We start from the raw sequence: 230,686 nt of genomic DNA, 5'->3' as shown, positions 1-230,686 counted from the left end.
GCCGTGGCGATGTCGGACTTGTGGACGGCCTCGGGACCGGCATCGGTCGGGGTCTGGGCGCCCGCGCCCAGGAAGTAGCCGAGACGGTTGAGGTCGTTCTCGCTGCCGGTGGTGCTTCCCCAGCCGGGCATCAGCCCGAGGCTGACCCAGTGCATGCCGTGCTGGGCGGCCAAGGTGGCGAAGTAACCGAGGGTGGAGGACTTGTCGCCGCTCTTGCCGCCGGAATTGGTGAACCCGGCGGCGATCTTGTCGGCCCAGTCCTGCACGGCCCATTGCTTGCTGCTGGCCTCCGCGAAGGCGTGGAAGGCGGTCGAGGCGGTGCCCATGTACGTCGGGGACCCGAAGATGATCGCGTCCGCGGCGTCCAACTGGGCCCACTGCTCCTCGGTGATCGTGTCCACCGGGATCGACACGACCTGGGCTCCCGCGTCGCCCGCGCCGCGTGCCACGGCCTCGGCGAGGACAGCCGTATGGCCGTAACCCGAGTGGAATGCGACAGCGACGACGGGACGGTGAGTGGAAGACATGGTGGTGCTGCTTTCCGAAGAGGGGATCGGTGATACGCGGCCAGCATGGCACCGGATGCCGACGGTGTGAGGGGGGAGAATCCGTACCCCGGATGAGCTCCGTCCAGGAAGGTCCGGGCCCCTGTATGCCGAGATCCCGGGCATCTGACGGCTCGTCATGAAGGCATCGGATGCGACGTACCCCATCGGCCTCGTGTCATGTGCCCCAGACGAAATGTACTAAGGTCGTTAGCAGTTGATGCCTCTTTGGCGCTCATGATGCCGTGCCATGCCGCGACATCGGCCGTGCGGACCCGCGTTGTTCGGGTGATGGGGAAGGTGACGATGGGAACCCTGGTGCTTAGTTGGACCATCGCACTGGTCGCCGCCCTGGTGGCCGCCGTCAGCGCGGTCCGGGTCGCGACCAGCAGTGGTGAAACGCGGTTCGCTGCGGGCGGCGACCTCCTGATGGGTCTGTGCATGGCAACCATGGCACTCCCGGGGACGGTCGGCTGGTACGCGGGCCACGGTGTGTGGTGGTCGGTGGCACTCGCCGTCTACGGGTGCGGGGCATTGGCGATGGCGGTCAAGCACACGCGCGCCGGCGGATGGAAGCACGGCCGTCACTGGGTGCACCTCATCGTCGGCAGCTTCAGCATGGTGATCACGACGCTCGCGATGACGACCACGTCCTCCGGACCTGTGCTCGCCCTCGGCAGTGGACATTCCATGGCGGCCATGCCCGGCGTGGACGACATGACGACAGGAACACATCACATGGCCGGCATGCAGTCCATGCAGTCCATGCAGTCCATGCAGTCCATGGAGGGCATGCCGGCCATGGACGGTACGGACATGGCGGGCATGACCAGCGCCGCAGCCGATTCGGGTTCCGCGGGGGACTTCGGTTCCGTCTGGCGGTGGTTGATCGCTGCGCTCGCCGCGTACTTCCTGCTGTCGGTGAGTGCCTCTGTATGGGCGAGGATCCGCGGGACCGGCCGGCACGGCCGGGATGCCGGCTCGCGGGGCCTGGGGCGCTGGCTGCTCGCCATGCCGGACACGGTGTTCGTCTTCCTGGCCTCGCTGACGCTGTCGGTGTGGGACAGGACGAAGACAGCACAACGGTCCGGCCACGGCCGACGCCGCAGGCTGGGTGCCGCGCCGGACGCGGCATTGGCCGCCCATATCGGCATGGGTGGCACCATGTCGGCGATGCTGCTGATGATGATCCTCTGAGCGACGGACACGGTTCCGGGGCAACATTTACTAAGCTACTTAGCTGAATGATGCTGGTGCGCGGGCACGAGACGGAGTGAGGAGAACCATGACCCCGATGTCGATGTCGGCAGGTGCGCCGGACCGGCTCCGGTGGCTGCCGTGGGTACGGCTCGAGTGGGAGACGCGGAACGCCCGCTGGTGGGGGTGGTGCGCGGCTGCCGCGGTGGTGTTGGTCGCCGGGGCCGCGATGGCGGTGTGGGGGATGGCCCCGGTGGATCTGCACGAGCCGACGCACTTCGCCGGGATCATGAGCCCCTCGTGCGGGCTGACCCGCGCGGTGGTGTCCGTCCTCCGTGGGGATGTGGCGACGTCCTGGCGCTACAACCCGGCAGGGTTGCTGGTGGTCATGGTCTCGGCGGTCGTGCTGGTACGGCTGGTGGTGGGCTCGGCGGTCGGCCGTGGGCCGGTGCTACGGGTGCGGCTGGGCCGTCTCGGGTGGATCGCACTGGGTCTGGCGCTGCTGGTGCTGGAGATCCGCCAGCAGGGCCAGGCCCAACTGCTGATGACCACCGGACTGCGCTGAACCGCCTTGGGGATTTGCCTGGCACGACTGCCGCCTCTCCGGTCAGCCCCGGCTGTCCATGCCGGTATCCGGGCGGTGCGGGATCCCTGCTCCAGCGGTGAGGCCCGGGATGTGCTGAGCACAGGAGTTCCGGAGGCCGGACGCGTCCTTGCCCGGTGGGACGGGCAGAAAGTCGCGGATGACCGCGAGGATCGCGACGACGCGGGCGTACTCGTCGTGTTCGGTCCGGCAGGTGTCGCAGACGTGGAGGTGCTGCCGGACCGGGGCTGACTCCTCAGGGCTGAGCAGGTTCAGCGCGTACTCCGGCAGCAGTCCGCGTACGACCGTGCAGTCGTGGGTGGGCGGATGCACGGTCCGGTGCCTCCTTTCCTGGCGGCGTGCCCGTGGTGTCAGGACCGTGGGCCGGGCTCCTCCGGCTTGGTGAAGTCCACACCTCGTGAGGTCGGTTCGGCCGTGCCCTGCTACTGTGTCATCGTGGCCCGGAGGATGCGCAGCTCTTCTTGGAGGTCGGCGACCTGCTTGGGCAGATCGGCCTCAGGGGCCGACCCGGACATACCGTGTGCGGCGTGTGCGTCGCCGTGATCGTGGCCGTGGCCGTGCATGCCGCCCGCCCCGCGCATCATGAACATCATGCTGAGCGGGCAGATCGCCAGGAGCAGCAGCGGCAGGGCCGACGCGACCAATGAGGGTTTGACGGCGAACAGGACGGCGGCTACGGCGGCAACGCCGATGAGTACCTTCGGATTGACGTGTTTCATGGTGATCCCTCCAGAGGGTCGGGGTGTCGAGTGGGGCGGCAGGAGGCGCGGGGGAGGGGCGGTCAGGGTGCTCTCCCCGGGAAGGCTGCTTCGCCTTCGGTCGGCGCGGGGGCCTCGGTCGGCGGCGGTGTGGATGTGACGTCCGTCGTGGAGATGGCCGGCCTGTCGCCCGTTGTCGTCGGCATGGTGGGCAGGTCCGCGGTGGGGACGGGGCGGCTGCGCAGGATGAGGAAGACGACGGCGGCGAGGAACAGCAGCAGGCTGGTCCATACGTTCAGGCGCAGGCCGAGGATGTGGTTGGCGGGGTCGACGCGCAGGGTCTCGATCCAGCCGCGGCCGGCCGTGTAGGCGGCGACGTACAGAGCGAACACCCGGCCGCGGTCGAGGCGGAAGCGGCGTTCGGCCCAGATCACGAGTGCGGCGGCGCCGATGTCCCAGGTGGCCTCGTAGGCGAAGACGGGGTGGTAGGTGGCGGCGTCGGGGCTGGCCGCGGGGCGGTACTCCGGGTCGATCTTCAAGGCCCAGGGCAGGGTGGTGGGCCTGCCGTACAGCTCCTGGTTGAACCAGCAGCCGATCCGTCCGATGGCCTGGCCGACCAGGACGGCGGGCGCGAGAGCGTCGGCGAGGGCGGCGAAGTCGATGCCCCGGCGGCGGGCCGCGAACCATGCGCCCAGCGTTCCGCCGGCGATACCGCCCCATACGCCGAGTCCGCCCTGCCAGATGTACAGGGCCTCGATCGGGTTGCGGCCGGGGCCGAAGTACAGCTGCCAACTGGTGACCACGTGGTACAGACGGCCGCCGAGGACGCCGAACGGGACGGCGACCAGGGCGATGTCGAGCACGGCGTCCGGTGCTTCGCCGCGGGCGCTCCAGCGGCGCCGGCCGATGGTGACGGCGACGGCGACGGCGAGGATCACCATGATCGCGTACCAGTGGACCATGAACGGGCCGAGGGTCAGGTACTCGCTGGGTGGGCTCGGCAGGAAGGCGAGTTCCATGGGATCAGGAGCCGCCGTGCGTCATGTCGGTCATCGAGTCGGCCGAGGCGTTGCCCATCATGCCGCTCGTCGATGTTCCGGAGTGGTGGCCCGTCCCGGAGTGTTCGGACGCGTTGCCGTGATGGGCCATCATCTCGCGCATCTGCTTCTCCGCCGCGGCGCGGTCCTTCGCGGGGAGATGCTTGACGCACTGCTGGATCATGGAGTTCGAGTCCTTGGCGTCGCTCGTCCTGGACACCGTTGCCGAGGCGGTCGCTCGCGGGGACGCGTCCGAGGACGAGGCGAACGCCGCGGTGGCTCCGTACGTACCGAGCCCGCCGAGCAGAGCGGCCGCCGCGGCCACCGCGAGGGTCTTGCGCCTGATCATGATCGGAACCCCTTTCCGACTGGTTTGCGCTTGCGCGCTCCGATGTCGCCGAAATTAGGCACGGGGTGTGAGGAACCCATGAAGCGGTCATGTTCAGGCGCTGTGCGCGCTCCGGGCCGCAGCGGGGTCCCGGCTGACGCGCGGCAACCCGGATCCGGCGGGCGCTCCGACCGGCTCGTCGGGAGAGACGAGTACGGATGAGGCCCACGCGCTACGCTCTCTGCTCCGAGTGCTGAACAGGCGGAGCACAGACATGATCACAGCAGCGGGACTGGCCGGATACGCGGCCTTGGCGGGCGCCGTGGCGCCTGCTCTGCTGGCCCGGGCCCGCTGGGCATACCGAGCGCCGGTCGTCGCGGTCCTGGCGTGGCAGGGCCTCATGGTCACGTTCGTCCTGGCCACCGCCCTCACGGTGTATCACCTGGTGATGACCGAACAGCACGTACACGATGGACTGGTCGGGTTGTTCACCGCGTGCGGTCTGGCCGCCGACGCCCCGGTCAGCAAGACGTCGCCCACCCTCGGGGACGCGCTGGTGATCGCTGCCCCCGTCACGGTTCTGCTGTTGCCGGCCTTCTGCCTGGTCCGGTGCGCCTGGCGCGCTCGATGTGCTCGCGCCCGCCAACTCGACCTGCTGACCCTGGTCGGTGAGCGGGCGCCCGAGCATGGCGCCACGATCGTCGATCATCAAGTCCCGGCCATCTACTGCCTGTCGGGGCGCGGCTCCCACATCGTCGTCACCCGAGGCGCCCTGGACGTGCTGTCCGAGGACCAACTGCGGGCCGTACTGGACCACGAACGCGCCCACATCGCGGGTCGGCATCACCTGCTGAAGGTCTTCGTCGACGCTTTCTCCCGCGCCTTCCGGCGCCTGCCGCTCGCCCGGCACGCCAAGGAACAGACGAACCTGCTGCTGGAAATGATCGCGGACGACCGTGCCCTGCGGTTCCACTCACGGGAGACGCTGGCCACCGCGATCTACGAGGTCGCGGCCGGGCAGACCCCGCAGCCGGCTCTGGGAGCCGGTGGTTCGGGCGCCCTCATCCGGCTGGGGCGCGTCCTCACCCCGCAGCCCCGGCCGCCGCGGGCGGCACGGTTGGGCATCATCGTGGTGGTGACCGTCGCCGCTCCGCTGCTTCCCTTGCTGGTGGCGTGCGGGCCCTGATTTCGGCAGGACCCGCACTGTCCCATGGCTACTTGAAGGACCGCAGCCGCAGGCTGTTGGTCACGACGAAGACCGAGGAGAACGCCATCGCCGCGCCCGCGATCACCGGGTTGAGCATGCCGAAGGCGGCCAGAGGGAGAGCGGCGACGTTGTAGCCGAAGGCCCAGAACATGTTTCCCTTGATGGTGGTGAGGGTCTTGCGGGACAGGCGGATGGCGTCCGCCGCCACGCGCAGGTCGCCTCGTACGAGGGTGAGGTCGCTCGCCTCGATCGCCGCGTCCGTGCCGGTGCCCATGGCCAGGCCCAGGTCGGCGGTGGCCAGGGCTGCCGCGTCGTTGACGCCGTCGCCGACCATCGCGACCGTACGGTCCTCGCTCTGCAGTCGCTTGACGACGTCCACCTTGTCCTGGGGCAGGACCTCGGCGATCACCTCGTCGATGCCGACGGCCCGGGCGACGGACTCCGCGACGAGCTGGTTGTCGCCGGTGAGCAGGACGGGGCGCAGGCCCAGACGGCGCAGTTCGGCCACCGCCTGCGCGCTGGTCGCCTTCACCGCGTCGGCCACGGTGAGCACGCCCCGCGCCTCCCCGTCCCAGGCGACGGCCACCGCCGTACGGCCCTCGGCCTCGGCTGCGGCCTTGGCCTCGGCCAGCTCCCGCGGGAGCTCGATCGCCCACTCGGTCAGCAGCTTCTCGCGTCCGATGAGCACCGCGTGCCCATCGACGACACCCTGGACGCCCACCCCGGCGACGTTCTCGAAGCTCTCCGGGACCGGCAGGCTCCCGGCCCGCTCGACCGCGCCGGCGGCGATCGCCCGGGCGATCGGGTGCTCGGAAGCGTGCTCCAACGCTCCGGCCAGCCGCAGCAGTTCGGCCTTGTCGGTGCCCTCGGCGACGTATACGTCCTGGAGCGTCATACGGCCGGTGGTCACCGTGCCGGTCTTGTCCAGGACGACGGTGTCCACACGGCGGGTGGACTCCAGCACCTCCGGGCCCTTGATGAGGATGCCCAACTGGGCGCCGCGGCCGGTGCCGACCATCAGTGCCGTCGGTGTGGCCAGGCCCAGCGCGCACGGGCAGGCGATGATGAGCACGGCGACGGTCGCGGTGAACGCGGCCGTGGCGCTGCCCGTGACGAAGAGCCAGGTCAGCAGGGTGCCGAAGGCGATGAGGATGACGATGGGCACGAAGACCCCGGAGATCCGGTCGGCCAGGCGCTGCACGGCGGCCTTGCCGTTCTGCGCGTCCTCGACCAGCTTCGCCATCCGGGCGAGCTGTGTGTCCGTGCCGACCCGGGTGGCCTCCACGACCAGCCGCCCGCCCGCGTTCACCGTCGCGCCCGTGACCGCGTCGCCGAAGCCGACGTCCACCGGCACCGACTCGCCGGTGAGCATGGAGGCATCGATCGCAGAAGCGCCCTCGACGACGGTGCCGTCGGTGGCGATCTTCTCCCCGGGCCGTACGACGAAACGGTCGCCGACCGCCAACTTCGCGATGGGGATGCGGACTTCCTTGCCGTCACGCAGAACGGAGACGTCCTTGGCACCCAGTTCCATCAGTGCCCTCAGCGCGGCGCCGGCCTTTCGCTTGGACTTCGCCTCCAGATAGCGGCCGGTGAGGATGAGGGCGGTCACACCGGACGCAACCTCCAGATAGATGGAGGAGGAGCCGTCGGAGCGGGAGACGGTGAGGTCGAAGCCGTGCCGCATGCCCGGCATGCCGGCGTTGCCGAGGAACAGCGCCCACAGGGACCAGCCGAACGCGGCGAGCGTGCCGATCGACACCAGTGTGTCCATCGTGGCGGCGCCGTGCCGGGCATTCGTCCAGGCGGCCTTGTGGAACGGGAATCCACCCCAGACCAATACGGGGGCGGCCAGCGTGAGCGACAGCCACTGCCAGTTGTCGAACTGCAGGACCGGAACCATCGCCATGAGGACGACCGGCACCGAAAGCACCAGGGACACAGACAGACGCTGACGCAGGGAGAGCAACTCGTCGTCCCGCTGTCCCACAGCGTCCTCGGCGCCGGTGGTCGCGTCGGCCGGGGGAGCGGGGGGCAGCGGCTGCTCGGCGGTGTAGCCGGTCTTCACCACGGTGGCGATGAGGTCGGCGACCTCGATGCCCGGGCCGTAGGTGACTTTCGCCTTCTCGGTGGCGAAGTTGACCGTGGCGGTCACGCCGTCCATGCGGTTGAGCTTCTTCTCGATGCGGGCTGCGCAGGAGGCGCAGGTCATGCCGCCGATGGAGAGCTCGACGTCGGAGATCGGGGTCGGAGGCGTACCGCTGAGCGTCGTCTCTGGTGCCGTGCTGGTCATGCGTGTCTCCTGAAGGAGGCCGGGACGCACGGTCTCCGTATCAGCGGAGCGGTACGTCCCGGCGGGGGAGGTGAATGACGTGATGGTCGGGTGGTTCCTCGGGAACAGTCAGACCTGGCCGACGAGTTCGTAGCCGGCCTCGTCGACGGCGGCACGTACGGCCTGCTCGTCCAGCGGGGTGGCGGAGGTGACGGTGACCTCTCCGGTCTTGGCCACTGCCGTGACGGAGGTGACGCCGTCCAGGGCACCTATCTCCTTGGAGACAGAGGTCTCGCAGTGGCCGCAGGTCATGCCCGACACCTTGTAGACGGTGGTGACGCCGATGTCCTGAACGTCGGTCGTGGTGTCCGAGCCACAGGAGCCGCCGGAGCCGCAGCAGCAGGAGTGGGAGCCGGAGTTCGTCGTCTCTTCGGTCATGGTCTCTTCCTCAGGGTGTGGTGGTGCGGGGTCGGTTCTCGGGCCGACGGAGATTTCTCGGCCCGTCCCGACGGCAACGAACGATATACCCCCCTGGGGTATTTCACCAACTGTGATCACCGCTCACATGGCACTGGCCGACCTGCGGCTGCGATCACTAAGCTACTTAGGGGTCTTCGCGGCCCTCGGGTGAACATCGCATCAAAACCTGGCCCGGGATGATCTCCGCGTCGTGGCGACTGCTCACTGCGTCGAAAGGTTGGGTGCGGACTGCAAGCCTGCCTGGAAGAGCGGCTCACCGGCATCGCCATCTCGCTAAGACGTTTAGTGCATGGGTCGGGCGGCCCGGTGTGCGGGGACGCTGGACCCATACCGGGTAGGGGTATCTGTGCGACAGTGGAGTCATGCCACCCACAGGGTGAAGGAGTCCGTCATGAACCTGGCCGACCTGATCGTGATCTTCGTCTCCGCAGTCGCCGTCGCCGCGATGGGCTGGTTCTTCTTCGGCCCGCGCCGGGCGCGGTCTGCGGAACTCTCCCACGGCGTGCAACGGGCGGAGGTGACCGTACGCGGTGGATACAGCCCGGACGTGATCCGGCTGCGTCAGGGGGTTCCGGCGGAACTGGTCTTCGACCGTCAGGAGTCAGGCGAGTGCACCAACAGGGTCGTCTTCCCGGACTTGCGCGTGAGCGCCGCGCTGCCGGCGTACGAGCGCACGACGGTCCGGCTCACCCCGCAGCGGCCGGGGTCGTTCGGATTCGCGTGCGGGATGAACATGATTCACGGCACGGTGCTGGTCGAGCCCGGTGAGGAGCCGGGCGCGAACGGCTACGCCCCGCCCGGTGAGGACACCGAGACGCCGGCCGGTCGTACCCTGTCCGCGGGGCCGACCGAGGGGCAGGCCGCCGACGCCGAAGCGGCCGAGGCCGCCGAGCGGCGGGCCGAGATCCGGGATCTGAGCCGTCGCGTGGCCTTCGGCGCAGTCCTGACGGCGCCCGTGCTGTTCGCCGTCATGGCGCACGAGGTGTTCGGCGCGGACTGGGTGCCAGGCTGGATGCTGAATCACTGGCTGCAGTGGGCGCTGATCACCCCCGTGATGTTCTATACGGGCTGGCCGATCCACCGCATCGGCTGGCTGACCCTGGCCCACCGCGCCGCGGACATGAACTCGCTCATCACGCTGGGTACCACGGCCGCGTACGGCTACAGCCTTCTGGTGACCGTCGCCCCCGGGGTGCTGCCCGAGGACGTGCGCGAGGTGTACTTCGAGGCGGTCGGGGTGATCCTCACCCTGATCCTGCTCGGACGGCTGCTGGAGGCCAGGGCCAAGGCCGGCACCGGCGAGGCCATCCGCGCCCTGCTGGGGCTCCAGGCGCGCACTGCCCGCGTGATACGCGAAGGGGTCGAGGCCGAGATCCCGGTGGAGGACGTGCAGGTCGGCGACGAGGTCGTCGTACGGCCCGGCGAGAAGGTGCCGGTGGACGCGGAGGTGCTCTCCGGCTCCTCCGCGGTGGACGAGTCGATGGTCACGGGCGAGTCGATACCCGTCACCAAGCGCGCGGGGGACACCGTGATCGGGGCGACCGTCAACGGCACCGGGTCCCTGCGCGTACGGGCGGTCAAGGTCGGCGCGGACACGATGCTCGCCCAGATCATCCGGCTGGTACGAGAGGCTCAGGCGTCCAAGGCGCCGATCCAGCGCCTCGCGGACGCGACGTCCGCCTACTTCGTGCCCGCCGTCATCGCCATCGCCATCGGCGCCTTCGCCCTCTGGTACACCGTCGGACCGGCGCCCGCGCTGACCCTCGCCCTGGTCTCTTCGGTCGCCGTCCTGATCATCGCCTGCCCCTGCGCTCTGGGCCTGGCCACCCCGATGTCCATCATGGTCGGCACCGGCAAGGGGGCCCGCGCCGGCATTCTGATCCGCTCGGCCGAGGCCCTGGAGACCGCGCACAAGCTGGACACCGTCGTCCTCGACAAGACCGGCACCATCACCGCCGGGGCGCCCGTCCTCACCGACATCCGCCCTGCCGGTGACGTCGGGAGCGACCGGTTGCTCGCCCTGGCAGCCGCGGCCGAACGCGACAGCGAGCACCCGCTGGCCGCCGCGATCGTCGCCGGTGCCCGCCGGGCCGGTCTCGAACCGCCGACCGCGTCCGGGTTCGACTCGGTGACCGGCAAGGGCGTGCAGGCCACGGTGGACGGCCACGCCGTACTGGTCGGTGCGACCCGGCTGCTCGCCGATGCCGGCATCGACACCGCCGAACTCGAACCGATCGCGGTCGGGCTGTCGCAGCAGGGCAAGACGCCGGTGCTGGCCGCGATCGACGGCCGTCCGGCCGGGGTGCTCGCGGTGGCCGACACAGTCAAGGAGGACTCGGCCGCGGCCATCGGCGCGCTGCGCCAGATGGGCGTGGACGTGGTCATGCTGACCGGCGACAACCGGCGCACGGCCGCCGCGATCGCTGCCGAGGTCGGCATCGAGCGGGTGCTGGCCGAGGTCCTGCCCGAGCACAAGGCCGACGCCGTACGCACCCTCCAGGCCGAGGGCCGCCGGGTCGGCATGGTCGGAGACGGCATCAACGACGCCCCCGCACTGGCCGCCGCCGATGTGGGCCTGGCCATCGGCACCGGCACCGACGTGGCCATCGAGGCCGCCGACATCACCCTCATCTCGGGCTCGCTGTCCGGTGTCGTCACCGCGATCCGGCTGTCGCGGGCGACCATGCGCAACATCCGCCAGAACCTGTTCTTCGCCCTGGTCTACAACGCCGTCGGCGTCCCGCTCGCAGCCGGGGCCCTCTACCCCGTGTGGGGCATCCGGCTCAGCCCGATCATCGCCGCCGCCGCGATGGCCCTGTCCTCCCTGTCCGTTGTCACCAACGCCAACCGGCTGCGCCGCTGGAGGCCTGCCCCGTTGGGCGGCACCGCTCCGGCCACGGTCCAGCCACGCGTGGAGACCCCGGACGATCACAACGGACACCACGGCCACGACATCTCGGCCGGGACCACCACGGTCACCGACCCGGTCTGCGGCATGAGCATCAGCCCGGATGCAGCCGCCGAACAGCGTGAAATGGACGGCCACACCTACTACTTCTGCTCCCGGCAGTGCGCCACCATTTTCGACGGCGACCCCGCCCGGTACATCGGCGCGGGCGCGTAGGAGAGCCCCTCTCCACTCCGCCATTCCCTTTGACGCCTTTGCCCGCCACCTCTCGTGGGGCTGCGGGCAAAGGGTTCGTCATGTGCGCCGCCTGCTGAACGGTCGGAGGTGACTGGACGTACTAAGGACATCAGTAGAAACGTAGAACACGACAAGGGAGAACTCCGTGTCCCGGCATCGCATCGCCCTCGCCACGGCTGCAGGTATCGCCTCTGCCCTTCTGCTGGCCGCCTGTGCCTCGTCCACCGACAGCTCCGGCACCACCGGCACCACCGGCACCACCGGCACCACCGGTGCCGCTGCTCCCGCCGGCAGCGGTACGTCCACCGCCACCGGCGGTACGTCCACTGCCGCCGGCGGCATGGGGATGGTCAGCACCAATATGCTGATGGCCAAGCAGATGTCAGGCATGGGGACGGTCGTCACCGACGCCAAGGGCTGGACCCTCTACCGCTACGACAAGGACCAGGCGTCCCCCTCCATGTCGATGTGCAGCTCGACCTGCACGCAGACGTGGATGCCGGTCATGGCGGACGGCAGCGTCCAGGGCATGGGACTGAAGGCCAAGGCCGGCACCATGGTCCGCTCCGATGGCATGAAGCAGGTCACCCTCGCGGGCTGGCCGCTCTACCGCTACATGGGCGACACCAAAGCCGGTGAGATGAACGGCCAGGACAAGAGCGGTATGTGGCATGCCGTCACCCCGACGGGCAAGAAGGCGGCCATGGGTGCCGGTTCCGGGTCGGCGGGGAGCACGTCCGGATCGAGCGGCAGCATGTCGGGGATGCCGGGCATGTGACGGGAACGCCCGTCGGCTGGATCGAAGGTCCCGCGTCGATCGGTTTGCTGCCGACTCGTACCCGGGGCCCCTTGGTGGGCGAGATACCCCGGCGGGTACATTGGGCGCGTTCTGTCTGATGAAGCATGTGTGGAGAGCGATGACGACAGCCGCAGACCGGCGGCCGGGGGTCCACGGCAGCGCCGTACGCTGCGCGCGGGCCGTCGTCGTCGCGCTGCTCGCAGCACTCGCCGTACTCATCCACCACGACACGACCTCCATGGCCATGCCTGCCCGCGCCGCCGCGACGGCGATGGCCGGCATGGACCGGACCACCGCGGCCGGGAGCACGACGACGACCGCGGCCGGGATCATGAGGACGACCGCGGCCGGTACCAGGACGACGACCATCGTGGCCCTGACCACGACGACGACCACCGCGGCCGGACATGGCACAGCACTCCACGACGCGAACCTGGCCATGGACGATCACGGCTGCGCCTGCTCGGGCCCTGCCATGCAGCACTGCGCGGCCGGAGACGTCAGCACGGCGAAATTCACGCCGCCGCCCGCCGCCGTCCACGTCAGCCGAACCGACGCCTCCTTTGTGCTCGCCGGGCATGGCCTGCCGGGCACGTCACACCGTGCGCCACCTGATCTCTCCCTCCTATCCCGCTTGTTGATCTAGGCCGAGACCTCGCGAGCCACCGCCCGCCCGTCCCACGTACGTGAGCGGTGCCGCCCGCGCGAGGTCCGACGAACGGCACATCGACAAGAGGACTCCCACCATGAACAGCATCAACCGCCGCTCCGTCCTGCTGGCCGGGCTCGGCGCCGCGGGCGCAGGGGCACTCGCCGCGTGCAGCAGCGGCTCCGGTGACTCCAACGGCACGCCCTCCCTGGTCAGCCCTGACAGCAAGGTGGTCGCCGCTGTCGACAAGAAGCGCAAGCGCACCGGCAAGGTGCAGACCGTGACCCTCACCGCCGCATCGGCCGTACTCGATCTCGGCGGCGGGACGACGGCCAAGAGCTGGGCCTTCAGCGGGCGTACCCCGGGCAAGGAGATCCGGCTGTCGGCCGGTGACACCCTCGCGGCCGAGCTCAGCAACCAGCTGCCGAACCGGACCACCACGTCCATCCACTGGCACGGCATCGCCCTGCGCGCCGACATGGACGGTGTGCCCCCGGCCACCCAGGCCGCCGTACGGGCCGGCAGCACCTTCACCTACCGCTTCGTCACCGACGCCCCCGGCACCTACTTCTTCCACCCGCACGTCGGCACCCAGCTCGACCGCGGCCTGTACGCCCCCCTGATCGTCGAGGATCCCAGGGAGCCGCTGTCGTACGACGACGAGTGGATCGTCGTCCTCGACGACTGGATCGACGGCGTCACCGGCACTCCCGACGAGGTCTTCGCCGAACTCAAGCAGGGCATGGGAAGTATGGACGGGATGGACGGGATGGACGGGATGGACATGAGCGGGATGGACATGGGCGGCGGAGGTATGAGCGGCGGAAGCATGGGCGGGGCGAATGCCTCGCCGTCCACGTCGTCCTCCTCCTCGGGTGGCGGCATGTCGATGAAGTTCATGCTCACGGGCGCCGAGAGCAAGCTCCTCGGCGGCGACGCCGGTGACGTGAAGTACCCGTACCACCTGATCAACGGCCGCATCCCGGCCGACCCGGACGTCCACACCAGCAAGCCCGGCAAGCGTGTCCGGCTGCGCATCATCAACGCGGGCGGCGACACCGCCTACCGGGTGGCGCTCGGCGGCCACAAGATGACCATCACCCACACCGACGGTTTCCCGGTCCGGCATCGCCAGACCGACGCCCTGCTGATCGGCATGGGGGAGCGGTACGACGTCCTGGTCACCCTCGCCGACGGCGTCTTCCCGCTCGTCGCGCTCGCCGAGGGCAAGAACGCCGGCGGTATGGCGCTGATCCGCACCGGCTCCGGCAGCGCGCCCAAGCCCACCGTCCGCCCGGCGGAGCTGGGCGGCGAAATCGTGGCCGCCTCCCAGTTGGAGGCCGCGGACGATGTGCTGCTCGCTTCCAGGAAGACGGACCGGGTGCACCGCATCGAGCTGACCGGCGGCATGGGCATGTACAACTGGGGCATCAACGGCAAGCGGTTCGACATGAACAACCCGACCGCGAACCGGATCCTCGTCGAGCAGGGGCAGCGGGTCCGGCTGGACTTCGTCAACAGGACTACCATGTGGCACCCGATGCACCTGCACGGCCACACCTACCAGGTCGGTCCGAACGGACCGCGCAAGGACACCACGATCGTGCTGCCGAAGAAGACGGTGTCCGTCCACTTCGACGCGGACAACCCGGGCCAGTGGATGCTGCACTGCCACAACGCGTACCACGGCGAGGCGGGGATGATGGTGCCGGTGGCCTACCAGGCGTGACAGAACGAGGGGGAGCCGGCAGTCCGCCGGCTCCCCCTCGGATCGGGCATCAGGCCCTTCAGACCTGCTCCCCTCGGATCGGACTTCAGACCCGGACGCCGAACATGAAGGGTCCGCCGATCGTGCTCATCGACTCGTAGCGGACGAGGGCGCCGGTACGGGGTGCGTGCAGGATCTGGCCGTTGCCCGCATAAAGGCCGACGTGGTGCAGGTCGTTGAAGAAGAAGACCAGGTCGCCGACCTTGAGCTCGCTCACCGAGTAGATGCGGGTGCCTATGTTTGTCTGCTCCTGTGAGGTGCGGGGTATGGAGACGCCGGCCTGGGCGTACGCCCACGAGGTGAGGCCCGAGCAGTCGAAGGAGGACGGCCCCGAGGCGCCGTAGACATAGGGGACGCCGACCTTGGTCTGGGCGGCGGCGAAGGCCGCGGCGGCGCGGCTGCTGGCGGCGCTGGAGTTTCCGCCGAGGACGGTGCGTGCGCTGCTGCGGCTGGCGCGGCTCTCCTTGGCGGCCAGGGCGGCCTTCTCCTGCGCGGTCAGGGAGTTGAGGAGCTTTTGCGCCGCGACGAGCTTCGCCTGGACTGTCTTCTTCTGCCTGGCCAACTCGGTCCTGGTGGCCGCGAGGTCCTTGAGCTTCTCACTCGCCTCGGAGCGCTGCTGGGCGAGTGAGCGCTGCTTGTCCTGGACCTGCTTCAGTACCTGGACCTGCTGGCTGCTCAACTGGTCGAGCGTGGAGGCCTTGTCGAGGTAGTCGTCCGGGTCGGAGGACAGGAAGAGCTGGAGCGAGGGGTCGATACCGCCGGTGCGGTACTGGCCGGCCGCCATCGAACCGAGGCCGTCGCGGAGCTTGTTGAGTTCGTCCTGGCCGCGGGCGACGTTGTCCTGGATGGTGGAGATCTCCTTCTGGAGCTTCTCCTGCTTCTCCTTGGCCCCGTTGTACATCTCGCTGGCCTGCTCCTGCTCCTCGTAGAGCTTGTCGACCTTGGACTTGACCTCGTCCTTGCTCGGCTTGGCGCTCGGCGCGGCGTTGGCGGCGTTCGCGCTCAGGGCGACGGCAGCGGCGGCCGCGGTGGTCAGCACGGTCACACGTGCGCGGCTCGGCTGCCTGGATCGACGGTGGGACGCCACGGAGACGCGCTCCTTCATCCTTCAGCCGCCTACCGACACGCCGGTGGGCGGGGCCTCCGCCGTCACTCACCCGTTGTGCGTGATCATCCGCGCGGAGGTTCACGCTAGACCCTAGTGATGTCCTGTGATCAGATCAAACTAAGTAGCTAAGAAACTTAGTAGTTAGGCGCTCGTGGCCGCGGTTGACTGCGTGCCGTGAGGCGGGCGTGACGGTGCGTCGATTGTCACGATCCGGGTGATCCGGGTGATCCGGGCATTTTCGGGTGAAGGCCGCGCTTACTCGTCGGCGCGTTTTCCCGCCTGCCGCAGGGCTTTGCGCAGGGCGGTGAGTTCGGCGGGTGACATCTGGCCGACGAAGTGTGTCAGCGCTACGGGGCGGTCCTCGCTGGTGCTGAGAGCGTCCTCCATGAGGGCGGCGGAGTACTCCTCCCGGGTGCGGACGGGCTCGTACAGCCAGGCGCGTCCCTCTTTCTCCTCGCGCAGCAACCAGCCCTTGCTGTGGAGGATGTTCGCCACGGTCATCACGGTGGTGTAGGCGACGGGGCGTGTCCGGTTGATGTCGTCGACCACCTCGCGCACGGTCGCCGGGCGCCTCCACCTCCACAGGCGGTCCATGATCTCGGCCTCCAGATCACCCAGCCTTCTCATGCCCAGCGTCTCCCTCTGCACCGCGGTAATCAAGTCATCGTAAGGGGTGGTGAACGGCCGGTGGTGCCGTGCTCGATCCGCGTCCACTGAGCGTTCGTCAACGGCCCAACGGTGTACCGACGGTGAGCCTTCCGTCGCGGATCTCGGCGATGCGGTCGGCGGCGCTGAGGTGGGTCCGGTCGTGGGTGACGAGCACGGTGGCGGTGGCCCGCTGGTGGGTGAGGCGGGTGATCAGCTCGATGACGGCGGCGCCGCGTTCGTGGTCGAGGGCGCTGGTGGGTTCGTCGACCAGGAGGACGGTGGGATCGTTCATCAGGGCCCGGGCGATGTTGATGCGCTGGCGCTGGCCGCCGGAGAGCTGGTGGGGGCGGCGGTGGGAATGGTCGGCGAGACCGACGGCGTCCAGGAGTTCCATGGCCCGGCTGTACGCCTTCTTCGGTGAGCGGCCGTCGATGTGGGCCATGACCTGGAGCTGTTCGGCGGCGGTGAGGGAGGGCAGCAGGTTGGGCTGCTGGAAGACGATGCCGATCTTGTGGCGGCGTAGCTCGGTCAGTTCTCCGCGGGTCATGCCGGTGGTGGGGGTTTTGTCGATGGTGACGGTGCCGACGTCGGCGGTGACGAGGGTGGCGGCGACGGCCAGGAGGCTGGACTTGCCGGAGCCGGAGGGGCCGGTCACGGCGGTCAGGCTGCCCCTGGGCACGTCCAGGGTGACCCGGTCCAGGGCGGTCAGCCGGGAATCGCCGTCGGGGTAGGTGAGGGTGATACCGGTCAGGTTCAGGCTCATCGGGCGCTCCCCAGGGCGGTCAGCGGGTCGACGAAGGTGATGCGGCGGACGGACAGGCCGGCTCCGAGCACGCCGAGCAGGATCATCACCGCCGCCGGGACGAGGACGGTGGCGGGGGCGAGAACGAAGGGCACCGAGGAACCGGAGACGGCGGCACCGACAGCGGCGGCGATGCCGGTGCCGATCAGAGTGCCGCCGGTGAGCAGAACGACGGCCTGGCCGAGGGCGTCCTTCAGCAGGCCGGCCGTGGACGCGCCCAGCGCCTTCAGAACAGCGATGTCGCCGCTGCGCTGGATGGTCCACACGGTGAAGAAGGCGCCGATGACCAGGGCAGAGATGACGAACAGGAAACCGCGCATGAGCTGCAGGGAGCCGTTCTCGGAGGTGTAGGAGCCGATCGCGGACAGCGAGTCGCCCTTGGCGACGGTCCTGGTGCCCGCTGCGCGGTCGGCGGCGTCGAGGTCGGCGTCCGAGGTGGTGTTCAGGGCGATGACGGTCGCGGACTGCCAGTCGCTGCCGCCGACGACGGGCGGTGCGGTGCTGTGCCAGACGCCGAGGCTGGTCCAGATGACCGGTGTGTGACTGAAGTGGGCATCGCCCCGGACAGCGGCGACCGTCAGTCGCTGTGCGGCGAGGCTGAAGGCGTCACCGGGCTTCAGGCCCAGGTCGTCGGCAGCGGTTGTGGACAGTACCGCGTGGCGCTCGTCGAGCTTGCCACTCTCCGGCGCGAGTGGGGAGCCTGGCCGCACACCGAAGACGGAAACCCCGGTGCTCCTGTTCCTGTCTCCCGCTGCGGCCCTGGTCGTGGTGATGCCCAGCGGTTCGGCGCTGGTGACGCCCGGTGTCCTGGCCCACTGCTGCCACTGCTTCTCGGTGACGGTGGAGTCGGCGTACGACAGATCCTGCCCGGTGCCGGGAGCGGCGAAGGCGATCTTGTCGGCGGGCAGGGACGTGATCGCGGAGATGTTCTGCTGTTCCAGTCCGGCGGTCAGCCCGGACAGCAGTCCGACCAGCAGGGTGATCAGTACGATGACGGTCCCCATCAGGGCGAAGCGCCCCTTGGCGAACATCAGGTCTCTCCAGGCGACGAACACGGCCTCGGTCCTGTCCTCTCCAGTGGTGCCGGTACGCCTCCACCGTCGCCGCCATCCGCTTGCGCGGGCATCTGGCGCAGGAGGGCACTTCGCGGGCCGAAAGCAGGCAGGCCGGTTGTAACTTTCGGCAGAGGCCGGGACCGGTGGGTTTCTCTAGCCTGGGAGGACCGTGAACACCACCGCCACCACCGCCACCACTACGCCCCCGACAACGCGGGCCCTGGTCTGGTGCCTGCACCTGCTGGTCGTCGTCCTGCTCGCCCTGGCCGCGGGCCGCGCAGTGACCGACCGCCTGCCGCACGCCGCGGCGGTGGTCGTAGTGGTGGCACTGTGCGGGCTGGTCTACGCCGCCGGGCACTTCGTGCTGTCCCGCGTCCGACGGCCGCGGCGGGCCGCCGCACTGTGGCTGGCCGTGCTGAGCGCGGTCTGGCTGGTGCTTCTGGCCCTGTCCGCCGACGCCGTCTGGGTCGCCTTCCCGCTGTACATCCTCCAACTGCACCTGCTGCCCCGCCGTGTGGGCCTCGCCGCGGTGGCGGCAACCGTGACCGCGGCCGTCGTCGGCTTCACCGTCCACCAGGACTTCTTCAGCCCGGCCATGGCCATCGGCCCCGCGATCGGCGCCGCCGTCGCCATCGCCGTGGTGCGGGGCTATCAGGCCCTCTACCGGGAGAGTGAACACCGCCGCCGGCTGATCGAAGAACTCACCGCCACCCGCGCCGACCTCGCCACCGCCGAGCACACCGCCGGAGTCCTGGCCGAACGCGAACGCCTGGCCCGCGAGATCCACGACACCCTCGCCCAGGGCCTGACCAGCATTCAGCTCCTGCTGCGCGCCGCCGAACGCGCCCTCCCCGATCAGCCCGACAGGGCCGCCCGTCATGTGGAACAGGCCCGCCAGGCCGCCGTGGACAACCTCGCCGAGGCCCGCCGTTTCGTCGCCGCCCTCACGCCACCCGCCCTGGAGGACACGACGTTGGCCGACGCCCTGGACCGCCTGTGCGCCACCGCCGGAGCCCGCCACCGGCTCACCGCACACCTCCACCTCACCGGAACCCCGGCACCGCTGCCGACCGCGCATGAAGTCGCCCTGCTGCGCATCGCCCAGTCCGCCCTCGCCAACACGGTCCGCCACGCACAAGCCACCGCCGCGGACATCACCCTCGACTACACCGACGACCACGTCACCCTCCACGTCGTCGACGACGGCACCGGCTTCGACACCGGCCGACCCCCGGGCCCCGATCCGGGAAGCGGCGGCTTCGGCCTGGCCGCCATGCGCGCACGCACCCATGCCCTCGGCGGCACCCTGGTCATCGAGTCCGTCCCCGGCCAGGGAACGGCCCTGACCACCCGGCTGCCCCTGCCACCGCCCACCGAGATTCCGTCCACCGAGAGCGAACCCGAGGCCCACCCGTGACCGACAGCCCCATCCGCCTCCTCCTTGCCGACGACCACCCCGTCGTCCGGGCCGGGCTGCGCGCCGTACTGGAGACCGAACCCGGCCTCACCGTGGTGGCCGAGGCCGCCACCGCCGAAGCCGCCGTCGCCCGCGCCGCCGACGGCGACATCGACGTCGTCCTCATGGACCTGCGGTTCGGCAGAGGCATGAGCGGCGCCGAAGCCACCTCCGCCATCACCGCACGCCCCGGCGCACCCCGCGTACTGATCGTCACCACCTACGACTCCGACGCCGACACCCTGCCCGCCATCGAGGCCGGCGCCACCGGTTACCTGCTCAAGGACGCCCCGCCCGAGGAACTGGCCGCGGCCGTCCGCACGGCCGCCACCGGCCGCACCACCCTCGCCCCCACGGTCGCCGAAAGACTCATGAACCGGGTGCGCACGCCCGGTACCGCCCTGACCACCCGCGAGACCGAAGTCCTCACCCTGGTCGCCGAGGGCCTGTCCAACCAGGCCATCGGCGAGCGCCTCCACCTCACCGAGGGAACCGTCAAATCCCATCTCGCCCGCGTCTACGCCAAGCTCGACGTCGAGTCACGCACCGCCGCCGTGGCCGCCGCCGTCACCCTCGGCCTCATCCGCCGCTGAACAGCGGACAGTTCCCGCACAGCTGTCCCACGCCCCGATCCGTTGGCGACCGAAATGGCGGGACTGCTGTAGGACTGCGGGCGCCTGACCACGTCATGGCGTATCTGGCGGACGGCATGGCGGCGGAGCAGGAGCAGGAGATCCTGTGGCTGCTGTTGGCCTTTGTCGCGGGGGAGGTGGACGGCGACTCGGTCGAGGACAGTCTTCAGATGCGTTGCGTGGCGACCGTCCGCGACGGTCTGTGGCTCCTCTACCGGGCGTTTCTTGATGCCAGTGGTCCTGTGGCCAAGGGGTACGCCGACGATGTGCTGGACATCGTGGAGTGGGACCCCGTGAGGCTGGCGCAGTACTGAGCCCGGTGACCCTGTCGGCGGCAACCGACCGGTTCGCGTAGTTCGGCGCCAGGCCGATCGGCTCTGGCCGACGGACACGCAGCGCCGAGCGCCGTCCGGCCTCGTGGCGCACGCACCGTCAGGCCAGTCGGCTGCTGGTCGGCTCAGTCCTGGAAGCAAGAGGAAAACCGTGCCGTTGTAGGGTGAGGAACGCCCTTGACCTGCATGTGCAGGCAGGGAGCCGACCATCTGGGAGTACCTAATGCTGCGTACCATGTTCAAGTCCTACATCTAACATCTGGGCATTTCCGCAGGTCAGCGACCCAGCGCACCTTCGGTGCGCGCCGGGGGCGTGGTAAATCCTGTGGCGCGCGCTGGGCGTGCTTCTGTCTGCTCTGACGGGGGTTGATGTCGGTACGGGACGCTGGAGAGGTTCGTACCGGCCGAAACCGATAGCTCTGTGATGCCGGTGAGCTCGCAGGTCAGCGTGGTGCCGAGGGCCGTCCACGGGAACCGTGGAGTGTTGCTGCGAGCACGTGCGTCAGAATTCCTGATTCACCCTGGCCCTCCCGGAACGGCGTACCACCCGGCCGTCGAGGGAGGGATCAAGACGTGGACGTGCTGCACGAACGCTGCGCCGGTGTGGACATCGGCAAGAAGGACGCCAAGGCATGCGTCCGCACCCCCAGTACCAAGCGGCGGGGGTCGTTCACGACCGAGACCACCACCTGGAAATCGACGACGAACGCGGTACTCGCCCTGCGCGATCACCTGCTCGCCGCCGAGGTCACCCTGGTCGTGATCGAGGCGACCTCGGACTACTGGAAGCCCTTCTACTACCTGCTGGCCGACGAGCTGAACGTGATCCTGGTCAACGCGCGGCAGGTCAAGAACCTGCCCGGCCGCAAGACGGACGTCTCGGATGCGGCCTGGCTGGCCCAACTCGGAGCACACGGCCTGGTGCGCGCTTCGTTCGTGCCACCCCAGCCGGTGCGCGAGCTGCGGGACCTGACCCGCACCCGCACCCAGATGACCCGCGAGCGCGGTCAGATCGTCCAGCGTCTGGAGAAACTCCTCGAAGACACCGGGATCAAGCTCTCCGCGGTCGTGTCCGACATCATGGGCGTCTCAGGCCGGGCCATGCTGGAGGCGTTGACCGGCGGGGAACGCGACCCGCAGACCCTTGCGGAGTTGGCCAGGCGCAAGCTCCGCAACAAGATCCCCGAGCTCACCGAGGCACTGACCGGACGATTCCGCGCCCACCACGCGTTCCTGACCCGGCTGCATCTGGACCACTACGACCAGCTCACCGACGCGATCCGGCAGCTGGACACGCGGATCGAGGAGGCGATGGCCCCCTTTCGTCCCGCGCTCGACCTCCTCGACACGATCCCCGGGATCAACCGGGCCGTCGCCGAGGTGATCATCGCGGAGACCGGCGGCGACATGAGCCGGTTCGCCTCCGCCAAGCACCTCGCGTCCTGGGCCGGCGTCTGCCCCGGCCACCACGAGTCCGCCGGCCGCACCAAGAGCGCCAGGGTCCGCCCCGGCAACCCCTACCTCAAAGGCGCCCTCGGCCTGGCCGCCTTCGGCGCGGTGAGAACCAGGGACACCTACCTGCAGGCCCGTTACAAGCGGCTCACCGCCCGCCGCGGCCCGCTCAGGGCCCTCGTCGCCGTCGAGCACTCGATCATCACCGCGATCTGGCACATGCTCACCGACAACGTCGCCTACCACGAACTCGGCGGCACCTACTTCGCCCAACGCGACCCCGAACGCGCCACCCGCCGCGCGATCAACGCACTCAACCAACTCGGCTACACCGTCACCCTCAACCCGCCGGAAGACACGGCCTGACCGACCCGAGCCAGGACACCCGGCGACCGCCACGGCCACCGGGCAGCCAGCCCTGCCCACACACACCCTGACCTGCTGCTATTTACGCGTCAGCGCCGTGCTGTTGAAGTCCAAGTCAGCAAGTAGTCAGCATCGGTCCGATCGCGTTCCGCCGTTGCTGACGTCGGAGACGGCAGTAGGGGATGCCGGCGGCCTCAAAGGGGGAGGCGTCGCCGTACCGTGCAACCGCCGAGCTCGCCGACTCCCACGAGATGCAGGAGTCCGTCGTGATGAGCTATTCGGCCAGGTCGCGCAACTGCCGGCAACTGCGTGGGACCACAGTCGGCAAGTGACGTCCACGGCCAGGACCAGCCGGCCGTCGGCAGCCCGCAGCAGTGTCACTGAGGTTGAACTCGCGGTGGCGGGCCGGCGATCATCCGCCACCCATGATCAGCCCGGTCTCGGTGAGGCAGCCGTCGATCAGGTCCGACCGGTACTGGATCTTCTTGAGCTTGCGCTTCATGACGCGAGCCAGGTGGTCGAGATTGGCGGCGGCGAAGTCGGCCAGGCCGCGCTTGACCAGCGACCAGATGCCCTCCTGCGGATTGAGCTCAGGAGCATACGGCGGCAACTGGAACACCGTCAGCCACTCCTCGTTCTCCACGAAGAACAACGCGAGCTCGTCGACCAGATGGACGTTGAGGATGCCCCTATGTTGCGTCAAGCAGCGGCAGGCGGGGCAGCGAGGGCCGGGGTCGGCTGAATGTGGCAGTAGATCTCGCGGGCGACGTAGCGTTTGAGGCAGCGGATGATCTCGCGTTTCGACATGCCTTGCTTTGTGCGTCGTTCGAGGTAAAGACGTGTTCGGGCGTCACGGCGGAGGCGGGTCACGACGATCCGGTAGAGGGCGGCATTGGCCTGCCGGTTTCCACCGCGGTCCAGCCTGCGACGCTGGGTCTTCCCAGACGACTGCTCGACGGGGCTGACGCCGCACAGAGCCGCGAACGATGCCTCACTGGCCAGCCGTTCCGGATTGTCGCCGGCCGCGATCAACAGGGCAGCAGCGCTGTCAGGCCCGACGCCGATGATGTCAAGAAGCTGCGGCCGGCAGCGACGCACAGCCTTGGTGACCCGCCGGGCGAGTTCCTTCACCTCGGCGGTCAGCTGCTGGATGCGCCGGGCCAGCAGCCGGAGCGTGAAGACGGCTGCATCGTCTGGGTCGGGAAGGTCGGCGCATGTGGTGATCAGGGCTGCGTTGGTGAGGTTGGAAAGTGCCTCGCGCAGCTCGGGATCGATGCCGAGCAGTACGGCCTTGAGTTGGTTCTTCGCCTGTGTGCGGGCCTTGACGGCCGACTCCTTCGCCAGCCGGAGCACGCGCATGTCGGCCGCCGGCCCCTGGCCTGTCTTGGGTGTGACGTCGGCGCGTCCGGACAGCACCGCTCGGGCTGCGGCCTCCGCATCGACGGCGTCGGTCTTGCCGCGCTTGCGGCGCAGGGCGCGGTCAGGCTGATTGACTTCGATGACCTGGACGTTCTCCCGGCTCAGGAAGCGTGTCAGTGCCGCTCCGTAGGAGCCGGTGCACTCCACTCCTGCTCGGCGCAGAGCGCCGAAAGAGCGTGCCCAGGAGAGCAGTTGGCGGTAACCGGCGGCGGTAACCGGGAACTCCTGGTGGGCCAGGAGCGCCCCGAGCGAGGTGACTACCGCAGCGACGTGCACGTCCTTGTGGGTGTCCACGCCCAGGATCACGTCCTCCGCCGGGGGTTCTTCCGGCTGTGCGGGCAGGGTCGGCTGGGGCAAGCTGGTGATGGTCACGCGGCTCCTCGATCGGCACGGGGCTGTGGACGACGTCGGACCGGTGACCGGTCAGAACTGTGACGGTGCCTTGTGCGGCAAGGCCCCTATCGGGACACGCTCACCGGTCCGACGGCGGCAAGCACCGCCCGGGACCACAGGCCGACAGATCCTCAACAAGGCAGCCAAGGCCAGTTGTCCCACGGGTCAGACCCTGGCCCCGGACAGCGCCCCACGAGTCTCACAGTTGTCCCAAACCCAGACCACGGGGGTCTTGAGCTGGTTGTGCGCTACGACGATCAGGTCCCGGTAGTCCTGCCATCCGAAGCTCTTCGCCTCACCCTTCCGTCCCCGGTACACGTGCAACCGGTAGATCAGACGCGATCGTTCGCCGCTCTTGTAGCAAACCAGTCCCGCCACGGAGACCCGTCCCCGGTTCGAACCACGCACTCGTACCACCGGTGTCCGGCCCTGCGGCGCCCACGTGTGCCCCTTCGGCGGCCTCAGACCCTGTCCTGCCTCGTCCTCGAAGCAGATGTAGGCATCCTTGGCCGCCGCGGTGGCTTTACCGTCTCCCACACCTCACTCCGCCACCGCTCGACACTCGCGTCGTCCCGCTCCAGCGCCCGCCGGGTCGGCACCTGCGGGGACCAGCCGTGCCACCGCATCAACTTCCAGACCCCCTGCACCGTGTACTCCACCAGGAACAATCGGATGATCAGCGCACGGATCCGCACCAGCGTCCAGCCCTGCTCCTCGTCCCAGCCGTGCGCCAGAGTGCCACGCTCCAACTCCCGTACGAGACGCTCCCATTGCGCAGGGCTCAGAAGTTCCACGCACATCGGCCCCTTCGACCGCAGCGCCTCCGCCCCGCCCTCGCGCCACGTCCTGCGCCACTTCTCCACCTGACGCTCCCCGACCCGAAGCGCACGCGCGACGTCCGTGGTCTTCTCCCCACGCGCGAACCGCTCCGCGGCCTCCAGCCTCAACTGCTCACGAGCCGCCTGCTCCTTCGGCGTCAGCCCGCCTCCCTGCGGATATCTCATCCCTCCGGCATACCGCAACGATCACGAAACGTCAGACCCCCACCAGCCACTGCGAGTTCAACCTCAGCACCGTACTCGCCGCACGCCGCAGCCTGAATCCACAGCGTGATCAATTCGATACTTCTCGCGTAATACGGCCGCCAGCGACACCGCCCGGCGACGCGGCCGGCCGGTGTCTGGTTGCTGGGGGCTCGCCTGGTCAGATCAGGTGAATGGCGGTGCGGCCCGAAACTGCTGACTTTGGGCCGTAGCAGTAGGAGCCTCGAACCGTCGAAAGAAGTACGGAGTCGAGGGACTCGGCGATTTGACTGGAGAAGCATGAAGCGAGCACTTCGGGACCCACCAGCCGACGGTCAGCGCAGTTTGCGTACGCTTGCCCGGCCGCGACCGTGTCGATGACTGAAGCCCTCACGAGGTCGAAACCGCCCTGCTCGTGGAACGACCGCAACTCGATGCCCGGGAGCTTGGCATGTTCCCACGTGCATTCGTCATCCCAACAGGTCCGCATGCCGGATGCCACGGCCAGTGCTTCGCTCGATGCCACCAACCGGATTGCACCGCTGAGAGCGCCCCCGCGAATGACAACTGCTGCAGATGTATGGGACGTTGCTATTTGGTAAAGAGCAAAAGAATCGGCGACAGCGGTACTGCCCACGGCGCCCAAGAGTTCGTCCGGGGTAACCATTGCAGATCTATCCTCATTGTTGAGTTGGAGTCGCATCACCCATACCGATGTTTTCGGCTCGGGTGCCTCGCGCATGTCTGTGATCAGTTGGACAGAGAGCGGTAGATGCGTCTGGTGACATCCTGGATCAGGATCCGCTCGTGCCGGATTACGAAGAAGTGCCCACCTGGCAGAACACTTTCCTGAACGCCGTTGCGGATCACGTCGGACCAGTCGCGCACGTCGTCGGCGTCGGTTCCCGGATCACCTGAACCCCGGTAGAAGACGGCGGTGGTATCCAGAGGGTTGGGCTGCTCACTGCGGCGGTACGTCTGGCAGATCTTGAAGTCGGCGCGGATCGCCGGCAGGGCCAGCTCACGCAGCTCGGGGTCAGCCAGTACCTGGGTGTCGGGACTCCCCAGAACTTCCAGTTCCTTCAGCAGCGCCTGGTCGTCGTCACAGTCGATGTCCAGTCGCCGCACCCGATGCGGTGCCTTGCGCGCGGCCAGGAACAGCGGAATGCCCGCGATTTCGTGCGTTGCCTCCAGGCGTGCGGCGACCTCGAAGGCCACCGAAGCTCCCATGCTGTGTCCGAAGAAGGCCAACGGTCGGTCGGCGAGTGGGAGGAGCGACATGGTGATCGCGGCGGCGAGCCCTTCCATGGAGCGTTCGCAGTCCTCGCCCAAGCGCTCCTGGCGGCCAGGGTACTGAACCGCCATCACGTCGATCTCGGAGGGGACCGCATCGGGCCACGCGCGGTAGAAGCTGGCTGCAGAGCCCGCCGGTGGAAAACAGATGAGGCGAGCCTTCACGTTCGCTGCCGGTCGGAACCGGCGCAACCACCGGGTCTGGTCATCGGACCGCATGGGCATCGCGTACGGGCTCTCACTACTCTGGCGTTGCGTCAGTTGGGTGTGTGGTCTGTCCACCCCGGTCCTTCCCCTGTTCATAGCCGGTCCGTCCCGCTGGGCCGGGCTCGGTCCGGCAACTGGGCGGACGGTATCCGGACTCCCTTACGGAGCGTCAAATCGTGTTTGCCGTACGGCCTTTAGGAGGGAACATACGTCCTTGACGCGCGCGGATGTAGATACTTATGATCGCTACGTAAGTAGTCAAGACTGTCCGGACATTCCCCTACGCAGGGGCCCGGCAGGGCTTCTGCTGCGGGGGCTTGGGAGACGTTTTCTGTCCAACCGATTGCTTGACCAGGCGTCGGTTTTTCTGGCGTTGCCTTGTAATCCTGCCGCCACCCTGTCACCGGATGCACCCACGGTTCAGCGGAACGAGGTTGCGGCATGACCAATCCCTTCGAGGACGCAGACGGTACGTACCTGGTGCTGGTCAACGACCAGGAGCAGTACTCCCTGTGGCCCAGTAAGATCGACGTCCCTGCCGGCTGGCGGGCCGTACTCGAGGCGGCCCCGCGCCAGAAGTGCGTCGAGTACATCGATGCCCACTGGGTGGACATGCGGCCCAAGGACCTCCGCGAGGCCATGTCCGCTGGCTCCTGAGTCCGGACCGAACCCAGCCGTTGAGGCTGCCGGACTGAGCACCAACGCGGCTGGGTTCTACTAACGATCAGATCCATCACCAGGGCCGCTGACCACGGACGCCTGGGAGTTGCGTTCACTTCAGGGGAAGACTTCAGGTGTCTGGTACTCGTGCGTCCTGGCCGCTGTCCGCTGCTCAATCGGGCATCTGGTTCGCCCATCAACTGGGCGTCACGGATCTCGAGTACAACGTGGCGCAATGCGTCGAGATCCACGGCGCCGTCGACGAAGAGGCCTTCCAGCGGGCCATGCGTCAACTCCTGGTGGAGACGGAGACCTTCCGGGTCTCCTACGCGGAGGAGGACGGCGAGGTACGCCAAACCCTAAAGCCGGAGCATGGGCCGGGCCTCGTGTTCTACGACCTGTCCGGGGAGCCTTCGCCCGACAAGGTCGCCGAGCCGATCGTCCGCGTGGACCTGGCCCGCCGACTCGACCTCCTGAAGGGCGACTGCCAGTACGCCTTCCACCTGTTCAAGCTCGCCGAGGACCGATTCCTCTGGTATCAGCGCGGTCACCACGTCGCCGTGGACGGCTACGGCGGCGCCCTGTTCACCCGTCGGCTCGCCGAGATCTACAACGCGCTCATCGCCGGTGTCACCCCCGCCGACACCCCCTTCGCCTCCCTCGGCGACCTCCTCGCCGAGGAGCGCGCCTACCGCGCCTCCGACGCTTTCGTGCGGGACCGTGAGTACTGGTCGGCACGCCTCGCCGACCACGAGCCCGGCACTTCCGCGCACACCGCGCCCCGTGCCAGGACCGCCGGATCCGAGGAATCCCCCTCACCCACCGCCGTACGGTTCACCTCCCACCTGCCGGCCGCCGCCGGAGAGGCGCTGCGAGTCCTCGCGCGCGAGGCAAGGACCCACTGGTCCGTCGTCCTCACCGCCGCCACCGCCGTCTACTTCCAGAGCCTGACCGGCTCGTCCGACGTCGTGCTCAGCTTCCCCGTCGCGGCGCGCACGAGCGCGGTGTCGCGCCGCACCCCCGGCATGGTCTCCAACGTCGTCCCCCTGCGGGTGTCCGTTCCTGCCGGCCACACGTTCAGGCAGACCATCGCCGAGACGGCACGCGAGATGAAGGTAGCGCTGCGCCACCAGCGCTACCGCCACGAGGACATGGTGCGCGACACCGGAGCGGGCACCGGCGGGGGGCGCTTCCTCGGCCCCATGGTCAACGTCATGTCCTTCGACGACGACCTGTCCTTCGGCGGCCACCGCGCCACGGTGAGCAATCTCGCCAACGGCCCCGTCGATGACCTGGCGTTCGCGGTGTACGACCGGGCCGGGGAGAGCGGCCTGCGCATCGACCTCGACGCCAACACCTCCCTGTACACGGCCGACGAAGCCGCCCTGCACCTGGAGCGGTTCGAGCGCGTGCTCGCGATACTCCTCGCCGACCCGCAGATCCAGGCCGGGCGCGTCGACGTCTTGTCCGAAGACGACCGTCGACGCGTCCTGCACGAGTGGAACGACACGGCTACCGACAGCCTCGCCGACGGCCCGCCCCTGCTGGCAGCGGCCTTCGAGCGACAGGCAGCGCGCACCCCCGACGCCGCGGCCCTCGTGTGCGAAGGCACCCGGCTGTCGTACGCGGAACTCAACAGCCGCGCGAACCGGCTCGCCCGGCTGCTCGTCGAGCAGGGCGCGGGCCCTGAGCGCACCGTAGGCCTCGCCCTGCCCCGTTCCGTCGACCTCGTCGTTGCCATGTATGCGGCGGTCAAGGCAGGCGCGGCCTACGTGCCGCTGGACCCGGAGTACCCGGTCGGCCGCCTCCACGACATCCTTGCCGACGCCAGGCCCGTCACCGTGCTGGCCTGCGGGGCCACGGCTGATCTGCTTCCCGAGGACACCCACCGGATCCTCGTTGACGACCCCGGAATGGGCGCGTCACTGTTCACCGGCCCCGATGCCGATCTGACCGATGCCGACCGCACGGTACCGCTGCTTCCCTCCCACCCCGCGTACGTCATTCACACGTCCGGCTCCACAGGGCGCCCCAAGGGCGTGCTGGTCACGCACGAGGCGATCGACAACCGGCTGGTCTGGATGCAGGCGGACCATCCGCAGGGCGAGGGAGACCGTGTCCTGCAGAAGACCTCTGCGGGCTTCGACGTGTCCGTGTGGGAGTTCTTCTGGCCCCTGCGGGTCGGGGCGACCCTCGTGCTGGCGAAGCCCGGCGGGCACAAGGACCCCGTGTACCTCGCGGACCTGATCCGGACCGAGCGGATCACCACCCTTCACTTCGTGCCGTCGATGCTCGCCGTGTTCCTGGCGGAGCCCAACGCCGCGAGCTGCGCGGACACCGTTCGCACCGTGTTCTGCAGTGGCGAGGCCCTGCCGCTGGACCTGGCCGAAGCCTTCTCCGAGACCTTCGGTGACACCCGGCTCCTCAACCTGTACGGACCCACCGAAGCCGCGGTCGACGTGACCGCCTGGGAGTACCGGGAAGGCACCGGGACCGGCAGCGCGCCGATCGGCCGCCCCGTGGCCAACACGCGTGTCCACGTCCTCGACCGCCGCCTGCGGCCCGTCCCCGTGGGCGTGACAGGAGAGCTCTACCTGGCCGGCGTGCAGCTGGCCCGCGGATACCTGAACCGGCCCGACCTGACGGTCGAGCGGTTCGTCGCCAACCCCTACGGCGCCCCCGGCGAGCGCATGTACCGCACGGGCGACCTGGCCCGCTGGCGCAGCGACGGCACCGTCGAGTTCCTCGGACGCGCCGACTCCCAGGTGAAGATCCGGGGTTTCCGTGTCGAACTCGGCGAGGTCGAAGCCATCCTGACGGCACGTGATGACATTTCCCAGGCCGTAGTCGTGACCCACGACCGGCAGGGCGAGATGCACCTCGTCGCCTACGTCGTCCCGGCCTCCGGCGTCGCGGTCGACAGCGTCGAACTGCGCCGGGCGCTGGGCATGCGCCTGCCGGAGTTCATGGTGCCGTCGGTGGTCGTGGTGTTGGGCGCGTTGCCGTTGACAGCGAACGGGAAGCTGGACCGGCGGGGTCTGCCGGCTCCGGAGTTCGGCGGTGGAGAGGTTTCGCGTTTGGCGCGTTCGGCGCGTGAGGACGTGTTGTGCGGGGTGTTCGCCCAGGTCCTGGGCGTGGAGCGGGTGGGGGTCGAGGAGAGCTTCTTCGATCTGGGTGGGCATTCGCTGTCGGCGACCCGTGTGGTGAGCCGGGTGCGTGCGGTGCTGGGCGTGGAGTTGCCGCTGCGTGCTGTGTTCGAGGCGCCCTCGGTGGCGTTGCTGGCGGAGTGGATCGGTCGTGCGGAGGGTGCGCGGGCCGGTGTGGTGGCCATGGAACGCCCAGCGGTGGTGCCGTTGTCGTTCGCGCAGCGTCGGATGTGGTTCCTGAACCGTTTGGAGGGCGCCGACGCGTCCACCTACAACGTCGCCTTCTCCCTGCGACTGGGTGGCGTGCTGGACGAGGAAGCGCTGGAAGCGGCGCTGGCTGACGTCGCCGAGCGCCACGAGTCCCTGCGCACGGTGTACCCGGAAGACCAGGCCGGCCAGCCGTACCAGCACGTCCTGTCCGCCCAGGAGGCCGGCACTTCCCTGACCACGGGCACCGGCGGCGAGGCCGACCTGCAGAGCTCCGCCATGGAGTTCACCGCACGTGGCTTCGATCTCACTGTTGAAGTCCCTTTCCGTGCACGCCTGTTCAGGCGAGACGAGACCTCGCACATCTTGGTGCTGGTTCTGCACCACATCGCGGCCGACGGCTGGTCGATGGCGCCGTTGGCGCGGGATGTGGCGGCCGCGTACGAAGCGCGGGTCACTGGTGGTGCTCCGGCATGGGAGTCGTTGCCGGTGCAGTACGCGGACTATGCACTGTGGCAGCGGGAGTTGCTGGGCGAGGAGTCCGAACCGGGCAGTGTGCTGAGCCGCGAGGTGGCGTACTGGCGGGAGGCTCTGGCGGGGATGCCGGAGCAGTTGGAGCTGCCGACGAACCATCCGAGGCCCGTGGTGGCCACATTCGGTGGTGACAGCGTTCCGGTGGAGATCGGAGCGGAGCTGCACGCGTCGCTGGCCCAGCTCGCCCGGGAGTCGGGCGCGAGCGTGTTCATGGTGCTTCAGGCTGCGTTTGCGGCGTTGTTGTCGCGTTTGGGTGCGGGTACGGACATCCCGATCGGTTCGCCGATCGCGGGTCGTACGGATGAGGCGTTGGATGATCTGGTCGGGTTCTTTGTGAACACGTTGGTGCTGCGTACGGATGTGTCGGGTGATCCGACGTTCCGTGAGCTGGTGGCACGTGTGCGGGAGGCGGACCTGGCGGCTTACGCCAATCAGGATGTGCCGTTCGAGTACCTGGTGGAGGTGCTGAACCCGGCGCGTTCGATGTCCCGGCACCCGCTCTTCCAGGTCATGCTCGTCCTCCAGAACAACGACCAGGCCGACCTGAACCTGCCAGGGCTGGACCTGGAGGTCGAACAGCTGGGCACGCAGACCTCGAAGTTCGATGTGCTGCTGTCCGTGCGCGAGCAGTCCGGCACGGATGGCCAGATGCGCGGGCTCGAGGGGCACTTGGAGTTTGCGACTGACTTGTTCGACCGTTCCTCGGCGGTGTGTCTGGTGGAGCGGTTCGTTCGTCTGCTGGCTGGGGTCGTGACATCGCCGGATGTGCGGGTGGGGTCGGTTGAGGTGCTGTCGGTGGGTGAGCGTGGGGAGTTGGTTTCGGGGTTCAATGACACGGCGGTGGAGGTGCCGTGGGTGTCGTTGCCTGAGTTGTTCGCTGGGCGGGTTGCGGAGTGTCCGGGTGCGTTGGCTGTGGTGTTCGAGGGTGTGCGGCTGACGTATGCGGAGTTGGATGCGGCGTCGGATCGGTTGGCGCGTGTGTTGCGTGGGGCGGGTGCGGGGCCGGAGGCGACGGTGGCGTTGATGTTGCCGCGTTCGCAGTGGTTGCCGGTGGCGTTGCTGGCCGTGGTGAAGACGGGCGCTGCCTACCTGCCGGTGGATCCGGAGTATCCGGCGGACCGGATCGCGTACATGTTCGCGGACGCTGATCCGGTGTGTGTGATCACGGCCACTGAGACTGCTGACAGCATTCCCGCCGACGTGTCTGCTGTGAGGTTCGTTGTTGACGAGCCTGGTTTTGAGCGGGTTCTGGCCGGGGTTCCTTCGGGTCCGGTCGAGGTGGTGGGTCTGCGGCCTGAGCATCCGGTGTATGTGATCTATACGTCGGGTTCGACGGGGCGTCCGAAGGGTGTGGTGTTTCCGGCTGGTGCGTTGGCGAATTTGTTGGTGTGGCATGCGGGTGTGATGCCGGCTGGGGTGGGTGTGCGGACGGGTCAGTTCGCGGCGTTGAGTTTTGATGCGGCGGCGCAGGAGATGTTTTCGGCGTTGTGGCAGGGCAAGACGTTGGTGGTGCCGCGGGATGAGGTGCGGCGTAATCCGGTGGAGTTGGTGCGCTGGTTCGAGGCGCATCGGGTGAGTGAGCTGTTTGCTCCGATGCCGATGGTTGAGGCGGTTGCGGAGGCGGCTGCTGAGCTGGGTGTGTCGTTGTCTGGGTTGCGGGATGTGGCGCAGGCGGGTGAGGCGCTGGCGGTGCATGAGCGGGTGCGGGAGTTCTTCGCTTCGGTGCCGGGTCGGCGGTTGCACAACTATTACGGGCCGACCGAGTCGCACGTGATCACGGCACTGACTCTTGAAGGTGGGCCGGAGTCGTGGCCGGTGTTTCCGTCGATCGGTGCGCCGGTGGCCAACAGCCAGGTGTATGTCCTGGACGGCAACCTCCAGCCCGTGCCGGTGGGCGTGGCCGGCGAGCTCTACCTGGCGGGTGTGCAGCTGGCGCGTGGTTATCTGAACTGTCCGGGGTTGACGGCGGAGCGTTTCGTCGCCAACCCGTACGGGGCTGCGGGTGAGCGGATGTATCGCACGGGTGATCTGGCTCGCTGGACCTCTGATGGGACGGTGGAGTTTCTGGGGCGTGCTGACTTCCAGGTGAAGATCCGTGGCTTCCGTGTCGAACTCGGTGAGGTGGAGGCGGCGCTGGCCGCGGATCCGCAGGTCGCTCAGGTGGCGGTGGTCGCCCGTGAGGACCGGCCGGGAGACAAGCGGCTGGTGGGATATGTGGTGGGCGTGCCGGGTGCCTGCGTCGACCCGTCTGGGCTGCGTCGGTTCGTCTCGGAGCGGCTGCCGGAGTTTATGGTTCCGGCTGCGGTGATGGTGCTGGAGTCGTTCCCGGTGACGGCGAACGGCAAGCTGGACCGTCGTGCGCTTCCCGCGCCCGAGTACGCCTCCGCGGCCGCCTCGCGGGCTCCGCGCAATCCGCGCGAGGAAGTCCTGTGTGCGGTCTTCGCCGAAGTCCTCGGCCTGGACAAGGTCGGCATCGACGACAGTTTCTTCGACCTGGGCGGCCACTCCCTCCTCGCCACCCGCATCGCCAGCCGCATCCGCACCGAACTAAATGTAGAAATTCCGCTTCGGGCCCTGTTCGAGACGCCGACCGTCGCCCAACTCGCCGACCACATAGGCAAGGCAGACACCGCGCGCATGCCGCTCGTCGTGGCGGAGAGGCCGGCACACGTACCACTCTCGTACGCCCAGCGGCGACTGTGGTTCCTCAGCCGGTTCGAGGGCGAGGACTCCGCGACGTACAACCTGCCCATAGCCCTGCGTCTCACGGGCGCGCTGGACCGTAACGTGCTCGAAGCGGCTCTGTGCGATGTCGTCGAGCGGCACGAGTCCCTGCGCACCGTCTTTCCCGAGGGCCCAGACGGCACTCCGTTCCAGGAGGTGGTGGTCGGCGCGCGGGCCCACATCGCGTTGGACGTGACGGTTGGCCCCCCGGAGGGCCTGGCGGACCTGGTCGCCGAGACCACCGGCCAGGGCTTCGACCTGACCTCCGAATTGCCTCTGCGCGCACGTCTTTTTGCGCTGGACGAGGAGACCCACGTCCTGGTGGTGGTGCTGCACCACATCGCGGGCGACGGCTGGTCCATGGCGCCCCTCGCGCGGGACATTGCGACCGCGTACGAGGCCCGCACCGAGGGCCGTGTCCCGGACTGGGAGCCGTTGCCGGTCCAGTACGCCGACTACACGCTCTGGCAGCAGGCAACGCTGGGTGATGAATCGAACCCGGACAGTGTGCTCAACGCCCAGTTGGCGTACTGGACGTCGGCTCTGACCGACCTCCCCGAGCAGTTGGCCGTCCCCACCGACCGGCCGCGTCCGGTCGTCGCCTCGTACCGGGGCGACACGGTCCCGTTCGAGATCGACGGTGAACTCCACGCGGGACTTGCCGGATTGGCCCGGGAGTCCGGCGCGAGCATGTTCATGGTGCTGCAGGCCGCGCTGGCCACGCTGCTGTCCCGGCTGGGAGCCGGTATGGACATTCCGATCGGCTCGCCGATCGCCGGCCGTACCGACGAAGCCCTCGACGATCTGGTCGGGTTCTTCGTCAACACGCTCGTCCTGCGCACGGATCTCTCCGGTGATCCGACTTTCCGTGAGCTGATCGAGCGCGTACGGGAGACGGACCTGGCTGCTTACGCGCACCAGGATGTGCCCTTCGAGCACCTCGTCGATGCTCTCAACCCGGCCCGCTCCATGTCCCGTCACCCGCTCTTCCAGACGATGCTGGTGCTGCAGAACAACGACCGGGCAGACCTCAGCCTGCCCGGCCTGACCGTGTCGACCGGCACGGATATGGGCGTGGTGGCGCCCGCCGCTCGCTTCGACCTATGCATGTACCTCACAGAGCACGAGGTGGAGCATGCGGGGCTCGTGGGTGAGCTGGAGTTCGCCATGGACCTCTTCGACCGGGCGTCGGTGGAGGAACTGGTGGCGCGCTTCGCGCGCGTGCTGCGTGCCGCCGTGCTCCGGCCCGATCAGGCGCTGAGCGAGTTCGATGTCCTCTCCGAGGCCGAGCGGCACCGGATCGTGGAGGAATGGAACGACACCGGGGTCGACGTGCTCCAGGCCCCGCTGCCGGACCTGTTCGAGCGGCAGGTGCGGCGTATGCCGGACGCCGTCGCGGTGGTGTACGACGACGTCGAGGTGACGTACGGCGAGCTGAACGCCCGGGCGAACCGGCTCGCGCGCCTCCTCGTGGAGCGGGGTGCCGGGCCGGAAGGCCTGGTCGCGCTCGCGTTGCCGCGTTCGATCGAGCAGGTCGTCGCTGTGTACGCGGTGGTCAAGGCGGGCGCCGCATACCTGCCGGTCGACCCGGAGTACCCGGTCGACCGGATCGCGTACATGATCGAGGACGCCCGGCCCGTGTGCGTGCTGACCACCCGGGACACGCTGCCCCTGCTGCCGGACGGCGCGTCCACCGTCGTCATGGACGAGCCCGGCTTCGAGGAATCCCTCGCGGTCAGGCCGGACCGCGACGTGCGGGACGAGGAGCGGCACGCCCGGCTGACGCTGTCGAACCCGGCGTACGTGATCTACACCTCCGGATCCACGGGACGCCCCAAGGGCGTCATGATCCCGCACGACGCGATCGTGAACCGGCTGGCGTGGATGCAGGCCAAACACCCGCAGGGCGCGGGCGACCGGATCCTCCAGAAGACCCCGACCGGCTTCGACGTGTCGGTGTGGGAGTTCTTCTGGGCCTTGCAGGTCGGTGCGACCCTGGTGGTGGCGAAGCCCGGCGGGCACCGGGACCCGGCCTACCTGGTCGAGGTCATCAGGGCGAAGCGGGTGACCACCCTGCAGTTCGTGCCGTCGATGCTTGCCGTCTTCCTGGCGGAGCCCGCCTCGGCCACGTGCTCCTCGCTGCACACCGTCATCCTCGGCGGCGAGGCGCTCTCCCTTGAGCTGGCCGACAAGTTCCGTACGACGCTGACCAAGGCCCGCCTCTACAACCTGTACGGGCCCACCGAGGCCTCCATCGACGTCACCCGCTGGCCGTACCGCTACGAGCCGGGTGCCTCCAGCGTGCCGATCGGTGCTCCCGTGTGGAACACCCGCGCGTACGTCCTCGACGCGAGACTGCGGCCCGTCCCGGCTGGCGTGGCCGGAGAGCTGTACGTGTCCGGTGTACAGCTCGCGCGCGGCTACGTGAACCGGCAGGCGCTCACCGCCGAGCGCTTCGTCGCCAACCCCTACGGCCCGCCTGGCGAGCGCATGTACCGCACGGGCGACCTGGTGCGCTGGCGCGCCGACGGGAACATCGAATTCCTGGGCCGCACCGACTTCCAGGTCAAGATCCGCGGGTTCCGCGTGGAGCTGGGCGAGGTCGAATCGGCCGTGGCCGCACACCCGTTGGTGGAGCAGGCCGTCGTCGCGGTGCACGCCCAGGGCGAGGCCGACGCCCGGCTGGTGGCGTACGCCGTCCCCGTCGCGGGCGCGGGCGGCGTGGAGGGCGTGGACCAGGGCGCGGTGCGGAAGTTCGTCGGCGAAAGACTGCCGGAGTTCATGGTCCCGGCGGTGGTGGTCGTGCTGGAAGCGCTGCCGGTGACGGTGAACGGCAAGCTGGACCGCAAGGCCCTGCCCGTGCCCGACTTCTCGTCGGTCGTGTCGGGCACTGCGCCCCGCGACGCCCGGGAGCAGGTGCTGTGCGACATGTTCGCCGAGGCCCTCGGGCTGGAGCGGGTGGGCATCGAGGACAGCTTCTTCGACCTGGGAGGGCACTCACTGCTGGTCACCCGCCTGGTCAACCGCATCCGTACGGAAATGGGAGTGGAGCTGCCCCTGCGCGCCCTCTTCGAGGCTCCGAACGTGGCCCTGCTTGCCGAGCGCATCGGCGGCGCGGAGGCCTCGCGGCCCGCGCCGGAGCCGGCACGGCGGCCTGCCGAGATACCCCTGTCGTTCGCGCAGCAGCGCCTGTGGTTCCTCAACCGTCTGGAGGGCGACTCCGGAGCGGCGTACAACATGCCGATCGCCCTGCGCCTCACCGGAGCACTGGATCAGCAAGCGCTGGCGGCCGCTCTCGGCGACGTCGTGGCGCGCCACGAGAGCCTGCGGACCGTGTTCCCGGAGGGTGCCGACGGCACGTCGTTCCAGCAGGTGGCCGACGCCACCGGTCCTGTGCCGCTGCCGGTCGAGCACGTACGGGAGGAGGAACTGGCGGCGGCCGTCGCGGCCCGGGCGGCGCGTGGTTTCGACCTCACGCGCGAACTGCCGTTGAGGGCTTGCCTGTTCGCCGTGAACGAGAACGTCCACGTCCTCGTGGTGGTCCTGCACCACATCGCGGGTGACGGCTGGTCGATGGCACCGCTCGCGCGGGACGTCGCGACAGCGTACGAAGCACGGATCACCGGTGGTTCTCCGGCGTGGGATTCGCTGCCCGTCCAGTACGCGGACTACTCGCTGTGGCAGCGGGAGCTGCTGGGCGAGGAATCCGACCCACAGAGCCTGATGGCAAGTCAGGTCGCCTTCTGGCGGCAGACGTTGGCGGGAGCGCCGGAGCAGCTGGAACTCCCGACGGACCGCCCCAGGCCCGCCGTCGCCTCGTACTGGGGTGACAGCGTTCCGGTGGAGATCGACGAGGAGCTGCACGCAGGTCTCACGGAACTGGCACGGGAGATGGGTGCGAGCCTCTTCATGGTGGTCCGCTCCGCGTTGGCCGTGCTGCTGTCGCGGCTGGGTGCGGGTACGGACATCCCGATTGGTTCGCCGATCGCGGGTCGTACGGACGAGGCACTGGACGATCTGGTCGGGTTCTTCGTGAACACGCTGGTGCTGCGCACAGACGTGTCGGGTGATCCGACGTTCCCCGAGCTGGTGGAGCGTGCGCGCGTGGCGGACCTGGCGGCGTACGCCCACCAGGACGTGCCGTTCGAGCATCTGGTGGAGGTGCTGAACCCGGCGCGGTCCATGTCCCGCCACCCGCTGTTCCAGGTCATGCTCGCCTTCCAGAACACCACCCCGCCCGTCCTGAGCCTCGCCGGCCTCGATATCGCGGTCGAGCAGGCACCCTCGGGCGCCGTGAAGTTCGACCTCTCCCTCAGCCTCGACGAGACCTTCGCCCCCACCCCCGCCACTGGGGCGTCCATGGCCGGACATCACCCCGGGGGGATCACCGGCACGTGGAGTTACGCCGCCGACCTCTTCGACCGCGAGACAGTCGAGGAGATGGCGAGCCGGTTCGTCCGTCTGCTGCGCGCACTGGTCGCCGACCCGGACCGGCCCGTGACACAGGCGGAGATCCTCGCCCCGCAGGAGCGCCGGCGCCTGCTGGGTGAGTGGAGCTCGGCGAGCGGGGAGGCGACCGCGCCCGCGCTGACGTTCCCCGCGATGTTCGAAGCGCAGGCGGCCCGTACGCCAGACGCGCCGGCGGTGGACGGCGGCGGCGAGGTCCTCACGTACACGGAACTCAATGCCCGGGCCAACCGGCTCGCGCGACGCCTGATCGGGCTCGGTGCGGGACCGGAGCGCGTGGTGGCGGTGGCCATGCCGAGATCAGCCGACGGAATCGTCACCCTGATCGCGGTCATGAAGTCGGGCGCCGCCTACCTTCCGCTGGACGTGGACTACCCGGCGCAGCGCATCGCCTACATGGTCGAGGACGCGGCCGCGGTCTGTGCCGTCACGCTCGCCGACAGCGACGTCGCGCTGCCGCCGGGACTGCCTGTCGTCACGGTGGATGCTGGCGCGCGGGACGCGGCCACGGATGTCGACCACGCCCATGACCTGCGGGAAGAGGAGCTGTCAACGCCGCTGCTCGCCTTGCACCGGGCCTACGTCATGTACACCTCCGGCTCCACGGGCCGCCCCAAGGGTGTGATGATCGAACACCGCGCACTGGCTGCCTATCTGTGCTGGGCGGCGGTCAACCATCCAGGCGCGCAAGAGATCACCGCTCTGCACTCGCCGATCACCTTCGACATGGCGATCACGTCGATGTACACGCCGCTGGTCGTCGGCGGATGCGTACGCATCGTGGACATATTCCATCAGGATGCCCCCGGTGAGAGCGCGCCCACGGCGGCATCGGCGCACACAGGGCCCACGCTCATGAAGGTGACTCCCAGCCACCTCCTGCTCCTCAACGATCTCCCCGACGATCAGTCGCCGTCGGCCGAGCTCGTCGTCGGGGGCGAGGCGCTGGCCGGAACGGACCTGGCCCTATGGCGTCGGCGCCACCCGAAGGCAACGGTCTTCAACGCCTACGGCCCCACCGAGACCACCGTCAACTGCACCGAGTACCGGATCACTTCAGGTGCCGACCTCCCGGACGGCCCCGTGCCGATCGGCCGGCCACAGGGGACCTCACGCGTCTACGTGCTGGACGCCCGGCTCCAGCCAGTGCCTGTCGGCGTGGCTGGCGAACTGTACGTGACGGGTGCGCAGTTGGCCCGCGGCTATCTGAACCGGCCCGGGCTGACCGCTGAGCGGTTCGTGGCTGATCCGTTCGGTGCTGCGGGCGAGCGAATGTACCGCACAGGCGATCTGGCGCGCTGGCGTGCGGACGGGAACCTGGAGTACGCAGGGCGTGCGGATCACCAGGTCAAGCTGCGCGGCTTCCGTATTGAGCTCGGCGAGATCGAGGCGGCACTGGCGGCTCACCCGCAGGTCGCCCAGGTGGCCGTGATCGCGCGTGAGGACCGGCCCGGTGACAAGCGCCTGGTCGCCTACGTCGTGCTGGCGCCCGGACACGCCCTTGACGGCGCGGAACTGCGCGCGTCGCTGGGGAAGCGTCTGCCGGAATTCATGGTGCCGTCGGCGCTGGTCGTCCTGGACGAACTGCCGTTGACGGTGAACGGGAAGCTGGACCGGCGTGCCCTGCCCGCACCCGAGTACGACCCCACGACCGCATTCCGGGCGCCGCGCACGGCACGCGAAGAAGCGCTGTGCGTGGTGTTCGGCGAGGTCTTGGGGCTGAAGTCGGTCGGGATCGACGACAGCTTCTTCGATCTGGGCGGGCATTCCCTCCTCGCCACCCGGGTGGTGAGCCGGATTCGCACGGCTCTCGGTGTGGAGGTGCCGCTGCAGGCCCTGTTCGAGGCACCCACCGTCGCTCATCTCGCCGAGCGTATTGGCCGGGCGGACACCGCTCGAACGGCCCTGTCGGCGGTTGAGCGGCCGGCGGAGATTCCTCTGTCGTTCGCCCAGCGGCGCATGTGGTTCCTCAACCGTCTGGAAGGCACGGGCGCCTCCACGTACAACATGCCGGTTGTGCTCCGCCTGGATGGCGTGCTCGATCACGGGGCGCTCACAGCGGCGTTGCAGGACGTGCTGGAGCGGCATGAGTCGTTGCGGACGGTCTTCCCTGAGGGCGCCGATGGCATTCCCTCCCAGACGATCCGTGCTGCCGGAGCCGATCTCATCGATGTGAAGGCAGAGCTGGCGACCGAGGAGCTGCTGGCCGGTCTGGTGGCCGAGGTCACCGGGCGGGGCTTTGATCTGACCCGTGAGCTGCCCCTGCGCGTGGCCCTCTTCGCGCTGTCTGAGGACAGCCATGTCCTCGTCATGGTCCTGCACCACATTGCGGGTGACGGCTGGTCGATGACGCCCCTCGCGCAGGACGTGGGGGCCGCGTACGAGGCGAGGGTGGAAGGCCGGGAAGCGGCCTGGGAACCACTGCCGGTGCAGTATGCGGACTATGCGCTGTGGCAGCGGCAGTTGCTGGGTGAGGAGTCCGATCCGGGCAGTGTGCTGAACCGACAGGTGGCGTTCTGGTCCGAGGCGCTGTCCGGCGTGCCGGAGCAGTTGGAGCTGCCGGCGGACCGTCCGCGGCCCGCGGTGGCCTCGTACCAGGGCGATCGCGTTGCCTTCGAGGTAAATGCGGAAATGCACGCGGGGCTCGGCGCTCTGGCCCGGGAGTCGGGCGCGAGCGTGTTCATGGTGCTTCAGGCTGCGTTTGCGGCGTTGTTGTCGCGTTTGGGTGCGGGTACGGACATCCCGATCGGTTCGCCGATCGCGGGTCGTACGGATGAGGCGTTGGATGATCTGGTCGGGTTCTTTGTGAACACGCTGGTGCTGCGCACGGATGTGTCCGGGGACCCGACGTTCCGTGAGCTGGTGGCACGTGTGCGGGAGGCGGACCTGGCGGCTTACGCCAATCAGGATGTGCCGTTCGAGTACCTGGTGGAGGTGCTGAACCCGGCGCGTTCGATGTCCCGGCACCCGCTCTTCCAGGTCATGCTCGCCTTCCAGAACAACGCCCAAGCTGAGCTCCAGCTCCCAGGCGTCACGCTCACGGCTGAAGTGGCCGAGGCGGACACGGCAAAGTTCGATCTGCTGCTGCGAGTCGCCGAGCGGGAGTCGGCTGTTGGGGGCATGGACTGTCATTTGGAGTTTGCGACTGACTTGTTCGACCGTTCCTCGGCGGTGTGTCTGGTGGAGCGGTTCGTTCGTCTGCTGGCTGGGGTCGTGACATCGCCGGATGTGCGGGTGGGGTCGGTTGAGGTGCTGTCGGTGGGTGAGCGTGGGGAGTTGGTTTCGGGGTTCAATGACACGGCGGTGGAGGTGCCGTGGGTGTCGTTGCCTGAGTTGTTCGCTGGGCGGGTTGCGGAGTGTCCGGGTGCGTTGGCTGTGGTGTTCGAGGGTGTGCGGCTGACGTATGCGGAGTTGGATGCGGCGTCGGATCGGTTGGCGCGTGTGTTGCGTGGGGCGGGTGCGGGGCCGGAGGCGACGGTGGCGTTGATGTTGCCGCGTTCGCAGTGGTTGCCGGTGGCGTTGCTGGCCGTGGTGAAGACGGGCGCTGCCTACCTGCCGGTGGATCCGGAGTATCCGGCGGACCGGATCGCGTACATGTTCGCGGACGCTGATCCGGTGTGTGTGATCACGGCCACTGAGACTGCTGACAGCATTCCCGCCGACGTGTCTGCTGTGAGGTTCGTTGTTGACGAGCCTGGTTTTGAGCGGGTTCTGGCCGGGGTTCCTTCGGGTCCGGTCGAGGTGGTGGGTCTGCGGCCTGAGCATCCGGTGTATGTGATCTATACGTCGGGTTCGACGGGGCGTCCGAAGGGTGTGGTGTTTCCGGCTGGTGCGTTGGCGAATTTGTTGGTGTGGCATGCGGGTGTGATGCCGGCTGGGGTGGGTGTGCGGACGGGTCAGTTCGCGGCGTTGAGTTTTGATGCGGCGGCGCAGGAGATGTTTTCGGCGTTGTGGCAGGGCAAGACGTTGGTGGTGCCGCGGGATGAGGTGCGGCGTAATCCGGTGGAGTTGGTGCGCTGGTTCGAGGCGCATCGGGTGAGTGAGCTGTTTGCTCCGATGCCGATGGTTGAGGCGGTTGCGGAGGCGGCTGCTGAGCTGGGTGTGTCGTTGTCTGGGTTGCGGGATGTGGCGCAGGCGGGTGAGGCGCTGGCGGTGCATGAGCGGGTGCGGGAGTTCTTCGCTTCGGTGCCGGGTCGGCGGTTGCACAACTATTACGGGCCGACCGAGTCGCACGTGATCACGGCACTGACTCTTGAAGGTGGGCCGGAGTCGTGGCCGGTGTTTCCGTCGATCGGTGCGCCGGTGGCCAACAGCCAGGTGTATGTCCTGGACGGCAACCTCCAGCCCGTGCCGGTGGGCGTGGCCGGCGAGCTCTACCTGGCGGGTGTGCAGCTGGCGCGTGGTTATCTGAACTGTCCGGGGTTGACGGCGGAGCGTTTCGTCGCCAACCCGTACGGGGCTGCGGGTGAGCGGATGTATCGCACGGGTGATCTGGCTCGCTGGACCTCTGATGGGACGGTGGAGTTTCTGGGGCGTGCTGACTTCCAGGTGAAGATCCGTGGCTTCCGTGTCGAACTCGGTGAGGTGGAGGCGGCGCTGGCCGCGGATCCGCAGGTCGCTCAGGTGGCGGTGGTCGCCCGTGAGGACCGGCCGGGAGACAAGCGGCTGGTGGGATATGTGGTGGGCGTGCCGGGTGCCTGCGTCGACCCGTCTGGGCTGCGTCGGTTCGTCTCGGAGCGGCTGCCGGAGTTTATGGTTCCGGCTGCGGTGATGGTGCTGGAGTCGTTCCCGGTGACGGCGAACGGCAAGCTGGACCGTCGTGCGCTTCCCGCGCCCGAGTACGCCTCCGCGGCCGCCTCGCGGGCTCCGCGCAATCCGCGCGAGGAAGTCCTGTGTGCGGTCTTCGCCGAAGTCCTCGGCCTGGACAAGGTCGGCATCGACGACAGTTTCTTCGACCTGGGCGGCCACTCCCTCCTCGCCACCCGCATCGCCAGCCGCATCCGCACCGAACTAAATGTAGAAATTCCGCTTCGGGCCCTGTTCGAAGCTCCCGATGTTGCCAGCCTCAGTGAACGGTTGAGGGCAGCGGAGAAGTCCCGCCGGCCCGCTCTGCGGCGGATGCCGCGCCCCCAGGAGAAGCGATGATTCCTCTTTCCTTTTCGCAGCGTCGCCTCTGGTTCCTCAACCGCTTTGAGGGAGCAAGCGTTTCGACGTACAACCTCCCCATCGCACTCCGTCTGAGCGGTGAACTCGACCGCGAGGCGCTGGCCGCTGCTCTGCGCGACGTAGTAGAGCGGCACGAGAGCCTGCGCACCGTCTTCCCTGAGGGAGAGGACGGCACGCCGTTCCAGAGGATCCTCGACACGGAGCGTGCATGGACGGGGCTGGACATGATCTCCACGTCCGAGGGCGAGTTGGACGAACTCATCGTCTCCTTCCGGCAGGTCGGGTTCGACGTGACCGTCGACGTTCCGATCCGCGCCCGCCTGTTCTCCCTGAGCAGTGACTCGCACGTCCTGGTGGTGGTGCTGCACCACATCGCGGGTGACGGCTGGTCGATGGCGCCGCTGGCGCGGGACGTCGCGGGCGCATACGAGGCACGGGCTGAGGGCCGTATCCCGGACTGGGAACCGCTGCCAGTCCAGTACGCCGACTACGCAATGTGGCAACTGGAACTGCTGGGGGAGGAGTCCGACCCGGAAAGTGTGCTGAGCCGCCAGGTCGCCTACTGGAGCGAGGCGCTCGCGGGCCTACCGGAGCAGCTCGAACTGCCGACGGACCGGGCGCGGCCTGCCACGGCCTCGTACGCCGGTGACCGTGTGCCCGTGGAGATCGACGCCGAACTGCATGCCGGTCTCGCCGCGTTGGCGCGCGAATCAGGCACGAGCATGTTCATGGTCGTCCAGGCGGCTTTCGCCGCGCTGTTGTCGCGCTTGGGCGGGGGCACGGACATCCCGATCGGCGCGCCCATCGCGGGCCGCACGGACGAGGCGCTGGACGATCTGGTCGGGTTCTTCGTCAACACCCTCGTTCTGCGCACGGACCTTTCCGGCAACCCCACCTTCCGCGGACTCCTCGCACAGGTGCGCACCTCCGTCCTCTCCGCGCACGAGCACCAAGAGGTCCCGTTCGAGCACCTGGTGGAGGTTCTGAACCCGGCGCGTTCCATGTCCCGCCACCCGCTCTTCCAGGTCGCGCTCGCCTTCCAGAACAACGCGCAGGCGGAACTCCGGCTTAAGGGGCTCACCCTGAGCCTCGTGGACTTCGCCGCGGACACTGCCAAGTTCGACCTGTCCCTCGGCATTTCGGAGCAGTTCACCGAGCAGGGCACGCCGGCCGGTCTGACGGGTGTCTTCGAGTTTGCGACGGATTTGTTTGATCGTTCGACGGTCGAGTTGTTTGTCGTGTATTTGCGTCGTTTGCTGGTGGGTGTGGTTGCTGATCCTGATGTGTTGGTGGGGTCGGTGGACATCCTTGCGGTGGGGGAGCGGCGGGATCTTTTGTCGGGGTGGCAGGGGGTGGGGTCTGATGTGGTGGTGGCTCCGTTGCCTGTGTTGTTTGAGCGGCAGGTTGCCCGTACTCCGGATGCTGTGGCGGTGGTGTCTGGTGATGGGGTTGTTTCGTATGCGGAGTTGAATGCTCGGGCGAATCGTTTGGCGCGGTTGTTGGTGGGTTGTGGTGTGGGTCCGGAGTCGGTTGTGGCGTTGGTGTTGCCGCGGTCGGTGGATTTGTTGGTGGCGATGCTGGGGGTGTTGAAGGCTGGTGGTGCGTATGTGCCGGTCGATCCGCAGTATCCGGTGGAGCGTGTGCAGTTCATGCTTCAGGACGCCGATCCGATTGCGGTCGTGGTCGCGGATGATTCCGGCATCGAGATTCCAGAGGGTGTCGCTCGGGTTTTGGTCCGCGATTCCGAGACGGGATTCGCTTCCGGTGATCTCTCTGATGGTGAGCGGTTGTCGGTGTTGGGTGTGGAGGGTGCGGCGTATGTGATTTATACGTCGGGTTCGACGGGTCGGCCGAAGGGTGTGGTGGTTTCGCATCGGGGTGTGCCGAATCTGGCGGCGGATCATATTGCTCGTCTGGGTGTGACGGGTGGGAGTCGTCTGTTGCAGTTTGCGTCGCCGAGTTTTGATGCGGCGGTGGCGGACATCTGGCCGGCGTGGTTGGCGGGTGCGGCGTTGGTGGTGGCGTCGGCTGAGGAGTTGGTGCCGGGTCGGGCGTTGGCGGATCTGATCGTTCGGTCGGGGGTGACGCATGCGACGTTGCCGCCGGCGGTGTTGCCGGTGCTGGAGGCTGAGGGTGGTCTGCCGGAGTCGGTGACGTTGATCGTGGCGGGTGAGGCGTGTCCGCCGGATGTCGTGGCGCGCTGGGCCCGGGGCCGGCGGATGCTGAATGTGTATGGTCCGACGGAGGCGACGGTTGCCTCGACGGCGAGTGATCCGTTGGTGGGGGGTGTGGTGGCGGTGCCGCCGATCGGGCGGCCGTTGTGGAACACCCGCGCCTACGTCCTGGACCGGAACCTTCAGCCCGTCCCGGCCGGTGTGACGGGAGAGCTCTATCTCGCGGGCGTGCAGCTTGCTCGCGGCTACCTCAACCGCCCCGGCCTGACCGCGGAGCGGTTCGTCGCCGACCCGCACGGGATGCCGGGTGAGCGGATGTACCGCACGGGGGATGTGGCGCGTTGGCGTGCGGACGGCAATCTGGAGTACGTCGGGCGCGCGGATGACCAGGTGAAACTGCGTGGCTTCCGCATCGAGCTGGGCGAGATCGAGGCGGTCCTGACCGGCCACCCGCAGGTCGCTCAGGCCGCGGTGCTTGTGCGGGAGGACCGGCCCGGCGACAAGCGCCTGATCGCCTACATCGTCCCGTCGAACGGCGCCGAACAGCCGGACCCGGCCGCACTGCGCCGCTACGCCGGTGAGGGCCTGCCGGAGTTCATGGTCCCGTCCGCGGTGATGGTCCTGGACGCGTTCCCCCTCACCCTCAACCGCAAGATCGACCGCCGCGCCCTGCCCACACCCGACTACGGTTCCACTGCCGAGACCCGCGCGCCCCGCAACGCCCACGAAGAGGCCCTGTGCGCGATCTTCGGTGAGGTTCTTGGCCTGGAACGGGTAGGGATCGACGACAGTTTCTTCGATCTGGGCGGCCACTCCCTGCTCGCCACCCGAGTCGTCAGCCGCATCCGCACCACCCTCGGCGTCGAGGTCCCCCTGCGGGCCCTGTTCGAGGCACCCACCGTCGCCCAACTCACCGAGCAGATAGGCGGGGCTGAGGGTGCGCGGACCGCGCTGGTCGCCGGAGAACGGCCGGCGGAGGTCCCGTTGTCGTTCGCTCAGCGACGTCTCTGGTTCCTCAACCGCCTCGAAGGCGCAGAGGCAGCGACGTACAACATGCCGGTCATCCTGCGCCTGACCGGCAACCTCGACCAGGCTGCCCTCCGGGCCGCCTTCCATGACGTGGTCGTACGTCACGAGAGTCTCCGCACCGTCTTCCCGGAGAACTCCGCCGGAGAGCCCTACCAGCGCATCCTCCACACGGATGACGTGAGGCTTCTGCTGCCGACGCGGCAGGTGTCGGAGCGTGAAGTCGACGACGCAGTAGCGGACTTCACAAATCGAGGTTTCGACCTTTCGGCCGAAGTGCCCATGCGTGCCTGCCTGCTGGCGCTGGGCGAGGCGTCGCACGTCCTGGTGGTGGTGCTGCACCACATCGCGGGCGACGGCTGGTCGATGGTGCCGCTGGCAGGCGATGTCGCGGCGGCGTACGAGGCCCGGGTGGCGGGCCGCGTCCCGGATTGGGCGCCGCTCCCCGTCCAGTACGGCGACTTCAGCCTCTGGCAGCGCGACCTGCTGGGCAGCGAAGACGATCCCGACAGCCTGGCTTCGCGCCAGCTCGCCCACTGGGCCGCAGCTCTGGACGGCGTACCCGACGAACTGGAGCTGCCGACGGACCGGCCGCGCCCTGCCGTGGCGTCTCATCGCGGCGACGCGGTGCCGTTCGTGGTCGATGCGCAGACCCACGACTGCCTCGCCGAGCTCTCGCGGGAATCGGGTGCGAGCGTGTTCATGGTGGTCCAGGCCGCCTTCGCCTCCCTCCTGTCGCGGTTGGGTGCCGGTACGGACGTTCCCATCGGCTCGCCGATCGCCGGTCGTACCGACGAAGCGCTGGACGATCTGGTCGGGTTCTTCGTCAACACGCTCGTCCTGCGCACGGATCTCTCCGGTGATCCGACTTTCCGTGAGCTGATCGAGCGCGTACGAGCGACGGACCTGGCGGCATACGCCCACCAGGACGTGCCCTTCGAGCAGCTTGTGGAGGTGCTGAATCCGACGCGCTCCATGTCACGGCACCCCCTCTTCCAGGTGATGCTCGCCCTCCAGAACAACGACGAGGCCGACCTGCGCCTGCCCGGCCTCACCGTGTCGACCGGAGCCGATGAGGCGGCCCGCGTCTCGGCCGCCCGTTTCGACCTCACCGTCAACGTCGGCGAGCGCCACACTGAGAGCGGCGAGGCGGCCGGGCTGGCCGGTGTCTTCGAGTACGCGACCGACCTGTTCGACCGCACCACCGTCGAACGCATGGCCGAGCGTTTCGGTCTTCTCCTCGCGCACGCCGTACGGAATCCGGACGCACGCCTGGCGGAGCTGGAACTCCTCCCAGAGCAGGAGCGCCACCAGCTCCTCGTCGATTGGCAGGGTCCGGCCCGATCCGAGCGCGACGCATCGGCGATCACCAGAGGGTTGGCCACTCTCCCGGCGATGTTTGCCGCCGCCGCGGCCCGTACGCCCGAGGCGGTCTCCGTCGAGTGCGGCGAAATCCAGTGGACGTTCGCTGAACTCGACGCCCGCTCACGGGACTTGGCTGAATGCCTGACCGCGCTCGGTGTCGCCGCGGAGACCCCGGTCGCCGTGCTCATGGAGCGTTCGGCGGACCTCATCGCGGCTCTGCTCGCCGTGCTCCGGGCCGGCGGCACGTACGTACCGCTCCACACGGGCTACCCAGTCGCACGCATGCGAGCGGTCCTGGATGAGGCCGACGCGCCGGTCCTGCTGACCGATGCGGCGTTCGCCGGGCACGCCCTGGCCGCCGCGCAGCGGGACAAGGGCGTCGCGGTCCTCGTCGTCGATGACGTCGCCCCCATACCTGAGGCCACCACCGCCACCGATGCGGCAGCGGACGAGGCGGACGTGCTTCCGGACGCCCTGGCGTACGTGATGTACACGTCCGGGTCCACGGGTGTGCCCAAGGGCGTGGCCGTCTCGCACCGCAACGTCATGGACCTCGCCGTGGACTCGGGCTGGAACGTGGGCCCGGGGGACAGCGTGCTGATGCACGCCCCGCACGCCTTCGACATCTCCGTGTACGAGATCTGGATCCCGCTGCTGAACGGCGCCCGCGTCGTGGTGGCACCCGAAGGAGCCCTGGAAGTCGCGGATTTGGACCACCTGGTGCGGTCGCACGAGGTGTCGCACCTCCACCTCACGGCGGGCCTCTTCCGCGTCATGGCCGAAGACCTGGTCACGGCCTTCTCCCGTACGCGGGAGGTCCTCACCGGCGGCGACGTGATCTCGCCGGACGCGATGCGCCACGTGCTCACCCACTGCCCCGACACGACCCTGCGCACGCTGTACGGTCCGACCGAGACGACCTTGTGCGTGACGGGCACGGTGTGGCGGGCCGCCGACGACATCACCAGCCCGGTGCCGCTGGGGCGGCCGCTGGAGCAGACGCGCGCGTACGTCCTGGACCGCTCCCTGCGACCGGTGCCCGCCGGAGTCGCGGGTGAGCTGTACCTCGCGGGCGCCGGACTGGCCCGCGGCTACCTGAACCGCCCTGGCCTTACCGCCGAGCGCTTCGTCGCCGACCCGTTCGGGGCACCGGGGGAGCGGATGTACCGCACCGGTGACCTGGCCCGCTGGCGGGCCTCCGGCATTCTGGAGTTCCTGGGCCGGACCGACGAGCAGGTCAAGATCCGTGGCTACCGCGTCGAGTTGGGCGAGGTGGAGTCGGCCCTGTCGGCGCATCCGCAGATCGCGCAGGCGGCGGTGATCGCCCGTGAGGACCGGCCGGGGGGTAAGCGCCTTGTCGCGTACGTCGTACCGACGGCAGATGGTGCTGAACAGCCGGATCCGGCCGAGCTGCGGCAGTACGTCGCGGAGGGCCTGCCCGAGTTCATGGTCCCGTCGGCCGTGGTCGTCCTCGGAGCCCTTCCGCTGACTCCCAACGGCAAGCTCGACCGCCGCGCCCTGCCCGCGCCGGCGTACGAGACGGCGGCGACCTCTCGCGCGCCGCGCAGTGCCCATGAAGAGGTGCTCTGCGCGGTCTTCGGCGAAGTCCTCGGCCTGGAGCGGATCGGGATCGACGACAGTTTCTTCGACCTGGGCGGGCACTCCCTGCTGGCCACCCGCGTGGTGAGTCGCGTCCGTACCGCTCTCGGAGTGGAACTGCCTCTGCGCGCCCTGTTCGAGGCACCTACCGTGGCGCAATTGGCTGCGAACATGGGCGAGGCGGGCACGGCTCGAACGGCGCTTGTGGCGGTGGAGCGGCCGGCGGTGGTGCCGTTGTCGTTCGCGCAGCGTCGGATGTGGTTCCTGAACCGGTTCGAGGGCGCGTCGGCGTCGCTGTACAACATGCCGGTCGTGCTGCGGTTGGAGGGTGTGCTGGATCGTGCGGCGCTGGTCGCGGCGCTGGGGGATGTCGTCGGGCGGCATGAGTCGCTGCGGACGGTGTTCCCGGAGGGGGCGGACGGTGTTCCGTTCCAGGAGATTCGTCCGGCTGGTGCTGGTCTGGTGAACGTGCAAATGGAGTCGGCGACGGAGGAGTCGCTGGCCGACCTCGTGGCCGCGTTCACCGGGCGCGGTTTTGACCTGACCTGTGAAATGCCCCTGCGAGTGGGTCTTTTCGAGGTCGGCGGAGCGAGTCATGTACTCGTGGTGGTGCTGCACCACATCGCGGGCGACGGCTGGTCCATGGCGCCGCTGGCGCGGGATGTCGCGGCTGCGTACGCGGCACGCACCGAGGGCCGTGCTCCGGACTGGGCTCCGCTGCCGGTGCAGTACGCCGATTACACGTTGTGGCAGCGGGAGCTGTTGGGCGACGAGTCCGACCCGGAAAGCCTGCTGAGCCGTCAGGTCACCTACTGGACACGGACGCTCGCCGGTGTCCCGGAGCAGTTGGAGCTGCCGACGGACCGTCCAAGGCCCGCGGTGGCCACATTCGGTGGTGACAGCGTCCCCGTGGAGCTCGGCCCGGAGCTCCACGCGTCCCTGGTCCTGCTCGCCCGAGAGTCGGGCGCGAGCGTCTTCATGGTGCTCCAGGCCGCCTTCGCCACTCTCCTCTCGCGGCTGAGTGCGGGCACGGACATTCCGATTGGTTCGCCGATTGCGGGTCGTACGGATGAGGCGTTGGATGATCTGGTCGGGTTCTTTGTGAACACGCTGGTGCTGCGCACGGATGTGTCCGGGGACCCGACGTTCCGTGAGCTGGTGGAGCGTGTGCGGGAGACGGACCTGGCGGCATACGCCCACCAGGACGTGCCCTTCGAACACCTGGTGGAAGTGCTGAACCCGGCGCGATCGATGTCCCGCCACCCGCTCTTCCAGGTCATGTTCGCCCTCCAGAACAACACACGGGCCGAGCTGCGGCTGTCTTCACTGGAGATGATCGGGCAGGCGTCCAGGAGCACCAGCTCCAAGTTCGACCTCTTCCTCAACATGAGCGAGCACCGGAACAGCGATGGTGCCCCCGTGGGACTGGCCGGCGTGCTGGAGTTCGCGGCCGACCTCTTCGACCGTTCCTCGGCCGTGCGTCTGGTGGAGCAGTTCGTCCGCTTGCTGGTTGAGGTCGTGGCGTCCCCGGACGTGCGGGTGGGCTTCACGCGGGTGCTGTCGGCGGGTGAGCGTGCGGAGCTGCTCTCGGCCTTCAACGACACGGCGGTGGACGTGCCGTGGGTGTCGCTCCCCGAACTGTTCGCGCGGCGCGTCGCGCAGTCTCCGGATGCGTTGGCCGTCGTATTCGAGGACGTGCGGCTGACGTACGCGGAGCTGGACGCCGCATCGACCCGACTGGCGCACGTTCTGCGTGGTGCGGGTGCGCAGCCGGCGAAGACGGTGGCCCTGATGCTGCCGCGCTCCCAGTGGCTGCCGGTGGCGCTGCTGGCCGTGGTCAAGACCGGTGCCGCCTACCTGCCGGTGGATCCGGATTACCCGGCGGACCGGATCGCGTACATGTTCAAGGACGCCGACCCGGTATGCGTGATCACGGCAACCGACACGGTGGACAACATCCCCGCCGACGTGTCCCCCGAGGCGATTGTCGTCGACGCACCTGGCTTCGCCCAGACCCTGGCCGAGGCACCTTCCGGTCCGGTCGAGGTCCAGGAGCTGCGGCCCGAGCACCCTGTCTACGTGATCTACACCTCCGGCTCCACAGGGCGCCCGAAGGGCGTCGTCTTCCCTGTCGGCGCCATGGTCAATCTGCTGGCCTGGCACGAGCGGACTCGTCCCGAGGGTGTCGGGGTGGTCACCGCCAACTTCACGTCGATCAGCTTCGACGTGGCGGCGCAGGAGCTCTTCACCACACTGTGGTCCGGACGCACCCTCGCCGTTCCCCGCGACGAAGTACGCCGCCACCCCGGCGACTTCGCGCGCTGGCTGGACCAGCACCGGGTGAACGAGCTGTTCGCCCCCAACCTGATGGTCGAGGCCCTTGCCGGGGCTGCTGCCGAGCTCGGGCTCTCGCTGCCCGAGTTGCGTGACGTGGCGCAGGCGGGCGAGGCCCTGACCCTGCACGACCGGGTGCGGGAGTTCTTCGCGGCGGTGCCGGACGGGCGTAGGCTGCACAACCACTACGGGCCCACCGAGTCGCACGTCGTCACGACGCTGGCCCTGCAGGGTGAGCCTCGTGACTGGCCGGTGTCCCCGTCGATCGGTGCGCCGGTCGACAACAGCCAGGTCTACGTCCTCGACGCTAGCCTCCAGCCCGTCCCCGTGGGCGTGGCCGGCGAGCTCTATCTCGCGGGCGCCCAGCTGGCGCGCGGCTACCTCAACCGCCCGGGCCTTACCGCCGAGCGCTTCGTCGCCGACCCGTTCGGCACCCCCGGTGAGCGCATGTACCGCACCGGTGACCTGGCCTGCTGGCGGGCGGACGGCACGCTGGAGTTCCTGGGGCGCGCCGACTTCCAGGTCAAGATCCGCGGCTACCGGATTGAGCCGGCCGAGGTGGAGTCGGCGCTGGCCGCGCACCCGCAGGTCGCCCAGGTGGCGGTCCTCGCGCGTGAGGACCGGCCGGGGGACAAGCGCCTGGTCGCCTACGTCGTACCGGTGAACGGCGCCGAACAGCCGGATTCGGCCGCGCTTCGGCGGTACGTCGGTGAGGGCCTCCCCGAGTTCATGGTCCCGTCTGCCGTGGTGGTCCTGGACCACCTTCCGCTGACGGTCAACCGCAAGCTCGACCGCCGGGCCCTGCCCGCCCCCGAGTACGCCTCGGAGGCCGCCTCACGTGGGCCGCGCACCGCGCACGAGGAAGTGCTGTGCGCGGTGTTCGGCGAGGTTCTCGGCCTGGAGCGGGTCGGCATCGACGACGGGTTCTTCGATCTGGGTGGGCACTCGCTGCTCGCCACCCGCGTCGTCAGCCGCATCCGTACCGTCCTCGGCGTCGAGCTTCCGCTGCGGGCCCTGTTCGAGTCGCCCACCGTCGCCCAGCTCGCCCGGCACATCGGGCGGGCCGATACGGCGCGGTTGACGCTCGCCCCGATGGAGCGGCCCAAGCGGCCGCCGCTGGCGTTCGCCCAGCGCCGCATGTGGTTCCTCAACCGGTTCGAGGGGGCGAGCGCGTCCACGTACAACCTGCCCATTGCCCTGCGGCTGACCGGTGAACTGGACCGCACCGCCCTGGAGACAGCACTCCAGAACGTCGTCGAGCGGCACGAGTCGCTGCGCACGGTCTTCCCCGAGGGCCCCGACGGTGTTCCGTACCAGAGGATCCTGCCGGCGGAGGACGCGCGTATCGGGCTCCCCGCGGTCGAGGTGCGGTCGGCGCTGGAATTGGAGGAGCGGCTCGCCGAGGAGGCGTCCCGCGGCTTCGACCTGATGAGTGAACTGCCGGTGCGGACCTCCTTGTTCGCCGCCGAGGACGGGACGCATGCCCTTCTCGTGGTGTTGCACCACATCGCGGGTGACGGCTGGTCGATGGCGCCGCTGGCGCGGGACATCACGACGGCGTACGCGGCACGCACCGAGGGGCGTGCTCCGCGGTGGGAGCCGCTTTCGGTGCAGTACGCGGATTACGCCTTGTGGCAGCGGGAGTTGCTGGGTGACGAGTCCGACCCGGACAGCGTGCTCGGTGCTCAGCTGGCGCACTGGACCAGGGTGCTCGCCGGTCTGCCGGAGCAGCTTGAGCTGCCGACGGACCGGCCCAGGCCCGCGGTGGCCTCGTACCGGGGCGACAGTGTTCCGGTGGACATCGCCGCCGAGCTGCACGCGGATCTGGCCGCACTGGCGCGTGAGTCGGGTGCGAGTACGTTCATGGTTCTCCAGGCCGCCTTCGCTGTTCTCCTATCCCGCCTGGGTGCGGGTACGGACATCCCCATCGGCTCGCCGATCGCCGGCCGTACCGACGAAGCGCTCGACGACCTGGTCGGGTTCTTCGTCAACACGCTCGTCCTGCGCACGGATGTGTCCGGCGACCCGACGTTCCGTGAGCTGATCGAGCACGTACGAGAGACGAACCTGGCGGCGTACGCGCACCAGGACGTGCCCTTCGAGCACCTCGTCGAGGTGCTGAACCCTGCGCGGTCGATGTCCCGCCACCCGCTCTTCCAGGTCATGTTGGCCCTCCAGAACAACACCCAGGCCGAACTGCTCCTTCCGGGCGTGACGATGACCGGTGAGTCGGCGTGGTCGACGGTGGCGAAGTTCGACCTGTCCCTGGCGCTGCGCGAGCAGTACGCCTCCGACGGCGGACCGGGCGGCATCACAGGTGGGTTGGAGTTCGCCTCCGACCTGTTCGACGCCTCCACGGTCCACCTCTTCGTCGACCGATGGACCCGGCTGCTCGCGGCCCTCGTGGCCGATCCCGACCGGCCGATCGGTGACGCGGACATCCTCACCGCGGACGAGCGTCGAGAACTCGTCGGCGAACAGGCCCCTGTGGTGGAAGGCGCGGTGGACACACTGCCCGCGCTGTTCGAGGAGCAGGTGGCCAGGACGCCCCACGCCGTGGCGGTCGCCTGGGAAGGCGTCCAGGTGACGTACGCCGAGCTCGACACCCGGGCGAACCGTCTGGCCCGGCTGCTGGTGGGCCGGGGGGTCGGCCCCGAGTCGGTCGTCGGGTTGCTGCTGTCCCGTTCGGTGGAGCTGTTGGTGGCGATGGTCGCTGTCGCCAAGTCCGGAGGCGCGTACCTGCCGGTTGATCCGGGGTATCCGGCCGACCGCATCGCCCTGCTGCTGTCCGAAGCGAAGCCGGTCGTCCTGCTGACCGACGGGTCGGAGCACGAGGCGGTGGCCGGGCGGCTCGACGCAGGTGTGACCGTGTTGCGCCTGGCGGACCTCGAACGGGAGCTGTCGGCGCTGGGGACCGGCGGCCTGAGCAACGCCGAACGGCGAGCGTCGCTGTGCACCGACCATCCCGCGTATGTGATCTACACGTCCGGTTCCACGGGCAGGCCCAAGGGAGTTGTGGCCACGCACCGGGGCATCGGCGGGCACCTGCGGTGGATGGCGCGGGAGTATCCGCTCGACGGGCGTGACAGGGTGCTGGCGCGTACCTCGCCGAGCTTCGACGCCTCCGTATGGGAACTCTGGCTTCCGCTGGTGTCTGGAGCCACCGTGCAGGTGGTCCCGGCGGAGGTGGCGGCGGATCCGGAGCGCCTGGCGGCGTACATGAGCGAGAACGGGACGACCGTCGCGCAGCTCGTGCCCTCTCTCGTCCCCGACGTTTGCGACGCTGCGGAGGCGATCAGAGGGGCGTCGGCGCTGCGCTGGCTGTTCCTGGGCGGCGAGCCGCTTCCGGGCGCGCTCGTGAAGCGCGTGTCCCGGGTCTGGGGCGTGCCGTGCGTCAACCTGTACGGCCCGACCGAGACGACCGTGCAGGTCACCCACCGCGAGGTGGGGCCCGACGCCGCCGTGTCCGGTGAGTCCGTCGTGCCGCTGGGCGTTCCGGTCGCGGGCATGCGAGCGTACGTCCTCGACGGCCGCCTGCGGCCGGTTCCGGAGGGCGTGCCCGGCGAGCTGTATCTGGCGGGCCCCCAGGTGGCGCGCGGGTACGCGGGCCGCCCCGGTCTGACGGCGGAGCGGTTCGTCGCCAATCCGTACGGCCCGGCGGGCGGGCGGATGTACCGCACGGGCGACGTCGTACGGGGCCGTGGCGGTGAGCTGGAGTTCGTGGGGCGCGCCGACGACCAGGTCAAGCTGCGCGGCTTCCGCATCGAGCTCGGCGAGGTGGAGGCGGCCCTGGCCGCCCTGCCCGAGGTCGAGCGGGCTGCGGTTGCGGTGCGGGAGAACGCGCGCGGCGAGAAGATGCTCGCCGCCTATGTGGTAGCGGCCGGAGGCGCGTCGGCGGACTCGGGTGCGCTGCGGCGCTCGCTCGCCGCGGTGCTGCCGGACTTCATGGTGCCGACGGCGATCGTCGAGCTGGACGTGCTGCCGCTGGGCGTGCACGGAAAGCTGGACCGTCGTGCGCTGCCCGCGCCGGAACCGGGCGCCGCCACGCTGTCGGGCCGGGCCCCGCGCAATCCCCAGGAAGAGGCGCTGTGCGGGTTGTTCGCCGAGGTGCTGGGGGTTGCGTCGGTGGGGATCGACGACAGCTTCTTTTCCCTGGGCGGGCACTCCCTCTCGGCGGTGCGTCTGGTGAGCCGCATCCGGTCAGTCTTCGGGGCGGAGCTGCCCGTGCGGGCGCTGTTCGAGGCGCCGTCGGTGGCAGAACTGGTCCACCGCTTCGGCACGGAGAACGGCGGCCACGACGGTCTCGGGGTGCTGCTGCCGCTGCGTGAGGCCACTGGGCCCGCGGGATCCGGGCCGGCGCCGCTGTTCTGCGTGCACCCGGCGGGCGGACTGAGCTGGCCGTACGCGGGAATCCTCCCGCACCTGGAGCCCGAGCAGCCCGTGTACGGTCTGCAGGCGCGCGGCATCGCCGAGTCGACCGAACTCCCCGGCAGCATCGAGGAGATGGCCGCCGACTACGTGGCGCACATGCGCACCGTGCAGCCTGCCGGGCCGTACCGGATCCTGGGCTGGTCCCTGGGAGCGGTGATCGCGCACGCCGTGGCGACCGCGCTGCAGGAGCAGGGCGAGACGGTGTCGCTGCTCGCGCTGCTGGACGGCTATCCGGCGGTGGAGCCCGCCGAGGCGGTCACCGCCACCGACCAGGAGGCCGAGGAGCGGCGGATCCTACGTGGCCTGCTTCAGGGGATGGGGTTGGTGGACGCGTCGGACGAGGAGGGCCACGAGCCGTCACTGTCCGAGGCGATCGCGTTGCTGCGCGGGCAGGGCGGGGTGCTGGCCGGGTTCGACGAGGCGACGCTGGCGCGGCTGCTGGCAGCCTGTGTGAACGGAACGCGGCTCGCGGGCCGGTTCACGCCGTCGGTCTTCGACGGCGACGTCATGTTCTTCACGGCGGCCGCCGAGCGTGTGGCGGACGGCGCCGCCGAGTACGGCGTCGACTTCTCGGCGTGGGAGCCCCACGTCGGCGGCTCCGTTGAGAACTACGACGTCGATTGCGCGCACACCGACATGACGGCCGCCGCGCCGATCCGGGAAATCTCCAGGGTGATCGCGCAGGAACTCTGCAAGCGCGGCTGAGGCCGCACCCCGGCGCGACGAGCGCCCGGCCCTTGATGGATGACGTGGCACGTGCCTGTGGAGTTGCCACGGGCACGTGCCTGAGCAAGAGGAAGAAGAGAGCGAACTGATGCAGTACAGCCCCGTAGGGGAAGGCGTCCGGCTCGACCACGTCGAGTTCTTCGTGGCGGATGCGGCGGCCCACGCCGCGGCGATGGTGGACGAGTTCGGCTTCCGCGTCTGCGGATCAGCCGGTCTCGGGGAGGACGGCGTCGCCCGCTCCGTGGCGGTGGGCCAGGGCGACGCGGTCATCGTGTTCACCCAGGGCCTGGCGGAGGAGCACCCGGCCACCGCGTACGTCACCCGGCACGGCGACGGGGTCGGCGGCATAACGCTGCGGGTCGACGACGTACGGGCGGTCTTCGCCCACGCCGTGGCCAACGGGGCGACCGCCGTCGAGGAGCCGGTTGATCTCGAGGACGATGTGGTGGCGACCACCGCCGTGATTGGCGGATTCGGCGACGTCGTGCACCGGCTGGTCCAGCCCGCGCCGGGAGCGTACGCTCGCGGCGTCCTGCTCCCCGGGTTCGCGGCTGCCTCCGACGCCGATGCCTCGGCCGCGTCCGAGCGTGGCATCGTCCGCGGCATCGACCACTTCGCGGTGTGCCTGAAGGCCGACGGCCTCGTCCCGGCCGCCGAGTTCTACCGTCGCGCGCTCGGCTTCCGGGAGATATTCCAGGATCGCATCCTCGTCGGCAGCCAGGCGATGATCTCGAAGGTCGTGCAGAACGCCGCGCGCGACGTCACCTTCACCCTCATCGAGCCCGACCTGTCCGCCGATCCCGGCCAGATCGACGCGTTCCTCAAGGACCACGGCGGGGCGGGCGTCCAACACATCGCTCTGGCCACCCGGAACATCGTCGGCACCGTCGGAGACCTGGCGGGCCGAGGTACCGGCTTCCTCACCACGCCCGGCACCTACTACGACATGTTGGGCGACCGGCTCTCCCCGGAGGCCTACACGGTGGAGCAGCTGAAGGGGCTGGGGATCCTGGCCGACGAGGACCACGGCGGACAGCTCTTCCAGATCTTCGCCAAGTCGACGCACCCACGCCGGACGTTCTTCTGGGAGATCATCGAGCGGCTCGGCGCAAAGACGTTCGGGACGCGGAACATCAAGGCCCTGTACGAAGCCGTCGCCCGCGACCAGGAACAGGCCCACCCGGCTTCGGAAGGCGGCCTCGAGTGAGCACCCTCAACACGGCACCGCGCACTGAACCTGCCCCCGGCGCGAGCCGTGTGATGGGCAGCGCCCACTGGCTGACCTCCGCCGACGCGCAGCGGGCCGCCGCCCTCGCCCTGCCGCAGGACGTCCGGGACTTCTTGGAGGGCGGCAGCGGCGCCGAGGCGACGCTCGCCGCCAACCGGGCCGCGTTCGATGACTTCTTCCTCGTGCCGCGCGTCCTGGCGGACGTGTCCGGCACCGACACGGCGACCGCCGTCCTCGGTGCCACCGCGGCCATGCCGGTGGGCATCGCGCCCATGGCGTACCAGCGGCTATTCCACCCCGGCGGCGAGCTTGCCGCCGCGCGCGCCGCCGAGGCGGCCGGGATCCCTTACGTGGCGGGGGTGCTGAGCACGTACACGCTCGAGGAGATCACCGCGGTCTGCTCGCAGACCTGGCTCCAGCTGTACTGGCTGCGCGACCGGGTCCTGCTGACGGACCTGATCGACCGCGCCGAGGCTGCTGGCTGCCAGGCGCTCGTCCTGACGGTGGACGTCCCCCGGATGGGGAGGCGGCTGCGGGACATGCGCAACGCCTTCGCTCTGCCGCAGGACGTCGTGGCGGCCAACTTCCCCGTCACCGAGACCCCTTCCGCACGCCGTGGCGCGGCCGGCATGTCATCGGTGATGGTGCACACCAGCGAAGCATTCGACCCGACCCTGACCTGGAACGACGTTGCTTGGCTGCGCGGGCAGACCGATCTGCCGCTGGTCCTCAAGGGCGTGCTGCACCCCGAGGACGCGGCGCGCGCCGCCGAATTGGGTGTCGACGCCGTCGTGGTGTCCAACCACGGGGGCCGTCAGCTGGACGGAGCGGTGGCCGGTCCGAACGTGCTGCCCGCTGTGCGCGACGCCGTCGGGGGCGGTGTGGAGGTGCTCCTCGACGGCGGCGTGCGGAGCGGTACGGACGTGCTCAAGGCGCTCGCGCTGGGGGCGTCGGCGGTGCTGGTTGGCCGCCCGGTCCTGTGGGGTCTTGCGGCCGACGGGCAGCGAGGCGTGGAGCGCCTCCTGTCGTTGCTGCACACCGAGCTGGAGGACGCGCTGGCCCTGTCGGGCTGCGCGGACGTGACGCGGGCGCGGGGCCTGGACCTGGTGCCCCGGGGCGCCTCGCTCTCCTCCTCGGTGCGAAGGGGGCAGCGGTGGTGACGGCGGACCTGTTCGCGGCGGAGCTGCACTCCTCGCTGACCGACGCATCGCTGTCGTCGATGAATTTCCTCAACGAGGTGGCCCAGCGGTTTCCCGAGGCGATCTCCTTCGCCGCCGGCCGCCCGCACGAGGCGAACTTCGACGTGGCACTGATCCACGAGTACCTCGACACATATTGTCGCCACCTGGCGGAGAGGGAGGGCCACACCGAGGAGCAGGTGCGGCGTGCCCTGTTCCAGTACGGACGCACCAAGGGCATCATCCACGACCTCGTCGCCAAGAACCTGGAGGTCGACGAGGGCATCGTCGTCGACCCCGAGGCGATCGTGGTGACCGTGGGCTGCCAGGAAGCCATGGTCCTGACCCTGCGGGCGTTGCGCCGCGACGAACGGGACGTCCTGCTGGCGGTGTCCCCGACGTACGTGGGGATCACCGGGGTGGCGCGGCTGGTGAACATGCCCGTGCTGCCAGTGCGCTCCGGGGACGGTGGCGTCGACCTGAACGACGTGGTCGCCGTGGTGCAGCGGGCTCGCTCCGAGGGGCTGCGTCCTCGCGCGTTCTACGTCGTCCCCGACTTCTCCAACCCGGCGGGTGAGACCCTGTCAATCGAGCAGCGCCGTGAACTCCTCGACCTCGCGGATGAGTTCGGGCTATTGCTGCTGGAGGACAATCCGTACGGATTGTTCCGGGCGAGGGGCGAGCGGCTGCCGACGCTGAAGTCGCTGGACCGCGCCCGCCGCGTGGTCTACCTCGGCTCATTCGCCAAGACCGGGCTGCCCGGCGCCCGCGTGGGGTACGTGGTGGCGGACCAGCTCGTCGACGGCGGAATGGGCGGTGCGCTCACGCTGTTCGCGGATGAACTCTCCAAGATCAAGAGCATGGTTACGGTCAACACGCCCCCCGTCGCGCAGGCGGTGATCGGCGGCAAGCTGATCGCCCACGACTACAGCCTGCTGCGGGCCAACGAGCGCGAGATCGCCACCTACGCCCGCAACCTGCGCCAGGTCCTCGACGGGCTCGAGCGCCGCTTCCCCCGCCCGTTCGACGGAGAAGCGCCTGAGGTCACCTGGAACACCCCGGCCGGAGGCTTCTTCGCCGTGGTGACCGTGTCCTTCGACGTCACCGACGAGCTCCTGGCGCTGTCGGCGGAGAAGTACGGGGTGATCTGGACCCCCATGCACCACTTCTACGACGGCGCGGGAGGCGAGCGCCAACTGCGCCTGTCCTGCAGTTTGCTGGAGCCGGACACCCTCGACGAGGGGCTCGACAGGGTCGCCGCGTTCATCACGGACCTGGTGTGATGCGCCAGGCGAGAGAGCGGCACCGCGCAGAACGAGCCCCTGCGGAACGAGGACTGCGCCGCCTGCTGTCCTACAGCCTCCGCCACCGCCGTACCGTTGCGTGCGCGCTCGTCGCCACGCTGCTGGCCACTGGCGCAGCGCTGATGGTGCCGCTGATCCAGCGCATGGTCGTCGACCGGGTCGTCTTCACGGACGAACTGGGCCTGCTGCCCTGCGTGGCCGCCTTGGGCGCCACCGGCATCGTGCGGTTCGGCGCCGGCGCCGCGCGGCGCTACCTCGCGGCCCGGCTCTCGTACGACGTGCAGTACGGCTTGCGCAACGACATCTTCCGCACCTTGTCGCGGCTCGACGGCGTGCGCCAGGACGAGTTGAGGGCCGGACAGGTCGTCAGCAGGGCGATCTCCGACCTCACCATGGTCCAAGGTCTGCTGATGCTCCTGCCCCATGTGCTCGCCGGCGTGCTGATGTTCGTCCTGGCGCTGGGGGTCATGCTGGTGCTGTCACCCGCCCTGACCCTCGTCATGCTGCTGGTGCTGCCGCTCCTGCTGCTCACCGCGCTGCACAGCGACCGGCGCATGTACGGGGCGGCCCGCGAGGCGCAGCAGCGCGAGGCGCTGGTCGCCGGGGTCGTCGACGACTCCATCGCGGGCGTCCGCGTCGTGAAGGGTTTCGCGCAAGAGGCGCGGGAAATACGGCGGCTGGAGACGGCCGCGCGTCGACTGTTCACGGCCCGCTCCCGCGTCGTAGGGCTCAACGGCTTGTACGGTGCGACCCTGCAGGCCCTGCCGCTGCTCGGGCAGGTCGGCATCCTGGCCCTCGGGGGTTGGATGGCGGCCCGGGGGAACATCTCGGTCGGCACGTTCGTGGCGTTCTCCACGTACCTCGCCGAGATGGTTGTGCCCATGCGCGGCCTCGCCGCCCTGGTGACCGGGGTCCACCAAGCCCGCGCCAGTGTCACGCGGGTCTTCGAGCTCATCGACACCCGCCCGCTGGTCACCGAGGCCCCCGAGGCGGTAACCCAGTCCCCGTCGGCCCCGCCGACCGTCGAACTGGACGACGTGACCTTCGGTTACGGCTCCGGGGTTCCGGTCCTGAAGGGGCTCACGCTGACGGTCGCGGCGGGGGAGACCCTCGCCCTGGTAGGTGCCCCGGGCTCGGGCAAGTCGACCGTGACGACGCTGCTGCCGCGCTTCTACGACGTACGGCAGGGAGCCGTCCGCGTCGGCGGCACCGACGTGCGTGAGCTGACGCTCGACTCGCTGCGCTCCGCCTTCGGCCTGGTGCCCGAGGACAGCTTCCTGTTCTCCGGCACTATTCGGGGCAACATCGCCTATGGCCTGCCCGACGCCACCGACGAGCAGGTGCGCGCAGCGGCCCGGACGGCGGGCGCCGACCGGTTCGTGGAGGAACTGCCCGAGGGCTACGAGACCCCCGTCGGAGAACGGGGGCTGACCCTGTCCGGCGGGCAGCGGCAGCGCCTCGCGCTCGCCCGCGCCCTGCTCACCGAGCCACGGATCCTGCTGCTCGACGACGCCACGTCGCACGTGGACCCGCGCACCGAGGCGGAGATCCACCGCACTCTGCGGCGCATCACCCGCGACCGCACCACCGTGCTCGTCGCCCGCCGCCGCTCCACCCTCGAACTGGCTGACCGCATCGCCGTACTCGACGAGGGGCGACTCGTGGACACGGGCACGCACAGCGACCTCATGGCCCGATGCGCCCGCTACCGGACGCTGCTCGCGCGGCAGGAAGAGACGGCGCCCGAACTCGCGCCGTCAGCGGCAGAGTCCGAACCACACGTGGTACAGGCCAGGCCGGTGACCGTGACGGCGCCTTCCGGCGAGGTGCCGTCACGGCCCGCGCCACGCGCGCTGGCCCGGCTCACCGGGGCAGCTGTCGCCCCCGCCCTGTGGCCCGAACCGGACTACGGCCCGTCGAGGCTGTTGAGGCCCTTCCGCGTGGCGCTCGCCGTCGGGGCACTGCTGGTGGTGCTCGACGCCCTGGGCGGTGTCTTCGTCCCGCTGTTCATCCGCAGCGGGATCGACGACGGTGTCCGGCAGGCGGCCACGGAGGCAGTTCTGGCGATGGCCCTGGCGGCGGGGGCCGTCGTCGTCGCGGGCTGGGGCGTGAGCCTCGCGCAGATCCGCCTCAACGGCGCCACCGGCGAACGCATCCGGTATCTCCTTCGGCTGCGGACCTTCGCCCATCTGCACCGGCTCGACCTCCAGTACTACGAACGCGAGCTGTCCGGGCGGATCATGACCCGGCTGACCGCCGACGTGGAGGCCGTGGCGTCGTTCGCACAGACCGGGTTCGCCACGGCTGCCGTGAACGTCCTGTCGACGCTCACCGTGCTGGCGGTGCTGTGCTCCCTGGACTGGCCGCTGGCGCTGGTGGTGTGCGGGGCCGTCCCGGTCCTGCTGCTGGTGACCGTCCTGTTCCGTCCCGCCTCGGCCAAGGCGTACGACGAGGCGCGTGAGAAGGCCGGCACCGTCAATGCCCTGCTTCGCGAGAGCACTGAAGGGCTGCGCGTGACCCAGGCCTTCGGCCGTTCGGGCGCCGACGCCGAAAGCTTCGCCCACCATGCGGACGTGTACCGCCGGGCGCGTCTGAAGACGCAGCGGCTGATGGCGCTCTACTTCGGGTTCGTGGAGTTCTTGCCCGAAGCGGTCGCCTCTTGCGTCCTGGTGGTCGGTGCCAGCCGCGTCGCGGCCGGCACCCTCACCGTCGGCACCCTCGTCGTTCTGCTGCTGTACGTGTCGGCATTCTTTGCCTCCGTACTGCAGTTGACGCAGGTCCTCGACGGATACCAGCAGGCCTCGACCGGCTTCCACCGCATCCAGGAGCTGTTCCACGACCCGGCGGGGACACCGCAGGCCGAGGAGCCTCTGCCGGTGCAACGGCTCGCCGGACACATCGAGTTCGAGGACGTCCGCTTCCGCTATCGGGGAGCGCACCGCGACGCCCTGGCGGGGATCGACCTCACCGTCCCGGCGGGGCAGACCCTCGCGCTGGTCGGTGAGACGGGCGCGGGCAAGTCGACCCTCGTCAAGCTCGTGGCGCGGTACTACGACGTCACCGCGGGCACCGTGCGCGTGGACGGCCACGACGTACGGGACCTGGATCGCGCCGCCTACCTGGGTCGCCTGGGCATCGTCCCCCAGGAGAGCCACCTGCAGGCGGGGACGGTGGCCGAGGCCATCGCCTACGGACGCCCCGGCGCGAGTGGCACCGAGATCGAGGCCGCGGCCCGGGCGGTGGGAGCGCACGACCTGCTCTCCCGGCTGCCCGGCGGCTACGCGCACCCCGTCGCTGAAGGCGGCCGGAACCTCTCCGCGGGGGAGCGGCAGCTGATAGCTCTGGCCCGGGCCCAACTCGTCGCGCCGGACGTCCTCATCCTGGACGAGGCCACCTCGGCGCTCGATCCGGCCACTGAGGCCGCCGTGTCGGAGGCGATCGGAAAGCTGAGCGCGGGCCGCACCGCGCTGATCGTCGCCCACCGCCCGGACACGGCGGCACGCGCCGACCGCGTCGTGCTCGTCGACGCCGGCTGCTTCGTCGAGTCGGGGACGCACGAGGAGCTGATGGCCGCGGGCGGGCGCTATGCCCGGCTATGGCGGGGCGACGCCCCTGTCGACCTGCCCCCTCGAACCCTCTGACGGCCGCGTCCGGCCGTTACGCACTACGAGATCAACGAACACGAGTTCAACGAACAGAGGAGAACCCTTCCATGACTGTGTCCACTGTCGCGGGGACGGCCTTATCCGAACTGAAGTCTGCCTATGACAAGGACGGTTACTGCCCCTTGCCCCACCGGTTCGGCGAGGCCTCGGTCGAACTGCTGCGCCAGAGGGTGGCGGCGATCAGTGCCCAGTCCAGGCCGGAGGTGGTCCACGAGAAGGGCAGCGACATCGTTCGGGCCATCCACGGCTGCCACGAGTTCGACGAGGTGTGCGCGGCTCTCGTGCGCCACCCGGTGCTCGTGGAACTGGCTGAGACGCTGATCGGCGGGCCGGTCTACGTGTACCAGTTCAAGGTCAACCTGAAGCAGGCCCGCGAGGGCGCGGCCTGGCCATGGCACCAGGACTTCGCGTTCTGGAGCGAGGAGGACGGCATGCCGCGCCCCGACGCCATCAACTTCGCGATCCCGCTGGACGATGTGCACGAGGACAACGGTCCGCTGCTCGTCATACCCGGCTCGCACGACTTCGGGCTGTTCGACCTGCCCGACCAGACGGCGCAGACCTCCGACTGGCGGCAGCACGTTTCGAACGACCTGGCCTACACGGTGAGCGCGGAACGCGCCGAGCGGATGGTAGAGGAACGTGGCAGGACCCTCATCCTGGGCGGCGCTGGCTCCCTGCACGCGTTCCACCCGAGCATCGTGCACTCGTCGTCGAACAACAGCTCCGAAGACCGGCGCGCGCTGCTGTTGATCACCTACAACGCGGTCGACAACGCACCGCCCAACCCGACACGCCCGGCCTTCCTGGTCGGCCGGGACACGACACCGGTGGCGGCTCGCCATGACGAGCGTCTCGTGCTGGAGTCCGCATGACGCGACCGCCGCTCAAACGATGGCTGAGCAGACTGAACCGCCTCGCGCGGGCCCAGGCGGCCCCCGCGTGCTGCCCAGTCTGCATCGCAGTCCACGCCCGTGGACTCCGCCCACCCGGACACGGGAACGGGCGGTAGCCGCCCGATGGCCCCGGGTTCTCGGCGTCCTCGGCCTCTTGTCGGCCGGGGACGCCGGGCTCCCCATTACCTTCTTGGTGGCCCCGCAACGGGGTGCCTGGCCTCCGGAGTTGGCATGACTTTCTCCCCCTGTCGAACGCATGGCCCGGGGGGTGGTGTCACCGGCTCCGGAGGCATCGACAGACCGCTGATTAGGGGCATGACCACCGGCTTCTTCGCAGGTCGGGAGGCTCTTCGTAATGTGGATGTGGCGATCGGTGCCATGGGACGGCCAGGCGGGAACGACTGAAGGACGCACGTGATCGACACCAGCGACATCGGCGCCTTCCTCGGCCTGGACGTCGGCAAGGGCGAACACCACGCCACCGCCGTGACAACAGCGAGCCCAAGCTCCGCGAGGTTGGCGGCTGCCGCATGGCGGGCAGGCGGTGCCGCAGCCTGCCCTGGGACGTCGCGCTGCGGGCGCTGGCGGAGGTGGATGCGTGTCCGCACTGCCGGCCCGATGATCTCCTGCTGGTTGACCTGCCGGGTCTTCATCGGATCGGGTAGCCGAGCAACCTTATGGGGACTCGCTCCACCACCTTCGGACAACACGTTCGAAGATCGCGAATACTCACGGCTGCTGCGAGGTTGGCGGGGAGTAGGAGTTCACCTTCGGCCTGTTCTTCGCGCTGCGACTGCGGGTACGTACAGCCCGTTCGCGGGGCGTCTCGTCGCTCGTTTCGAATCCCAGCATGACGCTGTATCCCTCGCGGGCACGCTGCAGCCCGAAGTCCCTCAGCTGCTCGACGCTGGTCCCCACGGTTCCGACTCGGCCGAGCTTCACGAGCTCCGCGAACTCCGACCCGACGAGGTAGCCGGCCGCTCTTTCATAGCTGAAAACGCGTCCACCCCTGGGTCCGAGCGTGCAGTCGTCTTCCAGGAGCACGCGGGCGTAGGAGAGGGGTATGTACATCCCCTGGGCCAATTCGGTGCTGGAAGTCGCCCCGTTCCGCCAGTGTGCGAACTTCAGGAAGCATGCGTCCGGGGAGAGGCGCCACTCGTGAGAGCGGGCGGGTTTTGAACTGAGCTGTGAAACCTGTTCCAAGCGGTCCATCTGGTCCAAGAGCTGCTTTTTCACCCGGTATTCCTTGTGCCGGGATTCCAAGCGCTTGTACTGGACAAGGACGAAGCTGTGTGTGGGGTGGTGGTAGTAGATCATGTCCGTGCCCAGTCGGCTCTCGACCGGTGTGGCATTGACGTTGACGACCTCGAGACGGCGGCCTGTGGAGTCTTCCAGCACGTGGATGTCGCATCGCACGTCACCGCGTTGTCGCCAGTCGTCGAAAAGGGGCGCTTCGCCGCCCAGCCCGGCCCGTACGTCGTGGTCGATCAGGCTGTTCTCCACCGGGTCCGGAATAAGTCCCGCCAGGTATGGCTCGTCCCGGGACGATGGGCGTCCCCAGGCCGACAGTGCGGAGTGGGGGAAATCGGTCACGCGAGTGAGGGTCTGAGCCGCGTCCTTCTGCTCCTGCCACGCACGGTCTGCCGCGTCCTCGACGTTGAAGACGAGTGGGTTGAGATGGGCAAGCAACCAGTCGATGTACCGGGCCAACTCGGGGTGACGTCTCAGGAGTGCTTCTCGCAGGGCCTGCCAGGTCGTCATGCCGAAGTGGCCCGCGCTTCCGGAGAGAGCCCGCTCCACGTGAGCCCGGTGTGCCGAGGGCAGGGACGCGAGGATTCCGTCGGGACCGTCTAGGGGCACCGGCTTTGGACATCTACGCATGGGCTCGATGGTGATGCTTCTGTCGACCGGGCCCACGGTGTTGATGCGCTGGACCGAGCCCATCCAAGTGATGAAGCGGCCGTGATCGGTGAGCTCGTTGCGGCCGTTGTTCGCGGAACGCGCCCGGCTGTCGCAGACCAGGAACGCTAACCGGGTGCCGGTGTCTGACGTGTCGAGCCCTGTGGGTAGTCCTTTTGTGAAGCGCTCCGAGATGAGCCAGTCGTCTTCGTTGTCGGTTACCTGGTCCGGGGTGAGGGTCACTATGTACGTCACGAGAGGACCCTACCGGCGCCGCTGGCACCGTACGCGGCCCCGCCTCAGCGGACGACGTCGACCTGGAGAGGCAAGGTTACTGTAGGCGTTTGGGCTGCCTGGCCTCATCGCGGATGTTCTCGACCGCCGTTTCCGGCCCTTCCTCATCCTTCGACGATCTACGATCGGTAACCGGGGGGTCACACAGCAAGGAGGGCGGGGGATGACCGCTGAGCCGGGCGGGTCGACGGCGGCCGAGGTGGAGCAGGCGATCCGGGCGGCCGAGGAACTCATTGACCGCGAAGGGCTGGCCGGCGGGGCGGAGGTGGCGGAACCGGTCGGGTCCGAAGCGACGTGTGCGGCCGTCGAGCGGCTCGGGCGTCTGTTCGTGGAGCTGCCCGGACAGATGCGGTACGGGCTGCGTCGGCAGCGGGACAACGGCGGAGACCTGTCGACCGACCCGCTGCAGGGGCTGTCCGAGATCGTGCAGAACGCCAACGACCTCGGGGCGAACCATGATGGCGTTGGCCATGCCGTCGCTGACAAGCAAGGACGACGACCCCGACGCCACCGGCCGGTTCGGCATCGGGCTCATGACCCTCCGGCGTCTGTCCCCGGTCCTGGAGATCTTCTGCGGCTTCTACCGCGTCCGGATCGGGGACCCCGACGTGTCCCTGGCCGACCCTTTCCCAATCCCCTCCTGGTTCGCCGACGACGGTTGGACGGCCCTGCGTATCGCCGACGTGCAGGGGCAGGATGTCGACGACTGGCTTGCCGCATGGGGTGACGAGGCGCTGCTCTTCCTTGACCACGTGCGCACGGTCGAGCACCAACGGGAGGGCGGCGACGTACAAACCCGGCTCGCCTTGGAATGGGGCGAACCCGACGCCTACGAGGCCGTCATCGGCGGCCGGGACACCGTGATCGACGTGCGCACGGCCCGGTCACTCGGCGGCATGACCTGGGAGGTCAACCATGCCACCGTGCCGAGCCCGCCGGACGTGCCGAGGATTCGGAAGGCTGCAGGTGAATCAACTGGCCTTGCCGTCGCGATCCCGCTGCACGAGGGCGCGGGCGACGAGGTTATCGGACAGGTGCATGTCGGACTGCCCGTGACCGAGTTGGGACTTCCGCTCCGGATCGGCGCCCAGTTCGATCCAAACCCGAGCCGTCAGCACCTCAACGACACCCTGTGGAACCAGGCGTTGCTTCCCCTGCTGGCCGACCTCTGGGCCGTCGTCATGGTGCGACAGCTTCGGCTGAACCCGACCGCAGCCTGGCGGTGCCTGCCCTTGCCGAACAGCGTCCGGTCGCCCAAGGGACCTGTACGCGACCTGGAGCAGCGGTTCCTGACCATTGCGCGCGCGAGGGTGTCGTACGAACTGTGCCTGCGGACGCCGTTCCACGGTGACCTCGGACTCGTCGACCTCGCCGTTGGTGACGAGGCGCTTCTGCCAGCGCTCTCGGAGGCAGAGATCGCGCAGGTGGCCGGGCGCACGGCCGTATTGCCTCCGGCGGCGCGGGATGCGGAGGGGCGATGGCAGGAGGTGCTCGAGGACTGGGCCGAACATGACGGTGCCGCGCCCGGGACCGTCACCGTCCCGATGGCTGTGGACGCGCTCCTCGGAGATGCGTCCCGGAGCCCGGAGGCGACGGTCGCACTCGCTTCCGTTGCCATCGCCGAGGGCGAGACCCAGAGGCTTCGATGGCACAAGTGGCTGGTGGATGTCTCCGGAGCAAGACACCGGGTGCCCTGGTTCGGAGCCGCGGAGTTCTTCACCGACAAGGCGCAGGGGCTTTCGAAGGTGCTCGGGCTCAGCCACGTGCTGCACCCGGCCTTCGTCGCCGAGACCGGGGAAGCGGCCCGAGTGCATGCGTGGCTGAGCGAACAACAGGTCTTCGTCTCGGGCGCGGATCCGGTGCCCGTCATCCGTCAGCTCGCTGCCCGCGGCGCCCGAAAGGACATCGCGCCTCTAATCCTGGATGACGACCAACTGGTGGCGCTGCGCGAGGGGTTTCTGCGCGTTCCCGCGAAGGAGCGCCAGCAGCTGGGCAAGGACGTGGGCCGCGCCGTCCTGCTGCACGGCCGCCGGTTCGGGCCCGGCGGCCGTAGGGAGGACGTGCAGGTTAGACCAGCGGATGCCTACCTGCCGGCCGGGTTGGACAGTGTGGACCGGGAGGACAGCTTCGAGACGGCCGCAGGTACCGCCACCGGCCTGACGTGGTTGCGGCCCCGCTATGCCCAGGTCCTGCCCGGGGCGGGTACGGGCCTGGGCGCCCGGGCCTTCTTTCACCTGCTCGGTGCCGAAAAGGGACCGCGACTGCGGCCGCACCCCGGAGTCGAGCTCCGGTTTACTGCATCGTCCCCCAGCGAGGGCCTGCCGGCCCGGGTCCCAGGTGGCCCTGCGGAGAGGTCGCAGGACCTCCAGAACAAATCGGCCACCTACACCCTGGAGGACTGCGACAGCCCTGACCTGATGGCCGTCGTTCAGGACATCGCCGCCGAGAGAGACGGGCCGGTACGACGCCGACGGGCCGCCGCGCTACTGCGGGTGCTCGGACGCAACTGGAGTGTCTTGTCCGAGCATCACAAGGTCCGCGCCGTCTGGGACTACCACACATGGAACCCGCGGGGGGAGACAGACGGCTTCTGGCTGTGGCACTTGAAGACCACGGCGTGGCTGGACAACCAGGACGGCACACCGACCGCTCCCCGCAACCTGCGCGAGCGCACGACCAGTACCGTCGCCGTCTACGGCGCGGACAGTGCCGGATTCCTGCACCCCGACCTCCAGCAGGCGGTCGGCAGACGAGGAGAGGCGCTGGTCGCTCTCGGCGTCACCGGCGAGCCGGGTGTCGCCGACCTCCTGGAGGCGCTGCGCCGACTAGGGCGCGTATTGAGTCGTGATCACTGGGTAGTCCGAGTGAGGTCTTTGACCCAGATCATCGAGGCGCGCAGTTGGAGGCTGGCGAGGTAGCTGCCGGGGGTCTTGTCGTATCGGGTGGCGATGCCTCGCCATGCCTTGAGCCTGTTGATCAGGCGTTCGACGGTGTTCCGGTCCTTGTAGAGGTCGGCGTCATGGCTGACGGGCCGACCGCCTCTGGAGCCCTTCTTCTTCCGGTTGGCGGCCTGGTCCTTCTTCTCCGGGATGACCGCTTTGATACGGCGTTTGCGCAGGTGGGCGCGGTTGCCGCGGGACGAATACGCCTTGTCTCCGGCGACCGCGTCCGGCCGGGTGCGGGGACGGCCGACGGGCCCGCGCACCCGCACCTTGTTCAGTACGGGGATGAACTGCGGGCTGTCCGCGGCCTGGCCCGCGGTCAGGATGAACGCCAGTGGGCGGCACTTGCGGTCGGCAGCGAGGTGGACCTTGCTGGTCTGCCCGCCTCTGGAGCGTCCGAGGAGGGCGGCCTTCAGCCGGAGTTTGTGCCGTCGTCGGATGCGTCTTCGTTCTTCCCGCGCGGGATCTTGACCGCTTTGTTCTTCGAGGCCGCCCCCTTTGACCTGGCCTTCTCTTCCTCTGCGGCGGCCTTCTCCAGGGCGGTTACGGTGTCCTCGTCGAGGTGCATCCCGGCTGCGTCGTGGTGGGCCCGGGCGGTGGTGGAGTCGATGCTGACCAGGGACAGGTCCACCTCACCACGCTTGGCGGCCTCCGCGATCAGACCCTCCAACAGGGCCTCGAAGACCCCGGCGTCACGCCACTGCCGGAAGCGGTTGTGGACGGTCGACCAGGCGCCGAACTCCGTCGGCATCTCCCGCCACTGCCCGCCCGTCTTGAACCGCCAGATCACGCCCTCGAACTGCTGCCGCAGCCGCTCGGGGTACGGGCCGTACTCGCCGATCGGCAGGTACGGCTCGATGAATTCCCAGTCCGCGTCGGTCAGTTGCACTCGTGTCACGTCAGACGGTCTATCGGACCGAGCCGTGCCCCGAAGGCACATCCCGCAGATTGATCACGACTCGATACGCACCCTAAGCGCCCGGGAAACCGACGCCCCCGACCATCCGGCGGCGCAGTTCCTCTACCGGGCGCTCGCCGAGCGACTGACCGCCCATCGAGGCAAGGACGCCGCACAGGTGACCGCCACCGTCGTGCGTGCCTTCGGGCAGGGCCGCGGACTGATTCTCACGTCACTGGGCTGGCGCCGGCCGGGCGACTGCTTCCGCGGCCTCCCGGTCTTCGGCCGGTGGGCCGCCTTCGCGCCGTCGTTCAAGGGCAGTGACGCCCTCTGGGAGCCCCTCGCGGTTCCGGAGGCCGGTGTGGAGGACGCAGTACGGGTCGTCAGGGAGGTGGTCCGCGAGGCGAGGGAGGAGCGAGGCGTGCGGGCACCGGTCGACGCCGAAGCCGAGACCGTGATGCTTCAAACCCTGCAGATGCTTGCCCGAACGGCCCGCGAAGACCCCGAGAAAGTGACCGCATCTCTCGTGGGGAGACTGCCGTTGCGCACGAGCCAGGGATGGACCAGTAAGCGCCCGGTCTACGCGGCCGACGCGACGTTGGCCGAGGCGCTGGGCTCGCGGATCCCGGTGTGGCTTCCGGGCGGGGAACTCGAACAGTTTACGGCGCTCCTCAGACGGCTGCGGGTGACCGAGCTGGGAGCGGCGGACATTACTTTCCGCCCCGCGGAGGACGCGCCCGCCGACGAGGAAGCAACCGACCTCGTGCGTCACGCGCTGGATCTGCTCCGCGAGGACCTGCAGCGCAACGCCGTCGCCGTCGCGGGATCCCTCGACTGCCCGTGGGAGGACTTGGCCGAGGTCGAGGTGCGGATCACCTCGTCGCTGGAGTGTCTGGTCACGCTCCCCGGTGGGGAACTGGTGCGGGGGCCGGTGCGTACCGCCCTCGACCGGGACTCCCGCACGCTATGGACGGTGGACCGCGAGTTGTTGAGACGACCGTCGGAGGCGGGCCGGGCCATCGCGACTCGCTTCACCGAGGACCGGCGGCAGGTCGCCCACTCCTGGGCGGCTGCCTACGACGAGGCGGAGCGCGGAAGAGAGGCGGTGCGACTCGAGCTGGCCGAGGAGCGGGTCGCGCAGGACCAGGCGGCGACTGATGCCAAGCGTGCCCAACGCCTTGCTGCGCTGGAGACAGAAGTCAAGAAGGCTCAGAACAAGGCAGATGGTCGGCCACCTGCGTCGACGCCCCTACCCTCGGTCACTGTCCGCCCGGCCCCGGCCGTTCCGGTCTCGGCATCGCGAGAATTCGTCGATCCGGCAGCTCTCCGCATCACCGGCATCCGCCGGACCACCCAGGCGTCGTCATCCGCTGGTGGTGTGCCCGGGGCTGGTGGAGGTGCATCCGTCAGGACCCGCCTCACCCCTCCCGCCTACGCAGCGGCCGTGCCCGCACCACGTCTGGTCCCCCCTGCTCCCAACATCGAACGTCAGGAGAAGGTGGCTCTGGACCTCCTGCGCAAGGTTCTGGGTACGGAGCAGGAACCGGAGTGGCTGCGCGATCTACGGCACCAGCACGGCGTGGGCGCCGATGCCGTGGACGCGCTCGATCGGTTCTACGAGCTGAAGACGACCTATGGACCCGAGCAGGACACGGTGACCCTCACCGCCAAGGAATGCGAACGGGCGGCCTCGGGAGCCGAGTTCTTCCTCGTCGTGGTATCGGGACTCGCGGCAGACGCCAGTCCCGTCCTGCGTCTCGTCCCCGATCCGCTGCACTAACTGCGCATCCGCCCGAACGGAAACGTCATGCTCACCGGGATCAAACAGTCCGGAAGTCTCATCGTCGAATTCGGCGCAGAGGAGGAGCCAGATCCTTCTTGACTTTCCTCCCGGGGGTACAGCCCTCGCCCGTTACGGACTCGAAGCAGCCGAGCGGGAGGACCTGGCGCAGTCGGGACCAGGCCGAGGGCGTCGGTGCTCAATTACCGCTTAGCGGGCCAAATGTCGCAGAACCTGGCATGTCTGATGAAGCGTCAGGTAAGTCAGCATCCACTCAGCATCAGTCCCGTACGGTTCCTCGCGCGTGCGCCTGGTCGGTGGCTTCGCGGCAGCCTGGCGGGCGCAGAAATGCGCAGGCGGGAAGCCTGGTCACAGCAGCGCACGATCTTCCCGAAGGTCTTCGAGCCGAAGGCATGCCGATGTACAGTGAGGGACGCCCCTGACCTGCAGAAAGCTGGCGGGGAGCCGTCTTCTAGGAGTCTAAAGTGCTGCGAACTTTGATCAAGTCCAAGATCCACCGCGCCACCGTCACCCAGGCCGACCTGCACTACGTGGGATCGGTGACCATCGACGGTGAGCTGCTGGAGGCCGCCGATCTGCTGCCTGGTGAGCTCGTCCACATCGTCGACGTCACCAACGGCGCCCGGCTCGAGACGTACGTCATCGAAGGGGAGCGCGGGTCCGGCGTCGTCGGGATCAACGGTGCCGCCGCGCATCTTGTGCATCCCGGTGACCTGGTGATCATCATCAGTTACGCTCAGGTCACCGACGCCGAGGCGCGGGAGCTGCGGCCGAAGGTCGTGCACGTGGACGGCGGCAACCGGATCGTCGACCTCGGGACCGATGCCTCCGCGCCGGTGCCGGGGTCCGATCAGGTGCGCAGCCCGCAGGCTGTATCGGGCTGACCGGTCGGCGGGTATCTGTTCGGGAGCAGGAGGGCGTGGTCCGTGAGTGACATCGAGATCCGTGACGACCGGGGTGCCGGGCGGCTGCTGGCCCTCGGGGACGGCGGAGAAGTCGTCGGCCATATCGAGTACTTCGTTCTCGAGGCACCCGGGCGCGCCCTCGTTCCCGTCCATACGATCGTCGAGCCCGCCTACGAGGGACAGGGCATCGCCGGGTCCCTCGCCCGTGAGGTCTACCGCATCGCCGAGCGGGAGGGCGTCTTTGTCGTCCCGCTCTGTCCGTACGTCGCCAGGTGGGCCGAACGCCACCCCGACGAGGCTCCGGCGGCCGACCCGGGGCTGCGGCCGGCCGCCTTGGAGTGGCTGAGGGCTCATCCCGAGCGGTTCTGATCCCGACGGGCGGCCCCGCTGGACGGGCCCCGCCGGTCGGCTTCCGCCACGCCGTCCTCGCCAACGGCTGGGGCCCGCCGGGTGACCGGTGGCCCGGGTGACTGGTGGCCCGGGTGCCGGGTAGGCGGGGGAGTGAGCAGTCCGGAGCCGATGTCCGACCACCGGCTGGAGGTCACCGCCATGACGAACCCGTACCCCGACCCCGTCCCGCCGCCGCCCGTGCCCGGTCCGGGGCCCGCCCCAGGGCCGGGGCCCGTCCCGGATCCGGAGCCGCCCGAGCCGCCCGGTCCCGAGCCGTCGCCCACGCCTGAGCCGTCGCCCACGCCCGGGCCGTCGCCCGGTCCAGGGCCGACGCCGCCGCCCGAGCCGCCACCGGGACCGCTGCCCGGGCCGCCCCCAGGTCCGCTTCCGGGACCGCCGCCCGGTCCGCTGCCGGAGCCCCCGCCGTCCCCGATCCCACCCGGCCCCGAGCCGGTTCCCAACCCGGAGCCGGGGCCGCCGCTCACCTGACCGGCCCCCTCCCGGCCGGAGGGCACGGCTTCCGGACGCCGACATCCCGTCCGTCACCGCACCGGAGGGCGCCCATGACGAAGGCGGGGGTGGTCCGACGGACCTGCCGTCGGACCACCCCCGCCTCCTACGCCGAAGCCCGGCGCAGCGGTTAGGCCGTCACCTCCGAGCGGTCGCCGCCCCACAGCGTGTGGAACGCGCCCTCGCGGTCCGTGCGCTGGTAGGTGTGCGCGCCGAAGTAGTCCCGCTGGCCCTGGGTGAGGGCGGCCGGGAGGCGGTCGGCGCGGAGGGCGTCGTAGTAGGCGAGGGCCGCCGCGAAGCCGGGGGTCGCGACGCCCTGGCGGGTGGCCGTGGCCAGCACCTCGCGCCAGTCGTCCTGCGCCGCCCCGATCTCGCCCGCGAACGTCTCGTCGGACAGCAGGCTCGGCAGGTCCGCCCGGGCGCCGTAGGCCGCGCGAATGCGGTCCAGGAAGGCCGCCCGGATGATGCAGCCGCCCCGCCAGATCGCGGAGACCGCGCCCAGGTCGATGTCCCAGCCGTACTCCTCGCTGCCCGCCGCGATCTCGTGGAAGCCCTGCGTGTACGACACGATCTTGGACGCGTAGAGGGCCTGCTCCACTCGGTCGGCGAACGCGCCGGCCTCGGTCTCGTCCAGCGGGGTCGGCTTCGGGCCAGCCAGGCCGCGCGAGGCCTCCCGCAGCGCCGCATGACCGGAGAGGGAGCGGGCGAAGACCGCCTCCGCGATGCCCGACACCGGGACGCCCAGGTCCAGGGCGATCTGCACCGTCCAGCGGCCGGTGCCCTTCTGCTCGGCCTGGTCGACCACCACGTCTACGAACGGCTTGCCCGTCGCCGCGTCCACGTGCGACAGCACCTCGGCGGTGATCTCGATCAGGTAGGAGTCGAGACGGCCGCGGTTCCAGGTGCGGAAGATCTCCGCGATCTGCGCCGGCTCGTAGCCCGCCACGTCGCGCAGCAACTGGTACGCCTCACCGATCAGCTGCATGTCCGCGTACTCGATGCCGTTGTGCACCATCTTCACGAAGTGACCGGCGCCGTCCGGACCGACGTGCGTCACGCACGGCGCGCCGTCCGCCGCCTTCGCCGAGATCTTCTCCAGCATCGGGCCCAGCGAGTCGTACGACTCCTTCGGGCCGCCCGGCATGATGCTCGGGCCGTTCAGCGCGCCCTCCTCGCCGCCCGACACACCCATGCCGACGAAGTGGATGCCCTGCTCGCGCAGCGCCTTCTCACGGCGGCGGGTGTCCGCGAAGTGCGCGTTGCCGCCGTCGATGATCATGTCACCGGGCTCCAGGAGCGGCGCGAACTCCTCGATCACCGCGTCCGTCGGGTCGCCCGCCTTGACCATGATGACCAGCCGCCGCGGCCGCTCCAGCGCCGCCACGAACTCCTTCGCGGTCTCGGCCGCGACGAAGTCGCCCTCGTGCCCGAACTCCTCCACCAGCGCGTGTGTCCTCGACGCCGTCCGGTTGTGCACCGCGACCGTGTAGCCGTTGCGCGCGAAGTTGCGGGCGAGGTTGCGGCCCATCACCGCGAGCCCCGTGACGCCGATCTGGGCTGTAGTGCTCATTCCGCCTGCTCCTCAAAAGTTCAAGAAGATCGCGTGGATCCTGCAAGGGTGACACCGGCATCGGTAGCGCCGTCGGTATCGGTATCGGTATCGGTCGCTTGTCCGGTCAGTATTGCCCACGGGCGGGACCGCCCTCCGCACATACGGATCACCTGGCCTGTTGGCTCAGCAGCGGCCGAATCCAAGTCGTAGTCCTTGTCGTAGTCGTAGTCGTAGTCGTAGTCGTAGTCGTAGTCGCAGTCGCAGTCGTAGTCGCAGCCGCAGCCGACCCGTGAGCGGTGCCGGGAGATGTTCCCGCGGCGGGCCGGAAACGGAGGGCCGGGAGGGGCGCGTACCCGGGGCATGCGTGACATCCCGTCAACTCCCTTGCCTCACAAGCGCCCCCGGTTCACAACCCGTGCGCCCCTCACGTTCCCGGGCGGCCGATTGCTGTCTTGTCATGGCCGGTTCGGGGCACTTAGTTTTGGCCTTCCTGACGCACGTCGATGGGGGCCCTCCATGGCCGTACGCGGCCGGCACCGCCGGTATCAGCCGAACAGGATCAACCGCGCCTCGCTCACCGTGACGGCGGGCGGTGCCGGGATCGCCCTGCCGCTCGTCGCCGCGGGAACCGCCCACGGGGCCGAGGTGGGCACCTGGAACAAGGTCGCCGCATGCGAGTCGAGCGGCAACTGGCACATCAACACGGGCAACGGCTTCTACGGCGGCCTCCAGTTCACCCAGTCCACCTGGGCGGCCTACGGCGGCACCAAGTACGCCGGGCGCGCGGACCTCGCGAGCAAGGACCAGCAGATCGCCGTAGCCGAGAAGGTCCTCGACGGACAGGGACCCGGGGCCTGGCCGGTGTGCTCGGTGCAGGCCGGGCTCACCCGGGGCGGCGGCACCCCCGACGTCCACCCGGACAGCACCCGCACCCGCCCCGTCACCCAGGCAAAGAGCAAGGCCCACGGCCAGGCCCACAGCCAGGCAAAGAGCCAGGCAAAGAGCCAGGCCAAGGCCAGTGGCGCCGCCGAATCCAATGGCGCCGCCAAGACCTCCGTCAAGGACGTCCAGCCGCAGCACACACCCCAGTCCCGCGCCGGCAAGGCCGAGATGTACACCGTCGTGCACGGCGACACCCTCTCCCAGATCGCCGAGGAGGAGCACGTCACCGGTGGCTGGCAGCGGCTCTACTCCGCCAACCGCGCCACCGTCGGCTCCGACCCCGACCTGATAATCCCCGGTCAGCGTCTCGCCCTGCACGGCAAGGCGGCCACCGCCGACACCCACACCGCGCACCGGTCCGGCAGCGCCACGAAGAAGAAGACGGCCGCCGAGAAGCCGGCCACCACGCACAGCCACGCCCTCGTCGCGCCGGTCAGCGCACCCATCGGCACCGCCTACCACGCCTCCGGCTCGCACTGGTCGAAGGGCTACCACACCGGCGTCGACTTCCTCGTCCCCACCGGCACCTCCGTCAAGGCGGCCGGGGCCGGGCACGTCGTGACCTCCGGGTGGGGCGGTTCCTACGGCTACCAGGTGGTGATCCGGCACGCCGACGGCCGCTACACCCAGTACGCCCATCTGTCCGCCATCTCCGTGAAGACCGGCCAGACCGTGGCCGCCGGACAGCGCATCGGTCGTTCCGGGGCCACCGGCAACGTCACGGGCCCGCATCTGCACTTCGAGGTGCGGACGGGGCCCGGGTTCGGTTCGGACGTCGACCCGCTCGCCTATCTCCGCGCGGGTGGCGTCAAGCTCTGACCCGCGACGCAGGGCGAACGGAGGGCAGGGGCCGTGCCGGTCAGGATCTGACGCGGGCACGGTGCCCGTCTCGGCGGTCGTGCCGGTTCAGTCGTGCCACCGGCACGGGCATCGGGATGAAGGCGCCGCCGTAGAACGGGCCGTAGTAGAAGCGCACCGGTTCGTCATCCGGGGCCGGTGCGCTCGGCCGCTCGTTCGACCGACCGTCCCGGATCGCGTCGGGGACGAGCACCGGAGCATCCGCCCTGTCGCTCGGACCGCTCCTACCGCCTCTACCGCTCAGATCGCTCGGATCAGTCGGATCGCGGTCTTCGTGGTCTTTGTGGCCGTCCGCGTCCCGCTCCACCGGTGCGGCCGGTACCGGAAGCGCGGGACGCTCCGATATCTCCGCCATCGCCGCTGTAGCCGTAGCCGTCACCGCCTCCGGCGCCTCGTGCGGCGTCCGTCCGATCCGCTCCGTCGTCAGCAGGATCAGGCCTCCGGCCGCCACCACACCGCAGCTCAGCGCGAGCGCGGTGCCCGCGCTGCCGTAGCGGAATATCTCACCGAACATGGTGAGGCCGACCGCTGCCGCCACCACCGGGTTGACGACCGTCAGTGTGGCGAGCGGGGCCGCGAGGCCGCCGCCGCGGTACGACGCCTGCGACAGCAGGACACCGGCCGACGCGAAGACCGCTATCAGGCCCAGCGAGGGCAGATCGCTCGCCGCGATCCCCTCGTCCCAGTCGACCGCGACCGTCTTGGTGAACACCGACGACATGCCGAAGGCTATGCCGGAACCGGTCGCCAGCAGCACGCTGCGCACCGCGGGATGCCGGTGGGCCGCACGACCCGCAACCATCAGCGCCGCCACCGCGCCCCCGGACACCACGGCCACCGCGACACGCTGCGCCGCGCTCAGGGAGTGCACGTCCGACGTGCCGACGAGGGACAGCAGACCGGCGAGGCCCACCGTCGCCATGATCGCGCCCCGCCAGGCCGTCGCGCCCGCCTTGCGCCCGAAGAACAGGGCCGCCATCGGCAGTGCGAACACGATGGTCAGCGCGCCGAGCGGCTGCACCAGGCTCAGAGGGCCGTAGGCCAGTGCCACCACATGCAGCAGCCCGCCGAGGCCGTTCAGTGCGAGCGCCCCCCACCAGGCCGCCCTGTGCAGCGGGGCGTAGGTCTGCCCGGGGCTGGTCACCGCCACGCGCTCCTGCACGATCGCCCCGCCCGCGTAGGCCACGGCCGAGACGAACGACAGCATCACGGACAACGCGAGGGCGCTCATGAGCAGATCCTCTGCGTGAGGCGGGGGCACCTGGCCCGGCGCGACGGTCGCGGACGTTCATCCATGGCAACAACGATGCCCCGTCGAACTGTTCCCGTCTTCGTACCTGAGCACGCAATGTCCTGTACTCCCGTTGGAGTATGCGTCGCGCGGAATCCTCCCTCAGACGGGTGACTCAGGTATGACACCCCGGCTCCTCGACCCCTACGGGCCTTGGTACTACTGCACATCGTGGATCTCGACCCCGAACTCATGGCGCTCCGCCCCATCGGCGGATACTTCGTCCTACCCACGACCGGAGTCCCACGCACCCCGCTGCCCACCCTCCACGAGGTCTATGAAGGAGGCCGCGAGAAACGCACAAAGGGGGAGAAGGGGCAAAAGTCGGATGTTTATTCACGTGCGATGAATATGATGAATATTCGGACAGGTCTTGTCGCCGACCGCCTCCGTACCCCCGAACCGCGCGTCGCCGCTTCCATCGTCCACCAGGGCCTCGCCGCCCGCCTCTGGTCGGTCGCCCTCGGCTGCGCCTGCCTCTACGGCCGCCTCCCCGACCTCGACCCCCGCCTGCTGACCTGGGACCCGACCGGCAGCGCACCCGACGACCTGCGCCTCACCGAGGTCCGCCCCCTCCCCGGCGACCCGCCCGCCGACGCCGCCGTCCTCGCCGCCGCCGTACTCCACGCCCACCTCGAACCGCTCACCGCCCTGCTCCACACCCACCACCGCCTGCCCCTCGGGCTGCTGCGCGGCAACACCGCCTCGGCCCTGGCCGGTACCGCCCGCGAGCTGCTGCGCCGGGCGGATGCGCGCCGTGGCGACGTCGCCAAAGACGTCGCCGAACGCGCCCGCACCCTTACCACCGGCCTCTTCACGCACCCCCTGCTCGCCCCCACCGGCACCTTCACCCCCGCCACCGCCGCCTTCCGGCGCCGCAGCTGCTGCCTGTACTACCGCGTCCCCGGCGGCGGCCTCTGCGGCGACTGCTGCCTCACCCGGCCGCCCTCCTCTTCCCCGCACGCCACTCCTGGGTGAGGATGTGAGAGATCACTGCGGACGGCCCAAGAGCCGAGGACGACAGGGGGTTCCGGGTGCGAGTCGGCCTGCTGACCCGGGAGTACCCGCCGGACGTGTACGGCGGCGCGGGCGTCCATGTGGAGTTCCTGGCCCGGGAACTGCGGCCCCTGATCGATGTCGACGTGCACTGCTGGGGCGAGGGCTCCGCCGATGGCGTCGTACGGCACCGCTCCTGGCCCGACCTCGACGGTGCGAACGACGCCCTGCGCACCTTCTCCGTGGACCTCTCCATGGCCGCCGCGGCCGAAGGCTGCGAACTGGTGCACTCGCACACCTGGTACGCCAATCTCGCCGGCCACTTCGCCAAGCTGCTGTACGGCGTCCCGCATGTGATGACCGCCCACTCGCTGGAGCCGCTGCGCCCCTGGAAGGCCGAGCAACTGGGCGGCGGCTACGCCCTTTCCAGCTGGGCCGAGCGCACCGCGATCGAGGCCGCCGACGCCGTCGTCGCCGTCTCCGGCGCCATGCGCGACGACATCCTCGGCTGCTACCCGGCCCTCGACCCGGCCAAGGTGCATGTGGTGCACAATGGCATCGACACCACCCTGTACCGGCCGGACCACGGCACCGACGTCCTCACCCGCACCGGCCTGGACACCGGCCGCCCGTACATCCTGTTCGTCGGCCGTATCACCCGGCAGAAGGGCGTGCCCCATCTGCTGCGAGCGGTGCGGGACATCGACCCGGCGGCACAGGTCGTGCTGTGCGCCGGTGCCCCCGACACACCGGAGATCGACCGCGAGTTCCGCGAGCTGTACGAGGAACTGCGCCAGGTCCGCGAGGGCGTGCACTGGATCCCGCAGATGCTGCCGCGCCCCGATGTCATCCAGTTGCTCACGCATGCCGCCGCGTTCGTCTGCCCGTCGGTCTACGAGCCCCTCGGCATCGTCAATCTGGAGGCGATGGCCTGCGGCACACCCGTCGTCGCCTCCCGGGTCGGCGGGATCCCCGAGGTGGTGGACCACGGCACGACCGGGCTGCTGGTCGACGTGGACGACGATTTCGAGACGAGCCTCGCGCACGCCCTCGACACTGTGCTCGCCGATCCCGTGGCCGCCCGCCGGATGGGTGACGCCGGGCGGGAGCGGGCCGTCGGCGAGTTCGGCTGGGACGCGATCGCGCGGCGGACGGTACGGCTCTACGAGGAGGTCCTCAAGGCACACGGCGGAGGGGCCTAGCCGGGAGCGGCCGGGAGGAAGCGTCGGGTCCGGCATGCGGAGGAGCGGGTGCGCAGCGGTGTGGGCGGCATACCGTCACAACCGGAACAACCCGGACGAACATCTCAACCGGAACGAACCCGGACGACCGGCGTGGCCGGGGTGATCCCGGGCAGGTTAGAACCCCTTGCTCAGGGGCATCCATCGGTCACACACCAGGGTGAGGGGAGCGGCCATGCGTCGTGGTGGTCCTTCGGTGCTCGGCATCGTACTGGCGGGCGGTGAGGGCAAACGCCTGATGCCGCTCACCGCTGACCGCGCGAAGCCCGCGGTCACCTTCGGCGGCACCTACCGCCTCGTCGACTTCGTCCTCTCCAACCTCGTCAACGCGGACATCCTGCGCATCTGTGTGCTGACGCAGTACAAGTCGCACTCGCTGGACCGCCACATCACCACGACCTGGCGGATGTCCAGCCTGCTCGGCAACTACATCACCCCGGTCCCGGCCCAGCAGCGGCTCGGTCCGCGCTGGTACCTGGGCAGCGCGGACGCGATTCTCCAGTCCCTCAACCTGGTCCACGACGAACAGCCCGAGTACGTCGCCGTCTTCGGCGCCGACCACGTCTACCGCATGGACCCGCGCCAGATGCTCCGCCAGCACATCGAGGGCGGCGCGGGGGTCACGGTCGCCGGGATCCGGGTGCCGCGCTCGGAGTCGCCGTCGTTCGGTGTGATCACGCCGGGCTCGGACGGCGTGACCGTGGCGGGCTTCCTGGAGAAGCCCGCCGACCCGCCCGGGCTGGCGGACGACCCGGAGTCCGTGTTCGCGTCCATGGGCAACTACATCTTCACCACCAAGGCCATGATCGAGGCGCTGCAGCGGGACGCGGAGGACGAGAACTCCGTGCACGACATGGGCGGCTCGATCCTGCCCCAGCTCACCGACCGCGGCGAGGCCCAGCTCTACGACTTCAGCGAGAACCACGTGCCCGGCGAGACCACCCGCGACCAGGGCTACTGGCGTGACGTCGGCACCATCGACGCCTACTACGAGGCCCATGCGGACCTCATCGCCGAGCGCCCCGCCTTCAACCTCTACAACCGCGACTGGCCCATCTACACCCACTCCAACCAGCTCTCGCCCACCCGCTTCAACGCCGGAGGCATCGCCAGCGAGTCGATCATCAGCGCGGGCTGTCTGATCCGCGGCCAGGTCTCCCGTTCCGTGCTCTCGCCCGGTGTGGTCGTCGACCCCGGCGCGGTGGTGCAGGGGGCGGTGCTGCACGACAACGTGCACATCGGGCGCGGCGCGATCGTGCGCGGCGCGGTCCTGGACAAGAACGTCGAGGTGCCGCCGGGCGCGACGATCGGCGTCAACCCGGAACGGGACGCCGAGCTCTACTCGGTGTCCCGGGGCGGGGTGATCGTCCTGGGCAAGGGGCAGCGAGTGCCCTGACGGCCGACGAGACCGCTGTGACCTGCGCCGTTCGCCGCACTTTCGGCTGGTACGATCGGCGGCGGATGCTGGCGCGGTGCTTTCGGGCGGTCGCCCGGAGTGGTTGGGGGTTCGTAGTGGTCACCGGTCGTGTGGTGAGGTTCGACAGTACGCGGGGATACGGGTTCATCACCCCGGATCATGGTCAGGAGGATGTGTTCCTCCACGTCAACGATCTGCTCATCCCCGAGTCCATGGTGCGTACGGGGCTCTCGGTCGAGTTCGAGATCGAGGAGGGCGAGCGCGGCCCCAAGGCCTCGTCGATCCGGCTCGCCAAGGGCGCCCCCCGTTCGACGTCGCCGTCGGCGGTGCCCGGCGACGACGCGCTGTGCGATGTGCTGCCGAGCGATGAGTTCACGCACGACGTGACCGAGCTGCTGCTGCACGGGGTGCCCAGCCTGACCGGGCAGCAGATCATGCAGATCCGGCACGAGTTCCTGGAGTTCGCGAAGAAGCAGGGCTGGATCGAGGACTGAGCCCCGGCTCTTTCCAGCCACTCCGGCCCGTTCACGGCCGTTCCGACCCCTCCGGCTGTTCAGGCCCCTCCTTTCAGCCCCTCCGGCGCTTGAGGAGCGGGGGTCCGGGGGCGGAGCCCCCGGGGACGGGAACGGGAAGGGGCGGCGGGGGCGAAATCCGCCTCGGGACCACACAGGGCCCACCCTCCCCGGCTGGCCAAAACCCTCCCCTGGACCCCGCCCCCTCCTTGTCATGCCCTCGACGCGGACCGCGGCCGCGTGCTGTCATGCCAACTGCTGTCCATGACAACGTTGTTACCGGCGTCCGCCTCCGACGACTGCTCTGAGCGGGCGAACCCTACCCGGCGCCAACCGCCGTACCCCGCCACGTCCTTGCCGAGTACACGCCCGCCCCGAAGAATGAGCGCCGCTGTGACAACGTTGTCCCAGTTTCTGAGGAGGCAATACCGCGAATGAGTGCGCCCCAGAGCACGTTACTGAGCACGTCCGAGAGCACACCCCCGAGTACCTCTCCGAGTACCTCCGCGAGCCCGGTGTCCGCCCGCACCGCCTGGCTGCGCCGTGTGACGAGAGCGGTGACCGCCGCCGCCCTGCTGGGCACCGCGCTCGCCGGGCCCTCCGCGCTGGCGGCGGAGAAGCAGGGTCCGCTCACCGATCTGGTCAACCCGTTCATCGGCACCCAGAACGAAGGGAACACGTATCCCGGCGCCGCCGTGCCGTTCGGCATGGTGCAGTTCTCCCCGGACACCGGCCACAACACCGGCTACGACTACTCCCAGAGCCGGATCCGAGGCTTCTCCCTCGTGCATCTCTCCGGCGTCGGCTGCGGCCTCGGCGGTGACCTGCCCGTGCTGCCGACCACCGGAGACGTCACCCGGACCGACTACGCCAAGTACGCCGCCGCGTTCAGCCATGACGACGAGTCCGCGAGCCCCGGCTACTACCGCGTCGGCCTCGACTCGGGCGTCAAGGCAGAGCTGACCGCGACAGCCCGCACCGGCGTCCAGCGCTACACCTTCCCCGCCACCGACAAGGCCAACGTGCTGCTCAACGCGGGCCAGTCGCTGCACCGCAAGGTCTCCACGCAGGTCGAGATCCTCGACAACCGCACCGTGCGCACCGCCATCACCGGCCGCGGCTTCTGCCAGAGCACCGAGCCCTACACCGTCTACACCGTCACCCGCTTCGACCGCCCCTTCACCGCCTACGGCACCTGGGACGGAAGCACCGTCACCGCGGGCTCGGCCACCGGACACGACGGCGCCTATGTCCGCTTCGACACCACCAAGGACCGTACCGTCGAGGCGACCACCGCCCTGTCCTACGTCGACGCACAGGGTGCCGCCGCCAACCTCAGGGCCGAGGGCGGGCGCTCCTTCGACGCGGTGCGCGGCGCGGCCCGGCGGGACTGGGAGCGGCGACTGGAGGACGTACAGGTGCAGGGCGGCAGCGACACCCTGCGCCGCACCTTCTACTCCTCCCTGTACCGGTCCTTCCTCGCGCCCAACATCGGCAGCGACGCCGACGGCCGCTACACCGGCTGGGACCAGCGGATCCACACCGCGAAGGGGTTCACGTACTACCAGAACTGGTCGCTGTGGGACACCTACCGCACCCAGTCGCAGCTGCTCTCCCTGCTCGCCCCGCGGGAGGCCCGCGACATGGCGATCTCCGTGATCAGGATCGACGAGGAGAGCGGCTGGCTGCCCAAGTGGGGTTACGGCACGGTCGAGACCAACATCATGACCGGCGACCCGGTCACCCCGTTCCTCACCAACGCCTACCAGCAGGGCCTGCTCAAGGGCTGGGAGGAGCGGGCCTACCGCGCGCTGAAGAAGAACGCCGACAGCGTCCCGCCCGCCGACTCCCCGGCCGTCGGCCGTGAGGCCGTCCAGGAGTACATCGCGAAGGGCTACGCGCCCTACATCGCCGGCCGCCCGCACACCAAGCACGGCGACTCGGACTACGACCACGGCGCCTCGGCCACCCTCGAGTACGCCCTGTCGGACGCCGTGCTCGCCCAGATGTCCCGCGACCTCGGCCATGACGCGGACGCGGCACGCTATGCCGCCCGCGCCCAGAACTACCGCACCCTCTACGACCCGTCGACCGGCTTCTTCCGTGCCCGCGACGCCTCCGGCGCCTTCACCGGACCGGCCGACCCCGCGCAGAGCGTCGGCTTCCACGAGGGCACCTCCTGGCAGTACCAGTGGCTGGTCCCGCAGGACCTGCCCGGCATGGTCGACCTGACCGGCGGCAGGCAGGCGGCCAACGACCGGCTCGACTCCTTCTTCGCCTACCAGAAGCTGCTCGCCGACCCCGCGAAGACGGCCCGTGAGGTCTGGGTCAACGGCCCCTACGCCTACTACAACGCGGACAAGTACAACCCGCAGAACGAGCCCGACCTCATCGCCCCGTACACCTATCTGTCCACCGGCCAGCCCTGGAAGACCACCGACGTCGTGCACGCCGCGCTGACCCTCTTCACCGACGGGCCGACCGGCATGACCGGCAACGACGACCTCGGCACCATGTCCGCCTGGATGGTGCTGTCGTCGATCGGCGTCTTCCCGGTGCAGCCCGGCTACGACACCTGGGGCCTGTCCACACCGGTCTTCGAGCGCGTCGACCTCAAGCTGGACCGGCATTACTACCCGCGCGACGGATTCACCGTCACCGCGCCCGGCACCTCGGGCACCGACCGCTACATCCAGACCGCCCGCACCAACGGCACGGCTTACGGCAAGACCTATCTGACGACCGGCGTGCTGCGCTCCCTGCGCACGCTGTCGTTCACGGTCGGCCCGCAGCCGTCTGAGTGGGGTACCTCGGCCAAGGCGGCCCCGCCCGCCCTGAAGTGACCTCAGTCGCCCCATGAGTCCCGCCCCTTTCGGAGGGGCGGGACTTAACCAGCTGTTAACTGAGCGTAGCTTGATCGTACTTGACCGTAATCGCGATCCAGCGATTGACTGCTTGTCCACCCGTCGCCGAGCTGAGGCAAGCCCTTGACCGCAGACCTGCTCGCTCCACTCGATCTGGCGTTCTGGCACATCGAGACCGACCGCCATCCCATGCACCTGGGCGCGCTCGGTGTCTTCTCGGCGCACTCGCCCACCGCCGGAGCCCACGCGGCCGACCTGCTCGCCGCCCGCGCCGCCGCCGTGCCCGGGCTGCGCATGCGCATCCGCGACGTCTGGCGGCCGCTCACCCTCCCGCCCGTCCTCCCGCCCGCGTTCGGCGGAGCGGCCCGCGAACCCGACCCCGCCTTCGACCCCCTCGACCATGTCCGGCTGCACGCCCCGGCCGACGACTTCCACGCCGCCGCGGGCCGCCTGATGCAGCGCCCGCTCGACCGGCGGCGGCCACCCTGGGAGGCACACGTCCTGCCCGGCGCGGACGGCATGTCGTTCGCCGTGCTGTTCAAGTTCCACCACGCCCTCGCCGACGGACTGCGCGCCCTCACCCTCGCCGCCGCCGTCCTCGACCCCATGGACCTGCCCGCCGCCCGGCCGCGTCCCGCCGAACCGCCCCGCCGGCTGCTCCCCGACGTCCGCAGCCTGCCCGGCACGGTGCGCGGCGCCCTCTCCAGCGCGGGCCGCGCCCTCGACATCTCCGCCTCCGTCGTCCGCTCCACCCTCCAGGCCCGCCCCTGCGCCGCCCTGGCCTGCGAACCGTCCGGCACCCGCCGCACCGCGGGCGCCGTCGTCGACCTCGACGACGTGCACCGGATCCGCAAGAGCGCCGGGGGCACCGTCAACGATGTCCTCATCGCCGTCGTCGCCGGTGCCCTGCGCCGCTGGCTCGACGAACGGGGCGACAGCAGCGAGGGCGCCGCACCCCGCGCCCTCATCCCGGTCTCCCGGCGCCGCCCGCGCACCGCCCATCCCCAGGGCAACCGGCTCTCCGGGTATCTGATAACGCTTCCCGTCGGCGACCCCGACCCGCTCGCCCGCCTCGGCGCGGTCCGCACCGCCATGGACCGCAACAAGGACGCCGGGCCGAACCGCGGCGCGGGCGCCGTCGCCCTGCTCGCCGACCATGTGCCCGCCCTCGGCCACCGTCTCGGCGGCCCGCTCGTCGGCCAGGCGGCCCGGCTCTGGTTCGACATCCTCGTCACCAGCGTCCCGCTGCCCAGCCTCGGACTGAGGCTCGGCGGCAACCCCCTCACCGCCGTCTACCCGTTCGCCCCGCTCGCCCCCGGCCAGTCCCTCGCCGTCGCGGTCTCGACGTACCGCGGACAGGTCCACTACGGCCTCGTCGCCGACGCCGAGGCAGTCCCCGACCTCGACCGGCTCTCCCGCGCGCTGGCCGAGGAGACGGCGGCCCTGCTCACGGCCTGCTCGGCCTGAGCGGGCAGGAACGGTTCGCTCGGCCTGAGCGGGCAGGAACGGGTTGCTCGGACCGAGCGGGGCAGGACCGGGCGCGGCCTGCTCGGCCTGAGCGGGGCAGGACGGGCGTGGCCCGCTCGGCCTGAGCGGGGCGGGCCCCGTGACGGTCGCGTTCGCCGACCGGGACGGGTTTGGAGGAGGGGCCCGGCGCTCCGTAGACTTCCCCGTTCGAAAGCGGACGCGGTCGGAGCGCCGCACGGGAGAAGCAGGGAACGGCAGCGCGATGACGGTGACAGAGGACGGCCCGGCCACGGGGGACGTGGTGTACGAGCCCGGCGCCGAGGAGGTGCGCGGACTTGACGGTGAGGCGCCGTACGGGCCCGGCGTCGACCCGGAGCGCCTCGCCGTCTGCCTCGCCGTGCTCCAGGAGCTGGACCAGCTCGACGTCGACCACCCGGACGCGGTCATGGTGCGCCGGGCCACCTCGCACATCTACCGCACGGTCAAGCAGCGCCGCCGCCAGGAGCGCCGCGCCGCCAAGACCGCCCACGACAAGTCGGTCACCGAGGCCACCGCCACCGGCTCCGCGCAGCGCATCGACGACGAGACCGAGGGCATCCTGCCGTCGTCGGTCACCACCGAGGGCCAGATCGCCGGCATCCTCCAGCGGCCCCGCTCCTGCTACATCTGCAAGCAGCGGTACACCGAGGTCGACTACTTCTACCACCAGCTCTGCCCCGGCTGCGCCGCCGAGAACCGGGCCCGCCGCGACGCCCGCACCGACCTCACCGGCAAGCGCGCGCTGCTCACCGGCGGCCGCGCCAAGATCGGCATGTACATCGCGCTCCGGCTGCTGCGCGACGGCGCGCACACCACCATCACCACCCGCTTCCCGAGCGACGCGATCCGCCGGTTCAAGGCCCAGCCCGACAGCGCCGACTGGATACACCGGCTGAAGATCGTCGGCATCGACCTGCGTGACCCCGCCCAGGTGGTAGCCCTCGCCGACTCGGTGGCTGCCGCCGGCCCCCTCGACATCCTGATCAACAATGCGGCGCAGACCGTACGGCGTTCCCCGCAGGCCTACAGCGAGCTGGTCGCCGCCGAGTCCGCCCCGCTGCCCGTCGGTGAGCTGCCCGCCGCCGAGGTGATCGGCACCTTCGGCTCCGGCGCGGTCGCCGAGCTCCCGGTCGCCGGGGGTGGCGCGCTCACCGCGCGGGACGTCACCGAGCTCGCCCTGGTGTCCGGCTCGGCGTCCCTGGAGCGCATCGCCGCCGGTACGGCCATCGACGCCGGTGGTCTGGTGCCGGATCTGCACCACACCAACACCTGGATCCAGCCGGTGGACGAGGTGACCCCGGTGGAGCTGCTGGAGGTCCAGCTGTGCAACTCCACGGCCCCCTTCATCCTCATCAGCCGGCTGCGCGCCGCGATGGCCGCCGCGGGCGCCCGGCGGACGTACATCGTCAACGTCTCCGCGATGGAGGGTGTCTTCGCCCGCGGCTACAAGGGCGCCGGTCATCCGCACACCAACATGGCCAAGGCGGCCCTGAACATGCTGACGCGCACCAGCGCCGAGGAGATGTTCGAGAAGGACCGCATCCTGATGACCGCCGTCGACACCGGCTGGATCACCGACGAACGCCCGCACCCGGACAAGGTCCGTCTCGCCGAGGCCGGCTTCCACGCCCCGCTCGACCTGGTCGACGGCGCCGCCCGCGTCTACGACCCGATCGTGCGCGGCGAGGCGGGGGAGGACCTGTACGGCGTCTTCCTGAAGGACTACGCGCCGGGCAAGTGGTAAGCCCGGCAGGGGAGTTGGCCTAGGCGTGGCCGGGGAGTCGGCCGTACGGGGAAAAATGCGGTGACCGGGGGCCCGGCGCCTCAGCACAATGGAGCGGCCGCCTGATCGTCGATCGCCGGTGGCCGATGATCCGTGCCGAGGGGGGCCTTCGCCGTGACCGCTGTTCCCAATGTCCTGCTGTCCGGCATCGTCGGCTCCACGGCCTACGGCCTCGCCCACGCGGGCTCCGATGTGGACCGGCTCGGCCTGTTCGCGGTGCCCACCGAGCGGCTGCACGGTCTGCACCAGCCGAAGGAGTCGTATGTCTCCACGGCACCCGACCGCACCCTGCACGAGGCGGCCAAATGGTGCAGGCTCGCCCTCGGCGGCAATCCGACCGTCATGGAACTGGTCTGGCTGCCCGACGAGTTGTACGAGGTGCGGACCCCGCTCGGCGACGAGCTGATCGGCATCCGCTCGACCCTGCTGTCCGCCCGCCGGGTGCGATCCGCGTACCTCGGCTACGCCACCCAGCAGTTCCGCCGTCTCACGAACAAGGACCCGGAGGCGAAGGGCCCGCGGGTCGCCAAGCACGCCCGGCACCTCAAGCGGCTCTGCCACCAGGGACTGGAGCTCTACACCACCGGGCGGCTCACCCTGCGGGTCGACGATCCGCAGGAGTACCGGGAGTTCGGCGAGCGGGTCGCCGCGGACCCGGAGGCGGCGCTGCCCCTGCTCAGACACTACGAGGACGCCTTCGACACCGTGGCCACCGTGCTGCCGGACCAGCCCGACGAATCGGCCGCCGAGGCTTGGCTGCGGCGGGTGCGCGAGCAGTTCTATTCGGCGGGGGTGGCGGCCTGATGCGGGCCGCCGGGTTTGGCGGACGGCGCGCGTTCGGCGTTCCGGTGAACGGCGCCGGGTGTCAGTCGACGGCACCCAGCGGCGAGTGCCGTTGCGCGACCATCTCCAGCACCGAGCGCCAGTCCTCCAGCACCCCCGCGTCGAACACCATGAGCCGGGCCTCCTCGGCCGCCTGGCGCAGGCACGGCAGATCACCGTCGGCGGCGGGTGCGGCGCCGTCGGCCTCGTACCGGTGGCGCCGTACGAGTCCGGCGATCCGCTCGCCCAGCAGCCGCCGTACCGCCTCGGGACCCAGCAGCCGGGCGACGCCCGCCACCAGGCCCGCCACCTGGAGCTCCTTGTCGGCGGGCCGGGCCCGGCGCAGCAGCGCGGCGGTGCGCAGTGCGTGCTCGTGCGGGTCGGCCGGGCCGCCGACGGTACGGCTGGCGTACAGCAGGTCCATCAACTCCTCGACGCTGCGCAGTTCCATGCCGTCGGTCCTCCCGCGAGACAACCCTTGCGGAAGGTCAGCAGATCAGGAACAGCTTGCGGCTCAGCCAACGCCACTTGAACTGCGCTGCTTGAACTGTGCCAGGCGGACTCGTCACCGTCCGCGCTCGCGCGTACGCACCGTATGGGCCGAACGAGTGAGGGATAAACCATCCATAAGTTAATGAACCATGTCAAGGTGTGCGTCAATGAGGTGAGTTGACGCGAGATAGTTACAGGTTGTTTGCAGCGCTATCGAGCGGACCTCTGCTCATTTGGTTAACCTTAGGTGGACGGGCAGCACGACGGGGTCCCACCCACACCCATGGTCCGTCCCGGGGCAGGCCGGTCCACATCGGCTCGCTTCACGCACGAGCCGAACGGCGCCACCGCGTCCGAACTGGAACTTCAGCAGCACCCAAGCGGGCTTCCGGCGCCGGATCGGACAGTGGCCGGTACGCCCCGAGGGTGATCCGACACATAAGGAGTGCGCGGTGACACCGGAGAAGACGAATCGAGATCAACGGCCCAAGGAACGTCCGGAGCGGGCGGGCCGCCGGCCGGGAGAGCTCCGCAGCCTCGACGTGTGGGCCCGGTCCGCCCCCATCCGTCTCGCGGGGTACGAGGACGACCTCGCCGAGGACCACATCCTGCCCAGCGTGGACTGACCCCGGCAGGGGTGGGGCAGCAGAGGAGCAGCCGCGGCCGGTGACGACCGGCCGCGGCTCCGTCGCGTCCAAGGCCTGTTCCAGGAACTGGTCCAGGGCCTGTTCCAGGGCCTGTTCCGAGGCCGGTCAGGGCCGGTCGAGCGGTGCCGTCCGCCGCCACGGGTGCAGCCGCTCCAACTGCCCCGCCAGATCCAGCAGCGTGGCCTCCGTGCCGGGGCGGCCGACCAGTTGGACGGCGCAGGGGGCGCCGGAGGCCAGCGTGCCGAACGGGACCGACATCGCGGGCCAGCCGGTGAGGTTCCACGGCGGGGTCATAGGGGAGTAGGCGGTGTTCGCGACGACATTGCGCAGCCAGCCCCGCTCGTGCCACGGCACGGACCTCGGGGAGCGGCGCGCCAGGGCCGGGGTGAGCAGGACATCGTGCTCGGCGAAGAACGGTTCGAGACGGCGGCGCAGCCGCTCACGGCCGTCACCCGACCGTACGGTCCCCACGAACCGGCGTCCCACCGCCGCGTGGACCCGGGTGCGGCGCGCGAGCCTGCCGGGGTCCAGACCCTCGGCGTCCACGGCCGTGCCCGCCGTCCAGTGCATGAGGGACGTGGTGCTCAGCGACATCGGATACGGCGGATCCGCGCGCCGCACCCGGTGCCCCGCCCGGGCGAGCAGCCGAGCCGCCGCCAGCACCGCGCTCGTATACGGCTTGGATATCGGTATCCCGGCGAGCGGGCTGCGCAGCGACACCGCGACATTGCGTGGGTCCGGGTCGTCGTGCCCGGTGAACTCCGAGTCCGCCAGGACCGACAGCATCAGCCGGGCGTCCTCCGTGGTGGTGGCGAGCGGGCCGTTCTCCGACATGCCGAACCAGTCCCCGTCGCTGATCCCGGCCGGTACGACACCGTGGCCCGGCTTGATGGTGACGAGGCCGCAGTTGGCCGCCGGTATGCGCAGCGAGCCCATGCCGTCGTTGCCGAGGGCGATCGGCACCAGGCCGGCGGCGACCGCGGCCGCGCTGCCGCCCGAGGAGCCGCCGGCCGCGCGGGCCGGGTCCCAGGGGTTGACGGTGCTGCCGAGCACGCCCTCCGTGCTGCCGAAAACACAGAGTTCGGGCACGTTCGTCAGCCCGACGACCACCGCGCCCGCGGCCCGCAGCCGGGCCACGGTGACATGGTCGCCGTCGGACGGTGTGTCCGGGGTCGCGAGGGTGCCGATCCGCTTGGACTCGCCGGTCACGGCGAGATTGTCCTTGATTGCCACGGGGACGCCCGCCAGCGGCAGCCGGTCGAGGTCCGGGCGGGCGGCCACCTCGTCCGCCTCGGCCAGTGCGGCCTCGGCGCGTACGGTGCGGAAGGCGCCGATGCGGCCGTCGTACCGCTCGATGAGGGCCAGCCGCTCGGCCACCACCTCGCGCGGAGCGACCCGCTTCTCGCGTACGGCGGCGGCGATGTCGGCGGCGGTCCGGCCGGTCCAGCTGGTCACGGGCGCTCCTCGGGAGGGTGCGGATGTCACCGTTACCGGTGAGTAGGCGTGATGGCTTGAGGAGAACTCTGCCTTGGTGCTCGCGCTGCGTCGAGAGGCCGTTGCGCGTGGAGTCGCGACCTAAGCGCGCTCCGCTGGAGGTGCCACGATGTGCCGTCTGTGGTCCGCGGCACCGTCGTGGCTGGTCGCGCCCCGCGGCGGCGCCGTATGCCGGCACAGCCCCACGCCCCTTCAGGGCGCAGCCACGCGGCCGCCTTCGAGCCGCGCCCCCCTCAACTCCCCCTGACCACCCCCGTGCTGTCCCGTACGATCAGCCGCGGCACCGGTACCCGCACCGTCCGCGCCGGGCCCCCGTCGAGGAGTGCCGTCAGCTCCCGTGCCGCCGTCCTGCCGAACTCCACGCTGTCGCGGGACAGTGCCGACAGCCACGGCTTGAGCATCCGGCACAGCGCCGAGTCCTCCCAGGACACCACCGACACGTCCGCCGGTACGGAGAAGCCCAGTTCGGCGGCGGCGGCCACCCCGGCGACGGCCATCACGTCGTTGTCGTAGACGATCGCCGTCGGGGGAGCGGTGGACTCCAGCACCCGGCGGGTGACGGCGGCGCCCTCCGCGTCGGAGTAGTCCGTGGACAGCGAGCGCACCTCGGCCAGCCCGTGCCGCCCGGCCTCCGCACGCAGGGCGCGCACCCGGCGCTCGGTGTGGGCCAGATCCGCGAGCCCCGCGATATGGACGATCCGGCGGTGGCCCAGCGCGTACAGCTCGTCCACCAGCGAGGCCATCGCCTCCGCGTCGTCCGCCCACACCGAGGACAGCCCCGGGTGCCGTTCGTCCGGCGCGCCCCCTATCACCACGGCGGGCAGGCCGAGTTCGTCCAGCAGATCCGGGCGGGGATCCTCGGTGCGCGGGTCGACCACCAGCACACCGTCCACCCGGTGCTCGGCCCACCAGCGGCGGTAGACGGCGCACTCGTCGGCGATGTCCGCCGCGATCTGGAACAGCAGCCCGAGGTGCCGCTCCGCCAGTACTTCCTGGATCCCGGACACCAGTTGGAGGAAGAACGAGTCCACACCCAGCTTGTCCGCGGGCCGGGCCAGTACGAAGCCGACCGTGGCCGCGCCCTCGCCGGACAGCGCGCGGGCCGCGGTGCTGGGCCGCCAGCCGAATTCCTCGGCGACGCGGCGCACCCGGTCGCGGGTCGTCTCGGAGACCCCGGGCCTGCCGTTGAGCGCGAACGACACCGCGCTCTCGGAGACCCCGGCGCGCCGTGCGATGTCCTTCATGGTCGGCCGGCGGGCCGGGGAACGCTTTTCTGACAACCTTGTCCCCTTTTCGCGTGACGCTTGCACTAAAGCGCTTGAGGTGCGATAACTCTAAAGCGCATTAGCGATCAGCCGCAAGGAAGCGGCCGACAAGCCTTCGGGCTATCTCGGCCTGCCCTGACCTGTGCTGATGTCGGCCGATGTGCAGGAAAGCGCAACTAAAGAATTTAGCTGAGTCGAATACATTGACGCGCCCGCAGCCGGTGGGCAGAGTCTGGCGCGGCGTCACCGGCCGACACCGCCGTTCGTACCGCCGCGGCACCGTCGACTCATCTCCCCGACCACCCCACCACCACACCACCGCACCACCGCTGCCAAGGAGTCCACCACCGTGCGCATCTCCCGCAGAGCCTTCGCCGCCGCTGCCGCCGTCGCCCTCGTCCTGCCGCTGAGCGCCTGCGGCTCGGGGAGCGACTCGGGCGGTTCCACCGACGCCTCGGGCAAGATCGAGGGCGACATCACCTTCCAGACCTGGAACCTCCGGGCGAACTTCAAGCCGTACTTCGAGGGCGTCGTCGCCGGCTTCGAGAAGAAGTACCCCGGCACCCATGTGAAGTGGATCGACCAGCCCGCCGAGGGCTACGCCGACAAGATCAGCGCAGACGCCGCCGGCGGCACCCTGCCGGACGTCGTCAACGTCTCCCCGGACCTCGTCGCCCCGCTCGCCCAGGCCGGCCTCGCCCTCGACCTCGACAAGTCCGCGGCGCAGTACAAGAAGGAGTACCTGGCGGGCGCCTGGGCCAGCCATCAGATACCGGGCACGACCGGGACGTACGCCTTCCCCTGGTACCTCAACACCGGGCCGCTGTTCTACAACAAGTCCCTGTTCCAGCAGGCCGGGCTCGACCCCGCCCAGCCGCCCAAGACGTACGACGAACTCTTCACCGACGCCCTCGCGATGGCGAAGAAGAGCAAGGGCAAGGTCGCCACCCTCGCCAACGTGCCCACCATCGAGGACTTCGGCCGCTACGGCGTACCGCTCATGAACGGCAAGGGCACCGGCTTCGCCTTCGACGACGCCAAGGGGGTGCAACTCCTCACCAAGTACAAGGAGCTGTACGACGCCAAGGCCCTCGACCCGCAGGCGCTCACCGCCACACCGGAGTCCTCGGGCAAGAAGTTCCTCACCGAGGCCGTCGCCATGAACCCCGGCAGTGCACTGGACCTGGAGAACTTCAAGAAGCAGGCGCCGAACCTCTACAAGAACATCGGCATCACCGACCAGATCACCAGCACCGGCCACGTCAACATGTACGTCATGGGCGTGATGGTCAACTCCCGTACCAAGCACACCCCGGCCGCCGTCGCCCTCGCGCACTGGGTCACCGACGCCGCGCACCAGATGTCGTTCGCCAAGAAGGTCGCCATCTTCCCCAGCACCGCGGGCTCCCTCGACGACCCGTACTTCACCAAGGGGGACGGCACCGATGTGACACGGGTGCGCATCGCCTCCGCCAGGTCACTGAAGAACGCGGTCAATTACACGCCGGTGCTGTTCAGTGAGCAGATGAAGACGGCGCTGCGCAACGAGGTCGCCAAGGCGCTGCAGGGCAAGGAGAGCCCCAAGGCGGCGCTCGACAACGCTGTCAAGGCGTGCGACCGGCTGCTCCAGCAGCAGGGCTGAGCGCCGATGGCCACCGCGACACCCACCGTCACCCAGGCCGGAGGCACCCGGGCGTCCCGGCCCCCGGCCCGGGTGCGGCGCCAACTGCCGCTCAGCCCCTGGCTGTTCGCCGCACCCGGACTGCTGGTCACCGGCGCGTTCATCCTCTACCCGTTCGTCTCCACCCTGGTCAACGCCTTCACCGACCGCCGCACCCTGGTCCCGGGCAGCTTCGTGGGCCTCGCCAACTTCCGTGAGCTGCTGCACGACGAGATGTTCTGGACCGGCCTGCGCAACAGCACGCTCTACGTCCTCGGCGTCGTCCCCGCCCTGGTCGTCCTGCCGCTGCTGCTCGCCATGCTGGTGCAGAAGAACATCCCCGGCATCACCTTCTTCCGGTCCGCCTTCTACACCCCGGTCGTCGCCTCGATCGTGGTCGTCGGGCTGATCTGGGTGTGGCTGCTCGACGAACGCGGCCTGGTGAACGCCCTGCTGGAGGCCGTCGGAGTGGGACGCGTCGGTTTCCTCAGCGACCAGTGGCTGCTTCTGCTGAGCGCCATGGCGGTCACGGTGTGGCGGGGCCTCGGCTACTACATGATCATCTATCTGGCGGCGCTCGCCAATGTGCCGCGCGAACTGCACGAGGCCGCCGCCGTGGACGGCGCGGGCGCGGTGCGCCGCTTCTTCACCGTCACCGTGCCCGCCGTCCGCTCCACCATGGTCCTCGTCGGCGCGCTGTCCTCGGTGTCCGCCTTCAAGGTCTTCTCCGAGGTGTATCTGATGGCGGGCCCCGACGGCGGCCCCGCGGGCGAGGACACCACCCTGGTGATGCTCGTCCAGCGCACCGGCACCGGTCTCACCGGTCGCGTCGGCTACGCCTCCGCCATCTCCGTCGTGGTCTTTGTCGTCACCGTCGCCCTGATGCTGCTGGTACTGCGCGCCGACCGGAGGGACGGGACATGAGCACCACCGCGAACAACATGAGCACCACCGTGAACACCGCACGGCCCGCCGCGACGACCGCGACTCCCGCGACCTCCGCGGCCGCCCGCCGCCCCCGCCTCACCGACGAGCACGGCCGCCGCATCCCCCTCTGGGAACTGGCCCTGCGCTATCTGCTGCTGCTCGCCGTGCTCGCCCTGACCGTGGGCCCCTTCGTCTGGCAGCTCTCGACCTCGCTCAAGGGCCCCACCGAGGACATCTTCAGCTCACCGCCGAAGTTCCTGCCGGGCCGTCCCACCCTGCACAACTACCAGCGCGTCGCCGACACCATCCCCGTCTGGGACTACGCCCTCAACTCGCTCAAGGTCGCCACCGCCAACGTCGTGACCAACTGCGTCGGTTCGGCCCTCGCCGGCTACGCGCTGGCCCGGCTGCGCTACCGGGGACGCCGCGTCACCACCCTGGTGTTCATCCTCGCGATGCTCGTCCCGGCCGAGGGCATCATCATCGCCCAGTTCACCACCATGCGTGAACTCGGCCTGAACAACACCCTCGTGGGCGTCGTCCTGCCCGGGGCGATCGGCGCGATGAACGTGCTGCTGATGCGCAACGCCTTCCTCGGACTGCCGTACGAGATCGAGGAGGCCGCCTACGTCGACGGCGCCAACGTCTGGCAGCGGTTCCTGCGGATCGCGCTGCCCGCCGTCAAGGGCACCCTCGCAGTCGTCGCCATCTTCGCCTTCATGGGCGCCTGGGACGACTTCCTCTGGCCGCTCATCGTGCTCAGCGACCCCTCCAAGTTCACCCTCACCATCGGCCTCAACTATCTGCACGGCACCTTCGCCAACGATGAACGCCTCGTCGCCGCGGGCACCGTCATCGCCGTGGCGCCGCTGATCGCCCTTTTCGCCTGTCTCCAGCGGTACTTCTTCCGCGGTGTCGGCGAGGGCGCCGTCAAGGGCTGACCTCGGCTCCGTACACCGCCGTTCGAGCGTTCCACGCACCACCGTCCGAAGGAACTGGAACCCGCATGCCTTCAGCCGTGCGCTTCGGCGTCAACTACACCCCCAGCGAAGGGTGGTTCCACCACTGGCTCGACTTCGACCCCGACTCCGTGCGCGCCGACCTCGACTCCATCGCGGCGCTCGGCCTCGACCACATCCGGGTCTTCCCGCTGTGGCCCTACTTCCAGCCCAACCGCACCCTGATCCGCCCGCGCGCCGTCGACGACCTGGTGCTGCTCGTCGACGCCGCCGCCGAACGCGGGCTCGACGTCAACGTGGACGGTCTGCAAGGCCACTTGAGCAGCTTCGACTTCCTGCCCGCCTGGACCAGGACCTGGCACCGCCGCAACCTCTTCACCGACCCGGACGTCGTCGAGGCCCAGGCCGACTACCTTCGCACTCTCGCCGCCGCCCTCGCCGGCCGGCCGGGCTTCCTCGGCATGACCGTCGGCAACGAGGTCAACCAGTTCTCCGCGGGCCCGCACCCCGACCCCGACCGTGCGAGCGCCGACGCCGTCGACGCCTGGCTGACCCGGATGCTCGCCGCCTGCGAGGAGGGCGCCCCCGGTGGGCAGCATCTGCACGCCGAGTACGACGCCACCTGGTACCAGGACGACATGCCGTTCACCCCGGTCCAGGCCGCCCGGCACGGCGCCCTCACCGCCGTGCACTCCTGGGTCTTCAACGGCACCGCCCAGCGCCACGGCCGCGCCTCCGTCCCCACCGAGCACCATGCCGCGTACCTCGTCGAACTGAGCAAGGCGTGGGCCGACGACCCGCACCGCCCCGTCTGGCTCCAGGAGGTCGGCGCCCCCGAGCCCCTGATCCCCGCCGAGCACGCCGCCGCCTTCACCGCGGCCACCGTCGCCCACGCCCTGGACTGCCCCGATCTGTGGGGCATCACCTGGTGGTGCTCCCACGACGTCTCCCGCGACCTCGCCGACTTCCCCCCACTGGAGTACGGGCTCGGCGTGCTGACCAACGACCGGCGGCCCAAGGACCTCGCCAGGATCCTTTCCGCCTTCGCCGACAGCCCCCCGCCCGCCCCCGCCCCGCGCACCACGGCGCTGATCGTCCCGGCCGACCCGGCCGTCCGCTCCCGCTGCGCCCCAGGCGGGCCCGTCTTCGACGCCTTCTTCCGGCTCACCGCCGACCGCGCCCGCCCCACCACCGTCCTCGACACCCGCGCGGACGACAAGGACCATCTCGCCGCACGCGGCATCACCGAGGTCGTCACTCCCGATCAGGTACTCCCACACCCACCAGGAGGCAGCTCGTGAACCCCACCAGACGCACGGTCCTGCTCGCCGCCACCGGAGCCGCCGCCACGACCACCCTGGGTCCACTCCCCACCGCGTCCGCGGCATCGGCCAGGCGGGCGGCCCCCGCTGCCGACGCCGCCGCCACGCCCCCGTACGTCTCGTACTGGTATCCCGACACCTTCCCCTCCGGCACTCCCGGCACCGGCATCACCTGGCGCAGTCTGAAGACCTGGACCGCCGCCGGCGACGCCGACCTCGCCTTCAACACGGCCGCCGTGCCGCTTGCCGCCCGCTTCACCCCGACCCCGGCCAACACCACCGCCCGCGCCGGGCAGGCCCGTGTCCAGTCGCTGGTCTCCTTCGCCCCGACGTCCGCCAACCCCTCCCAGGGCGCGGCCACCGCCGACTACTACGCCCTCACCCACTGGGCCTACCTCGACGAACTCGTCTTCTGGGGCGGCTCGGCCGGTGAGGGCCTGATCCTCGCCCCCAACGCCCCCATTGTCGACGCCGCCCACCGCCACGGCGTTCCCGTCCTCGGCAACATCTTCCTGCCGCCCACCGCCTACGGCGGCCAGCTGCAGTGGACGCGCGACCTGGTGCAGAAGGACTCCGCAGGGCACTACCCGCTCGCCGCCCAACTGGTCGCGGTGGCCGCCGCGTACGGCTTCGACGGCTGGTTCGTCAACGCCGAGACGGGCGGCGGGAACGCCGCGCTCGGCGCCGCCGTGCTCGGCTTCGTCACCGAGCTCAAGTCCCTCGCCGCGGCCCGGGGACAGCGGGTCACCTGGTACGACGCGATGACCGTGAACGGCGCGGTCAGCTGGCAGGGCGCGCTGAACACCCAGAACCAGGCGTTCTTCCAGGCCGCCGACGACATGTTCGTCGACTTCCGCTGGTCCACGAGTACCCTCGCCTCGTCCGGCACCAAGGCCGACCGACTGGGGCGCAGCCGGTACGAGTTGTGGGCGGGCGTCGACGTCGAGTCGGGCGGGTCCGGCAGCAGCGTCAACTGGAACGCGATCGTGCCGACCGGCTCGGCGCACATCGCCTCCCTCGGCTTCTACCGGCCCGAGTGGACCCGCAACCATCTGCCCGCCGCCACCCGCACCCCGGGCGACTTCCACGCCTCCGACGACCGGTTCTGGACGGGCCGGTCCCTGGACCCCGGGCAGCCGGACGGCACCGATCCGTGGCGGGCGCCCGCCGTGTCGGTCGCGGACCGGTCGACGGTGACCTCGCTGCCGTTCGCGAGCGTCTTCAACACCGGGCACGGGCTGACGTGGTACGAGGACGGGGCGGTTGCCTCGGACACCCCCTGGAATCACCTGGGGCTCCAGGACCGGCTGCCGTCACGGCGGTGGGCGGTGCGGACGGCCGGGACGCGGCCCGCGGTGACCTTCGACTTCGCGGCGGCCTGGCGCGGTGGGAGCAGCGTGCTGGTGAGCGGCGCACTCGACCGGGCGGCGGTGCTCGATGTGTATGCGGTACGGCTGCCGGTGACCGCGGACACGGTTGTCGAGCTGACGTACCGGACCGATGCTGGAGAGGTGAACGTCGAGCTGGCCGTCGCCACGGATGAGCCGAGCGGCGCGGGGCAGGCGCCGCCGTACACCTATCCGGCCGTGGCGGACACCGACTCGGTCAACGGCTGGACGACCGCGACCGTCCCGCTCACCGGCCTGACCGGCACGATCCACACCCTCGGCGTCCGCCTCACCGCCACCACCACCGGGCCCGTGCAGTGGCGGCTGGGCGGCATTGCCGTCTACGACACCCCCGAGGACGGATCAGGCAAGCCCGGTACCCCCGGCTCTCCGACCGCCTTTGCCGTCACCGCCGCCTCCGGGGGCGACCTCCGCCTCGGCTGGAGCGCCGCGCCCGGCGCCGTACGGCACTACGAGATCCACCGCGTCCTTCCCGACGGCACCAGACGTTTCCTCGGCGGCACCTGCCAGCGTGCCTGGTTCGCCGCCGGGATCCAGCCGGAGCAGGGCGAGCAGGAGACGCGGTTCGAACTGCGTGCCGTGGGGGAGCTCTACACCTCGTCGGACCCGGTGACCGTCACCCACCCCTGGTGACTCCGCCACCGAGCCGCTGACCCACTGGGCAGGTGCCTGCCCGGTGACCATCGCAACCCAGCAACGGGAGCACCTCACATGCATGACGACCGCACGCTGGTCGAAGCCCGCCTCCGCCGCGTCCTCGACGAGCGCATCCGCCCCGCCGTGTACCCCGAGTCCGTGCCGCTCCAGGTCGCGGTGTGGCACGCCCCCGGGGAGCCGGTGCCGGTCGCCGAGGGACTCGCGGCCGAGCCCGAGCCGATCGAGGTGGGCGCCCGGTGGGGTGCTCCCTGGGGCACCAGCTGGTTCCGGGTCACCGGGACCGTGCCCGAGAAATGGGCCGGACGGACCGTCGAGGCGATCCTCGACCTCGGCTTCGACGAGAACATGCCCGGCTTCCAGTGCGAGGGCCTGGTCTACCGGCCCGACGGCACCCCGGTGAAGGGCCTCAATCCGCGCAACCAGTGGGTGCGTGTTGCCGCGCCCGCCGAGGGCGGCGAGGAGGTGCGGCTGCACATCGAGGCCGCGTCCAACCCCGTCATCCTCGACTACCATCCTTTCCTCCCCACGCAGTTGGGCGACAAGGAGACCGCGGGCAGCGCACCCCAGTACACGCTCGCCCGGATGGACCTCGCGGTCTTCGACGAGACGGTGTGGCAGCTGATCGCCGACTTCGAGGTGCTCGGCGAGCTGATGGCCGAGCTGCCGCCGGAGTCGGCCCGCCGCTGGGACATCCTGCGGGCGGTCGAGAGGGCGCTGGACGCCGTCGACCTCCAGGACGTGGGCGGTACGGCGGCCCGCGCCCGCACCCTGCTCGCCCCGGCGCTGGCCGCGCCCGCCGCGCCCTCCGCGCACCTCATCAGCGCCGTCGGCCACGCACACATCGACTCGGCGTGGCTGTGGCCGCTGCGTGAGACCGTCCGCAAGGTCGCCCGCACCACGGCCAACATGACCGCCCTGATCGAGGACGAGCCCGAGTTCGTCTTCGCCATGTCGCAGGCTCAGCAGTGGGCCTGGATCAAGGAGCACCGGCCCGAGGTGTGGACGCGGGTGAAGAAGGCGGTGGCCGAGGGACGGTTCGTGCCGGCCGGCGGGATGTGGGTGGAGTCGGACACCAATATGCCGGGCTCCGAGGCGATGGCCCGTCAGTTCGTGCACGGCAAGCGGTTCTTCCTCGACGAGTTCGGCATCGAGAACGACGAGGCGTGGCTGCCGGACACCTTCGGCTTCGCCGCCGGGCTCCCGCAGATCATCCGGGCCGCCGGGTCGACCAGGCTGCTCACCCAGAAGATCTCCTGGTCGCGGACCAACTCCTTCCCGCACCACACCTTCCTGTGGGAGGGCATCGACGGCACTCGGATCTTCACCCACTTCCCGCCCGTCGACACCTACAACTGCTCCATGAAGGGCGGCGAACTCGCCCACGCGGCACGCAACTTCAAGGACAAGGGCCGCGCCCGGCACTCCCTCGCACCGACCGGCTGGGGCGACGGGGGCGGCGGTACGACGCGCGAGATGGTCGCCCGGGCGGCCCGGCTGCGCGACCTGGAGGGCTCGCCCACGGTGGTGTGGGAGACGCCCGCCGACTTCTTCGCCAAGGCGGAGGCCGAGTACCCCTCGCCGCCGGTCTGGGTGGGCGAGCTGTACCTCGAACTGCACCGCGCCACCCTCACCAGCCAGGCGAAGACCAAGCAGGGCAACCGGCGCAGCGAACACCTGCTGCGCGAGGCCGAACTGTGGGCGGCCACCGCCGCCGTACGCGCCGGATTCCCCTACCCCTACGACGAGTTGGACCGCATCTGGAAGACGGTGCTGCTGCACCAGTTCCACGACATCCTGCCCGGCTCGTCCATCGCCTGGGTGCACCGCGAGGCCCGCGCCACCTACGAACGTGTCGCCGCCGAGCTGAACGCGATCATCGACGCCGCCCAGCACGCCCTGGCCGGTGAGGGCACCACCCCGCTGCTGTTCAACTCCGCCCCGCACACCCGCGCCGGTGTCCCCGCGGGCGGCGCGCGGACACCGGTCACCGAGGGCGCCACCAGCCTCACCCCGCGCCCGGCGGGCGGCCACGTCCTCGACAACGGCCTGCTGCGCGTCGAGATCGACGCCCGCGGTCTCGTCGTATCCGCCTACGACCTCGTAGCCGACCGCGAGACCATCGCCCCCGGCGCGGCGGCCAACCTCCTCCAACTCCACCCGGACTTCCCGAACATGTGGGACGCCTGGGACGTCGACGAGTTCTACCGCAACACCGTCACCGATCTCGTCGAGGTCGACGAGCTGACCGCGGGTGAGGACGGGGTATCGGTGCGCATCGTGCGCTCGTTCGGCGCATCCCGGGTCACCCAGGTGCTCACCCTGCCGCCGGGGGAGCGGCGCCTCGCCGTGGACACCGAAGTCGACTGGCATGAGACGGAGAAGTTCCTGAAGCTCGCCTTCCCGCTCGACCTCCACGCCGAACGGTACGCGTCCGAGACCCAGTTCGGGCACTTCCACCGGCCCACCCACACCAACACCTCGTGGGAGGCGGCCAAGTTCGAGGCGTGCAACCACCGCTTCGTCCATCTGGCCGAGCCCGGCTGGGGCGTCGCCCTCGTCAACGACTCGACGTACGGCCACGACGTCACCCGCACCGTCCGCGACGCGGACGAGGGCGGTGACCGGGGCACCACCACCACGGTCCGGGTCTCCCTGCTGCGCGCCCCGCGCTTCCCCGACCCCGAGACCGACCAGGGCGTCCACCGCTTCCGCCACGCTCTGGTGCCCGGCGCGGACATCGGGGACACGGTCCGCGAGGGCTGGCGGATCAATCTGCCGGAACGTCGGACCATTGGTGCCGCCGAGGTGGAGCCGCTGGTGTCGGTGGACCGGGACGCTGTGGTCGTCACCGCGGTCAAACTCGCCGACGACGGCAGCGGCGACATCGTCGTCCGCCTCCACGAGGCGCACGGCGGACGCGCCCGCGCCACCCTGGTCGCCGGGTTCGAGTTCACCGGCGTCACCGCCACCGACCTGCTGGAACGCCCGCTCGCGGACACCGCGGCGCCCGAGCGGGACGGCCGGCGGATCGCCCTGCGGCTGCGCCCCTTCGAACTGCTGACGCTCCGCCTGTCCCGCTGAGGGGCCAGCCACATCGAGGAGTGCCGAGGAAGGGAGCCCCATCGGGAAGGACTGCTCTAGCCAGGAAGTGATCGGACGACTAAGGTCGAAAGTGCGGGAAAATTGCCGCCCAAGGCTGTCCTATGCGCCGAGTGGTCGGATAAATCTTTCCGGCACCTGCTTCCCCGGCAGCACCGAGGACACCGGCGGCCCGGGGCCGGAGGCTGCGGCGGTCCGCTCGCGGGCGGACCGCCGCACCCCGGCACCCGCCCCACCGGACCTCACCGACCGAAAGGCGCCCCGTGCCCCCGACCCCGCCCCGGCCCGTCCCCGCCCCACCGGCCGCCCAGGCTCCTGCCAAGGCCCCCGCCCAGGCTCCCGCCAACGCCCGCGCCCAGGCCCCCGCCCGCGTCACCGCGCTCGACACGTACGACATCCGCTTCCCCACCTCGCGCGAACTCGACGGCTCCGACGCGATGAACCCCGACCCCGACTACTCGGCGGCCTATGTCGTGCTGCGCACCGACGCCGCCGACGGCCACGAGGGGCACGGCTTCACCTTCACCATCGGGCGTGGCAACGATGTCCAGGTCGCCGCCATCGACGCACTGCGCCCCCATGTGCTGGGCCGCCCGGTCGCCGAGGTCTGCGCCGACCCCGGCTCGCTCTTCCGCGACCTCGTCGGCGACAGCCAACTGCGCTGGCTGGGGCCCGAGAAGGGCGTGATGCACATGGCGATCGGGGCCGTCGTCAACGCCGTCTGGGACCTCGCCGCCAAACGCGCCGAGAAACCCCTGTGGCAACTGCTCGCCGACGCCGAACCGGAGTGGCTCGTCGGCCAGATCGACTTCCGCTACATCACCGACGCGCTCACCCCCGAGGAGGCCCTGGCCGTCCTGCGCCGCGGCCGTACCGGCGCCGACGAACGCCGTGCCCGGCTCCTGGAGCGCGGTTTCCCGGCGTACACCACCTCCGCGGGCTGGCTCGGCTACGACGACGAGAAGCTCGGACGTCTCGCCGCCGCCGCGGTCGCCGACGGCTTCACCCAGATCAAGCTGAAGGTCGGGGCCGATCTCGACGACGACGTACGGCGCTGCCGCACCGCCCGCGCGGTCGTCGGTCCGGACGTCCGCATCGCGCTCGACGCCAACCAGCGCTGGGGCGTCGCCGAGGCCATCCGCTGGACGAGGGCACTCGCCCCGTTCGACCCGTACTGGATCGAGGAGCCCACCAGCCCCGACGACGTCCTCGGCCACGCCGCGATCCGCGCCGCAGTCGCCCCCGTCAAGGTCGCCACCGGCGAACACGTCCAGAACCGCATCGTGTTCAAGCAACTGCTCCAGGCCGGTGCCCTCGACGTGCTCCAGATCGACGCCGCCCGCGTCGGCGGCGTCAACGAGAACCTGGCGATCCTGCTGCTCGCCGCCAAGTTCGAGGTGCCCGTCTGCCCGCACGCGGGCGGCGTCGGACTGTGCGAACTCGTCCAGCACTTCTCGATGTTCGACTATCTCGCGGTCTCCGGCACCACCACCGACCGCATCATCGAGTACGTCGACCACCTGCACGAACACTTCACCGACCCCGTCGTGATCCGCGACGGCCACTACACGGCGCCCACCGCGCCGGGCTTCTCGGCCGCCATGCGACCGGAGTCCATTGCGCGCTACACCTTCCCCGGCGGTACCTTCTGGGCGGCGGACCCGCAGACACAGAAGGACCGGGCGGCATGAGCGAGTCCGACACAGCTGAAGGGACGGACCGGATGAACGACTTCGAGGGGCTCACCGCCCTGGTGACCGGCGGCGCCTCCGGCATCGGCCGGGCCACCGCCGGCCTCCTCGCCGCGCGCGGCGCCCAGGTCGCCGTCCTCGACCTCGACCCCTCCGGCCTCGCCGCGCCGCTGCTCGCCCACAAGGCCGACGTCACCGACGACGCCTCGGTACGGCAGGCCGTGGCCGCCGCCGTGGCCGAACTCGGCGGACTCGACATCCTTGTGAACAACGCGGGCATCGGCGCCCAGGGCACCGTCGAGGACAACGACGACGAGGAATGGCGCCACGTCCACGACGTCAACGTCCTCGGCATGGTCCGCACCAGCCGCGCCGCCCTGCCCCATCTGCGCCGCTCACCGCACGCGGCGATCGTCAACACCTGCTCGATCGCCGCCACCGCCGGGCTCCCGCAACGCGCCCTCTACAGCGCCACCAAGGGCGCGATCCTCTCCCTCACCCTGGCCATGGCCGCCGACCACGTCCGCGAGGGCATCCGCGTCAACTGCGTCAACCCCGGTACGGCGGACACCCCGTGGATCGGCCGCCTCCTCGGCAAGGCCCCGGACCCGGCCGCCGAACGCGCCGCCCTGGAGGCCCGCCAGCCGCTGGGACGGCTGGTGTCCGCCGAGGAAGTCGCGGGCGCCATCGCCTACTTGGCGAGCCCCCTGTCCGGCGCCACCACCGGCACCGCCCTCGCCGTCGACGGCGGGATGCAGGGCCTGCGGCTGCGCCCGGCGGGCCGGTGAACACCCCGCCCGGCGGGGCGCCGGTGAGCACCGTCCTCGGCCGCAGCGGGGTGCGGGTCAGCCCGCTGGCCTTCGGCGGCGCCGCGATCGGCAACCTGTTCACCGAGGTCGGCGACCAGCAGGCCCACGACGCGGTGGACACAGCCTGGCGGTACGGGGTGCGCTACTTCGACACCGCCCCGCACTACGGCCTCGGCCTGTCCGAACGGCGCCTGGGCAACGCCCTGCGCGACCGCCCCCGCGCCGACTACGCCGTGTCCACCAAGGTCGGGCGGCGGCTGGAGCCGGTGACCGAGGTGTCCGGTGACGACATGGACGCCGGGTTCGCCGTGCCGGCCACACACCGCCGGGTGTGGGACTTCGGGGCCGACGGCATCCGGCGCAGCCTGGAGGGCAGCCTGGAGCGGCTGGGCCTCGACCATGTCGACATCGTCTATCTGCACGACCCCGACGACCACGCCGAGCAGGCGTTCCGCGAGGGCTACCCGGCCCTGGAGAAACTGCGCTCCGAGGGCGTCGTACGGGCGATCGGCGCCGGTATGAACCAGACCGCGATGCTCACCCGCTTCGTCCGCGACACCGACGTCGACGTGGTGCTCTGCGCGGGCCGCTACACCCTGCTCGACCAGAGCGCCCTCACCGACCTCCTCCCGGCCGCCCTCGAACGCGGCACCTCCGTGGTCATCGGCGGCGCCTTCAACTCCGGCCTGCTGGCGGACCCGAGGCCGGGGGCGACGTACAACTACGCCGCCGCACCGGCCGGGTTGCTGGAGCGCGCCCTGCGCCTCAAGGACCTCGCCGACCGGCACGGCACCTCGCTGCGCGCCGTGGCCCTGGCCTTCTGCGCCGCCCATCCGGCGGTCGCGAGCGTCCTGGCCGGTGCCCGCTCGGCGCACGAAGCCGCCGCCTCTGCCCGGGAGTTCGCCACACCGGTGCCCGCCGCCCTGTGGCAGGAGCTACGGGACACCGGCCTGCTGCCGCCCGCCGCGCCGGTACCGGCCGACCCAACGGCCGCAACGGGTGACCCAACGGCCGCCCCAACGGCCGACCCGCCGACCGACAGGAAGCTGCCATGACCGCCGCCCCGACCGTGGACGCTCACCACCACGTCTGGGACCTGTCCGTGCGAGACCAGGGCTGGCTCACCGGCCCCGAACTCCAGCCCCTGCGCCGCGACTTCACCCTCACCGACCTCGCTCCCGAGGCCCGTGCGGCGGGCGTCGGCCGCACCGTGCTCGTCCAGACGGTCACCGTCCCCGAGGAGACCCCCGAACTCCTCGCCCTGGCTGACCGCCAGGACCTCGTCGGCGCCGTCGTCGGCTGGACCGACCTCACCCGCCCGGACGTCGCCGACGAACTGGCACGGCTGCGCACCCTGCCCGGCGGCAGCTTCCTCAAGGGGATCCGCCACCAGGTGCAGGGCGAGCCCGACCCGGAATGGCTGCTCCGCCCCACTGCGCAGCGGGGTCTGACGGCGGTCGCGGACGCGGGCCTCGCCTACGACCTCGTGGTCCTGCCCCACCAACTGCCGGTCTGCGTCAAGGCGGCCGAGTCCCTGCCCGGGCTGACCTTCGTCCTCGACCACCTCGGCAAGCCCCCGGTCGCCACCGGTGCCCTCGAACCCTGGGCGGCGGCCGTCCGTGTCCTCGCCGCGCTGCCCAACACCGTCTGCAAGCTCTCCGGCCTGGTCACCGAGGCCGACCACGGCTCCTGGACCACCGCCGACCTCGGGCCGTACGCCGACACCGTGCTGGACGCCTTCGGCCCCGGGCGGCTGATGTACGGCTCGGACTGGCCGGTGTGCACGCTGGCCGCGTCGTACGGCGAAGTGCTCGACGCGGCATGCGAGTTGACGTCGGACCTGAGCGAACCGGAGCGCGCCGAGCTGTTCCACGGCACCGCCACCCGCGTCTACCGCCTCTGATCCACCGCCTGCGGCCCACGAGCCGTGATCCACCGCCTGCGGCCCACGAGCCGTGACCTACCACCTCCGGCCCACGAGCCGTGGCCTACTGCCGCCGGCTCTCCCACGACAGCCGGGTCGGCGGCAGGAACTCCCGCACATACGTCCGCTCCCAGCACGCCCCCGTGGCCCGCAACTCCCGCCAGGAGGTGAACCGGTAGCGGAAGAGGCGGGCGCGGATCCAGCGCGGCGGCTCGCCCGGCGGGAAGGGGCAGCGGCGCAGCAGCCTGACGGTGTCCCGGTCGTTCTCCAGCAGCCGCTCCACCAGCGGACCGAACCAGGCACCCGCGTAGCCCGGCGAGAGCGCCACGAACCACATCAGCCAGTCCAGCCGCAGATGGTAGGGCGCGAACTGGCGCGGCCAGTGCCGCGGATCACCCGGCTTGCCCCGGAACTCGTACTCCCGCCACTTGGCCCCCTCGTCCGGTACGGCGTCCGCCGTGCCCTCCAGCACCACCTCGTGGCGCACCCGGCTGACGGTGCCGAACGCGCCGTAGGTGTTGACCAGATGCAGCGGGTCGAAGGAGCGGTTCATCACCTGGCGCCGGGAGACCATGTTGAGCACCGGGCGATGGCTCAGGAACACCAGGAAGGCGGCGACGCCGAGGACCACCGCCTCGTACCAGACCGGCGCCCCGGCCGTGTGCGGCGGCTCGGCGGGGAAGGGGACCGCCGACAGGGCGAGCACGATGGTGATCCAGTTCAGCCAGGAGAAGTTGCCCGAGAGCACCAGCCACAGCTGGGTCACGATCATCACCGCCGCCGCTGCGCCCGCGACCGGCTGCGGGGTGAACAGCAGCACGGGCACCACGAGTTGGGTGAAGTGGTTGGCGGCGACCTCCACCTTGTGCAGGGGCCGGGGCAACCGGTGGAAGAACCAGCTCAGCGGGCCCGGCATCGGCTGGGTCTCGTGGTGGTGGTAGAGACAGGTCAGCTTCCGCCAGCACTCGTCGCCGCGCAGCTTGATCAGACCGGCACCGAATTCCACCCGGAACAGCACCCAGCGCAGCAGGAACAGCACCACGACCGGCGGCGCCACCTCGTCGTTGCCGAGCAGCACGGCGGCGAAGCCGACCTCCAGCAGCAGCGACTCCCAGCCGAACGCGTACCACGTCTGGCCGACGTTCACGATCGACAGATACAGCGCCCAAGGCACCAGCCACAGCAGCATGGCCCCCCACAGCGGCAGCAGTCCGTCGGCCCCCGCGACCAGCGCCGCGGACACCGCGCTGCCCGCCCAGGCGCACCCGGCGAAGAAGCGGTCGGAGTAGTGCAGGTGGAACATGCTGGGCGCCCGGCGAAACGGCACCTGCGCGACGAACCGGGGGATCGGCAGCATGCCCCGTTCACCCAGCAGGGCCCGGAACTGCCGGGCCGCTGTGAGGAACGCGACCAGGTACACGACGGCCAGGGCCCGCTGGAAGACCAGCCGGCTCAGCCAGTAGTCGGGTGCGGTGAACCATCCCACGGCGGCGCGCTCCTCCCTCCTCCCAGTGTGGCGCCGCCCGGCCCGGGACCGGGTCCACCCGGCCGGACGTCACTCTTCGCACACAACCGATACGAGATCGATCACCGGCGATGTCGTCATCCGTCCCGGACCGTATCCTCTTTCTCGAAGAATCGGATTTCTCGAAGAATCGGACAATTCCTGGCAAGGTGGCTCCATGGCTGATCGGGGAGCGAGCGCCCCGTCACTCCCGGACGACTGGCCCGCCCAACCGGATCCGTTGCTGGCGCTCAACCAGATGGGGTCCTTCGACTGGGACCTCGACACCGGTCTGCTCCATATGGACGTCCGAGCCCACGAGGTCTTCGACCTGCGCGCCGAGGAGTACGACGGACGTCCCGAGAGCCTGGTGTGCCGCATCCCGCCGTCCGAGGCGAGCCGGCTCAACGACGTGGTGACCCGGGCCATCAAGAACGGCAGCGAGAACTGCGCCACCTACTTCCGCATCCGCCGCCGTGACGGCTCCCCGCGCTGGACGCACGCCCAGGGCTACATCCGGCGTGACGAGACGGGCCGCCCGCGCCGGGTCGTCGGCATCCTCCGGGACGCCACCCAGGAGCTCGCCGACAGCGAGGTCCGCAGTCTGCGCAGCGCCCTCGACGACACCGCGCGCCATCAGTCCGACATCGTCCTGGCCGTCACCGCCGCCCTCTCCCACGCCCGTACCGTCGAGGACGTCATCGACGTGCTCAAGGACACCCACGGCGTCCGCCACCTCGGCGCCACCAGCCTCGTCATCGGCCTGCTGGAGGCCGGCCGGATCCGTATGATCGCGGAGGGCCCGGCCGAGACCGTCGTGCCCGGCACCATGGTCACCCGGGTCGACGAGCCGTATCCGATGAGCGAGGTCGTCCAGACCCTGAACCCGCGCTTCATCGAGTCCCCCGAGGAGTTCGCGGACGGATACCCCATCCTCTGGCACCGCATCGCCGGCCTCGGGGTCACCTCCGCCGCCTATCTGCCGCTCATCGCCCAGGCCCGCCCCATCGGCGCCATGGGCGTGCTCTACGGCGACCGGCGCGGCTTCTCCGCCGACGAGCGCACCGTCCTGGTCGCCCTCGGCAGCAGCATCGCCCAGAACCTCCAGCGGGCCATGCTCTACGAACAGGAGCGCGACCTCGCCAGGGGCCTTCAGCAGGCGATGCTGCCGCGCACCATCCCCAGCCTCCCCGGCGCCGACGTCGCCGTGCGCTACCGCGCCGGAACGGCCGCCCAGGCCGCCGCCGGTCCGCCCCGGGACATCGGCGGCGACTGGTACGACCTCATCCCGCTGCCCGGCGGCCGGGTCGGCGCGGTCATCGGCGACGTCCAGGGGCATGACACGCACGCCGCCGCCGTGATGGGCCAGCTCCGCATCGTGCTGCGCGCCTACGCCGCCGAGGGGCATCCGCCGGCCACGGTGATGGCCCGCGCCTCCGTCTTCCTCGACGAACTCGACACCGAGCGCTTCGCCACCTGTCTGTACGCGGAGGTCGACCTGGTCACCGGGGTGGTGCAGATGGTCCGGGCGGGCCATATCGACCCGATGGTCCGGCACACCGACGGCAGCTGCCGACGGGTGGCCGTCGAGGGCGGGCTGCCGCTCGGCCTGTCCGCCGAGTTCGGGCGGCTCGCCTATCCCGTCGGCACCGTCGAGCTGGACCCCGGCGAGACGCTGCTGCTGTGCACCGACGGCCTCATCGAGCAGCCCGGCGCCGACCTCGACGACGGCCTCCAGGCCCTGACAGCCGCCGTCGCGACCGCCCCGGGCACCGGTGTGGAAGAGCTGGCGGACCGGCTCATCGACATGGCTGAGGAACGCGGCGGCGACGACGACGTGGCCCTGCTCCTGCTGCGCCGCCGCGCCGTGGACGCCCCGCGGGCCCGCGGACGGCTCCAGCAGCATGTGGCCCCCGGCGACCCGGAGGCGCTCGGCGAGGCCCGCCACATGATCCGGGCGGCGGTCTGGGCGTGGGGCGCCCAGGACCGCGCCGACGAGGTCGAACTCGTCGCCGACGAGCTGATCACCAACGCCCTGATGCACACCGAGGGCGCCGCGGTGGTCACCCTGCGCATGCTGGGCGGACCGGACCGCAGACTGCGCGTGGAGGTCGAGGACTCCTCCAGCGCCCTGCCCCGCCCCAGGGAAGCCGGCGAATCAGGCGTCTCGGGCCGAGGCCTCCTCCTCGTGGACCTCCTGACCGACGTCTGGGGCGTGGAGGCCCGGGGCGGCGGCAAGTGCGTGTGGTGCGAGTTCACGGTGCCGCCGAGAATCAGCCCCTCCGGCGTTTGAGGAGCGGGGGTACGGGGGCGGAGCCCCCGTGACGGGACGGGAAGGGGCGGCGGGGGCGAGAACGGCATGTCTCCTCAGCCCTCCCCGCCGGGGCGTGGTGCGGCGGCCAGCCTGGTCGGCATCCTGCGGGCGGGATCGTCTTTGCCGCCGGGGGCCACCCGGCCCGTGTCGGTGGGGGGTGGCACTCTGGGGGTATGCCCGAGCTGCCCGAGGTCGAAGCGCTCAGAGATTTCCTGGTCGAGCGGCTGGTCGGCCATGAGATCGTCCGGGTGCTGCCCGTGGCGATCAGTGTCCTGAAGACGTACGACCCCCCACTCTCCGCCATAGAGGGCCACGAGGTCACCGCAGTGACCCGGTACGGCAAGTTCCTGGACATCGCCACAGCCGCCGGCCCGCACCTCGTCACCCATCTGGCCCGCGCGGGCTGGCTCCAGTGGAAGGACCGGCTGCCCGACGGCGTCCCCCGCCCCGGCAAGGGCCCGCTGGCGCTGCGCGTGGCCCTGGAGACCGGCGAGGGCTTCGACCTGACCGAGGCCGGCACCCAGAAGCGGCTCGCGGTGTACGTGGTCCACGACCCCGGCGAGATCCCGGGTGTCGCCCGTCTGGGCCCCGACCCGCTCGCCCCCGGCTTCGACGCCGACCGGCTGGCCGGGCTGCTCGCGGGGGAGCGGCGGCAGATCAAGGGCGCCCTGCGCGACCAGAGCCTGATCGCGGGCGTCGGCAACGCCTACAGCGACGAGATCCTGCACGCCGCGAAGATGTCCCCCTACAAACTGGCCGCCTCCCTCACCCCGGAGGAGGTCCAGCGCCTGTACGACGCCCTGCGCACCACCCTGACGGACGCGGTGACCCGTTCCCGCGGCCTGGCCGCCGCCTCCCTCAAGTCCGAGAAGAAGACCGGCCTGCGCGTCCACGGCCGCACCGGCGAACCCTGCCCGGTCTGCGGCGACACGATCCGGGAGGTCTCCTTCGCCGATTCGTCCCTCCAGTACTGCCCCACCTGCCAGACCGGCGGCAAGCCGCTGGCGGACCGGAGGATGTCCCGGCTGCTGAAGTAACCGCTGAAGCAACCGCGACCAGCGATGCTAACGGGGCTTCAGCGTCAGCAGGTTGGCGCCCTCCGCCGTACGCACGTCGTAGTGGTCGATCTCGTCCGAGTGCATCGTGGAGCCGCCCTGGACCTTGCTGGGACCGGAGCCGCGGTCCGGGCTGGTCCAGGTGGTCACCGTCTGCTCCGCGCCGTCGGAGCCGACGGCGATCAGGCGGCAGGCGTGCGAGCCGGGGACGTCCTGGATGGTCAGCAGCACATCGCTGCCCCAGTCCGCGTTCTTGGTGGTGACCTGCGCCGACACCCCCGTCTTCGTGTCCGTCGCCGCGATCCTCGTGGACTGCTCGCCCGGTCCGGCCCACAGGGCGAGCGCGGGACCGGCCATGGCAAGGACCACCGAGGCGGCGAGCGCGTACAGCGAGAGGCGGCGCCGGGCGCGGTGCCGCCGCGAGACCTCGGCCAGCAGCCGGTCCAGCAGCCGCGGGCCGGGCTGCGCAGCGGGGTGGACGAAGCGCGGTGTCGCCCGGCGGTAGAGCAGCAACTGCCGTGCCGTAGGCCCGAATTCGGTGACGTCCGCCGAGCAGCGAGGGCACTCCATCAGATGGTCCTCGAAGCGGAAGGCGTCCGCCTCGTTCAGCACGCCGAGAGCGTAGGCGCCGACGTCGCGATGCCGTTCCAGGGACCTCATGCCGAATCCTCGTACCGTTGGGTGTGGGTGGGGTCACTCCTTGCTCCCACCGGTACGCACCGGACCGCCGAATCACTCAAGCCCCGCACCGAATCGCAACCCGGGTATTCGGAGCCGTTCGGCGCGCGGATTGGTCCGCGTGCCGAACGTGCCGGAGAAGAATCGGAGAAGACGAGGTGACGGCAGGTCAGAAGAGATGGATCGCGAGATGTCCCAGCGGCAGCCCGAGCTGCCAGGCGGGTGTCCAGACCTTCGGTCCGTCGTCCTCGCCGGCCACCGCCGCGCCGCCCGGCACCGCGTCCAGGTCGGCCGCGAGCAGCTCGGTCTCCTCCAGCCAGCGCCAGGCCCGCTCGGCCAGCGCCAGATCTGCCGACGGCGTGCCCGATGCCCCGGCCTCGGCGGCGAGTTCGGCCATCCGCGAGCGCACCCAGTGCTGCCACGGCTGGTCGTACGCCGTCAGCGACAGCCAGTTCTCCAGCTGGGAGATCACCCGGATCCCGGACAGTTCGCCCTCGGTGTCGGACAGGAAGACGGTCAGCGCCAGCGCGTCCCGCCCGGCGCGGAACTCGAAGGACGTCGGCGGCATCAGATCGCCGGTGCGCAGCAGCTCGTCCGCGATGTACTCGGCGTACAGCCAGGCCATGGGGACGCTCAGCTCACCGCCACCGGTGCCGTCCGTGCTCTCTTGACCTCTGTGCAGCATCGCTTCCTGCCTTCCTCCGGTGCGTGCGCGTCGCCCGGGTGCCGGAGCCGTGCCGTGCGGTTTCCCGGGCGCCCGGGGGCGGGCGGGAAACCGGCGGCGGTGCTCCGTCCGGAACACGGATGAAGACAGCTGATTGCTCAACCGCGATCCTCAGCAAGGCGCTTTACCGAGGTTTGACCTGACTCACGGTTTCATCGCAGGTCGGCCGCATAACCCGGAAGCACCCGGCGCAGGGCGCGCAGCGCGTAGTACGCGCGCGACTTCACGGTACCGGGCGGAATGCCCAGCGTTTCGGCTGCTTCCGCCACACTGGCCCCCTGGAAGTACACCAGCACCAGGACTTCACGGTGCTCGGGAGTGAGTGTCTTCACAGCCTCCCGCACATCCAGGGTCGCGGCTGACCGTTCGGCGTGATCGGCGATCACCCGGGAGTTCTCCAGGACCGCGTCGCCGACCTCGGCGGGCCGCGCCTGCCGAGCCCGGCGCGCGTCGATCGCGAGCCTGCGGCCCACGGTCATCAGCCAGGGCCGTACGGAGTCGAAGGCGTCCGCGCGCAGCGCCTCGGGGTGCTGCCAGGCTCGTACGAGCGTCTCCTGCACGAGGTCCTCGGCGCGCTGCCGGTCGCCGTCGCACAGGCGCAGCAGCAGGGCGAAGAGGGGTCGACCGTGCTCGCGCTGGAGGGCGGCGAGTTCGTGCTCGGCGGTCGTCACATCGGTGAGGGTGGTGGTTCCGGCCGTCATGGCCGTATGGCACCCCAGGGGGCCGTTCTGGGACAGAGCGCGCACACGGCTCTGCGACAGACGGTCGATCGCGTCGACGAACGGTACGACGAACGGTTACCGGCGGTCCGGTGAACGGCCGGCGGGTTGTGCCGCGCACCGCCCGCTGCGGGACCGGTCGGGTTCACCGGATGGGCTGATGGGGCCGCAGTGTCGTTTGGGGCAGCCTGTCTTGTCGTACCTATGCGTTCGTCATGAATCCGAAATTCCTGAAATTCCGGAAATCGGACATTCAGAAAAGATGCGGCCCGACCTCTGGGGTGACCGATGATCACACGCAGCCGACAGCTGGCCCTGGCTCTCACCGCCGTCCTCGCGGCAGCGGCCGCCTGCCAGGCACACGGCCGGGAACAGGCCCGTGCCGGGCACCCCGCGCCGCCCACCGCGCGGGGCTTCACCCTTGTGGCCTCCGGCGACGTCCTCCCGCACAGCTCGATCATCGACCGTGCCCGCTCCGACGCCTCAGGCACCGGCTACGACTTCCGTCCCATGCTCGCCGGTATCAAGCCCGTGGTCTCCGGCGCCGACCTCGCCCTGTGCCACATGGAGACCGTCTACGGCGCGGACGGCGACTACACCGGCTACCCCACCTTCAAGTCCCCGCCCGAGGTCGCCCGGGCCCTGGCCGAGACCGGCTACGACGGCTGCTCCACCGCCTCCAACCACACCCTCGACGACGGCGCCGCCGGAATCCGCCGCACCCTCGACGCCATGGACCGCGCCGGCCTGAGCCACGCCGGATCCGCGCGCACCGAACGGGAGGCCCGCACCGTCACCGTCCTGCGCGCCGGCACCGCCAAGGTCGCCCATCTGGCCTACACCTACGACACCAACGGCTTCCCGCTCCCGCCCGGCGAGCCCTGGGCCGTGAACGTCATCGACCCCGTCCGCATCCTCGCCGACGCGCGGGCCGCCCGGAAGGCGGGCGCCGACGTGGTCGTCGTCTCCGTGCACTGGGGCACCGAGTGGCAGGACGAGCCCGACGAGCTCCAGCAGTCCCTGGCCCGGCAGCTGACGGCCGCCCGGACCGGCGGCCGCCCCGACATCGACCTCGTCGTGGGCACCCACGCGCACATCCCGCAGGCGTACGAGAAGGTCAACGGCACCTGGGTGGTCTACGGCATGGGCGACCAGATCGCCGGTGAGATGTACAACTACCAGGGCGTCCAGGACCCGCGCGGCAACCAGTCCACCGTCGCCCGCTTCACCTTCGCCCCGCCGCAGCGGCCCGGCGCCCGCTGGCTGGTCACCGGGGCCGAGTTCGTACCGCAGCTCTACGACGTCGACGCCGGACGCGTCGTCGACATCAACCGCGCGATCGCCCAGGGCGCCGACCTCACCGCCGTCCGCGACCGCATCCGCGACGTCGTCCTCAGCAGGGGCGCCGCCAAGGACGGCCTCGTCATGGCCCGGTGACCGGGCCTGGCCATGCCCGCGGAGCCGCACCTCGTTACGCACCCCCGGTCGGCGGCTCCTGCCTCCGGAGCCGCATTCGGTCGCGCACCCAAGCCGACGCCACCCCGCCCCCATGCACCCCGTTGGCGGCGCCCGCCCACGGAGCGGCACACGGTCTCGCACCCTCGGTCGGCGGGGCCCACCCCCGGAGCCACCCGGTCACGCACCCAAGCCGACGCCACCCGCCCCGGCACCCGCCCACCCGGCCGACGCCACCCGCCCCCGGCAGTCGCCCGCGGCAGGCGCCAAGCACCCGCCCTACGGCACCACCGTCACCGGCCAGCGCCCCGCCTTCACCAGCCGGATCGCCACCGACCCGATGATCCGGTGGCCCGCCTGCTCGGAGACACCCACCACCACCGCGTCCGCCTTCAGCTCGTCCGCAGCCTTCACCAGACCGCTGTAGGGGTCGCCGGGGAAGGTGTGGAACTCCCAGCGGACGTCGAATATCCCCTTGACCTGCTGTGCCGCCTCGCGGATCTGCCGGATCAGATCCTCGGCGATCCCGCCGGTGGCCTCCGCCACCGGCGCGCCCATCGCCGCGCCCGCCGCCATCACCGGCTGCACATAGACCACGGCGAGCAGCGCGTGCTGCCGGCGGGCCAGGCCCGCGGCATACGCGGCGGCGCGAAGAGAGGACTCGGAGCCGTCCATACCGACCACGATGACCTTCGGGCCGTCCGTCCCGCGCTCGAAGCGGGGCGCGCGCTTTTCCATCACGCAGGGAGAGTATCCGAAGCTCAGGCCCCTGACGCCGCCCCGGAACGCTCGACGGGCGGACCGGCCCCGCCCTTCCCAGTGCCCCGGCAGGCAACGTTTGCCCGTCAAGGAGCGGCGTCCGGTGCGTGCTCTCGGCGTGCCGGGCGCAAGCCCTCGTACTGGACGTACTTGGGCTTGTGCCCGGTGCGGCGAGAGTGCGTGCCGGGCGTCGCGACGGGGCGAACGTTGCCTGTTGGGGCACTACAGTCGGAAGCATGACGGCCACCGTGGGACCCGTCGCGGCCCAGGACCGGGCCCCGGCCCGGCCGCCCGGCGGCGGCCTTCTCGGCAAGGTGCCCGAAGGCTTCGCCACCTTCTTCGGCGCCCTCGGCCTGCTCTGTCTGCTGCTCGCCCTCTTCGCCCCGCTGCGCGGTCTGCTGCGCCCGGTCGCCCGCACCCTCGATCTGCTGATCGTGCCGGTCAGCGCCAACCTCGCATACGCCGTCTTCCTCTTCCTGCTGGCCGCCGCCACCGCCGCCCGCAAGAAGATCGCCTGGTGGCTGGTCGTCGTCTATCTGGGCCTGGTGGTCCTGACCGACGCCCTCGGACTCAGCCTCGGTCTCTACTACGAGTCCGTCCCCTCCCTCGTCGTCTGCGGCCTCGCCCTCGCGCTCCTCATCGTCGCCAGGGGAGAGTTCTACGCCGCCTCCCGCCGCGGCGCCGTGTGGTGGGCGATCGCCGTGCTGGGCGCCGGAATCGGCGTGGCGATCCTGGTCGGCTGGGGGCTGGTGTCGCTGTTCCCCGGCACTCTCCCCGAGAGCCAGCACTTCGCCTGGGCCGCCTCCCGGGTGCTCGGCGGCCTGGTCTCCGCCCGCTCCTTCGACGGCCGCCCCCCGCACGCCCTGTACTTCCTGCTCGGCCTGTTCGGCGCCGTCGCCCTGCTCAACGCGGCGGCCACCCTGTTCCGTTCCCAGCGCCTGGAAGCCGCCCTGCACGGCGACGAGGAGCCCCGTATCCGCGCCCTGCTGAGGGCCTACGGCGATCAGGACTCCCTCGGCTACTTCGCCACCCGGCGCGACAAGGCCGTCGTCTTCTCGCCCAGTGGCAAGGCCGCCGTCACCTACCGCGTCGAAGCCGGGGTCTGCCTCGCCAGCGGAGATCCCGTCGGCGACCGCGAGGCCTGGCCGCACGCCATCGCCGCCTGGCTGGACATGGCCCGCCGCTACGCCTGGGTGCCCGCGGTGATGGGCGCCTCCGAGGACGGCGCCACCGCTTTCGCCCGTGCCGGACTCGGCGCCCTGCAACTCGGCGACGAGGCGATCCTGCACCTCCCCGGCTTCGACCTGGACGGCCGTGACATGCGCGTCACCCGGCAGGCCGTCCACCGGGTCCGCCGCACCGGCGCCACCTGCCGGGTCCGCCGCCACGCCACCCTCACCGACGCGGAGATGGAGGAGGTCGTCGACAAGGCCGACGCCTGGCGCGACACGGAGACCGAACGCGGCTTCTCCATGGCCCTGGACCGGCTCGGCGATCCCGCCGACGGCGACTGCCTCCTCGTCGAGGCCCTCGCCCCGGACGGCAGACTCCTCGCGCTGCTGTCCTTCGTGCCCTGGGGCCGCGAGGGCGTCTCCCTCGACCTGATGCGCCGTGACCGCGGCTCGCCGAACGGCGTCATGGAGTTCATGGTCGCCGAGCTCGCCGCGGCCGCCCCCCGGCTCGGCATCCACCGGATCTCCCTCAACTTCGCCGTCTTCCGCTCCGTCTTCGAGGAGGGCGCCCGGATCGGCGCGGGTCCCGTGCTGCGGCTGTGGCGGCAGCTGCTGCTGTTCTTCTCCCGCTGGTGGCAGCTGGAGGCTCTGTACCGCTCCAACGCCAAGTACCAGCCGGAGTGGTACCCGCGCTTCATCTGCTACGCCGAGCCCGCCGCCCTCGCCCGGATCGGCCTCGCCTCCGGCATCGCCGAGGGCTTCGTCGCCGTACCGTCCCTGCGCAAGCTCTGGGGCAAGGGCCACCCCCGGCGCGGCCACCGGCCCGTGACCACCGAGGGCCTGCCGCCCCTGACGGCACCCGGCCTCGAAGGACAGGAAGGACAGGAAGGACAGGAAGGACGCGGAGGACGAGAAGGACTGGGCGGACCCGGCGGGCCCGAGGCCCTCGGCGGCGAGGGCCCCCTGCAGACGGCCGCAACCGCAGCCGCAGCCGCTGCCGTAGCCGCGCCCGGCGGGCCGTCCGCGGCGCTGCCGCCCGAGCAGATGCGCGTACGGCACCACAAGGCCGACCGGCTGCACGCCGACGGCACCGACCCCTATCCCGTCGGCGTCCCGCCGCCCACCCACGCCCTGGCCGCGGTACGCACCGGCGATCAGGTGCGGGTCGCCGGGCGGATCATGATGGTGCGCGACTTCGGCGGGCTCGTCTTCGTCCTGCTGCGCGACTGGTCGGGCGACCATCAGCTCGCCCTCACCCGCGACCGCACCGGTCCCGCCGACCTCGACCGCTTCAAGACCGTCACCGACATCGGCGACCACATCACCGCGACCGGTCTCGCCGCCCTCAGTGACAAGGGCGAAGCGACGGTCTTCGTCACCGGCTGGTGGCTCACCGGCAAATGTCTGCGCCCCCTGCCCGACAAACGCCGCGGCCTCGCCGACCCCGAGACCAGGGTCCGCCACCGCGCCCTGGACCTGGTCGTCACCCCCGGCGCCCGCGAGGTGGTCCGGGCCCGGTCCGCCGCCGTCCAGGCACTGCGCCAGGGTCTCCTCGACCGCGGCTTCCTGGAGGTCGAGACCCCGATGCTCCAGCAGATCCACGGCGGCGCCAACGCCCGACCCTTCACCACGCACATCAACGCCTACGACCTCGACCTCTATCTGCGCATCGCGCCCGAGCTGTATCTGAAACGCCTCTGCGTCGGCGGTCTGGAGAAGGTGTTCGAGCTGGGCCGCACCTTCCGCAACGAGGGCGTCTCCCACAAGCACAACCCCGAGTTCACCATGCTGGAGGCGTACCAGGCGTACGCCGACTACGACGTGATGCTCGACCTCACCCGCGAACTGATCCAGGGCGCCGCCACCGCCGCCTTCGGTGCCCCCGTCGCCCGCAAGGACGGCACCGAGCACGACATCTCCGGCCGCTGGCCGGTCAGGACCGTGTACGACGCCATCTCCGAGGCCCTCGGCGAGCCGGTCGACGCGGACACCGGCCTCGCCGCCCTGCGCCGCCACTGCGACCGCGCGCACATCCCGTACATCGCCGACGACGGCCCCGGCGACATCGTCCTGGAGATGTACGAACGCCTCGTCGAGGAGCGCACCACGCTGCCCACGTTCTACAAGGACTTCCCGACCGACGTCTCCCCGCTCACCCGGCAGCACCGCACCGACCCGCGCCTCGCCGAACGCTGGGACCTGGTCGCCTTCGGCACCGAACTGGGCACCGCCTACTCCGAGTTGACGGACCCGGTGGAGCAGCGCCGCCGCCTCACCGCCCAGTCCCTGCGTGCCGCGGGGGGAGACCCCGAGGCGATGGAACTGGACGAGGACTTCCTCGACGCCCTCGAGTACGCCATGCCCCCCACCGGCGGCCTCGGCATCGGTGTCGACCGCCTCGTCATGTTCCTCACCGGCCTGACGATCCGTGAGACGCTGCCCTTCCCGCTGGTCCGGCGCCGGTGACCGCACCGCCGACGCACCGTCCGTGACAATGCCGCCGACGCACCGCAGGCGAGACGGCTCCTGACACACCGTCGGCGGTGTCCCCGGACCGGTCCGTGGCCTGCCGGTCCGCTGGTCCGGGCGGGTGCTTTCCTGCCGCCGCACCGGTGTCAGCGTGGTGCGTCACCCTCGCGCCGGGCGACCCATGACTCATGAAGAAGGATCAGTTGTTCACCCGCCGCCGGGTGCTGCTCGGCGGCGCCGCCGCCCTCGGGGCGGCCGGGGCCGGAGGCGCCGGTCTGCTGCTGACCGGCTCCTCCGGCACCCCGTCCGCCCGTCCGCCCGCCCCCGCCGCGGGCCCTCAGGCGCGCCTCGTCCTCAAGCCGTCCGCCTACCGCCTCCAGCCGCTGACCGGCTACGGCCCGCCGCGCGCCGCGCCCGCCAAGGTCGCGGTGCGGCAGGAGCCCTTCATGCGGATGTCCGGGCGCGGCCGGACCATACTGCTCACCTTCGACGACGGCCCCGACCCCCACTACACCCCGCAGATCCTGGACACCCTGGCGCGCTACGACGTCCGTGCGACCTTCTTCGTGTGCGGTGAGCAGGCCTCCCAGAACCGGCGTCTGCTGGGCCGGATGGCCGACGACGGCCATGTCGTCGGTAACCACACCTGGTCCCACCCGCTGCTCACCGAGCTGACCCGGGACCAGATCCGCTCGGAGATGACCCGCACCAGCAAGGTCATCGAGGACGGCTACGGCGAACCGCCCCAGTGGTTCCGCGCCCCCTACGGCGCCTGGAACCGGACCGTGTTCCAACTGGGCGCGGAGCTCGGTATGGAGCCGCTGGCCTGGACCGTCGACACCCTCGACTGGACCGTCCCCGGTACCGGCAAGATCGTGCGCAGCGTGGAACAGGGTGCCGCCCCCGGTGTCGTGGTGCTGTCGCACGACGCCGGGGGCGACCGGTCACAGAGCGTCCGGGCCCTGGGCGACTATCTGCCGCAACTCCTGGACTCCGGATATCACCTCACCGTTCCCCGCCGGAACACCGTCTGACGGGATCTCCACCACACGCCCGCCTGGCCGGGAGCCGCTCAGCGGACCTCGGCCAGGCGGGCGAAGACGACGACATTCCCGTCGTAGCCGTTCTGCTTCGAGAAACCGCCCCCGCAGGTGATGACCCGCAATTCCGGCTCGCCCTTGGAGCCGTACACCCGGTCGCCGGGGAAATCGCTCTTCTCGAAGACCTCGATGCCGTAGATCTCGAAGACCGCCGTCTTTCCGTCCCGGCGTTCGACCTCGACGCGGTTCCCCTTCTTCAGCGCGCCGAGGCCGTAGAACACCGCCGGTCCCTGGGCGTTGTCGACATGGCCCACGACGACCGCGGTGCCCTTCTCGCCGGGCGAGACGGCCCCGGTGAACCAGCCCGCCAGATTCGGGTCGTCCGGCGGCGGCGCGCCGACCCAGCCGTCCGGGTCCAGCCCCACCGGCATCACCGGAGCGTCCACCTGGATCGCCGGGATACGGACCCGGGCGGCCGGGGAGAACGCCAGCGGCACCGGTGCCGTGCCCAACGGGGACTGGGAGCCGCGGCTGTCCGGGGCCGCCGCGGAGGCCGGCTGCGGCGGGCCCATGTCGAACTCGCCCGAACCGTTGCGGATGAGTGCGAGGCCGGTCAGCAGCACCAGCGCTATCACGCCCCAAGGAGCGCGCTTCTTGCGCCGCTCCTCCTCTTCGGCGATCTCGGCCAGCTCGGACGCAGACATTCGCCTTCCCCTCTCGACATGGCCGTCACCACGTCAATCGCGCATACGCAAACGCTAGGTCCCGCGCGGGAAACCGGCGACGGGGAAAGGTACGAACGGGTGGCCGCACCGGATTCTGCTCGGTTCCAGTCGATTCCGCACGGATTCCGCACTCCTTTCCGGGCAGACCGGATGCGCCATCCGTGGCGCCGCGGCCAGGAATTTTCTGACGGTCTGTGACCTGCGCAGATATCAGATCCGGTGATATCTCCCCGGCGTGTCGGCTCACCAGGACGGACCATTCCCGAAATGCGGCCACGTACAAGGCAACTGAGGGTCTTTTCGGGAGGTGCTTTCTCGCCGATCTACCGGGGACGGGTCCCGGGGCGCCTTCCGCGGAGGAAGACATGCGTACTACTCGTGCCCTGGCGGCCTCGGCCGTCGCGGTCGCCGCCCTCGGCCTGGCCGCCCCGGTGGCCGTCGCTCGGGACGGCATGGGCGGAGGCGGCCCGAGCAACATCGTCGCCCTGCCCAGCGTCATCGCCCGCGGCGGACAGCTCTCCGTCAGCGTCGACAACTGCCCCACCGGCGGCACCATGACCTCCGATGCCTTCCCGACCGCGTCCCTGACCCCGGTCGGCGGCTCCAGCCAGATGGCCAGGGGCACCGCGACGGTCAACCGCAACGCCATGCCGGGCCCGCACAGCATCACCGTCAACTGCAACGGCCGGACCCTGACCAACCCGGCCGCCTTCACCGTCATCGGCGGCGTCCGCGGCGGCCTCGGCGGCAGCAGCTCCAGCGGGGCCACGCCGGCCGACATCGCCATCGGCGGCGGGCTCGTCGCGGCCGCGGCGGTCGGGGGCGGGCTGTTCTGGATGCGGCGGCGGGCGGAGCGCAAAGCCTGACCGCCCGCCGACTCGGGTTGTCTTCGGGAGACTCGCCGCTGTCGCACGTGACACCGCCCCGGACCCATTGGGTCCGGGGCGACGGTCTGTGGTGTGCGGGCGTCCGGTCTGTGGTGTGCGGGTGTCCGGTGTCCGGTGTGCGGTGTGCGGATGTCCGGGAGGTCAGGCGCTGTTCCCGCCGCCGCGGCGGCGCAGGAGCCGGTACGCCGCCGCGGCCGACCCGGCGACCAGGGCCGCGCCCAGGCCGATCCGCTTCAGGTCGAACCCGGCGACGCTGCCGCCCGCACCGGCCCGCACACCCCGCTCCGGCTGCACACGCTGCACCGGGTACGCGGGCTGGAGCGGCACGGGCCGCTGGAAGGAGCGGCCGCCGCTGATGGTCAGCTGGGTGGACCCGGCCATGCCGGCGCAGCTGAACGTCACCAGGTACGAGGCGCCCGGCATGGCGTCCCAGTCGATCGTGGCCGTCGCCGACGACTGCCGCGGAGGGATGGTCACCGTGGGGAAGACCCCCGACGTCACCGCCACCCGTTCCCGGCACACCCCGTCACGGCTCACCTGGAGCGTCACCCTGCCGCCCGGCGCGACGACGGAAGGCTGCACGGAGAAGCCGAACGGCGCGCCGTCCGCGCCGTTCACGAAACCGGCCTGGGCGGAGCAGCCGACGGCGGTCACGGCCAGCAGAGCGGCCGAGGCGGCGTGTATCGCACGCATGGTGTTCCCTTCGGGTCCCCGAGGAACGGCGGCGGACCACTTCCGCAGCACCGGAAATGCACCTCGATGACCGAAACGCTAGGAACGGGGGTGCCCGGCCGCGATCGCAGTCGTACGAATGGGGCATGCGCGTGGGCCGGACAGGGGAACGGCGTTCCGGCGGCCGGGGGACCCGTACGGCGTGGCGTGTGCCCCCGGCACGGGAGAGGCCCCCGGCGCCCGGAGCAGTCCGCAGCGCGGGGACGGGGCCGCGTGCGGTCCGCTGTCAGCCCCTCAGCTGCGGAAAGAGGCTCAGGAACGGTTCGGCCGAGGCCGTGATGCCGCGGCTGTAGGGCGAGTCGAAGTCCCAGATCAGGAACAGCAGGAAGGCGATCAGCGCGGAGAACAGCCCGGCGAGGATCAACTCACGCGCCGTTCTGCGGATCTGGAGCGCGAGGACCATGCCGATGGTGATGACGGCCCCGGACACCAGACCGAACCACACCACACCAGGCATGGTCGCCCCGGTGGAGTCCGCCCGGGCCTGCCGCGCCTGGTCCGCCGCGGCCACCTGGTCGATCAGCGGCTGGTACGCCTGCGCCTCGAAGTCCGTCCGTGGCCGGTAGTCGGTCACATCGGCGCGGATCTGCTGGAGGAGCGCGTCACCCCGCACGGTGAGACGGTCGTGGTCGGCCATGCTCTTCCATTCCTGGTGCACGACCTGTCCGACATAGGCGTTGACATCGGCGCGAATGCGGTCCCGCACGGTCGGCGGATAGACCCGCACCCGCTCGGAGACCTCGTGCAGCGCCTGCGCCTCGGCCTGCACATGGTCCTGGGCGGCACCGCGCGCCTCCCACACCCCGGCGATGGCGAGGCCCAGCACGATGGCGTAGACGACGCCGATCCACATCGTCATGTACTCGATGACGTCCGGGGTCTCCGTGGGGTCCTCGTCGTCGGCCGCCGAGCGGCTGCGCAGCAGGGTGATGACGACCACGACGACACATGCGGCCAGCATCGCGAGAACCAGAACGAGCCAATCCGACAAAGGGAACCTCCTGGAGGGCGGGGGTGGTGAGGGCGCGGGGGGCGTGCGCGGCGGGTGGCGGTGGCGGGTGGTCGGCGGCCGGTGGTTCAGCGCGGGCGCAGCGCGGCCACGGCGACCACCGCGGGTGCGGTGATGAGCAGGACGTAGGTGACGGGTGACGTGGTGCCGTGGACCTGGTGCTTGACGGGGTGGGGCCGGTAGCTGGGGTAGGTGACCGGGGTCGCCGAGGGGCGCGGGGCCGGGTGCGGTCTCGGGGCCGGTTTCGGTGCGGGTCTGGGGGGAGGGGGCGGTGTGGGCGTGGGTTCGGGCGGGGGCACCGGGCGGGGGCGGGGCGCTGCGGGGGCGGGCGGCGGCTCGGGTGCCGGGGTCGGCCGCGGCGACGGCTTCGGCGGTTTCGGCTGCGGGGGTTTCGGCGGGGTGGGGGTGGGCGTGGGCTTCGGCGGTGGTGGCGGGGGTGGGGGCGGTGTCGGGGTGGGTGTCGGCTTCTGGCACGGGGGCGGCATGGACGGGGGCGGGGTGGGCCAGGAGCCGGCGTAGGCGCCCGGACCGGCCACGGCCACGGCCGTCGTACCGTCGGGGCCTGTGGAGGCGTACGCGCAGGCGTCCGCCGCGGCCGTTCCCGCCGGGGCGCCGACGAGGAACCACCCCAGCGCCAGCAGCGCCGACACCCGTAGTGCCGGGGCGGATCGTGTTCGTTCGGGTCGATGCACGACGGAGAGCATGGGCAGCCTCGGACCCCGGCACGCCGCGACGGCGGGGGATTGGCCCGAACGAGGGAGTGGCCCCGTACGGCGGTTTGACCCGCCGTCCTTCCGACCAGCCGGAAGCGCGCGGATGTTCGAGTGTGAGGCGGCCGTCACAGTCGGCTGAAAGAAATTTGTGCCGACGTTGAACACTCCGGCCGTCCCCATGCGTACACAGGGCCGTGCGGCGGCACAGGAAGGCGCTGCAACCAACAGGTGACAATGGGGAGTTGACGATGAAGACCTCCGTACGGAGTGCTTCGATGGTGGTCGGCGCCGCGGCCGTGCTGGCACTGACGACGGCATGTGGCCAGGGGAACACCACCACTCCGGCCTCGGCCGCCCAGAACGTGGGCGCGACGGCGGCGGTCGGCGACGGCAGCAACGGCGCGGGTGCCACCGCGAGCACCGGGGCGGGCAACGGGTACGGCGCCGACGGCCAGAGCACCGCGAGCCCGGCGCAGTCGGCCGGACAGTTGTCCGTTGCCGACAACCCCGACCTCGGCAAGGTGCTGACCGACAGCTCCGGGCTCACGCTCTACCGCTTCGACGCCGACACGGCGAACCCGCCCAAGTCGAACTGCGACGGCAACTGCGCCACCACCTGGCCGCCGGTCCCCGCGAACGACGCCACGGCCGGTGCCGGTATCGACAAGGCGCTGCTCGGCGAGGTCACCCGCGCGGACGGCACCAAGCAGCTGACGGTCGGCGGCTGGCCGGCGTACCGCTACGCGAAGGACGTCAACGCCGGGGACGTCAACGGGCAGAACGTCGGCGGCAAGTGGTTCGCGCTCGCCCCCACCGGCAAGAAGGCGACCCTCTCCTCGCTGCCCGGTCTGTCCACCCGCAAGGACGCGAAGCTGGGCGAGATCATCGTCGACAAGAACGGGATGACGGTCTACCGCTTCCTCAAGGACAAGGCATGGCCCAAGTCGGTCTCCAACTGCACCGGCGCCTGCCTGGAGAAGTGGCCGGCGGTCGGTCCGGTGGCCGCGAACGACACCAAGGGCGTGATCAAGAAGGGCCTGATGCCGTTCACCCGCCCCGACGGCGTGAAGCAGATGACGGTCAACTGCTGGCCGATCTACACCTTCTCCGGTGACAAGGCCCCCGGGGACACCAACGGTCAGGGCGTCGGCGGCACCTGGTACGCCGTCTCGCCCGACGGCAAGCCGGTCGGCGCGTCGAGTTAAGGATCAGCACAGATCGCCTCCCCAGGGTCGATCACCTCACCCGAGCCACCCGGTACCCACCGTGGCGAGGAGGGGGAGATTCGTCGGGAGTGCCGGACGCACCGGCCCCACGCGCACGACCACCGGTCCGCCCCCTCCGCACCGCACGGAGGGGGCGGACCTTTTGCCGCTGCCGAGCCGGTCGGTGGCCCGGCCCGCCGGTGCCCGCGGAATGGCCGTAAACCGTGCCCCGGACCGAAGGCGGGGAAAAACCCGGCCGAAGACCGGGACAGGCCGAGACCAATGACGCGGAACGGTCGCCGCCAAGGCCCCCGGCCATCATGATCGGCCGTCCGAAGAGTCGCGATATGAACCCCAAAACGGTCATCACCTTTCACATTCTGACCGGGAACGGACGGTCAATTTCCGGTTCTGCTCGCTCTGTTGCCAGGCGATCAGTAGCCTCTGCGGGAACACCCGGCCGACTATGCCGCCAGCACCGCCCACATCGCCTACGCCGCCTACGTCACGGAGCATGAGATGGAGCGTCCCGCCTGGGCCCCCCGGAGCATCGACATCTCGGTGCCGAGCGTCTCCCGGATCTACGACTACTACCTGGGTGGTTCGCACAACTTCGAGGTCGACCGGCAAGCGGCCCGCAAGGCCATGGAGTTCATGCCGGGACTGCCGAAGATCATGCAGGCGAATCGTGCCTTCATGCGCCGCGCCGTGCGTTTCGCGGCGGCCGAGGGGATCACGCAGTTTCTCGACATCGGCTCCGGCATTCCCACCTTCGGCAGTGTCCACGAGGTCGCCCGGGCCGCCGTACCCGGAGCCCGGGTGGTCTATGTCGACCACGACCCGGTGGCCGTGGCGCACAGTCAGGCGGTCCTGGCGGACATCGACGAGGTGGACGTCGTGGCCGCCGATCTCCGCAAGCCCCATGAGATCCTGGCGAGTACCGAGGTCGACCGCCTCATCGACCGGAATCGTCCAGTGGCGTTGCTTCTCGTTGCCATACTGCACTTCGTGGAAGACTCGGACGACCCGTACGGTGCGGTGGCACAACTGCGCGACGCGCTCGCGCCGGGCAGCATGCTGATCCTCACGCATGCCTCGTACGCGGGAGTCCCGCTGCCGCACGAGCGGGCCGCCGGCGCGGTCGATGTGTACAAGGACATCCGCAACCCGCTGATCATGCGCACGCGCGACGAGATCGCGCGGTTCTTCGAGGGGTACGACATGGTGGAACCGGGACTGGTGCCGATGCCGAAGTGGCGGCCGGAGCCGGCGTCGGAGGACGAGGATCCCTGGGCGTTCTCCGGTTTCGCGGGCGTGGGGCGTACGGCGTGATCGCGGAGCCGGACGGGCCGGAGGACAGACTGCGCCGGTTCGCGACCATCTGGAGCCGGGCGGTGTTCCCGGTGACCTCCACGTCGCTGACCCGCCCGGAGTTCGAGGAGCAACTGCTGCCGCTGGCCCGGCGGCTGAGCCGGGCGCTGCGGGCGCGGACCCACGCCGCGGACGAGGGAAAGGCGGTCGGCGCCGCCCTCGTGGCCGCCCACTGCACCGACCCCGAGGTGCTCAGCCGCACCCTGGACTGCGTCGACGCCTATCTGGTCCTCTACTGCGGCGGCGACGACGGCCCTCAGGACGACCTGCGTGCCCGCTCGGCGCGTCTCCAGCACGCCATGGCCGCCGGATACGCCCAGGCGCTGCGGGAACGCACTCTCGCCGAGCAGGAGTCCATCGCCGACGCCGCCCTCCGGGCGCAGGGTGTGGTGGCGCAGGCGCTGCACGCCAGCGAGGCCCGCTTCCGCGCGGTGTTCGAAGGTGCCGCGATAGGCATCGGCATCGCCGACCTCGACGGCAACATTCTCCAGGTCAACGGCGCGCTGGTGCGTATGTTCGGCGGCTCCGAGCAGACCCTGCGCACCCGTAACGCCCGGGAGTGGACCCACCCGGAGGACGCCCCGCAGGTCTGGAAACTCTATGAGGAACTGGTCGGCGGCGAACGCGAGCACTACCACGTGGAGAAGGCGTACTACCGCCCCGACGGTACCGTCCTGTGGACCAATCTGTCGGTCTCGCTGCTGCGCGACGCGGACGGCGTCCCGCAGTACCAGCTCGCCCTGATGGAGGACACCACCGAGCGCCGTCTGCTCAATCTGCGGCTGCGCTACGAGGCCACCCACGACGCGCTCACCGGACTGCCGAACCGGACTCTGTTCTTCGAGCGCCTGGAGAAGGCCCTCACCGCGGACGAGGGGCAGCGGTTCGGGCTGTGCTATCTCGACCTGGACGGCTTCAAGACCATCAACGACAGCCTCGGCCACGCCGCTGGCGACCGGCTGCTCGTCGAGGTCGCCGACCGGCTCCAGACGTGCGCCACCGCACCCGGCGAGATGGTCGCCCGGCTCGGCGGCGACGAGTTCGTCGCGCTGACCACGGGACCCGACACCCAGCGCGAGGTGGACGAGCTCGCCGCCCGCATCATGAGCGCGCTGCTCGCACCCATCCGCATCGACGGCCGTGAACTGACCGTGCGCGGCAGCATCGGCATAGTCGAGGGCCCGGCCGGGGAACGCGGCCCCGCGGAGGTGCTCCGCAGCGCCGACATCACCATGTACCGGGCCAAATCGGCGGGCGGCAACCGCTTCGAACTGGCCGACGCCGAGGCCGACGCCCGCGCCATCACCCGGCACGGCCTCACCACCGCCCTGCCGACGGCGCTGGAGCGCAGCGAGTTCTTCATCGAGTACCAGCCGCTGGTCCACCTCGGCGACGGCAGTGTGCGCGGCGCCGAGGCCCTGGTGCGCTGGCTGCATCCGCAGCACGGCGTCCTCGGCCCCGACCGCTTCATCCCGCTCGCCGAACACACCGGGCTGATCGTCCCGCTCGGCCGCTGGGTCCTTGAGGAATCGGTCCGTCAGGCCCGGGAGTGGCGCGACCGCTACACCGCCACCGGTCCACTGCGCGTCAACGTGAACCTCTCGCCCGTCCAGCTCACCCACCCCGGCCTTGTCCAGGACACCGTCGAGATCCTGGAACGGCTCGGCGTCGATCCGCGCTCGCTGTGCCTGGAGGTGACCGAGTCCGCCCTCATCGGCGCCGACGACGACCTGCTCAAACCCCTGCGCCGGCTCTCCGAGATGGGCGTCGACATCGCCCTCGACGATTTCGGCACCGGCTACTCCAACCTCGCCAACCTCCGCCGCCTGCCGGTCAGCATCCTCAAACTGGACCGCTCGTTCACCATGAGCATGCAGCAGTTCCCGGCGGACCCGGTCGACCTCAAGATCGTGGAAGGAATAGTCTCCCTGGCCCACGGCCTCGACCTGACGGTGACAGTGGAAGGCGTGGAAACCGGCGCCCAGGCAGAACAACTCCGCCTCCTGGGCTGCGACACAGCCCAAGGCTGGTACTACGCCCGCCCGGGCCCCCCGGACCGCCTCCACCACTTGGCCCTGGCAGACGCAACAAGCTGAAGAATCCCAGAGAGGGCGCCTTCCGAGCAAAAGAGGAGGGCGCCTTCTCAATTCAGGGAGGGCGCAACTCCCTGAGGGGCGCGGGGAACTGCGCGACCAGCCACGACGCACCCGCACGCGAAAACGGCGAGGTTGCACATTCCAGGGGCGCGGGGAACTGCGCAAAAACAACAACGCACCCGCACCCAAAATCAAACCGTCACCGAAGCGAAAACCGCTCGAACAACATCCCCTGCAGCTCCCGCGCAGCGCGAGGTGGAGCCACATCACTCCGATGCGCGACAGCCACCCTCCGATACAACCCCGGCCGAGCCAACGGAGTAACCCGAAGATCCCGCCCAGACCGAACCGCCACCATCCGCGGCACCACCGCCACCCCCAGCCCCGCCCGCACAAACCCCAGCACCGCATCCATCTCGCCGCCCTCCACCGCGAACGACGGCTCGAACCCCTCCGCCCGGCACGCCGCCACGGTCAGCTCCCGCAGGTCGTACCCGTGCCGGAACATCACCAGCCGCTCGCCTTCCAGATCCGCGACCCGGACGGCGGGAACGTCCTTCCCCGGCGCAGGCGCACCCGGCGCGGACGCACCCGGCGCGGGCGCGTCCGGGGACGACACGATCACCAGATCCTCCCGCAGCAGCTCCCGGGTGGTCAGCGCCGGCGCCGGCGTCGGCAGCGGCAGGACCACCAGCGCCAGATCCACCGCCCCGCGCGCCAGCTCCCGTACGAGATCGTGCGAGCCGCCCTCCTCGATCAGCAGCCGCACCCCCGGATAGCGGTCGTGGAAGGTCCGCAGCACATCCGGCAGGAGCCCCGTGCACAGGCTCGGCGTCGCCCCCAGCCGCACCCGCCCGCGCCGCAGCTGCGCCAGCTCCTGCACCTCGTGGCGGGCGGTCTCCGTGTCGGCCAGGATCCGCCGGGCCAGCGGCAGCAGCGCCTCTCCGGCGTCGGTGAGCGTGATGTTGCCGCGCGCCCGCTGGAACAGATCCGCGCCCAGCTCCCGCTCCAGCGACCGGATCTGCTGCGAGAGCGACGGCTGGGCGACATGGACCTGCTCGGCGGCCCGGGTGAAGTGCCTGGTCTCGGCGACGGCCACGAAGTACTGGAGCTGCTGGAACTGCATACAGCAACGATAGCCTCAGCCTATGGAAACAAGCCGAACCATGTCTTGGACCGATGGGGACGTTCGGCCCTAGCGTCACGAATCATGGCTCTGGCAACGCGGACGGACCGACGGCCGTCCATGGCGCGCACAGTGTGGGACTCGACCGTCGGCAAGAAGACAGTCATGGCCGTCAGCGGTCTGATCATGCTTCTTTACCTGATCGCCCACGTCATCGGCAACCTCAAGATCTTCTTCGGCGCGACCGAGTTCAACCATTATGCGCACTGGCTGCGCACCGTGGGAGAACCGTTCATGCACTACGAGTGGACGCTCTGGCTGGTCCGCGTCGTCCTCGTCGTCGCGGTCGTCGCACACGTGGTCTGCGCCTACCAGCTCAGCCGCCGCGACCTGCGCGCCCGCCCGCAGAAGTACGAGCACCGCAAGGGGGGCGCAAGCCATGCGACCCGCACCATGCGCTGGGGCGGTGTCATCCTCGGCCTGTTCATCGTCTGGCACATCCTCGACCTGACGACCGGCACCACGCACTCCGGCGGCTTCCAGTCGGGGCACCCCTACCAGAACGTCGTGGACACCTTCTCCACCTGGTACGGGAACGTCATCTACATCGTCGCGATGCTCGCGCTCGGACTGCACATCCGGCACGGCTTCTGGAGCGCGGCCCAGTCCCTCGGAGCAGGCAGCCGCACCCGCGACCGCGCCCTGAAGATCTCCGCGAACGTCCTCGCGCTGCTGCTCACCGCGGGCTTCATCGCCGTACCGGTGGGCGTCATGACCGGAGTGGTGAGCTGAAGATGACCCCGCACACGAACGACACCCACGACGCCCCTGACACCTCTGACACGGCCGACACTCACGACATGGTTCCCGAGTCCCACACCCCGCACGTCGACTTCACGCACTACACCACCGGTGCCCCGGTCGCCGACACGAAGGCGCCGACCGGCCCCGTCGCCGAGCGCTGGGACAAGCGCCGTTTCGAGGCCAAGCTGGTCAACCCCGCCAACCGGCGCAAGCACACCGTCATCGTCGTCGGCACCGGTCTGGCGGGCGGCTCTGCGGGCGCCACCCTCGCCGAACAGGGCTACAACGTCGTCCAGTTCTGCTACCAGGACTCCCCGCGCCGCGCCCACTCCATCGCCGCGCAGGGCGGCATCAACGCCGCGAAGAACTACCGCAACGACGGCGACTCGGTGCACCGGCTGTTCTACGACACCGTCAAGGGCGGCGACTTCAGGGCGCGCGAGTCCAACGTCCACCGCCTGGCGCAGATCTCCGTCGAGATCATCGACCAGTGCGTGGCGCAGGGCGTTCCCTTCGCCCGCGAGTACGGCGGTCTGCTCGACACCCGCTCCTTCGGCGGCGTCCAGGTCTCCCGCACCTTCTACGCCCGCGGCCAGACGGGCCAGCAGCTCCTGCTCGGCGCCTACCAGGCGCTGTCGCGGCAGATCGCCGCCGGGAACGTGGAGATGCACCCGCGTACCGAGATGCTCGATGTGATCGTGGTGGACGGACGGGCGCGCGGGATCGTGGCCCGGGACCTGATCACCGGGAAGATCGACACCTACTTCGCGGACGCCGTCGTCCTGGCCAGCGGCGGCTACGGCAACGTCTTCTACCTGTCGACGAACGCCATGAACTCCAACGCCACCGCGATCTGGCGGGCGCACCGGCGCGGCGCGTACTTCGCCAACCCGTGCTTCACCCAGATCCACCCCACCTGCATCCCGCGCACCGGCGACCACCAGTCCAAGCTCACCCTGATGAGCGAGTCGCTGCGCAACGACGGCCGGATCTGGGTGCCGAAGGCCAAGGGCGACGACCGCCCGGCGAACCGTATCCCTGAGGACGAGCGCGACTACTACCTGGAGCGGATCTACCCGTCCTTCGGCAATCTGGTCCCGCGCGACATCGCCTCACGCGCCGCGAAGAACGTCTGCGACGAGGGCCGGGGAGTCGGCCCCGGCGGCCAGGGCGTGTACCTCGACTTCGCCGATGCGATCAAGCGGCTGGGCCGCAAGGCGGTCGAGGAGAAGTACGGCAACCTCTTCGACATGTACGAGCGGATCACCGCGGAGAACCCGTACGAGGTGCCGATGCGGATCTACCCCGCCGTGCACTACACGATGGGCGGTCTGTGGGTCGACTACGACCTCCAGACCACGATCCCCGGCCTGTTCGCCGTCGGCGAGGCCAACTTCTCCGACCACGGCGCCAACCGCCTCGGCGCCTCCGCGCTGATGCAGGGCCTGGCCGACGGCTACTTCGTCCTCCCGGCCACCCTCAACGACTACCTGGCCCGCAACCCGAACCAGCAGCCGGTGACGGACGGGCACCCCGCCGTACAGGAGGTGCTGACCGAGACGCAGAACCGCCTGCAGCGCCTGCTGGCCGTGGACGGCGACCGCACCCCGGACTCCTTCCACCGCGAGGTCGGCGAACTGATGTGGGAGTTCTGCGGAATGGCCCGCAACGACGCCGGACTGCGCAAGGCACTGGAACGCATCCCGCAGATCCGCGAGGAATTCTGGCGGCGCATCAAGGTGCCCGGCACCGGAGAGGAGTTCAACCAGTCGCTGGAGAAGGCCAACCGCATCGTCGACTACCTGGAACTCGCCGAACTGATCTGCCTCGACGCCCTGCACCGCGCCGAGTCCTGCGGCGGTCACTTCCGGGAGGAGTCGCACACACCGGACGGTGAGGCCGCCCGCCGCGACGACGAGTTCGGCTACGCGGCCGCCTGGGAGTTCACCGGCTCCGCCCCCGTCCTGCACAAGGAAGACCTGGTCTTCGAGTACGTCCACCCCACCCAGCGGAGCTATGCATGAAGCTCACCCTGCGCGTCTGGCGGCAGAAGAACGCCGACGCCGACGGTGCCATGTCCACGTACGAGGTGGACGGCGTCTCCTCCGACATGTCCTTCCTGGAGATGCTCGACACGCTCAACGAGGAGCTCATCCTCAAGGGTGAGGACCCGGTCGCCTTCGACCACGACTGCCGCGAGGGCATCTGCGGAGCCTGCAGCCTGGTGATCAACGGTGACGCGCACGGCCCCGAGCGCACCACGACCTGCCAGCTCCACATGCGGTCCTTCCACGACGGCGACACGATCGACGTGGAGCCGTGGCGGGCGTCTGCCTTCCCGGTCATCAAGGACCTGGTGGTGGACCGCTCCTCCTTCGACCGGATCATCCAGGCCGGCGGCTACATCACCGTCCCCACCGGCGCGGCCCCCGAGGCGCACGCCACCCCGGTGCCCAAGCCCGACGCCGACTTCGCCTTCGAGCACGCCGAGTGCATCGGCTGCGGAGCCTGCGTGGCGGCCTGCCCCAACGGCGCGGCGATGCTGTTCACCTCCGCGAAGATCAACCACCTCAACGTGCTGCCGCAGGGCGCCCCGGAGCGGGAGACCCGGGTGCTGGACATGGTGGCCCAGATGGACGACGAGGGCTTCGGCGGCTGCACCCTCACCGGCGCATGCGCCGATGCCTGCCCCAAGGGCATCCCGCTGGCCTCCATCACCAGCATGAACAAGGAATGGCTGCGTGCCACGCGAAAGGTGGCCAAGCGGTAGCGTGAACCCCGGTGGCGGCACACGTCCGCCACCGGGCCGCCACCGGCCCTCCGACGGCCCGCAACCGTCCGGCGGCCGGCCGTCAACCGGCCCCGCAGGCGGGGAAACCGCTAGGGCCTGTTGCGGAAGTCCCGCCTGCCATGCGACGCCCGGCACGCACTCTCGCCGCACCGGGCGCAAGCCCGAGTACACCCAGTACGAGGGCTTGCGCCCGGCACGCCGAGAGCACGCACCGGACCCCGCATGGCCCGCCCTCCGGGCGGACGACGGGACTTCCGCAACAGGCCCTGGGGGTCCGCCGTTCAGCATCCCCACATCCGCTCTCCTGGCACAGGTAACGCGCTCGCAAACCGGCATCGGCACAACAGGAGCGACGGGCCGAGCACCGCGGGCCCACCTGCCTCCCCCGCCGAACCGGCCCGTGACCAGGAGAGAGCCATGACCGGGGTTTCCACACTCGAACGCCCGCCGGCCGCACCCACCCGCTACAGCGTCAGCCTCGCCCGTGGCGAGGCCGATGTACGCGCGGCACAGCGGCTGCGGCACGACGTCTTCGCCGGTGAGATGGGCGCCCTGCTGGCCACCCGCCGGCCCGGGTACGACATCGACGCCTTCGACGCCTACTGCGACCATCTGCTCGTCCACGACACCCACACCGGGCAGGTCGTCGGCACCTACCGGCTGCTGCCGCCCGAGCGGGCCGCGGTCGCCGGACGGCTGTACTCCGAGGGCGAGTTCGAGCTGAGCGCGCTCGACGGCATCCGGCCCGGACTGGTGGAGGTCGGCCGCTCCTGCGTCCACCCCGACCACCGTGACGGCGCGGTCATCGGCCTCATCTGGGCGGGCATCGCCCGCTACATGGTCGACCGGGGCCATGAGTGGCTGGCGGGCTGCTGCTCCGTCCCGCTGGCCGACGGCGGCGCCCTCGCCTCCGCCACCTGGGAGCGGGTGCGCGCAGGGCACCTGGCCCCGGAGGAGTTCCGGGTACGGCCCCTGCTGCCCTGGGTCCCCAGCGTGGCCCCGGCCCCAGCCTCGGTCGCGGCCCTGCCCGCGAACAGCGAACTGCCCGCCCTGCTGCGCGGCTACCTCCGCCTCGGTGCCTGGGTCTGCGGCGAGCCCGCCCACGACGCGGACTTCGGGGTCGCCGACCTGTATGTGCTGCTCTCGATGCGCCGGGTCAATCCGCGCTATCTGAAGCACTTCCTCTCGCTCGTCCCTGCCTGATGAGCGTCTGGCTGCCCACCGCGCCCTGCACCCCGGGGGCGTGCGTGGAGCCGGCGGGATCCTGGGCGACCGCACCCCGTGCCGTCCTGCGCCTCACGGCCGTCGCGGTCCTCCTCCTCACCGGGATCGCGCTGTCACCGCTCGGCGGGACGATCCCCGCCGGGCTGGTGAGCCGCTGGTGCCGGGCGATCGTCCGGGCCGCCGGGGTCCGTGTCCTGTTCACCGGCCGGGCCGCCCCCGGCGGCGGCCTGCTCCTGGTCGCCAACCACATCTCCTGGCTGGACATCCCGCTGCTGGCTGCCGTACGCCCCGCGCGGATGCTCGCCAAGACCGAGGTGCGCCGGTGGCCGGTGGCCGGTGCCGTGGCCGCCCGGGGCGGGGGAGCCCTGTTCATCGAACGAGACCGGCTGCGCGCCCTGCCCGGCACCGTCGCCCGGATCGCCGGCGCCCTGCGCGAGGGTTCCGCGGTCGCCGCGTTCCCCGAGGGCAGCACCTGGTGCGGCCGGGCCGGCGGACGCTTCCACCGGGCCGTCTTCCAGGCCGCGCTGGACGCCGGAGTCCCCGTCCAGCCGGTGCGCCTGCGCTACCGCCTCACCACCGGCGCCCCCACCACCGCCCCCGCCACCGCCCCGGCCTTCGTCGGCGAGGACACCCTTCTCGCCTCCCTATGGCGTGTCACCACGACCCGCCACCTCCTGGCCGAGGTCGAGGTCCTGTCCCCGGTCCTCCCCGGCACCCACCCGGACCGCCGTTCCCTGGCCCGGGCCGTCGCCAACGCGGTCGAGTCGGCCTACGGCACACAGACGCCGTACGGCGGCACGGATCGCCGTACGGCACCCGGGCATGTCTGTGCGGCGTCCGCCCCTGGTGGTGCCGTGGCGGACGCCGCAGAGACCGGGCCGGTCAGGTGAAGATGATCTGGCCGCCCGCGGCGCGCTCGTAGAACTCGCCGACCGTGATGATGCCCTCGACCTGGTCGACCAGGTCGTCCTTGGTGAGTTCGAAGAGGTCGACCGAGGCCAGGCAGGCGTAGATGCCGGCGACGGTGTCGGAGATCATCTCGATGAACTCGGGGATGGGCGGGATGTCGAGCTTGTCCATCTTGCGGGCCATGTAGCGGGTGAGCAGGTCGGGAACGCCCGGCAGTCCGCCCAGCAGGGTGGGCATGTGCAGTCCGGGGTTGCCGACGGTGGCCAGCTTGATGTGCTCCCAGCGCTTCTTCGTGACCGCGTCCAGGCCGAAGAAGGTGAAGAACAGATCGGCCTCGATGCCCTCGGCGCGTGCGCCGTTGGCCATGATCAGGGCCGGGTAGATCCCTTCCAGGGATCCCTTGGAGACGATGATCGAGACCTTCTCGATCGAGCCGGTGGCGGCCATGGCGGGTTGCCCTCCTCGGATGCGGAAGCGGCCGGATGAGACGGGGGAACGGGGGGTGCGGGGGAACGGGGGTACGGGGGTACAGGGGGGACGGGTGCCGGGCCCGTCGGTGGTCGGACGGTGGTCGGACGGCGGTCGGACAGCGGTCAGATGCAGCCGCGCGGCTTGGGGATGCCGGCGATCTTCGCGGCGGTCTTGGCCGGGCCCTTGGGGAAGAGCTGGTAGAGCTCCTTGACGCTCACACCGGAGGTCTTGCCGAGCACCCGGACGGTGGGCCCGGTGCCCTTGGCGGCGAACTCGGTGCGCATGAAGCGGATGACGGTCCAGTGGCGGTCGGTGAGCTCCTCGATGCCCGCCTCACGGGCGATCTGCTCGGCCATGGGCTCGGTCCACTGGCCGGAGTCGGTGAAGAAGCCTTCGTCGTCGACCGCGACGGCCGTGTCGGCGTAGGTGGCGGTGGCCATGATCGTTTCCTTTCCGTGGAGCAGGGCCTGGGGTCAGGCGGGGATGCGGCTCTTGCCGCGCTCGGGCATCGCCGAGCCGATGCCGGGCAGCTCCCGGCCGGGCAGCAGGCTGTGCCAGTACAGCCATTCGAAGGCGAGCTTGCCGAGGTGGTTGGCGTGCGACTCCTTCAGGAGCGGCAGTCCCACGGGGCCGGGGAAATGGCCCGGCAGCGGCTCGGTCTCGTAGTTGAAGTCGATCAGCAGGGCCTTGTGGTGGCCCGTTTCGACGAAGCAGTTGGTGTGCCCGTCGAAGACCGCATCCGGTGCCTCACCGGCGACGAAGCGGCGGATGTTGTGCACCAGCACATCACCGGCGAAGTGCGCCACCGAACCGGCCTTGGAGGTGGGCAGCGCCGCCGCGTCGCCGATGGCGAACACCTCGGGGTGGTCCGGGTGCTGGAGGGTGCGCTGGTCGACGGGGATGAAGCCGAGCCCGTCGCCGAGCTCCGGCGACCTGGAGACGTACTCCGCCCCGCCGTGCAGCGGTACGACCACGGCCAGGTCGTACGGCACCTCGCGCTCGTCGTACGACACCAGCCGTTTGCCCGTGCCGTCGACCTCGCCGAGCGTGAAGTCGGTGACCATCTCGACGCCCTTGCTCTCCAGCAGTCCGGCCAGCGCCCGCGCGGCCATCGGCTTGGTGAACGCGCCGTCCAGCGGGGTGGCGTAGGTCAGCCGTACCCGGTCGCGGATACCGCGCTGGGTGAAATATGCGTCGGCGAGGAACGCGAACTCCAGCGGTGCGACGGGGCACTTGATCGGGAGGTCGGCCACGTTCACGACCAGCCGGCCGCCCTCGAAGCTCTCCAGCGCCCGGTGCAGGGCCATGGCGCCGGGGAGGTCGTAGAAGGTGAAGACGTTCTCGCCCCAGCCGGGGCCGGTCAGGCCCTCCGTCTCCTCCGGGAGGAGCGCGGCGCCGGTGGCGACCACGAGGACGTCGTACGTGACCGGGTCACCTGCGGTGAGGTGCACGGTCCGTGTCTCCACGTCGACGCGCTCGATCGCCGAACGCCGGTACTCGATCCCGCCGTGCAGCTGACGCGGACGGGGGCGGACCAGATGGTCCGGCCGGGCGAGTCCGAACGGAACGAAGAGCAGACCGGGCTGGTACACGTGGTCGTCGTCCTGGTCGACGACCGTGATGCGGCATTCCTTTTCCTCGTAACTGCGACGGAGCCGGTTGGCCGCGAGGGTTCCGGCGGTACCGCTGCCGAGGATCACTATGTGTGTTCCCATGCCTTCACTGTCGTCCCGGCGGTGAAGGCGGGTCAGGGGCCGGAGGTCCCTGCCAGGGTACCCACCGGGGTATATCGGAAGGGGGTCGTATTCCGGCCGTGCCGCGGCCCGTTTCCGTGGTGTCACCGCCGGTCGCAATACCCCTTAGGGTATATGTGAGTATCGATCCCGGACACCGGTCCGAACGGCCCTCGGGGTGCCCGGCCGCGCCCGTGGCCGCCCCGCGGTCCGGGCTGTGACGGATGTGCTCGGAGACGTGTACGGAGGCGTGCACGGACACGCACCGCGAACCATGAGAGAGGCCCGGCCATGACCGGCACCGCACCGCAACCCGCCCTCGCCGAGCAGCCGAAGGAGGCACCCGTCCACCGGCTCGAGGTGAGTCACATCGACGGCGACTCGTACGCCGTGGACGTCCGGGGACACCGGATCGTCGTCGACCAGCCCGTGGACGCCGGCGGCGCGGACAGCGCGCCCACCCCGACCGAACTGTTCGCCGCGTCCCTGGGAGCCTGCGTCGCCTTCTATGCCGGGCGCTATCTCAAGCGGCACGGTCTGCCGCGCGAGGGACTGAGCGCGCACACCGAGTTCGTCATGTCCACCGACCGCCCCGCCCGTGTCGCCGGTCTGCGTGTCGTGGTCGTCCCGCCGCCGGAGCTGCCCGAATCGCGCCGCGAGGGGCTGCTGGCCCTGGCGTCGGCCTGCGCCATCCACAACACCCTGCACCAGCCGCCGGAGGTCACCGTCGAGCTGGGGCGTGTCTGACCATTCCCGCCGGGCGCGCGACGCCTGGCACGGCACCTCGCCGCGTTGTCGGATCACCCGAGTACGTCCAGTACGCGGGCGATCCTCCGCCTTGCGATGCACGGCACCAGACGCCGCGCGCTGATCCGACGCGAATGGTCAGACACGCCCCAGCGCCCTGAGCGGGCGGCCCGCCCGGCGGCTCACCGGTCCCGGCGCAGCAGCGGCTTGATGTCCAGGACCGGGGTGCCGACGAGCGCCTCCAGTTGGCGAACATGGATCCGCGGACCGGTGATCTCCAGGATGTGCACCTGATGCAGTCCGACCGGGTTCGGGCGGTCCGGCGAGCGGGTCGCGAAGACACCGGTCAGCGGCCGGTCGGCCGCACCGCGCGGGCGCACGGTGAGGGTGTCGCGCGCGGCGCGGTCGAGCCAGGTCAGCAGCAGGACGTCGGTGCCCGGGGCCAGCCCCTCCAACGCCGGCAGAAAGCGCTCGTCCAGGACCAGCCAGGCGTCCGGGGCGCCCTCGTCCGCCTGCTTGGGAGCCTCGGCCCGCTCGGTCAGGGACGACTCGACGCGGCCGATCGGGTGAAGCGCGTATCCGGTCACGGCGAACCTGCCCTCTCGTCGGATGCGTCGGTCTCACTACGACGGTATCGGCTCCGGTCGTGCACGCGGCGCGTCGGCGACGGCGGGGAACGGACGGCAGCCGAGGGCCTGCCGCGAGCCCGCCTGATTACCCCATTACCCCCAGGGGTATATTCGGCGGTGGCCCCCATGAACACCGCAGGAACGTGAGCGCCGCACCGGAAAGGCATCTGCCATGCGATACGACCGTACGGTCCACCTCGACAGCGATTTCGCCACCAGCGTCGGCCGGGTCCGTGACGCCCTCGCCGCTCAGGGCTTCGGCATCCTCACCGAGATCGATGTCACCGCCACCTTCAAGGCCAAGCTCGACCACGACGTGGAGGACTACATCATCCTGGGCGCCTGCAACCCGCCGCTCGCCCACCGCTCGCTGGAGATCGACCGCACCATCGGGCTCCTGCTGCCCTGCAACGTGGTGGTCCGAGCCGACACCGACGGGAGCGGCACCACCGTGCAGGCCCTCGACCCGGACACCATGGTCGCCCTCACCGGGTCCGAGGCACTGCGACCGGTCGCGGAGGAGGCCGGGCGCCGACTCGACGCCGCCCTCGCCTCGCTCACCGCGCCCGCGGCACCTGCGGACCAAGGCGCCTGACGTCCCGTCACCCCTCCCGTCACCAATCCCCTCACTCCTCCTCGGGGGCCTCGCCCTCCACCAGCCGTTCCGCGATGTCGTCCGCCCACTGCTGTGCCCAGCGCCGCAGTTCGGCAACGGTGTCGCCGTCGAGGCCGTAGGCGGTGAACTCGGCGTCGTCGATCCAGTCGAGACCGGTGAGCCGGGTCGCGAGGTCGGCGAGGTCGAAGGCGTCCGGGGCGTGCCGGCGGCCCAGTTCCTCCAGCTCGGGCAGGCTCCAGCGGCCGGCGGCCGCGTGCACGTCGATCAGATCGCGGGCCAGCCCCCGGTCGGCCAGGGCCCTGACCTTCGTCCCCACCACGTCCTCCAGTGCCAGCGCGGGCCCCAGCTCGGTCGGCACCGGAGGCCGCCACAGCGTCTCCTTGACCACGGTGACCTCGCACACCTCCCCGGTCGCGGGGTCCGTGACCATCAGCCGGGCGCCCAGCGGCTCCGCCTCCCGCACCCGTACCGACCAGCCGTACGCCGTGAGCCCCGCCCGCAGTACTCCCGCGATCCACGCCATGTCCGCCTGGCTCTCGGTCGCCACGTTCACATCACGGCTGGCCCGCGCCACCAGCCCGTGCGCGCGGACGGCCTGACCGCCGGTGAGCACCAGGGCGCAGGGCGCGCCCACGGCCAGGACGTCGGTCAGCAGGTCCCGCTGCCGGGCGGTCCGCAACGGGGGCCCGGCGGCGAAGGGCGGTGCGGCCATGCTCCGATTATCGCCCTGGTCGCGCCCGCTTTCACGGCTTTCCGCAGGTCGCCGCGGCCCTGTCAAGGCCGGGCGCGGCGCGGGCCGTACCGCCGCACATACCCCCGCCCACACCCCCGTACATACCCCCGCAGGGTAGAGGGCCGATGGGCCCGCCCCCCTGGCCCCACCGGCCCATGACGCCCGCCCGGCCCGGAGAGATGGTGAGCGTGAGGCGCCGGGAAGCCGTGGGTGTCAGGCCCGCGACCGTCCGGCAGCGAGGGAAGTGACAGCGATGTTCTGGTACCACCACAACCCCGGTGGATGGGGCTGGTTCGCGATGCCGGCCGGCATGATCCTCTTCTGGGCGTTGCTCATCGCCATCGGCGTGCTGGTCTTCCGTGCCCTGTCCCGTTCCGGCGGCACGTCACCGTACGGCCCTCCACCGCAGCGACCGCACCACGGTCCCGCGCTCGCCCCCGAGGAACTGCTCGCCGAGCGCTTCGCCCGAGGCGAGATCGACGAGGACGAGTACCGGCGCCGTCTGGACGTGCTGCGCGAGACCGCCGGACCCCGTCCCACCAAGACCTGACAGAGCAGACCAGGCCCCGGGAGCCCGCCGATGACCGTGCTGATCGCATTCCTGCTGGGGGCGTTCATCCTGGCCGGTGCCGTCCACGACACCGTCCGGATGGTCGCCCCGCGCCCCGCTCGTACGACGCCCCGCGCAACTGTCCGGGAGCTCGGTGAACGCGCCGCCCTGGAGGTCACGGAGCAGCGCTGGACGGCACAGCTGCTGGGCGGCAGTATCACCGCGGCCGAGTACCGCGCCCGGATGAGCCGCCTCGCCCACAGCGAGCACGGCCGCCCGAGCGAGAACTGATCCCGCCCCGCCGTCCGGCCCTGGCCTACGCTGGGCCGTGTGACCGAGACCAGCAAGCGGCCGCTCGCCGTGTTCGACCTGGACAACACCCTCGCCGACACCGCCCACCGGCAGCGCTTCCTGGAGCGGAAGCCGCGGGACTGGGACGCCTTCTTCGCCGCCGCACCGCAGGACCCGCCGATCGCCGAGGGCGTGGCGCTGGCGCGGAGCAGCGCGGCCGACTGCGAGGTCGTCTATCTCACCGGACGCCCCGAACGCTGCCGCCGCGACACCCTGGCCTGGCTCGCCGAGCACGGACTGCCCGAGGGACGGCTCCATATGCGCCGCAACGACGACCGCAGACCCGCCCGGCGCACCAAACTGGACACGCTGGGGCGCCTCGCCGAAAAACGGGAGATCCGCTTCCTGGCGGACGACGACGAACTGGTCTGCAACGACGCTGAGCGTGCCGGCTTCACCGTGGTAAGGGCCCACTGGGCGGCCGACTCCGCCGCCCTGCGCGACGCCCAGGAACGCGCGGGCCGCACCTGACCTCGGTCCGAGGACGGCCCGAGAACGGACCGAGGCCCGGGTGAGGACGAGCCGAGCGACCCGTGTCACTCGCCGTCGTCGAGCCGGAAGCCGACCTTCAGACAGACCTGCCAGTGCTCGATCGTCCCGTTCTCGAGCTGTCCGCGCACCTGGCTCACCTCGAACCAGTCCAGATTGCGCAGGGTCTGCGAGGCGCGGGTGATGCCGTTGCGGATGGCTTGGTCGACGCCCTCGTGCGAGGTGCCGACGATCTCGGTGACCCGGTAGGTGTGCTCGGACATACGGGTGCGCTCCTCTCCGCGGCGGCGGCACGTCACGGCGTCGGTCCGCCGCGACGGGTGTGCCCCGCGTCACTCCACCGTGCCGCATACGGGGGCCGGGCGCGAGGCGTACCCGTCGAGGGCGCGACGGCCAACGGCCCGGCTGGCATCGTCCTCACACGGGCCCTGGTCGCCCGCGCCGCGCCAGCCTGTCGATCCGCTCCGGCGCTTCGAACTTGCCTGCCGCGCCGTTGACGGCGGCCATGGCGACTACAGCCCGCCGACCTGGACAAGTCCGACCTGGACCTTCGGCTCGACGCGTGCCCGGAGCCGCCATGGGTGTCCAGCTCGGCGCCCAGGTGCTCGCCGAGACCGGTGACGACGGCGGGCGGTTCGCCGACGCCCGCGCGCTGAAGGCATACGCGGGCTCGGCCCCCATCACTCAGTAGGTTGTTGATCCCGGCTGTTGTCGCGTGTGGGCTATGCGATGTTGGTGATTGTTTTCCAGAGGCTGCTGGCGCTGGCGATGCGGTGGGCACCGAGCCGGTAGCCGTTGGCGTCGGGTGCTGTGCCCATGTTGGCCCACAGTTCCTTGTCGGCGGTGAGGGTGTAGAGGTCGGCGATGCCGTCCCCGTTTGCGTCGCCGGGGGATGTCATGAGGGGGCGGTCCGTGGACGTGAAGGCGCCGTTGGTGATGGTGGTGCGGGTGCCGAGGCTGTCGGTGCCGAAGGGGTAGTCGTAGATGACGCCTGTGGTCTTGTTCCGGGCCCAGAGGTTGGGGTGTCCGTCGTTGTTCGTGTCTGCGGGCGAGGTGACCGTATAGCCGTTCCAGGCGGTGGTGCCGATCTCGTGGGCTTCACTGAATTGGCCAGTGGTGGTGGAGCCCAGGAAGAGCCAGAGGTGGTCGTTCTCGACGGTGACCAGGTCGGGGTGGCCGTCGCCGTTCACATCGCCGGGTGCGGTGATCTGGCTGACTGCTGACCAGTCGGGCGTGAAGGCGGAGCAGTTTCCCTTGGTGCAGTCGGGCCTGGCGACCGCGACGCGGTGATCTCGGGTGAAATAGTGGTTGCCGTTGCCGGCCAGGCCGCCGTTGTTGTTGAGGTTGTTCGTGTAGAGCCACAGGTGGCTGGTCTTGTAGGCCCACAGGTCGTCGACCCGGTTGCCGCTGGAGCTGTGCTCGTTGCTGGAGCGGTGGGCGAGGAGGGTGTTGGCCCAGGTGGTGGAGCCGTCGGCGGCCGAGGGGGCGTCGTCGGGGCCGGAGGCGATGACGGGCGCGGGCTGACCGTTGGATGTGGGGATGTCGGTGTCGGTCGGGACGAGGTCGAGGTTGCCTGGGGCGGAGTCGGCGGCGACGAGGTCGGGAATGTGGTCGTTGTCGACGTCGCCGGGCTCGACGGTGGCGTTCACGTCGTCGGGGACGTAGAAGGTGATGTGGACGGGCTGGGACTGGTTGCCCGCGTTGTCGACGGCGGCGACCCAGAGGGTGCTGCTTCCCCACGCGGTGGGTGTGTAGGTCAGGGCGGCGGTGCCGTCGGAGGCCGCGGTGATGGAGGTCCCTCCATCGTTGTCCAGGGCGGCTGAGGAAGTGGCGGACCAGATGAAGTGGTCCAGGCCGCTGGCGGCTGCGCCGGTGGGCTTGGGGTCGGTGGCCGAAAGGGCGAAGTGGAGGGTGTCGCCGGTATGCAGGTGGGAGATGTCGCCCTTCGGCGTGATGGCGAGGTGGTTGGGCGCGGTGGCGTCGTACCAGAAGTAGCAGTTGTCCGCTTCGCCGGAGGTGTCGATGCCGTCGTCGGTTCGCACGTGCCAACCGTAGAGGTGGCCGTCCTTGAGTGGATGGTCCTTGGGGTTGACGGTGATCTGGACGGTGCCGCCGCTGCCGGGGACGGTGCTGGAATCGCCGTCGGAGTCGCCGGTGGAGATGAGGTTGTAGGCGTCGGCGGTTCCTGACCCACCCTTGTCCCAGAAAGCGAACTGGCCGCGGACGTTCTGTTTGTCGCCGTCGGGGTCGGAGACCTGTGCGTACAGCTTCACCCCGCCGGAGGCATCGGTGTTGGGGATCCAGCCGTAAGGGGAACTGTTGCAACCGTAGGTCGAGGGGCTGACGGGCTTGGGGCTGGAGGTGGTGCTGGTTGGGGTGCGCGGTGGGGTGTTGTAGGTGATGGCAAGGATGGCCTTGGTGGAGAAGCGCTTGAAGGCGGTCTCGTTCGATTCGCTACCGGTCAGGCGGTAGGTGACGGTGCCGTCCCCGTCGTTGCTGACGGAGTTGGTGACGTCGAAGCCGCCTGCGTCGCCCCCGGGACAGTCCTTGTTGTTGGCTCCGGTGAAGTCGTAGGTGTCGGACTGGGAGTAGGCGTCGGGCTGGTCGTTCCAGGTGGTGGAGCTGCTGATGTGGGCGACGTTGGTCTCGGTGACCCGGTATTTGGTGCAGCCCCAGTCGGCGGAGTACGTCTCGTCGACGTCGAGTTCGGCGCGGTGGATGTGCTTGTCGCCCATACTGGTGCCGATGTTGAACTGGTAGTACGTGCGTTCGGCGCCGGTGGGTGAGGTGTAGCCCTGGTAGCCGACGCCGAGTTTGGCGTCGCTGTCGTTCCAGTGGCTGGTTCCGGGATAGGCGTGTTGAACGTAGGTGAAGCCCTTGTCCTGGTCCTTGACCGATACCCAGGTGGGGTCGATGTAGAGGGGGAAGCTGGCGCTCTTGAGCAGACCGGGATCGGGCGTGAGCCGGAGGTGACCGTCAGGGGTGACGTCGGTGCGGACGGGGGCCCGTTGCGACGTGGGGCTGGGCCCGCCGCTCAAGTCGCTCCGGAGGGTGACGCCACCATCGGACCGGGCCTTCGCCGGCCTGGTGAAGGCGGCGGCGTGTACGGCCGTGCTCCGAAGACTGCTCCCGGGCAGAGAGGCTGAATCGGCGCTTCGTGCGGGCTGGGTGCTTGCGCCCGCCCCTGTGGAGTCCCACATCAGGGGTGCCGGTGCATGGAAGACGGGCGCGCCGGAGGCAGGGTCGGCGACGGTGAGGTTGCCGCCGGTGTCTGCGGCCAGGTTCAGGCCGTGGGTGTCCGTGGCCAGGGTGAGGGTGGCGAGGCGGGGATCGGTGGCCGCCTGCGCGGTCTTGACGATGAGGACTTCCGAGAAGCCGCCCTGCTCGTCGGCGGTGGCCTTCAGGTCGACACCGGGCAGTACGTCGGGGTAGAGGGCGCTGCCCTCGTCGACGGTCGGCGCCGGCAGAGCGGTCGGCCAGAACAGCGACAGTTCCTTGCCGTTGTTGCCGAGTGTCGCCAGGGATCCGCTGCCGCCGCCGGAGAGGGCGAGACCGCTGCTGGCGGCGGCAGGGGAGTAGCTTCCGTTACCGTTGCGCTGGAGGGTGGCGTCCAACGGAACCCACTGCCCGTCCCGTTTCAGACGTTCCGGCTGGGCGCTGATGCGCTGGGTGAAGGTGCCGTCCGGCTGGGCCGTCAGTGTGGTGTCGGCAGTCGTGGCCTCGTCCACTGGAACCGGCTCGCCTGTCGCGGTCGCCTGCGTCGAGGCTCTTGTCTCGGCCTGCTCCAGCGTCGATGCCGCATTCGGCGTGGACGTCTCGGCATGTGCGCTCACCGTGGCGGGTCCGAGAATCAACGCGAACACGACCGCGCTCGTGACCAGCGTGGGGGAGGGTCTGCGCCGTCTGCGGGGCGTTCCTGCGCGGATCATGCGGCCTCGTCTCTGTCTGTTTCTGTCTGTGATGCCTGTTTCATGGCATAGCCGCGTCGCACGGTAGTGCGATCTAGCGGGTCAAAGCCGCGCAAAGATCCTCTCTTTACTTACCGATGGGTAACTCGCACGTGTCGTCGCGCCGATCGCCTTGCCTGGCCTGGGTGGATCCGGATCTGATCTCAATTCGGACACACACGGAGACTTTGCCTCCATCTCGCGCCCTTGACGTGATCATGACTCGTGTTTGACTTGTCGCGCTGAACACGCAGATAGATTGCCGAAGTTGTAAGAAACCTGTGAGAACTGCGGTGGGAGAACGGCGTGTTGGGGCGAGAGCGGTTTCAGACTCGGAGAGCACGTCTGGGTGTGGTGGCACTGGCCTCGGCGGCGCTGCTGGCCGGTTCCTTGACAGATGCCACCGTCGCCGATGCGGCGAAGAAGCCAAAACTGTGGTCGCCGTTCCCGCTGTCCTCGACGCGGTCGGTGAGCGTCAGCACGGCAAGAGCCCGGCCGAACAGCGTTCGGCCCACGCCGATGAAGCCGTTCCGGCCGATGGCTCCGAAGTGGCCCAAAGCCACGTCAACGACTGTGAAGCTGCCAACTGATGCCGCGGGGGACGCCGAGGCTGCGGACAAGGCGCTCAATTCGAAGACCGCGAAGAAGCGCTCCGGCAGTGTGAATGTCACTGGCACCCCCGTGGCCGTCGGCCAACCCGGAGTTCTCGACCGTGGGCTGCTGCCCCCGGCGGCCGCCAAGAAGCTCGCATCCGCACGGAATGCGGCGGGCAAGGTCACCACGGGCGATGTGAACGTCACGGTGGCGGGTCACCGTGCAGCACAGAAAGCCGGCGTCGACGGTGTTGCCGTGGCCCTGCGCCGCACTGCTCACGGTGCCGACGAGGGCCGCGTGTCGGTGGCTCTCGACTATGGCGCGATCCAGAACGCGTTCGGCGGCGACTACGCCACCCGACTGCGCCTGGTCGAGTTGCCTGGCTGCTCGTTGACCACGCCGGACAAGGCGGCCTGCCGGGTTCAGAAGCCGCTGGCTGCGTCGGCGAACGACTACGCCAAGCACCGCCTGGTCGCCGACATCACCCTGCCCGTCGGCCCCAAGGGCTCCTCCGACGAGGTGAACGCAGGCGCTTCGGCGGTCTCGGCACCCACGGCCGTCGTGCTCGCCGCAACCGCGGCTCCCTCCGGTACGTCAGGTACGTACTCCGCAACCTCGTTGTCACCCTCGGGGAAATGGGGAACGTCGGGCAACACCGGTGCCTTCACCTATTCGTATCCGGTCTCGGTGCCGCCGGCAGTCGGCGGTGACACGCCGGACGTCGCGCTGGCGTACAACTCCGCGTCGATCGACGGACGTACCTCGGCGACGAACAACCAGGCTTCCTGGATCGGCGACGGCTGGGACTACGCACCCGGCTTCGTCGAGCGTTCCTACAGGTCCTGCGAGGACGACGGCCACTCCGGTGACTACGACCAGTGCTGGGCCGGGGACAACGCGACGATCTCTGTGGCCGGACACTCCGGCGAACTGGTGCCCACTGGAAAGAAGAACGCCGACGGAAATCCGGTGTGGCGGCTGTCCGACGACGACGGATCGGTGATCGAGGAAGTCTCCGGTGCGACCAACGGACTGCAGGACGGTACGTACTGGCGGCTGACGGACAACGACGGCACGCAGTACTACTTCGGCGCCGACCACCTGCCGAGCGGCGCAGGCGGCGACGGCAAGGACACCAGCACCAACGCGGCCTGGGGCGTCGCCGTCTACGGAGACGACTCCGGTGAGCCCTGCCACGGCTCCACCTTCGTCGCCTCCGAATGCACCCAGGGCTGGCGGTGGAACCTGGACTTCGTCATCGACACCCACCAGAACATCACCACTTACGCCTACAAGACCGAGACGAACTACTACGGCCGTGGCTCCGCCCACACCCTGACCTCCTACGTGCGGGGCGGCTACCCGTCTGCCATCTCCTACGGTCAGCAGGTCAGCGACTACGTCGCCAAGAACACTCCCGCCGCGCAGGTGGTGTTCGGCGTGGCGCAACGCTGTGACGGCAAGAACAGCGTGGACTGCACGAAGGCGCCGACCACGACGACCGCCTCGCACTGGCCGGACACCCCGTTCGACCAGAACTGTGCCTCCACCGGCACGTGCACCAACTACTCGCCGACCTTCTGGTCCACGATGCGTCTCGCGACGATCACCACGAAGGTGTGGGACGAGTCGCTGGCCACCCCGGCCTGGTCCACGGTCGACACCTACACCCTCAACCAGAGCTACCCCGACCCGGGTGACGGCACCAAGCCCGCAATGTGGCTGTCCTCGGTGAATCACACCGGCTCCGACACGCGCGGTGGGGGCACCGCCCAGACGTTGCCGACGCTGAGCACGCAGGGCAAGGCGACCGTGCCCAACCGAGTGGACGGTCTGGAGGAGCCGCAGAACGTCCCGCCGATCAACCGCTACCGGCTCCAGTCGCTGAACACCGAAGCAGGCTCGGTCATCACCGTCTCCTACAAGACCAGTTCCTGCTCACGGACCAGCCCTCCCAAGGAGGACGCCGACACGGCGGCCTGCTACCCCGTCCGCTGGACCCCGCCCGGCTACACGGCTCCGATCCTGGACTGGTTCTACACCTACCCGGTGAACGAGATCGACGAGAGCGACGCCACTACCGCCGGGTCGACGCCCCACGTGACCACGTACGAGTACAAGGGCGGCGCGGCCTGGCACCACGGTGACAGTGAGACGATCGTCGACAAGTACCGCACCTGGGACCAGTTCCGCGGCTACGCGCAGGTCGTCACCCGCACCGGCGCAGGCTCCGACCCGGTCGCGGAGGAGGTCACCGACTACCTGCGCGGCATGGACGGCGACGCCACATCCAGCGGCGGCACCACGTCCGTGAAGGTCACCGACGCGGTCGGTGACACTCTCACCGACGACGATGCGCTGTCCGGATACGCCTACCAGACCACCGTCCATGACAAGGACGGCGGCAGCCCCCAGTCCCAGACGGTCAACCACCCCTGGAAGTCTCCGGTCACGGCCACGCACGCCCGCGGCGGCAAACTGCCCGATCTGGCGGCCCGCTTCACCGATACCGACAGGGTGGACGTGCGCGCGCTGAAGGCCGATGGCGCGTGGCGCACCTCCGAGACCACCACCACGTTCGACAGCGCCACGGGTCTGCCCACCCAGGTCGACGACAAGGGCGAGGTCGGCATCGACGGCAGGCCCGTCTCCAGCACCACAACCCCGGAGAGCTGCACCACCACCACCTACGCCACCGACGCCTCGAGGAACATGTACGCCTTCCCGGCAGAGGTGATCACCGAGGCCGGCGGGTGTGTGACCAAGGCTGACGCCTACACGCTGTCGGACACGCGGACCTGGTACGACAAGTCCACGACGCTGGGCAGCCTGCCCTCCACGGGTGCGGGAGACACCACCAGTACCCAGAAGGCGAAGAGCGTCGACGACCAGGGGAACGTGACCTGGGCCAAGGCCGCCGCCACGGAGTACGACACCTACGGCCGCGTCACCAAGGTCACCGACCCGATGGGCCGCTTGACCAGCACCGCCTACACGGACAACAGCAGCACGAAGGCCACCAAGGCCAAGTACCTTCCGGTCACCACGGTGTCGTCGAACAGCAAGGGCTGGTCGACCACCACGACCGTCGATCCGGGCCGTCAGCTCCCGCTGACCGTCACCGACCCCGGCAAGCGGGTGACCACCGAGACTTACGACGGCCTCGGCCGCCTCACGAATGTCTGGCTCCCGGACCACACCAAGGCCGACAACCCCTCCACGCCCAACAACAAGTTCACGTACTCCGTGACCCGGTCGGCCCCGAGCTACGTGGAGACGCAGAAGTACACGGACGGAGGCGACTACACCGCCACCTATCAGATCTACGACGGCATGCTGCAATTGCGGCAGACTCAGTCGACACCGCTCAACGGCGGTACCGGCCGGCTGATCACCGACACCGCCTACGACTCCCATGGCTGGTCGACCGCCGCCAACGCCGCCTACTTCAACAAGGACACGTCCACCCCGACCGGCACCCTGGTCACCCCGGTGGACGCCCAGGTGCCCTCCACCATCCACACCACCTACGACGGTCAGGGCCGCCCCGTCGCCGGCACCCAGTACTCGCTCGGCCGGCAGCAGTGGAAGACCACCACCGCCTACCCCGGCGCCGACGAGACCGACGTAACCCCGCCCAGCGGCGGCACCCCCACAGCGAGCATCACCGACGCCCGCGGCAAGACCACCGAACTGCGCCAGTTCCACGGCAGTAAACCCACCGGCGCCTACGACAAGACGGTCTACCGCTACGACGCCGCGGGAGAGGCGCTTCGGACCGTCGGCCCGCTCGCCGCGGATGCGGCAACCGATGACGACGCGGCCAAGAAGGTCACCTGGACCAGTACCTACGACCTCCTCGGGCACGTCACAGCCAGGACCGACCCCGACACCGGCAGCAGCCGTACCAGCTACAACGACGACGGCGAGGCGATCGAGAGCTCCACGGACGGCCTGGACGAGACCGGCCACCTCTTCACTACCTACGACAGCCTGGGACGCGTCACCGACACCTGGGGCTGGGACGCCAAGACGTCCCAGAAGGTGAAGCTGAGCCACCGCGACTACTACGACGCCTCCACCGACACGGCCCTGGGCCAGCCGAAGTCCGTGACCGTCTACGAAGGCGGCAAGACCGTCTACACCAGCACGGTCACCGGCTACACCACCGCCTACCAGCCCACCGGTACCAGCATCAGCATCCCGGCCGGCGCCTACGGCAACACCAACGCCGTCACCTACGGCACCATCGACAAGTACACATCCGTCCAGGACCTGCCCGACACCGTCCAGATCGCCACCACCGGAACCGGCGGCCTGATCGCGGACGAAAAGGTCGGCTACTCCTACAACGGCGTCGGCCTGCCCGTCTCCAATGGCGGCACTGACACGTACACCGCCTACATCGACTACAGCCCGCTCGGCCAGACCACCCGCACCACCATGGGCGTCATGCCCCGCCAGGTGGTCACGACGGACGCCTGGGAGCAGGCCACCGGACGGCTCCTGACCCACACGGTGAACAAGGAGGACGGCACCAGCCCGGTCGACCAGGTCAATTACACCTACGACCAGGCCGGACAGATCACCTCCGCCAGCGACGTCCAGGACGCCGGCGGCACCACGAACACCGACACACAGTGCTACCGCTACGACTACCTCAACCGTCTCACCGACGCCTGGACCGACACCGGCGGCACCCACACCGAGGACTCGCCCACCATCAACGGCATCGGCGGATGCACCAGCACTGCGCCCGACGCCGGTAACCTCGGTGGCCCGGCCCCGTACTGGCAGAGCTACGCCTACGACCTGACCGGCAACCGCACCACCAAGACCGACCACGACCTCACCGGCGACGCGTCCAAGGACGTCACCACCAGCGAGCACTTCGACCTCGGCGACCACACCCACGCGGTCCACACCGCAACCACCGGCGGCACCACCCGCACCTACAGCTACGACCAGGCCGGCAACCCCACAGCCACCACCACGAACGACGGCAACGACCAGCCGGACCAGGCCCAGGCCTACACCTGGAACTCCCTCGGCAAACTCGACGTCCTCACCACCGGCCCTGCAGCGTCCCCGAAGCACCGCACCGGCTACCACTACGACGACGCCGGGAACCTGATCGCCCGCACCGACGACGGCAAGACCACCCTCTACCTCGGCGGCGACCAGCTCACCCTCACCGACGGCACCGTCACTGCGGCCACCCGCTACTACACCCTCGCCGGTGCCCCCACGGCAGTCCGCACCGCCACCGCAGGCACCAGCGGAACAAAGCTGAGCTACCAGACCGCTGACCCGAACGGCACCGCCACCGCCGACATCACGGCCGACACCCTCGCCGTCACCCGCCGTCCCGTGACCCCCTTCGGCGAACCCCGCGGCAAGGCCCCCACCAACTGGCCCGGCGACCACGGCTTCGTCGGCGGCACCATCGATGCGGCCACCGGCCTCACCAACATCGGCGCCCGCGAATACGACCCCTCCCTCGGCCGCTTCATCAGCCCCGACGCACTCCTCGACACCGCGGACCCGCAATCCTTCAACGGCTACGCCTACGCCGGTAACAACGCCGTCACCGGCAGCGACCCCACCGGTCTGTTCTGCGACGGTTGCAGCGTCAACAATCCTGGCACCGTCTGGAAGCCGAAAAACGGCCCGGGATGCACCACCGAAGGCTGCTACGCAAAGCGCCACGGCAAGTACGTTCCGATCTCCGGCTCCGCAGCCAGCTACCGCCCGACCAAGAGCGGCCGTACGTACCCCCGCACGATCGCGCGAAGGACTGTACCCACCCGCCGGGACTTCGCAGCCCGCGGAATGACCGGCAGCTACCAGCACGAGCTTCACCTGTGGGCGACAGGGATCTGCCAGTCAGAACCATCCAGCGCCTTCTGTGCAGAGGCCAATTGGTACGGACTCCTCGACGATGAGCACTCCACGGCCAACAAAATCCTTGGCGGTGTCGTAGCGGGCCTCACTTGTCTGGCGACGATCGAGGTCTGCGGGCCGGCTGCCCTCGATGTCGGAGCTGGTGAAGCAGAGCTGGCGGCCGGCGGATCCCTGCGCATCGCTGGTGCTGCAGGCGCACTGGGTGACGAGTTGTTCGGCGAAGGTGCGGGGGCAACAACTGGGTGCAGCTTCACCCCGGACACTCCGGTCCTCATGGCCCACGGCAAGACCAAGCCCATCAGCGGTGTCAAGACCGGCGACAAGGTCGAAGCCGCGGACCCCGCCACCGGGAAACACAAGGGCAGCCGCACCGTCCAGCACGTCTGGATCAACCACGACTACGACCTCATCGACCTCCGGATCCGGCTGGCCGACGGCACCGCCGCCACCCTTCACACCACAGCCAAGCACCCTTTCTGGGACGACACCCGTCACGCCTGGACCCCCGCCGGCAAGCTCACCCCCGGCCATGCTCTGAACACCGCTGCCAACCAGCACGTACACATCGCCGCAGTCACCCGTCGCCCGGGCGACCGGGATATGTACAACCTGACGGTTGACCAACTGCACACGTACTATGTGCTGGCGGGGGCCACGCCGATTCTCGTTCACAACAGCAACTGCTCGATCGATGTTGATTTCGCATCGCAGTCGGGGTCCAAGATCGACCCTTCGGATAAGCGCGGCGAATACAGCATGGCTGGGCGGGCCCTCCAGAAGCACGCGGGGCGCAACGGAAACCCGAATGGATGGCCAACGCCGTCCGGGAGGCAGAACCCTGGCGCATGGAACGCAACCGGCCAGGACATGCTGGATGAGATCCTCACTCATCCGGGCGCGGTGGAGACGCGCGGGCGAGGGCGAATTGGAGGACAGTGGCAAGATGTCGTCGATATTCGCCTGCCGAACGGTCTTGGGGCACGCTTCACCCCAGGTGGAAGCTTCTCCGGGTTCTTGGACTGAGTGGAGGAGACCAAGATGCGCACTGTGAAGTTCGGGGAGTCGGAGATCGACGTGATCGACTTCGAGGATGTTGCCGCTGGGGAGCGGGTGATCGAGTTCCGGTATCGCGGCGACCCGAAGGAGGCCTCCTTCGCCGCGATCGTCGTTCCGGATGGCGGGAGCTGGTCGTCAGCGCTGCTGAGCATTGATCCGCAGGCAGGTGATGTATCCGCGCCGCTGATGGCGGACCTCATGGAAGTCGCTCGTAGCCTGATCGAGGTGAGGTAACTTCCGCAAATATGAAGCCCCGCCAGGTGCGTCCTGGCGGGGCTTCTGTGGTGGGTGACGGCAGTAGTTGACGGCAACGTCAGCGGACGAGGGCTCCGCACAGTGGCGGGTCGTTGCCGTCGTTGCGTGTCGACTCGTCGTTGGCGGGGCCGTCAAGGGCGGTGCTGAGGGTGTCGATGGCGTCGCGCTGGAGGCGGAGTCGGACGTGGGCGTAGACGGTGGCGGTGACGCCGATGTGGGCGTGGCCGAGGAGTTCCTTGATCACGACGAGTTCGACGCCCTGTTCCAGGAGCAGGGTGGCGGTCGAGTGGCGGAGGTCGTGGAAGCGGATGCGGCAGAGGCCGGCCTTGCGGAGGAGCGTGGTGAAGGTGCGCGTGAGGTTGGTCGGGTCGATCAGCCTGCCCTGGGGAGTGGTGAATACGTGCCCATTGTGCTGCCACGTGGTGCCTGCGGCCTCACGCTCGCGTTGCTGCTGTTTGTGGTGGTGCTTCAGGGACTGGACGCAGCGGGCGGGGAGAGCGATGCGGCGCTCGGAGGCCCGGGTCTTGGTGGGCAGTGTGGTGAGCCCGCCTGCGCTGGTGCGCTGAAGGGTGCGACGGATTGCGGCGGTGCCCGAGCCGAGGTCGAGGTCTTCCCAGTGCAGGCCGAGGAGTTCGCCCTTGCGGAGTCCGGTGTGGAGGGCGAGTTCGAACAGCGCGTGCAACCGGTGTCCGCGCGTGGCCGTGAGGAACTGGCGGGCCTCGTCGGCGGTGAGGGGTTCGAAGCGTCGGGGCCGGGGCGTGCCGGTGCGGACGTTGCGGGCAACGTTGCGCGGGATCTCTTCCTCGCGGACGGCGTGCTCCAGGGCGGACTTGAGTACGGAGTGGATGTACGTGAGCGTCAGTGGTGAGAGCCGCTTGGAGCAGCATGCTCCGGCGGCGCAGCAGCGGGGCTGATCGCGGTCGGCGTCGAGTCCGCGTGTGCAGCACTGGCAGGTGGTGCGGAGCTGGTTGAACCAGGTGCGGACCTCCTTGGCGGTGAGCTTGGTGAGCCTCTTCTTGCCCAGGCTGGGGATCAGGTACCGGTCGACGCAGGCGGCGTATCGCGTGTGGGTGTTCTCGCGGAGCTGATGGACGGCGACGTTCTCCAGCCAGTACATCAGGTACGCGGCCAGGCTGCCCTGCGCGGAAGGGACGGGGAGGCCGCGGTTGCTGGCGGCAATCTTCTCGGTGAGCTTGGCCAGAGCTTCCTTGCGGGTGGTGCCGTAGACGCGGACCCGCTTGCGGGTGTTCCCGGGGGCGACGACGTATCCGGCGGCTTCCCAGCGGCCGTCCTTGCGCTGGTAGACGGTGCCGTCGCCGTTGGCGCGCACACGGCGAGAGGCGGGGGTGTCGCGGGGCGTGGTCATCAGGCGGCGGCTTCCTGTTCGAGTCGGGTGGTGATGAGGGAGTCGAGCGCGGCGGCGGGGATGCGGCGGGCACGACCGAGGGTGAGGGAGGGGAGTTGCCGGGTGCGGAGGAGGTCGTAGACGGCGCTGCGGCCGAGTTGGAGGCGTTCCATGACCTGGGGGACGGTGAGGAGTTCGGTGTCGGCGGTCACGCGAGGGCCCCCGGCTGGGCAGCACCGGTCAGCCGACCAGTGGAGTGACCGACCAGGTGACCGGCGGAGTGGTCAGCGCGGTCACTGGAGTGCTCCGACCGTCGGGTTCGGGTCGGTTGCTCGGGTCGGTTCTGCCGTTTTGCAGCCAAGAGGTCGGCCAGGTGCTCGAGTTCGGGCAGGAGGCCGGTTCCGGCGTACTGCCAGTGGGAGATGACCAGGGTCGTGTCCGAGTCCACGCGCTGACCGGCGATGTTGCGGTGACTGGGACGGTGACCGGCGGCCAGGTCAGTGGAGTGTCCGGCCAGGTCGCCGATCGGACTGCCGCCCGCCTGACCGGCTGGCGGCTCGGCCGACGCTGGGGCGGGGCTCTGGGTGTCGTGTCGGCCGGTTCGCCAGGCGGTGCGTTCGGCGCGGAGGTGGGCGAGGGTGGTGGAGTAGTGGCGGGTGCGGGTGGCGAAGTGGGTTCTTGCAAGATTTTCGTGACGGGGTGACAGGGCGTCACGGCGGTGCCATTGTCCGTCCTGTGTGAGGACTTGTTGGACATCGTGTTCCCGCACCTGGAGAAGGTGTTGGTGGAGCTGGTGCGCGTTGAGGGCGGGGAGGTACGGATTGCCGCTCGGACGCGGGACGGCATTGCCGTGCCATGTCCGGACTGCGGGGTGGAGAGCAGGCGAGTGTACAGCCGCTACCGGCGCAAGCTCAGGGACGTCAGTGTGGGCGGGCGGCCGGTGGTCGTGGAACTGACGGTGCGCCGGTTGTTCTGCGACACGGCCGGCTGCCCACGCTGCACCTTTGCCGAACAGGTCGAAGGCCTCACCGCCCGGTACTGCCGCTGCACCGCGTTGCTGCTGCGCTCGCTGACCGCGGTGGGCCTTGCGCTGGGTGGCTCTGCCGGGGCGCGCCTGCTGCAGGTCCTGGGCGTGCTGCTGAGCCGGGTCACCGTGCTGTCGTTGGTGATGGCCCTGCCCGACCCGCCGCTGGTCACACCGCGCGTGCTGGGGGTGGACGACTTCGCGCTGCGCAAGGGGCAGGTCTACGGCACCGTGCTGGTCGACTGCGTCACCCGCAGGCCCGTCGAGTTGCTGGCGGACCGCGAGGGCGCCACCTTGGCGGCGTGGCTGGCAGGGCATCGCGGCGTTCAGGTCGTCTGCCGGGACCGGGCCGAGGCATACGGGGCCGGGGCCGCCGCGGGCGCGCCCGACGCGGTGCAGGTCGCCGACCGCTGGCACCTGTGGCACGTGCGCCGTGAGGCGCTGATTGATCGAGTGGAGGTGGGAGACCTTCACCGCTGTCCTGTCGCAGCAGGGCGGTGAAGCTGAGGGCAGCCTGATCCGGGAGGTGCCGGGGAGGGTGGCAAGCGGCCCCGACAAAGCCGGGACGTGTCAGAACCGTCAGATGGTGCGGGTCCGGCAAGCGAGATGGAGAGGTATACGTGAGGAACCGGTGTTTGAAGCCTCCTAAGGTGACATCAGCTCGAACCTGGCGGATCTGGGCTGGTTGCGGTGCGTGCTCGTCTTTCTTCCAGGGCGGGCAACTTCCGGGTGGTGATTGCCAGACGATCCGGGAGGCCACGGTGAAGTGCTGCGGGGTAGCCGTGGCGGGGCCGCGGGGGTATAGCCGGGTGCCTACTCCGACGAGCGATCAATCAGTGAACACGGGAACCTCCCCGGCCTCGCCCCTCGGCCGTGCCTCCAGCGCGGACGGGTTGGGCTGGGCACACCGTCTGCCGAGCAGGCCGTGGGAGGGGCGGAGCCGCCGTAGTACTCCGAGCCGGGGAGAGCCCGGCACATGGGGAAGGGCGGCAGCGAGATCGCAAGGGAGGTACTGCAATGTCCGGAGAATCCGGGGTGGATGCCCCGGTCGCGTGGCCAGTGGCCGATTTCGCTGAGCTACGGGTACGGAGAATGCAGATCAAACTGCACCGTTGGGCGGTAGCCGATCATGGCTTCCGGTTCGACGATGTGTTCAACTTCGTCTGCGACCCGGCCGTCTTGGTGATGGCCTTCGATCGGGTTGCGGGCAACAAGGGAGCCCGGACGGCGGGTGTTGACGGCCAACGCGCCGCCGACGTCGAGGAGTCCGGGGTGACAGTGCACCTGAACCGCATCCGTTCGGCGCTGAAGGCGGGGACCTTTCGGCCTCTGCCCGTGCGGGAGCGGATGATCCCCAAGTCCGGTGGGAAACTACGCCGGCTCGGGATTCCGACCGTCACCGACCGGGTGGTGCAGGCCGCGCTGAAGCTGGTCCTGGAACCGATCTTCGAGGCGGATTTCCGTCCGTGCTCGTACGGGTTCCGGCCCAACCGGCGTGCGCATGACGCGATCGCTGAGATTCACCTGTTCGGCTCCCAGGGATACCGCTGGGTGCTGGACGCTGACATCGAGGCGTGCTTCGACCGCATCGAACACGCGGCCCTGATGGACCGTGTTCGAGCGCGGGTGAAGGACAAGCGGGTGCTGGCGCTGGTGAAGGCGTTCCTCAAAGCCGGGATCATGACCGAGCTCGGCGAACGGAACGAGACCACCTCCGGAACACCGCAAGGAGGCATCCTCTCGCCCCTGCTGGCCAACATCGCGCTGTCCGCGCTCGACGACTTCGCCGCCGAGCAATGGTCAAGCGTGATGACGACCCGGCGGGATCGCGAACGACGACGGCACCGGGGCCTGCCGACCTGGCGACTGGTCCGCTATGCGGACGATTTCGTCATCATGGTCCACGGCACGAAGGAGCACGTCGAAGAGCTTCGCGAACAGGTGAGTGCGGTCCTGGCACCGACGGGCCTGGTCTTGTCACCGGCCAAGACGCGGATTGTCAATCTTGCGGACGGGTTCGACTTCCTCGGCTTCCGCATCGTCAGGATGCGGAAACGGGGGACGGACAAGTGGCACGTCTATACCTTCATCGCCGACAAGCCGGTCGCGTCGCTGAAGCGGAAGATCAAGCAACTGACCCAGAGGTTGTCGCATCTCGACTACAAGATCGCGCTGATCAGGATCAACCAGATCCTGCGCGGCTGGGCCAACTACTTCAAACACGCGGTCGCCAAGCACACCATGGCCCGCCTGCACACCTTCGTCTGGTGGCGGCTGGTCCGCTGGGTGATGCACCGGCACCGCATGACGTGGACGGCCATCCAACGATGGCTTCGAGGTCCGCAAGGGCGCTGGAAACTCATCGAGTTGGACGGGATCACACTGTTCCACCTCGGCAAAGTGCCGATCACTCGGTATCGCTACCGGGGCAACAGCATCCCCAGCCCTTGGCCGGACGCCCTGTCCGACCCGATCCCAACGGCATGATCTCGTGGAGAGCCCGGTGCTCGGAGACGGGCACGCCGGGTTCGGCGGGCGGGCCGGGGAAACCCACCGGGAGCAATCCCGGCAGGGCGCCCCGACCCGACCCATCAACCTCGCCCAAGCCGTGGAGCGCTGCGTCCGCCAGCACCAGCAATGTCTGCGTGAGCCCGCCGTGCCGCCCGACGATCTGCCGCCCCCGGCCGAGCAGGAGCGTCTGGCCGGGCAGGTCGTCCCCCCGGTGGACCCCGAGGGGCGCTACGCGGAGCGCACCCGTGACCAGTACGCGGCCGTCCATGGGCTCTTGGACCAGGGCTACGGCCTGCGGGCAACCGCCCGTCACCTGGGCATCCACGTGCGCCGGGTCCGTCAGCTGGCGCGGGCTGCGACCTGGCAGGAACTGGTCGAGGGTCGCTGGGAAAGCCACCGGAACCGGCTCGACCCCTACAAGGAGTACCTGCACCGCCGCTGGGCGGAAGGCCAGAGGAACCTGGTCCAACTGCACGCCGAGATCGTCGAACTGGGCTACCCCGGCAGCTACAACAGCCTCTGCGCCTACTTCCGTCGGTTCCGCCAGGTCAAGGGACGCACCCCGGCACAACCGCCCGCGCCCTCCAGCCGCGAGGTCACCGGATGGATCACCCGGCACCCCGACACGCTGTCCGACAGCGAAAAGATGCAGCTCAAGGTGGTTCTGAGCCGCTGTCCTGAGCTGGAGGCCCTGACCGGGCACGTCCGCGCCTTCGCCGGGATGCTCGCCGGCTCCGGCCCGGCGCACCTGCCGGACTGGCTGGCCGCCGTCCGCGGCGACGACCTGCCCCCACTGCACTCCTTCGTCACCGGCGTCGAAGCGGACCTCGCCGCCGTCACCGCCGGACTGGCCCTCCCCTTCAGCTCCGGCGTCGTCGAGGGACACGTGAACCGCATCAAGATGCTCAAACGGCAACTGTTCAACCGAGCCGGATTCGCCCTCTTACGCAAACGCGTCCTACTCGCCTGACGACGAACACAGTCCGTCACCCCGTCACGAAAATCTTGCAAGAACCGCGAAGTGGCCGCGGAAGCCGAGCATGTGGGCCCATTGACGCAGGCGGAGGTGGGCGTGCCGGCGGTTGGTGGCGAGGTGCCAGGCGGTGTGGATCATGCGGCGGGCGTGGTCGGTGATGTCGTACTGGGCGAGTTCGGCGAGGAGGCGGATTCGGCGGTCGAGGGTGCCGGTGGTGGTCTCGGCGCCCTTGGTGGCGTACTTGGCGATGTAGGCGGCGACGTGCCGGTCGGTGACCGGGCCGCCGGTGAAGTTGGTGCCGCGGATTGCGCGGATGTCGATCTGCCGCCCGAACCGGAACACCAACCGCTCTGCCCTATCTGGGGCGTGGGGCTGGAACGCGGAGATGTCCCCGGCGGGCTGCGGTTGCTTCGGCGGTTCGCCCTCGTAGTGGACGCGGGTGCGTGTGGCGGCGGCGCGGACGGCGTGGTCGAGGAGCTGGGTGGTAGCCCAGGCAGGCGGGGTGCGGGTGGGGCCGGTGGGTCCGTCGAGGCGGATGACGGCGTGGAAGTGGACCTGGCCGCGTTTCTGGTACTCGGCGACTTTGGCGTACGAGAGAGTGGCGTGGTCCCGCAGGGTCCGTTGCGTGAGCCCGGCGGCCTTGGCGATCTCGCGGCGCAGGTGGGTGGTGAAGCGGGCCCACAGGGCAGGGGCGTGCGCGTTCCACAGGACCGCGCCCATGTAGTCGTAGTGCTCGGGGTCGAGCGGCGTGCCCAGCAGTTGGTCGTCGTCGGAATGGACCTGGCCGCAGTGACATTGTCCGGTGTCGGGCTGATTGTGGACGGGGCCGAAGCCGGGGGCGGTGAGGGTGGCGAACACGCGTGGGTGGGCGGCGACGCTGGTGGGGACGGTCTTGCCGCCGCGCAGTCCGGCGGCGATGAGTTGGTAGGTGTCGTAGCGGTAGACGGTGGAGCAGGCGGGGCAGCGGGTGGCGCGGCGGTTGCCGCAGCGGACCAGCAGTTCGCCCGCCGGGAGTCGGCCGGAGTCGAAGTGGTCGAGGACCTCACCGGTCGCGGTGTCCAGGCGGGTACGGTGCCCGGTCAGGCGGATCGGGTGCGCGCATCCGCCGAGTCCGGCTATCTGCCGTGCGAGGGGCGCGAGCTGGCCGGTGGCGGCGAGCTTGGCCAGCTTGGCGGTGAGCCTGGCGCGGCGCTCCAGCGCCGATCGCCCTGCTGTCGGCGAGACAGTGGCGTCCGCCGGACACGTCGGCGCCGTGAACGCCGACGACAAGGGACGCAGAGCGGCCGGAACGGACGCGGAGTACGGGAGTTGGAGCTGTGCGGACATGCGGAAGGAGGCCTTTCGGCGGGAGCGCGGAAGCGGTACGGCGCGGGGTGGCGTGGGCAGGCCGAAGTGATCGGCTCACAGGGGAACGGGGCGCCTCGATGTTGGGCGCGGGGGCCGGACCAGAGGGGCGTGGTCGGCGGGGCGCGGTGGTGATCACCGGCGGGTGCGTGACGTTAACATCGCCTCACGGGTGCATTCAAGTGCATCCCTCCTCATTCCTTTCTGCGGGGGTGGGATGCGGGTAGTGTGGGGCCGGTTTCCCGGTTTGGACGGGCCGGATTGTGTTGATAGTGGGCGTGGAAAACGGGGTGAACGGGCGTGGTGGGGCGGCGCGGTCGCAGGCCGACGGGCAGCGGGGTGCCGCTGACGTTCGAGGTCATCGCCGAGACCCTGCGCGAGCGGATCCGCTCCGGCGGGCTGCGGCCGGGTGACGCGTTGCCGACGCAGGCCGAGCTGATGCGAGAGTTCGGGGCGTCGAGCCTAACCGTGCAGAAGGCCATGGCCCTGCTGAAGCAGGAGGGATGGGCGGTCTCCCGCCCCGGCAAGGGCGCCTTCGTCGCCAACCACGGCCACGTCGTCGACGACGGTGATGACCTCGACGGCCCGGACGCGACCGCACCCGTCGGCGGGACGGCGGCTCGCGTCGAGGCGGTGGAGCTGGCGCTGGCCGAGGCTGTTCAGCAGATTGCCGACCTTCGTGGCCGTGTCGAGGCACTGGAGTCGGGTGGCGGCGGCGGACGGGGCCGCTGACCCGCCGTGCCGGGTGACCCGGGGCGTGACCCGGGGCGTGCGTTCAGATTTTCTCTTCGAGGTTCAAGGCGGGCCCGCCCGCCGAGGCTGACCGCCGTCGCCGACAAACCCGCCGTTCAATCGGGAGGCCAGCTACGCCGCAGGTGGCGAGCTGCCCCGGCAGTCGGGGGTGGTCCGGGGCTGCCGGAGCGGCAATCTGCCTGGTCACCGGGCTGACCGTAACTGGACTCCTGGCGGAGCAAGTTGTCGCCCACGACCGTCCTACGGCCGGATCGCAGGCACAGGGCCGACCAGGGGGCCGACTCCTCCCGCCCCGGCCCCGCGCCGCCAGACTGGGCGACGCACCAGCCCGGCAGTACGCTGCCTCTCCCGCTCGGACCTGACCCTGCACCGCCTCGGCAGGTTGCCGCTGGTTTGCGGGCGGCGCTGTGGCATCAGGACGAAGGGGGGAGTACCGGGGGTGTGCGACGCTGGAGCGGCTGCGGTCGCGGCGACGGCACGCGACCTGAACTACGAAGTCGCGCTCCCGTACCCCGTGCCATATATCATCGACGCTATGGACAGTGGGCGGTACTCGATCGAGATCGAGCCGGAGGTGCGGCTGTGGCTGGAGAACATTCCCGCCCATCACTACAAGCAGGCCGAACGCGTCGCCGACCTGCTCGCCGAGCAGCCCACCACCCTCGACGAACCGCACTCCCGCCACCTGGGCGGCAAGCTCCGCGAGCTGCGCTTCCGCCTGGGCGATGCCCATCAGCGGATCACCTACTGGCTGGCGCCCGGCCGACGTGTCGTGCTGCTCACCGTGTTCCGCAAGACCAAGATGCGCGAGCAGGCCGAAGTGGACCGCGCCCACGCCGCACAGCGATGGTGCGAGGCAGAGCATGAAGCCGCCGCCGAGCACGACCTCTACAGCCGCAACCTCAAGGAGAACCGGTGAACCACAGTGAATGGAGGACCCGCCGCCACCGCCGGCTGCTGGGCGAACACCTGGACGCTGACCCCGAGTACGACCGGGTCTACGAAGAGGTCGGCCTCGCCATGACGCTGGGCAAAGCCGTCCACGACCGGCGTAAGCAGCTGGGCCTGAGCGAGGCCGACCTCGCCGAGCGCATGCACGTCGACGTCGATGACATCGAAGGCATCGAGACGGCCACCGAGCTGCCGCCCATCGCGGTCATCATGCGCCTGGCCCGCGCACTGGACCTCACGGTGGACGTGCACCTTGCCGGCGGAGACGAGCCCACCGTCACCATCGTCGCCCCAGCGGCCTGAGCGGGGAGGAACCATGCAGGACCCTCCTTCCGCGCTCGCCCGTGAGCTCGGGCAACTCGTCCACGACCGGCGCATCGAGCTCGGGCTGTCCCAGACCGAGCTGGCCGAGCGGTGCGGGATGAAGCAGCCACAGATCTCCCGCTTCGAAGGCGGCGGGACCGTGCCCACGCTTCCCCTCCTGCGCCGCCTGGCGCAGGCTCTCGGCGCCGACCTGACCATCAGCCTCACCCCGCACGACAAAGCCGCTTGACACGCATTCGGAATTCCTGGAATTCCCCAGGCCGTGTAGACCACTGACGGCAGTAGTGACGGCAACACCAGCAGACTCCAGCGCACGAGCACGAACATCCGGCGACTGTCAAATCACCCGCTGACCAGCAAACTTGCAGGTAGGGGCGGCCCGGCCTTCACACGTACTATGTGCTGGCGGGCCGCACCGCTGTACTCGTTCACAACTCAAGCTGCTTCACGGCGCCTGAGAGCTACCTGAACCGTCATGGGGAGCTGACGAACGGCACATATACCGTCAGCTACCCGGCAATGCTGAAACATCTTCCGGGTTCGTCAGGTCCGACAAAGAGCGTCTTCCTCAAGGGCGTGGATGCAGAAAAGGCGACTCTGGACGCTGCTGCCTATGCCGACGCCCATGGACTATGGGTCGGGAACAAAGCCAAGGTTTACGTCACGAACGGGCCTGTTGGAGTCATCGGGAGGACTGGGGAGTTGACTCACTACATAAATGTCTACCGGAACGCTCGGGGTGCCATTCACGGGAGTCCCGGAGGCGCCCCGTGATCGATGTCTCGGACGCGCTGGCGCGGTTGGGTGATCCGCCGGTCACTTGGCGAGAAGAGGTCGCAGTTGAGATCGCCGACTATCTGGCGCGATCAGTCGGAGGGGTAGTTGACTGGGATAAAGAAGCCGACGAGGAATGGCTGAGTGTCCTGGTTCAGGAAGCTCGCGTGGCGATGGTGTCCAGAACGCTGCGATTGATCGTCTCCGAAAAATGCACTTCCGGGGATTTGCAGGACCTCACCCGGGACGGAACGGTGATTCTTGTTCCGTCGTTCGACGCTCCAGTCATGCGCTGCGATATCGCCGTGCTCGGGCGGGCGTTCGGTGAGGAGGAGGCGCTCCGAGAACTGGAGATAGAAGCCTTTTCGGCAAACGATCTGTGGTTCGCCACAGTGTGAGCCCTCCCGGTTATAGCTGCTCAAGGACTCCGGCTGCGACTCAGCCGGAGTCCTTGAACTCCGCGCACGCCCACGGACCGGCCGGAATTCGCTAACCAGCGAAAATGCAGGTGACGCCCGCCCGGCGAGCACACGTACTATGTACTCGCTGGGGCCACACCGGTCCTCGTCCACAACTGCAACGGAGACCTTCCTGAGGGGTATACCTCTTCCCCTGCACTCGAGGGTGAACCGTACCATCCGGACTCGGTGGCTGCACGGAGTCAGCAGAACCGAGAGCTGTATGCCGGAACCGTAGGAGATCGGGCGGGAGCTCTTGGGTACAGAACGAGAATTCCCGCACAAAAGGCCCCGTTCAATTCGCACGGCCAGGTGGTCTTCTCTAATGGGACGGATCGGAACCTATGACCCAGATCTCAACTACCTCAAGGAATGACGACTTCGTTATCGAGGTGATCGATTACCCAACCTCGGAGGGTGCGAGTTCATCGCCCTCTGAGGCGGTCGGCAGGATCAGGGTCGGTGGTTTCACGGAGACGTTTCCGATGGACCTGAGTTTCTGGACGGTAGATGAATACTGCCGAAGCTGGGATGGCTCGCTGAGAAAACTTGACGAGATCGATAATTCGACCTCATGCCTCATTGCCTCAATCACTGATCCGGAGACCAGCAACTTCATCTCCTGTTGGTCGATGTATCGCGAGGGGGAAGAGGTCTACGTGCAAAACTCGATCATCTTCCTGGATGAACTCGACGAACAGTTCAACCCGCAAGAGCCGTGGCGGTACGTCGAGCCTCGGTCCTCGGTTGACGAGGATGGAAACCGCATCTCTGAGTGGTTGACGAGCACCTCTCAAGTGCGCCGGTTCCGCGAGTCTGCCTGGGGTCGATAGCAACGCGTGCAGCCGCAAATTTGAAGCCCCGCCAGATGCATCTTGGCGGGGCTTCAGTGTGGTCTGACGGCAGTAGTTGACGGCAACGTGAGCGGACGGGGGTTGCGCAGAGGGGCGGTTCGTCGCCGTCGTCGGGCTTGCCGGTTCGTGCCGCCGGAAGAGATCGAGCAGTTGCCGATGCACCACACCCAACGGCTCAGGCTCCAGCACTTCCTGGAACACCGCGAGAAGCCGTACCTGGGCTGAACCGGCTGACGGCAGTAGCTGACGGCAACAACCCCACACAATCACGGACACCCACGCACTTCACCGGACCAGCAAACCGCGCTTCACCAGCGAAAAAGCAGGTCGAAGGCTTCGCGTAGCACACGTACCATGTGCTGGCGGGGGCGACGCCGGTCCTGGTTCATAACTCCAACGGGTGGTGTGGTCCAGGCTTTAGAACAGCGTCAGAGGCGGGTATCAGAGCCAATGATGCGAAGCGCATCCAGAATGCTGCCGACAAGACAGGTCAGACGATCATCGTGGTCGGTAGCGAGCGGGTAACGGGAACCTCAACCCAACTTCTGACTGGGATTACATATTGACCGGTCCGTCCCGGGCCCGTAGTAGCGTCAAGAACTCCCTGCCTGAGGGGATGGGTGATGGAGAGGGTGGAAGTGGGCGTGGCCGGGACTTCTATCAGAGCTACAATCAAAATGCCAAACAGTACACGGAGTTGGACAGGGACAGGCCTTACGTGGTTTTCGAACCTAGGGCGTAGGTGACCGTGACCGAATTGCGGGCCTCGGAACGGATGATCAACGAGGTGGCCCAGGAGTTGCACAGCTTGGAGGAAGGCGTGGAGTGGTTCTCTGCGTTCGGTCCAGAGGAGCAGAAGTCCATCCTGCATGAGATCGCCCTCTATCTGATGCAGGCGCATGTCACTGTGGAAGACGGGCGTAAGGGCCTCGAGAAATCAGGGGTCAAGGCGACCATGACCCCTGCGGTTCTCATTGTTCGGGAGCCAATCCTCGAACAAATAGGGAAGATTGAAAGATTGCCGCAGCAGGAATATTTGAAGGCGTTCCGCGTCCTCATGTCCACGTTCGCGGTGGCTGATACACGACGAAGAGAAATGGAGTGCCGAGGAGCTTGTAGTCACGCCTGGCATAACTTGTCTTAGGGGTCAACGTCCTCGGCGCACCGAAGAGTGAATTATCGAGGAATTCTGAGTTCACTCGGGCGTAAGCTGGGAGCCCCCGCCGATTCGATAATCGGCGGGGGCTCCCGGGCGTTTGACGGCAACGCTGACGGCAACGTCAGCGGACGAGTGCTGCGGCAGGTGGATCGTCAGGCGGTTCCTCGATGCCGTTCAGGGCGTTGTTGAGGCTGTCGATGGCTTGGCGTTGGAGGTGAAGCCTGACGTGGGCATAGACGCCCGCGGTGACGCCGATGTGGGCGTGGCCGAGTAGTTCCTTGATGATGACGAGGTCGACGCCCTGTTCCAGGAGCAGGGTTGCGGTTGAGTGGCGGAGGTCGTGGAAGCGGATGCGTCGGAGTCCGGCCCGGTCGAGGAAGGTGCAGAAGCGGCGGGTGAGGTTGGCCGGGTCGATTGATCCGCCCTGCGCAGTGGTGAGGACGTGCCCGTTGGGCTGCCACGCCGTGTCTGCTGCCTCGCGCTCGTGTTGCTGCTGTTCGTGGTGGAGCTTCAGGGATTGGACGCAGCGGGTGGGCAGGGCGATGCGGCGTTCAGAGGCCCGGGTCTTGGTGGGCAGCGTGGTGAGCCCGGCCGCGCTGGTGCGCTGGAGTGTGCGGCGGATGGCGGCGGTGCCCGCGTCGAGGTCGAGGTCTTCCCAGCACAGTCCGAGGAGTTCGCCCTTGCGGAGCCCGGTGTGGAGGGCGATTTCGAACAGGGCATGCAAGCGGTGTTCGTTCGTAGTAGTGAGGAGTCGGCGGGCTTCGTCGGTGGTGAGGGGTTAAGCGTCGGGGCCGGGGCGTGCCGGTGCGGACGTTGCGGGCGACGTTGCGCGGGATCTCTTCTTCGCGGACGGCGTGCTCCAGGGCGGACTTGAGCACGGAGTGGATGTGTGTGAGCGTCAGCGGGGAGAACAGCTTGTGGCACCAACTGCACGAGGTTGTTCGGTACGCCATGCAGGCCCATGCGACAGTGAACGACGCGCGTGATGGGCTGCCGCGATCAGGCGTCAAGCCGACCATGACCCGGCAGCGTTGATTGTTCGAGAACCGATTCTCGAACAAATGGGGAAGATTATAAATCTGCCCCTCAGCGAGTAGGTGAAGTCCTTTCGTGTCCTCTTGTCCATATTCGCTGTGGCCGACACCAGGCGAAGGGAAATGGAATGCCGCGGAACTTGTAGCCACGCCTGGCACAACCTGGCGTAGGCGCCAGCGTCCCCGGTGCGTCAGAGAGGGCGTTGCGGTGGCGGGGAAGAGCTTCAGCCGGGTGCTGATGGTTGGCCTGGTCTGCTGCAAACCGGGCCGACCCACCCGGTTGATCTTCCGCACGCAGCTCTGCCGGGGCCGCACTGGGGCGAAGAAGGCTTCCGGCCCCCGAATTTGCCGCTCTGCTCACCGCTGCTCACCGGCAGTCGGGTGGCCCGGCCATACCCGTCTGGGACAACGCCAGCACCCACCACGCCCGCTCCTTACAGGAAGTTCTGTGACCGCAAGGCCACCTGGCTCACCGTCTACCGGCCGCCGCCGTATGCGCCGAACCGGGCTCCCTCACCGGGGTGAGGGAGCCGGTCGGGAGCCGTCGGATCAGCGGACGGTGCTCAGGGACAGGGCGAAGCGGCCCTCGCCGTCCGTCCACCAGTGGGTCAGCTCGAAGCCCGCGGCGGACAGTTCGGTGCGGACGCCGTCCTCGCGGAACTTCGCCGACACCTCCGTGCGCAGTTCCTCGCCCGCCGCGAAGTCCACGGCCAGATCGAGCGCGGGGATCTTGACGGTCTGCGCACTGCGGGAGCGCAGACGCATCTCGATCCACTCCTGCTCCGCGTCCCACAGGGCCACGTGGTCGAAGGCGGCGGGGTCGAAATCGGCGCCGAGTTCGCGGTCGATGACGGCCAGGACGTTCTTGTTGAACGCGGCCGTCACCCCGGCCGCGTCGTCGTACGCCCTGACCAGGACCCCTTCATCCTTGACCAGATCGGTGCCGAGCAGCAGCGCGTCACCGGGGGAGAGCAGGTCACCGAGACCGGCGAGGAACCCGGCGCGTTCGACGGGGAGCAGATTGCCGATCGTGCCGCCGAGGAAGGCGAGGAGTCTCGGTCCCGGGGTGTCCGGAAGGGTGAACGGCCGGGTGAAGTCGGCGATCAGCGCGTGGACCTGGAGCCCCGGCCGCTCGGTGACGAGGGCCTGTCCGGCGCGGGTGAGGGCGGACTCGCTGACATCGACGGGTACATAGGTGTGCAGGTCGGGCAGCGCGTCGATCAGATGGCGGGTCTTCTCGGAGGACCCGGAGCCGAGTTCGACGAGCGTACGGGCGCCGGACGCTGCGGCGATCTCACCGGCGCGGGCGACGAGGATCTCGCGCTCGGCGCGGGTCGGGTAGTACTCGGGCAGTTCGGTGATCTCGTCGAACAGCTCGCTGCCGCGGGCGTCGTAGAACCACTTCGGCGGGAGCGTCTTGGGGTCGCGGGTCAGGCCGTCACGGACGTCCGCGCGGAGCGCGGCGCCGGTGGCGTCCTCGGGCAGGGTGCGGGTGCTGTGAAACGGGCTCACGTGCAGGGCTCCTTGCGTGGTGCGGGTGCGAAGTCGTCGCTGCCGACGCTCGGCTCCTTGAGCGGGGTGAGCAGCACATCGGTGCGGCTCGCCGCGAGCAGGGTGCGATCGGGGACCTCCTGCCAGTACGGATCGTCGTCGTACGGCTCCGAGGCCACGACCGTGCGGCGGCCGGGCTCGGCAAGGAGGAACAGGGTGTCTCCCCAGGCCGTCGCGGTGATCGTGTCGCCGTCGGTGAGCAGTAGATTGAGCCGGGAGCCGGGAGCGAGCGCGGCGACCTCCAGGACCGTGTCGGCCAGCGCCTGGCCCGCCTCGTCGCCGCCGCGCAGCCGCGCCAGGACCAGCGCCCACAGCAGCGCCGAGTCGTTGCGGGCCTCCAGGGTGAGGAGGTCCTTCGGGGGGAGGGTCTGGGTCAGCGGGGCGAGGGAGTCCGGCCAGTTGGTGACCGCGCCGTTGTGGCTGAACAGCCACCGGTCCGCTGCGAAGGGCGCCGCCGCTGCCTCCGGGTCTGCGCCCGGGTGCGTCGCGTCGCGCACCGCCGCCAGACAGGCGCCGCTGCGGATCACCCGGGCCAGATCGGCGAAGGACAGGTCCGCCCAGATGGGTCCGGCGCGGCGGTAGCGGGCCGGGACCGGGTCACCGGCCGCGTACCAGCCCACCCCGAAACCGTCGGCGTTGACCGTCCCGTAGCGCTGCCGCCGCGGTGCCCACGACTGGCGGTACAGGGCGTACGGCGGTTCCGTCAGCAGCCGGCCGAGCGGCTCCTCGGGTCCCAGATACGCCAGATGACGGCACATCAGACAACCGCCGAGCGGGCCGTGCGGAACCCGGCGAAGATCTGCCGCCGGACCGGATAGTCCCAGTTGCGGAACGTGCCCCGGCAGGCCACCGGGTCCACCGCGAACGAACCGCCGCGCAGCACCTTGTACTCCGGGCCGAAGAACACCTCCGAGTACTCCTTGTACGGGAACGCCCGGAAGCCCGGGTACGGCAGGAAGTCGCTCGCCGTCCACTCCCATACGTCGCCGATCAACTGCCGTACGCCGAGCGGAGACTCACCCGCCGGATAGCTGCCCGCCGGGGCCGGGCGCAGATGCCGCTGGCCGAGGTTGGCGTGCTCGGGCGCCGGATCGGCGTCGCCCCACGGATAGCGCCGGGTGCGGCCGGACACCGGGTCGTGGCGGGCCGCCTTCTCCCACTCCGCCTCGGTGGGCAGCCGCCGTCCGGCCCAGCGGGCGTAGGCGTCGGCCTCGTACCAGCACACGTGCAGCACCGGCTCGTCGGGCGGTACGGCCTCGGTGACACCGAAGCGGCGGCGCAGCCACTGCCCGCCCTCGTGCCGCCAGAACAGCGGCGCGAAGACGGAGTTGCGCCGGATGTGCGCCCAGCCCTCGGCCGTCCACCAGCGCGGGTCGTCGTAGCCGCCGTCGACGATGAACGCCTGGTAGGCGCCGTTGGTGACGGGCGTGGTGTCGATGTGGAAGGGGGCCGGCTCACGCCGGTGCGCGGGGCGTTCGTTGTCCAGCGCCCACGGCTCGTCGGACGTGCCCATCGTGAACGGGCCGCCGGGGACCAGGACTTCGGCCGGGCCGGTGAACGGCGGGGCCGGGTCGGGGTCCGGTGCGGTGAGGGCCTGCGGGCCGAGCCGGAGCTGATGGGTGATCAGCATCGTCTCGTCGTGCTGCTGTTCGTGCTGCGCGATCATCCCGAAGGCGAAGCCAGCCTCGGTGAGCCGGGTGCCGTGCAGATCGGCGGACTCCAGGACGTCCAGGACCCGGCCGCGCACCTCCGCCGCGTAGGTGCGTGCCTCGGCGGGCGGCAGCAGGGGCAGGCTCGGGCGTTCGGAGCGCGGGTGCTCGAAGGCGTCGTAGAGGCTGTCGATCTCGGGGCGTATCGCCTCCCGGCCGCCGACCGCCCGCAGGAGCCACTGCTCCTCCTGGTTGCCGATGTGCGCGAGGTCCCACACCAGCGGGGACATCAGCGGCGAGTGCTGGGCGGTGAGGTCGGGTTCCTCGACGCAGGTGGTGAGGAGGGTGGTGCGTTCCCGGGCGGTGGTGAGCGTGCTCAGCGCGCGCTCTCGGATCGCGTCGGCGGAGACGGCGGCGGAGACGGGGGCGGCTGTGGTGCCGGTGGTCGCCGCGGTCTCTGCCGTCTTTGCCGTCTCCGGCATCTCCGGCGACTCCGACGTCCGGGGGTCGAGGGCAGGGTCGGTCATGCGCGGGTGTCCTTCCCGTGGGCGGCGGGCGCGGTGGCGCTGTCGCCGGTGGCGCGGGGGCGGGACCCGGTGGGGGCCGTGCCGCGCAGGGTGTCGAGCAGATCGTCGGCGGGGCAGCGGCCCCGGAGCACATAGCGGTCCCGGTACGCCCTGACGGCGTCCGTGATCTCCCGGCCGGCGCCTAGCCGGGGCAGCGCGTCCAGCGCCGCCGCGAAACAGACGGCGGCGGCCTTGCGCAGTTCGGGGTCGGCGAGACCGTGCCGGGCCGCGTCCACCCACAGCGGATTGTGCGGCGCGGGCCGGTTCCCGGCGCGCTCGGCGAGCGGCTTCACGGCCCGGTACGCCGTCTCGGCCGCCTCCGGGTCGTCGAACAGCGCCGTCGTCACGGCGAGCGGCACGATCCAGCCGTCGTCGCCGGGTTGTGCGTCGATCATGCGCAGTTCGAGATGGCCGCGCGGTCTGACCGGCGGGAACAGGGTGGTGATGTGATAGCCGAGGTCGTCCCGGGTGGGCGGTCTCGGTCCGCCGGAGCGGGTCCACTCCCGGAAGGTGAGCCCGTCGGGCACCTCCCACGGGGCGCCGCCCCGGCGTACGCACATCACCGGCGAGTCCAGCACATGCCGGGCCCAGGCGGCGCGCGGATCGCCGTTCAGCGCGGGGGCGCCCGCCCGGCCCGCGCCGATCTCCGTCCACAGCAGTTGCCGCGTGGAGACCCAGCCGGTCGGCTCGCGGCCGAGCACCGGGGAGTTGGCGAACGCGGCCACCAGGACCGCGCCCAGGTGGTGGGCCAGCCACCAGCGCCGTCCGTGGCCCAGCGGGCCGGGCTCCTCGTAGCCGGCGTCCAGGCACACCTGGACCGAGGCCGAGGAGCACATCATGCGGCGGCCGGCCGGGCCGGTGCGGTCGAGACAGGTCTCCATCGCGTCGTAGCGCGGGGAGCGGAGGAAACGGCGGGGCGGATGCCAGGGGTCGTGGCCGTAGCCGGCCAGACCCAGGCCGTCCTCGCGCAGGACCGCCCGGACGGCGTCCAGATCGGCGGAGACGATGCCGACGCACTCCATGAGGGAGGCGGCGGGCGGTGAGCTCAGTTCCAGCTGGCCGCCGGGTTCGACGGTGAGTGCCGAGCTCAGGGGCAGGGTGCGCAGCGCGGCGTAGGCCGCTTCGAGTCGTTCGGGTGACACCGGGAGCCGCTGCGGGGCACGCAGCTCATGGACGAGCCATTCCACTTCGACGCCGAGCGTTCTGGGCGGGCCGGTCTTGAAGCAGATGCCCCGGACCAGGGCCTCCACCTCGGCCTCGGTGACCGCGGATCGCGGTTGCGTACAGTCACCGTGGTCACGTACCGGATCGGACATGTCGGGATCCTCTCCGAGGTTCCGTTGGTTCCGTTGGTTCCGTTGGCAGGGACTCGTCCCACCCAAGACCTTCGCGCGCGATCCCACAAGGGTACACATCGGGACGATCGGGGCCGTCGGAGGTTCGTCATCGCCGTTTTGCCCGGTGTTTCCAGGGGTTTCGTGGATGTTCGGGGCCGGGGAAATTCTGTTGCGGGGCCCGACCAGCTTCGCTCACGATGCGTGTATGGGCACGACGGGGGAATCGAACGAAGGTTTGGTGCGACGTTGCGTGCCGCGTACGGGGGTGGCGGCATGAGCGCGCGCCTGCGTGCCCTGGCGGACCGGAACGAGCGCATCGTGGCCGAGGGCGGATATCTCGCGCCCGGCGGCCACGACGTGCGGCTCGGCGCGGCGGTCGAGGCGGCGCGCGCGGGGACGCGGATGTACGGGCCGGACCCGCTGCCGCTCGCACCCGGCGCGCAGATATGTCCCGGCCGCACGGTCTTCGAGGTGACCGGCGAGAGCAGTCTGGTGGCCGCGCGCCGGATACCCGGGCCGGTCGCCGTCCTGAACTTCGCCTCGGCGCGGAATCCCGGCGGAGGCTATCTCAACGGCGCCCGCGCCCAGGAGGAGGACCTGTGCCGCGCCTCGGCGCTGTACACCTGCCTCGCCGCGGTCAGGGAGTTCTACGACCACCACCGCGCCGTCCGCGATCCGTTCTACTCCGACCGGGTGATCCACTCTCCTGGGGTGCCGGTGTACCGCGACGATCGGGGCGCACTGCTCGACGAGCCGTTCCAGGCCGGCTTCCTGACCGCCGCCGCGCCCAACGCCGGCGTGGTGCTGCGCGACATGCCCGAGCGTGCCGCCGAACTGCCGGGCGCCGTGGCCCGACGGGCGGAGCGGGTGCTGGAGACAGCCGCGCTGCACGGCTACCGGCGACTGGTGCTCGGTGCGTGGGGCTGCGGGGTGTTCCGCAACGACCCGGCGCAGGTCGCGGGGGCGTTCCGGGGGCTGCTCGGCCCCGGCGGGCGGTTCGCGGAGACCTTCGAGCACGTGGTGTTCGGGGTCCTGGACCGCACGCCGGGTGCCGTGGTGCGGGAGGCGTTCGCACGGGCGTTCCCGGAGCGTCAGCTCCAGCCGTAGGGTCTCGCGCTTCCGGAGCGTCAGCTCCAGCCGTAGCGCTCCCGGAGGCGGTTGCGCACGAGGTTGAACCTGCCCCGGTCGAGGGCGCAGGCCTCGCGGCGCATACCGTCCTCGTGGATCCGTATCACCCGGTCCAGCACCACCCACGAGTCGCGCCCGGAGCGGTCCCAGGGACCCGCACCGATCGCCACCCAGTCCGAGGCGTCGTGCCGCTTGCTGGTCAGCTGCACGGCCAGCAGCGTGCCGACCCCCTCACGGGCCACCACCAGCACCGGCCGGTCCTTGCCCCTTCCGTCGTTCTCCTCGTACGGCACCCAGGTCCAGACGATCTCACCGGGGTCGGGGTCACCGTCGTGCGCGGGGGAGTACTCGGTCCGCACCTGCCCGACCGCCCGGGGGTCGGCCTCGGTGGTGGCGGTGGGACCGTAACGGCCCGGTATGTTCTCGTCGGCATAGCCATCGTCAAACGCAGTCACGAGGGGCACCTTAGGGCCTGTCGTCACATTCCCGCCTGCCCGGCGGCATCTGGCACGCACTCCCCCAAGCTCTGCGAGCAGGGGGTGCCCCCGGCAGCGTTGCCGAACCGCCCACGTGGCTCCTCCCCCAAGCTCTCGGCTTCGCTCGAGCAGGGGGGACCCCCGCGAGGGCGCTCCGGCGCCTTGCGATCGCACGCACCAGACGCCGCCGGGCCCGCCCTTCGGGCGGACGACGGGAATTTGACGACAGGCCCTTGGGCCTGACCGGCCGGGGCCGCTGAGCGGGCCTGCGTGGCCGGGGATCCGGGTCCGGAACATGGCGGCGGGGGCGCCCCCGTGGAGCGCCCCCGCCGTTGGTGACCGCCGGTCAGTGGGTCACCGTCGAATCGTCACCTCTCGTCCCTCTCCACCGGCACCTTCTGAACCGGCGTCGTGACGCCGTTCAGGGCCGAAGTGCCGTTCGCAGACTGGCCGTTCTGGCCGTTCTGGTTCATCGAGGCCAGCAACTGGCGGGCCAGGCCGAGGCCCGTACCGCCCATGGTGAGCGCCTTGGCGAACATGTCCGCCATACCGTCGGCGCCGTTGAGCAGCACCATGTTGTCGACGGCACCGAAGGCGGACGCGCCGGCCTTGACGATCTCCGGCCAGTTCTCGGCGAGTTGCTGGGCGACCACGGCCTCCTGGTTCTCGGCGAGGGCCGCGGCCCGCGCCTTGATGGCCTCGGCCTCGGCAAGGCCCTTGGCCTTCGTCGCCTCCGCCTCCGCCAGACCCTTGGCCTGAGCTGCCGCCGCCTCGGCCTCACCGGTCGCCCGGGTCGCCGCCGCCGAGGCCGCGCCACGCGTCTTGGTGGCCTCGGCCTCGGCACCCGCGGCCTGCTTGACCCGCGAGGCCTCGGCCACAGCCGCCAGCTCGGTCTCCCGCGCCTTGGCCTCGGCCGCCGAGATACGCGCGTCACGCTGGGCCTCGGCGAGCGTACGGGTCTCGTACGCCTTGGCGTCGGCGGGCTTGCGGACGTCCGCCTGGAGCTGCTGCTCCCGGCGGTGCGCCTCGAGCTCGGCGACCCTGGTCTCCTGGACGACGACGTCCTGACGGGACGCAGCAGCGGCGAGCGGACCCGCCTGCTGCGCCTGCGCCGACGCCTTGTCGCGTTCGGCCTGGTATCCCGCCTGGAGGATCTCGCTGTCCCGGGTGGCCTCGGCCATCCGGGCGTACGAGGCCTGCTCGGCCTCGGTGGCGAGACGATTCGCATCCGCCTGCGCGATACGCGCGTCCCGCTGGACGGCTGCCGCGTGCGGCATCGCCAGGTTCTGGATGTACCCGGTCGGGTCCTCGATCTCGTGTATCTGAAGCGAGTCGACGATCAGGCCGAGCTTCTCCATCTCCGTGCCACAGGCGGCACGGGTCTGTCCGGTGAGCTTCTCACGGTCGCGGATCATGTCCTCGACCGTCAGTCCGCCCACGATGGAGCGGAGATGACCGGCGAACACGTTGTGCACCCGCTCGGACATCAACCGCTGCTGATCCAGGAAGCGCCGCGCCGCATTGGCGACCGACACATAGTCGTCGCCCACCTTGAAGATGACCACGCCCCGCACCTTGAGCGGGATGCCCTGGTGGGTGACGCAGTCGACATGCAGCTCGGTCTCGTTGAGGTCGAGGGACAGCTTGCGGACCGCCTGCACACCGGGCAGCACCAGAGTGCCGCGCCCGGTGACGATACGGAATCCCATGCCTTCTTCGAGGCCCTCGGTCCGGTGCTTGGAACCCGAGATGATGAGTGCCTCGTTGGGCTCGGCCACCCGCCACATCAACTTGAACAGACCGATCAGTACGAGAACGGCTGCTACCGCCGCTCCCGCGATGACGCCGATGACCATCGGCAAACGCCCCCTTTGAATGGTGCCCTTACGGCACCGAACGAACGTGAGTGTGCTCCCGCGCGAGGCCAGGGTGAAGTCACCGGTGGATCCTTGTTGCAATCTTGATGCACACGGCTCTCACCTGCGGTGGAGCATGCTCAGCTGTCGTACGCCGCGCTGACGTAGACCGTCCTCGGCGGCTGGTACTCGATCACCATCACCACCGTTCCGCACTCGATCCGCCCGGCCCCCGGGGCGGGATAAGCGAGGAAGTGCTCGGCACCTCCGCGCACGCGGACGATCACTTCGCCGACGAGCCCAGGTCCCACCGTCCCGGTGACTCGTCCCACCAGCCCGACCATCGACGCATCGTCCATGGTCACAGGGTACGGTCGGGCGACAAGGGGGCGAAGGGGCCGAAGGTCATCGCGATCATCGACCGGGCTCGCCCCGCCCGGCCACGTCGCCGCCGGGTTTCCGTCGCCCGGGCTACGTCACTTCGGGGGCAGGCCCGCCGCGAAGGCGCGGCCCTCCTCGATCCAGGCGCCCAGTTCGGAGTCCTCCGCCACGGCCGAGCCCGCGACCACGACCCAGCCGCGCATCGGGCGGCCCGTCATGTCGAAGAGCCGGGCGCCGGGGCGGGCCAGGGCCTCGTCGGTGGCGTCGGGGCCGACCCGGACGATGAGATCGTCACCGGTCACCCCGACGGCCATGTTGCCCCCGTACAGGAACGCGATGCCGCCGAACATGCGCTTCTCGGTGACGGCGGGGTCCGCCGCGAGCCGCTCACGGATCCGCTCGGCCAGTCCTTCGTCGTACGCCATCGGGCAGCTCCTTCCCCATCGCCTCAGCCTCGGTCTCAGCCTCGGATCGACGGTAACGGGCGGGGGGAGGGGCTGCCGGGTGAGGGAGGTTCAGGGTGTGGTGTGCGGGGAGCGGGGGCCATGCGGACGGGACGCGTGGACGCGCGGGTGCCCGGGGCCGGGCTTGGGACGGGTGGCCGTCCAGGACGGATCGGCCATACGGGACGGATCGGCCATCGGGGCGGCGGAGGCGTCGTCGCCGTGGCTCTCGGAGCCCTCGCAGCCCTCGTACTCGTCGTAGCCCTCGTAGTGGTAGCCCGTGGTCGCGGTCCCGGTGTCCGGGCCGGGCTCCGCGGCCAGTTCGGCCCAGACCACGCGTCCGGGTCCGCCGTGCGGAGCGGGGGCCGTTCCCCAGTCCCGGCACAGCGTCTCGACCAGCAGCAGCCCGCGCCCGCTCTGCTCCTCCGCGCCCGGTCGCCGGGGTGCCGGGAGGCGGTGGCCGCGGTTCTGGTCCTCGACCTCGACCCGTACGAGGCCGGCCGTGGCGTGCAGTCGGCACACGATCTGCTCGCTGCCCGAGTGGGTGACGGCATTGGTCATGAGTTCCGAGGTGACCAGGACAACGATGTCATGGACCGGTTCGGCGACGCCCCATGAGATCAGCACCTCGCCCACGGCGCCACGGGCCGCCCGTACCGACGCCGGGACGGCGGGCAGTTCGACGGTGTAGGTGCGCCGGGACGGCAGCGACAGCAGGTGGGCGACGGGGGCGGCCGGGGCAACGGCCCCGGAGGCGAGCCGGTCGGGGCCTTCGGGCCCGGGGAGTCGACCGGGGCGCTCGCCTCCGGGTGGTCTGGTGGAGTGCGCCGGTTCTGCGGCAGGGACCAGCATCGGTCGCATTCCTGCGGGACGGCGGCTGCGGGGATGCTCGTCGGATGGTCGGTCCGGCGGCTGGGGGAGGGCGGGCGGAGCCATGGCGGGTACCTTTCCTTGCCATCGCACCGTGGGGGGTGCACCGGTCTGGTGACCCCGTCTCCCCCCAACAGGGCCGTCTGGTCCCGTCCGTGGCGCTGTGCCGGAACGGTGAGTCCACTGTGACACCTGCCAACATCAGCTCGCAACCGGCAGGTTGAAAATTGCAATCAGCCATGTGCATGCTTCTTTCATCAAGAAATGATCGTTTGAACCTGCCGGAGCGATCGCATCAGATCCCTTCAGATCTATTCGGATTCCTTCAGTTCGCATCTGAGGGCGTGAGACGGTGACCCTGGATCAGCCGTTATGAGGGGGTAGGGCGTGACCGCGGAGACCGACTGGGGCGGTGCCCCTTCCGTGCTGCGCATGATCCTCGGCAGGCAACTGGAGGACCTGCGCACCAGGGCGGGCCTCAGCTACGAGGAGGCCGGACGGGCCATCGGCGTCAGCCACTCCACGATCCGCCGTATGGAGGCCGCCAAGGTGGCCCGGCTGAGGCTCGCGGACGCCGAAAAGCTGCTCCAGGTCTACGGCGTGACGGACCAGCAGGAGATCGACGCCTTCCTGAAGTCGGTCCGCGAGGCCAACAAGCGCGGCTGGTGGCACACGTACCGCGATGTCCTGCCGGACTGGTTCGCCGCGTATCTCAGCCTGGAACAGGCGGCGTTACAGATCCGCGCCTACGAGAACCAGTTCGTCCACGGCCTGCTCCAGACCGAGGCGTACGCCCGTGCCCTGCTGGGGGCGGGCAACCCGCACGCACCGGCCGAGGCGACCGACCGCCGGGTCGCGCTGCGGATGCGGCGCCAGGAACTCCTCACCCGTGAGGCCCCGCCGCGGCTGTGGGTCGTGATGGACGAGACGGTGCTGCGCTGGCCGGTCGGCGGCGCCGAGGTGATGCGCGCCCAGATCGACCATCTGATCGAGATGGGCCGGCTGCCGCATGTGACCCTCCAGATCATGTCGTTCGCCAACGGCCCGCATCCCGCGATGCGCGCCGGCGCGTTCCACCTTTTCCGGTTCCGGGCCCCCGAACTGCCCGACATCGTCTACCTCAACGGCCTGGTAGGTGCGGTCTATCTGGACAAGGGCGACGACGTCGTGGTCTATCGCGAGGCGCTGGACCGGCTGAGCGCCCAGGCGGCACCCGCCCGCAGGACCGAGGCCGTCCTCGGCGCCATTCGCAAGGAGCTCTGAGCAACTCCAAGGAGTCTGAGGAGCTCACTACTCTGAACTACCTTTGCTACCAGCGTTGTTGCTCATGCACGCGTCCCGCACCACTGACCAGGAGGGGAGACACGGCGTTGCCCGACAACGGATGGCCGGCCGACCGTATCGACACCGATCATGCGCACTCCGCGCGGATCTACGACTACATCCTCGGCGGCAAGGACTACTACCCTGCCGACCAGGAGGCCGGCGACGCCATGGCCCGTGAGTGGCCGGCGCTGCCGATCCATATGCGGGCCAACCGCGACTGGATGAACCGCGCGGTGTGTTGGCTCGCCGAGGAGGCGGGGATGCGCCAGTTCCTCGACATCGGCACCGGCATCCCCACCTCCCCGAACCTGCACGAGATCGCCCAGTCGGTGTCCCCCGGCGCCCGGGTCGTCTACGTGGACAACGACCCCATCGTCCTCACTCTCTCCCAGGGGCTGCTCGCCAGCACGCCCGAGGGCAGGACGGCGTACCTGGAGGCCGACTTCCGCGATCCGGCCGCGATCCTGGACGCCCCCGAGCTGCGCGAGACCCTCGACCTCGACCGGCCGGTGGCGCTCACCGTGATCGCGATCGTCCACTTCATGCTGGACGCGGACGACGCGGTCGGTGTCGTACACCGACTCATGGAGCCGCTGCCCTCCGGCAGCTACCTCGCGATGTCCATCGGCACCGCCGAGTTCGCCCCGGAGGAGGTGGGCCGCGTCGCCCGCGAGTACGCGGCCCGCGACATGCCGATGCGGCTGCGCACCATCGACGAGGCCCACGAGTTCTTCGAGGGACTGGAACTGGTCGAGCCCGGCATCGTGCAGGTGCACAAGTGGCAGCCGGACGGAACGGGGGAGAAGGACATCCGCGACGAGGACATCGCGATGTACGGGGCGGTCGCGCGCAAGCCGTGACGGCTGCCGGGCCCCTCGCGGGGCGAGAGCCGTGACGGCTGCCGCCCCTCGCAGGCCACAGCAGCCATGATCACGTGGGCCCCGGCCCGGTGGCGGAGTGCGGACCGCCGTCGGCCCGGGGCCCGCTCCGTCCCCCGCGCGGCGGCCGCACAGTCACCAGGCCCGCGCCGCGGCACGCAGACGCTCCCGGACCCGTACGACATCGGGATTGGCGTCGGAGCCGGGGCGCTGTACCAGGAACAGCGTGTTGAGCGGCGGCTCCTCGGGATCGTGGAGCAGCACCAGCCGACCTGCGTCGAGGTGCTCCTGGCACAGCGAGCGGGGCAGCACGCTGTACCCGGCACCGGAGTTGACCGCCGACAGCACCGCGTACAGATTGGGCACGGTGAGCGCGGCCCGCGCGGTGAGCGGCCTGCCGAGCACGGTGCGCCAGTAGCGCCGGACGATCGGCAGGTCCTCCGCGTAACCGACCAGCGGCACCTCGCGCAGGGCGGCGCACACCGCGTCCGCGCCGCCGCCGTCGCCCACCCGGGCCGCCCACTCGGGGGAGGCGACCAGCACATACTCCTCGTCGGCGAGCGGCACCGACGGCAGCGCCCGCCCGCGCGGACGGCGGGTGGTGATGACCAGATCGTGGCGCCCCGCCCGCAGCTCCTCCAGCAGCGGCTCCGGCAGCCCCTGCTGGACCCGTAGATCCAGCCCGCCCGCAATGAGCGGGGCCAGTACGGGCAGGACCCTGACGCACAGCAGCTCCGAAGGCCCCGCCAGATGCACGGGCGAGCTGCGCCCGGCGAGCGGACCGGCTCCTTCCAGCGCGGCGAGCGCGTCCAGCGGCGCGGCGGCCTGAGCGGCCAGCTCATGGGCGAGCGCGGTCGGTTCCACACCCCGCGGGAGCCGGGTGAACAGCTCGCGCCCGGTCTGCTGCTCCAGTGTCCGGATCTGCGCGGTCACGGTCGGCTGCGACAGCCCGAGCCGCGGGGCCGCCGCCGTGAAGGAACCGGCCCGGTAGACGGCCAGGAAGGTGCGCAGCAGATTCAGGTCGGCGGGGGACTGTGCCGTGACCACCTCCTCGGCCGCCAGGTCGGACGTGTCGGGCGTGTCGGATGTGTCGGGCGTGCGGTTCCTCATGCCGTCCAGGGTAGCCCGCGGGTACATCGGTGAGCCGATGGCAGATATCGGGTTGCCTATTGGTTTCCTGATGGACCGCGGCTCTACGGTCGAGAGCGTCGCCGAGCACGGCGATCAGCTTCCCAGAGGCGATCACGCTCCCAGAGGTGATCGGTCCTGCAGAGGCGATCAGGCACCCAGAACCGAAGGACCCCGCATGACCACGCAGAACGCGATCAACTGGCCCGAGCGGTACCTGCCCGGTACCGGCGACAACTTCGTCTCCAACGAGGTGATCGTCCGCGGCCGCGGCGCCGCCACCGTCTGGCGGCACCTTGTCGACACGTCGCTCTGGGAGTCGTACTACGACAACGTCGCCGACATCACCTTCCCGAAGGGCGGCGGCCCCGAACTGGCGGAAGACGTCGTCTTCAGCTTCGCCACCTTCGGCTTCCCGCCCCTGGAAGCGCATGTCGTCGAGTTCCAGGCCCCCGCCGAGGGCGTCCCCGGGCGGCTGTCCTGGACCGCACGGCAGGACGGTACGCCCGAGGAGGAGTTGGACGTGCTGCACGCCTGGCTGGTGGAGGACCTGCCCGGTGGCCGGGTGCGCGTCCTGACCCAGGAGACCCAGATCGGTCTGCCCGCCGCGCAGCTCGCCCGGCAGACGCCGAACCCGATGCTCAACGGCCACCAGGCCTGGCTCGACGGGCTCGTGCGCGCCGCTGCCTGAACGCGGTCACGTCAAACGCAGGCTCCGGTGAGCGGTATGTTCGGTCCGACCATGTGGCCACCGGAGTGTGCATGCGACATACGACAGATGAATGGGACGACTGGGACCCCTGGTCCAACGGGACGGTGAGAGCGGTGACGCCCGCTCCTCCCGGACCCGGGTACACGTCCGTACCCGTACCCGTACCCGGACCTGTACCGGTACCGGTACCCGAACCTGTACCCGTACCCGTACCCGTACCCACGGCGACCCTCGACGACGAGCAGCCCGAGGCCGCCCCGGGCTGGCCGCGTTACTGGCCCCTTCTGCTGGTGGCCGCGGCCGTCGTCCCCGGTGTCGCGGTCCTGGTGATCGGGCGCTGGAGCGACGCACCGGCCATGCAGGCATGGCGCACCGTCTGCCTCGCCGTCACCGTGCAGGCCATGCCCTTCCTCCTGCTGGGCACGGCCCTGTCCGGTGCGATCAACGCCTTCGTCCCGGCGAGCCTGTTCACGAGGGTGCTGCCCAAGAGACCGGCTCTCGCCGTTCCGGTCGCAGGGGCCGCCGGAGTGGTGCTGCCGGGCTGTGAGTGCGCCTCTGTCCCGGTGGCGAACAGTCTGATCGGCCGGGGTGTGACTCCGGCGGCGGCGTTCGCGTTTCTGCTCTCGGCTCCGGCGATCAATCCGGTGGTGCTGACGGCCACGGCGGTGGCGTTTCCGGCTAGTCCGGTCATGGTGCTGGCGCGGTTGCTGGCGTCGCTCGTCACGGCGGCGGTGATGGGGTGGTTGTGGCTCTGGCTGGGCAGGGCGGAGTGGTTGCGTCCGGTGGCGCGGCAGACCGGTCACCAGCCCGGGGGGAGCCGCTGGCGGGAGTTCCGTACCGGCTTCCAGCATGACTTCCTCCAGGCCGGTGGCTTTCTGGTGCTGGGTGCGATGGCTGCGGCGACCTTCAATGTGGCGGTGCCCCGGACCGTGCTGGACGCCTTCTCGGGTTCGGCGTGGTTGTCGGTGTTGTTCCTGGCGGGTCTTGCGGTGGTGCTGGCGGTGTGTTCGGAGGCGGATGCGTTCGTGGCGGCGTCGCTGACAGGGTTCTCGATGACGGCGCGATTGGCATTCATGGTGGTCGGTCCGATGGTGGATCTGAAGCTGATCGCGCTTCAGGCGGGCACGTTCGGGCGGGCGTTCGCCGTCCGCTTCTCCTCCGCGACCACCGTCGTCGCCGTGCTGTGCAGCGTGGTGATCGGAGGGGTACTGCTGTGAAACGGTTCGTCCAGATCGCCCTGCTCGCCCTCAGCGGCCTCGGCCTGCTGCACGTCTCGCTCTTCACCGACGACTACCTCCGCTACGTCAAGCAAGGCATGCGCCCGATGCTCATCGCCTCGGGCGCGGTGCTGCTCCTGCTGGCCGCCGCGGAGGCATGGTCGGCCCGGGTTGAGCGGGGCGCCGACCACGAGGACCACCCCCACGAGGACCGGCAGCACGAGGGCCATGACGGCCACGACCACTCCGGACTCCCCAGGATCGCCTGGCTGCTGCTGCTCCCGGCGCTCAGCCTGCTCTTCTACGCCCCGCCCGCCCTCGGCGCGTACACCGCCTCCCGCGAGGACGCCAAGACGGTGACCCGGCAGGACAGTTTCGACCCGCTGCCCGCGGCCTCACCGCTGCCGATCACGCTCAGCGACTTCACTCGCCGTGTGCAGCAGGACAAGGAGCGGGCCATCAAGGGCCGTACCGTCCTGATGACCGGATTCGCCTCGCCCGCCAAGGGCGGCGGCTCCTGGTACCTGACCCGGATCATCCTCAACTGCTGCGCCGCCGACGCCCAGTCCGTGAAGGTACGGATCTACGGCACACCCCCCGCCGCCGACACCTGGGTCTCGGTGACCGGCACCTGGCACCCCGGCGGCACCCTGGGTACCGCCTCCGCCCCGGCCGCCCTCGACGCCCGCACCGTGAAGAAGGTCCCCAAACCCTTCAACGGCTACCAGGACGCCCTCCCGATCGGCAGCCTGTGAGAACGGTCGGCAGCCTCTGGTCACGGCTGGTCACGGGCGCATCCGGCGCGCACGTCACCGAACGGCCGCAACCGCCTCCAGGATCACCTCGGCGACCGCCGCGGGCTGCTCCACCAGCACGGCGTGCCCGGCGTCCGGGACCGTCACCGTGGTGACGGTGGGGCAGGCTTCGAGGGCCTTGCGTTCGGTGGGCTGGAGACCGATCTCGTCGTGGTCGCCGCGCACCACCCAGGTGGGCACTCCCGCGGCGCACAGCCGCCCCGTCAGGGTGCGGTGCAGGGCGAGGTACTCGTAATAGGCGTGGACGATCCGCCGGGCGGCGCGGGGGTCGTTGCCGGACATGGCCTCGGCCAGCGCCGCGGCCCGCTCGGCCGGAACCGCGCTGCGCACCATCCTGGGCATGACCCTGAGCAGCCCCGCCCAGATCAGCGTGCCCAGCCCCGGTACCCGCCCCACCTGGTCAAGCACGGCGAGGAACGTGCTCTCGTCCTTGCGGGAGAACGCCGGCGACAGCAGTACCAGCGGCCCCTTGAACAGCCCGGCCGCCGCCATCTCCAGCGCCACGTTCGCCCCGAGGCTGTGCCCCACGACCACCTGGCAGCCGGCGTCATGGGCGTAACCGGCCATCAGACGGGCGTAGTTCTCCATGCTGACGTCCGCCGGGGGCGTGGTGGGCCCGAAGCCCGGCAGTGTCACCGCCACCAGGCGCAGGCCCGCCGTGGTGAGCGCGGGTTCGGCCATCACGTCGGCGTAGAACTCCGTGGTGCACATCCCGCCGGGGATCAGCAGCACCCGTAGCGTGGCCCCGGCCGGTCCCGTCTCCCGGACGTCCCAGGTACCGGGCCCGGCCTCCGCCGCCCTCGCGGCCTTCGCGGCCTTCGGGGTCTTTGCGGTTCTAGCCGCCTTCACGGTCTTCACGGTCCTCGGCCTCCTCCGGTCCTCGGCCTCCTCCGGTCCTCGGCCTCCTGCGGTCCTCGGCCTCCTCCCGGTCAGGGCGTCGCGCCACCGCCTGGCGTCGCCGTCGTCCCGCGCAGTTCGACGCAGCACATCCCGGGGCGCGAGGTGAGCACGGCGGCGAGCCGGTCGTCGTCGCCCGCGGCGGCCAGATAGCCGCGCAGGAAGGCGTGGTTCATGGCGCACACCAGGTCCGGTGCCTGGGCGGACACCGGGTGGAACGGGCAGTTGCGCAGCACCGTGCGGTACGTGCCCTCGGCGGCGGGCTCGAAGCCGAGCGAGCCGAGGACCGCCCCGGTCGCGCCGCCGCCGGACTGCGTGCCGAGCCCTTCACCGCGTTCCCGGGCCACCCGCAGCGCCGCCTCCCGGGCGTCCTCGCCCGGCTGTTGCCCGGCGATCGCCTCGGCCAGCAGCGAGGCCAGCAGTTCGTGCCGGTGCGGGGGAAGCCGTACCGCCAGCGTGCCCGGGACGGGTTCGTAGAGCTTGGCCCGGCGGCCGAGACCGACCCGGTGCGGGCCGTCGTGGTGGGCGCCGTGTGTGCCGTACCCGCCGTGACCGCACCGCAGCAGCCCCGATGCGACCAGTTTGTCCAGATGGAAGGCGGCCAGCTTGCGGGACATCCCGAGCGCCGCGGAGGCCTCGTCGCGGGTCACAGGATGCGCGGCGCTCCGTACGAAGTCCAGCAGTCGTCGCCGCGACTCGTCGCCCAGGACGGCGAGCGCGGCTGTCGCGTCCACGCCGGACGGATGCGCCGGACCGGCCGCGGCGGAATCGGACGTCACCTGTTCACCGTAACTCCGGCGCGGCGGGCGGGCGCCACGCGTCCGGGCCGCCCTTGACTTCGAGAGCACTCCAGGAAGTAGCCTCACCGGCCTGGAAACGGACGGCCGCTGAACGGCGGACCGACCGGCCGAGGACGAGGGAGACGGCCATGCGCGTGGGTGTGCACATCTACCGGTTCGACAACCCCGGCGGCGGCCCCGCGCTCGGTGCCGAACTGGCGGCGGCGGGCGCCGCGGCCGAAGCGGCGGGCGTGAGCCGGCTCTCGGTGATGGACCACTACTTCCAGATGGAGTTCAACGGCGGCGCCGAGGACCCCATGCTGGAGGCGTACACGACCCTCGGCTTTCTCGCCGGGGCGACCTCCACGGTCCGCCTGGGCGCACTGGTGACGGGGGTGACGTACCGCCACCCGGGGCTGCTCGCCAAGATCGCCACCACGCTCGACGTGCTGTCCGGCGGCCGGGCCACCCTGGGGATCGGCGCCGCCTGGTACGACCGCGAGCACCATGGTCTCGGTGTGCCCTACCCGCCGCTCGCGGAGCGTTTCGAGCGGCTGGAGGAGACCCTGCGGATCTGCCTCCAGATGTGGGACCCGGAGAACAACGGCCCCTTCGAGGGCAAGCACTACCGGCTCGCCGAGACGCTGTGCGTGCCCGCGCCGGTCAGTTCGCCGCACCCGGAGATCATGATCGGCGGCAAGGGCGAGAAGAAGACCCTGCGGCTGGTCGCCCAGTACGGGGACGCCTGCAACCTCATCGTCCAGGACGCCGCGGAACTGCGGCACAAGCTCGATGTGCTGCGCGGCCACTGCGACGCCGTGGGCCGGGACTACGACACGATCCGCAAGACGATCGTCCACTACGGGGAAGCGGCCATGAAGGAGGATGCCGACGCTTTCGCGCGGGAGCTCTCCGGGTTTGCCGGACTCGGCGTAGACACGGTCGTGGTCTCCCCGCCCGCGGATCCCGCCGGCTGGATCGAGCGCTTCGCGGCCCCGGCGGTCCGACGGCTGGCCGAGATCGACTGAGACCGGCGGGCGCGCGAAGGGGGCCGGAACCCGGTGGGTCCCGGCCCCCTTCGGTGCGCTGCGGACGCTCCCGCACACGCCCCCCTACGGATGCCGCTGCGGCCGACCGGGGCGATCAGGCAGCGCAGGCAGTGACCTCAGACAGCGGCCTCAGGCAGCGGCTCAGGCGTGGCGACCTCAGGCGGCGACCGGCTCGCCCGCGTAGCCCTGCAGGCGCGCCACGACGTCGGCCACCTGGGCGGCGACCTCGGCGTCGTCGGCCGGGTGGGTCTCGGCGAAGCGGACCACGGAGCCGGGGATGGACAGCTTGATGTCCTCGATCACCTTGCCGCCGGCGATGCCCACGGCCTTGCGGGCCTCGTCCTGCGCCCACACACCGCCGTGCTGGCCGTAGGCGGTGCCGACGACGGCGACCGGCTTTCCGGCGATGGCACCGGCGCCGAACGGGCGGGACAGCCAGTCGATGGCGTTCTTCAGCACGGCCGGGATGGTGCCGTTGTACTCGGGGGAGAACAGCAGGATGGCGTCGGTGCCGGAGGCGGCCTCGCGCAGCTTGGCGGCGGCGGCCGGGACAGTGCCCTCGACGTCGATGTCCTCGTTGTAGAACGGGACCTCCGCCAGGCCCTCGTACAGCACGACCTCGACGCCCTCGGGGGCGAGCTTGACGGCCGTCTCGGCGAGCTGGCGATTGTGCGAACCGGCGCGGAGGCTGCCGACGAGCGCGAGGATGCGGACAGACATGAGAACTCCAAGGGGGGAGGCTGGAACGGGTGCGGCATGGGGTCTGCAACACTGAGGTATTCCGGACCGAGGTCCGGTTCCTATGTCTAGCATCATAAACGGACCGTGGTCCAGTTCTGTTCCCATGCTTTACGCTGTCTTCATGTCCCGCGCACTGCCGCCCTGTCCCGAGCCCCAGGAGCCTGACGACGCGCCCCGGTTGCTGGAGCTCGACACGGCGCCCGACGAGCCGTGCCTGCGCGCCGACGCGGCCCGCAACCGCGCCCGGCTGCTGGAGGCGGCCACCCGGCTGATCGCCGAGCACGGCGTCACCGGGGTCACCATGGAGGCGGTCGCGACCGCGGCCAAGGTCGGCAAGGGGACCGTCTTCCGGCGCTTCGGCGACCGCAACGGGCTGCTGATGGCGCTGCTCGACCACTCCGCGCGCACGCTCCAGGCCGACTTCCTCGCCGGACCGCCCCCGCTCGGCCCCGGCGCACCCCCGGTCGAGCGGCTGCGGGCGTTCGGTGTGGCGGTGCTCTACCGCACGGAGGAGCAGCTGGACCTCCAGCTCGCCGCCCAGCCGGACCCGGCACGCCGGTTCGCCAATCCGCCGTTCCAGGCGCTGCACACGCATGTCATGATGCTGCTGCGGCAGATCGCACCGGACGCCGACTGCGACCTCCTGGCCCACACCCTGCTGGACCGCCTGGACCCGGCACTGATCCATCACCTGACCAGGCGCCGCGGCATGCCGCTGGCGCGCCTGGAGGCCGCCTGGACCGACCTGGTCGACAGGGTCACCCAAACTTATTAGCCCGTCCGGCGTTTGAGGACGAGGCCCGAAGGGCCGACAAGGGGGGTCTGGGGGCGCAGCCCCCAGGACCGGGAACGGGAAGGGGCGGCGGGGGCGAAACACCCCTCCCGGCCCACCGGCTTCCGCCCACCCCCCCCATGCAGTTCTTGTGACGACCGTTGCCCCGCCGCACTGCGCAGCCACCGCTTCTGCCAAGATGCCGTACGTCATGGTGCAGATACCGAATACATCCGCCGCCTCGACGCCAGCGCAGCGCTCCGTGCCCACGAGCGCCGACGTGGCCCGCCTGGCCGGCGTCTCGCGCGCGACCGTCTCCTACGTCCTCAACAACACCAGCGCCGTACGGATCAGCGAGCCCACCCGGCGCCGCGTCCACCAGGCCGCCAAGGAACTGGGGTACGTGCCTCACGCGGCCGCCCGCAGCCTGCGCGCCGGACACAGCCGTATGGTGCTGCTGCCCGCCCCCGGCGTCCCGGCCGGTCCCCTCTACAGCCAGTTCATCAGCGACCTCCAGTGGGCACTGGGCCGCCTCGACTACACCGTCGTCCACTACGGCACCCACGGACTGCGCGGCGACGACGCCGCCCGTGCCTGGGCCGAACTGCGGCCCGTCGCCGTGATCGTGCCCGGTCCCGGACTCGGTGCGGAGGGCGTGGCCGTGCTCAAGCGCTCCGGCGCCCGTGCCGTCGTCACCCTGGGGCCCGAACGCCTGGAGGGTGCCCACACCCTCCTCATGGACCACGAGGCCGTCGGCCACCGCGCCGTCGGCCACCTCTACGCCCGCGGGCGGCGCCGCCTCGGTGTGGTCGTCCCCGAGGAACCCGGCATGGAGATCTTCTCCCGGCCCCGGCTGGCCGGTGCCCGGCGCGCCCTGCTGGGCACCGACGCCACCCTGACCGAACTGCCCCTCGCCTACGACGAGGAGTCCGCGGCGCGGCTCGCGGCCCGCCGCCGGGAACTCGGCCTCGACGGGGTGTTCGCGTTCAACGACGAGTACGCCATGCTGCTGATGCGTGCCCTCCAGGACGACGGGGTCCGCGTCCCCGAGGACACCGCCGTCATCGGCGCCGACGACCTGACGCTCGGCCGACTGCTGCGCCCCCGGCTCAGCACCGTCCATCTGGAGGTGCCCTCCGGCCGCGAACTCGCCGAACTGGTCGACCGCGTGGTCCGCGACCCCGGTGCCGCGCCCGAGAGCTACCGGGTGCTCGACTCCGCGGTGGTGCACCGGGAATCAAGCTGAACGGACTCGGAAACGACATAAGTTGACGGGTTGGGCTTCGAACTCTGCCCTTCTGGCTTTGAGTTGCGCCGGGACAGAGCGCAACAGGCTGCGCGTTTCCGCTCGATCATGACTACGATCATGACTAAGATGCTGCACGCTCATCAGACGGGATGCGTTCGACCGGGATGCGTTCGACCACCGGATGCGGCTCCTACGTCTGCCGCGGATCGCCGTATCCCGTCACGCGGCGGCCGGCCGGACCGGCTGCCGTCGCAAGGACCCGCGGTGATCGAACGGAGCGCATTGGTCATGTCGTTGCTCGAGACCAAGACCTGGCAGTCGGGCTACTCCCGCCCCCTGTCGGGCCCTGAGTACACCGTCACCGAACCCGCCATCGGCGAGGCGCTGGGCAGCGTCGCCCTCGCCGCGGCCGAGGACGTCGCCACGGCCACCGGGGCCGCCCGCGCCGCGCAGCGCGAGTGGGCCCGCACCCCGCACTTCGTGCGCGCGGCCGTGCTGCGTAAAGCCGGTGACCTCTTCACCGCGCACGCCGACGAACTGCGGGAGTGGATCGTCCGCGAGTCCGGCTCCATACCCGGCAAGGCGGACTTCGAACTGCATGTCGCCGCCCAGGAGTGCTACGAGGCCGCCGCCATCGCCTCCCGCCCCACGGGCCAGGTGCTGCCCACCGAGGCGCCCCGGCTGTCGTACACCCGCCGGGTCCCGGTCGGTGTCGTCGGTGTGATCTCGCCGTTCAACGCCCCGCTGATCCTGTCGATCCGCTCCGTCGCCCCCGCCCTCGCGCTGGGCAACGCGGTCGTGCTGAAGCCCGACCCGCGCACCGCGGTCTGCGGCGGACTGTCCCTCGCGGCGGTGTTCGCCGAGGCGGGCCTGCCCGAGGGACTGCTGCACGTCCTGCCCGGCGGCGCCGACATCGGGCAGGCCCTGGTCGCCGACCCGCTGGTCCCGGTGATCTCCTTCACCGGCTCCACCACCGCGGGCCGCGCGGTCGGCGAGGCCGCCGGACGCCACCTCAAGCGAGCCCACCTCGAACTCGGCGGCAACTCCGCCATGGTCGTCCTGGAGGACGCCGACCTCGACGCCGTGATCTCCACGGCCGCCTGGGGCTCCTTCTTCCACCAGGGCCAGATCTGCATGACGACCGGCCGCCACCTCGTCCACCGGTCCCGCTACGACGAGTACGTCGAACGCCTCGCCGCACGCGCCGACTCCCTCGCCGTCGGCGACCCGCACCGCGCACAGGTCCACCTCGGCCCCATCATCGACGCGGCCCAACTCGCCAAGGTGCACGGCCTGGTGGAAGCCAGCACGGCCAACGGCGCCCGGCTCGCGGCGGGCGGCACGCACGAAGGCCTCTTCTACCGGCCGACGGTCCTGGCCGACGTCGACGACGCCAGCCCGGCGTACACGGAGGAGGTCTTCGGCCCGGTGGCCCCCGTACGGCCCTTCGACACCGTCGACGAGGCCGTCGCCCTCGCCGCCGACAGCCCCTACGGGCTCTCCCTCGGCATCGTCACCCGGGACACCGCTCGGGGACTGGACCTCGCCGAGCGGATCCCCACCGGGATCGTGCACATCAACGACCAGACGGTGAACGACGAGGCCGTAGCCCCCTTCGGCGGGATCGCCGCCTCCGGCACCGGCGCCCGCTTCGGCGGCGAGGCCAACGTGGAGGCCTTCACCGACCTGCGGTGGACGACGGTGCGGGGCGACGTGGCGACGTACCCGTTCTAGTGGCTGCGTACCCGTTCTAGAGGCGCATCGGGGTCCGCACCGTCCGTCCGCGCCGCCGTCGGCCGACTCGCCGCCACGGCTTACTCGCCGCCTCGGCCTGCTCGGCGAGTCTGGCCTACTCGCCGTCCTTGCCCTGCTCGGCGAGCTTGGCCTGCTCCGCCTCGACGGACCTGCGGACCTCATCCATATCCAGCTTCCGGGCCTGCGCGATGACGTCCGTGAGGGCGGCCTCGGGCAGTGCCCCCGGCTGGGCGTACACCGCGACCCGCTCCCGGACGATCATCAGCGTCGGGATCGACTGGATGCCGAAGGCCGCGGCCAGCTCCGGCTGCGCCTCGGTGTCCACCTTGCCGAACACCAGGTCCTTGTTCTCCTGCGCGGCCTTCTCGTAGACGGGGGCGAACATCCGGCACGGTCCGCACCAGGACGCCCAGAAGTCGATCAGGACGAAGTCGTTCTCCTTGACCGTCCGGTCGAAGTTCTCCTTGGTCAGCTCCACGGTGCTGGTCATGACACAGTTCCCTCGTCTCTCATGTCGCCCCATGTCGGGTCGCACCCATGCCAGGGTGAGGCGGTCCGCACAACACGGCCACCCGCACCGGTATTCCGCACGCGCACCACGGACCTGCCACCGACCCTGCGGCGCGCATACCCATGTGGCCCCCGCGCACACCACCCAGCAGACTGACCCCATGACGGAAACGGAAACCAGCGCGTACGACGTCGTGGTACTCGGTGCCGGACCCGTGGGGGAGAACGTCGCGGACCGCACCCGGGCGGCCGGACTCTCCACCGCGGTCGTGGAGAGTGAACTGGTCGGCGGCGAGTGCTCGTACTGGGCGTGCATCCCCAGCAAGGCACTGCTGCGCCCCGCCATCGCCCGTGCCGACGCCCGCCGCGTGCCCGGACTGCGCCAGGCGGTCCAGGGCCCGCTCGACACCGCCGCAGTCCTCGCCCACCGCAACTACGAGACCTCCGACTGGCACGACGACGGCGCGGTCGGCTGGCTGGACGGCATCGGCGCCGACCTCTATCGCGGCCACGGCCGTCTCACCGGCGCCCGCACGGTCACGGTCACCGGCCCCGAGGGCGAGCGGCACGTCCTCACCGCCCGGCACGCCGTCGCCGTCTGCACCGGCACCCGCGCCGCCCTGCCCCACATGCCGGGCCTCGCCGAGGTCAAACCCTGGACCAGCCGCAACGCCACCAGCGCGCAGTCCGTGCCGGGCCGGCTGATCGTGGTGGGCGGGGGAGTGGTCGCCACCGAGATGGCCACCGCATACCGTGCCCTCGGCTCCGAGGTCACCGTCCTCGTCCGAGGCAAGGGCCTGCTCCAGCGCATGGAGCCCTTCGCCGGCGAACTGGTCGCCGAGGCCCTCACGGAGGCGGGCGCGGACGTCCGCACCGGCACCTCCGTCGAGTCCGTCACCCGCGAGAACGGGACCGTCGTGGCCGTCACCGACGGCGGCGACCGTATCAAGGGCGACGAGATCCTCTTCGCCACCGGCCGCGTCCCGCACACCGACGACATCGGCCTGGAGACCGTCGGTCTGGAGCCCGGCTCCTGGCTGTCCGTCGACGACACCCTGCGCGTCACCGGCACCGACTGGCTCTACGCCGTCGGAGACGTCAACCACCGCGCCCTGCTCACCCACCAGGGCAAGTACCAGGCCCGCATCGCGGGCGCCGTGATCGCCGCCCGCGCCGCGAGCACCCCCATTCTGGAAACCGACGCCTGGGGCGCGCACTCCGCCACCGCCGACCGGTCCGCCGTACCGCAGGTCGTCTTCACCGACCCGGAGGCGGCCGCCGTCGGCCTCTCCCTGGCCGAGGCCGAGCAGGCCGGACGGCGGGTGCGCGCGGTCGACGTAGAGATGTCGTCCGTGGCGGGCGCGGACCTGTACGCCGACGGCTACCGGGGCCGCGCCCGCATGGTCGTCGACCTGGACACCGAGACCCTGCTCGGCGTCACCTTCGTCGGCCCCGGCGTGAGCGAGCTGATCCACTCGGCGACCATCGCCGTCGCCGCCGAGGTGCCGGTCGACAGGCTGTGGCACGCGGTCCCGTCGTTCCCGACGATCAGTGAGATCTGGCTGCGGCTGCTGGAGGCCTACCGGGACAACTGACGTTTCTCGACAACTGACGTTTCCTGCACGGAAAGTGACGTCGGATCACGGGTCACGGGGCGGGCAGCTCGAAACCGAGCTCCCGCGCCGCCGCCTCGGGCGTCGCCTGGGACCAGCGCAGCGCCATGGCCTCGTTCGACGCCAGTGACCGCGGCTCGGCACGGTCGAGACAGAGCACGCCGTCGAGATGGTCCGTCTCGTGCTGCACGATCCGGGCGGGCCAGCCGGTGAGTACCTCGTCCAGCGCGCGCCCCCGTTCGTCCTGCCAGGTCAGCCGCACCTCGGCGTGCCGCGCCACCACGGCCTGATAGCCCGGCACGCTGAGACACCCCTCGTAGAAGGCGGCACGCTCCGGCCCGGCGGGCTCGTACGACGGATTGACCAGGACCCGGTACGGCAGCGGCACCCTGCCGCGCGCCAGCCGTACCTCCTCCGGCACCGGCGCCGGGTCCTCCACGACCGCGAGCCGCAACGGCACGCCGACCTGCGGAGCGGCCAGCCCCACCCCGGGGGCCGCGTGCATGGTGGCGCGCATCGCGTCCAGGAAACGGGCCAGCAGCCCGGGCTCCAGCTGCCCGTCGAAGGGCTCGGCGTCACGCCGCAGTACCGGGTGACCGGCCGTGACGATGGCCAACGGACCACCGGTGGCGAGGAGTTCCTCGACGCGCTCGGCCAGGGGTGCATGATCACGCTGAGTTGCCATCGGGCCAGGATGCCATGGGCGGCCCCGCAACGCCTCGGACTTGAGGACGCCGCAGGGCGCCCTTGCGGCGGAGGGGGCGTCCTTGCCGCTCAGGCCGCCCCGAAATCACCGTCGAGCGCCGAAGCGATCCGCAGGTGAGACTCGGCCTCGGCGTACCGCCCCTGGCGCTGGAGCGTGCGGCCCAGCATCAGCCGGGCGTAGTGCTCCACCGGGTCACGCTCCACCAGCACCCGCAGCTCGGCCTCGGCGCGTTGCAGCTGCGCGGAGTGGTAGTAGGCGCGGGCGAGCAGCAGCCGCGGCCCGGTCTGCTCCGGAACCTCCTCGACCAGCCCGGCGAGCACCCGAGCGGCTCCGGCGTAGTCCCGGGACCGGAAGTAGAGCTGCGCCCGCTCCCAGCGCTCGGCGGGGGTGCCGTGGTCGTAGTACGCGGTGTGGTTCGTCGCGGTGCTGTCGGTGCCGATGATGCTCATGAGGACCTCCTCTCGACGTCTTCCATGGCGCGCCAACGAAACCGAATGATTGAATATTCCACTACTGGGGTGAGTCGGCTGAGTCGGCTGAGTCGGCTGAATCGACTGAACCGAGTCCATCGAGTCGGTCGACTCGGTCGAGTTGCTCGACGGCATCGAAAGGCATGAAGATGCCCGGACGCGACCGAGTGACGGATTCCGTCCGACAGGGCTACTTTGGGCGGCATGAGCAATCTTGATCGCGAGGCGGTTCCCGCGGTGTGCGGCGGCCGCGGCTTTGTGGTGGCGGAGCCGGTGCGTGAACTCCTCAGCCCGCGCCGCGTGCAACTCGGTGAGTCCACCGAGGTCCGCAGGCTGCTGCCCAATCTGGGCCGCCGTATGGTCGGCGCCTGGTGCTTCGTCGATCACTACGGCCCCGACGACATCGCCGACGAGCCCGGAATGCAGGTGCCGCCGCACCCGCACATGGGTCTCCAGACGGTGAGCTGGCTGCACGACGGCGAGGTGCTGCACCGCGACTCCATCGGCAGCCTCCAGACCGTCCGCCCGCGTGAACTGGGCCTGATGACCTCCGGCCGGGGAATCAGTCACTCCGAGGAGAGCCCCAGGCCGCACGCTCGCTTCCTGCACGGTGCGCAGCTGTGGGTCGCCCTCCCCGACAGCCACCGTCACACCGACCCGCGCTTCGAGCACCACGCCGAACTGCCGGTCCTGACGGCACCGGGCCTGACGGCCACCATGATCCTCGGCAGCATCGACGGCGCCGCCTCGCCCGGCACGACATACACCCCGATCGTCGGCGCCGACCTGGCCCTGGCCCCCGGCGCGGACCTGCGCCTGCCCCTGGAGCCGGACTTCGAGTACGCGGTGCTGTCCATGTCCGGCGAGGCCCAGGTCGACGGAGTGCCGGTACTGCCCGGCTCGATGCTCTACCTCGGCTGCGGCCGCACCGAACTCCCGCTGCGCGCCGAATCGGAGGCCGGCCTGATGCTGCTGGGCGGCGAGCCGTTCGAGGAGGAGCTGATCATGTTTTGGAACTGGATCGGCCGGTCGCAGGAAGAGATCGTGCAGGCGCGCCGGGACTGGATCGAAGGGTCGAGATTCGGAGAGGTGAAGGGGTACGACGGAGACCCCCTACCGGCACCGGAACTGCCGGCAACACGGCTGAAGCCGCGGGGGAGGGTCCGCTGACCTGCGGAAATACCTGTGGCGCGAAGGGGAAGACGGTGCCTGCACTGCGTCCGCCCCTGCCCGAACCAGGACGTCCACCCCGTCCTCCGGCCCAGCCCCGCGTTCGAGACGGCCCCTGAGTCCTGGTCGCAGTCCAGTGCGCCTTCGGTGCGCGCCGGGGGCGAGGTGAATCCTGTAGTGCGCGCCGTGGGTGCCTGCGTGCGCTGATGAAAGACGGGCCCCGTTCTCATCGCAAGCACAGAGGAATCGGGCGGCTCATGGGCAGTTCCGCGGATGACATCATTCGCGCGGTGGTCGAATCTCTGGAGCAACGAGGCTCAGCTCGGGAGGTTACCGTGCGGGCCCTTGATTCGGTCCGTGACCTCGTCTCGAACGACGAGGCGGAGATCGCGGTCGACTACCTCGTCAACACCATCAACTCGTTCCGGCTCATGCTTCGCCAGGACGAGTACGACCGCCTCATGTCGGCGGCCACCCGGCTGGACTATGCGGACAGCGTGACGGACATCGATCCCCGCCTACTTCTTCCCGCCTCCGACGATTCGTCATCTGCGTAGTGATCCTCGGAGGAGGATCCGGTGACGGAGCAGGGGGAACCCGGCTCGGCCGTGCATCCGCCTCATGATCCGCTTTTGATCACGGTCACGGCGCTGGCCGCGCTGTATCGCACCGAGCAGATCGGCTACCACCTCAGGACAGCTCTGGCCAACGGGCTGACCAAGGAGGAGCTGGCCGAGGCGCTGACCCACCTGGCCTTCTACGCCGGATGGCCCAACGCGATGAGTGCCGTCACCCAGCTGCAGACGATCGTCGATGAGGCCGAGAGCTCCGGGTCCTGATTCCTCCCGTCCCCGTCCCTGTCCCTGTCCCCGACCGAACCGAAGCGCCAGCCGACGGCCTGACCGTCCGCGCGCTACAGCACACCCAGCACGGAGAGAACGAACATGGAGCTTCTGAAGAAGCAGCCGACATTGAAGCTGCCTGCCGAATGGTTCACCGGCGATGCGTGGGCCGATGTCATCTACCGGGGTGAGGAGCCCTCCCGGGCCCGCGCGAACGCGGTCCGCTTCTCTCCCTGCGCCCGCACCGCCTGGCACTCGCACGGCGTGGGCCAGACGCTCTACATCGTGGAGGGCATCGCCCTCATCCAGTCCCGCGGCGGGGAGATCCTCGAAGCCCACCCCGGGGACGTGATCTGGACCCCGCCGGGCGAGGAGCACTGGCACGGCGCCGCCCCGGACCACTTCATGACCCACATCGCCCTGTGGGAGACCGACGAGGTCGACTGGCGGCACCACGTCACCGACGAGGAGTACGGCGGCCCGCGCCGCAGCACCCGCCGCGCCTGACCCCCGAGCACACGAACCACTCCCCACCGGCCTGCGGCCCGGTCCGCACACCCCCATCACTGAGGAAAGAAGCCATTCCCATGCGCGGTGCAGTCATCCACGCTCCTGGCGACGTGCGCGTCGAGGAGCGTGCCACCCCGGAGATCATCAACCCGACCGACGCGGTGATACGTACGGTCGCCACCTGTGTCTGCGGCTCGGACCTGTGGGACTACCGGGGGATCAACCCGGTCGCCCAGCCCACACCGATCGGGCACGAGTACGTCGGCATCGTCGAAGAGGTCGGCAGCGACGTGTCGAAGATCAAGCCGGGCCAGTTCGTCATCGGCTCGTTCTTCGCCTCCGACAACACCTGCCCGAACTGCCGTAACGGCTACCAGAGCAACTGCCTGCACCGCGAGTTCGTCGGCGCCGGCGGCTGCCAGGCCGAGTACGTCCGCATCCCGCTCGCCGACGGCACCCTGGTCGCCACCCCCGGCCGGCCCGGCGAGGAGCACATCGCCGACCTGCTGGCCTGCTCCGACGTCATGGGCACCGGCTGGTACGCCGCCGTCGCCGCCGAGGTCGGGCCCGGCTCCACCGTCGCGGTGGTCGGTGACGGCGCGGTGGGTCTGTCCGCGGTCATTGCCGCCAGGGAACTCGGCGCGGAACGCATCATCGCCATGTCCCGGCACGAGCCCCGGCAGAAGCTGGCGACCGAGTTCGGCGCGACCGACATAGTCGCCGAGCGCGGGGAGGAGGGCGTGTCCCGCATCAAGGAGATGACCGGCGGCATCGGCGCGGACGCCGTGCTGGAGTGTGTCGGTACACCACAGTCGATGCAGCAGGCGCTGCAGTCCACACGTCCCGGCGGCAACATCGGCTTCGTCGGCGTCCCCCACGGTGTGGAGATCGACGGCGAGCAGTTGTTCTACTCCCACGTCGCTCTGCGCGGCGGCCCGGCCCCCGTTCGCGCCTACCTGCCCGACCTGATCGAGCGCGTGCTCGACGGCCGGATCAACCCGGGCAAGGTCTTCGACCTGACCCTGCCGCTGGAGCAGGCTGCCGAGGGCTACAAGGCCATGGACGAACGCCGCGCCATCAAGGCCCTGCTGCGCCCCTGACCCAAGCGCAAGGGCTGCGCCTGGCGGTCGCCATGCGGGCCGCGCACGCTGCCGACCGGCGCGGCCCGCTCTTGCGTCCCTTACGTCTGTACGTCGGCTCGGCATGCCTGGCCGGGTGGCAGATCCGCGCACTGGTGGTCTGCCGGTGGACTGCAGTGGGTGATCGACGGCTACACCCGCACTCTCACCAGCGGATCCGGTACCGGCATGATGCGGCTCGGGCAGGCCGTCGAGCCGAGCACGGCAGCACCACACCGGTGAACGCGAAACCGCCGTCCACGGAGGGCCCGGCGGCGCCCAGAACGTGCGCGTAACCGGTGCTGAGCAGCGGCGTCAGCAGGCCCACGACAGCCGGGACCGTGAGCGGGCTGACCAGAGTGGAGACGATCACGAGGCCCACCATGGTCGGCTGGTCGCCGTGGCCCTTGCCGGTCCACACCGTCGCCCCGGCCGCCACCGGCATCGCCACGATCAGGATCATCGCGGTGAGCAGACCGCTGCCGCGGTCCGAGTCGGGTGAGTGCTGCAGCAGGAACGCCACCGCCGGGATGATCAGCAACGGGGCCGCGACGTGCAGCGTCAGTCCCGTGAGCAGAGCTCGCGGGCGCCGCAGCAGTTGCCCCAGCGCGTGTACGGGGACCTGGAGCCCGGCCGAGAACAACAGCAGGCCGAGCAGCAGCGAGGCGGTGTGCAGGGTCAGGCCGGTGCGGGGCAATGCGTGCGGGTGACGTAACCAGAGGCCCGGCCCGGGCAGCAGCAGCGCAGCGAGGTAGGAGACGACGACGGCCCGTCCGAGGCGCCGCCGCAGCCAGTGGGTCGCGCGCTTGGCGGCAGTGGCGGAACGGGCAACGGCCGGGGTGGTCATGACGGCGCTCTTCGGTCCTGAGGGGCTGGGCCGGGACCAAGCGCCGGTATGACGGTGATGGCCGTGTTCAGGGCCTTGCGCGCCGCATGAGTGTGCATGGCGGCATGATCCCCGTACGGGACGAGCGGGGCGCGTCGCCCCGCGGCGCGGTCAGGAGGCGTTCAGGTTCCCGCGGGCACGGCCGGACTGCGGTCCGCCCTCAGACGGTCGGTGTGAGCACTCCCGTCAGCCGTGGTGATGATGGTTGTACGCCGGCACCGTGCGCGCGTCGGTGAGGCGCAGCAGTTCGCGCAGCACCTGGTCGAAGGTGGGCGCGTAGACGACCATTGCGTCACTGATCCCGTGCACCGTGAGAGCGTGATCGGCGGCGGCCTCATGGGAGTCGCCGCCGATCAGGTCCATCAGCGCAGATCTGCGAGGAGGGTGTTGAGTTCGGCCTCCTGCCGGGTCGGCGACATGGGCGGGTTCGCATGGTCGATGCCGAAGGTCTTCAGGACGTGGTCCATCTGGGCGTCTATGAACGTCCAGCCGGTGTTGTCCAGCGGCTGCAACGAGGCTTGGTCGGCATCCCAGAGGTCTCGCAGCGACTGGGCAGCTGTGTGGGCCCCGGTCGCGTTCCCCGACTGTGCGTCCTTGAGCGAGGTCGATGCGAGTGCCCTCAGCGCGTCGACCTTCGTGGACGGGAAGTTCTTCACGGCCTGGCCAGGGGCGAGTTGAACGGTGGAGGTGGCGTCGGTCTCCGGTGCCGGGCCGACGTGCGGCCGGCCGTGCGCCCAGACCAGCAGGACCCCGGTGGCGACGGCGAGGAGGCCGAAGGCCGCCAGTGCGATGCGCTCCCTGCGCGGGTCGGCGGTGATCCGCTCTGTATGCGTAGCGTCGTAGGTCTCGGTCACGTCGGAGCGCGTCACCGTCAGGTAGACGACAGTCGCCAGGATCAGGCCGAGGAAGATCAGGCTGGTGGTGAAGGTGCCCAGCGCAAGGCCGGTCGGGTCGCCCGGGTTCTGCGCGACCTTCGGGGAGGCGAGCCAGTCGCCGATGTTGGCGCCCAGCGGGCGGGTCAGGATGTAGGCGAGCCAGAAGGACAGCACCGGGTTCGCCCCGAACTTCGACAACAGCGTGATCGCCGCGATGAGGCCGAGCGGCAGCAGCACTGAAACTCCCGGGGTCCAGCCGGTGAGCTCCAGGGTCCAGTCGCCGGTCGCGGTGCCGAGCGCGAAGGTGACGAGAACGGTGAGCCAGTAGAACGACTCACGCGACCCCGTCGTGACCGAGTGGATCGAGAGGGTGCGTTCGCGCAGCCACCACACGCCGAAGACCACGGCGAGCAGGACCGAGAACACTGCGGAGCTGATCCACAGCGGTACGTTGAGCTGGTCGGTCAGGATGTCGGTGTACAGCGTGCCCGTGACACTGACAACGACCACGGTCAGCCAGTACGGGAACGGGACGTACCGCTTCAGCCGCAACTGGATGCCCAGGACCACCACGAACACCGCGGTGAAGATCCATGCCGTGTTCACCAGGCCGACGCCCAGCTTCATGTTGATCCAGTCGGCGAAACTCTCACCGACGGTCGTGCACAGGATCTTGATCACCCAGAACCAGATGGTGACCTCGGGGACCTTGTTGAGCATGAGCCGCCCGCTGCGCGGGCGTGCCTCAGTTGTCGTTGCCATGCGGACAGGTTTGCGCGGGGAACCTGCACACATCCTGACTACGCAATCGCCTCTGGCGGGGGGAAGGTCAGCTCGACGCGACCGTGACCGTCCGCGATCGCATGGACTGCGACTCCGCGGACGCAGCGGGACGCTTTGCCACGGCCGGCCCCGACCCGTGCCTGTTGCCGCGAGGTGCCGGCGGCGCTCGGGGTGCCTGTGAGCTGGGAGGGGATTATCGACGGGCTTCGACAGGTGTGGTGGGACGGGACTGTGCGGTCTCCGGCGGTACTCGCAGGCTGTCCAGGGCGAGGGCGATCGCGCCGTGGAGGGAGGCGTCCTTGCGGAAGTGGGCGGCCCGCAGCTCCGGTGCGAAGACTGTAGCGCCGGCGAGCAGGCGTTCCAGCGCCGGAAGGATCACATCCGCGGCGGCCATCATGCCCCCTCCGATGACGATCCGGGCGGGGTCGACGAGAGCCGACAGATTGGCAAGGGTGCCTGCGAGGACGGTGAGCGTATGTTCGGCGAGGTCGCGCGCCGCCGGATCGGTGCTGCGGAAGAGGCCGGCTGCGCCGATCGGCGTGCCGAGCAGTTCCTGTGCACGATCGCCGAGGCTCTTGCCGCCGACGAGTTCCTCCAGCGGGGCATGCCCCGCCGCGACCGCGTCCAGCGGGGCGCCGCCGGGGTTGATGTAGGCGATCTCGCCGGCCGCCTGGTGGGCGCCTGCGACGACCCGCCCGCCGACGGTGAGCGCTGCGGCGATGCCGGTGCCGAGACTGATGTAGAGACCTGGGTCCGCGTCGCGCAGCGCGCCGAAGCGCAGTTCCGCGAGTGCTCCGGCGCGGACGTCGTTGGCGACGGCGACCTCCGGCGTGCCGACCTCCGGCGTGCCGAGCTCCGGAGTGCCGAGTTCCTCTGCGAGCCGGGTGGACAGGGCCAGCCGCTCCCAGCCCGGCAGGTTGGGGGTGAGAAGGATGCGGTCGGGCTGGACGATGCCCGGCGCGACGGCCGCGTGGGCGGTGACCGGGACGCCGAACCGCTCGTCGGCCTCGCGGGCCAGGCGCCGGGCGGCTTCGCCGGTCCGGGCGAGGATCTGGTCGGGTCCGTGCTGGGCCAGAGTGTCCAGGCGGACGCGGGACAGGACGGTGCCGTGCGCGTCGGCGAGGGCGAGTTCGGTCTTGGTGCCGCCGAAGTCGATGCCGATGACGGTGCAGCCAGGGCCGTCACCGGGTGCGTCGGGACTGGGACGGTCGGAGGAGTGGGGGAGCGGCGTCCGGTCTTCACGCATCAGGGGTGTTCCTCGTGTGCGGGTCCGGCCGGTCGGGAGAGGCCGGACCCGCTGGTCGGAATGGTTCAGGAGGTGGAGCGGGCGGGTTCGTTCGCCTGCTCGGCGAGGTACTGCTCGTGGATCTCCTTCTCGCCGAAAGGCCAGACCTTCTCCACGCGGGACCAGATCAGGTAGGCGACGACGCCGAGTACGACCCAGCCGATGGACCACTCGATGGGGTGGATGCCCTTGTTGGCCTTGTCCGCGTAGCCGTAGATCACCAGCCAGCCGATGCAGGCCACCACGCTGGGCAGCGGGTAGAGCAGCATCTTGTACGGACGCGCCAGGTTCGGCTGCCGCTTGCGCAGCACGGTCACGGCGGCGATCTGGGCGAGCGCTTGGATGATCACCATGACCGTGGTCAGCAGGGTGATCAGGATCGTCAGCGGCGGGTGGGCGGCGGAGGTGCCGACGTGGCGGGCGAGCAGGAAACCGGCAGCGGTGATCAGGCCCATGGCCACCAGGCCGCGGACAGGGAACTGGTGCTTGGGGTGAAGCTTGCCGAAGGAGCGGAAGAAGACCTTGTCACGGGCGGCGGTGAAGGGGACTCGGGAGCCTCCGAGCAGGCCGGTGAAGATCGAGGCGAAGGCGGTGACAAGGATCAGCACGGTGACGACATCGGCGGCGGTCTTGCCGAAGGTCTTCTCCAGCACGGCCGCGGCGACCGACTGGGAGGCGATGTTGTTCGGGTCGAGCATGTCCTGCCAGTGCACGACGCCGAGCACACCGATCTGCAGCAGCAGGTAGATGGTCATGATCGCGAGGATGGACCAGATGATCGAGCGCGGCATGACCCGGCCCGGGTCCTTGACCTCGGCGCCCAGGTAGGCGGAGGTGTTGTAGCCGAGGTAGTCGTAGATGCCGATGGTCAGACCCGAGGCGAAGCCGATCCAGAACGTGCCGTGGGTCAGCTGGATCGCGTGGTCGGGCCAGGTGAAGGCCATCGACGGGTGAAAGTGCGTGAACGAGGCCAGGATCACGGCGGCGACGGAGAGAATCATGACCGCCCACATCACCACGGTGACCTTGCCGATGTTTTCGACCTTGCGCCACAGCAGGAGCACGATGGCGACGACGACGCCGACGCCTACGATGTCGCCCTGGCCGGTGGTGATGCTCGGCCACAGGTAGCCGAGGTACTGCACCAGGCCCTGGACGCCGGTCGACATGATGAGCGGGATGAAGAGCATGGCCGTCCATACGAACAGGAACGGCATGAGCTTTCCGGAGCGGTACTGGAACGCCTCGCGCAGATAGACGTACGTGCCGCCCGAGCCGGGCAGCGAGGCGCCGAGCTCGGCCCAGACCAGCCCGTCGGCCAGGGCGAGGATCGCGCCGGCGATCCAGCCGATCATGGCCTGAGGGCCGCCGAAGGCAGCGACCATGAGCGGGATGGTGACGAAGGGGCCGATTCCGCACATCTGACTCATATTGATGGCGGTCGCCTGGAAGAGGCCGACTTTTCTTGACAAGCCGGATGGTTCGAGGGTGTCGGACATGGAGGCAACCTCTACGGGGACGGAGGGGGTGATGCCAGGCTGTAAAGTTAAATTCCTTTACTAGTCTGGTCAAGGTCTGTGGCTGATCAGGCAGCGCCGAGTGTCTACCGTTGTGGACCGATGAACGCCCCTCCGGCACGACGATCGAGGATCAGGAGCCCGTGGACGAGCACCCCTGGAGCCGACAGCGCCTGCGCAGCAACAATGAGCTGCTGCTGCTCGAACAGCTGCGCAGCGTCGGCCCTGCAACCCGCGCCCAACTCGCCCGCAGCACGGGGCTGTCCAAGCCGACCGTGTCCAGCGCGCTGGCCTCGCTGGAACAGGGCGGGCTGGTCCGCGAGGTGGGCATGATCGTCCCTGAACGGGGTCGTAGCGGGGTGCTCTATGAGTCCGACCCGACGGCCGGATACGTCCTCGGCGTCGACATCGGCCGGGCCCGGCTGCGCGTCGCCGTGGCCGACCTGGCCGGCGAGATCCAGACCCGCGTGGACATCCCCAATGAGGGGACCACCGCCGACGCCGTGGCCGACGCCGTCACGGTGGCGGCCGAACGGGCACTCGCGGAGGCCGACGTCGCGCACGACCGGCTGGTGCATGCCGCCGTCGGCACGCCGGGCGTCTTCGACCCGGAGTCCGGCCGGGTCCGCTACGCCTCGAACCTGCCCGACTGGGGCCGTCCCGGACTGATTCAGCAGCTGCGCGCGCAACTCGGTGCCCCGGACCTGTCCATCCACAACGACGCCAACCTGGCGGCGCTCGGGGAGTACGCCTTCGGCGCGGGGCAGGACAGTCGCCTCTTCGTCTACGTGCTGGTCGGCACCGGACTCGGCATGGGCGTCGTCGCCGACGGTGAGCTCTTCACCGGGGCCCATGGCGCCGCCGGAGAGATCGGCTTCCTGCCCCTCCCCTTTGCCGTCCCTGACACGCCCTCGGCCTCGTCCGGACGGGGGGCCCGGGGCAAGCAGGTGCGGGGCGGACTGGAGAATGCCGTCGCGGCCGACGCCATCGTGCGCACCGCTCACGAGCTCGGCCTGCGTGACGCGTCCACCGCGAAGGACGTCTTCGACGCGGCCCGGGCGGGGTGCCCGGAAGCACTGGAGGTGCTGGCCCGTGAGGGCGAGCGGCTGGCCCTGGTGGTCGCGGCGGTCTCCGCGGTACTCGACCCGGACCTGGTCGTACTCGGCGGCGGCGTCGGCCGCAGCGCGGACCTGCTGCTGCCTCCCGTCCGTGGGGCGTTGTACCGCATGACACCGCTGCACCCCGAGGTTGTTCCCAGCGCGCTCGGGGACGATGCCGTTCTCCTCGGCGCCATCGCCTGCGCCCTGCGCAGCGCCCGCCCAAGGGTCTTCGAACGTCACGCGGCGAATGCGGGCTGAATGCCCTCGACGGCGATCGGCCTCGGTATATCGCTTGGTCGATGCCGCCTTCCTGGGGCATGACGGTGACCAGCGCGGCGTTCATCGTCCCTGTGCCCCTGGCCGAGAGGGACGTGGGCCAGTGAGCGGCCGTGCGTCGGCCGAACGCGCCGCGCAAGTTCACGTGTTGCTCGACGGCGGCCGTCGCGGCCGCCTGATCCTGAGGGACCCCCTGATCGCACGCAGCCTGCCGCTCGACGCCTTCCGGTCGCTCTCTCAGCCGTCCTGAGAGGTGGCGCGGGCCAGGCTCTCCTCGATGCGGGCGAGCGCCTCGACGGCCTCGCTCTGCTGGGCCGGAGTCATGCCCTCGGTGACGTTCTTCTCGAGATCCATCCAGATCTGTTCCACGGTGCGGCGCAACGCATTGCTGGCCGCGGTGGGTTCGACGATGGTGACGCGTTTGTCGGAGGGGGAGGGGAGACGGCGGACGAAACCGGCACTCTCCAGGCGCCGGACGGTGCGCGTCATGGTGGCGGCGTCCGAGCCGAGCAGACGGACCAGGTCGGTCTGCCGCTGCGGGCCACGATCCCACAGCTGCATCATGACCAGCTCCTGGCCGGGATGGAGGCCGACCTGGCGCAGGAGCTGTCCGGCCAGCAGGCGATGCAGGCGGGCGACGCGGAGGATCGCGTGATTCACGGGGCCGGCCATCACGGAGTCCGGCATGCGCACGTCCGCCGGTCCCCTGCTGCGGTCTGTGTTCGCCCGACGGATATCGGTGGTCTCCGGCTCGCTCATGGGTTCCTCATGTCGCCTGTGCAGTTGCCTGAACAGTAAAGCCTACCGTGTGCCGATCTGGGATGGCTGTTGGTCGAACGGGGCGCGGACATCGAGGTCCTACTGTGGCGTGGATCACGCGGCAAGGGGGATGGGTTCATGGGGTTTACTTGTTCGGACAGTAAACGGCTCAAGTGCTGATCGCACGGAGCCCCTGTCGGCGATCAGGGCCGCGCTCCTGCGCGGCCAGGCTCAATTCGATCAAGCAAGGATGATGACCATGTCGAAGGCCTTCGAGGCGTACGAACTGGGTGGCAAGCGCCTGGCCAACCACATCGTGATGGCGCCGATGACCCGCTCCCGCGCCTACGGCGAGGGCAACAGCCCCACCGAGCTGATGGCCGAGTACTACGCCCAGCGCGCCGGTGCCGGCCTCATCGTCACCGAGGGCACCCAGCCCTCCGCGATCGGCCAGGGCTATCCCGCCACCCCCGGCATCCACTCCGCCCAGCAGATCACCGCCTGGCGCAAGGTAACCGACGCCGTCCACGAGCGCGGCGGTGTGATCTACCTCCAGCTGATGCACACCGGCCGCGTCGGCCACCCGTCCCTGATGGGCCTGACCCCCGTCGGCCCCTCCCCGGTCAAGGCCGCCGGTCAGGTCTACACCCAGGACGGACCGCAGGACTTCGTCACCCCGAAGGAACTCACCCACGACGAGATCCTCGCCACCATCGCCGACTACGCCGACGCCGCTCGCAACGCCGTCGAGGCCGGCTTCGACGGCGTGGAACTGCACGGCGCCAACGGCTATCTCATCCACCAGTTCCTCGCCCCCAACTCCAACACCCGCACCGACCACTGGGGCGGCAGTCCGGAGGCCCGAATCCGATTCGCCGTCGAGACCGCCAGGGCCGTAGTCGGCGCCATCGGCCCCGACAAGACCGGCTTCCGCATCTCCCCGGCCAATCCCTACAACGACATCCACGAGACCGACCGCACCGACGTCGACGCCACCTACTCCGCCCTCGTCGAAGCCCTCGCCCCCCTCGACCTGGCCTACCTGCACCAGATGGAGGCCCCCGAGATCCGCGACCTCACCCTGCGCCTCCGCAAGGCCTGGCCCACCACCTTCATCCTCAACCCCTTCACCGGCATGGAGCCCACCGGCCCCGATGAGCTGACGCTCATCGACGACGGCACCGCCGACCTCATCGCCTACGGCGCTCTCTTCCTCGCCAACCCCGACCTCCCCGAGCGCCTCGCCCAGGGCGGCCCCTACAACACCCCTGACCGCGCCACCTCCTTCGGCGGCGACCACACCGGCTACACCGACTACCCCACCCTCGACTGACACGCACCCAGTCGCAGGATTCCTGCGCCTCCGGCCACTCGACCGGCCGGAGGCACAGGAATCCACAGCCATCCGACAAGCGGATACCGGTCAGCGGCGGCCCGCGGGAGTCTCCGCAGGTCGGTATCGGCCGCCCGGTCCGCGCATCGCCGAGTGCAGGCCGGGGGCGGCGAATCGCACCAACTCGTCCACCGGCATCGACGCGACGGGCTCGATGGCGAGCATGTAGCGGACGACGATCAGCCCCGCGAGCTGGGTGCCGAACGCGGCGGCCCGGGCGGTGGCGTCGACGCCACCGAACCGGTCGGCGAGCTGGCGAACCATCTCGGTCTGCAGCACGTCGCGCAACAGGCGTGCCATGTCCGGCTCGTGCGCGGCGGCGCTGACCAGCAGCCGGAGCGGCTCACCCTGCACGGGGTCGTCCCAGGCGGCGACCAGCGTGTGCAGCACCCGTTCCGGCAAGGTGGCCAGGTCCCCGGCGATGGCCGCCCGCATCGCCTCGGGCGGGTTGGCAGTCAGCTCCAGCGCCGCCCCGAGCAGCCCCTTCTTCGAGCCGAAGTAGTAGCTGACCAAGGCCGCGTCCACCCCCGCCTCGGCCGCGACGGTTCGCATGCGAAGCCCTTGGTAGCCGTCGGCGAGCATCTGCCGACGGGCCACGGCGAGGATCTCGGCCCTGGTGTCCGGGTTGCCGGCCCGCCGACCACGGCGATGGCTTTTCATCAGATCAGCGCTCCAGCGCGTGCCGCGGGGCCGTACCGGCGCCGGCAGCCCCAGGCGTCGCGGGCCGCCGACGCCCGGCCGACAGGCATCTGCGCAGCGCAGTGAGGATTCCGGCCCCAGCGGTGTCCGGGCTGCCGTCCACACAGCTCAGGTGGCCCCGGCGGACGTATTTCATCACGTTTGAAATGTAGCCGCCCACGTTGCCACCTTCAATTCACCAAGTTTGAAAAGGGCATGGAGGCAACCATGGGCGGCTCGCTCACGACACAACGCAGACCCATCGGACGCGCGGTGATGCCGGTCATCATGCTGGCGCTTGCCGCCGTGGTGTCCGCGGTTCCGGCGCTCAACCTGGCGACCCCGTCGATCGCCCAGGATCTCGACGCCGGCCAAACCCAGATTTCATGGGTCGTCGACTCCTACGCACTCGTGTTCGCCGCGCTCCTGCTGCCGGCCGGGGCGACAGGCGATCGCTATGGCCGTCGCCGCGCCCTCATCGTCGGCCTGGTCATCTTCGCCGTCGGCGCCGGCGGCGCGATGATGGTCAACACACCGGGTCAGCTCATCGCGGTTCAGGGGATCCTCGGGATCGGTGCCGCACTTGTGATGCCCGCGACGCTGTCCACCATCACCAGCACCTTCCCACCCGAGCGACGGGTTCGCGCGGTCGGTACCTGGGCCGGGGTCTCCGGCGCCAGCGCCATGCTCGGCCTGCTCGCCGCCGGCGTCCTGCTCGAGTTCTGGTCCTGGCGGTCGGTGTTCGCCCTCAACATCGTGCTCGGCCTGATCGCTCTGCTGGGCACCCTGCGGTTCATCCCGGCATCGGCCGATCCGACCGCGCCGCACCTGGACATCATCGGCGCCCTCATCTCCGTCGTCGGCCTGGGCGTGCTCGTCTACTCCATCATCGAAGCGCCCACCGCGGGGTGGGGCTCAGCCCGCACCATCGGCGGCCTGGCCGCCGCAGTCGTGATCCTCGCCGGCTTCGTCGGCTGGGAACTCACCCGAACCGAACCGCTGCTGGACCCGCGGCTGTTCAAGCTGCGCGGCTTCACCGCCGGCACCATCACGGTGACGTTGCAGTTCTTCGGCTTCTTCGGCTTCGTGTTCCTCGTCGTGCAGTACTTGCAGCTCGTCCGGGGCAACAGCGCCCTGGTCGCCGCCCTCAGCACGCTTCCGCTGGCCGTCTTCATGATGCCGTCCGCCCGCGCGCTCGCCCCCAGAGCCGCCACCCGTCTCGGGGCGACGCCGGTCATGATCGTTGGTCTGCTGCTGATCGCCGGCGGGTTCGGCGTACTCGCCCAACTCGAAACCGACAGCGGATACCTGCCCTTCCTGGGCGGACTGCTGCCTCTCGGCCTGGGCATGGGCCTGGCGATGACCCCGGCCACCAGTGCCATCACGGACGCGCTGCCACCCGCCAAGCAGGGCGTCGGCTCAGCCATGAACGACCTGGCCCGGCAGTTGGGCGCCGCCCTCGGCATCGCCGTGCTCGGCAGCATCACGCAGTCGGTGTACCGCGACAACTTGCCGACATCTGTGTTTCCCCCGCAGATGCCCACCGACAAGGTCGGCAAAGTCCGCGCCTCGCTCGGCGCGTCCACGCACATGGCCGACCAGGTACCCGCACCCATGAAAGCCGCGGCACAACGGATCGCAGCGCAGGCCCGGACCGCATTCACCGACGGCATGCACAATGCCCTGCTGTGGGCCACCGGGCTGCTCATCGTCACCGCGGTCGCGGTCGCCGCCACTGTGACGATCAAGGCAACGCGGGCCCGGCCAGAAGCCGCCGGGCTGCGAACGTGAGCCGGGCCGAGCCTGGTTGAGCCCGGCCGGTGCCTCCTCACACTGGTCGGGCTCGCCGACCCTCGCCCAGCGCTTCCCCGCTGTGTGGGAGGTGCTGACCAGCCGGCCAGGGTGGTTGGCGGGGTTTCAGATTCAGCGGTTCGGCCGTGGCGCGGTTGGCGCAGTGCTTCTCCTCGAGCTCGATCGGGCTGAGGGCCCTCGGGCTTCGCTCAGCAGGACTGCCCCGGGGTCCATCTGTCGGCACGGCCGGCCTTGTCGGTGATGGTGCCGACAGCGGTACGGAAGTCGGCTCGGCCCTGCGGGGTCAGGGGCGCGAGGAGGCGCGCGAGTTCGTCGGTGACGGTCTGGCGGAAGGCCAGAGCCGAGCGGCGGCCGTCCTCGGTGAGGACGACCTGGATGGCGCGACGGTCACCCGGGGCGGGTGAGCGCTCGACGAGGTGGCGTTGTGCCGCGCGGTCCACCAGTCCGGTCATGTTCGCTTTGCCGACGCCGAAGAGGCGGGCGAGTTCGACCATGCCTCGGGGCCGCTCCGTCAAGACGCAGAGCATGCGCGCCTGCACCGGGGTGAGCTCGTATCGCTCGGCGACCCGCGTGAAAGTGTCGCGGATCAGTCCGGAGAGCTGGATGAGGGCTGTGGCGTCGGCTATTGCTTCGTCCTGATCAACCACGGCGGTCGTCGTGGCCTCGGCCGGGGCGGGCACGCCGCCGGTGGGCACGCTGCCGTCGAAGCTGGCGAACACAGAGGCAAGCATACGCGTTATGGTACAGCGGCAAGACGGTACATGGCGTGTACTATCTATCATGCGTACCATCTTCGGAGGGCATCACCTGCATCCCCACGGCAAGGCGGACCCCTTCCCTGTGGCTGTTCGGCCGCACGCCGAGGAAGGCCGCATCACCGCGGTGCGCGTCACCTTCGACCTCGGCAAGCTCCTCCAGGCCGGCGCCCCCGCCGCCCTTCCTGAGGCCGTCGGCAAACCGGCGTGGCGACGCCTTCCCGACCATGAAAGGCCCACCATCATGTCGTTCACCGAAGAAGAGACCGACTACATCCGCTCGCAGCGCCTGGCCCGCGTCGCGACCGTCTCCTCCGACGGCCAGCCCGACGTCACACCGGTCGGGTTCGAGTTCGACGGCCGGTGCTTCTACATCGGCGGCTACGACCCGACCAACACCCGCCGGGCCCGCAACGTCCGTGACGGCAACCACAAGATCGCCCTGGTCATCGACGACCTCGTCACCACGCAGCCGTGGACGCCGCGCTACCTGCGCGTCTACGGGACGGCGGAGCTGGTCTCCCGCTCGTCGGCCTTCGGCGAGCAGCAGATCCTGAAGATCACCCCGGTCACCTCCTGGAGCATGAACCTGTCCGGGGAGTGGTCCGCCGGCAGCACCCACCGGCTCAGCCCCCGCAAGACCCGGCACCAGCCCACCGACGGGGGAGAGTGACACATGAGCGATCCACAACCCGCCACCCTCCCGGTCCTGGTGGTCGGCGCGACCGGCTCCCTCGGCGGCTAGGTGGTCGACAGCCTGCTCGCTCGCGGCCAGAACGTCCGCGTCCGCTGGTTCGACAGCGGATGCCACGTCGCCGACACCCGGCGCCGGACTCAGCTCTTCGGGCCCGTCCCCACAGCCGAGGAGGCCGTTCACCGGCTCACCGGCACGCTGAGCACCCCGTCAGCCTGAGCACCCCACTCCACACCGGCACCCGGCCTTTCCACCCGGCCCCGGCCGGAACGCAGGGGCCGGGAACCTGAATGTCCCACCGCACGCGCGTCCCCCGCCTCAACGGGCCGGCATCACCCAGAAAGCACTCCTCATGAGCCAGCACCACACCGCCACCGTCACCCCGCCCACGTCCCGTCGCCCGCTGCCCGTCGGGCTCATCATCGGCGCGGACGTCGCCGCGCTGATTCTGGACCTGGTCGCCTTCTGGGCAGGCAAGGCCGCCGACGCCTCCCTCGTCATCGAGCAAACCCCCTACGACCTGAACGCCGGAGTTGTCGCCGCAGCCTCGGCCATCCCCCTGCTGATCGGCGTCGTGGTGATCCGCGGGCTCCAGAGCAGCCACCCCGTTCTCGCCCGCCGCCTGGCCTGGGCCGGCTTGCTCGTCGCCCTGATCTCCTCCGTCTCCCCCTTCGCCATGGCCGAGGACACCGCCACCGCAGTGACCCTGACCGCCATGCACGTGATCGTCGGCCTGGCCTGGGCAGCCATCTCCCTCTTCGGCCCGCGTGCCCTGACCGCCAGAAGCTGAGCCCGGCCGCAACCGCGCGGATCCGCCCCCAGCGGGTCCGCGCCCACGGCCACACCCCGCACCCCTCGGAGCACCTCGTGACCACCCCGCACATCCTGCCCGCGGTCGTCGATCTCGGTGCGCATGACATCGGCACCAGCCTCACCGCCCGAGGTGCCCGCTTCGAGGCCGACCTAGTGCCGCGACAGGCAACGTTCGCCCCGTCGCGACGCCCGGCACGCTCCCCCAAGCTCTTCGAGCAGGGGGGACCCCCGCTCGCCGCACCGGCCGAAGACCCAAGTACGTCCAGTCCGTCAACGGGGCCCCTCCGGCCGGCACACCGAGAGCACGCACCGGACGCCGCTCCTTCACGGGCAAACGTTGCATGCCACGGCACTAGATCTGTTCCCAGCGGCCACTCGACCCGCCTGCACAACCGGGACGGCCCCGGCCACGCCAGCCGCATCAAATCCGGGGCATTGCGCTGGACCGTCGCCGGTTCCGGCAACGTCCACGGCGAGGTCGTCGAAGATCAGCCGCCTCGGCCACGGCGTGCAGAGCCGTGCCCGTGGTCTGCCGGCTGCCCTCGCGTGAACGGGGCGGCACAGACGCCTCGTTGACCTCGGTCGTCATGCCGGGGTGAGACGGACACCCGCAGTGCTCGGACCACTGGTCCGGTGTTCTTCCAGCGGCTGGAAATCGGCCGGACCGTTCACGGTTCTCTCAAACGCTTCCCGCACTTTACTTTGGGACCGAACTTCACGGGGTTTGCATCCCGTCTAACCCAAAGGAAAGTCAGAATGACCGACACGTGGCTCGCCCTCGAAAACAAGATCGTCGTCGTGACCGGCGGCGCCTCGGGCATCGGAAAGCATGTCGTGGAGGGGCTCCTGCGTGCGGGCGCCAAGGTGGCCGTTTTCGACGTCTCGGTGGACAACGGAGTGACGGACGGCTCGGGCGCACACTTTTTCCGCGTCGACATCACGGACCCCGACTCTGTCGAGCGGGCGGTCTCCAGGGTGGTCGGGGAACTCGGTGAAGTCACGACGCTCGTCAACAACGCCGGTATCAATCTGCCCCGCCTGCTCGTGGACCCGAAGGGCCCGAAGTCGCAGTACGAGCTGGATGTCGCAGCGTTCGACCGCATGTTCGCCGTGAACGTGCGGGGTGCTTTCCTGGTCGCTCAGGCCGTCGCCAGGCGGATGGTCGCAGCCGGTTCGGGGACCATCGTCAACGTCACGTCCGAGGCCGGCTCCGAGGGTTCGAAGGGCCAGTCGGCCTATTCCGCGTCCAAGGCGGCCATCAACGGGCTCACTCTGTCGTGGGCGAAGGAGCTCGGCCCTCTGGGAATTCGCGTCGTGGGCGTCGCTCCCGGAATTCTCGAACCCACGGGTCTTCGCAGCCCGGCGTACAACGAGGCCCTCGCGTACACCCGTGGCACGACAGTCGACAACCTGTCTCCGGACTACGCCAAGGTCATTCCGGTGGGGCGCCCCGGAAAGCTCGACGAGGTGGCCGATCTGGTTTGCTACCTTGCCAGCGACCGTTCCAGCTACGTCACCGGTACGACGGTGACGATCACGGGCGGAAAGTCGCGGGGCTGAGCGTTCCGGGACTGCCGCAGAGAATGTGGGCGGTGTAATTCATGAACCGTCGAGCAGAGATCCTCCTCAACCTGGAGCGGCGCCTTTCCGTCGACCCGGAGTTCTTCATGGAACGGCTGGGGATGGGGGCGAAGACGTTGGCCAACGACGTCCTGGACCTCAACGCGGTCCTGGCCGGCGCCGCGTCGATCCGCCTGGACAAGGGCCGGTACCGCATGTGGGTGGTCGACCGGGACCGGTACGCGCGGCTGCGGGCCGACCTGCTGGATGTGTCGCGGTCCTTCAACGACCCCTCTACACGCCGGGGCTACATCTTCGGGCGGCTCATTCGCGCGGAGCGCCCGGTTCTCACCGACGAACTCGCGCGCGAGATGTCCGTCGGCCGCTCGACGGTCATGGTCGATCTGGGCCATCTGCGGACGCAGGCGGCGCCGTACGGCATCACGATCGCCGGGCGGCCGCACGCAGGGCTGGAGCTGCAAGCGGACGAGTTCGCACTGCGCATGTTCATCCTGGACTGGCACTACGAAGCGGTCTATCCCGGCTACCCGCTCGACGACGACCTCATCGCGCCACTCGATGCCGCCGTCGCGGACTTCAGGCTCGGGGCGAGCACGGCCGACGAGGTGCGCCGCTGGTACACGGTTCTGCTGGACCGCGTGCTGACGGCGACCGGGCTGACCGGGCTGCCCGCCGAGTACGAGAAGGTCGCCGAACTGCCTGCCCATGCCTTCGGGCGTCAGGTCGCGGACGGGGTTGCCGAGCTTCTCCAGGTGCCGCTGCATCCGGCGGAGGCGGTGTTCCTCGCGCTGCCCGTCGCCGGCATGCGAACCCCTCACGACGACGCGCGCCTGGTGCGATTCCCGCCGTCCGAGGAGATCAGTGCGCTCGTGCAGCGCATCCTCGACCGGATCGCGGCAGAGATGGATGTCCGCATCCCTCCGACGGCCATGCTCAAGGAATTCGTCCACCACATCACGTTCATGGTGAATCGGCTGCGCTACCGGGTTCGGTCGACGGACCACACGGTGGCGGACCTCAGGTCGGCGTTCCCCACCGCCTACCGCATGGCCACCATCGCCTCCCAGTTCATCGAGCGGGAACTGGATGTGGTCGTCCCGGAGGGTGAGCGTGGCTTCCTCGCGAGCTACTTCCAGGTGTTCCTCGAAGAACTGCGCACATCGAGCGCGCCGGCCTACCGGGTCGCGGTCGTGACCCCGGTCGGCCGGGTCTCGGCGCGGCTGGTCCAGCTGCAACTCGCCAAGATCATGGCGGAGTCGACCCAGTTCACCCTGCTCTCGGTGGACGAGGCGGCTCCCGGGACCCTGGACACGTTCGACCTGGTGGTCACCACGTCGATGGCGCCCCTGTCGACCTCGTGCGCGGTGATCCGCCTGGCTGAGGTGTTCGACCGTGAGGAACTGCTCCGGCACGTCAACCGGCTGCGCTTCGACAGGCAGAGCATGCCTCCGCTCGGGGCAGGCACACAGTCGCTCCTGGCCGCGCTGCTCGACAAGGACCGGTTCATGCGGTTGGACCCGGGCCTGGAGTACCAGCAGAACCTTGAGGTGATGATCGACCGGCTCGTCTCGCTCGGGCTGGTGGACGACGAGTTCGGAGAGCGCCTCCGCCGGCGCGAGGAGCGGGCGACGATGACGCTGGACCCGCACATCGCCTTCCCGCACACCGCCCTCCCCCAGAACGCCTCGCGGCCTGTGCTGGCGATCGGTGTGATGCCCCGGGCTGCCGGCGAGGACGGCCTGCGGATGATCGTGCTGATGGGCGTTCCGGCGAAGACGGACTACGACGACACGATCCTGGTCGACATCTACGACGAGATCATCCGCCTCGCCGGTGACCGCGCCGCGCTCGACAAGATCTCTCGGCTCGGTTCCTACGAGCAGTTCTTCTACTTCATGGCCAACGTCCACCACTGATCGGAAACGGCAATGATGAATTTCTGGTTCCTCCTCCTGGCGCTCGGGGTCTCCTACCTCGTACAGGTCGCTCTCGGTGTGCTGCAGATGCGCGACTTCGCGGCGAACTACGGGGCGCTACGACGGCGGGGGAAGGTGGCGATCGGCAAGCGGATGAACGCGCTGAGCGCCGGCTCGATCGCCATGTTCCTCGTGGATGACGACGGGATCGTCCGGGAGGCACGGGCGATGTCCGGCCTCACGATCGTCGCCAGGTTCAAACCGCTGAAGGGTTTCGAAGGGACGGACGTCGCCCGCCTCGACGAGCGCGCACTCGCCCGCCTGCCCCGCGGACTCCGGCTCGCTGCAGCGAACGCGCGTGACAACTGGCTCGTCGTGCAACGCGGAGAGACCCCGGAAGACCCCCCAGGCCCGCTCACTCGCACCATCGCCTGGATTCGAAGCCGTCGGCTGACGGCGTCCCCGAAGAACCGCGTCCGTGACGCGGTCCGCACAGAAAGAGTTCCTTCGTGAATTATCTCGTCAACGCGGCCGAGTGGTTCATCGGCCTGTTCAAAGCCGGAGCGGACGTCTTCGTCAGCTGGATGACGGGGATCGTGCCCCTGATCCTCATGCTTCTGATCGCGATGAACTCCCTCATCGGAATGATCGGTGAGAACCGCATCAACCGGTTCGCCGCAAGGGCCGGTGGCAACCCCATAGCCCGCTACATGATCCTTCCCTTCCTGGGCGCGTTCATGCTCGCCAACCCCATGGCCCTGTCTCTGGGGCGTTTCCTGCCGGAGCGCCACAAGCCGTCCTACGCGGCTGCCGGCATGCAGTTCTGCCACACGAGCAACGGCGTCTTTCCGCACATCAACCCCGGTGAGCTGTTCATCTGGCTCGGCATCGCCAACGGCATCACGCAGCTGGGGCTCCCGACCGCGCCGCTGGCCATCCGGTATCTGCTGGTCGGACTGGTCATGAACTTCGTCAGTGGCTGGAGCACGGACTTCATCACCCGCTGGGTCGAGAAGCAGCGGGGCGTCTCGCTGAAGACCGCGGTCAACCTCCACTGAGCAGCGACACGACAGGATTGAGTGCAATGACGTACAACACGATCATCGTCGAGCGCGGCTCCGGTGGCTTCGGCGGACCGCTCACGATCGCCCCGACCGAGAAGAAGAACAAGATCCTTTACATTGTCGGGGGCGGCGCGAGACCGGACGTCGTGGATCGGATCGCCGAGCTCACCGGCGCCGAGCCGGTCAACGGATTCGGCACGTCGGTTCCGGACGACGAGGTCGCCGTCGCGGTGATCGACTGCGGCGGGACTCTCCGATGCGGCCTGTACCCCAAGAAGGGCATCCTCACCATCAACATCATGCCCACCGGGAAGGCGGGCCCCCTGGCGCAGTACATCCATGAGGACATCTACGCGTCGGACGTCCGTCCGGAGAACATCCGGCCGGCCGAAGGGGCCGAGGTCGCGGCAGCGGCGACGGCCTCGACGGCGGCGGCCGGCGCCGGCGCGCAGGCGCCCGTGCGCGGTGGTCCGGGGGGCGCCGACGAGCAGGGGGACCGGGTGGTCTACTCGGCCGACAAGAAGATCTCGGAGACGCTCGCCGGGAAAAAGAAGAAGTCCTTCATCGAGAAGATCGGGCTGGGTGCCGGTCGCGTGGTCGCGATCTTCTACCAGGCCGGTCGCGACGCGGTCCAGACACTGCTGACCACGATCCTGCCGTTCATGGGATTCGTGGCGATGCTCATCGGCATCATCAACGCGTCCGGGTTCGGCAAGTGGTTCACGCACTTCCTCACTCCGCTTGTCGGTTCGGGCATCGGCCTCCTCGTCCTCGGCCTCATCTGTTCGCTGCCGTTCCTGTCCCCGCTCCTGGGCCCCGGTGCCGTCATCGGTCAGATCATCGGCACGCTCATCGGCGTGGAGATCGGCAAGGGAGCCATACCCCCCAGCCTCGCCCTCCCGGCACTCTTCGCCATCAACACTCAGAACGGCTGTGACTTCATCCCTGTGGCGCTCGGGCTCGCGGAGGCGGAGCCGGAGACCGTCGAGGTGGGTGTCCCGTCAGTGCTGTTCTCCCGCTTCGTCAACGGTGTCCCGCGCGTCGCCGTGGCGTGGCTGGCCTCGATCGGTCTCTACGCGTCGTGAGACCCGGTGGGTCCACCGGCGATGCCCGGTGGGCCCACACCCCGATTGCAGAAAGTTGGATCATGACCCAGGTATACGAGACCACGGTGATGGGCGTCGGCAGTGAAGTGCCGTCGTTCGCGGAGATGGGGATGTACGTCCTGTTCGGGGAGAACGCCCCGTCGGCGCTTGCCGATTACTGCTGCACGATCGTCATGAACAGCACCACCGAGGACATAGTGCCTGGACAGCGCCTGGTGCTCGACGGGACGGAGTACCCGGTGACCGCGGTCGGCACCCTGGTCCGCAGGAACCTCGACGGGCTGGGCCACATCACCATCAACTTCGACGGGGCCGCCGAGGCCACGCTGGAGGGCACTCTGCACGTGACCGGTCCGGTGCCGACGATCGACATCGGCGCGACCATCACGATCGAGAAGTGACCCGGGGCATGGAGCACAGGGCCGTCGTCGTGGGCGATCCCCGGGGCCTCCATGCCCGAACCGCCCATCGGCTGTCGTCGATCGCCGCGGCGTACAGCGCGTCCGTCTGGATCCGGTACGCCGGCCGTCGCGCCTCCCTCGCGGACCCGCTCCAGTTGCTGGCGCTGGGAGTCACGGAGGGAGCGGAGCTGACCGTGCTCGCCGACGGCATCGACGAGGCGGATGCGCTGCGCGTGGTCTGCCAGGCGTTGGCCTCGCCCTCCTGAGGCGTCGTCAGGCCTGCCGCATACGCCCATCATGACGATCTCGTTCCTGCGCCGCGCACACCTGTGACGTCCCGTCCTGGCCGGACGCCATCCAGGACTCCGGTCCCGCGATGGTGCGTCGGGCGCAGGGGCGAGTGCCATCCCTGACGCGTGGGCCTCGTGGCCCACGTGTCGCACAACCAGAAAGGACTGGCCCCCCATGGCCTACCGCACTGTCATTGTCGCTTCCAGCTCCGGGCTGCACGCCCGGCCGGCGATGCTGTTCACCAAGGCCGTCGCCGCCGCCGGCGTACCCGTGACCCTGACCGCGAGGGGCGGAAACCCGGTCGATGCATCGAGCATCCTGCTCGTCATGTCGCTGGGCATCGGCCACGGCGAAGAGGTGACCCTCGAGGCTGACGGCGAGCGTGCCGACGATGTCCTCGACAGGCTTGTCGAGCTGCTCGCCACGGATCACGACGGCGCTGAGGTCCACTGAAGGGCGTCGCGATCACCTGCGCCCGGCAGGCGGTACTCAAGGGCGTCGGCGTCGGGCGTCATTCGGTGATCGGCTCGCCGTCGGTGCCGTCGCCTGCATGATCTGCGATCGCGCAAGCGACCGCACCGGCGCGGGTCTCGCGTCGCAGACCTCGCTCGCAAGACTCATGAATTGCCAATTTTAGCAATTCATGAGATTGTCAGTCCTGGATTCGACGATCCTCCTCCTGCCCCTTGCGGTTTCGGCCAGGCCGATGCCGCGGGCGAGGATGGACGACATGTTCTTGACGAATGAGTGGATGCAATGCGCCGAGGCCCGGCCGACGGTGCCGTGCTGCCGCACCGGGGAGGGGACGGCACGGTGAGTACGCCCCTGTACCAGCTGAAGGCCGAGTTCTTCAAAACCCTCGGCCACCCGGCCCGCATCCGGGTCCTGGAGCTGCTGAGCGAGCGCGAGTACGCGGTCGCGGAGATGCTGCCCGAGGTGGGCATCGGGGCCGCGCATCTCTCGCAGCAGCTCGCCGTGCTGCGCCGGGCCAACCTGGTCGTGACCCGCAAGGAGGGCTCGACCGTGTACTACTCGCTGACCAACTCGCAGGTGGCCGAGCTGCTGCGGGTGGCCCGCACGATCCTGTCCGGCGTGCTGACCGGACAGGCTGAGCTTCTTGCCGATCTGCAGGCTGCGCAGGGTGAGGTGAAACCGCCGTCGTAGAGACGGTCCCTCCGGCAAGTGCGGCCCTTTCTCCCAGGCCGGACAGTGCTCTGCGGCATCGGGAGACGGTCGCCCCTGCACCGGCGCAGGGCGCCAAGCTAAGGCAAAACGTAAGAAAAATGCCGTAACTACTGTCGCGGGACGGCTCGTTGGTCCTCGCGAACGGTTCTCGACGTGTCAGGGAAGGGAGGGGCTCATGGGCCTGTTGCGCAAGATCCGTACCACCGGGCGGGTGGCCGAGCCCGCGCCGCCGCGCCCGGAGGGCGAAGTCCCTCCGCAGGCGCGGGAGTTCGGCGGTTCGGTGCAGGTGCGGTGCGTGGACGCGGGCTCCTGCAACGGCTGCGAGATCGAGATCGCGGCGGCCTTCAACCCGGTCCACGACGCCGAGCGGTACGGGGCGCGGCTGGTGGCCTCGCCCCGGCATGCGGACGTGGCCCTGGTGACCGGGCCGGTGACCCGGAACATGGCGGAGCCGCTGCGCCGCACGGTGGCCGCGCTGGGCGAGCCGCGCATGGTGGTCGCGGTGGGGGACTGCGCGATCAACTGCGGTGAATTCGCGGGTGGTTACGGTGTCGAGGGTGCCGTCGCCGACGTGGTACCGGTGGATCTTGCGGTGCCCGGGTGCCCGCCGGAGCCGGGCGAGATCGTGGCGGCCCTGCGGAGAGTGACCGGACGGTGAGCATGATCCCGGTCTCCCTGGCGACGGCCTCGGCACTGGGCGGCGCGGGCGCGCTGGCCGGATGCGGGCTGCCGTACAGGATTCGTATCCCCGTCGTCGGGGTGCTGACGGCGGGCGTGGGAGCGGGCGGTGCCGCCGCGGGGGTGGCCGCACTGGCCGGCCACCGGTGGACGGCCGTCCTCCCCGGGCTGCTGCCGCTGGGCGGCACGCACATATCGGTGGACGCGCTGGCCGGCCTCTTCATGGCGGTGTCGGGCGCGGTCGTCGTCGCGGTCGCGGTCTACGGCATCGGCTACGCGGCCGGACACGGCCCGCACGGGCTGGGCTCGCGCACGGCGCAGACGGTGCTGCCGCTGTTCGCGCTCACCTTGGTGCTGGTCCCGGTGGCGGCCTCGGTGTCCACGTTCCTGGTGCTCTGGGAGCTGATGGCACTCGCCTCGCTGCTGCTGGTGCTGGCCGAGCACCGGGAACGGGCCTCGGTACGGCAGGCCGGGCTCTGGTACGCCGTGATGACACACCTCGGACTGGTGCTGCTGCTGGCCGCCTTTGCCCTCTTCGCCGCACAGGCGGGCGGGGAGACCTTCGCCGCGCTGCGGGCGGGCGCACATGCCATGTCGCCGACCGTGCGCGGGCTGGTGTTCGTGCTCGCCGGGCTGGCGTTCACCTCGAAGGCGGGCGCGGTGCCGCTCCACGCCTGGCTGCCGCGCGCGCATCCCGAGGCGCCCAGCCCCGTGTCGGCGCTGATGAGCGCCGCCATGGTCAACCTCGGTGTCTACGGCCTGGTCCGCACCGGCCTCGATCTGCTGGGCGGCGGCCCGGCTTGGTGGTGGCTGGGGCTGATGGCGATGGGCGGCGTCAGCGCGGTGTACGGAATCCTGCAGGCCGCGATGGCCTCCGATCTGAAGCGACTGCTGGCGTACTCGACCAGCGAGAACATGGGCCTTGTCCTCATCGGCGTCGGGGCGTCCGGGCTGTTCACCTCCTACGGCGACCGGCCGCTGGCCGCGCTGGCGCTGGCGGCGGCGCTGCTGCACCTGGTCAACCACGCGGCGTTCAAAGCCCTGTTGTTCTGCGCCGCCGGATCGGTGGTACGGGCCACCGGCCTGCGGGACCTCGACCGGCTCGGCGGTCTGCGCGCGCGGATGCCGATCACGGCCGGGCTGTTCGCACTGGCAGCACTGGGAGCAGTCGCCCTGCCGCCGGGCAACGGGTTCATCAGCGAGTGGCTGCTGTTGCAGTCCCTGATCCACGGGCTTCAGGTGTCCGGCGTCGCTGTGGCGGTGGTACTGCCGCTGTCGGTGGCACTGATCGCCCTGTCGGCGGGCATCGCCGCGGCGGCATTCGTGAAGGCGCTCGGCGTCGGCTTCTTCGCCCGCCCCCGCAGCGAACCGGCCGCCACGGCCGAGGAATCACCCGCGCTCATGATCGCCGGCATGGGCCTGCTCGCCGCCGCGTGCGCGGCACTGGCCCTGGTGCCCGGTCTGCTGGGCGACGGCCTCGACCGGGCCGTGGCCGCCACCGGCCTGCCGGGCAGCGGTGCCCTGTCCGGCGGCGGACTGCGAGTGCGGCTCGCGGACATCTCCGCGTCGCTGTCGCCGCTGTGGGTGGTGGCCGCTCTGACCGGGGCGCTGCTGCTCGCCCTCGCCCTGCCCAGGCTCTACGGCCGCAGACGGCGCCGGAAGAACGCCCGGCTGTGGGACTGCGGCGGCGGAGTGCCGACGGCGCGCATGGCCTATACGGCGACCTCGTTCGCGGAACCGCTGCAGCGGGTCTTCGACGATGTCCTCGCCCCGGAACAGGACGTGGACGTCACACCGGTGCGCGAGTCGTCGTACCTGGTCGAGCGGGTGCGTTTCCAGCGCCGGGTGCCCGACCGTATCGAACACCGGCTGTACGAGCCGGTGTTGCGCGCGCTGGCCGGCGCCGGGCAGGCCGCCCGGCGGCTGGCGGGCGGCAGCGTGCACCTCTATCTCGGCTACGGCTTCGTCGGCCTGGTCGTCCTGCTGTCGGCATTGGCGGTGGGCTGGTGATGAACACAATCGGTTATGTGGCCGTCGCGGGCCAGGTCGTGGTGGTCGGCGCGGGTGCCCCGCTGCTGACCGGATGGATGCGGCAGGTGCGGGCCCGCCTGGAGGGCCGGTCCGGCGCCGGAGTGCTGCAGCCCTGGCGGGACACCCGCAAGCTGCTGCGCAAGGAACCGATCAGCCCCGTGGGCACCGGGCCCGCCTTCCGCGTCGCCCCGGCGCTGCTGGTCGCCACCACCGTGGTCGCGGCCGCCCTGGTACCGCTGCTGTCGACCGACAGCCCGGTGAGCTCTCACGCGGACCTCATCCTGGTGGTGGCGCTGATCGCGCTGGGGACCCTGGCGCTCGCCCTGGCCGGTCTCGACACCGGCACCGCGTTCGGCGGCATGGGCGCCTCCCGCGAGATGACGGTCGCCGCCCTGGTCGAACCGACCATCCTGCTGTCGGTGTTCGCCCTGTCGATACCGGCCGGCACGACCAACATCCCGGCCATCGTGCGCGGCGCGGTCGAGAACCCGGCCCGCCTCGGCTCCCCGGCCGGTCTGCTGGCCACCGCGGCGCTCGCCGTCGCGGTACTCGCCGAGACCGGACGGATCCCGGTGGACAACCCCTCCACCCACCTCGAACTCACCATGATCCACGAGGCGATGGTGCTGGAGTACGCGGGACCCGATCTGGCGCTGGTCGAACTCGGCGCCCAGATGCGGCTCACCCTGCTCCTCGGCCTGCTGTCCTCGCTGTTCGTGCCGTGGGGCATCGCCACCAGTGCCTCCTGGGCCGCGCTCGCGATGGCACTGGTCCTGTTCGCGGCGAAGGTCGCGCTGCTGGGTGCCGTGCTGGCGGCGGCCGAGGTGTTCTGGGCCAAGCTGCGGCTGTTCCGGGTGCCCGAACTGCTGGCAGGCTCCTTCCTGCTGGCGCTGCTCGCGGTGACCGCCTCCTACTTCCTGAGCGGAGCGTCATGAACGGCGGTCTCTACACCCAGTTCCTGGACCTGGCCTGCGGGGCCTTCCTGCTCGCGGCCGTGGTCACCCTGTGGCATCGCGAACTGACCGCGATCGTGCGGGTGTTCGCTCTGCAGGGCATCGCGCTCGCCGCGATCGCCGTGCTTCTCGGCGCGCACGAGGAGCGGGGGGACATCATCGTGGTGGGCCTCGGCATCGGACTGCTGCGGGCGGGCGTCCTGCCGTATCTGATCCGCCGCGTCCTGTCCGCGCTCACCGCCGACCGCGTGCACCGCGACGAGGTGCGCGAGACCCAGCCGCTCGTCAACGTCGCCGCCTCGCTGCTGACCGCGGCGCTGCTGACGCTCCTCGCCTACGCGGTGGCCCGCCCGCTGACCGAGCTGAACCCCACTCCCGCCACCCGCGCGCTGCCCGTCGGCCTCGCGGTCGTGCTGATCGGCTTCTTCGTGCTGGTGACGCGCAGGCGGGCGCTGGCGCAAGTGGTCGGCTTCCTGCTGCTGGACAACGGCATCACCGCGACCGCCTTCCTGGCCACCTCCGGGGTGCCGCTGATCGTCGAACTCGGCGTCTCCTTCGACGTGCTGCTCGCGGTGCTGGTGCTGCAGATCCTGACCACCAGGATGCGGGAGGCGTTCGGCACCACCGACATCGACGATCTGCGGGAGCTGCACGACTGATGAACGCGACCGTTCTGCTGACCGCGCCCGCCACCGTGCCGGTGGCCGTCGCCGGGGCGTACGCGCTCGCCGCACTCCGCACCCGGACGCCCGCCCCGGCGCCCCTCGCGGTCCCGGCTCCAGCCCCAGCCCCAGCTCCGGCACCGGCTCCGGCTCCGGCTCCGGCCCGAGTGTCCGCGCAGGGCGATGTCCTGGTCGCCCAGGAATCGCCGCCCGACGCGGCACCGAAGCGGTATGCGGCCCCCAAGCGGTATCCGGCCGACTGGGCGGCCCTCGTCTCGCCCGTCGTGATCCTCGTGTGCGGGAGCCTGCTCGCGGCGGACGTGGTCGCCGACGGCCCACGCACGGCGTACTCCGGTCTGCTGCGCGCGGACGCGCTGACCGCGTGGATGCTGCTGGTGGTCGGCGCCGTCGCACTGATCGCCTGCGCCTCGGCACCGTCGTATCTGAGGGGCGAGCGGGCCGAGGGACGGGCCACCCGCCAGACCGTATGGCGCTTTCACGTCCTCGTGCAGGCGTTCCTGGCCGCCATGTGCCTGGCGTTGCTGACCGCGAACCTCGGCGTGCTGTGGGCGGCCATCGAGGGCACCACCATCGTCACCGCCTTCCTGGTCGGCCACCGCCACACCCGTAAGTCGGTGGAGGCGGCCTGGAAGTACGTGGTGATCTGCTCGGCCGGTATCGCGCTCGCCTTCCTCGGCACCGTACTGATCTACTACGCGGCCCGGCAGGCCGGTATCGCCGAGGCGTGGGCGCTGGACTGGCCGACCCTCGTCGCCCACGCCGACCGCTTCGACCCGGCGGTCACCCGGCTCGGCATCGCCCTCGTCGTCCTCGGCTTCGGCGCCAAGGCCGGCCTGGTACCGCTGCACGCCTGGCTGCCCGACGCGCACAGCCAGGCACCCGCGCCGGTGTCCGCACTCATGTCCGGCGTGCTGCTGTCGGTCGCCTTCGCCGCGATCCTCCGCTACCGGGTCATCGCCGACGCCGCCCTCGGCCCCGGTTTCACCCAGATCCTGCTCGCCGGGATCGCCCTGCTCACCCTCGCCCTCGCGGCCGGACTGCTGCTCGCCCAGCGCGACTACAAGCGGATGCTGGCCTACTCGTCCATGGAGCACATGAGTCTGATCGCGCTGGCCGCGGCGATCGGCAGCCCGCTCGCCCTGTCCGCCGCGCTGCTGCACATCGCCGGGCACGGGCTGGCCAAGTCGGTCGCCTTCTGTGCCTCCGGCCGGATTCTGCAGATCACCGGCACGTCGCGGATCGGTCGGGTACGCGGGCTGCTGGCCAAGGCGCCCGCGACGGCCGGGGTGTTCGGACTGGCGGTGGTGGCACTGATGGCGTTCCCGCCCTTCAGCCTCTTCGCCTCCGAACTGGGCATCGCCCGCGCCGGTTTCGCGGCCGGCACCGGCTTCGCCTGGGTCACGGCGGCGGCCCTGCTGCTCGTCCTGGTGGCCTTCGCCGCGTTGGCCGCCCGCACGGCCCGGATGCTGCTCGGAGGCGGATCGCCGGGCGAGGAGAGCCCGTCCGCCCTGTGGCCCCTGATGCTGGGGCTTGCCGCCTGCGCCGCCCTGGGTGTCGCCCTCGGGCCGCTCACCGACCTGCTGCACGCCGCCGCCCAGACGATCGGAGGCCAGTGACACCATGCGCAAGATCTACACGAGCAGCGCCGCCACCCTGCCCCAGCACGCCGAGAGCCTGCTCGCCCAGGGGCATCGGCTCGCCCTGGTCGCCGCGCACATGGACGAGGCCGGACCGCGCGTGGTGTACCTCTTCACCTCCGGCGCGCCCGATGCGCGGGTGGAGCTCCACGTCCGCCTCGACCCCGACCGGCCGGAACTCCCGACGCTGGCCCATCTCTCCTTCGCGGCGGGCCGGTTCGAGCGGGAGATGCGCGACCTGTTCGGCATCGTCCCCCTCGACCACCCACTGCCCCGGCGCCTGGTGCGCCACTTCCACTGGCCGCGCGGCTGGTATCCGATGCGCCCCGACGCCGGGGCCCCGCCGGCCTTCGGCGAGCAGGAGGGTCCGTACCCCTTCCTGGAGGTGGAAGGGGACGGTGTCTACGAGATCCCGGTCGGGCCGGTGCACGCCGGTCTGATCGAACCCGGTCACTTCCGTTTCTCCGTCGTCGGCGAGACCGTCCTCAAACTCAAGGCCCGCCTCTGGTTCGTGCACAAGGGCATCGAGAAACTCTTCGAGGGCCGCACGGTCGCCGCCGGCCTGCCGCTGGCCGAGCGCATCAGCGGCGACACCGCCGTCGGACACGCCCTCGCCTACTGCCTGGCCGTCGAGGAGGCCACCGGCACCGAGGTGCCTGCCGAGGCGCAGCGTGCTCGCGCGATGCTCCTGGAACTGGAACGCCTCCACAATCACGTTGCCGACCTCGGCATGCTCTGCAACGACGTCGGCCACTCCATCCTCAACGCCCATGCCCAGCGGGTGCGCGAGCAACTCCTGCGCCTCAACAAGGAGATCACCGGGCACCGGCTGCTGCGCGGCGGCGTCGTCCCCGGCGGAGCGGCCCTGCAGGCCCTGCCCGACCCCGGCCGCCTCCAGGCGATCGGCGCGGACATCCGCGAGATCGCCGACCTGGCCCTCCGGCACTCCACCGTCCACGACCGCCTGACCGGCACCGCGATCCTGCGTACCGACGCCGCCCGCGCCATGGGCTGCCTCGGCTACGTCGCCCGCGCCAGCGGCCTGTCCTACGACGCTCGCGTCGCCCACCCCTTCACGTCGTACGACGGCAGCGGGCTCACCGTGCCCGTCCACGAGAGCGGTGACGTCCTGGCCCGCTTCCTGGTCCGTGCCGAGGAAATAGACGTCTCGCTCGCTCTGGTCGAGCACTTCGCCGACGGGCTCGCGGCCCCCTTGGCCGTGACGACGCCCCTGGCCGTGACGGCGCTCCCACCGGCGCCCGGCGCGGGCCCCCGCACCGGCGTGGGCCTGGTCGAGGGCTGGCGCGGCACCATCGCCACCCGCGTCGAGCTGGCCCCCGACTCCACCCTGACCCGCGTCAAGCCGGTCGATCCGTCCTTCTTCAACTGGCCGGCCCTGCCGGTCGCGATGGCGGACACGATCGTTCCGGACTTCCCGCTGACCAACAAGAGCTTCAATCTCTCCTACGCGGGCAACGATCTGTAGCGCTTCCCGGGAGAAGCGGGCCTCACTTGTGTGCGTGCTCGCCCAGATAGAACAACAGCCACACGAACCCCGCGAACAGATGCGTGCCGAAGATGTAGAAGCCCGCCCGGATCGCGACACCGCGCTCGATCCGCCCGTCACGGTCCTTGGTCTTCGGCGTGCGCTGCCTGCCCTCCGACGGGTCGGGTGCCTGGTCTGTCACCGTGTCGTCTCCCTGCTCTCCTCTGATGTCCACCGATCTCCCCGTTCCGGCGACGGCATGCATGTGCCGCCGCTCAACGCGCAGGCTCCGTGTCGCGCAACTCGTTCAGCAGGTCCTGCCGACCGGTCAGCAACGTGGCCAGGATCCGCCGCGCGGCGGCGAGCAACTCGGCCACATCGCCCCCGGCCAGCTCGTACACCACCGTCGACCCGGTACGCGTCGCGGTCACGATGCCCGAGCGGCGCAGCACCGCCAGCTGCTGGGACAGGCTCGACGGCTCGACCTCGATCGCGGTCAGCAGCTCACGCACCGGCTTCGGCCCGTCCTGCAGCAGCTCGAGCACCCGGATGCGCACCGGGTGGCCCAGCATCCGGAAGAACTCGGCCTTCGCCTCGTACAGCGGAACCGGCATCCCGATCACCCCTCGCCCGATCGATCCTGGCTCGACGATGTCCATCCCGAGCAACTCATCAATTGAAGAACTCTTCAATTACATCGTAGAGGGAGACCATGCGGCGACGGGCACCGCCGGTGCGACGTCCTGCGGGTACTTGGCTGACAAGCGGCCTCCCCCGGGCGGTGGGGGACCGTAGGGTACGACGATGATGTGGCGGAAGGACGAGGTGCTGGCGGTGGCCGCTGTCGAGGCTGTCACCGGGCAGCTGGCGCTGGCGCCCAAGCCGGGGTTGCCCGATCCCCGGGATCTGGAGGCGCGGGTCACCCGGCGGGATCATCTGATGCTGCGCT

General features: G+C 70.0%; 182 protein-coding genes and 8 pseudogenes (2 of these 190 cut by a window edge). 116 read left to right on the top strand and 74 right to left on the bottom strand.

Features of this window, described 5'->3' with window-relative positions:
- Positions 1 to 527 carry the 5' portion of a flavodoxin family protein gene (locus ACSYGN_RS04940; protein WP_460392193.1) on the bottom strand. The gene continues 73 nt to the left of window position 1, outside the view, so 527 of the gene's 600 nt are visible here — the first part of the coding sequence; it begins with the start codon at positions 525 to 527; the stop codon falls past the left edge of the window.
- Between the two features lie 324 nt (positions 528 to 851).
- On the opposite strand from ACSYGN_RS04940, the gene ACSYGN_RS04935 reads away from it, so the two are divergent.
- Together ACSYGN_RS04935 and ACSYGN_RS04930 are read left to right on the top strand one after the other, a co-directional pair.
- The gene (locus ACSYGN_RS04935) at positions 852 to 1,742 is read left to right on the top strand and encodes a DUF5134 domain-containing protein (RefSeq protein WP_460392191.1); all 891 of its coding nucleotides are present in this window, start codon (positions 852 to 854) and stop codon (positions 1,740 to 1,742) included.
- An 88-nt stretch (positions 1,743 to 1,830) separates the two neighbouring features.
- Entirely contained in the window at positions 1,831 to 2,307 is a 477-nt protein-coding gene (locus ACSYGN_RS04930; protein WP_460392189.1) for a DUF2752 domain-containing protein, read from the top strand.
- A 42-nt stretch (positions 2,308 to 2,349) separates the two neighbouring features.
- On the opposite strand, the gene ACSYGN_RS04925 is transcribed toward ACSYGN_RS04930, so the two are convergent.
- The 4 genes from ACSYGN_RS04925 to ACSYGN_RS04910 form a co-directional block, all read right to left on the bottom strand.
- Positions 2,350 to 2,658, bottom strand: a complete 309-nt coding sequence (locus ACSYGN_RS04925) for an anti-sigma factor family protein (protein WP_460392187.1) — start codon at positions 2,656 to 2,658, stop codon at positions 2,350 to 2,352.
- Between the two features lie 110 nt (positions 2,659 to 2,768).
- Positions 2,769 to 3,065, bottom strand: coding sequence for a DUF2933 domain-containing protein (locus ACSYGN_RS04920; RefSeq protein ID WP_460392185.1), 297 nt, complete (start codon positions 3,063 to 3,065; stop codon positions 2,769 to 2,771).
- 62 nt (positions 3,066 to 3,127) lie between these two features.
- Positions 3,128 to 4,063, bottom strand: coding sequence for a prolipoprotein diacylglyceryl transferase (lgt, locus tag ACSYGN_RS04915; RefSeq protein WP_460392183.1), 936 nt, complete (start codon positions 4,061 to 4,063; stop codon positions 3,128 to 3,130).
- Positions 4,064 to 4,067: 4 nt separating this feature from the next.
- Positions 4,068 to 4,430, bottom strand: coding sequence for a hypothetical protein (locus ACSYGN_RS04910; protein ID WP_460392181.1), 363 nt, complete (start codon positions 4,428 to 4,430; stop codon positions 4,068 to 4,070).
- A gap of 253 nt (positions 4,431 to 4,683) precedes the next feature.
- Here ACSYGN_RS04910 and ACSYGN_RS04905 point away from each other — a divergent pair, with 253 nt between their 5' ends.
- Positions 4,684 to 5,595, top strand: a complete 912-nt coding sequence (locus ACSYGN_RS04905; protein WP_460392179.1) for a M56 family metallopeptidase — start codon at positions 4,684 to 4,686, stop codon at positions 5,593 to 5,595.
- Between the two features lie 28 nt (positions 5,596 to 5,623).
- Here the strand turns inward: ACSYGN_RS04905 and ACSYGN_RS04900 are convergent, their stop codons facing one another.
- Together ACSYGN_RS04900 and ACSYGN_RS04895 are read right to left on the bottom strand one after the other, a co-directional pair.
- On the bottom strand, positions 5,624 to 7,909 hold the full coding sequence (locus ACSYGN_RS04900) for a heavy metal translocating P-type ATPase (RefSeq protein ID WP_460392177.1): 2,286 nt from the start codon (positions 7,907 to 7,909) through the stop codon (positions 5,624 to 5,626).
- Positions 7,910 to 8,017: 108 nt separating this feature from the next.
- A complete protein-coding gene (locus tag ACSYGN_RS04895) occupies positions 8,018 to 8,326 on the bottom strand; it encodes a heavy-metal-associated domain-containing protein (RefSeq protein WP_460392175.1) in 309 nt (102 codons plus the stop codon).
- A 433-nt stretch (positions 8,327 to 8,759) separates the two neighbouring features.
- Between ACSYGN_RS04895 and ACSYGN_RS04890 the strand changes: the two genes are divergently transcribed.
- From ACSYGN_RS04890 to ACSYGN_RS04875, 4 genes are all read left to right on the top strand, one after another.
- A complete protein-coding gene (locus ACSYGN_RS04890; protein WP_460392173.1) occupies positions 8,760 to 11,492 on the top strand; it encodes a heavy metal translocating P-type ATPase in 2,733 nt (910 codons plus the stop codon).
- A gap of 166 nt (positions 11,493 to 11,658) precedes the next feature.
- The gene (locus ACSYGN_RS04885; RefSeq protein ID WP_460392171.1) at positions 11,659 to 12,291 is read left to right on the top strand and encodes a hypothetical protein; all 633 of its coding nucleotides are present in this window, start codon (positions 11,659 to 11,661) and stop codon (positions 12,289 to 12,291) included.
- A 139-nt stretch (positions 12,292 to 12,430) separates the two neighbouring features.
- Positions 12,431 to 12,958, top strand: coding sequence for a hypothetical protein (locus ACSYGN_RS04880; RefSeq protein WP_460392169.1), 528 nt, complete (start codon positions 12,431 to 12,433; stop codon positions 12,956 to 12,958).
- Between the two features lie 100 nt (positions 12,959 to 13,058).
- Positions 13,059 to 14,690, top strand: a complete 1,632-nt coding sequence (locus ACSYGN_RS04875; RefSeq protein ID WP_460392167.1) for a multicopper oxidase family protein — start codon at positions 13,059 to 13,061, stop codon at positions 14,688 to 14,690.
- An 85-nt stretch (positions 14,691 to 14,775) separates the two neighbouring features.
- On the opposite strand, the gene ACSYGN_RS04870 is transcribed toward ACSYGN_RS04875, so the two are convergent.
- From ACSYGN_RS04870 to ACSYGN_RS04855, 4 genes are all read right to left on the bottom strand, one after another.
- The gene (locus tag ACSYGN_RS04870) at positions 14,776 to 15,816 is read right to left on the bottom strand and encodes a C40 family peptidase (RefSeq protein ID WP_460392165.1); all 1,041 of its coding nucleotides are present in this window, start codon (positions 15,814 to 15,816) and stop codon (positions 14,776 to 14,778) included.
- Between the two features lie 276 nt (positions 15,817 to 16,092).
- The gene (locus ACSYGN_RS04865; RefSeq protein WP_460392163.1) at positions 16,093 to 16,464 is read right to left on the bottom strand and encodes a BlaI/MecI/CopY family transcriptional regulator; all 372 of its coding nucleotides are present in this window, start codon (positions 16,462 to 16,464) and stop codon (positions 16,093 to 16,095) included.
- 97 nt (positions 16,465 to 16,561) lie between these two features.
- Positions 16,562 to 17,248, bottom strand: a complete 687-nt coding sequence (locus ACSYGN_RS04860) for an ABC transporter ATP-binding protein (RefSeq protein WP_460392161.1) — start codon at positions 17,246 to 17,248, stop codon at positions 16,562 to 16,564.
- Entirely contained in the window at positions 17,245 to 18,342 is a 1,098-nt protein-coding gene (locus tag ACSYGN_RS04855) for an ABC transporter permease (RefSeq protein WP_460392159.1), read from the bottom strand. The genes ACSYGN_RS04860 and ACSYGN_RS04855 overlap by 4 nt, the downstream gene beginning before the upstream one ends.
- Before the next feature lie 169 nt (positions 18,343 to 18,511).
- On the opposite strand from ACSYGN_RS04855, the gene ACSYGN_RS04850 reads away from it, so the two are divergent.
- The 4 genes from ACSYGN_RS04850 (at position 18,512) to ACSYGN_RS04835 (ending at position 22,580) form a co-directional block, all read left to right on the top strand.
- On the top strand, positions 18,512 to 19,759 hold the full coding sequence (locus ACSYGN_RS04850; RefSeq protein WP_460392157.1) for a sensor histidine kinase: 1,248 nt from the start codon (positions 18,512 to 18,514) through the stop codon (positions 19,757 to 19,759).
- Positions 19,756 to 20,391: a response regulator gene (locus ACSYGN_RS04845; protein ID WP_460392155.1), complete on the top strand. Its 636-nt coding sequence runs from the start codon at positions 19,756 to 19,758 to the stop codon at positions 20,389 to 20,391. The genes ACSYGN_RS04850 and ACSYGN_RS04845 overlap by 4 nt, the downstream gene beginning before the upstream one ends.
- A 95-nt stretch (positions 20,392 to 20,486) precedes the next feature.
- The gene (locus tag ACSYGN_RS04840; RefSeq protein ID WP_460392153.1) at positions 20,487 to 20,744 is read left to right on the top strand and encodes a hypothetical protein; all 258 of its coding nucleotides are present in this window, start codon (positions 20,487 to 20,489) and stop codon (positions 20,742 to 20,744) included.
- A gap of 591 nt (positions 20,745 to 21,335) precedes the next feature.
- Positions 21,336 to 22,580 carry an IS110 family RNA-guided transposase gene (locus ACSYGN_RS04835; protein ID WP_460392151.1) on the top strand — a complete coding sequence of 415 codons (1,245 nt, stop codon included), beginning with the start codon at positions 21,336 to 21,338 and terminating at the stop codon, positions 22,578 to 22,580.
- Between the two features lie 384 nt (positions 22,581 to 22,964).
- Here the strand turns inward: ACSYGN_RS04835 and ACSYGN_RS04830 are convergent.
- The 5 genes and pseudogenes from ACSYGN_RS04830 to ACSYGN_RS04810 form a co-directional block, all read right to left on the bottom strand.
- Positions 22,965 to 23,262: pseudogene (locus ACSYGN_RS04830) on the bottom strand (transposase); the annotation flags it as partial.
- A 17-nt stretch (positions 23,263 to 23,279) separates the two neighbouring features.
- On the bottom strand, positions 23,280 to 24,365 hold the full coding sequence (locus ACSYGN_RS04825) for an IS110 family RNA-guided transposase (protein WP_460403235.1): 1,086 nt from the start codon (positions 24,363 to 24,365) through the stop codon (positions 23,280 to 23,282).
- 231 nt (positions 24,366 to 24,596) lie between these two features.
- Positions 24,597 to 25,396, bottom strand: a pseudogene (locus tag ACSYGN_RS04820) (IS630 family transposase); the annotation flags it as partial.
- A gap of 199 nt (positions 25,397 to 25,595) precedes the next feature.
- A complete protein-coding gene (locus ACSYGN_RS04815) occupies positions 25,596 to 26,156 on the bottom strand; it encodes a hypothetical protein (RefSeq protein WP_460392149.1) in 561 nt (186 codons plus the stop codon).
- Between the two features lie 8 nt (positions 26,157 to 26,164).
- A complete protein-coding gene (locus ACSYGN_RS04810; RefSeq protein ID WP_460392147.1) occupies positions 26,165 to 26,926 on the bottom strand; it encodes a thioesterase II family protein in 762 nt (253 codons plus the stop codon).
- A 429-nt stretch (positions 26,927 to 27,355) separates the two neighbouring features.
- Between ACSYGN_RS04810 and ACSYGN_RS04805 the strand changes: the two genes are divergently transcribed.
- The 9 genes and pseudogenes from ACSYGN_RS04805 to ACSYGN_RS04765 form a co-directional block, all read left to right on the top strand.
- Positions 27,356 to 27,571, top strand: coding sequence for an MbtH family protein (locus tag ACSYGN_RS04805; protein WP_460392145.1), 216 nt, complete (start codon positions 27,356 to 27,358; stop codon positions 27,569 to 27,571).
- Positions 27,572 to 27,708: 137 nt separating this feature from the next.
- Positions 27,709 to 43,797, top strand: a complete 16,089-nt coding sequence (locus tag ACSYGN_RS04800) for a non-ribosomal peptide synthase/polyketide synthase (RefSeq protein ID WP_460392143.1) — start codon at positions 27,709 to 27,711, stop codon at positions 43,795 to 43,797.
- A complete protein-coding gene (locus ACSYGN_RS04795) occupies positions 43,794 to 57,452 on the top strand; it encodes an amino acid adenylation domain-containing protein (RefSeq protein ID WP_460392141.1) in 13,659 nt (4,552 codons plus the stop codon). The genes ACSYGN_RS04800 and ACSYGN_RS04795 overlap by 4 nt, the downstream gene beginning before the upstream one ends.
- 76 nt (positions 57,453 to 57,528) lie before the next feature.
- Positions 57,529 to 58,680: a 4-hydroxyphenylpyruvate dioxygenase gene (gene hppD / locus ACSYGN_RS04790; RefSeq protein ID WP_460392139.1), complete on the top strand. Its 1,152-nt coding sequence runs from the start codon at positions 57,529 to 57,531 to the stop codon at positions 58,678 to 58,680.
- Positions 58,681 to 58,733: 53 nt separating this feature from the next.
- Positions 58,734 to 59,861: an alpha-hydroxy acid oxidase gene (locus ACSYGN_RS04785; RefSeq protein ID WP_460403233.1), complete on the top strand. Its 1,128-nt coding sequence runs from the start codon at positions 58,734 to 58,736 to the stop codon at positions 59,859 to 59,861.
- The gene (locus ACSYGN_RS04780) at positions 59,855 to 61,162 is read left to right on the top strand and encodes an aminotransferase-like domain-containing protein (RefSeq protein WP_460392137.1); all 1,308 of its coding nucleotides are present in this window, start codon (positions 59,855 to 59,857) and stop codon (positions 61,160 to 61,162) included. The genes ACSYGN_RS04785 and ACSYGN_RS04780 overlap by 7 nt, the downstream gene beginning before the upstream one ends.
- Complete coding sequence (locus ACSYGN_RS04775) at positions 61,162 to 64,824, top strand: ABC transporter ATP-binding protein (RefSeq protein WP_460392135.1); 3,663 nt, start codon at positions 61,162 to 61,164, stop codon at positions 64,822 to 64,824. Before ACSYGN_RS04780 ends, ACSYGN_RS04775 begins: the two co-directional genes overlap by 1 nt.
- A 71-nt stretch (positions 64,825 to 64,895) precedes the next feature.
- Complete coding sequence (locus tag ACSYGN_RS04770) at positions 64,896 to 65,723, top strand: phytanoyl-CoA dioxygenase family protein (protein ID WP_460392133.1); 828 nt, start codon at positions 64,896 to 64,898, stop codon at positions 65,721 to 65,723.
- A 533-nt stretch (positions 65,724 to 66,256) separates the two neighbouring features.
- Positions 66,257 to 66,409 (top strand): annotated as a pseudogene (locus ACSYGN_RS04765) (DUF6233 domain-containing protein); the annotation flags it as partial.
- A 64-nt stretch (positions 66,410 to 66,473) separates the two neighbouring features.
- Here the strand turns inward: ACSYGN_RS04765 and ACSYGN_RS04760 are convergent.
- Positions 66,474 to 67,898, bottom strand: a complete 1,425-nt coding sequence (locus ACSYGN_RS04760; protein WP_460392131.1) for a hypothetical protein — start codon at positions 67,896 to 67,898, stop codon at positions 66,474 to 66,476.
- A 76-nt stretch (positions 67,899 to 67,974) separates the two neighbouring features.
- Positions 67,975 to 68,409, bottom strand: coding sequence for a hypothetical protein (locus tag ACSYGN_RS04755; protein WP_460392129.1), 435 nt, complete (start codon positions 68,407 to 68,409; stop codon positions 67,975 to 67,977).
- On the opposite strand from ACSYGN_RS04755, the gene ACSYGN_RS04750 reads away from it, so the two are divergent.
- Positions 68,408 to 70,855: a hypothetical protein gene (locus ACSYGN_RS04750; RefSeq protein ID WP_460392127.1), complete on the top strand. Its 2,448-nt coding sequence runs from the start codon at positions 68,408 to 68,410 to the stop codon at positions 70,853 to 70,855. The genes ACSYGN_RS04755 and ACSYGN_RS04750 overlap by 2 nt on opposite strands.
- Here the strand turns inward: ACSYGN_RS04750 and ACSYGN_RS04745 are convergent.
- Positions 70,786 to 71,777: pseudogene (locus ACSYGN_RS04745) on the bottom strand (IS5 family transposase). The gene ACSYGN_RS04750 and the pseudogene ACSYGN_RS04745 sit on opposite strands and share 70 nt — an antisense overlap.
- A gap of 25 nt (positions 71,778 to 71,802) precedes the next feature.
- Between ACSYGN_RS04745 and ACSYGN_RS04740 the strand changes: the two are divergent.
- The 3 genes from ACSYGN_RS04740 to ACSYGN_RS04730 all read left to right on the top strand — a co-directional run bounded on the left by ACSYGN_RS04740 (position 71,803) and on the right by ACSYGN_RS04730 (position 74,852).
- Positions 71,803 to 73,557, top strand: a complete 1,755-nt coding sequence (locus ACSYGN_RS04740) for a hypothetical protein (RefSeq protein WP_460392125.1) — start codon at positions 71,803 to 71,805, stop codon at positions 73,555 to 73,557.
- A gap of 485 nt (positions 73,558 to 74,042) precedes the next feature.
- Positions 74,043 to 74,462, top strand: coding sequence for an aspartate 1-decarboxylase (panD, locus tag ACSYGN_RS04735; protein WP_460392123.1), 420 nt, complete (start codon positions 74,043 to 74,045; stop codon positions 74,460 to 74,462).
- A 42-nt stretch (positions 74,463 to 74,504) separates the two neighbouring features.
- Complete coding sequence (locus tag ACSYGN_RS04730; protein WP_460392121.1) at positions 74,505 to 74,852, top strand: GNAT family N-acetyltransferase; 348 nt, start codon at positions 74,505 to 74,507, stop codon at positions 74,850 to 74,852.
- 661 nt (positions 74,853 to 75,513) lie between these two features.
- Here the strand turns inward: ACSYGN_RS04730 and gndA are convergent.
- Both gndA and ACSYGN_RS04720 read right to left on the bottom strand, forming a co-directional pair.
- Positions 75,514 to 76,953, bottom strand: a complete 1,440-nt coding sequence (gndA, locus tag ACSYGN_RS04725; RefSeq protein WP_460392119.1) for an NADP-dependent phosphogluconate dehydrogenase — start codon at positions 76,951 to 76,953, stop codon at positions 75,514 to 75,516.
- A gap of 20 nt (positions 76,954 to 76,973) precedes the next feature.
- A complete protein-coding gene (locus ACSYGN_RS04720; protein WP_460392117.1) occupies positions 76,974 to 77,306 on the bottom strand; it encodes a hypothetical protein in 333 nt (110 codons plus the stop codon).
- Positions 77,307 to 77,451: 145 nt separating this feature from the next.
- Between ACSYGN_RS04720 and ACSYGN_RS04715 the strand changes: the two genes are divergently transcribed.
- Positions 77,452 to 78,696, top strand: coding sequence for a transglycosylase family protein (locus ACSYGN_RS04715; RefSeq protein ID WP_460392115.1), 1,245 nt, complete (start codon positions 77,452 to 77,454; stop codon positions 78,694 to 78,696).
- Positions 78,697 to 78,736: 40 nt separating this feature from the next.
- On the opposite strand, the gene ACSYGN_RS04710 is transcribed toward ACSYGN_RS04715, so the two are convergent.
- Positions 78,737 to 79,966 carry a DMT family transporter gene (locus tag ACSYGN_RS04710; protein ID WP_460392113.1) on the bottom strand — a complete coding sequence of 410 codons (1,230 nt, stop codon included), beginning with the start codon at positions 79,964 to 79,966 and terminating at the stop codon, positions 78,737 to 78,739.
- A 231-nt stretch (positions 79,967 to 80,197) separates the two neighbouring features.
- On the opposite strand from ACSYGN_RS04710, the gene ACSYGN_RS04705 reads away from it, so the two are divergent.
- From ACSYGN_RS04705 to ACSYGN_RS04670, 8 genes are all read left to right on the top strand, one after another.
- Positions 80,198 to 81,004: a (2Fe-2S)-binding protein gene (locus ACSYGN_RS04705; RefSeq protein ID WP_460392111.1), complete on the top strand. Its 807-nt coding sequence runs from the start codon at positions 80,198 to 80,200 to the stop codon at positions 81,002 to 81,004.
- Positions 81,005 to 81,060: 56 nt separating this feature from the next.
- A complete protein-coding gene (glgA, locus tag ACSYGN_RS04700) occupies positions 81,061 to 82,224 on the top strand; it encodes a glycogen synthase (protein ID WP_460392109.1) in 1,164 nt (387 codons plus the stop codon).
- 214 nt (positions 82,225 to 82,438) lie between these two features.
- Entirely contained in the window at positions 82,439 to 83,659 is a 1,221-nt protein-coding gene (gene glgC / locus ACSYGN_RS04695) for a glucose-1-phosphate adenylyltransferase (protein ID WP_460392107.1), read from the top strand.
- A 116-nt stretch (positions 83,660 to 83,775) separates the two neighbouring features.
- Positions 83,776 to 84,174: a cold-shock protein gene (locus ACSYGN_RS04690; RefSeq protein ID WP_460392105.1), complete on the top strand. Its 399-nt coding sequence runs from the start codon at positions 83,776 to 83,778 to the stop codon at positions 84,172 to 84,174.
- 533 nt (positions 84,175 to 84,707) lie between these two features.
- Positions 84,708 to 87,035: a GH92 family glycosyl hydrolase gene (locus ACSYGN_RS04685; protein ID WP_460392103.1), complete on the top strand. Its 2,328-nt coding sequence runs from the start codon at positions 84,708 to 84,710 to the stop codon at positions 87,033 to 87,035.
- 144 nt (positions 87,036 to 87,179) lie between these two features.
- Positions 87,180 to 88,523, top strand: a complete 1,344-nt coding sequence (locus ACSYGN_RS04680; RefSeq protein WP_460392101.1) for a wax ester/triacylglycerol synthase family O-acyltransferase — start codon at positions 87,180 to 87,182, stop codon at positions 88,521 to 88,523.
- 262 nt (positions 88,524 to 88,785) lie between these two features.
- Entirely contained in the window at positions 88,786 to 90,306 is a 1,521-nt protein-coding gene (locus ACSYGN_RS04675) for an SDR family NAD(P)-dependent oxidoreductase (RefSeq protein ID WP_460392099.1), read from the top strand.
- Positions 90,307 to 90,459: 153 nt separating this feature from the next.
- On the top strand, positions 90,460 to 91,149 hold the full coding sequence (locus ACSYGN_RS04670) for a nucleotidyltransferase domain-containing protein (protein WP_460392097.1): 690 nt from the start codon (positions 90,460 to 90,462) through the stop codon (positions 91,147 to 91,149).
- A 61-nt stretch (positions 91,150 to 91,210) separates the two neighbouring features.
- On the opposite strand, the gene ACSYGN_RS04665 is transcribed toward ACSYGN_RS04670, so the two are convergent.
- Entirely contained in the window at positions 91,211 to 91,618 is a 408-nt protein-coding gene (locus ACSYGN_RS04665; protein WP_460392095.1) for a hypothetical protein, read from the bottom strand.
- Between the two features lie 493 nt (positions 91,619 to 92,111).
- On the opposite strand from ACSYGN_RS04665, the gene ACSYGN_RS04660 reads away from it, so the two are divergent.
- Entirely contained in the window at positions 92,112 to 92,285 is a 174-nt protein-coding gene (locus tag ACSYGN_RS04660; protein ID WP_460392093.1) for a hypothetical protein, read from the top strand.
- A 126-nt stretch (positions 92,286 to 92,411) separates the two neighbouring features.
- Here the strand turns inward: ACSYGN_RS04660 and ACSYGN_RS04655 are convergent, their stop codons facing one another.
- Together ACSYGN_RS04655 and ACSYGN_RS04650 are read right to left on the bottom strand one after the other, a co-directional pair.
- Entirely contained in the window at positions 92,412 to 93,761 is a 1,350-nt protein-coding gene (locus ACSYGN_RS04655) for an amidase (protein ID WP_460392091.1), read from the bottom strand.
- A gap of 272 nt (positions 93,762 to 94,033) precedes the next feature.
- Positions 94,034 to 95,044 (bottom strand): LacI family DNA-binding transcriptional regulator, encoded by a 1,011-nt coding sequence (locus ACSYGN_RS04650; RefSeq protein ID WP_460403231.1) that lies wholly within the window; start codon positions 95,042 to 95,044, stop codon positions 94,034 to 94,036.
- A gap of 370 nt (positions 95,045 to 95,414) precedes the next feature.
- On the opposite strand from ACSYGN_RS04650, the gene ACSYGN_RS04645 reads away from it, so the two are divergent.
- From ACSYGN_RS04645 to ACSYGN_RS04600, 10 genes are all read left to right on the top strand, one after another.
- The gene (locus tag ACSYGN_RS04645; RefSeq protein ID WP_460392089.1) at positions 95,415 to 96,707 is read left to right on the top strand and encodes an extracellular solute-binding protein; all 1,293 of its coding nucleotides are present in this window, start codon (positions 95,415 to 95,417) and stop codon (positions 96,705 to 96,707) included.
- A 6-nt stretch (positions 96,708 to 96,713) separates the two neighbouring features.
- A complete protein-coding gene (locus tag ACSYGN_RS04640) occupies positions 96,714 to 97,649 on the top strand; it encodes a carbohydrate ABC transporter permease (protein WP_460392087.1) in 936 nt (311 codons plus the stop codon).
- A gap of 17 nt (positions 97,650 to 97,666) precedes the next feature.
- Positions 97,667 to 98,593 carry a carbohydrate ABC transporter permease gene (locus tag ACSYGN_RS04635; protein ID WP_460403229.1) on the top strand — a complete coding sequence of 309 codons (927 nt, stop codon included), beginning with the start codon at positions 97,667 to 97,669 and terminating at the stop codon, positions 98,591 to 98,593.
- A gap of 65 nt (positions 98,594 to 98,658) precedes the next feature.
- Complete coding sequence (locus ACSYGN_RS04630; protein ID WP_460392085.1) at positions 98,659 to 99,912, top strand: glycoside hydrolase 5 family protein; 1,254 nt, start codon at positions 98,659 to 98,661, stop codon at positions 99,910 to 99,912.
- A complete protein-coding gene (locus tag ACSYGN_RS04625; RefSeq protein ID WP_460392083.1) occupies positions 99,909 to 101,975 on the top strand; it encodes an endo-beta-N-acetylglucosaminidase in 2,067 nt (688 codons plus the stop codon). Before ACSYGN_RS04630 ends, ACSYGN_RS04625 begins: the two co-directional genes overlap by 4 nt.
- Before the next feature lie 78 nt (positions 101,976 to 102,053).
- Positions 102,054 to 105,080 (top strand): alpha-mannosidase, encoded by a 3,027-nt coding sequence (locus tag ACSYGN_RS04620; RefSeq protein ID WP_460392081.1) that lies wholly within the window; start codon positions 102,054 to 102,056, stop codon positions 105,078 to 105,080.
- Positions 105,081 to 105,493: 413 nt separating this feature from the next.
- Positions 105,494 to 106,789, top strand: coding sequence for an enolase C-terminal domain-like protein (locus ACSYGN_RS04615; RefSeq protein WP_460403227.1), 1,296 nt, complete (start codon positions 105,494 to 105,496; stop codon positions 106,787 to 106,789).
- Between the two features lie 32 nt (positions 106,790 to 106,821).
- Positions 106,822 to 107,577: an SDR family NAD(P)-dependent oxidoreductase gene (locus ACSYGN_RS04610; protein ID WP_460403225.1), complete on the top strand. Its 756-nt coding sequence runs from the start codon at positions 106,822 to 106,824 to the stop codon at positions 107,575 to 107,577.
- Complete coding sequence (locus ACSYGN_RS04605; RefSeq protein WP_460392079.1) at positions 107,574 to 108,653, top strand: aldo/keto reductase; 1,080 nt, start codon at positions 107,574 to 107,576, stop codon at positions 108,651 to 108,653. Before ACSYGN_RS04610 ends, ACSYGN_RS04605 begins: the two co-directional genes overlap by 4 nt.
- Complete coding sequence (locus ACSYGN_RS04600) at positions 108,650 to 109,501, top strand: amidohydrolase family protein (protein WP_460392077.1); 852 nt, start codon at positions 108,650 to 108,652, stop codon at positions 109,499 to 109,501. Before ACSYGN_RS04605 ends, ACSYGN_RS04600 begins: the two co-directional genes overlap by 4 nt.
- A gap of 85 nt (positions 109,502 to 109,586) precedes the next feature.
- On the opposite strand, the gene ACSYGN_RS04595 is transcribed toward ACSYGN_RS04600, so the two are convergent.
- Positions 109,587 to 111,008 carry a lipase maturation factor family protein gene (locus ACSYGN_RS04595; RefSeq protein ID WP_460392075.1) on the bottom strand — a complete coding sequence of 474 codons (1,422 nt, stop codon included), beginning with the start codon at positions 111,006 to 111,008 and terminating at the stop codon, positions 109,587 to 109,589.
- A 196-nt stretch (positions 111,009 to 111,204) separates the two neighbouring features.
- Between ACSYGN_RS04595 and ACSYGN_RS04590 the strand changes: the two genes are divergently transcribed.
- Together ACSYGN_RS04590 and ACSYGN_RS04585 are read left to right on the top strand one after the other, a co-directional pair.
- Positions 111,205 to 113,319: a SpoIIE family protein phosphatase gene (locus ACSYGN_RS04590; protein WP_460392073.1), complete on the top strand. Its 2,115-nt coding sequence runs from the start codon at positions 111,205 to 111,207 to the stop codon at positions 113,317 to 113,319.
- Between the two features lie 194 nt (positions 113,320 to 113,513).
- Positions 113,514 to 114,377, top strand: a complete 864-nt coding sequence (locus ACSYGN_RS04585; RefSeq protein ID WP_460392071.1) for an Fpg/Nei family DNA glycosylase — start codon at positions 113,514 to 113,516, stop codon at positions 114,375 to 114,377.
- A gap of 27 nt (positions 114,378 to 114,404) precedes the next feature.
- Here the strand turns inward: ACSYGN_RS04585 and ACSYGN_RS04580 are convergent, their stop codons facing one another.
- The 3 genes from ACSYGN_RS04580 to ACSYGN_RS04570 form a co-directional block, all read right to left on the bottom strand.
- Positions 114,405 to 115,055, bottom strand: coding sequence for a zf-HC2 domain-containing protein (locus tag ACSYGN_RS04580; RefSeq protein WP_460392069.1), 651 nt, complete (start codon positions 115,053 to 115,055; stop codon positions 114,405 to 114,407).
- Between the two features lie 187 nt (positions 115,056 to 115,242).
- Positions 115,243 to 115,758 carry a hypothetical protein gene (locus ACSYGN_RS04575; protein ID WP_460392067.1) on the bottom strand — a complete coding sequence of 172 codons (516 nt, stop codon included), beginning with the start codon at positions 115,756 to 115,758 and terminating at the stop codon, positions 115,243 to 115,245.
- Between the two features lie 191 nt (positions 115,759 to 115,949).
- Entirely contained in the window at positions 115,950 to 116,498 is a 549-nt protein-coding gene (locus ACSYGN_RS04570) for a sigma-70 family RNA polymerase sigma factor (RefSeq protein ID WP_460392065.1), read from the bottom strand.
- Positions 116,499 to 116,804: 306 nt separating this feature from the next.
- Between ACSYGN_RS04570 and ACSYGN_RS04565 the strand changes: the two genes are divergently transcribed.
- Positions 116,805 to 117,953, top strand: a complete 1,149-nt coding sequence (locus ACSYGN_RS04565; protein WP_460392063.1) for a CapA family protein — start codon at positions 116,805 to 116,807, stop codon at positions 117,951 to 117,953.
- 297 nt (positions 117,954 to 118,250) lie between these two features.
- On the opposite strand, the gene ACSYGN_RS04560 is transcribed toward ACSYGN_RS04565, so the two are convergent.
- Complete coding sequence (locus tag ACSYGN_RS04560; RefSeq protein ID WP_460403223.1) at positions 118,251 to 118,709, bottom strand: universal stress protein; 459 nt, start codon at positions 118,707 to 118,709, stop codon at positions 118,251 to 118,253.
- 257 nt (positions 118,710 to 118,966) lie between these two features.
- Here ACSYGN_RS04560 and lysX point away from each other — a divergent pair, with 257 nt between their 5' ends.
- The gene (gene lysX, locus ACSYGN_RS04555; protein ID WP_460392061.1) at positions 118,967 to 122,368 is read left to right on the top strand and encodes a bifunctional lysylphosphatidylglycerol synthetase/lysine--tRNA ligase LysX; all 3,402 of its coding nucleotides are present in this window, start codon (positions 118,967 to 118,969) and stop codon (positions 122,366 to 122,368) included.
- A 191-nt stretch (positions 122,369 to 122,559) separates the two neighbouring features.
- On the top strand, positions 122,560 to 123,405 hold the full coding sequence (locus ACSYGN_RS04550) for a polysaccharide deacetylase family protein (RefSeq protein WP_460392059.1): 846 nt from the start codon (positions 122,560 to 122,562) through the stop codon (positions 123,403 to 123,405).
- 38 nt (positions 123,406 to 123,443) lie between these two features.
- Here the strand turns inward: ACSYGN_RS04550 and ACSYGN_RS04545 are convergent, their stop codons facing one another.
- Entirely contained in the window at positions 123,444 to 124,115 is a 672-nt protein-coding gene (locus tag ACSYGN_RS04545) for a class F sortase (protein ID WP_460392057.1), read from the bottom strand.
- A 386-nt stretch (positions 124,116 to 124,501) separates the two neighbouring features.
- Here ACSYGN_RS04545 and ACSYGN_RS04540 point away from each other — a divergent pair, with 386 nt between their 5' ends.
- Positions 124,502 to 125,002 carry a hypothetical protein gene (locus ACSYGN_RS04540; RefSeq protein ID WP_460392055.1) on the top strand — a complete coding sequence of 167 codons (501 nt, stop codon included), beginning with the start codon at positions 124,502 to 124,504 and terminating at the stop codon, positions 125,000 to 125,002.
- A gap of 162 nt (positions 125,003 to 125,164) precedes the next feature.
- Here ACSYGN_RS04540 and ACSYGN_RS04535 read toward each other — a convergent pair whose 3' ends face one another.
- The 3 genes from ACSYGN_RS04535 to ACSYGN_RS04525 form a co-directional block, all read right to left on the bottom strand.
- Positions 125,165 to 125,716, bottom strand: a complete 552-nt coding sequence (locus ACSYGN_RS04535) for a hypothetical protein (RefSeq protein ID WP_460392053.1) — start codon at positions 125,714 to 125,716, stop codon at positions 125,165 to 125,167.
- A 265-nt stretch (positions 125,717 to 125,981) separates the two neighbouring features.
- Positions 125,982 to 126,746 carry a bestrophin-like domain gene (locus ACSYGN_RS04530; RefSeq protein ID WP_460392051.1) on the bottom strand — a complete coding sequence of 255 codons (765 nt, stop codon included), beginning with the start codon at positions 126,744 to 126,746 and terminating at the stop codon, positions 125,982 to 125,984.
- Between the two features lie 86 nt (positions 126,747 to 126,832).
- Positions 126,833 to 127,456 (bottom strand): hypothetical protein, encoded by a 624-nt coding sequence (locus ACSYGN_RS04525; RefSeq protein ID WP_460392049.1) that lies wholly within the window; start codon positions 127,454 to 127,456, stop codon positions 126,833 to 126,835.
- Between the two features lie 269 nt (positions 127,457 to 127,725).
- On the opposite strand from ACSYGN_RS04525, the gene ACSYGN_RS04520 reads away from it, so the two are divergent.
- From ACSYGN_RS04520 to ACSYGN_RS04510, 3 genes are all read left to right on the top strand, one after another.
- Positions 127,726 to 128,682, top strand: coding sequence for an SCO0930 family lipoprotein (locus ACSYGN_RS04520; RefSeq protein WP_460403221.1), 957 nt, complete (start codon positions 127,726 to 127,728; stop codon positions 128,680 to 128,682).
- A gap of 519 nt (positions 128,683 to 129,201) precedes the next feature.
- Positions 129,202 to 130,014 carry an SAM-dependent methyltransferase gene (locus tag ACSYGN_RS04515; protein WP_460392047.1) on the top strand — a complete coding sequence of 271 codons (813 nt, stop codon included), beginning with the start codon at positions 129,202 to 129,204 and terminating at the stop codon, positions 130,012 to 130,014.
- Entirely contained in the window at positions 130,011 to 132,149 is a 2,139-nt protein-coding gene (locus ACSYGN_RS04510) for a putative bifunctional diguanylate cyclase/phosphodiesterase (protein ID WP_460392045.1), read from the top strand. The genes ACSYGN_RS04515 and ACSYGN_RS04510 overlap by 4 nt, the downstream gene beginning before the upstream one ends.
- Before the next feature lie 199 nt (positions 132,150 to 132,348).
- Here ACSYGN_RS04510 and ACSYGN_RS04505 read toward each other — a convergent pair whose 3' ends face one another.
- Complete coding sequence (locus ACSYGN_RS04505) at positions 132,349 to 133,275, bottom strand: LysR family transcriptional regulator (protein WP_460392043.1); 927 nt, start codon at positions 133,273 to 133,275, stop codon at positions 132,349 to 132,351.
- Positions 133,276 to 133,395: 120 nt separating this feature from the next.
- Between ACSYGN_RS04505 and ACSYGN_RS04500 the strand changes: the two genes are divergently transcribed.
- From ACSYGN_RS04500 to ACSYGN_RS04480, 5 genes are all read left to right on the top strand, one after another.
- Positions 133,396 to 134,067, top strand: a complete 672-nt coding sequence (locus ACSYGN_RS04500; RefSeq protein WP_460392041.1) for a succinate dehydrogenase — start codon at positions 133,396 to 133,398, stop codon at positions 134,065 to 134,067.
- A gap of 68 nt (positions 134,068 to 134,135) precedes the next feature.
- Positions 134,136 to 136,103: a fumarate reductase/succinate dehydrogenase flavoprotein subunit gene (locus ACSYGN_RS04495; RefSeq protein ID WP_460403219.1), complete on the top strand. Its 1,968-nt coding sequence runs from the start codon at positions 134,136 to 134,138 to the stop codon at positions 136,101 to 136,103.
- Entirely contained in the window at positions 136,100 to 136,849 is a 750-nt protein-coding gene (locus ACSYGN_RS04490) for a succinate dehydrogenase/fumarate reductase iron-sulfur subunit (RefSeq protein WP_460392039.1), read from the top strand. Before ACSYGN_RS04495 ends, ACSYGN_RS04490 begins: the two co-directional genes overlap by 4 nt.
- A 438-nt stretch (positions 136,850 to 137,287) precedes the next feature.
- Entirely contained in the window at positions 137,288 to 138,073 is a 786-nt protein-coding gene (locus ACSYGN_RS04485) for a GNAT family N-acetyltransferase (protein WP_460392037.1), read from the top strand.
- A complete protein-coding gene (locus tag ACSYGN_RS04480; protein WP_460392035.1) occupies positions 138,073 to 138,984 on the top strand; it encodes a lysophospholipid acyltransferase family protein in 912 nt (303 codons plus the stop codon). Before ACSYGN_RS04485 ends, ACSYGN_RS04480 begins: the two co-directional genes overlap by 1 nt.
- Here the strand turns inward: ACSYGN_RS04480 and ACSYGN_RS04475 are convergent.
- The 3 genes from ACSYGN_RS04475 to sqr form a co-directional block, all read right to left on the bottom strand.
- Positions 138,977 to 139,450, bottom strand: a complete 474-nt coding sequence (locus ACSYGN_RS04475; RefSeq protein WP_460392033.1) for a DsrE/DsrF/DrsH-like family protein — start codon at positions 139,448 to 139,450, stop codon at positions 138,977 to 138,979. The genes ACSYGN_RS04480 and ACSYGN_RS04475 overlap by 8 nt on opposite strands.
- Before the next feature lie 146 nt (positions 139,451 to 139,596).
- Positions 139,597 to 139,914 carry a TusE/DsrC/DsvC family sulfur relay protein gene (locus ACSYGN_RS04470; RefSeq protein WP_460392031.1) on the bottom strand — a complete coding sequence of 106 codons (318 nt, stop codon included), beginning with the start codon at positions 139,912 to 139,914 and terminating at the stop codon, positions 139,597 to 139,599.
- A gap of 33 nt (positions 139,915 to 139,947) precedes the next feature.
- The gene (gene sqr / locus ACSYGN_RS04465) at positions 139,948 to 141,189 is read right to left on the bottom strand and encodes a type III sulfide quinone reductase, selenoprotein subtype (protein ID WP_460392029.1); all 1,242 of its coding nucleotides are present in this window, start codon (positions 141,187 to 141,189) and stop codon (positions 139,948 to 139,950) included.
- 309 nt (positions 141,190 to 141,498) lie between these two features.
- Between sqr and ACSYGN_RS04460 the strand changes: the two genes are divergently transcribed.
- Complete coding sequence (locus tag ACSYGN_RS04460) at positions 141,499 to 141,954, top strand: OsmC family protein (RefSeq protein WP_460392027.1); 456 nt, start codon at positions 141,499 to 141,501, stop codon at positions 141,952 to 141,954.
- A gap of 182 nt (positions 141,955 to 142,136) precedes the next feature.
- Here the strand turns inward: ACSYGN_RS04460 and tsaA are convergent, their stop codons facing one another.
- On the bottom strand, positions 142,137 to 142,541 hold the full coding sequence (tsaA, locus tag ACSYGN_RS04455) for a tRNA (N6-threonylcarbamoyladenosine(37)-N6)-methyltransferase TrmO (protein WP_460392025.1): 405 nt from the start codon (positions 142,539 to 142,541) through the stop codon (positions 142,137 to 142,139).
- Between the two features lie 214 nt (positions 142,542 to 142,755).
- On the opposite strand from tsaA, the gene ACSYGN_RS04450 reads away from it, so the two are divergent.
- Positions 142,756 to 143,178, top strand: a complete 423-nt coding sequence (locus ACSYGN_RS04450) for a DUF302 domain-containing protein (protein WP_460392023.1) — start codon at positions 142,756 to 142,758, stop codon at positions 143,176 to 143,178.
- A 31-nt stretch (positions 143,179 to 143,209) separates the two neighbouring features.
- Here the strand turns inward: ACSYGN_RS04450 and ACSYGN_RS04445 are convergent, their stop codons facing one another.
- On the bottom strand, positions 143,210 to 143,911 hold the full coding sequence (locus ACSYGN_RS04445; protein ID WP_460392021.1) for a nucleotidyl transferase AbiEii/AbiGii toxin family protein: 702 nt from the start codon (positions 143,909 to 143,911) through the stop codon (positions 143,210 to 143,212).
- A gap of 274 nt (positions 143,912 to 144,185) precedes the next feature.
- Here ACSYGN_RS04445 and ACSYGN_RS04440 point away from each other — a divergent pair, with 274 nt between their 5' ends.
- From ACSYGN_RS04440 to ACSYGN_RS04430, 3 genes are read left to right on the top strand one after another with little or no spacing between them, the layout of a single operon-like run.
- The gene (locus ACSYGN_RS04440) at positions 144,186 to 144,482 is read left to right on the top strand and encodes an SHOCT domain-containing protein (protein ID WP_460392019.1); all 297 of its coding nucleotides are present in this window, start codon (positions 144,186 to 144,188) and stop codon (positions 144,480 to 144,482) included.
- Between the two features lie 30 nt (positions 144,483 to 144,512).
- Positions 144,513 to 144,773: a hypothetical protein gene (locus ACSYGN_RS04435; RefSeq protein WP_460392017.1), complete on the top strand. Its 261-nt coding sequence runs from the start codon at positions 144,513 to 144,515 to the stop codon at positions 144,771 to 144,773.
- 39 nt (positions 144,774 to 144,812) lie between these two features.
- Positions 144,813 to 145,304 carry a phosphatase domain-containing protein gene (locus ACSYGN_RS04430; RefSeq protein ID WP_460392015.1) on the top strand — a complete coding sequence of 164 codons (492 nt, stop codon included), beginning with the start codon at positions 144,813 to 144,815 and terminating at the stop codon, positions 145,302 to 145,304.
- A gap of 65 nt (positions 145,305 to 145,369) precedes the next feature.
- Here ACSYGN_RS04430 and ACSYGN_RS04425 read toward each other — a convergent pair whose 3' ends face one another.
- Complete coding sequence (locus ACSYGN_RS04425) at positions 145,370 to 145,585, bottom strand: dodecin (protein ID WP_460392013.1); 216 nt, start codon at positions 145,583 to 145,585, stop codon at positions 145,370 to 145,372.
- A 314-nt stretch (positions 145,586 to 145,899) separates the two neighbouring features.
- On the opposite strand from ACSYGN_RS04425, the pseudogene ACSYGN_RS04420 reads away from it, so the two are divergent.
- Positions 145,900 to 146,010: pseudogene (locus tag ACSYGN_RS04420) on the top strand (transposase); the annotation flags it as partial.
- Positions 146,011 to 146,044: 34 nt separating this feature from the next.
- Here the strand turns inward: ACSYGN_RS04420 and ACSYGN_RS04415 are convergent.
- Together ACSYGN_RS04415 and ACSYGN_RS04410 are read right to left on the bottom strand one after the other, a co-directional pair.
- Positions 146,045 to 149,251, bottom strand: a complete 3,207-nt coding sequence (locus tag ACSYGN_RS04415; RefSeq protein ID WP_460392011.1) for an FG-GAP-like repeat-containing protein — start codon at positions 149,249 to 149,251, stop codon at positions 146,045 to 146,047.
- A 344-nt stretch (positions 149,252 to 149,595) separates the two neighbouring features.
- Positions 149,596 to 149,832: a hypothetical protein gene (locus ACSYGN_RS04410; protein ID WP_460392009.1), complete on the bottom strand. Its 237-nt coding sequence runs from the start codon at positions 149,830 to 149,832 to the stop codon at positions 149,596 to 149,598.
- Between the two features lie 10 nt (positions 149,833 to 149,842).
- Between ACSYGN_RS04410 and ACSYGN_RS04405 the strand changes: the two genes are divergently transcribed.
- Entirely contained in the window at positions 149,843 to 156,790 is a 6,948-nt protein-coding gene (locus ACSYGN_RS04405; RefSeq protein WP_460392007.1) for an RHS repeat-associated core domain-containing protein, read from the top strand.
- 15 nt (positions 156,791 to 156,805) lie between these two features.
- On the top strand, positions 156,806 to 157,057 hold the full coding sequence (locus ACSYGN_RS04400) for a hypothetical protein (RefSeq protein WP_460392005.1): 252 nt from the start codon (positions 156,806 to 156,808) through the stop codon (positions 157,055 to 157,057).
- A gap of 79 nt (positions 157,058 to 157,136) precedes the next feature.
- On the opposite strand, the gene ACSYGN_RS04395 is transcribed toward ACSYGN_RS04400, so the two are convergent.
- From ACSYGN_RS04395 to ACSYGN_RS04385, 3 genes are read right to left on the bottom strand one after another with little or no spacing between them, the layout of a single operon-like run.
- Positions 157,137 to 158,444: a tyrosine-type recombinase/integrase gene (locus ACSYGN_RS04395; RefSeq protein WP_460392003.1), complete on the bottom strand. Its 1,308-nt coding sequence runs from the start codon at positions 158,442 to 158,444 to the stop codon at positions 157,137 to 157,139.
- On the bottom strand, positions 158,444 to 158,635 hold the full coding sequence (locus ACSYGN_RS04390; RefSeq protein ID WP_460392001.1) for a helix-turn-helix domain-containing protein: 192 nt from the start codon (positions 158,633 to 158,635) through the stop codon (positions 158,444 to 158,446). Before ACSYGN_RS04390 ends, ACSYGN_RS04395 begins: the two co-directional genes overlap by 1 nt.
- A complete protein-coding gene (locus tag ACSYGN_RS04385; protein ID WP_460391999.1) occupies positions 158,632 to 159,192 on the bottom strand; it encodes a replication initiator in 561 nt (186 codons plus the stop codon). The genes ACSYGN_RS04390 and ACSYGN_RS04385 overlap by 4 nt, the downstream gene beginning before the upstream one ends.
- On the opposite strand from ACSYGN_RS04385, the pseudogene ACSYGN_RS04380 reads away from it, so the two are divergent.
- The 3 genes and pseudogenes from ACSYGN_RS04380 to ACSYGN_RS04370 form a co-directional block, all read left to right on the top strand.
- Positions 159,157 to 159,900: pseudogene (locus ACSYGN_RS04380) on the top strand (ISL3 family transposase); the annotation flags it as partial. The gene ACSYGN_RS04385 and the pseudogene ACSYGN_RS04380 sit on opposite strands and share 36 nt — an antisense overlap.
- Positions 159,901 to 160,539: 639 nt before the next feature.
- A complete protein-coding gene (gene ltrA / locus ACSYGN_RS04375; protein WP_460391997.1) occupies positions 160,540 to 161,934 on the top strand; it encodes a group II intron reverse transcriptase/maturase in 1,395 nt (464 codons plus the stop codon).
- A gap of 16 nt (positions 161,935 to 161,950) precedes the next feature.
- Complete coding sequence (locus ACSYGN_RS04370; protein WP_460391995.1) at positions 161,951 to 162,928, top strand: transposase; 978 nt, start codon at positions 161,951 to 161,953, stop codon at positions 162,926 to 162,928.
- Between the two features lie 24 nt (positions 162,929 to 162,952).
- On the opposite strand, the gene ACSYGN_RS04365 is transcribed toward ACSYGN_RS04370, so the two are convergent.
- Complete coding sequence (locus ACSYGN_RS04365) at positions 162,953 to 164,260, bottom strand: replication initiator (RefSeq protein WP_460391993.1); 1,308 nt, start codon at positions 164,258 to 164,260, stop codon at positions 162,953 to 162,955.
- Between the two features lie 321 nt (positions 164,261 to 164,581).
- Here ACSYGN_RS04365 and ACSYGN_RS04360 point away from each other — a divergent pair, with 321 nt between their 5' ends.
- From ACSYGN_RS04360 to ACSYGN_RS04325, 8 genes and pseudogenes are all read left to right on the top strand, one after another.
- Positions 164,582 to 165,010, top strand: coding sequence for a GntR family transcriptional regulator (locus ACSYGN_RS04360; RefSeq protein ID WP_460391991.1), 429 nt, complete (start codon positions 164,582 to 164,584; stop codon positions 165,008 to 165,010).
- Between the two features lie 556 nt (positions 165,011 to 165,566).
- Positions 165,567 to 165,950 carry a type II toxin-antitoxin system RelE/ParE family toxin gene (locus ACSYGN_RS04355; protein ID WP_393216346.1) on the top strand — a complete coding sequence of 128 codons (384 nt, stop codon included), beginning with the start codon at positions 165,567 to 165,569 and terminating at the stop codon, positions 165,948 to 165,950.
- On the top strand, positions 165,947 to 166,285 hold the full coding sequence (locus ACSYGN_RS04350) for a helix-turn-helix domain-containing protein (RefSeq protein ID WP_460391989.1): 339 nt from the start codon (positions 165,947 to 165,949) through the stop codon (positions 166,283 to 166,285). The genes ACSYGN_RS04355 and ACSYGN_RS04350 overlap by 4 nt, the downstream gene beginning before the upstream one ends.
- Entirely contained in the window at positions 166,236 to 166,535 is a 300-nt protein-coding gene (locus ACSYGN_RS04345) for a helix-turn-helix domain-containing protein (protein WP_460391987.1), read from the top strand. The genes ACSYGN_RS04350 and ACSYGN_RS04345 overlap by 50 nt, the downstream gene beginning before the upstream one ends.
- Before the next feature lie 541 nt (positions 166,536 to 167,076).
- Entirely contained in the window at positions 167,077 to 167,478 is a 402-nt protein-coding gene (locus ACSYGN_RS04340; protein WP_460391985.1) for a hypothetical protein, read from the top strand.
- Positions 167,479 to 167,882: 404 nt separating this feature from the next.
- Entirely contained in the window at positions 167,883 to 168,371 is a 489-nt protein-coding gene (locus ACSYGN_RS04335; protein WP_460391983.1) for a hypothetical protein, read from the top strand.
- A gap of 141 nt (positions 168,372 to 168,512) precedes the next feature.
- Positions 168,513 to 168,617 (top strand): annotated as a pseudogene (locus tag ACSYGN_RS04330) (DNA mismatch repair protein MutT); the annotation flags it as partial.
- 517 nt (positions 168,618 to 169,134) lie between these two features.
- On the top strand, positions 169,135 to 169,536 hold the full coding sequence (locus ACSYGN_RS04325) for a DUF5958 family protein (RefSeq protein ID WP_358435724.1): 402 nt from the start codon (positions 169,135 to 169,137) through the stop codon (positions 169,534 to 169,536).
- A 136-nt stretch (positions 169,537 to 169,672) separates the two neighbouring features.
- On the opposite strand, the pseudogene ACSYGN_RS04320 reads toward ACSYGN_RS04325, so the two are convergent.
- Positions 169,673 to 170,474, bottom strand: a pseudogene (locus ACSYGN_RS04320) (tyrosine-type recombinase/integrase); the annotation flags it as partial.
- A 174-nt stretch (positions 170,475 to 170,648) separates the two neighbouring features.
- Here ACSYGN_RS04320 and ACSYGN_RS04315 point away from each other — a divergent pair.
- Positions 170,649 to 170,756, top strand: coding sequence for a DUF5958 family protein (locus tag ACSYGN_RS04315; protein ID WP_460391981.1), 108 nt, complete (start codon positions 170,649 to 170,651; stop codon positions 170,754 to 170,756).
- Between the two features lie 378 nt (positions 170,757 to 171,134).
- On the opposite strand, the gene egtD is transcribed toward ACSYGN_RS04315, so the two are convergent.
- From egtD to egtA, 4 genes are read right to left on the bottom strand one after another with little or no spacing between them, the layout of a single operon-like run.
- Positions 171,135 to 172,097: an L-histidine N(alpha)-methyltransferase gene (gene egtD / locus ACSYGN_RS04310; RefSeq protein ID WP_460391979.1), complete on the bottom strand. Its 963-nt coding sequence runs from the start codon at positions 172,095 to 172,097 to the stop codon at positions 171,135 to 171,137.
- A complete protein-coding gene (egtC, locus tag ACSYGN_RS04305) occupies positions 172,094 to 172,894 on the bottom strand; it encodes an ergothioneine biosynthesis protein EgtC (RefSeq protein ID WP_460391977.1) in 801 nt (266 codons plus the stop codon). The genes egtD and egtC overlap by 4 nt, the downstream gene beginning before the upstream one ends.
- On the bottom strand, positions 172,894 to 174,312 hold the full coding sequence (egtB, locus tag ACSYGN_RS04300) for an ergothioneine biosynthesis protein EgtB (protein ID WP_460391975.1): 1,419 nt from the start codon (positions 174,310 to 174,312) through the stop codon (positions 172,894 to 172,896). The genes egtC and egtB overlap by 1 nt, the downstream gene beginning before the upstream one ends.
- A complete protein-coding gene (egtA, locus tag ACSYGN_RS04295) occupies positions 174,309 to 175,667 on the bottom strand; it encodes an ergothioneine biosynthesis glutamate--cysteine ligase EgtA (protein WP_460391973.1) in 1,359 nt (452 codons plus the stop codon). The genes egtB and egtA overlap by 4 nt, the downstream gene beginning before the upstream one ends.
- 294 nt (positions 175,668 to 175,961) lie before the next feature.
- On the opposite strand from egtA, the gene ACSYGN_RS04290 reads away from it, so the two are divergent.
- Positions 175,962 to 176,795, top strand: a complete 834-nt coding sequence (locus ACSYGN_RS04290; protein ID WP_460391971.1) for a TIGR02452 family protein — start codon at positions 175,962 to 175,964, stop codon at positions 176,793 to 176,795.
- A 20-nt stretch (positions 176,796 to 176,815) separates the two neighbouring features.
- Here ACSYGN_RS04290 and ACSYGN_RS04285 read toward each other — a convergent pair whose 3' ends face one another.
- The 5 genes from ACSYGN_RS04285 to ACSYGN_RS04265 form a co-directional block, all read right to left on the bottom strand.
- Positions 176,816 to 177,280 carry a type II toxin-antitoxin system PemK/MazF family toxin gene (locus tag ACSYGN_RS04285; protein ID WP_460391969.1) on the bottom strand — a complete coding sequence of 155 codons (465 nt, stop codon included), beginning with the start codon at positions 177,278 to 177,280 and terminating at the stop codon, positions 176,816 to 176,818.
- A gap of 380 nt (positions 177,281 to 177,660) precedes the next feature.
- Positions 177,661 to 179,148: an SPFH domain-containing protein gene (locus ACSYGN_RS04280; protein ID WP_460391967.1), complete on the bottom strand. Its 1,488-nt coding sequence runs from the start codon at positions 179,146 to 179,148 to the stop codon at positions 177,661 to 177,663.
- 140 nt (positions 179,149 to 179,288) lie between these two features.
- Entirely contained in the window at positions 179,289 to 179,507 is a 219-nt protein-coding gene (locus ACSYGN_RS04275; RefSeq protein ID WP_460391965.1) for a hypothetical protein, read from the bottom strand.
- Positions 179,508 to 179,624: 117 nt separating this feature from the next.
- Positions 179,625 to 179,954, bottom strand: coding sequence for a TfoX/Sxy family protein (locus ACSYGN_RS04270; protein WP_460391963.1), 330 nt, complete (start codon positions 179,952 to 179,954; stop codon positions 179,625 to 179,627).
- Positions 179,955 to 180,044: 90 nt separating this feature from the next.
- Positions 180,045 to 180,824 (bottom strand): ATP-binding protein, encoded by a 780-nt coding sequence (locus tag ACSYGN_RS04265; protein ID WP_460391962.1) that lies wholly within the window; start codon positions 180,822 to 180,824, stop codon positions 180,045 to 180,047.
- Positions 180,825 to 181,229: 405 nt separating this feature from the next.
- On the opposite strand from ACSYGN_RS04265, the gene ACSYGN_RS04260 reads away from it, so the two are divergent.
- The gene (locus ACSYGN_RS04260) at positions 181,230 to 182,105 is read left to right on the top strand and encodes a helix-turn-helix domain-containing protein (RefSeq protein ID WP_460391960.1); all 876 of its coding nucleotides are present in this window, start codon (positions 181,230 to 181,232) and stop codon (positions 182,103 to 182,105) included.
- A gap of 107 nt (positions 182,106 to 182,212) precedes the next feature.
- Positions 182,213 to 183,028, top strand: coding sequence for an SAM-dependent methyltransferase (locus ACSYGN_RS04255; protein WP_460391958.1), 816 nt, complete (start codon positions 182,213 to 182,215; stop codon positions 183,026 to 183,028).
- A 153-nt stretch (positions 183,029 to 183,181) separates the two neighbouring features.
- On the opposite strand, the gene ACSYGN_RS04250 is transcribed toward ACSYGN_RS04255, so the two are convergent.
- Positions 183,182 to 184,156, bottom strand: a complete 975-nt coding sequence (locus ACSYGN_RS04250) for a LysR family transcriptional regulator (protein WP_460391956.1) — start codon at positions 184,154 to 184,156, stop codon at positions 183,182 to 183,184.
- 196 nt (positions 184,157 to 184,352) lie between these two features.
- Between ACSYGN_RS04250 and ACSYGN_RS04245 the strand changes: the two genes are divergently transcribed.
- The 3 genes from ACSYGN_RS04245 (at position 184,353) to ACSYGN_RS04235 (ending at position 186,858) form a co-directional block, all read left to right on the top strand.
- Positions 184,353 to 184,865, top strand: coding sequence for an SRPBCC family protein (locus ACSYGN_RS04245; protein ID WP_460391954.1), 513 nt, complete (start codon positions 184,353 to 184,355; stop codon positions 184,863 to 184,865).
- Between the two features lie 71 nt (positions 184,866 to 184,936).
- Positions 184,937 to 186,103, top strand: a complete 1,167-nt coding sequence (locus ACSYGN_RS04240) for a permease (protein ID WP_460391952.1) — start codon at positions 184,937 to 184,939, stop codon at positions 186,101 to 186,103.
- Positions 186,100 to 186,858: a TIGR03943 family putative permease subunit gene (locus ACSYGN_RS04235; protein ID WP_460391950.1), complete on the top strand. Its 759-nt coding sequence runs from the start codon at positions 186,100 to 186,102 to the stop codon at positions 186,856 to 186,858. The genes ACSYGN_RS04240 and ACSYGN_RS04235 overlap by 4 nt, the downstream gene beginning before the upstream one ends.
- Before the next feature lie 54 nt (positions 186,859 to 186,912).
- Here the strand turns inward: ACSYGN_RS04235 and ACSYGN_RS04230 are convergent, their stop codons facing one another.
- On the bottom strand, positions 186,913 to 187,776 hold the full coding sequence (locus tag ACSYGN_RS04230; protein ID WP_460391948.1) for an alpha/beta fold hydrolase: 864 nt from the start codon (positions 187,774 to 187,776) through the stop codon (positions 186,913 to 186,915).
- Positions 187,777 to 187,847: 71 nt separating this feature from the next.
- A complete protein-coding gene (locus ACSYGN_RS04225; protein WP_460391946.1) occupies positions 187,848 to 188,594 on the bottom strand; it encodes a helix-turn-helix transcriptional regulator in 747 nt (248 codons plus the stop codon).
- Positions 188,595 to 188,743: 149 nt separating this feature from the next.
- Between ACSYGN_RS04225 and ACSYGN_RS04220 the strand changes: the two genes are divergently transcribed.
- A complete protein-coding gene (locus ACSYGN_RS04220) occupies positions 188,744 to 189,622 on the top strand; it encodes an LLM class F420-dependent oxidoreductase (protein WP_460391944.1) in 879 nt (292 codons plus the stop codon).
- A 177-nt stretch (positions 189,623 to 189,799) separates the two neighbouring features.
- On the opposite strand, the gene ACSYGN_RS04215 is transcribed toward ACSYGN_RS04220, so the two are convergent.
- On the bottom strand, positions 189,800 to 190,363 hold the full coding sequence (locus ACSYGN_RS04215; protein ID WP_460391942.1) for an NAD(P)H-dependent oxidoreductase: 564 nt from the start codon (positions 190,361 to 190,363) through the stop codon (positions 189,800 to 189,802).
- 124 nt (positions 190,364 to 190,487) lie between these two features.
- Here ACSYGN_RS04215 and ACSYGN_RS04210 point away from each other — a divergent pair, with 124 nt between their 5' ends.
- The 3 genes from ACSYGN_RS04210 to ACSYGN_RS04200 all read left to right on the top strand — a co-directional run bounded on the left by ACSYGN_RS04210 (position 190,488) and on the right by ACSYGN_RS04200 (position 194,139).
- Complete coding sequence (locus tag ACSYGN_RS04210) at positions 190,488 to 191,159, top strand: TetR/AcrR family transcriptional regulator (protein WP_460391940.1); 672 nt, start codon at positions 190,488 to 190,490, stop codon at positions 191,157 to 191,159.
- A gap of 196 nt (positions 191,160 to 191,355) precedes the next feature.
- Positions 191,356 to 192,402 (top strand): LacI family DNA-binding transcriptional regulator, encoded by a 1,047-nt coding sequence (locus tag ACSYGN_RS04205; RefSeq protein WP_460403217.1) that lies wholly within the window; start codon positions 191,356 to 191,358, stop codon positions 192,400 to 192,402.
- 291 nt (positions 192,403 to 192,693) lie between these two features.
- Entirely contained in the window at positions 192,694 to 194,139 is a 1,446-nt protein-coding gene (locus ACSYGN_RS04200) for a benzaldehyde dehydrogenase (protein WP_460391938.1), read from the top strand.
- 115 nt (positions 194,140 to 194,254) lie between these two features.
- On the opposite strand, the gene trxA is transcribed toward ACSYGN_RS04200, so the two are convergent.
- Positions 194,255 to 194,650 (bottom strand): thioredoxin, encoded by a 396-nt coding sequence (trxA, locus tag ACSYGN_RS04195; RefSeq protein ID WP_460391936.1) that lies wholly within the window; start codon positions 194,648 to 194,650, stop codon positions 194,255 to 194,257.
- A 181-nt stretch (positions 194,651 to 194,831) separates the two neighbouring features.
- Between trxA and ACSYGN_RS04190 the strand changes: the two genes are divergently transcribed.
- The gene (locus tag ACSYGN_RS04190) at positions 194,832 to 196,265 is read left to right on the top strand and encodes a dihydrolipoyl dehydrogenase family protein (protein WP_460391934.1); all 1,434 of its coding nucleotides are present in this window, start codon (positions 194,832 to 194,834) and stop codon (positions 196,263 to 196,265) included.
- Between the two features lie 52 nt (positions 196,266 to 196,317).
- On the opposite strand, the gene ACSYGN_RS04185 is transcribed toward ACSYGN_RS04190, so the two are convergent.
- A complete protein-coding gene (locus ACSYGN_RS04185; RefSeq protein ID WP_460391932.1) occupies positions 196,318 to 196,968 on the bottom strand; it encodes a peptide deformylase in 651 nt (216 codons plus the stop codon).
- 89 nt (positions 196,969 to 197,057) lie between these two features.
- The gene (locus ACSYGN_RS04180; protein WP_460391930.1) at positions 197,058 to 197,438 is read right to left on the bottom strand and encodes a tetratricopeptide repeat protein; all 381 of its coding nucleotides are present in this window, start codon (positions 197,436 to 197,438) and stop codon (positions 197,058 to 197,060) included.
- Positions 197,439 to 197,663: 225 nt separating this feature from the next.
- Between ACSYGN_RS04180 and ACSYGN_RS04175 the strand changes: the two genes are divergently transcribed.
- From ACSYGN_RS04175 to ACSYGN_RS04155, 5 genes are all read left to right on the top strand, one after another.
- Positions 197,664 to 198,629 (top strand): pirin family protein, encoded by a 966-nt coding sequence (locus ACSYGN_RS04175; RefSeq protein WP_460391928.1) that lies wholly within the window; start codon positions 197,664 to 197,666, stop codon positions 198,627 to 198,629.
- 335 nt (positions 198,630 to 198,964) lie between these two features.
- A complete protein-coding gene (locus tag ACSYGN_RS04170) occupies positions 198,965 to 199,186 on the top strand; it encodes a hypothetical protein (protein WP_460391926.1) in 222 nt (73 codons plus the stop codon).
- A 51-nt stretch (positions 199,187 to 199,237) separates the two neighbouring features.
- A complete protein-coding gene (locus ACSYGN_RS04165; RefSeq protein ID WP_460391924.1) occupies positions 199,238 to 199,468 on the top strand; it encodes a carboxymuconolactone decarboxylase family protein in 231 nt (76 codons plus the stop codon).
- Between the two features lie 105 nt (positions 199,469 to 199,573).
- Positions 199,574 to 199,978 carry a (R)-mandelonitrile lyase gene (locus ACSYGN_RS04160; RefSeq protein WP_460391922.1) on the top strand — a complete coding sequence of 135 codons (405 nt, stop codon included), beginning with the start codon at positions 199,574 to 199,576 and terminating at the stop codon, positions 199,976 to 199,978.
- 80 nt (positions 199,979 to 200,058) lie between these two features.
- Positions 200,059 to 201,081 (top strand): zinc-dependent alcohol dehydrogenase family protein, encoded by a 1,023-nt coding sequence (locus ACSYGN_RS04155; protein WP_460391920.1) that lies wholly within the window; start codon positions 200,059 to 200,061, stop codon positions 201,079 to 201,081.
- A gap of 184 nt (positions 201,082 to 201,265) precedes the next feature.
- Here the strand turns inward: ACSYGN_RS04155 and ACSYGN_RS04150 are convergent, their stop codons facing one another.
- From ACSYGN_RS04150 to ACSYGN_RS04130, 5 genes are all read right to left on the bottom strand, one after another.
- Positions 201,266 to 201,946, bottom strand: a complete 681-nt coding sequence (locus tag ACSYGN_RS04150; RefSeq protein WP_460391918.1) for a bile acid:sodium symporter family protein — start codon at positions 201,944 to 201,946, stop codon at positions 201,266 to 201,268.
- 225 nt (positions 201,947 to 202,171) lie between these two features.
- Positions 202,172 to 202,348: a hypothetical protein gene (locus ACSYGN_RS04145; protein ID WP_460391916.1), complete on the bottom strand. Its 177-nt coding sequence runs from the start codon at positions 202,346 to 202,348 to the stop codon at positions 202,172 to 202,174.
- Positions 202,348 to 203,622, bottom strand: a complete 1,275-nt coding sequence (locus ACSYGN_RS04140; protein ID WP_460391914.1) for a COG4705 family protein — start codon at positions 203,620 to 203,622, stop codon at positions 202,348 to 202,350. Before ACSYGN_RS04140 ends, ACSYGN_RS04145 begins: the two co-directional genes overlap by 1 nt.
- 214 nt (positions 203,623 to 203,836) lie before the next feature.
- Complete coding sequence (locus ACSYGN_RS04135) at positions 203,837 to 204,889, bottom strand: ROK family protein (protein WP_460391912.1); 1,053 nt, start codon at positions 204,887 to 204,889, stop codon at positions 203,837 to 203,839.
- 65 nt (positions 204,890 to 204,954) lie between these two features.
- Positions 204,955 to 206,427 (bottom strand): APC family permease, encoded by a 1,473-nt coding sequence (locus tag ACSYGN_RS04130; protein WP_460391910.1) that lies wholly within the window; start codon positions 206,425 to 206,427, stop codon positions 204,955 to 204,957.
- Positions 206,428 to 206,537: 110 nt separating this feature from the next.
- Here ACSYGN_RS04130 and ACSYGN_RS04125 point away from each other — a divergent pair, with 110 nt between their 5' ends.
- Positions 206,538 to 207,803, top strand: a complete 1,266-nt coding sequence (locus ACSYGN_RS04125) for an ROK family transcriptional regulator (protein WP_460391908.1) — start codon at positions 206,538 to 206,540, stop codon at positions 207,801 to 207,803.
- A 255-nt stretch (positions 207,804 to 208,058) separates the two neighbouring features.
- Here ACSYGN_RS04125 and ACSYGN_RS04120 read toward each other — a convergent pair whose 3' ends face one another.
- Complete coding sequence (locus ACSYGN_RS04120) at positions 208,059 to 208,508, bottom strand: MarR family winged helix-turn-helix transcriptional regulator (protein ID WP_460403215.1); 450 nt, start codon at positions 208,506 to 208,508, stop codon at positions 208,059 to 208,061.
- Between the two features lie 331 nt (positions 208,509 to 208,839).
- On the opposite strand from ACSYGN_RS04120, the gene ACSYGN_RS04115 reads away from it, so the two are divergent.
- A complete protein-coding gene (locus ACSYGN_RS04115; RefSeq protein WP_460391906.1) occupies positions 208,840 to 209,913 on the top strand; it encodes an alkene reductase in 1,074 nt (357 codons plus the stop codon).
- A gap of 90 nt (positions 209,914 to 210,003) precedes the next feature.
- Here ACSYGN_RS04115 and ACSYGN_RS04110 read toward each other — a convergent pair whose 3' ends face one another.
- A complete protein-coding gene (locus ACSYGN_RS04110; RefSeq protein ID WP_460391904.1) occupies positions 210,004 to 210,633 on the bottom strand; it encodes a TetR/AcrR family transcriptional regulator in 630 nt (209 codons plus the stop codon).
- 246 nt (positions 210,634 to 210,879) lie between these two features.
- Between ACSYGN_RS04110 and ACSYGN_RS04105 the strand changes: the two genes are divergently transcribed.
- On the top strand, positions 210,880 to 212,442 hold the full coding sequence (locus tag ACSYGN_RS04105) for an MFS transporter (RefSeq protein WP_460391902.1): 1,563 nt from the start codon (positions 210,880 to 210,882) through the stop codon (positions 212,440 to 212,442).
- Positions 212,443 to 212,651: 209 nt separating this feature from the next.
- On the opposite strand, the gene ACSYGN_RS04100 is transcribed toward ACSYGN_RS04105, so the two are convergent.
- Positions 212,652 to 213,194: a MarR family winged helix-turn-helix transcriptional regulator gene (locus ACSYGN_RS04100; RefSeq protein WP_460391900.1), complete on the bottom strand. Its 543-nt coding sequence runs from the start codon at positions 213,192 to 213,194 to the stop codon at positions 212,652 to 212,654.
- A gap of 49 nt (positions 213,195 to 213,243) precedes the next feature.
- Between ACSYGN_RS04100 and ACSYGN_RS04095 the strand changes: the two genes are divergently transcribed.
- The 18 genes from ACSYGN_RS04095 to ACSYGN_RS04010 all read left to right on the top strand — a co-directional run bounded on the left by ACSYGN_RS04095 (position 213,244) and on the right by ACSYGN_RS04010 (position 229,737).
- Positions 213,244 to 213,891, top strand: a complete 648-nt coding sequence (locus ACSYGN_RS04095) for a PPOX class F420-dependent oxidoreductase (protein ID WP_460391898.1) — start codon at positions 213,244 to 213,246, stop codon at positions 213,889 to 213,891.
- Positions 213,892 to 213,963: 72 nt separating this feature from the next.
- Complete coding sequence (locus tag ACSYGN_RS04090; protein ID WP_460391896.1) at positions 213,964 to 214,131, top strand: hypothetical protein; 168 nt, start codon at positions 213,964 to 213,966, stop codon at positions 214,129 to 214,131.
- A 133-nt stretch (positions 214,132 to 214,264) separates the two neighbouring features.
- Positions 214,265 to 214,702, top strand: coding sequence for a DUF6069 family protein (locus tag ACSYGN_RS04085; RefSeq protein WP_460391894.1), 438 nt, complete (start codon positions 214,265 to 214,267; stop codon positions 214,700 to 214,702).
- A 656-nt stretch (positions 214,703 to 215,358) separates the two neighbouring features.
- Positions 215,359 to 216,285 (top strand): sorbitol-6-phosphate dehydrogenase subunit, encoded by a 927-nt coding sequence (locus ACSYGN_RS04080; RefSeq protein WP_460391892.1) that lies wholly within the window; start codon positions 215,359 to 215,361, stop codon positions 216,283 to 216,285.
- A 41-nt stretch (positions 216,286 to 216,326) separates the two neighbouring features.
- The gene (locus ACSYGN_RS04075) at positions 216,327 to 218,222 is read left to right on the top strand and encodes a BglG family transcription antiterminator (RefSeq protein WP_460391890.1); all 1,896 of its coding nucleotides are present in this window, start codon (positions 216,327 to 216,329) and stop codon (positions 218,220 to 218,222) included.
- A gap of 12 nt (positions 218,223 to 218,234) precedes the next feature.
- Positions 218,235 to 218,735 carry a transcriptional regulator GutM gene (locus ACSYGN_RS04070; protein ID WP_460391888.1) on the top strand — a complete coding sequence of 167 codons (501 nt, stop codon included), beginning with the start codon at positions 218,235 to 218,237 and terminating at the stop codon, positions 218,733 to 218,735.
- Positions 218,732 to 219,280: a PTS glucitol/sorbitol transporter subunit IIC gene (gene srlA / locus ACSYGN_RS04065; protein ID WP_460391886.1), complete on the top strand. Its 549-nt coding sequence runs from the start codon at positions 218,732 to 218,734 to the stop codon at positions 219,278 to 219,280. Before ACSYGN_RS04070 ends, srlA begins: the two co-directional genes overlap by 4 nt.
- Before the next feature lie 26 nt (positions 219,281 to 219,306).
- Positions 219,307 to 220,371, top strand: a complete 1,065-nt coding sequence (gene srlE / locus ACSYGN_RS04060; protein ID WP_460391884.1) for a PTS glucitol/sorbitol transporter subunit IIB — start codon at positions 219,307 to 219,309, stop codon at positions 220,369 to 220,371.
- Between the two features lie 62 nt (positions 220,372 to 220,433).
- Positions 220,434 to 220,793 carry a PTS glucitol/sorbitol transporter subunit IIA gene (locus tag ACSYGN_RS04055; protein ID WP_460391882.1) on the top strand — a complete coding sequence of 120 codons (360 nt, stop codon included), beginning with the start codon at positions 220,434 to 220,436 and terminating at the stop codon, positions 220,791 to 220,793.
- Between the two features lie 8 nt (positions 220,794 to 220,801).
- Positions 220,802 to 221,059, top strand: coding sequence for an HPr family phosphocarrier protein (locus ACSYGN_RS04050; protein WP_460391880.1), 258 nt, complete (start codon positions 220,802 to 220,804; stop codon positions 221,057 to 221,059).
- 199 nt (positions 221,060 to 221,258) lie between these two features.
- Entirely contained in the window at positions 221,259 to 221,537 is a 279-nt protein-coding gene (locus ACSYGN_RS04045; protein ID WP_460391878.1) for an HPr family phosphocarrier protein, read from the top strand.
- A gap of 360 nt (positions 221,538 to 221,897) precedes the next feature.
- Complete coding sequence (locus ACSYGN_RS04040; RefSeq protein WP_460391876.1) at positions 221,898 to 222,248, top strand: ArsR/SmtB family transcription factor; 351 nt, start codon at positions 221,898 to 221,900, stop codon at positions 222,246 to 222,248.
- A 196-nt stretch (positions 222,249 to 222,444) separates the two neighbouring features.
- On the top strand, positions 222,445 to 222,927 hold the full coding sequence (locus ACSYGN_RS04035; protein WP_460391874.1) for an NADH-quinone oxidoreductase subunit B family protein: 483 nt from the start codon (positions 222,445 to 222,447) through the stop codon (positions 222,925 to 222,927).
- A 2-nt stretch (positions 222,928 to 222,929) separates the two neighbouring features.
- A complete protein-coding gene (locus ACSYGN_RS04030; protein WP_460403213.1) occupies positions 222,930 to 224,957 on the top strand; it encodes a proton-conducting transporter transmembrane domain-containing protein in 2,028 nt (675 codons plus the stop codon).
- Positions 224,957 to 225,913, top strand: coding sequence for a respiratory chain complex I subunit 1 family protein (locus tag ACSYGN_RS04025; RefSeq protein WP_460391872.1), 957 nt, complete (start codon positions 224,957 to 224,959; stop codon positions 225,911 to 225,913). Before ACSYGN_RS04030 ends, ACSYGN_RS04025 begins: the two co-directional genes overlap by 1 nt.
- On the top strand, positions 225,910 to 226,590 hold the full coding sequence (locus tag ACSYGN_RS04020) for a hypothetical protein (protein ID WP_460391870.1): 681 nt from the start codon (positions 225,910 to 225,912) through the stop codon (positions 226,588 to 226,590). Before ACSYGN_RS04025 ends, ACSYGN_RS04020 begins: the two co-directional genes overlap by 4 nt.
- Positions 226,590 to 228,230 carry a proton-conducting transporter transmembrane domain-containing protein gene (locus ACSYGN_RS04015; protein ID WP_460391868.1) on the top strand — a complete coding sequence of 547 codons (1,641 nt, stop codon included), beginning with the start codon at positions 226,590 to 226,592 and terminating at the stop codon, positions 228,228 to 228,230. The genes ACSYGN_RS04020 and ACSYGN_RS04015 overlap by 1 nt, the downstream gene beginning before the upstream one ends.
- Positions 228,231 to 228,234: 4 nt before the next feature.
- Positions 228,235 to 229,737, top strand: a complete 1,503-nt coding sequence (locus ACSYGN_RS04010; protein ID WP_460391866.1) for a hydrogenase large subunit — start codon at positions 228,235 to 228,237, stop codon at positions 229,735 to 229,737.
- Between the two features lie 22 nt (positions 229,738 to 229,759).
- Here the strand turns inward: ACSYGN_RS04010 and ACSYGN_RS04005 are convergent, their stop codons facing one another.
- Together ACSYGN_RS04005 and ACSYGN_RS04000 are read right to left on the bottom strand one after the other, a co-directional pair.
- The gene (locus ACSYGN_RS04005; RefSeq protein ID WP_460391864.1) at positions 229,760 to 229,939 is read right to left on the bottom strand and encodes a DUF6126 family protein; all 180 of its coding nucleotides are present in this window, start codon (positions 229,937 to 229,939) and stop codon (positions 229,760 to 229,762) included.
- Between the two features lie 73 nt (positions 229,940 to 230,012).
- Positions 230,013 to 230,351, bottom strand: coding sequence for an ArsR/SmtB family transcription factor (locus ACSYGN_RS04000; RefSeq protein WP_460403211.1), 339 nt, complete (start codon positions 230,349 to 230,351; stop codon positions 230,013 to 230,015).
- A 190-nt stretch (positions 230,352 to 230,541) separates the two neighbouring features.
- On the opposite strand from ACSYGN_RS04000, the gene ACSYGN_RS03995 reads away from it, so the two are divergent.
- A protein-coding gene (locus ACSYGN_RS03995) for a triphosphoribosyl-dephospho-CoA synthase (RefSeq protein WP_460391862.1) crosses the window boundary here: on the top strand, positions 230,542 to 230,686 show its beginning. 683 nt of this gene lie beyond the right edge of the window; only the first 145 of its 828 coding nucleotides appear in the window; it begins with the start codon at positions 230,542 to 230,544; its stop codon lies beyond the right edge, outside the window.

The sequence above is a fragment of the Streptomyces sp. YIM S03343 genome, from assembly GCF_054729195.1.
Note: the sequence above shows the minus strand (reverse complement) of the source record. Positions and strands in the feature narration are given on the sequence as shown.

Coding starts and splice junctions, on each gene's coding strand:
- ACSYGN_RS04920 (WP_460392185.1), bottom strand. CDS start 3,065: ATGAAACACGTCAATCCGAAGGTACTCATCGGCGTTGCCGCCGTAGCC.
- ACSYGN_RS04400 (WP_460392005.1), top strand. CDS start 156,806: ATGCGCACTGTGAAGTTCGGGGAGTCGGAGATCGACGTGATCGACTTC.
- ACSYGN_RS04755 (WP_460392129.1), bottom strand. CDS start 68,409: ATGGCCAACGCCATCATGGTTCGCCCCGAGGTCGTTGGCGTTCTGCAC.
- ACSYGN_RS04000 (WP_460403211.1), bottom strand. CDS start 230,351: ATGCCGGTTCCGCTGTACGAGGCGAAGGCCGAGTTCTTCCGGATGCTG.
- ACSYGN_RS04875 (WP_460392167.1), top strand. CDS start 13,059: ATGAACAGCATCAACCGCCGCTCCGTCCTGCTGGCCGGGCTCGGCGCC.
- ACSYGN_RS04130 (WP_460391910.1), bottom strand. CDS start 206,427: ATGTCCGACACCCTCGAACCATCCGGCTTGTCAAGAAAAGTCGGCCTC.
- ACSYGN_RS04445 (WP_460392021.1), bottom strand. CDS start 143,911: ATGGCCGCACCGCCCTTCGCCGCCGGGCCCCCGTTGCGGACCGCCCGG.
- ACSYGN_RS04570 (WP_460392065.1), bottom strand. CDS start 116,498: ATGACGGCCGGAACCACCACCCTCACCGATGTGACGACCGCCGAGCAC.
- ACSYGN_RS04545 (WP_460392057.1), bottom strand. CDS start 124,115: ATGTCTGCGTCCGAGCTGGCCGAGATCGCCGAAGAGGAGGAGCGGCGC.
- egtC (WP_460391977.1), bottom strand. CDS start 172,894: ATGTGCCGTCATCTGGCGTATCTGGGACCCGAGGAGCCGCTCGGCCGG.
- ACSYGN_RS04815 (WP_460392149.1), bottom strand. CDS start 26,156: ATGCGCGAGGCACCCGAGCCGAAAACATCGGTATGGGTGATGCGACTC.
- ACSYGN_RS04600 (WP_460392077.1), top strand. CDS start 108,650: ATGACCGCCGCCCCGACCGTGGACGCTCACCACCACGTCTGGGACCTG.
- ACSYGN_RS04160 (WP_460391922.1), top strand. CDS start 199,574: ATGGAGCTTCTGAAGAAGCAGCCGACATTGAAGCTGCCTGCCGAATGG.
- ACSYGN_RS04565 (WP_460392063.1), top strand. CDS start 116,805: ATGATCACACGCAGCCGACAGCTGGCCCTGGCTCTCACCGCCGTCCTC.
- ACSYGN_RS04930 (WP_460392189.1), top strand. CDS start 1,831: ATGACCCCGATGTCGATGTCGGCAGGTGCGCCGGACCGGCTCCGGTGG.
- ACSYGN_RS04675 (WP_460392099.1), top strand. CDS start 88,786: ATGACGGTGACAGAGGACGGCCCGGCCACGGGGGACGTGGTGTACGAG.
- ACSYGN_RS04540 (WP_460392055.1), top strand. CDS start 124,502: ATGCGTACTACTCGTGCCCTGGCGGCCTCGGCCGTCGCGGTCGCCGCC.
- ACSYGN_RS04890 (WP_460392173.1), top strand. CDS start 8,760: ATGAACCTGGCCGACCTGATCGTGATCTTCGTCTCCGCAGTCGCCGTC.
- ACSYGN_RS04120 (WP_460403215.1), bottom strand. CDS start 208,508: ATGCCGGACTCCGTGATGGCCGGCCCCGTGAATCACGCGATCCTCCGC.
- ACSYGN_RS04440 (WP_460392019.1), top strand. CDS start 144,186: ATGTTCTGGTACCACCACAACCCCGGTGGATGGGGCTGGTTCGCGATG.
- ACSYGN_RS04535 (WP_460392053.1), bottom strand. CDS start 125,716: ATGCGTGCGATACACGCCGCCTCGGCCGCTCTGCTGGCCGTGACCGCC.
- ACSYGN_RS04190 (WP_460391934.1), top strand. CDS start 194,832: ATGACGGAAACGGAAACCAGCGCGTACGACGTCGTGGTACTCGGTGCC.
- ACSYGN_RS04580 (WP_460392069.1), bottom strand. CDS start 115,055: ATGAGGTCCCTGGAACGGCATCGCGACGTCGGCGCCTACGCTCTCGGC.
- ACSYGN_RS04500 (WP_460392041.1), top strand. CDS start 133,396: ATGGCGCGCACAGTGTGGGACTCGACCGTCGGCAAGAAGACAGTCATG.
- ACSYGN_RS04905 (WP_460392179.1), top strand. CDS start 4,684: ATGATCACAGCAGCGGGACTGGCCGGATACGCGGCCTTGGCGGGCGCC.
- ACSYGN_RS04155 (WP_460391920.1), top strand. CDS start 200,059: ATGCGCGGTGCAGTCATCCACGCTCCTGGCGACGTGCGCGTCGAGGAG.
- ACSYGN_RS04475 (WP_460392033.1), bottom strand. CDS start 139,450: ATGGCCGCCACCGGCTCGATCGAGAAGGTCTCGATCATCGTCTCCAAG.
- ACSYGN_RS04650 (WP_460403231.1), bottom strand. CDS start 95,044: ATGAAGGACATCGCACGGCGCGCCGGGGTCTCCGAGAGCGCGGTGTCG.
- trxA (WP_460391936.1), bottom strand. CDS start 194,650: ATGACCAGCACCGTGGAGCTGACCAAGGAGAACTTCGACCGGACGGTC.
- ACSYGN_RS04205 (WP_460403217.1), top strand. CDS start 191,356: ATGCCGTACGTCATGGTGCAGATACCGAATACATCCGCCGCCTCGACG.
- ACSYGN_RS04175 (WP_460391928.1), top strand. CDS start 197,664: ATGAGCAATCTTGATCGCGAGGCGGTTCCCGCGGTGTGCGGCGGCCGC.
- lysX (WP_460392061.1), top strand. CDS start 118,967: ATGACGGCCACCGTGGGACCCGTCGCGGCCCAGGACCGGGCCCCGGCC.
- ACSYGN_RS04720 (WP_460392117.1), bottom strand. CDS start 77,306: ATGTCACGCATGCCCCGGGTACGCGCCCCTCCCGGCCCTCCGTTTCCG.
- ACSYGN_RS04075 (WP_460391890.1), top strand. CDS start 216,327: ATGAACCGTCGAGCAGAGATCCTCCTCAACCTGGAGCGGCGCCTTTCC.
- ACSYGN_RS04590 (WP_460392073.1), top strand. CDS start 111,205: ATGGCTGATCGGGGAGCGAGCGCCCCGTCACTCCCGGACGACTGGCCC.
- ACSYGN_RS04135 (WP_460391912.1), bottom strand. CDS start 204,889: ATGCGTGAAGACCGGACGCCGCTCCCCCACTCCTCCGACCGTCCCAGT.
- glgC (WP_460392107.1), top strand. CDS start 82,439: ATGCGTCGTGGTGGTCCTTCGGTGCTCGGCATCGTACTGGCGGGCGGT.
- ACSYGN_RS04240 (WP_460391952.1), top strand. CDS start 184,937: ATGCGACATACGACAGATGAATGGGACGACTGGGACCCCTGGTCCAAC.
- ACSYGN_RS04245 (WP_460391954.1), top strand. CDS start 184,353: ATGACCACGCAGAACGCGATCAACTGGCCCGAGCGGTACCTGCCCGGT.
- ACSYGN_RS04265 (WP_460391962.1), bottom strand. CDS start 180,824: ATGCTGGTCCCTGCCGCAGAACCGGCGCACTCCACCAGACCACCCGGA.
- ACSYGN_RS04610 (WP_460403225.1), top strand. CDS start 106,822: ATGAACGACTTCGAGGGGCTCACCGCCCTGGTGACCGGCGGCGCCTCC.
- ACSYGN_RS04415 (WP_460392011.1), bottom strand. CDS start 149,251: ATGATCCGCGCAGGAACGCCCCGCAGACGGCGCAGACCCTCCCCCACG.
- ACSYGN_RS04635 (WP_460403229.1), top strand. CDS start 97,667: ATGAGCACCACCGTGAACACCGCACGGCCCGCCGCGACGACCGCGACT.
- ACSYGN_RS04640 (WP_460392087.1), top strand. CDS start 96,714: ATGGCCACCGCGACACCCACCGTCACCCAGGCCGGAGGCACCCGGGCG.
- ACSYGN_RS04010 (WP_460391866.1), top strand. CDS start 228,235: ATGCGCAAGATCTACACGAGCAGCGCCGCCACCCTGCCCCAGCACGCC.
- ACSYGN_RS04805 (WP_460392145.1), top strand. CDS start 27,356: ATGACCAATCCCTTCGAGGACGCAGACGGTACGTACCTGGTGCTGGTC.
- ACSYGN_RS04450 (WP_460392023.1), top strand. CDS start 142,756: ATGCGATACGACCGTACGGTCCACCTCGACAGCGATTTCGCCACCAGC.
- ACSYGN_RS04575 (WP_460392067.1), bottom strand. CDS start 115,758: ATGCTGCACAGAGGTCAAGAGAGCACGGACGGCACCGGTGGCGGTGAG.
- ACSYGN_RS04910 (WP_460392181.1), bottom strand. CDS start 4,430: ATGATCAGGCGCAAGACCCTCGCGGTGGCCGCGGCGGCCGCTCTGCTC.
- ACSYGN_RS04140 (WP_460391914.1), bottom strand. CDS start 203,622: ATGGCAACGACAACTGAGGCACGCCCGCGCAGCGGGCGGCTCATGCTC.
- ACSYGN_RS04095 (WP_460391898.1), top strand. CDS start 213,244: ATGCGTACCATCTTCGGAGGGCATCACCTGCATCCCCACGGCAAGGCG.
- ACSYGN_RS04275 (WP_460391965.1), bottom strand. CDS start 179,507: ATGGACGATGCGTCGATGGTCGGGCTGGTGGGACGAGTCACCGGGACG.
- ACSYGN_RS04425 (WP_460392013.1), bottom strand. CDS start 145,585: ATGTCCGAGCACACCTACCGGGTCACCGAGATCGTCGGCACCTCGCAC.
- ACSYGN_RS04895 (WP_460392175.1), bottom strand. CDS start 8,326: ATGACCGAAGAGACGACGAACTCCGGCTCCCACTCCTGCTGCTGCGGC.
- ACSYGN_RS04105 (WP_460391902.1), top strand. CDS start 210,880: ATGGGCGGCTCGCTCACGACACAACGCAGACCCATCGGACGCGCGGTG.
- ACSYGN_RS04900 (WP_460392177.1), bottom strand. CDS start 7,909: ATGACCAGCACGGCACCAGAGACGACGCTCAGCGGTACGCCTCCGACC.
- ACSYGN_RS04280 (WP_460391967.1), bottom strand. CDS start 179,148: ATGGTCATCGGCGTCATCGCGGGAGCGGCGGTAGCAGCCGTTCTCGTA.
- ACSYGN_RS04770 (WP_460392133.1), top strand. CDS start 64,896: ATGACTGTGTCCACTGTCGCGGGGACGGCCTTATCCGAACTGAAGTCT.
- ACSYGN_RS04365 (WP_460391993.1), bottom strand. CDS start 164,260: ATGTCCGCACAGCTCCAACTCCCGTACTCCGCGTCCGTTCCGGCCGCT.
- ACSYGN_RS04750 (WP_460392127.1), top strand. CDS start 68,408: ATGCCGTCGCTGACAAGCAAGGACGACGACCCCGACGCCACCGGCCGG.
- ACSYGN_RS04520 (WP_460403221.1), top strand. CDS start 127,726: ATGAAGACCTCCGTACGGAGTGCTTCGATGGTGGTCGGCGCCGCGGCC.
- ACSYGN_RS04220 (WP_460391944.1), top strand. CDS start 188,744: ATGCGCGTGGGTGTGCACATCTACCGGTTCGACAACCCCGGCGGCGGC.
- ACSYGN_RS04935 (WP_460392191.1), top strand. CDS start 852: ATGGGAACCCTGGTGCTTAGTTGGACCATCGCACTGGTCGCCGCCCTG.
- ACSYGN_RS04150 (WP_460391918.1), bottom strand. CDS start 201,946: ATGACCACCCCGGCCGTTGCCCGTTCCGCCACTGCCGCCAAGCGCGCG.
- ACSYGN_RS04215 (WP_460391942.1), bottom strand. CDS start 190,363: ATGTCTGTCCGCATCCTCGCGCTCGTCGGCAGCCTCCGCGCCGGTTCG.
- ACSYGN_RS04210 (WP_460391940.1), top strand. CDS start 190,488: ATGCTTTACGCTGTCTTCATGTCCCGCGCACTGCCGCCCTGTCCCGAG.
- ACSYGN_RS04025 (WP_460391872.1), top strand. CDS start 224,957: ATGAACACAATCGGTTATGTGGCCGTCGCGGGCCAGGTCGTGGTGGTC.
- ACSYGN_RS04290 (WP_460391971.1), top strand. CDS start 175,962: ATGAGCGCGCGCCTGCGTGCCCTGGCGGACCGGAACGAGCGCATCGTG.
- egtA (WP_460391973.1), bottom strand. CDS start 175,667: ATGTCCGATCCGGTACGTGACCACGGTGACTGTACGCAACCGCGATCC.
- ACSYGN_RS04045 (WP_460391878.1), top strand. CDS start 221,259: ATGGCCTACCGCACTGTCATTGTCGCTTCCAGCTCCGGGCTGCACGCC.
- ACSYGN_RS04100 (WP_460391900.1), bottom strand. CDS start 213,194: ATGCTTGCCTCTGTGTTCGCCAGCTTCGACGGCAGCGTGCCCACCGGC.
- ACSYGN_RS04395 (WP_460392003.1), bottom strand. CDS start 158,444: ATGACCACGCCCCGCGACACCCCCGCCTCTCGCCGTGTGCGCGCCAAC.
- ACSYGN_RS04785 (WP_460403233.1), top strand. CDS start 58,734: ATGGGCAGCGCCCACTGGCTGACCTCCGCCGACGCGCAGCGGGCCGCC.
- ACSYGN_RS04145 (WP_460391916.1), bottom strand. CDS start 202,348: ATGGACCTGATCGGCGGCGACTCCCATGAGGCCGCCGCCGATCACGCT.
- ACSYGN_RS04665 (WP_460392095.1), bottom strand. CDS start 91,618: ATGGAACTGCGCAGCGTCGAGGAGTTGATGGACCTGCTGTACGCCAGC.
- sqr (WP_460392029.1), bottom strand. CDS start 141,189: ATGGGAACACACATAGTGATCCTCGGCAGCGGTACCGCCGGAACCCTC.
- ACSYGN_RS04550 (WP_460392059.1), top strand. CDS start 122,560: ATGAAGAAGGATCAGTTGTTCACCCGCCGCCGGGTGCTGCTCGGCGGC.
- ACSYGN_RS04710 (WP_460392113.1), bottom strand. CDS start 79,966: ATGAGCGCCCTCGCGTTGTCCGTGATGCTGTCGTTCGTCTCGGCCGTG.
- egtB (WP_460391975.1), bottom strand. CDS start 174,312: ATGACCGACCCTGCCCTCGACCCCCGGACGTCGGAGTCGCCGGAGATG.
- ACSYGN_RS04795 (WP_460392141.1), top strand. CDS start 43,794: ATGATTCCTCTTTCCTTTTCGCAGCGTCGCCTCTGGTTCCTCAACCGC.
- ACSYGN_RS04840 (WP_460392153.1), top strand. CDS start 20,487: ATGGCGTATCTGGCGGACGGCATGGCGGCGGAGCAGGAGCAGGAGATC.
- ACSYGN_RS04185 (WP_460391932.1), bottom strand. CDS start 196,968: ATGGCAACTCAGCGTGATCATGCACCCCTGGCCGAGCGCGTCGAGGAA.
- ACSYGN_RS04485 (WP_460392037.1), top strand. CDS start 137,288: ATGACCGGGGTTTCCACACTCGAACGCCCGCCGGCCGCACCCACCCGC.
- ACSYGN_RS04515 (WP_460392047.1), top strand. CDS start 129,202: ATGGAGCGTCCCGCCTGGGCCCCCCGGAGCATCGACATCTCGGTGCCG.
- ACSYGN_RS04200 (WP_460391938.1), top strand. CDS start 192,694: ATGTCGTTGCTCGAGACCAAGACCTGGCAGTCGGGCTACTCCCGCCCC.
- ACSYGN_RS04250 (WP_460391956.1), bottom strand. CDS start 184,156: ATGAGGAACCGCACGCCCGACACATCCGACACGCCCGACACGTCCGAC.
- ACSYGN_RS04180 (WP_460391930.1), bottom strand. CDS start 197,438: ATGAGCATCATCGGCACCGACAGCACCGCGACGAACCACACCGCGTAC.
- ACSYGN_RS04015 (WP_460391868.1), top strand. CDS start 226,590: ATGAACGCGACCGTTCTGCTGACCGCGCCCGCCACCGTGCCGGTGGCC.
- ACSYGN_RS04865 (WP_460392163.1), bottom strand. CDS start 16,464: ATGAGAAGGCTGGGTGATCTGGAGGCCGAGATCATGGACCGCCTGTGG.
- ACSYGN_RS04470 (WP_460392031.1), bottom strand. CDS start 139,914: ATGGCCACCGCCACCTACGCCGACACGGCCGTCGCGGTCGACGACGAA.
- ACSYGN_RS04270 (WP_460391963.1), bottom strand. CDS start 179,954: ATGGCGTACGACGAAGGACTGGCCGAGCGGATCCGTGAGCGGCTCGCG.
- ACSYGN_RS04335 (WP_460391983.1), top strand. CDS start 167,883: ATGACCCAGATCTCAACTACCTCAAGGAATGACGACTTCGTTATCGAG.
- ACSYGN_RS04495 (WP_460403219.1), top strand. CDS start 134,136: ATGGTTCCCGAGTCCCACACCCCGCACGTCGACTTCACGCACTACACC.
- ACSYGN_RS04775 (WP_460392135.1), top strand. CDS start 61,162: ATGCGCCAGGCGAGAGAGCGGCACCGCGCAGAACGAGCCCCTGCGGAA.
- ACSYGN_RS04505 (WP_460392043.1), bottom strand. CDS start 133,275: ATGCAGTTCCAGCAGCTCCAGTACTTCGTGGCCGTCGCCGAGACCAGG.
- ACSYGN_RS04480 (WP_460392035.1), top strand. CDS start 138,073: ATGAGCGTCTGGCTGCCCACCGCGCCCTGCACCCCGGGGGCGTGCGTG.
- ACSYGN_RS04715 (WP_460392115.1), top strand. CDS start 77,452: ATGGCCGTACGCGGCCGGCACCGCCGGTATCAGCCGAACAGGATCAAC.
- ACSYGN_RS04490 (WP_460392039.1), top strand. CDS start 136,100: ATGAAGCTCACCCTGCGCGTCTGGCGGCAGAAGAACGCCGACGCCGAC.
- srlE (WP_460391884.1), top strand. CDS start 219,307: ATGACGTACAACACGATCATCGTCGAGCGCGGCTCCGGTGGCTTCGGC.
- ACSYGN_RS04585 (WP_460392071.1), top strand. CDS start 113,514: ATGCCCGAGCTGCCCGAGGTCGAAGCGCTCAGAGATTTCCTGGTCGAG.
- ACSYGN_RS04880 (WP_460392169.1), top strand. CDS start 12,431: ATGACGACAGCCGCAGACCGGCGGCCGGGGGTCCACGGCAGCGCCGTA.
- ACSYGN_RS04810 (WP_460392147.1), bottom strand. CDS start 26,926: ATGCGGTCCGATGACCAGACCCGGTGGTTGCGCCGGTTCCGACCGGCA.
- ACSYGN_RS04435 (WP_460392017.1), top strand. CDS start 144,513: ATGACCGTGCTGATCGCATTCCTGCTGGGGGCGTTCATCCTGGCCGGT.
- ACSYGN_RS04030 (WP_460403213.1), top strand. CDS start 222,930: ATGATCCCGGTCTCCCTGGCGACGGCCTCGGCACTGGGCGGCGCGGGC.
- ACSYGN_RS04055 (WP_460391882.1), top strand. CDS start 220,434: ATGACCCAGGTATACGAGACCACGGTGATGGGCGTCGGCAGTGAAGTG.
- ACSYGN_RS04020 (WP_460391870.1), top strand. CDS start 225,910: ATGAACGGCGGTCTCTACACCCAGTTCCTGGACCTGGCCTGCGGGGCC.
- ACSYGN_RS04110 (WP_460391904.1), bottom strand. CDS start 210,633: ATGAAAAGCCATCGCCGTGGTCGGCGGGCCGGCAACCCGGACACCAGG.
- ACSYGN_RS04630 (WP_460392085.1), top strand. CDS start 98,659: ATGCCTTCAGCCGTGCGCTTCGGCGTCAACTACACCCCCAGCGAAGGG.
- lgt (WP_460392183.1), bottom strand. CDS start 4,063: ATGGAACTCGCCTTCCTGCCGAGCCCACCCAGCGAGTACCTGACCCTC.
- ACSYGN_RS04620 (WP_460392081.1), top strand. CDS start 102,054: ATGCATGACGACCGCACGCTGGTCGAAGCCCGCCTCCGCCGCGTCCTC.
- ltrA (WP_460391997.1), top strand. CDS start 160,540: ATGCAGATCAAACTGCACCGTTGGGCGGTAGCCGATCATGGCTTCCGG.
- gndA (WP_460392119.1), bottom strand. CDS start 76,953: ATGAGCACTACAGCCCAGATCGGCGTCACGGGGCTCGCGGTGATGGGC.
- ACSYGN_RS04460 (WP_460392027.1), top strand. CDS start 141,499: ATGACCGGCACCGCACCGCAACCCGCCCTCGCCGAGCAGCCGAAGGAG.
- ACSYGN_RS04050 (WP_460391880.1), top strand. CDS start 220,802: ATGGAGCACAGGGCCGTCGTCGTGGGCGATCCCCGGGGCCTCCATGCC.
- ACSYGN_RS04355 (WP_393216346.1), top strand. CDS start 165,567: ATGGACAGTGGGCGGTACTCGATCGAGATCGAGCCGGAGGTGCGGCTG.
- ACSYGN_RS04115 (WP_460391906.1), top strand. CDS start 208,840: ATGTCGAAGGCCTTCGAGGCGTACGAACTGGGTGGCAAGCGCCTGGCC.
- ACSYGN_RS04070 (WP_460391888.1), top strand. CDS start 218,235: ATGATGAATTTCTGGTTCCTCCTCCTGGCGCTCGGGGTCTCCTACCTC.
- ACSYGN_RS04560 (WP_460403223.1), bottom strand. CDS start 118,709: ATGGAAAAGCGCGCGCCCCGCTTCGAGCGCGGGACGGACGGCCCGAAG.
- ACSYGN_RS04035 (WP_460391874.1), top strand. CDS start 222,445: ATGGGCCTGTTGCGCAAGATCCGTACCACCGGGCGGGTGGCCGAGCCC.
- ACSYGN_RS04860 (WP_460392161.1), bottom strand. CDS start 17,248: ATGAGCCTGAACCTGACCGGTATCACCCTCACCTACCCCGACGGCGAT.
- ACSYGN_RS04085 (WP_460391894.1), top strand. CDS start 214,265: ATGAGCCAGCACCACACCGCCACCGTCACCCCGCCCACGTCCCGTCGC.